We start from the raw sequence: 228197 nt of genomic DNA on the forward strand, positions 1-228197 counted from the left end.
TGGAGGCGGTTCAGCGGCTCGCTCGCGTCTTGCGGCTGCTGATCACCGACACACCAGAGCGTCCCCTCGGTCAACGATCGACCATCACGAGCTCTGCGCGAGCGATCGTCTCCCTCATCTGGGTCGCCTACGCGGTGCGGCGGGGGCCGCCGCAGCCCGTCATCACTGGCTAGTCGACCTCGCCGCACGGAACCCACAGCCCCTCTCGTCCCAACGAGACCGGCCTGGCGCGGACCGCGGGCGAACTGTTCGGCCAGCGACGACTGGTCTGCCCCAACGCTCCCCACCTCCGCTTGAGAGGCCCCCTCGATGAACGCCCGAGCACAACAATTGCCGCCTCGGCCGCCCGACCCCGCGGGCGTCGTCACGCTCCGGCCACGCCTGCACCCGGCTTCTCCTCAGCAGCGGCCTGACGAGACCCTCACGGCTCCGCTTCCCCGACAGCGGGGCCACGGCGGTCACGGCTTCCTCGACGCCGTCGCCAGCGTCGCCACCGCCCCCTTCCCCAGCGGTCACCTCTGCGGCCTCGCTGCGCCCGAGCCGCCTTCGGCGCCGGCTGATCCCGCTCCGGACCGCCGAGGATTCGCGTGGCTGCTGCTGATCGGCGGCGTCATCGGGCTTCTGGTCTCGGTGGTGCGCGCCGCCGAGAACGCGGTGGTGTTCGATCTCGTCCCGTCATGCGGAGAGGCGGCCGGTCCGGTCTGTGAACCGGCCACCACGAGTCCGTGGAGCCACTTCGTCGCCCTGATCGGGATCGCCGGCTTCGCCGCCGTCACGTCCATTGGCGCGATCGCCGCCGCCGGGGTGGCGCTCTCACGCCAGGTCGGGGTCGGGCTCCTCGTCGCGGTCTCCACCGGCGCGGTGCTCGCGCACTGGTCGCTCGTCCAGAGCCTGTTCCTCGACGACGCCCTCTGCGCCTATTGCGTGGCGGCCTGCCTCGTCGCGATCCCCTTGTTCTGGTCCACGGTCGTCACCGCCTCCACAGAGGGCTGGGTACCCCTGCCGGCCGCCGCGCGCGGCCTCGTCGAGCACCATCGCTGGGTCGTCGGCTGCTGGTCCCTCGCGGTCCTGACAACGGTCTTCCTGACCAGCGACTGGTACGAGAGCGACCCGGTGGAGGGCGGCCCGTTCGGCGCCGTCGCACTGATCTCGGCGGCCACCGTGCTCGGTGCGTGGCTCGCCAGTCGCTACTCCAGCCGCATGGGGCTGTGGCTCTCACTGGCTTCGGCGATGATGTTGGCCAGCGCGTTGACCGACATCGTCCCGGACGTCTGGCACGACTCCGAGGAGGCCGGCACGCCGCTGTGGATGCCGGCCCTCGCGCTGGTGATCGGCTTCGTCGTCGTCGCCTGGTTCACCCGTGGCGGCTGCGGCCACGGCCACGATGACGAGCCGTCGGACCACGAGCCGTCGGACCACGAGCCGTCGGACCACGAGCCGTCGGACCACGAGCCGTCCACCGGGCGTCACCGTCCCGTGGAGGCCGACAAGCCCGCTGCTCTCGGAGGCGTGGGAGCCGCGGCGGCGCTCACGGTCCATCGCGTCATCGAGGGGGCGACGCTCGCGCTGACCCCGTCGGTGCCGGTCATCGCGGCCCTGCTCGTGCACTCGGCCAGCGAGGGCCTCGCCCTCGCCGCGCTGTTCAAGCAGGCGCGGCAGAGCATGGTGCCGTGGCTCGTCATCGCCGTTCTCGGGCCCGTGGCCGGAGTGATCGTGGCGTCCGTGAGCCCGCTGCCGGAGACGATCGTGCCCATCCTGCTCGCGCTGGTGGCGGGGGTCCTGCTCCGCACCGCGATGGTCGGCCTCGGCATGGCGAGGGACAAGCGCCGGACCGGCGAGCTTCGGAACTGGCACATCGGCGCTGCCGTGGCCGCCGCCGCAGCGCTCGGAGCTCTCACGCTGGTCGGACACTGAGATGGCCGTCCAACTCAAAGACCCACGTAGACCCATGCGCATACGTGCATGTATCGTCCGGGTCATGGGGCACGGACATGGTCATGGGCACGGCCACGGGCACGGCGGCTCGGACGGCCGCAAGCTGACGATCGCGCTCGCGATCACCGCCACGGTGCTCGTCAGCGGGGCGATCGGCGCGGTCGTCACCGGATCACTCGCGCTGCTCGCCGACCTGGGGCACCAGGTGACCGACGTCGCCGCCCTGGTCGCGGCCGTGGTCGCCGCCCGGCTGGCGCAGCGCCCGCCGAGTGCGCGACGCACCTTCGGCCTCGGTCGCGCCGAGGTGCTCGGTGCGGCGCTCAACGCGCTCGCCCTCCTGGCGGTCACGGTGTGGGTGGCGATCGAGGCGTTCGAGCGCCTCGGCGACCCCACTCCCGTGCCGGGACTGGGCCTGCTGGTGTTCGGCGCGGTGGGCCTGGTCGGCAACTTGGTGTCGCTGGTGGTGCTCAGTCGCGGAGCCGCCGACAACATGAACGTTCGCGGCGCGGCGCTGCACGTCCTCGGGGACGCGCTCGGTTCGGTGGCGGTCCTGGTCGCCGCCGCGGTGACCCTGACGACGGGTTGGGTCTACGCCGACACGGTGGCCTCTCTGGTCATCGTCGCGATCCTCGTCCCGCGCACCGTCGCGCTGCTGCGTGAGGCCTCGCACCTGCTCCTCGAGGGCGCGCCGGCCGGGATCGACGTCGAGGAGGTCCGCTCGGCGCTCCTCGGCCTCCCGGACGTCGAGGATGTCCACGACCTGCACGTCTGGGCCATCAACGACCGCAACCCAGCCGTTTCGGCGCACCTGGTGATCGGCCAGGACGGCTGCGCCACCGCCGATTGCGGGGAGCACGGCGTGCTCGACGCGGCGACCGCGGTCCTGGAGGAGCGGTTCGCGCTGCGCCACAGCACGCTCCAGGTGGAGGCAGCCGAGCACGCGACCCACGAGTCCGCCTGCCCAGCTCCGGCCCCGGCGCAGTCGGCGACGGCCTGAGGTCGGCAGCGGCTGTTCGGCGCGGCGCTGCTCGTCGCTGAACGGGCGGCGTTGCGGAGTGGCACGCCTACCTCGTCAGAGTGTTGGAACTGTCATCATCGACTAGCCGGCCCCGACCGTCGTCCCTCCCCCGAGACGACGGTCGGGGTCGGTGTCCGACTGACCTACCTCGGGCGCACCCCGCGGCCGCAGCGGTCCTCGTCGCCTGGTCCCGGTGGGAGCTACAGGGTCAGGCGCCCGTCAGCGCGGAGCTGTCGTTACTCGCTCAAGGACGCACAGCCAGGCCGCTACCGGAGCCGTCTCCGGCGCTCTGCCCCCTCGAGGTCCTGCTCGGCCCGGCCGCGCTTGCCCTCAAGCCCCGCCGGCGAGCGCCGAGCCCTGCCGGTACTCCTCCCACGGGATTGTCCAGTCGGCGATGTCCCCGTCGCGGGTGGTCAGTGGGCGGCTGGAGCCGACGATCTCCACTGGGTCGCCCATCTGCACCCAGTTGAAGAAGAACTGGCCGTTGGTCGGGGACAGGTTCACGCAGCCGTGCGAGACGTTGCTGCGGCCCTGCTGGCGGACGGTGTCTGGATTGACGTGGACGAACTCGCCGTTGTTGGAGATGCGCACGGCGAGTGGCAGGTTCTGGTCGTAGAAGCCTGGTGTGCCTTCGGCGGGCCCGCCCCAGGTGTCGGAGCGCATCCGCTTGATCTCGTGCTTCTCGAACGCGACGTGCACGCCGTACTGCGTGGGGTAGACGTCGCGGCCGTACGAGGCCGGCATGCTGCGCAGCTCCTGGCCGTCCTGGTAGAGCACGAGCGTGTGGGCGTTGACGTCGCCGCGGGCGCGCTGGTCGCGGCCGACGGTGAACGAGAACGCGGTGTCCTCGGCGCCGTAGAGGCCCTCGCCGCTGTCGACCCCGAAGAGGCGCGCGTCGACCGTGACCTGCGTGCCGGGCTTCCAGTACTCCTTGGGCCGCCAGTTGAGCTGCTCGTCGGACATCCAGCGGAACGAGCCCTCGGTGGGCACCGAGGTGGTCACCGCGACCCGGCGCTCGACGGCGGCGCGGTCGGTGACCGGCGCGTCGAAGGTGATCGAGATCGGCATGGCCACGCCGACGGTCTGGCCGTCGGTGGGCCGGATGCTGGCGACCTCGAGGGTCTGCTCGGGGGCGACGGTGCTGAAGGTCTGGTCGAGCGGGGCGCCCGGGGTGCCGTGCTCGTCGACGCCGACGGCCTGCACGCGGTAGTCGGTGCCGTAGGCCAGGGCGGCGCTGGTCCAGCGGGTGCCCGACGGGTCGATCGTGCCGGCGAGGGCGGCTCCGCCGGCCGGGGTGACGGTGACCGAGGTCAGCCGCCCGCCGGCCGCGGACACCACGAGGGGCTCGGCCGGCGCGACGTCGACCGCCCCGGGGGCCACCGACGCGGCGAGCGCGACGGGGGGCACGGGCGGCGGACCGGCCGCCGCGGACCCGCCGGGACCGGTGCTGCAGCCGGCCACCAGCGCCAGCAGCGCCAGCACCACCACGACCGGGGCCCTCCACACCCGGTCGAGCCCGTGCTGCAGCCCCATCCGGCCGCGCTGCGTCCTCACCACACCGTCCCCCTCGTCCCACTCGGGAGTACCCGCCTCCGACATCCTCACCCGACCGAGACGCTGAACGCTTGTTCCGGTTGCGTGTTGTGAGGCCTCTATCCCATATCAATCCCACTGCCCGGTGCTGGCTCGCTCCTGCATGACCTCGGCGCCGTCGGCGACGACGCCCTAGCGCGAGCACCAGCGTGAGGCACGAGAGCCTCGGCGGCGGCGCTTGGGTCGTGCTGCGGCCCTTGGCCGGCCCCGTCGGCTGGACAGAGATCAGGCCGACCAGGCCGCGCCGGGACGGAAGACGTCGCCGTCGCGCTCGCACCCTGTGCGCGCGACGCCGACGTCGGTGATCCTGGGGCGTGGACATCGAGCTGCTCTACTTCGACGGCTGCCCCAACGCCGAGGAGTACGTTCCTCGCCTGCGGGCGCTGATCGCGACGACGAGCCACCATCTCGTCGAGCGCGAGATCCTCGACGAGGAGCAGGCCGTCGCAGAGTCCTTCTTGGGTTCTCCGACCGTTCGTGTCGATGGCCGGGACGTGGAGCCCGGCGCCGTCGAACGGACCGACTTCGGGATGTCGTGCCGGATCTATCGCACCGCTGACGGGTCGCGCGGGACTCCTCCCGACGAGTGGGTGTGGCGTGCTCTTGGTGAGGGTGAGCGCTGAGCCGGCCTCTGCGCTCAGTCGCCGCACCCGAGGCGGAGGACGTTGCCGCTCGGGTCGGTCAGCGTGAACTCGCGCATGCCCCACGGCTCGTCCCGCACGTCCGATACCGGCATTCCGGCTGAGGCGAGCGCCTCGTGCAACGCGTCGATGCCTGGCACGTGCAGGTAACAGCCCGCCATGTTGGCTGACGTCTCCATTCCCGGGCGGTGGTCCAGGTGGATGACTTCGGCGTCGAGATGGCGCACGAAGGCGTAGCCGCCGCCCTCGTACTGCTCGACCGTCAGGTGAGGAAGCCGCGACCAGAACTCCAACGCTTCGGGCATGTCCCGGACCGGAAGGATCGGGATGGCCACCAGGCGTTGGGTCATGGCGCTCAGTGTCCCTGGAGGCCTCGGTGGTCCTGGAGCGCGTAGTCGTTCACCGCCGAGGTGCTGAGCCGCACAGCTCGCCGCCGGACGTCCTCGACGCGTGTGGCCCCCACGTCGCCAGGCTAGATCCGTGGTCGCGGTCAGCCCACTGTCCGCAGGTCCTAGTACCCCCCAACACAAGGCACGGCTCGCCGGGGCGACGGACGCGCCTGCTGCTCGGGACGGAGCTGCGGCACCATGATCTGGTGACGTCCCCACGACCCATCCACGTGGGCTCGGCCCGCGTGCGTGGCCTCCTCGGCGGCGGAGCGCGATTCCTGGCGACGGGCCTCGTCGTGCTCCCGCTGAGCCTCGGCCTGCACCTCGTGGCCGTCCGGGCCGGCCTCGACGTCCACGCGTCCCGGGTCCTCAGCTACGTCGTGGGCACCGCCCTGGTCGCGGTGCTCCACCGGCGATGGACGTTCGCGGCGCCCGGCGTGCGGGGGGCGCCGCTGTGGGTCGCGGTGCTCTACGCCACGACCTTCGTCGTCGTCGTGGTCACCCACGGGCTCGCGATCTCCCTGCTCCCCGCCGTCGTCGCGGCGCCCTGGGTCGTGGGGACGGCCTGGCTGGTCTCTCAGGGCCTCGGAACGACGGTGAACTTCCTCGTGCTGCGCGGCCTCGTGTTCCGCTGAACTCAGCGCACCCAGCGCTGCACCACCAGGGAGGTCCAGGTGCCGCGCAGGAACCACTGCCCCTCGACCCGCATCCCGGCGCGCAGGAGCAGCTCGTCGCCATCGACCGGACCGGTCTCGCCGCGGATGATCCGCACCCGCACGTACCAGACGACGGGCGCGTCGGGGGCGGCGAACACGGGCGGCACCCGCAGGTCCGGGGCCATCGCCGGGTACCGCGTGCGCGTGTAGTGCTCGAGCCCGAGCGCCGACTGGCGATCACCCGCGACCAGCACGTCGCCCGGCCGGTGCGCGGCGGCGATGAGGGCCGCCACGTCGTCGGCCCGCTCGCGCGGCGTGACCCACAGCAGCGTCGTCGAGGCGGCCAGCGAGGCGGCGACGAGCAGCACCGACAGCAGCGTCACGCCCCGGCGGGACGCGACGACCCCGGTGGCCCCGCACGCCGTGAGGACCCCCAGCCCGAGGAGGGCGGCGAGCAGGTACCGGGGCTCGTAGACCGGGCGCAGCTCCTCCTCGGCCACCAGCAGCAGGCCCACCGGCACCGCCACCCAGCAGGCCGCCACCACCCGCAGCCGTCGCGGTCCCCGGAGCAGCCCGGCGATCCCGAGGACGCCGACGACCAGCGCCGTCCCGTAGTCGGTGCCCGACCACTGCCACGCTGCGAACAGGGCCATCAGCCCCTCGGTGTCGTAGAGCAGCGCGGCGTTGCGGTCGCCGACGGTCCGCAGGTTCAGCTCCACGAGGGCCGCGGTCGGCAGCGCCGCGAGCACCGCGACCGCGGCGAGCGCCGGCGCCCGGCGGGGGGCGAGCACGACGCCGGCGACGGCGAGGCCCGCGACGACGAGCAGGGCGTACCAGTGGGCGAGCCCCGTCGCCGCGCCGGCGAGCCCGAACAGCGTGAGCCCCCCGCGGGCCCGGTCGAGCCAGCGCGCGAGCCCCAGCACCGCGCCCGCCCCGGCCAGCACGGCCACGCCGTAGGGCCGCGCCTCGGTGACCCAGGCGAGGAACAGGGGGTTGGCCGCCACCGCCAGCCCCGCGACCAGGGCGGTCCGGCGGGAGCCGCCGAGCCGGGCCACCGCCCGGGTCAGCACGGCGACCCCGGCCGCCCCGGCGAGCAGGGAGAGCAGGCGCAGCGGCCAGTCCGCGTCGGGCCACCCGAGCGCCAGCCAGGCGTGGGCGAGCACGTACCACGGGAGGTTGTACGACGGCGGGACGTCGCGCAGGGACCAGGTGGTCCCGCGGCCCTCCCACGCCGCGCGGAGGATCTCGGCGAGCGGCCGGCGGGAGACCTCGACGGAGAAGAGCTCGTCGTACCAGAGGCCGTGCGCGCGCCCGAAGACGATCACCGCGCCCAGCAGCAGGGCGACGACGGCCGGGGCGAGCCACCACGCCGACGCTCGGCCGGGACGCAGCCACCACAGCGTCCGCAGGGACTGGCGCCACCGGGCGGCCGTGGTCCACGCCGACCGGCCCTCGGCGCGCGGCGCCCGGGCGACCGGGATGCTGCGTACCGCCAGGCGGGCGGCGCCGATGGCCGCGACGAGGCTCGGCGCGCGGGCGTCGAGCACCGCGTCGCGGCCGCGGGGGCCGAGCGCGAGGAAGGCCCCGGCGTCGGCGGGCAGGCCGGTGAGCAGGGCGACCGCCCGCCGGTGGGCCATGCCGGTGAGCCGGCGCAGCCGGCCCTCGTAGGCGCCGCGGCGCCCGGCGAAGACCGCGTCGGCGCCGCCCGCGCCGAGGTCGTCGAGCAGGGCGGGGAGGGCCTCGGGCGGGTCCTGCAGGTCGGCGTCGAGGCACACCCAGGACGCCGCGTCGGCCTCGTCGTCGAGGCCGTGCTCCAGGGCGCGGTGCTGGCCGACGTTGTGCTCGAGCACGGTGACGGCCACGCGCGGGTCGGCGGCGGCGAGGTCGCGGGCGACGTCCGCGCTCTCGTCGGGCGAGGCGTCGACGACGAGGCGCAGCCGCCAAGTGCGCCCGGCGAGGGCGGCGTCGAGCCGCGCGAGCAGGGCGGGCAGCGTCGCGGCGTTGCGGTACACCGGCACGATCACGGCGACGGTGCCCGTAGCGAGCGGCGCCACGGGAGGCGCCACGTCGGTCTCCGCGCTCACCGTGCCGCCCAGGTGCGACGGAGCCCCTCGGCGAGCCCCGTGCCCGCGGTCCAGCCGAGCAGGCGGTGCGCCAGCGCCGGGTCGCAGACCCAGTCCGCGGTGTCCCAGGACCGTCCCGGGTGGGCGCCAGACGCCCGCGCGATCGGGCGGCCGGTGACCTGCTCGGCGAGGTCGACCAGCTCCTCGTTGGCGGTCTGGACGCCGGTGCCGAGGTTGAGCACCTGGCCGGGCGGGAGCGCGTCGTCCGCCGCCGCGCGCACGCACGCGTCGACCACGTCGCCCACCCAGATCCAATCCCGTCGCCGTCCCGGCGCGGTGAGCGGGACCGTGGCGCCCTCGGCCGCGGCGGTGAGCACCGTGGGCACGAAGCGCGTCGGGTGGTCGCCGGGGCCGTACACCTGGAACGCGCGCAGGACCGTCGCGCGGACCCCGCGCTCGGCGGCGGCCGCGAGCAGGAGCAGCGAGCCGGCGGCCTTCGTCGCGCCGAAGAAGCCGCGGGGGGTGAGCGGGGCGTCCTCGGCGAGCGGCTGCGCCGAGGCGCCGTACTCCGTCGATGAGCCCAGGCGGACCACCGTGCGGCACCGCGGCGGCAGGGCGTCGATCAGCCAGGGCGTGGTGTTCACGGCGGTGCTCGCCGCCCGCTCGGCTGCGGTCGCCTTCGCCCGCCCCGCGGCGAGGCAGAACGCGACGTCGGGGTCGGCGGCGCGGACCGCGGCGCGCCCGGCCGCCGGGTCGGCCAGGTCCGCGTCCCCGCGGGTCGTGGCCACGACGTCCCAGCCCTCGGCCCGCAGCCGCGCGACGAGGTGGCGGCCGACGAAGCCGCCCGCCCCGGTGACCAGGGCCCGGGTCACGCCGGTTGCAGCGGGGCCGGCGCGCCGCCGACGGCGGCCAGCAGGGCGTCCCGGTCGGCGCGCACCTGCTCGGGGGTCCGGGCCCGCAGCGCCGTGGACGCGGCGTGCATCCGCGGGACCTCGACGGCGGGGTCGCGGCCGGCGAGGTCGGCGAGGAACGAGCGGCGCAGGAACGTGAAGGCGGCGCCGACCCGGACGAGCTCGGCGCCGATGAGCCGGGTGGGGATCGGTGCGCCGAGCCCGGGCAGTGTCAGGCCGGCCACCCCGAACGGGACGTCGACGGCGGCGCGCACGCGGTCGACCGTGCCGTCGACGAGCGGGGTGAACAGGTCGGTGGCGCCGCGGTCGATGCGCAGGTCGTTGAGGCCGAGGTAGACCCGGCTGAGCGGGCGGCGCGCGAGCTCGGCGGCGCGCTCCACGGCGTCCCGGGTCTCCACGAGGATGCCCAGCCCGCACCGCCCGTCGACGAGGTCGAGGGTCCGGTCGACCTCCTCGGGGCGCCGGACCATCGGGAGCAGGATCTCGTCGGCGCCGCGGGCGACGGCGGCCCGCACCTCGCCGGCGGTCCACGGTCCGTGGGCGTTGATGCGGCACAAGATGCGCCCGCCGGTGGCGGCGCGCACCCGCTCGAGGTCGCGGGGCGTGTGCCGGTTGATCTCCGTGCCCCAGCCCTGCTGGCGGCGTTCCTTGCCGTGGTTCTCCCAGTCGACCACGATCCCCGCCGCCCCGGCGGCGACGACGTCGCGCACGAGACCGGGCTCGACCGTGAAGACGTACAGCTGCACGGGCGGGAAAGGTAGGGAAGGCTGGCCTCACGTGTCCAGTTCCGGGGCGTTCGTCCGTCGATCTGCTGCTCCCGGCCGTGGATGTAGGTAATGCTAGGTTTACCCCGTTCGTGGCCAAGGGAGGCGTTCGTGCGGGTGAGCCGGGCTGTCGTCGGCGTCGTGGCGGGAGTCCTGCTCCTCGCGGGGTGTGGGTCGTCGGCACCCCCGGAGCCGGTCACGGTGACCCTCTACAACGCCCAGCACGAGGACCTGGCCCAGGAGTGGGTGCAGGACTTCACCGCGCGCACGGGCGTCCGCGTGGAGATGCGCAACGGTGATGACAGCGAGCTCGCCAACCAGATCGTGGCCGAGGGCGCGGCCTCGCCCGCGGACGTGTTCATCACCGAGAACTCGCCGGCGATGTCGCTGGTCTCGGACCGCGGGATGTTCGCCCCGCTCGAGCCCGCGACGCTGGGGCAGGTCCCCCCGGAGTTCCGGTCCGCGCAGGGCGACTGGGCCGGCATCGCCGCCCGCTCGACCGTGCTCGTCTACAACCGCACGCTGCTGCCCGCTGACCAACTGCCCCGCTCGATCATGGACCTGGCGGGGCCCGAGTGGCAGGGACGCGTCGGGTTTCCGCCCGGCGGGGCCGACTTCCAGGCCATCGTCAGCGCGGTGGCGGCCACCCGGGGCGAGGCCGCGACCCAGCAGTGGCTGCAGGGCCTCAAGAACAACGGGCGCCTCTACCAGAGCAACACCGCCACCATGCGCGCGGTGAACGCGGGGGAGATCCCCGCCGGGATCATCTACCACTACTACTGGTCCAAGGACCGCGCGGAGGCCGGCGCCAACAGCGCCAACGCCGAGCTGCACCACTTCGGCGGGCAGGACCCGGGGGCGTTCGTGTCGACATCCGGCGGCGGCGTCCTGCGCTCCAGCGACACCCCGGCGGAGGCGCAGATGCTGGTGCGCTACCTCAACGGACCGGACGGCCAGCGGGTCCTCGCGAACAGCACCGCGCTGGAGTACACGGTCAATCCTGCGGTGCCGTCGAACCCCCGCCTGCGCCCGATCGCCGAGCTGGGGGCGCCGCCGATCGACCCGAACTCCCTTGACGGCCCGCGGACCGTGCAGATGATGCAGCAGGCCGGCCTGCTGTGACCGGGCGCGCGTGCCGACCCTGACCGCTCCCCGCCGCACCCGGCCGCCGCTGGGGCTCGTCGCGGCGGTCGCGGTGGCGGTCCTGACGCTCGTGCCGCTGGGCTTCGTGGTCGTCGCCTCGGCACGCGCCGAGCCGGGGGCGGCGGTGGCCCTGCTCTTCCGGGCGCGCGTCGGGGAGCTGCTGCTCAACACGGTCGGCCTGGTGGTCGCCACGACGACCGCCTGCGCGGTGGTCGGGACGGCAGCGGCCTGGGTGGTCGTGCGCACGACCGTGCCGGGCCGGCCGGTGTGGGTCGGGCTCCTCGCCGCCCCGCTCGCGGTCCCGGCGTTCGTCAACAGCTACGCCTGGGTGTCGATGACCTCCGCGGTCGAGGGCTTCGCCGGCGCGGTGCTCGTCACCACGCTGTCGTACTTCCCGTTCGTCGCCCTCCCGGTGGCCGCCACCCTGCGCGGGCTCGACCCCGTGCACGAGGAGTCGGCGCGCGCCCTGGGCCTCGGCCCGGTCGAGGCGGTCCGCCGCGCCGTGCTGCCCGCGCTGCGCCCCGCCGTACTGGGCGGGTCGCTGCTGGTCGGGCTGCACCTGCTCGCCGAGTTCGGCGCCCTGCAGATGCTGCGCTTCCCGACGTTCACCACCGCCATCTACGACGCCTACGAGTCGTCCTTCGCCGGGCCCGCCGCGACCCTGCTCGCCGCCGTGCTGGTGCTGCTCTGCCTGGTGCTGCTGGCGGGGGAGCTGCGCCTGGCCGGGCGTACCCGCCTCGCTCGGGTCGGGTCCGGGACGGCACGGCCCCGACCGCCACGGCCGGCGGGCCGGGCGACCCCGCTCGCCCTCCTGGGCCTCGCGGCGCTGGTGGCGCTGGCGCTGGGCGTCCCGCTCGCCGCGCTCGGGCGGTGGCTGCTCGAGGGGACCTCGACGGCCTTCCCGGTCGCCGAGCTCGGGCTCGCCACCGTCACCACGCTGGGCATCGCGGTCGGGGGCGCCGCCGTGACCACGCTGCTCGCCCTCCCGATCGCCTGGGTCGCGGTGCGCCGGCCGGGTCGGTTCGGGCGCCTCGTCGAGCGCAGCAGCTGGGTGGGGAGCTCCCTGCCGGGCATCGTTGTCGCGCTCGCCCTGGTCACCGTGTCCGTCCGGGCCCTCCCGGCGATCTACCAGACCACCGCCCTGCTGCTGGTCGCCTACGCGATCCTGTTCCTGCCGCGGGCGATGGTGGCGATCCGGTCGGCGCTCGCCCAGGTGCCCCCCGAGCTCGACGACGTCGCCCGCTCCCTGGGCGTGCACCCCGCCGCGGTGATGGCGCGGGTGACGCTGCCGCTGGTCGCCCGCGGCCTCGGCGCCGGGTCCGCGCTGGTCTTCCTCGCCGTGGTCACCGAGCTGACCGCCACCCTGCTCCTGGCGCCGATCGGCACCGACACGCTGGCCACGCAGTTCTGGGGCCACGCCGACGCCGTGGCCTACGGGGCGGCGGCGCCCTACGCCGCGCTCATGGTGCTGATCTCGGCGCCGGCGGCCTGGCTGCTGACGCGCCGGGGAGTCCCGGGGGGCCTGTCGTGACCGGGGCCGCGCCGGCCGGGATCCAGGTGGGCGGGGTCTCGAAGTCCTTCGGCCCGGTCGGGGTGCTCCACGACGTCCACCTCGAGGTCGCCCCCGCCAGCCTGACCGCGGTGCTCGGTCGCTCCGGCTGCGGGAAGACCACGCTGCTGCGGATCATCGCCGGTTTCGTGGCCCCGGACGCCGGCACCGTCGCCCTCGACGGCCGCCCGGTCGTCGATCTCCCGCCCGAGCGGCGACGCGTGGGCTACGTCAGCCAGGAGGGCAGCCTCTTCCCGCATCTGGACGTCGCGGGCAACGTGGGCTTCGGGCTGCCGCGGCGGCTCCGGCGCGCCCGCCACCGCGTCGATGAGCTGCTCGAGCTGGTCGGCCTCGAGTCCGGCCTCGCCGACCGCTACCCCCACCAGCTCTCCGGCGGCCAGCAGCAGCGGGTCGCGCTGGCCCGGGCCCTGGCGCCGGGTCCGCGGGCGGTGTTGCTCGACGAGCCGTTCGCGGCTCTCGACGCCGAGCTGCGCGAGAGCACCCGCCGCGCGGTGGCCGCGGCCCTCGAGCACGCGGGGACCACCGCGGTGCTGGTCACCCACGACCAGGGTGAGGCGCTGTCGATGGCCGGCCACGTCGCGGTGCTGAGCGAGGGCCGGGTCGTGCAGGTCGCGCCGCCGGCTGAGCTCTACCGGCAGCCTGCCGACGCCGAGGTGGCCGCGTTCGTCGGTGACGCCGTCCTGCTGCCGGCCACGGTCCGCGACGGGCACGCCGACTCGGTGCTCGGCACCCACCCGGTCACCGGGCGACCGGAGCCCGGGCCCACCACGGTGCTCGTGCGCCCCGAGCAGATCGTTCTCGAGCCGATGGCGAACGGGGGAGCGCCGGGGGAGGTGGTCGCTCGCGTCGTCGACGCCACGTTCTACGGGCACGATGCGACGGTGCGCCTGCGCGTGCGCTCCGGGTCCGGGGAGCACCCGCTGCCCGACACCGTGCTGGCCCGCACCCCCGGGCACGCCGCGCCCGAGGTCGGCAGCGACGTCCGGCTCACCGTGCAGGGCAGCGTGACGCCCACCGGATCACGAGCTCACGAGCTCTGAGCGCCCCGCTTCCGGCGGCTGATCGGCTTCGTGCCAGCACCGTTCACCACATCCCAGCCGCTCGACCCGGCCTCGATCGCGCTGCCGCGTCTCCTTTCGCTGCGCCGGTCCCTGCGCGGTGGGTGAAGGAGCGGCCGTGCTCGGCCCGGCCAAACTCCGACTTCGGCGCGCCGAAACCGAGAATTGGTCGACCGTGAATGCCGTGAGTGTTGCCACGCATTGCCGAGAGGTCGTCGAGCGAGTGCTAAATTCTGCCTAGCGAAGGGGAGTAGCTCCCAACACCGTGGTCGACACACTGACGCTCGAGCGTCCGGCCGCGGAGGCCGCAGGTGACCGGCGGCGGGCGAGACCTTCGGTGCCGACCTGTTCAACAGAGTCGGGCCGAAGCCTGAGCTCTCGGTCCGACCGACCGAGAGAGCGACCCCGTGACCAGCTTCCTCGCCGCCACCGCCCTGAGCTTCGCCGTCATCTTCGTCGCGGAGCTGGGCGACAAGTCACAGTTGATGGCGCTGACTTTCGCCACCCGCTTCCGGGCGGTGCCCGTGCTGCTCGGCATCGCTGCCGCAACGGTCGTGACGCACGCGTTCTCCGTGGGCGTGGGCTACCTACTCGGGGCGGCCATTCCTACGTTCTGGATTTCGGTGGTCGCCGCCGTCGCTTTCGTGGGGTTCGGCTTCTGGACCTTGCGCGGCGACGCACTTTCCGAGGACGAGGAGAAGAAGGGCGACGCCACCGCGCGCTCCGCGTTCCTCGCGGTCGCGATCGCCTTCTTCCTCGCCGAGCTCGGCGACAAGACCATGCTCGCCACGATCACCCTCGCCACGCAGTACCCCGGCGGCGGCGGTGTCACCGGTGTCTGGCTCGGCTCGACGATCGGCATGGTCGCTGCGGACGCACTCGCGATCATCTTGGGGCGGGTGCTCGGGCGGAGGATGCCGGAGAAGGTGATCCGGATCGGCGCTGCTGTCCTCTTCTTCGCCTTCGGGGTCTGGCTCACTGCCGAGGCGTTCCTGGCGGCGTGACCGACTCTCCTGGAGCCCGCTTGCGCTGTACGGCCTGCGTCCGCGCCCACGCGGCGCTCGTGGCCCAGCGCCCGTCGCGGACCTCCTTTGCTCGCGCTGGTCGTCCATCCGTGTCCTACGAAGGATCGACATCCTGAGCGGTTCGTCGTAGCTTACCGTTCGTGTCAGCTTACCGAGATGCCGGGCTGGGGTTGCTGGGCGACCCGATGCGCCGTGCGATCTTCGAGACGCTGGCGCGCCGGCCCAGCTCGGTCGGCGAGCTGGCCGAGCAACTCCCGATCAGCCGCCCGGCCGTCTCCCAGCACCTCAAGGTGCTGAAGTACGGCGGTCTGGTCGTGAGCCACGCTGACGGCACGCGCCGCATCTACCGCCTCAATCCGCAGGGTGTGGCCGCATTGCGGTCGTGGCTCGACGGCGTCTGGGAGCACGCGCTGGCCGGCTTTCACAAGTTTGCCGAGCAGGCCGTCACCGACGACACCGCGGACCACCCCACCGAGGAGCAGCCATGACCACGCCGATCCCCGCGATCGAGGGCAAGACCACCGTCAACGTCAGCCGTGAGCGGGCGTTCGCCCTGTTCACGGGCTCCTTCGGGGCCTGGTGGCCGCGGCAGTACCACATCGGATCGTCCGAGGTCGCCGACGTGATCCTCGAGCCCCACGAGGGCGGGCGGTGGTTCGAGCGGGGGGTCGACGGCAGCGAGTGCGACTGGGGCCGGGTGCTGGCCTGGGAGCCCTCGGAGCGGGTGGTGTTCACCTGGCAGATCGGCGGCGACTGGCAGTTCGACCCCGACCCCTCGCACGCCAGCGAGATCGAGGTCCGGTTCCACGCCGACGGCCCCGAGCAGACAACCGTGGAGGTCGAGCACCGCCACTTCGAGCGCCTCGTCGGCGGCGATGGTGTCCACGGCGCCATTGAGCATGGCGGTGGTGGCTGGGTCGCACTGCTCGCCGCGTACTCCCAGATGGTCACCGACGAGACCGGAGCGAACCCCTCGTGACCGACCCGGACCCGATGCGCTTCGCCCAGGACGATCGTGCCGACCTGGCCGACTTCCTCGCCGGGCTCGCGTCCGAGCAATGGGACGCGCCCACGCTGTGCGACCAGTGGTCCGTGCGCGATGTCGTCGCCCACGTCATCAGCTACGACGACCTCGGACCGGTCGGCTTCGCGCGACGGTTCGTGGCCGGCCGGTTCAACCCCGACCGGGCCAACCAGGTCGGCGTCGACCAGTACCGGTCGCTCACTCCGGACGAGCTGCTCGCCGAGCTGAAGGGCCACCTGCGGCCCGCCGGCCTGACCGCGCGGTTCGGTGGCCGGATCGGGCTGGTCGACGGGCTGATCCATCACCAGGACATCCGCCGCGCGCTGGGAGCGCACCGGGAGGTCCCCCGGGAGCGGCTCACCGCCACCCTGCCCTTCGCCACGATCGCACCGCCGATCCGAGCGTTCTCCCGCATCCGCGGGCTACGCCTGGTCGCCACGGACGTCGACTGGTCCACGGGCAGAGGCCCCACCGTCGAGGGCCCGGCCGAACCGCTCCTGATGGCCATGGCCGGACGGACGGACGGGCTCGACGAGCTCACGGGAGCTGGGCTCCCCACCCTCGCGGGACGCATGCCCGCGTAGCTCGCTACGAGTGAAGCGTGACCCTCGCCGGCGCAGGTGCCGACCGGGCCGGGTCGACCACGACCTCCCCGCCGACGCGGACGCCACCGGATGCCACCCACGTCCGGGCACGGTCCTCGGAGATACCCGCGGCCACCAGCCGGTCGAGGACCGTCACGGGGGCGCGCACGCGGGACCGACCTGTGCCTGAGCAACGGCGTCCTCCACAGCGGCGCCCCCCACGATCGCGAGCGAACGGCGGGAACGCGCTGGTAGACCGGATGCGTGCCTGGCCGCTCTGCATCCGCCCCACCGCCGGGCGGCGGGCTTGAGCGCGTGGCACCGATGCTCGCCACGGCGGGACCTGTCCCGACCGGGCCGGAGTGGGCGTTGGAGCTCAAGTGGGACGGCATGCGCGCCCTGGCCTACGTCGAAGGCCCGGACCCCGACGACGTCGTCCTCGTCTCGCGGGCTGGTCGCCGAGTGTCACGCTCCTACCCCGACGTCGCGCGGGCGCTCGCGGCGGCGGCAGGGACGCGTCGGGTCGTGCTCGACGGAGAGATCGTGGTGCTCTCGGCGCCGTCGGCGGGTGCACCGGCGCGGCCGAGCTTCGACCGGCTGCAGTTGCGCATGGGTGTACAGAAGCCTTCTCCGCAGCTCGTCGACACGGCGCCAACGACGTTCGTGGCCTTCGACCTGCTGTGCTGCGACGACGAAGCGCTGCTCGACCTGCCCTACCTCGAGCGCCGGGCGCGGCTCGAACGGCTCGGCCTCGACGGACATCGGGGCCTGGTGGTGTCCCCGGCGCTGGAGGGACTCGACGCCCAGACCGCGCTCGAGGTAGCCGAGAGCCACGGCATGGAGGGCATCGTCGCCAAGCGCCGCGACGCGCCCTACCGGCCGGGCCGCTCGCACGCCTGGATCAAGACGCCGCTGTGGCGTGCGACCGAGGCCGTCATCGGCGGCTGGGCCGAGGGCCGCGGACGCCACGCTGGCGCCGTGGGCGCGGTCCTGCTCGGACTCCCCACGCCCTCGGGCCGGCTGCGCTACATCGGCCACGTCGGCACCGGCCTGCGCGACAGCGAGCGGGACCAGCTATCGGTCCAGCTCACCGAGGCCGAGATCGCCGACAATCCCTTCGACGGTCCCGTACCGGAGCAGAGGGCCGCTCGGTGGACGCAGCCGACGCTGGTGGCCGAGGCCCGCTTCCGGTCGTGGTCCGACGACGGGGTCCTGCGGCACTCCTCGTGGCGGGGTTGCGCCCCGACCGCCAGCCCGACGAGCTGGGAGCCGGTCCTCCTGCCGCTGATCGAGGAGACGCCGCTCCTCGAGGGCACCGCTGGCACAACAGCCGGGGCTAGGGCGGGTGGTCGGTGACGTCGCGGCGGCTCACGGGGCTCTCGTAGCTCGCGGGTAGAGGCCCGCGAAACGTGCGGCGCCGGATTACGGATCGGGTCGTGCACCAGGCGCTGCGCGGCGCGGGCCGCCTGCTCCCACACCCGCGGCGACCGCGGGCGCTCGCGCCAGTCTTCGGCGACGGCCTCGAGCAACGCGCCCACGGCGTCCGCGGACTGTCGATCGAGGCCGGCGAACCCGCCCGGCCCGCGCTCGCGCACCACCGCCGCGGCGTCGACCATCAGCTCGGCCTCGAGCCGTCGCTGCTCTCGGCGACGGAGCTCGGCTGGGTCCACCACATGCACCTCCTGGACAGGACGAAGAGAACGTCCGTCCGCAGGGGAAGCGCGGCGACGCCGTCAGCGTCGCACGAGATACCGACGCCGGTGCTCCACGGCCTCGGCCCTTGCTCTCGCAGCGCCGGTCAACCGACCCCGGCCGTGAGCGAGGCCGCAGCTACCGACCACAGCGGCTGATCGACGAGGGCTCCTCACCGGCCGGGCGGCCACGCTGGGACCTCGCATTCCGCGTGCCGGGACGAACAGGTCGGAGACGGTCGTTCCGCTGCCTCGAGCGAGGAGGAGGTTCTCGGGCCGGATGATCAAGTGTCTCAGGTATGGGTTCAGTCGTTGAGCGCGGCCGCGAGCTTGGTGACGGCGGCTGTCCAGCCGGCCTCGGCGCCGGCCCGGCCGGGGGTGGGGTAGGGGCCGTCGCTGAGTGTCATGCGGGTCTTGGTGCCGTGATCGTGGAACTCGACCTGCAGCACGCTGGGCTCCGGCATGCCCATGTGGGGCATGGGGTCCGAGCGCAGCACGAGCAGCTCAGGCTCGACCAGCTCGACGATCTCGTAGCCGACGGTGAACTCGCTGCCGTCGGGGGCGAGCATGGTGAGTTGGTAGCGGCCGCCGACCCGCAGGTCGATCTCGATGCGGTCGAGGGGCACCTCGATGTGTTCGGGGCCGTACCAGGCGGCCAGCGCCTCCGGGTCGGTCCAGGCCCGGAAGACGCGTTCGCGGGAGGCGTCGAACACGCGGGTGATCAGGACGTGCTGGTCAGTCTTGGTGGGGGTCTGCTCGGTCATCGCGGGCTCCTTGCTCGCCAGAGTCGTCGGGGTCGTCGGGGTGCACACGCAGGTGCGCCTCGAGCCGGTCCATGCGGGCCTGCCAGGTTCGGGTCCGGGCCTGCATCCAGTCCATCGCGTCGTCGAACGGCGCGGTGTGCAGGCGGTTGTGGCGCCACTGGGCTTCGCGGCTGCGGGTGATCAGTCCGGCGCCTTCGAGGACCTTGAGGTGCCGGGAGATCGCCGGCACGCTGATCGGGAACCGGGCGGCGACCTCGTTGACGGTGGCCTCGCCGTCGGCGAGCAGGGTCACGATCGCGCGCCGGGTCGGGTCGGCGAGCGCAGCGAAGGTCAGGCTGAGCTGATCGGCGGTCACGGCACTCCTGACCCTCGTACCGAACATGTCCGTTAATTGCACTATCGATTAAATACGTTGGTAGCGATGGCTGCAAGGGTCGAGTACCGGTTGGTCGGTCCTACCGACTGATCAGCGTTCGCGGTGGGCCCGACGAGCCCCCGGACTCGCCGACACAGATCGAGCCGCTTGCGGCGGCACTGTTCCTTTCTGCGCCCGGCAGCTTGATCGGCCCGCCCCTCACCGACAAGGGCCGCAGAACATCTTCGGGCCGCGCCGCACGGACGGCCCTACGCGGCTCGGCCTCGATGGGCACCGGGCCTCGTCAGGTGGTCCGGGCCGCCGATGTGGCGATGGACCCGACACCCGAACCCCGAGGACGAGGGGCGGTTCGTCGCGGGGGGCAGACGCTGACGAGGAGGGCCCCACCGATCTCGATGGGGAGGGCGTAGCGGGCCACGTCGTCCCAGCCGACGGTGGATGCCATCGCCAGGAGGTAGATCGTGAGCAGCCCGGCGGCAGCCTTGGCGACCCAGCGCCGCTGCCACCCCGACAGCAGTCCGACGGCCAGCACGACCTCGGTGACGGTGGCGACGACGGCCACCACCGCGGCCACCGGAAGCGGGACACCGTGCAGCAGCTGCTGGGTGTAGGCGACGAACACGTCCCACCGACCCCACGACACCCCGGCCGCGCCAGGAGGCCCGAACACGCCGAACCGATCGGCCACCGCCCCGCCGAAGGCCGCCGCGAGGAGCACCGCCGCCAACCATCCCGACGCCCAGAGCAGCCAGGGAACGCCGCGGACGTGGTCGACGACCACCACCACGGCGAGCCCGAGGACCACTGCCGCGAGCACCTGGGTGATCGGACCCGGCACCACGCCACCGATCTGGGCCCATCCCACGCCGAAGACCACGCCCACCGCCACCCACAGGAGCCCCCCGAGCCGTCGGGCCCGATCCATCCACGCCATGCCACTCACTCCCTCGCACTTGATAAGGTTCCTTACTGCTAGGGCGACAGTAGGGACGGGAGCGACTATTGGTCAAGCGCCTTACCAACCCGCTGCGAGGGCGCCCGACGCCGCTCGGGTCGCTGCTCAACGCCGCCGGGCAGCGTCTCTCCACGGAGCTCGACGCGGCCCTGCGACGGGCCGGGTTCACCGACCTCCGCGCGGCGCACGCCCCGGTGTTCATGGGTGTCGACCCCGACGGCACGCGCGTCAGCGACCTGGCGGAACGGGCTGCGATGACCAAGCAGGCGGTCGGCGAGCTCATCCGTCACCTCGCCGCGCACGGCTACCTGACCGTCGAGCCGGACCTGGACGACCGTCGTGCCAAGCGCGTCGCGCTCACCGAGCGCGGGTGGGACGCGCTCGAGCTCGGCGAGCGCGTGATCGCCGACTACGACACATGGCTCGAGACCATCGTCGGGGTCGACCGTGTCGCGGACCTCCGGGAGACCTTGGACCGCATCATCGCCAGCCCCGACCACGCCGCGCGGGATCGCGACCTTCGCCGTGGGGATGGGCAAGGCTGACCGCACGCGTCGGCACCGGCAGGAGGTCCTCGTGTCTGCGTCTCGGCACACGTATCGAGTTCTGCCCACCAGGCGGGCGCAGGGGACCGGCGTGCCCTGGCCGCACGACGTCCACATCGCGCTCCCCCCGTCGTACGACGAGGGTGACCGCAGCTATCCCGTCCTCTGGGTGACGGACGCGTCCCTGAGCTTCCTGCTCGCGGTCGGCCTCATGAACTGGCTCCACACGACGCAGGAGGTCCGCGAGCTCATCGTCGTCGGTGTCGGCGCCCCCGAGGAGAGCGACCACGCCGAGTTCTCCGCGCGGCGGACCCACGACTTCTACGCCACGTCGAGATGGGTCAACGCGGGCCCTGGTGGCACCTTCATGGAAGCAGCCCTGGCCGGCGATTCGCTCGGGGGCGGCGCCGACGCTCTGCTGTCGTTCCTCGTCGACGAGCTGCGCCCGCAGCTGGCGGCCGAGTTCCGGTTCGCCGACGACCACGGGCTCGTGGGCTTCTCCGGAGGCGGTCACTTCGTCGGCTTCGCCCTGTTCTCCCGGCCCGGGGCATACGACCGCTACCTGGCCGGCAGTCCGGCCCTGAGCGGATGCGAAGACCTGCTCTTCACCATGGAGGCCGCCCATGCCGCGACCCACGACGACCTGGCGGCGAGGGTCTTCCTCGGGTGCGGGTGAGGCGGAGCTCGCCGATCCCTTCGTGGCCGCTGTGGATGTCGTCGGGTCGATGACCCGCATGGCGCAGCTACTGCGACTCCGCGACTACCCGTCCCTGGAACTCACCTCGCGCCTGTTCCCGGGACAGACGCACGGGTCGGCGCTGTCGTACTCGTTGAGCGAGGGTCTGCGCACGCTCTACCCCCGCGGGTCGGTCATCGAGAAGGAGACGGGGCTTGCTGGCCGAGCTCGTCCCGGCAGCCTCGGACAAGGAGGTCGTGGGTGGAAGCTGACTGCTGCTAGCCGATGAGAGGTAGCCTTGCTACCTATGCGGGCCGAGGCACTGAAGGGGCACCTCGATGCGCTGCTGCTGTCCACGCTGGCCTCGGGGCCCCGCCACGGTTACGCGGTGATCGAGGCGCTGCGTGCTGGCAGTAGCGGCGTGTTCGACCTGCCGACCGGCACTGTCTATCCAGCTCTGCGTCGTTTGGAGCGAGCCGGGCTCGTGACCAGCGCTTGGTCGACCGTGGGCGGTCGGGCTCGGCGTACCTATGCCCTGACCGCCGCCGGACGCCGGTCGTTGCGGGAGGAGCGCACCCGCTGGCAGGAGTTCTCCACCGCGGTCGCAGCCCTGCTCGGCGGCTCCCCGGGGCGCAGCGATGGGGCCCACGGCCAAGCGTGGCCGGCGACGTCATGACCCCGGACGGGTCCGACACGTCCAGGGACGAGACAGTGCTGGCCGAGTGGCTCGGGCGGGCCGCGGGCGGCCTGGTCGGGCCGGCGCGGTGGCGTGCTGATGTCCTGGTCGAGCTGCGGGACGGCCTGCTCGAGGCCACCGAGCACCACCTCGCCGGCCTCGGGGACCAGGGCGGGGCGGACGCCGATCGACCACGGTGGGCGGCAGCCCGGGCCGCGGTCGCCGAGTTCGGGGATCCCGAGGTGGTAGCGGCCGGATTCGTCTCGGAGGAGGCGTCCGCGCGGGCCCAGTGGGTCGGCCGGGCGGTGCTGGCGTCGGGCCCCCTGGCGGCGGCCGGCTGGTGCATCACCTTCGTCGCGGGAGGGGCGCCGATGCTCCACGGTCGCTTGGCCGGGCCGTGGTGGGCGCTACCTCTGCTGGGCGTGGTGCTCGCGGCGGTGATCCCCGCGGCTGTTGCCGTGGGGTTCCCCTTCCGCTGGGCCCTTCGCGAGTTGCCCCCCGGCTCCGCCCTCGCTCACGCCGAGCTCGCTGCCTGGGGAACCGCAGCGGCCGATGCGGTGATGCTGGGACTACTCGTCCTCTGGGTCGCCGCCGGTCCGACGCTGAGCGTGGCGGACCTCGGGCCTGCCGTGCTGGCCGGCGTCGTGGTCAGCCTGATCCGCCTGCCGTCGTCGGGGATGGTCGCGTGGTCGGCGCACGCCCGGCGCGCTCGCCTCCGAGGAGTTTGTGGCGAGCGAGCGCCCACACGATGATCGGCGCGCCGATCGCGGTGGGCAGCACCCAGAACAGGAGCGGCGGGAGCAGGTCCCACACCGGCAGGCGCGGGCCGTTGTCGACGTAGAACGCGGTCAGCATGAGCACATACGAGCTGCCCATGCCCACGACGTGGCCGCGTCGCCAGCGGGGGCGACCGCGCAGCGCCGCTCGCCTGGCCCGCCACCCGTAGCCCGCCGTTCCGGCTGCGAGAGCACCGAGCACGAACAGGTGGAGGTTGTACGGCCAGCGCAGGACCACGAGTGCTGCGGCCGTGGTCGCGACGACCCCGAGCGCGATCAGGTAGGTCCGCCCGCCAACCGGGTGAACACCGCGACGCTTGCGGGTCAGCGCGGCAGCCGCGCCAGCGAGGACCGCCACGAGCCCGGCGGCGATGTGCACACCGACGATGGCAAGGAAGACCGGCCGACTGTCCGGAACCGGGACCCCGAACACCGTCCCGTCTTGCTCGTTGAGCACCGCAGCGATGAGCACGCCAACCGCCTTCTCCTCCGCCTACACGTGCTTACTATAGGTTGTGTTGCTACGTATGAGGAGCGCCCGTGAGGACCAACAAGAACCTGCTGCCTGTCGCCGCCGTCGTCGCCAACGCCCTGGCCACCGGGGCCACCGCCGACCAGGCGTTCAAGCAGCTTCCCGCCCGCCGGAAGATCGGCTCCGTCGCCTACGCCGAGTACGTACGCGCCGCCGACCTCCACAACGGCCTGCGCTGGTACCCCCCACTCGGGCTCGGGGCAGCCGCAACCACCCTCGTTGCAGCGATCAGCGGCCTGCGCCGCGAACAGACCCGAGCGACCAAGACAGCTCTCCTCGTCGCGGTCTTCGGCACACTCGGCCACCTCGCAGCCACAGGCCGAGCCGCCCCGACGCTGCTGTCGCTACGGCACGGCGACCTCGACCCCACGCACACCGGCGCCGTCCTCGACCGCTTCGCCTCCATCAACGCCGCACGCACCGTTGCGATGGCGGTGACCCTCGCGGCGAGTGCCACGGTGATCGGCTCAGGGTGAACACAGCCGGTGCCGCCGACGCGCCCGCTGCTGTGGAGGGACTCGGTGGTGGGCGCCGCTCGAGGTCGGCACCGTGGCGAGGATGCAGCACCCCCAGCCGTCACCATGTTTCCGTGGCCGACACGGGCGCCGCAACGGCCAGCAAGCGACGCGTACTCACCGGCGCCGTCCTGCTCGACCTCTCCAAACGGTGCTCGGCCTGCGGGGGAGCGCCCTCGCCTCCTCGGTGGTCGTCCTGTTCCTGTACGGGGAGATCGCACCGCGGCCCTCACGCAACGCCCCACGGTCAACATCCGTGCTCCGGGCCCCCGGATGACCAGCACTTCGAGCTCCACCGCCGTCAGCTCACCCTGGGTGAGCCGGCTGATCTCTCACCCGGAGGCGCTCGTCATTCGCGAGCTGACGCACTTGAACCGCCGCGAGGGGCCGCACGACTTCCTCGATAGCCGATGCCGGCGGCGAGTAGCAGAAGCGCGCCCCCGAGGTAGTACACGGCGCTGATACCCAGCGCGGCGGCGAGCACGCCGCCGACGAGAAGCGACACGAGGCGCCCGAGCTGCCAGAACAGGTCGAAGCTGGCGAAGATGCGTCCGCGGGCTTCCTCGGGCGTGTGGGCCTGCAACAGCGAGTTGAACGTCACGGTGCCGGTGGAGGTGCCGAGGCCGTAGATGGCCAGGGCGGCGAGCGCGACCGGAAGTGCTGTGAACGTCGCGAGCACGAGGTCCACCAGCCCACGCACCACGAAGGGGCCGAACACGAACGCCGGCCGGCGTGGGTCGGCCACCAGGCGTGTCAGCGCGATCGGTCCGAGGACAGCACCCACACCGATGGCGCCGAGCAAGAGTCCGTACCCGCTCGGCGCCAACTGCAGGTGGTCGCGGACGAGGACAACGAGCAAGGCGCTGGTAGCACCGGCTGACAGCGCGGCCAGGAGCTGTCCGGCACCGAGCGCGCGCAGCAACCGGTCGCCGACGAGTAGGCGAGCCCCTGCCAGGGCGTCCGCGAAGAACCCCTGCCGCCGCGTCGACACCACGGACGCGGGAAGCCCTAGACCGGCCAACAACGCAGCGCTGAGCACGAAGCTGGCGGCGTTGATTCCGAACGCCGGGCCAGCGCCGACTGCGGCATAGAGGGCACCGGCAACAGGGGCGAGCGCGATCTGGCTCAGCACAGCTGCGGTCCAGATGCCGCTGTTTGCGGCGACGAGTTCGTCCTCCCGCACCAGCGCGGGTATCGCGCTGCTGGCGGCAGGGTTGAACACCACCGCACCCCCCGACAGCCCGAACGCGATCACGTAGATCGCAGCCGGCTGGTCAGCGAGGAAGACCAGCGAGACGGCGAGGACGGCACGCCAGAGGTCCGCGACGATCATCACGGGCACCCGCGGCAACCGATCGACGACTGTGCCCGCGACCGGTGCGAGCAGCAGTACCGGCACGATCTCTGCGAACACCACCGCGCTGACGCCCAGCGGCGAGCCGGTCAGGTCGAAGACCAGCAGGGACAACGCCACCGTGGCGAACACGTCGCCCCCCTGCGACGCCGTCCTCGCCGACCACAGTCGCCGGTACCCGGGCTCAGCGAACACGTCGCGCATGCCGACCCGACGGGGAGCATCGGTCATGACGACCTCGATCGACAGGCTCGGGCCTCGTACTCCACTGCGCCTCTCCGAGTCAGCGGTCGACGATCTGAGCGGATCGGTCTCGACGCTGCAAGACGGTGCCGAACGCCAGGACCGCCGCCAGCGCAGCGACGGCCGCCAGAACACCGAACACGGGCGGATACCCACCGAGCAGGTCGGCGAGCGCGCTGAAGCACTCGGCGACCGGCCGGTGAGACCCGGTGTGCGTCGTCGCGACTTGGCTGGTGCGGGCGCTACTTAGCCGAGCATGGCCACCAGGGCGGGCAGGCACGCGACAACGGCACCGACCGCGATCAGACCGGCGATGCTGATGATTCCGGCGTGGGTCGGTAGTGGTTGGCGAGGTGCGGGGGTGGCAGCGGTCAGGGCAGCGATCCGGCGCTCGAGCACCGCAGCGGCGGCACCGAAGGTTGCTGCACCGGCCGGCGTCTCCGCGGGAGAGGAGTCGGCGAGGCGCAGCAGGGCCCCGGCGAGGGCGGGAGCGCTGGTGTGCTCGACCGCGGCGCGGTCGGCGGCCAGTTCCGCGCGCAGATGGCGTCGGTGCTGGCACCAGCGCAGCAGGGGAGCGAAGAAGGCTACGTCGGCGCACGCCCGCATCAGCAGGCCGCGCAGCGGGTCCCGTCGCCGTGCGTGGGCGTTCTCGTGGGCGAGCACCGCGACGAGCTCGTCGCCGGCGAGGGTAGCCACCAGTCCGAGCGAGACGTAGATCCGGGGACGATACAGGCCAGCACAGAACGCCACCCGCTCACGGCTGTTCAGACAGCTGATGCGTGTGGTCGTGCAGCGGCGGGCGGCTCGGGCCAGCGCCAGCGGTGTCGGCGCTAGAGCGAGAGCCCGGACCGCGCGGGCCGTGGCGAGGCCCAGCCAGCCTGCCCGCAGTCCGACCGCGACGACGAGCAGGGCACCCGCCGCGGCTGCGCTGCTCGTCGAACACGCCCACGGCGACAACGCAGAGCAAACGAACATCATCGACGTGGCCGGCATAGCCACCCCAGCACGGTCACGCTCGTCACAGTCGACGAAGCGAGCGCCGACGCCGCCGGGAGAGGCGCGAGTGCCTGGCGACCCGAGGAACAGTTCGCGGGTGGACCGAGCCACCTCGGCCGGGTCACGAGGAGCTCCGCAGCCGCGCAAGAGCCTCACGCTGCCGCGGGTTAAGCGCCTCGAGGCGCTGAGCGAACGCGGCCAGCGCCGCGTCACCGTAGCGCTCAAGGACCGCCGTGGCCTCTCGGTCGCTCTGGGCGGCCAGGAACGCCGCCGGGTCGCCGCGGGCGCGGTAGTGGTGCGAGCGTCGCCCGACCGCGGCGGCCGCGTCGAGCAGCCCCTTGTCGACCAGCCGGCGCATCGTGGTCAGCACCGTGGTGTATGCGAGCTCGGCCATCCCGTCATGCACGTCGTGCACGGTGAACGGTGGCGTCACCACGCCGGTCCACACCGCGCACATGATCCGAGCCTCCAGTGGCCCCAGGACGCCCAGAGCCCGCTCCAGCTCGACCCGCTCGCCCGGGTCGTCGGTGGCGCTGTCCTCGCTCTCGCGCATCGCGCTCCTCTCGCTGCAGCGCACAACGTACTAGGTACGTATGTACTATCGACGCCTAGTTGTTCGGCAGGTGTGGTCGTACGACAAGCACCGGCAGAAGGGTGACCGTGCTGATGGGCGGCATGATGATGGGCGGCATAGGGGCCTGCGGGGCCATGGGGATCGTGGGTGCGGTCGTCGGCGGCCTGCTGGGGCTGGCCCTGCTGGCCCTGCTCGTGCTCGGCATCGTGTGGCTGGCCCGCCAGTTGCGTGCCCCTCAAGCCGGCCAGTCTGCGGACGCTCTCGAGGTCGTGGGCCGCGAGTACGCCAGTGGCCGTCTGACCCGGGAGGAGTACTTGCAGCGCCGCGAGGACCTCACCGCCCGATCGTCGTGAGCACGCCACCACCACCCGTCTCTTCGCCGGTCGCTGCGTTCAGGAGCACTCGTCGATGGCCAAGGTGACCAGACACCCTCGGCGGGGAGCTGGACGCGAGCGCCAGGCCGAGCAGCGTCCGACCGAGCAGCGTCAGGCCCAACGGCGGCGGCTCCTCGTGCCTGGCGGGATCGCGCTCGGTGCCCTGCTGGTCGCGGCCGGTGTCCTGCTCCTTCTGGTCGCGTCCCCGGGTTCGACACCACCACCCAGAGCCCCGTCCGCGTCGGCACCGCTGGTGAACGGTTATGGCGCCATGACGCTCCCGCCCTGGCCGGCCCCCTCCGACCCGGCACCGGGGATGCGCGCGGCGGGCCTGCCGTTCAGCGACATGAACGCCATGGCCCGACACTTTCATGCCCACCTCGACGTCATCGTCGCCGGGCAACCGGTGCCGGTGCCCGCCGACCTCGGTGTGGACTCCTCGAGCGGAGGGATGTCAGCGCTGCACACCCACGACGACACCGGGCTGGTGCACGTTGAGTCCCCGGACCCGAACGGGCTGTACGTCCTCGGGCAGCTGTTCAACGAGTGGAACGTCGCCCTCGACGCGACCCGCCTCGGGGCTCTGACCGTGGGCCCGGGCACCAGCCTGCGTACCTTCGTCAACGGCGTGGAGTTCCCCGGCAACCCCGCCGCCCTCCCACTGGGTGAGCGCCAGCAGATCGCGCTGGTTTATGGCCCGATCAACACGCCCGTCACCCCGCCAGCCAGCTACGACTTCCGCAACGACTGACCTCCCTGCCTGCAGCCCGCTGCCCGTGCCCGTTGGTTTCCAGCGGGTGTTCGGTCGGGCCTGAGCCAACACTGGAGACATCGTGGACATGATGGTCATGGGTCAGAACCTCCCGTCGTGGGTGACGCCGTTGGCGTGGACTTTCCTGGTCCTCGCCGTGCTCTCGGCCGCGGCGATCCTCATCGACGTCTTCTTGCGGGGGCGCCGCCAGTCGTCGCGGGCGATGGAGATCGTCTGGCCGGTCACTGCGCTTTACCTCGGCCCGATCGCGCTTTGGGCTTACGTTCGGTGGGGACGTCCGGCCGCCGACGCCGGACGTAGAGCCGACACAAGCGCGAGCGCCCCCTCCCTGACCTACGGGCTGCCCGGCGGCGCCGCCTCCGCGATCGCCCATGTCATCGGGGTGCCCCTCGTCGCATTCACTGGTTGGACCATCGCGGGGCTCGACATGTGGGCGATGATCGCGGTCATCGCCGTCCTCGCCCTGATGTTGCTGTTCGGCTTCGAGTACCGCTCCCGCGCTGCGGCGACCGCTCAGCTTCCCACCCCGACCACCCCAGGCCGGGCCGCGGTCGTCGCCGCGATCACGATTCTCGCGTTCGACATCGGCATGGTCGGATGGATGGTCGTCCTGCACCTTGGTTCACTGATGCCCCCGATCACCGAGGCCAGCTTCGTGTTCCTTATGCAGATTGGCGTCGTGATCGGCCTCGCCACCGCCTACCCCGTCATCAGTGCACTCGCTCGCCGCTCCGCATCCCCCCTCGCCGTAGCCTGACGAGGTTCCCGAGAGCCCGGATGATCAGGTATCCGAGCAGCATGTGGAACAGCAGTTGCTGGTTGTCCCACCGGGTGCCGTGCGAGCGGCGCTTCAAGCCGGCAGGCGTGGCTTGCGCGTGCAGGTCGTGGAAAGCCGCCCGCGCGTTTGAGCTCCTGGTGAACCGCCTGCCGGTCCATCGGTGAAGTGTGCGCGGGGCTGGTCCAGGGGCGCGAGGCCCGGATGATGGCGGAGAAGACGCCGGCGGCGACCTCACGGGTGGCGGTGACGGCGACCGCGGTGAGCCCGGCTTCCTCCAGCTCGGCGCGGTAGGCGCTCTGGCGCAGAACGCCGGTGATCGCCCCGACCGATGTGGCCGCTTCAACGACGGTGGCCGCGTCGGCCCGGTCGTCGGCGACGAGGTCGGAGACCCCGAGCCGCCCGCCGGGTCGCAGGACGCGGGCGATCTCGGCGAACACGGCCGGCTTGTCCGCCGACAGGTTGATCACGCAGTTGGAGATGACGACGTCCACTGAGGCGTCGGATAACGGGATGGCTTCGATATGCCCGCGCAGGAACTCGACGTTGGTGGCCCCGGCCTCGGCGGCGTGCTGGCGGGCGAGGTCGAGCATCTCGTCGGTCATGTCCAGCCCGTAGGCGAACCCGTCGGGCCCGACCCGGCGGGCCGAGAGCAGCACGTCCAGCCCGGCGCCGGACCCGAGGTCGAGCACGGTCTCCCCGGCGACGAGCTCGGCGACCGCCAGCGGGTTCCCGCAGCCCAGACTGGCCGCGCCGGCGGCCCCGGCGTGGGCGAGCTGAGCGGGGTCGTAGGCGTCCCCGCACATGCCGGCAGGGTCGGCTTCGGAGCAGCTTGGGGTCTGGCCGGCGCGGACCTGGCCGGCCGCGGTGGCGTAGCAGGTGCGGACCCGCTCGCGCGCCACGGCCGACCCGTCCGCGTGATCGGTGGTCACGCGATGCACCCGCAGCCGGCAGAGGTCTTGGCCTCGGTGACGGTCACTCCGGGCTCCGTTGCAGCCTCGTCGTGCGAGCAGCACGCGGTGACCCCGCAGCACGTGGAGGCCTCGTTGGTTTCGACGCTCGCCGCGCTGGCGCCCTGGTCGGGCATGGTCGTGATGATCCCGTTGGTGCCGAAGTCGGGGGAGTCCTCCTTGACGGTGTAGACCTCCCACGGCTCGTGGCCCGGCCCCTGGACCCACACCTTGTCCTGGCGGGCGTAGCAACAGGTGGTGTCGTCCTCGACCTGCGTGAACAGGCCCAGGGTCGAGAGGCGCTCGGTGGCGTCGTTGACCTCGTCGGTGGACTCGACCTCGACCCCGAGGTGGTCCATCACCGTCGGCCGGTCCGCCTCGCCCTCCAACAGGACCAGCTTCAACGGCGGCTCAGCCACCGCGAAGTTGGCGTAGCCGGGGCGCCGCTTGGCCGGCTCCACCCCGAACAGAGAGCTGTAGAAGCGGATCGAGCCCTCCAGGTCGGAGACCCGCAGGGCGAGCTGCACACGGGACATGGATGTCCTCCTCGAACTCCTCCGACGCCTGCTTCGATGTCGGTCGAACCAGAGGTTGCACTCTGGTTCGACGCATGTCAAGGTAGATGCATGTCGAAGCAGGGTGACGAGGAGCGGGTGCTGGCCCAGCTCGCCGAGGTCGTGGGGTGCTGCGAGCCGCTGGTCCGTGAGCCCCTCACGGCGCAGCAGTCGATCGAGCTGTCGCGGGTGTTCAAGGCGATGGGCGACCCGGTGCGGCTGCGGCTGCTCTCGCTGATCGCCTCCCACGTCGGCGGCGAGGCGTGTGTCTGCGACCTGACTGACGTGTTCGACCTGTCCGGGCCGACGATCAGCCACCACCTCAAGGTGCTGCGCGAGGCCGGGCTCATCACCGGCGAGCGCCGCGGCACCTGGGTGTACTACCGGGTGCGCCCCGAGCTGCTAGCGACCGTCTCCGCCGTGCTCGTACCGGCGACCACCGAGGACTTGCCAGCCACGAAGCCCGCCGACCGCGAGGCCCTCCCGGTGGTCGACGCGTGAGCACCGAGAACCTGACCTCGAACGACCCCTCAGAGGCCGGCGTCGTCGCCAGGCTCTCCACCCTCGACCGGTTCCTGCCCGTCTGGATTCTCGCCGCGATGGTCGTCGGACTCCTCGCGGGCCGGCTCATCCCCGGGCTCGGCGAGGTCCTCGGGGCGGTCGCGATCGACGGGGTCTCGCTCCCGATCGCCCTCGGCCTGCTGATCATGATGTACCCGGTGCTGGCCAAGGTCCGCTACGACCGCCTCAACACCGTCACCGGCGACCGCCGGCTGCTGGTGTCGTCGCTGGTGCTGAACTGGGTCATCGGGCCGGCGCTGATGTTCGCCCTGGCATGGTTGCTGCTCCCGGACCTGCCCGAGTACCGCACCGGGCTGATCGTCGTCGGGCTCGCCCGCTGCATCGCCATGGTCATCATCTGGAACGACCTCGCCTGCGGCGACCGCGAAGCCGCCGCCGTCCTCGTCGCGCTCAACTCCGTGTTCCAGGTGGTCGCCTTCGGTGCCCTGGGCTGGTTCTACCTCGCCGTGCTGCCCGGCTGGCTCGGGCTCCCCATGGCCGGGCTCGACGTATCCGCCTGGGCCATCGTCCGCTCGGTGCTGATCTTCCTCGGCATCCCGCTGCTCGCCGGCTACCTCACCCGCCGGCTCGGCGAGCGCGCCCGCGGCCGCGACTGGTACGAGACCCGGTTCCTGCCGCGCATCGGGCCGTTCGCGCTCTACGGGCTGCTGTTCACCATCGTCATCCTCTTCGCCCTCCAGGGCGACGCCATCACCAGCCGCCCCCTCGACGTCGTCCGGATCGCACTGCCGCTCCTGATCTACTTCGCGCTGATGTGGGCCGGCTCCTACGCCCTGGGCCGCGCGGTGGGTCTCGGCTACGAGCGCACCACCACGCTCGCGTTCACCGCCGCCGGCAACAACTTCGAGCTCGCCATCGCGGTCGCCATCGCTACCTGGGGTGCAACCAGCGGCCAGGCCCTCGCCGGGGTCGTCGGCCCGCTGATCGAGGTGCCGGTCCTGGTCGCCCTGGTCTACGTGTCGCTGTGGCTGCGGCGCCGACTCTTCCCGCCCCGCACCGGGGTCGTGGAGCCCACCGGATCAGGAGCACGCGGATGAGCAATGACGCCGTCCACCCCGACCCCACCACCGGCCCAGCCAGCCCGGCGAGTCCCGTCGTGCCGCCACGGCGCGACCTCGAGGCGTTGAGCCTGCTCTCCACCGACCACCACCTCGCCCACACCGCCGAGGTGCTCGCCGAGCGCTTCGCCCGGGGTGTTCTCCCCCGAGACCGTCGCGGCCTGCCTCGTGGAATCCCACGAGCTGCTCTCCACTACCGCGAAGGGCACGACCCACCTGACCGTCCTGTCCGAGCGGTTCGCCCGCGAGCGGCTGACCGCCGCCGCCCAAGCCCAGGGAGCACTGGTGTCCGACGTCCCCGAGGTCCTGTTCGTCTGCGTGCACAACGCCGGCCGATCCCAGATGGCCGCCGCCCTCCTCGACCACCACGCCCAGGGCACGGTCCACGTCCGCTCCGCCGGCTCCACCCCGGCCAACGAGATCAACCCCGCCGTCCGCGAGGTCATGGGCGAACTCGGCCTCGACCTCTCCCGCGAGTTCCCCAAGCCGCTCACCACCGACGTCGTCGAAGCCGCCGACGTCGTCATCACCATGGGCTGCGGCGACGCCTGCCCGATCTTCCCCGGCAAGCGCTACCTCGACTGGGAACTCACCGACCCTGCGGGCAAGGGCGTCGACGACGTCCGCCCCATCCGCGACGACATCGACCAGCGCGTCCGCGAACTGCTGAGCGAGTTGGTACCCGCCGGCACCAGCTAGTCAGCGAAAGCCGTCGTTGACCGGATGGACCGCCGCCGGGCCTTCAGCCGTCGAGGAGGCCTCGTCGCAGGTGTGGGTTCTCGTAGCCCGCGGGTAGCGGGCCGCGAAATCTGGGGGCGGGGTCGTGGTCTGGCCCGAGCACCCGGGCCGCGACGCGCGCGCCGGCCTCCCAGACGCGGGGAGCGTGGGGCTTGTCGCGCCACGTCTCGGCGAGGACCTCGAGCAGCTCGGACAAGGCGGCGGCGGAGGCCTCATCGAGGCCGGCGTAGCCGCCGGGACCCCGGACGCGCACGCTCTCCGCTGCCGCGACCATCTGGGCTGCCTCGGCTTCGCGCTGGGCGCGGCGTTGCAGATCGCGGTGGGTCGCCATGGCAGGTGCTCCCTTCGAACGGACGTCAGCCGTCGGCCGCGGGGGAGCACGGCGCGACCACCATGGCACAGCCTGGGCCGTGGGTTCCACGAGCTGCCGCGACGGTTGACGGGGTGCGCATCGACCGTGTTCTACGCGCCGGGTCCGACATCCCTTGGCTGACTGGGGAGTCGCCTGTTGGTGGTCGCGTCGCGGGCCAGGGGAGCGCGCAAGGCGGCGCGCGGTGAGACTGCGGCGGTGGAGAAGGTCGCGGTGATGCTCTCGCGTTCGTGCGAGTGGCTGCCCATGGCCGGTCGCTGGGCTTATGAGCCCAAACTCGACGGGTTCCGCGCGCTGCTGGCGGTCTCGGAGTTCGGCGACGTGCGGCTCGACTCGCGCCGCCGGAAGCCTCTCGACCGCTACTTCCCCGAGGTCATCGCGGCAGGCCGGGCGTTGCCGAACGGTGTCGTACTCGACGGTGAGCTGGTCGGCCCTGTCGCCGGCGGGGTCGATTTCGCCGCGCTCCAGCACCGATTGCGCGCCGGCGCCGGCCGCGTCGCCCAGCTCGCCCGCCAGGCACCGGCTGTGATGATCGTGTTCGACGTCTTGAGCCAGGGCGGGCAGGACCTCCGGCCGCAGCCCTACGACGAACGCCGCCGATACCTCGAAGCGCTGCTCGACGAGCGGCGGCCAGGCTTGGGACTTATGCCCATGACTCACGACCGCGAGGCGGCAAGCGCGTGGCTCCGTGATCAGCCATCTGGTGTCGAGGGGGTCGTGGCGAAGAAGCGTGACCAGCGATACCGACCCGGCGTCCGCGGGTGGCAGAAGCTCAAGGCTCGGCGCACGGCCGACGCCGTCGTTGGCGGGGTCCTGGGCAGCCTGGAGCAACCCGGCGGCCTCGTCCTCGGGCGCTTCGAGCGGGGCCGGCTGCGCGTCGCCGGACGCACCGGACCTCTTGAGCCGGCGGCGTGGGCGCAGTTGGCGCCGCTGCTGCGTCGCGTGTCGAATGGCCACCCATGGCCGTCGCGGCTTCCGGCAAGCCGGTTCGGCCAGATTCCCGGCGAGGAGATCGACTACGTTCAGGTCGCGCCTGAACTCGTTGTCGAGATCGAAGCCGACACCGCCTTCGAACAGGGCCGATGGCGCCACGCCACGCGCTTCCTGCGCGTCCGCCACGATCTGGTACCGACCGACGTCACTGCGGAATCGGCGTAGCGCAACGTCCCTACGCCGCGCTGTAGCGGTAGATGCAGTCGACAGGTGCAGCTCATGCCCGCGCGGCCGGGACCTCGTGCAACCCACCTGCGGCGGCGACCTTCGAAGGCTCGGTAGATCACGTTCTCGCCGCGTCAACACCGCGCACAGTTGTGGCGGTCTCGAGCCGGCCGATGCACCTCAAGGCCGGGCGGCCGGGGGCCTTCGGCCCTGATGGACGCCGCTGCGCGGCGCGGTCTGGTGGGCCCCGGCGAGCTTGATCGGGCCGCTCTCCCGGTCAAGGGCGCTTCGCGTCGCTGCGCGACCGGACTGCGTCCGGCCCTTGACCGCGAGCCTCGGCGGCCCGGTCGGCGCCCTTCGGGCGGTGGAGGCAGCAAGCGCCTCCACCCATCGCCCCGGGGCCCACCAGCCCCGGCCCTTGGCCCGGGAGGCTCACGTGTCCGTCGACCACAGCTCGCACACCTCGGTCATCCGCTCGGTCACCACCCGCGTGGCCGGACAGCTCACCACCGAAGCATTCGCCCACCACTACGGCACGCCGTCCCAGCAGGTCGGCGTCCGCGCGGGCGACACCCTGACCTACGTCACGACCAGCGAGGCCGCAGCGGGGCTCGCCCGGTCGTTCACCGACGGGCTCGCGCTCGCCGAGCGCCAGCAGCTGACCTGGACCGCGTCGCTGACCTGGCTGGGTATCGAGCCCGGCACCTATCCGCCGACCCTGTTGCTGCGCTACGGCACCGCGCCCGCGTCCAGCGTCGGTTACCAGCCCCGCCGCGAGATCAGTGGCCAGATCGTGCCCGCGCACGTCTGGGTGCGCGTCGGCCCGGTCCTCTGGCAGATCTGCGACCGCGTCGCCGCCCGGCGCCTGGCCGAGGTCTGGACCCACTGCGCACGCCTCCTCACCGCCCCGACCGCGCCCCCGGTGCCGCTTCTCCGCCCCGACGACGTGGAGCCCGCACTGCAGGGAAGCGTTCCGACGCCGACCACGGACCCCACCTGGCGAGAAGCGACTGACGCTGACACGCCAGGTCGGCCGCTCGACCTGCCTGGCCCCGGAAGGACGGCGACGTCGACCCCGGGGTGCGTAGCCGCTTCCGTCGACGACGAACGAGAAGACCGCGAGCTGCTGACCGCCTACGCCGAGCACGGCGACCGAGCCGCCCTCGCGGTGCTGGCCACCCGACACCACGACGTCATGGTCGGCGCGGCCCGTCGCGTGCTGGGCGCGCGCGGGGACGTCGACGACGCGGTGCAGAACGCTTGGATCAAGGTGGCGACGAAGGCCGACACCTTCCGCGGGGACGCTGCCGTCGGCACCTGGCTCTACCGCATCGCGCACAACGCCGCCCTTGACGCGACCCGCCGGGCCCGGTCCCGCCCGACCGAGCTGTACGGCGACCCGACACAGGTCGCCACCGAGATGCGGCGCGCTCTTGACGGTCCTTCCGATGCCCCTGGAACGATCGAACAGATAGAGGCGACCGCGGTCCTCGACGACTTGCTGGCGGTGCTGACTCCCGAGCAGCGCGCTGCCGTCGAGCTCGTTGACATGCAGGGCCTCGACATCGGTGCGGCCGCCTCCCGCCTCGAGGTCGCCGAGGGCACCCTCAAGTCCCGCCGAGCCCGCGCCCGCGCCGCCATGGGCGCGGCCGCCGTAGCGCGAGGTCTGCGGTTCCCACTCTGACCCGTCGGGCGGCGCCCTCGGGACGAGGGCGCCGCTTCGGAGGTCCCTGTCCACAGGTCCGGGCGGTCCGGGAACCCGGAACCGGCCCCGACCTTCGAACCGGTATGCGCCACGACCACGAGCTCTCACCCGACCTCACACCGACGACCAGCACGCATCGCGACTCGACGGACGACACGGCGGCGCCGCCACGGGGCTACGTCGAGCGGCTGTTCGCCGCCGCCCTCGACGGCGACCCGGTCGCTGGCGAGGAGCTCGCCGATCTGGCGCCCTGGGACTCGACCGCCGCCGCCGCGTTCGAGGCGCTTGCCGTCGCCGAGTTCGTCCGTAGCCATGTCGGTGTCGGTGAGGGGCTCAAGGCCGCCTGGGCCGAGCAGCCCTCCGGGCCGGCGGCGGAGCCGCTGCGCGGCGCTGCCTCGTCCCTGTCGGGGCCCGGCGGAGCTTGATCGGGCCGCCCTCGCGGTCAAGGGCGCTGCGCGTCGCTGCGCGACCGGACTGCGTCCGGCCCCCTGGACCGCGAGCCTCCGCGGCCCGCAGCGCGCCCGCTGGGCGGTGGAGGCAAACAGCGCGCCTCCACCCACCACTCCGAGCCCCGACCTGCACCGCACCCGGATCGCGCATCGCTCGAGCGGGAACCCTCCCGACAAGTCCGAGGAGAACGTCATGACCGACACCGAGGCCCGCACCACAACGAGATCGACACCGCGCGTCCCCAGTCAATGCAGCAGCCCCGGCATCCCGACGTCCTCGCCCGAACACTGGCTCGCCGAGGTGCTCGCGGCGATGGGTTGTCGTCGTGCCGGCCGCAAGTGGCAGTGCCCTGCGCATGGACACACTGGACTGCACTCCGCTGCCCTGGCGATCGGCCGTCGCGACGACGATCGCGGTGCTTGGCTCCACTGCCACGCCGGCTGCTCGGTCACCGCCGTCCTGCGCGCCCTAGGGCTGCGGCCCAACCACCTGCAACGGCCTCCTCGCATCACCCCCAGCCGTTACGTCCACCTCCGCGGGCTGCGCCGGGAATGGCCGGAGCTCAAGGCCGGCGCCCACCTGGAGACGGCCGGCTACCGCCACGAGGCCTGGCACCTCTACGGCCCCGACCACGCGAAGCAGCGGCTTCGACGACCCGATGGCACCAAGACCATGCGGTGGGAGTCGCGGAACACGCGAGGGGAGTGGGTCCCCGGCCTGCTCGGCACACGCGAAGCTGACCTGCCCCTCTACCGCGAGGACGAGGTCCGCATGGCGGCGGCCGCCGGCGAAACGGTCGTGCTCTGCGAGAGCGAGTCCTCCTGCGACGCCCTCCACGGGGTCTACGCGACCACCTGGGCCGGCGGCGCCGGCAGCCCGCCCGTCGAAACCCTTGCCCGGCTTCTCGAGGGCGCCGACGTTGTCATCGTCCCCGATCACGACGAGGCTGGGCTTGCCTGCCTAGACCGTCTCGTCTCTGCCCTGCCCCACGCCCGGGTGCTCATCGGTGAGCCTGAAGAGGACGCCAAGGACATCTACGCCCGCGTCGGTCTCGACCACTTCCTCGGCATGCTGACGTCAGCACCGACCGCTGAAGCGCGCGGAGAACGAGAAGGCGTCGGTGGTCATGCGGGGTAGAGGACGACGCGACGAGGAGGCGCAGCAGGGAAGTCGACGTCCGTCACGGGCTCGCCATCGACGCGCGCTCCGCCCGAAGCAATCCATGCGCGAGCCCGTTCCTCCTCGATGCCGGCCCGAATGAGCCGCTCGAGCACCGTCAGCGGGCGGGTGTCCTCCTGCGGCGAGTCCTCGGGCACATCGGAACGGTAGGAAGCACCACCGACATCGACTGGGAGACGACACCGACAAGTCGCGCGAGCGGGTGAAGCAGCTCAGCCGCTGTGGCTGCGAGCCTCCCACCGAGCCCGCCATCGGGCGCAACGGTCGAGGTACGCCTGCATGTCGGCGCCCTCCAGCGAGCCGGTCGACCAGCTGTCGAGCAGCACCTCGTCCGGCCAGACGTAGGCGAGGCTCGATCGTCCCGCTCGCAGGCGCACGACCTCGACGGAGTAGGTCGGGTCCTCGAAGGCGTCGAGGACATTCCACTCGGCTTCGCTGAGGTCGATGTACACCCGACCCGTCGCCTCTGCTTCGGGATCGCGGACGAGACCCGGGTACGGCAGGTCCGGCAGCCGCGCTGCCCGCCACCCGGGAGCACTGGTCTGCTCGCTCGCCGGGACGCGGTCGATCAGGGTCCGCACCACGTCGTCGAGTGCGAGGGTGCCGTAGACGAACAGGTCAGGCGTTCCCGCCGATCCGCGGTCCGGCGGGCCAGAGCTGCTCGAGCTCGCGCGGGACAAGCGGTCGCTGGTAACCGGCATGCAGAACCTCCGTGAAGAGGCTACCGCCGTGATCGTGCAGGTTGAGGAACCAGTCAATACCGGCCGGGTACGCCCACAGGTACGAGCGCAGCTGAGGATCGAGCGACCGATCGCGTAGGGCGGACGCGACGTCGATCGCCTGCCAGAACGGCAGTCTCGACAGCGCGTGGTCACGGCACACCGACGCGCTGGCACCGGCGTTGACCATGAGGTGCAGCTCCGCGTTGACGAGCTGCACGTAGTGGTCGAGCCGGGTCCGTGCCCGTACGAGGGGATCATCAGGGCTCGCCACGAGAGGAAGGACCTGCGCCAGGCCCTCGAAGAGGGTCTGGTGCGGGCAGTGGATGGCCAGCTGCCGGGGCCAGGGCGTCTCAGCGCGGCAAGAGACGTCGGTGAGGTTGGCGTATTGCAGCGCGTGCCCCAGCACCTCGTGGAGCGCGAATCGGTAGGCGTCGACCTGGGTGAAGGACGCATTCCGTTGGTTGATCCGCAGGCGCGCGCTTCGGCCCTCGCCGTCGAGCCAGTAGGACCAGTACGCGTCGAGCTCCACCGTCTCCACGTCAAGGTCGAAGGTGGTCTCTGCTCCCGTCAGGCTCCTGACCTGCCCCTGATATTCGCGGGCGTAGTCGCGGATGACGTCCCCGGCGTCTCCCGCCGGTACGGTGGGGCTTAAGGCGTCGAAAGCAGTTCGTGTGTGCTCGTCCCACGCGACGTCGACGTCCGCGAGAGCGCGGCGTGCGAGGTCGCCGACCGCAATGACGTAGTCGGGCGTCCACCCTTCAGTGGGCGAACCCTGGGTGAGCTCGATGTATTCGGGCAGGTCCAGTCGTTCGCCGAGCAGCGCCCGAAGGCAGGAGAGGTGGGCGTCGAGGACGGTGCTGATGTCCGGGTCGTCGGTCGTGGACCGCAATGCCACGAGACGGTCGAGGACCTCGAACCTATCCTGAACGACATCCCCGACGACGTCGGGCGCGCAGTCGAAGTCGATGACCGCGATCGAGCCGGCCTTCTTCTCGAGGTCGTGCCACCCGCGAACGAGGCGTTCCAAGCGGTCACGATCCTCCACGCGCGACCTCCCAGCGAATCGTCACCGATTGCCCTGGCTGCAGGTAGTCGCGCGTCAGTGTGATGAGCGCACCGTTATCGTCCTCGACGCAAAAGAGGTCATCGATCGCCGAGACCTGCGAACCATCCGGCTGGTCTTCCACCGCCGTGCATCCCACCAACATCTCCACGCCGCGGTGACGAATCGTCAAGGTGAGGTGTCGAGTGTTTCGTGGTGTGGACTGCTGCCAATAGTGATCGTGCAGAAAGCGACCACCTCGCGAGGTGTACGACACCGTCCCTACTGCACCCGGCTCGATCGGCGGCGACAGTACACAGGCAAACTTCGTCATGTTGCCGATGTCGTGCAGTCGTTGAACCGTAACTCGGCGATCGCCATCGGAGTGGGGTTCGATGCGAACTCCCTCAGTGTTCTCGAACCACTGTTCTCGGAGCAGGCGCTTGATCGGTGCGTCGGTCAGGTTGAGGAGCTCGAAGCGGTAGGTGATCGCGGACCACCCGTCCGGCTCGATGTCGATCGTGCACTCCAGCTCGAGGTCGACGAGGTGTCCTGCGAGGAGCGCCAACTCCGCGACCTCCTCGTCGCCGATGCGCAGGCGCTTGCCGAGTAGTTGGAGCGACCTCGCCAGCGACTCGGCTTGGTCCTCAGCGGGGCCTCGAAGTGTGTTGGCCGGCAGAGACCCTGCTGGCCGCGCCTCGCGACGTACTGGCGTCGACCACGGTGACGGCACCGGGGCCACGCCGTCGAGGCCATCCCCGACGGCGGCCGCGAGATCGGCGGTGCTGGGTGGCGGACTGCGCTGCGCGGGGACGAACATCTCGGCCGCCTTGCGACCCGGGAACATGGCCTCGAGCACCTCGCAGTGCTGGGGATGCGGCAGGCCCTTCAGTTCACCGCACTGCCAACGGTGCAGCTGCGCACGACTCGGCGCCGTGCCCACCAATGAGCTGTCGATGCTCGCCGCGGCTTTGTCGTACTCGCGCTGGAACGTTTGGTACTTCTGCCAATGATTTTCGCGGAGAAGGTCGCGCAGAACAACGGGTTCGGCCATGTAGGCGCTCCATGTCGGCGAGCGAGGATCTTCATAGTACGACGAGACGAGACACGGACGCAACAGAGTTAGACAACGACGTTCGAGAAGCGACGCGCGAGGCGTCGCGATGCGACAGGTGTGCCAAGCACCGTTCATCACGTCAGGAGGTAGCGGCTCACCGAGCTGCAACACAAGGGACGTGAGGGCGGGAGCGATCGTGGAACGACGTGAAAGGTCACCCGGGGCTGTCGATGATGGTGACGGCGGATTGCTGATCACCGTGGAGGAAGTTGCACGACTGTGGTTCGGCGAGGTCGGGAAGAACGGATCGGCGAGCACCAACTGCCAACGAATTCGCCGGCTCATCCCACATGTCCTCCCTGCTCGCCGCATCGGCAACCGCTGGTACGTCAACCGGGCCATCGCTGCGGAATGGGCTGCAGGGTCCGATTCGGGCCTCGCGGCGCTGCCGACGCTCCGGGCTGCGGAGGTCGGGGGAGGTGTTGGGTGTGGCGACGGGTAACGACGTCGCGGCTCCGCGCTTCTACAGCGTGGCTCAGGCCGCCCGCATCCTCGGTGCCGCCCCCGTGACGCTCTACCGGGCCATCCGAGCGGGCCAGTTCCCGGCAGTCCGCATTCGTGGCCGGCTCATCGTCCCTGCCCAGGCGCTCGAGGCCATGACGGCGGCATCGATCTCCACGGGCTCGGTGGTTGACGCGGCCGACTGGACGACCGCGTCCCAGGGAGCTGGTCGGTGATGGGCAGCGTCGGGCTGTTGATCCTCGGCGCTGTCCTCGGTGCCTTCATCTGCGCCAAGACGAGGTCGGCCGCCGGCGCCGTGGTGTTCTCCCTGATCGCGCTGGTGCTGTTCATCGGCACGCCGGTGGGGCAGGGCCTGCCGGGCGCGATTTCCGCGTTCATGTCCGCGGTGGACCAGGCGACGACGCCTGCGTTGGCCGGTACGCAGAGCGCCGCCGTCGAAGGTGGCCCCCGGTGAGCGCGCCCGAGCTCGACCAGGGCGCGCTGCGGAACTGGCGGGCGAAGGCGGCGTGCCGCTCCGTGGACCCGGAGCTGTTCTTCCCGGAGCCCTCGAACGAGCCGGTGATCAAGGTCCAGATCGCGGCGGCGAAGGCGGTGTGTCGGCGGTGCCCGGTGCGCGAGCGGTGCCTTGCCGACGCGTTGGAGCGGTTGCCGCACGGGATCGCCGGCGGGCTCACCGAGCAGGAACGTCGTCGGCTGCGCACGGCGCGGGGGATGGGCACGGGTCGCAGACCGCGCTGGCTGGTGCTGCTCGAGAACGGGTGCTCGCACCTCGAGGTCGCTCGCGAGTGCGGCGTGAGCGTGCGCACCGTCGCCCGTTGGGTCTCACGCCGTCGTGGCGAGCTCGACGCGTCGGTCTCTGGTGATCGTCGGTGAGCGCCCTGGAGGCGAGCCGGCGGGAGCAGGCGGCGTCGAGGACCCGCGAGCTCGTCCGAGGGGTGGCGGTCACCGCGTTCGACGCGATCGAGCGCCGGGAGCCGATCGAGGGGTTCCACGAGCTGTTGCGTCCTGTGCTGGATGACCCGCTGGCCGGGGTGCGCGCGGGGCGCCTGGTGTTCGACGTCGCCGCGGGCCAGTTGCGGGAGTGGGCGCTGCGTGCCAGGGGTGCCGGGCGCAGCTGGGACGACGTCGGCAAGGCGTTGGAGCTGCCCGCGGCCTTCGAGGGCGCGACGCGAGCCGAGGCGGCGTGGGACTGGCTGGTCGAGCACCGCCCCCCAGCGCCGTCCCGCGAGCCCAGCGGTCCCGGGTCGGCGGTGTGGACGTGCACGACGTGCCGCGGGCGGGTGCGTGACACCGGCCCGTTCGCCTCGCACCCGGATGACCGCGAGACCGGCCACATCGCCGACTGCGCACGGCGGGCTTCCGCGCTGGAGGCGTGGAGCCGCGAGACGGAGGGAGGTCCCGATGTCCAGGAGTAGAGGTGGCAGGCCGTCGGTGCCCGCGATCGCGCTGGGGCAGACGGCACCGCTGCTGCTCGGCACGGAGCTGGTGCGCGCCGACGTCGCACTGTCGGTGCTGGGGTTGCGGCTGGGCGACGTGCCGGTCGGCGGCCCGGTGACGTGGGCGCTGTTCGTCGACGCCGTGCTGGTGGGCCGCACCGACGAGCCGATGACCGACGAGGCGGCCCAGGGATGGGCCCGCCGGATGCTCGGCGACGGCGTGAGCTTCCAGCTCGGTCGCCGCGGCGGGGGCTACTGGCTCACCGACGCAGCCGACACCGGCGATGCCGGCGCGAATGGGTGGTCACGGTGATCGCGACGTTCGTGATCCTGGTGCTGCTGGTGGCCGCGACCGCGATCTCCTTGGCCCGCCGGGCGATCCGGCCGGCGCTCGTCTGTGGGGCGCTCGCAGCGTTGCCAGCGGTGACGTTGCTGCAGGCGCTGTCGTGGCCGGTCCTGCTGGTCGGGATCGGCGTGCTGGCACTGATGGGGTGGCACCGCTGGTCGCGTAGCCGGGCGATCGTGTCCCGCTGGTCGGCGCGGTCGCGGCGTCGCGCCGGCGTCGCCTCCACGATCGACATCGCTCGTCATGCCGGGACGGTCGCGACCCGTCGCCGTGCCTCCACGGTCCGTCCTTCGCTTCCGTCGTTGGTGCGCCGGGAGGGGTGGGCGACGCCGACCTCGGCGGTGGGGGTGGAGCTGTGCCGGGTCGGGCTGCAGCGGGTGTGGTCCTCGATTGAGGACGTGACCCTGGTCTTCGGTGGGCCGCGCACCGGCAAGACCGGCTGGCTCGCCGGCCGCGTCCTCGACGCCCCCGGCGCGGCGGTGGTGACCTCCACGCGGACCGACCTGCTCGAGCTATGTGCTCCGATCCGGCAGAAGAACCGCGGGCCGGTGTTCGTGTTCAATCCGGTCGGGCTCGGCGGGCTGCACTCGACGATCAGCTTCGACCCGCTGACCGGCTGCAGCGACCCGGTGACCGCGATGGAGCGGGCCACCGACATGGTCTCCGCGACTTCCCGGGCGGCGTCGGGGGATGCGGAGCGGTGGGACGCGCAGGCCCGCCGGGTGCTGGCGGCGCTGCTTCACGCCGCCGCGCTCGGCGGCGGGTCGATGCGCGACGTGCTCGGGTGGGTGGCCGACAACGACCGCGCCGCCCGTGAGGTGCCGGCTCTGCTGCGCCGCAGTCAGGTGGAGACCTTCGACAAGGCCGCGGAGCAGTTCGTCACCACGAACGACCGCACCCGCACCAGCATCACCAACTCGATCATGCCGGCGCTGGGGTGGCTCAACCACCCGTCGGCGGCCGCGGCCGCGTCGGGACGCGGCTTCGATGTGGAGGAGCTGCTCGAGGCGAAGGCGACGGTGTTCCTGCTCGGCGCCGAGGAAGCCGACACCGGCCCCCTGGTCTGCGCGCTGACCGGCCACATCGCCCGTGAGGCCCGCCGGCTGGCGGTGCAGAAGCCGTCGGGGCGGCTGGACCCGCCGCTGCTGCTCGCCCTCGACGAGGCGGCGCTGATCTCGCCGGTGCCGTTGGAGAACTGGACCGCGGACATGGGCGGGCGCGGGGTCACGATCATCGCCCCGTTCCAGTCCCGCGCCCAGCTCCTGGCCCGCTATGGGGAGCACAAGACCGCCACGATCCTGAACAACACCGGGTCGGTCGTGTTGTTCGGCGGTACCCGCGATCAGGCCGACCTGCACTTCTGGTCGACCCTGGCCGGGGAACGCGACGAGCGGATCACGACCACTGACCTGCACGGTCGGGTCGCGAGCCGGACGGTGCGGAAGGTGCCGGTGCTGGCGCCGGCGCAGATCGCGAACCTCCCGGCCGGGAAGGTCGTGGTCTACCGGCGCGGGATCGCCCCGGTGATCGGGCGGGCGCGCATGGCCTGGACCCGCGCCGACGTCCGCGCACAGCGTGGGCAGGGTCAGCAGCCCGCGGTCGGCTGGCGCGGCCGCTGGCAGCGGACCCGCGCATGGGCCGATGTCGGCGTCGCGGCGCTGCGGCGACGCGTCGCCCGGCCCCGCCGCCCCACCCCGGCGGAACGTCGGCCGGGTTCGAGCGCCGGCGCGCCGCTGGTCATCGACGTCGATGCCGTCGTCGACCCGGTGATCGGCGCCGTCCACCAGTCCCAGGACCGCGGTGCCGCAAGCGATGAGGGGTGGCGGCGGTGAGCCGCGGCGCCGTCCAGCTCGAGCGCGCCGACCAGGGCGCCATCGCAGCCGGGCCCGCCTTCGACCACGACCGCTACCGCGCCGCCCTCACCGGTGTCGACGCGAGCGAAGCGTTCACGAGGAGCTTCCGATGACCGATCGAACCCACGACGAGAACGCCCCTGCCGTCGCGGCCCACGACAACGAGGTCGCGGCTGAGCTGGCGCGGCCGACCCGGGACCCGACCGTGCCGCCCGGCCAGCTCAGCGACCGGGAGTTGCTCGCGCGCGCCAAGTACTGCGACGAGATCGCTCGTACCGGCAGCCCCGCCGACCGCGTCGGCGCCCTGCGCGACCTCGACGCCACCCGGGACGAAGCCGAACGCCGCGCGGTGGGCCAGCCGGCGGACAGCCTCCCGGCGCAGGTCGCCGGCTACATCGGGCTGGTCCGCGAGGACGACGACCGCGCCCTCGCCGCCGAGGCCGCCACGTGGCGCCGGCAGCTCGACGCCGCTCTGCGGCCCGCGGTCTCCCCGCCCGCCGACCGTGTGGGCGACGAGGTGCCCCTGCAGCGGGCACCCGCCGTCCTCGGGCAGGGCAGCGACGAGCAGCAGCTCGACGAGCGGCAGCTCCAGGAGATGCTGATGAACGAGACGCCTCTTCGGCGTGCGTTCATCCGCGCGAGCTTCACCGACGACATCGCCCCGGTGCCTGCCCAGACCCGTGGGCGCGAGCGGGCTGATCTTGGCGAGACCGTGCTGACGGTGGAGCAGCGCGCGGACCGCGCGCAGAGCCTCGCCCAGGGCGCCGGGGTCGACGTCGCTGGCTACGACCCCGACACCGACGTCTACACCGACCCCGAGACCGGCGAGATCGTCCGGCTCGACGGCCGCCTCGCCGACGGGCCGCCCACGGGGTGGGCGGCGGACCGGCACGAGGCCTACCTCGACAGCCGTCCCGACGAGACCTCGGCGTCCAGCTGGGCCTACAACCCGGGCGCCGAGTACGGCGACCCCAACTGGCGCGAGCCCGCCTCCGACGACGAAGCCGCCGCCCGCACCGCCTGGCTCGAGCAGAACAACGCGCTGGCGCCGGGTTGGGTGCGGCGCCCCCGGACCGAGGTCGAGGACGCCCTCGACGACGCCGGCGAGCAGGCGGTGCTCTCCGACCGCGCCCACGACCACGACCCGGTCGCCTGGGCCGAGTACCAGCGCCTGCTCGCCCTCAGCGAGCTGGCCCCGCTGCCCGACCAGCCCGACGCCCTCGACCGCCGCCAAGCCGAGGAAGCCGAGGAAGCGGCTGTCGAGGAGGACGAGCGCTACGTGGACTACGAGGGTCGGAGCTGGCCGTCGGTCGACGCCTGGGTCACCGCCCGCGCCGACCCGGCCAAGGCCGCCGACACCTCCCACCCCGACGACCTCCCACGGCTGCGCCAACGCCTCGCCGACCTGCAGGCCCAGCAGGTCGCCCACATCGACGGCGAGCAGGAGGCCGAACAGCGTCGCGAGCAGCTCACCCGTTGGCACCAGGACGACCACGCCACTGCCGATACCGGCGCAACGGCCATTCACGCGGCCGAGTCGGACGAGACCGGCGCAGGCGGCGCGGGGGAGGGGCGGTGACCCGCCGGCCGCCCCAGCAGCCCGGCGACGACGAGGGGTTCGCGCGGGTCGAGGCTCTCGCCGGGCTCGCCCGGGAGGTCGACGGCATGCGCCGCCACCTCGAGGCCCTGGTCGCGGTGCCCGACCGGGTCGACGACCTCGCCCGCACCGTCGCCCAGCTCGCCGACGCCGTCTCCGCCATGCCCGCCCGCCCGGGCCCCACCGTCGCGCCGTCGTGGCTCACCGCACCGACCGAATCGGAGGCCACCCGGCAGCTGCTCACCGAACTCACCGACTGGCTGCACGCGGTGTTCCTGCGCTACCCCGACGGCGTCGCGGTGCTGCCCGAGTGCTGGCTGTGGCACCCCGACGCGGTCGAGGAACTCCTCTGGCTCATGCACGCCTGGCGCGCCGCCTACCAAGGCCGCGGCGCCTCGGTGCAGCTCGCCGGGGACTGGCACGACCGCCAACGCCCCGGCGTCATCCGCCGCCTGCGCACCGCAGTCGGGTCGTGCTCACGCGAACGCCACCAGACCCGCGCCGGCTGGAACACCACACCGCAAGGCGCCGTGCCCGTCCCCGGGGTCGACGCTGCCCACTTGATCGCGTGGTGGTGGGCCGGCGCTCGAGATGAGCCCGCACCCGAACCCGAGCAGGCCCCGCAGCCGGACCCGCAGCAGCCGGGCCCGCGCCTCCGGGACGCGCTCGACGGGCACAGCGACCCGAGCGACCGGACCCGCTGGTGACCGAGCACCCACACCCCGGACCTACCAGGACCCGACCGATGTCGGTGGGGCGGGCCGTGATCTGGCTGCCCGGGCTCGCCGTCGCCCTCGGCGCCGCCGTGGCCACCGCTCACGGGCTCTTTGAGGTCGCCGTCGCCGCCCGCGTCCCCGCCGGGATCGCGTGGCTCTACCCGCTGATCACCGACGGCCTCGCCCTCGTCGCCTATGCCGCCACCGCCCGCCTCACCGGGCCCGCGGCCCGCTACGCGTGGGCCGTCGTGGTCACCGCCGCCGGCCTCTCCGGGCTCGCCCAGGCCGCCTACCTCGCCGGCGGCCCCACCGTCGACGTCTCACCGGCGCTGCGGTTCGGGGTCGGTGCGTGGCCCGCCATCGCCGCCGCCGTCGTCGCGCACCTGCTCTACCTCCTGGCGGTCGCGGACCCCGCTCCCGACCCCGAGTTCGGTCCAGCGTCCGTTCAGCGCGGCCCCGTTCAGGGCGCGCTGTTCACTTCGTTCGACGTTCAGCCCGAGGCACTGCCCGGCGCTGTTCAGCCGCGCCCCGACACGGGCGGCGAGCCCGCTCGGCCGGACGGCTTCGACGCCGCCCCGGTCACCGGTCCGGTGCCGCGTGCGGCGCCGTCACCGGCCCGTGACCGGGCCGAGGCGGCCGCGTCGCGGCACGCGCAGCGCCACGGCGCCTGGCCCACCGTCACCGAGCTCGAGTCCGCCGCCGGCGTCTCGCGCGGCACCGCCGCCGCCGCGCTCAAGGCAGTGCGCGACCAACCACTGCCCCTGCACCTGATCAACAGCAGCGAGCAAGACGCCACAGAGACCACCGACGAGGCCCACCCATGACCACGAACCGAGCGATCACGACGACAACGAGCACCGACCAGGACCAAGAACCAGGACAAGAACAAGAGACAAGAGCACGACCACTTCCCGACACCGATCACTACGCCGAACAGACGACACGACACGAGCAACAGGACCCAGAGACGAAAAGATCAAGGGAAAGATCAAGAGCCGCACACCGAGGCATCACGATCCTCAGGTGCGGGCCGGCCTCCGGCCGACCCGGAAGACGCGGCAGTGCGCCACGTCAGACAGATGATCTTCCTCTCCGACCTCGAGTGATCATCGAGGGGTTGTCCGAGTGCTGAGCGTCGCCACGGGCTACGACCCGGACTACCTGTTGAAGGAAGTGGCGGCCGGGCGCGAGAACTACTACACCGGGGCGGTCGCCGAAGGAGAGCCGCCGGGACGGTGGTGGGGCGCCGGCGCGGAAAAGCTCGGCCTGCAGGGTGAGGTCGACGCCCAGGACATGCACGCGCTCTACTCACGCTTCCTCGATCCGCGGGCCGAGGGCTTCCGCGACCCGTCCCGATGGAACGAGCTCGCGGAGTCGGCGACTCTGGGCCACGCGGGCCGGGCGTACAAGTCCGAGCACGAGTTGTACGCCGAAGCCCTCGAAAGGGAGCCGCACGCCACGGCTGAACGCCGCGATGAACTGCGCGTCGAAGCGGGCAAGGCTGCCCGGCACAACGTGGCCTTCCTGGATGTCACGTTCAGCGTTCAGAAGAGCGTGACACTGCTCCACGCGGCGTTCGAGGCCGAGGAGGTCAAGGCCCGCGCGGCCGGTCTGGAGGAGGAGGCCGCCGAATGGACAAGCATGCGCGAGACGGTGGAGCAGTCGATCTGGCGCGGCAACGACGCCGCTCTGTCCCACCTGCAGGACAAGGCCGGCTACGGTCGGGCCGGGCACCACGGCGGCGCAGCCGGGCGGTGGGTCGACGCGCACGAGTGGACCGTCGCGTCGTTCTTCCAGCACGACTCCCGCGACCGCGACCCGCAGCTGCACATCCACAACGCCGTGATCAACCGCGCCGAGGGCGCCGACGGCGTGTGGCGCACACTCGATTCCCGCGCGATCCACCGCCTCAAGCCGGCGGCGGCCGCGGTCGGGGAGAGGACGGCCGACGAAGCGCTGGCCCGCGACCTCGGGGTCCGACTGACAATGCGTCCCGACGGACTGGCTCGCGAGGTCACCGTCGTCACCCCCGAGACCCGCGACCTGTTCTCCTCGCGCTCGCACAAGATCAGCGGCCGGGCGGCGGAGCTGATCGAGGAGTTCGAGCGCTCCCGTGGTCGCGAGGCCACCGGCGTAGAGCGGGACCGCATCAAGCGGCAGGCCACCTTGGCGACCCGCGCAGCCAAGTCCCACGAGGGCGAGACCCGGGCGGAGTTCCTCGACCGAGTCGACGCCGAGCTGCGTGCTGACGTCGCCGGCGGGCTGGCTGGCATCGCGCACACCGCCCGCGCCGAGGCTGCCGGTGAGCGCGCTGCGCCTGAGCAATGGTCAGCGAGCGAGGTGATCGACGACGCGCTGGAGGCAGTGCAAGCCAAGAGGGCGAGCTTCACCCACGCCGAGGTGATGCGGGAGATCAACGCCCGGCTGCCCGACCATCTAGGAGTCGCGGACGGGGCCGAGGTCGCCGAGCTGTTGCACCGGCTGGCCGACCAGGCCCTGGAGCTCGTCGAGCAGGTCGACCAGGACCTGCCCGGCGTCGGCCTCGAGCCCGACGCGATCCGCCGAGCAGACGGTGCGTCGACCTACGCGGCGCCGGCGGGCCCGGCGTATGTGACCCGTGGGCACCTGCGCAGTGAGAACCGGCTCCGTGCTGCCACCGTGCCTCGCAACGGGACCGCGCTCACCTCCGGCCAGGCCGCGGCGTTCCTCGCCCGGCTCCGCGAGGAGGGGATCGAGCTCGGCGTCGACCAGGCGGCCGCGGTCACTGGGGTCCTGACCTCCGGTGCCCGCCTGGAGACCGTGATCGGGCCCGCGGGCACCGGCAAGAGCTTCGTGGTCGGCGCCTCTGCGCGAGCGTGGTCCGACCCTGCTCATCGCGCGCAGAGTGGACCCGACCGTCGCGTGTTCGGGCTGGCGACCTCTCAGGTCGCCACCGACATCCTCTCCGCAGAGGGCCTCACCGCGGCGAACACCGCTCGGTGGCTGGCTGCGCAGCAGCGCCTCTGTACCACCGGGCGCGTCCCGCTCGACGGCGACGAGGGTTGGCAACTGCGTCGCGGTGATGTGGTCGTGGTCGACGAGTCCTCGATGGCCGACACCGCCGCGCTCGCCGAGGTGCACCGGTACGTGGACGCGGCCGGGGCCAAGATGCTGCTCGTCGGGGACCCGCGGCAGCTCGCCGCGGTCGGGGCCGCCGGCGGGATGGAGCTCGTGGCCGACGCCGGAGCCCGCTACGAACTCGCCGAGGCGCGGCGGTTCACCCAGGACTGGGAGCGGGACGCCTCGCTTCGGCTGCGCGCGGGCGACCCGGCGGTCGTTTCCGAGTACCACCGGCAGGGCCGGCTGCTCGACGCCGGCCACCTTGCCGACGCCGAGGCCTCGGCCGCCAGAGGATGGCTGGCCGACACACTCGCGGGGCGTCGATCGCTGTTGATCGTGGACACCAACGAGCAGGCAGAGCGAGTCTCGTCCTCCCTGCGCGACGAGCTCGTGCGCCTCGGACATGTGCGCGAGTGTGGAGTGGCGCTGCGCGACGGCACGACCGCCGGCATCGGTGATGTCGTCGAAGCCCGCCGCATCGCTTGGGACCTCGCGGGCTTCGAGGGCAACCGGCGCGGTCCGATCAACCGGGAGCGCTATCGCGTCACCGGGGTCCGCGACGACGGCAGTCTCGAAGTCGGCGTCATCTCGGCCGGGATGCCGCTGCTGGGCCGTGGCGACGACGCACCGGGTGCGGGCGAGCGGATGGTGCTGCCGGCGTCGTACGTCGCCGCGGACGTGACGCTGGGCTACGCCTCGACCGTGCACGCGGTGGAGGGCGCAACAGTCGACACCAGCCACGCCGTGCTCACCGATCGGACCAGTCTGAACTCCGCGTACACCGCCCTGTCCCGTGGCCGGGACGCCAACACCGCGCACGTCGCCACGGTCGCCAGACCTGACGATCCTGCGCAGGGCACACCCGCGGACGAGGTCCACCGTGACCCCCGGGCTGTTCTCGGCGGCATCTTGGACACGCGAGAGGCTCGCGACGCTGCCCACCGCTCCGCTCTTGCCGCGCAGGAGGAGTCCGCCCGCGAGTCACGCTCGGTGCAGGCGCTTGCGGAGCGGTTCGCCGACGCCGCCCACCTCGCTGCGCTGCTGCGGACGAACCACCTCCTGGACCGGCTCGTCGCCCTCGATGTCCTCGGGCCCGTCGACCGCACGCGCATCGCCGCCGAGGACGGCACGGCCGGACTGACCCGCGTCCTGCGGCAGGCTGAGCTCGCCGGGCAGGACCCCGCTCAGGTTCTCCACGACGCGATCGCGGACCGGCCGCTCGATGGCGCCCGCCGAGTCAGCGACGTCGTACGCGGACGCATCGAAGCCGAGAACACCTTCACGCCGACGAGCACGTCGTGGATCGACCGCATTCCTCGTGGTGTCGACGAGGTGTGGACGCCCTACCTCACCGCCCTTGCTCAGGCCGCGGACGACAGGACCGCGGAGCTCGGCGGCCGACTCGCTGCCGAGCCGTCCGCGTGGGCGCTCGAGACCCTCGGCCCGGTACCTGAGGATGAGCAGGCCCGCAGGGAGTGGACGGCGCGCGCCGGCCTCATCGCGGGGCACCGAGAGCTCCACGGGGTCGCCGACGACGAGCGTGACCAGTCCTCCCACTCACGGCACCAACGCCTCGACTCGGTTGCCATCCTCGGGGGTGCGCCACCTCAAGGGCACGTCGAGGCCCACGCCGCCTACCGCGCTGCCCATCGGGCCGCGGGACTGCCCGACTACGACCGTGACGTCCTCGAGCTCTCGCCCGCGGCCCACCGCAGCCGCGTGCGCGCATGGGAGCGGGAGCAGCTGTGGGGGCCGGCCTACGTCGACAACATGCTCGCCGGCACCCGCCAGGCCCAGGACCGAGCCCGGGAGACCGCCGAGCTCCGCCGAGCTGACCACGACGTCGCGAGCGAGCCGGAGCAGCGCGACCAGCTCTCCCGGGAGGTCAGCCATGCCGACACCCTCGCGGAGACGCTCGCAGGCCAGGTCGACAAGCTGGATGTGGCCGCTCAGGCCTACGGCCTCTGGCGGGCCGAGACCGCGGCCACGCGAGCGAACGCCGAAGCCTCACGTGCCTGGCTCGCCGACCACCACGCCTCTGACCAGCCGGAACCCGCCGTCACCGCCGACGAGTGGCTCGCCGCCGACCGTTCTGCTCGCCTCGAGGACGATCCCCACCGCACGATCACCGACCTCGAAGTCGAGGAGGGCCCCGTCGGCGGACGCGAGGACGCTAGCCAGGCCGACTCCGGTGCGACCGAGGAAGCCGAGCGTGCGGGGGAGGACGACGGCAGTGCGGACGCCGACCAGGTCGGGGAGACCGGGGTGCCCGACGTGCGGGAGTCCGCTGCCGAGTGGCCGACCGTCGACGAGGACACCGTGCGCACCCCGCCCAGCGACGAGACCGAGGGCGTCGGCACTCGGGCCATGGAGGCCCTTGCCGAGCTGCGCAATCGGCAGGCCATGGAGGAGCAGCACGAGCAAGACGAGCGCGCCGACGAACTCGCACGCTGGAGCGCGGACGACGAGGTGTCAGCCGAAGAGGTCGAGGACCTCGACGAGCCCGAGGTGGACGACGACGGTGCGCTGGAGCTGGACGAGCCGGCCGAGCTCTGACGGTCGGCGTGCCGCGTTGCCGCGGCCTAGGCAGGCCCGCCAGTAGCGTGCCGCGTCCAGAGCTCTCTGACGCGCTGGGCGCACAGCTCCCGCGTCTGCGCAGGGACGAGCGTGCCGTCGCCGAAATGCACCGGGGCCAGCCGCAGAGGCTCGATCTGGTCGTCACCCGCCGCCCAGAGTAGGGCGACGGACACACCGTGGGCGAAGTGCCGATTGGCCGGAACCGAACGGCGCGCTGCCCACCAGGCCGCGCTCAGCGGTGCCGGTAGGTCTGGCGCGACGTCTCTCCACCACGATGCGTCGGGGTAGGGAGCGCCGCTCGCAAGCTCGCTCGCGATCACCGCCTCGACGAGCGCTCGCTCCCCCGAGGGCCAGCCCTGCATGCCGGTCAGCGGAGCCCCGGAAGACTCGCCGTCCGGGGCGCCGAGCCACCGAAGCGCCAACCAGGAGCCTGCCAGCTCGGGGGACCGGGTCGCTCCGAGCCCGTCAGACACGAACTGCGTCATCGAGCTCACCAGAGCGGGTGCACGGGGGACGCCAGCGGGCGGCCACGTCTTGTCGCGTCCCCGTCCCTGCATGCGTGTCAGTGTGCGCGCTCAGCCCGACGACAACAGCAACGCGGGCAGCGCGCCGAGGGCACGCGCACAGCGCGCCTCTGCGCCGCCGCCCGCCTATAGAGCTGGACAAAACGATACGTCCCTACTGGATGATCACTGATTGACGGTCTCTAGCTACGCAGAAACCGCCTTTGACGACGAACGCCTCGACGTAGTGCCGACCGCGATAGAGAGTCGACTCTCTCTTCCTCTCGAGCCCCGCGTCTTGGATGATCTCCCCTCTCAAGGAAGACGCGTCCTGGGCCTCTTCGCCCCGGTTGACGACTTTCCAGTACAGGTCGTACGGCTTGGGGACGTCGCACTTCTCGACAAAGAAGTCGATGTCCATGTGTTTCAGTACCTTGTTGCCTTGCCTGCTCAGGATGTAGTTCCGGAAGCCGGTGCGCGGCACGACTCGTCCTCGAATTTTGAAGGCGAGGTTCCGGTCAATCCGTATCGGAAACCCGAAGTCGCGATCGATCTGCTGTTCGGTTCTCTCAGTAGCAGCGGTGAGCGCCGTCTTCTGTGACAGCTCCACGGTTACATCAACCTGTCGGAAATCCTCTCCAAAGATTTCAGTCCATTGGCTAAGGCTACGTACTGGATCTTCTTCGGCGTACGCCTTATCGATCTTCTCTGCGTAGAAGTGGAATCGATCTCGGAAGTTTGCATACTTTTCATGCGTGAGCCGGTGATCATACGACTCAGTCGGGCAACCTGGATCGGCTATGTGAGGCTTCTGAGCGTTCTGCTGAAGATAGTCATCTAGGGACAAGCAGAGTTTCCGCAGCGTTGACGGTACGTCGTCGTAGCAGCCAGGCTCAACCAATTGATCAACAGGACTTACCCTCTCTCCGACGAGAATCGTCAAGAGGACCGACTTGATATCGAACCTATTTTTGAAGTCGCGGAGGTACTTGAGGAGCCGTAGCGCTTTGACGAGATTCCCGTTCGCCTCCCGGTTCTTCTCATCCAGCCATTCATTGAACGCTTCTGGATCTGTAAGCTCGAAGCGATCCTCGTGCCGATGGGTGATATATGCGCCAGCCACTCGCCGAACAAATGGGACAGCATCGAGATGGAATTCATTCGCGTAGTCAACGAGCACACAGCGCGAACGTCGATGAACCTTATCCCTATACACTCCACTTCCTCGAAAGTCCTCGTACAGCTTCTGTACATAGTCGGCAGCAGACCAGTCGAGGTTCTCCTCAACTTCGACTAGGATGTCCGCGTCGAACTCGTCGTTGGCTGATACGGGATTGATGATGGTGCCATGGGCGTAAGAGCCTTGCGGTACGACCTGAACAAACCGAGAGCCGAACTCACCATTACCTCGACTGAAGAAGTTGGAGACTGCCTCTACATGGGCGTCCAGCCTATTAATACGGCTCTGGCTCAGGTTCACGCGCTGCGATAGAAACGCGTCGAACCGCTCCGTTTCGTGCAAGTTCTAAGTCTCCAGGCGGTGATAGGGAAGGAATCGGTCGGCTAGGTCCTTGAACATATAGTCAAGGGTGGGCGCGGCCTTGCGTGCCTCAGAGTATCCAAGTCCGCGCAGACCCTCGATTCCTCCAACGTTGTCGAGTCGGTATCTAGCGGGTGGCACGATCGGATTCACACGATGGACATTCTCGTGGCCAGCCAGCAGCTGTGCCGTCCCGATGGACGCTGACGATTGGCCAGCCATGAAGGTCGCTGTGAGATGGCGAATCCAATGTGTAGCGCCGGACCGACGGCGAACTCTTGGTTTGCCGTCGAAAGGCTCGCTAGTACATCCGATACTGAGAACTCGCAGCTGCCTTGGCGGCCACTCAAGGACTCCGAGCGCCTCCACTACGGCGGCTCCGGCTGGATTGTTCGCCCAGGTGCCACCATCGACGAGTGGGGCGCCCACGTCATCCTCATGAGCGGGGAAGTACGTTGGGGCCGCCGCGGTTGCGAGCGCGACGTCGACCACTCTCTTCTTGTAGTCCATCACGAGCCTGGGATGGTGCGACGTCTTGTAGACGTGCACTTCGCCCGTCTCCAGATTCAACGAGGGCACCACGACTCGTGTGCGGCACTCGCCGAGCTTTCTCTCGCCGAAGACGTCCACCAATGCAGACTTCAAAGGACCCGGGTCGTACAGAGGTCGGCGAAGCTGCCGTATTCGCGCAATCCGCTTGCGCGGAGGAAAGATCGCCGCACCATCGTCAATGTAGAAGTCAAGAAGCTCTCGAGCTGAGTAGTCCAGGCCGAGGCCAAGGCTCAGGATGCCGCCGGTCGATGTGCCGACGATGAGATCAAAGTACCGGCCAATGGGTGCTTCCAGATTCTCTTCGAGTGCGGCGAGGAAGGCCGCTGGAAAGACTCCTTTAATGCCCCCGCCATCGATGCATAAAATTTTGCGTACGTCGTTCGCGCCTTCTCTCGGCACTGACCCTCCTTCCCGTGTTCTCGACCTACCTAGCCACTGCCGTGCTGGTGCTCCGATTCAATGGTAAATACCAAGTCGCCATCTCCGATGGCAGATCGTGCGGGATCGGGGGCCGGTCGGGTGGGCGCGCCCAACGGCCGAACGCTTGTTCGAAGCGCGCTGGGGGTCAAGCGACAGCGAAGCCTCCTTGCTCGGTACGGTGAAGGGTGCGCGGAGGTCGATGAACGCATGCTCGGCGGTCCTAGACCGTATGGAGGCCCGGCGCCTCGCTCGTAAGTTGGCGCGGGTCGCCGTCGCACTCGGTGACGGTGCCGCAATTACGGGAGGCGCCGGGTGTTGGCAGAGCGTACGTGGGTGGGTCTGGACGTTCATGCTCGTTCGGTCGTGGGGTGCGCGATCGATGACGAGGCGTGCGAGATCCGCACCCAGCGGGTGGCGCCGCAGACCGCCGCGATCGTGGCCTGGGTTCTCGCGCTGCCGGGGCCGGTGGCGGTGACCTATGAGGCCGGGCCGACCGGTTTCGGACTCGCGCGGGCGTTGGCCGCGGCCGGGGTCCGCTGCGAGGTGGTCGCGCCCTCGAAGCTCGAGCGTCCGGCCGGGGACAAGGTCAAGACCGATCGTCGGGACGCCGAGCGCCTGGCGCGGCTGCTGCGCATCGGGGAACTGCCCGCGGTGCGGGTCCCCAGCGAGGCCGAGGAAGCCGCCCGGGATCTGGTGCGGGCCCGTGAAGACGCGCGGGGAGACCTGATGCGTGCCCGGCATCGGCTCTCCAAGCTGCTGCTGCGCCAGGGCATCGTGTGGGACCGCAGCGCGTGGACCGGCGAGCACACCGACTGGTTGCGCCGCCAGCGCTTCGACCGGCGCGGGGTGCAGCTGGCCTTCGACGAAGCCCTCGATGCGGTGTTCAGCGTGCACGCCCGCCGCGACCGGCTCGACACCGCGATCGAGGAGATGGCCCAGACGACGTCGCTGGCCGGGCCGGTGGGACGGCTGCGCTGCTTGCGCGGGGTCTCCACGCTGACCGCGGTCGGGCTCTGCGTCGAGGTCGCCGACTGGCACCGCTTCACCGGCTCGACCATCGGTTCCTACCTCGGGCTGGTGCCCTCGGAGTTCTCCTCGGGAGCTCGGCGGGTCCAGGGCGGGATCACCAAGACCGGCAACGCGCACGCCCGCCGGTTGCTGGTCGAAGCCGCCTGGCATCACCGTCGCCCGCTGCGCCCCAGCCGGGAACGGGCCCGGCGCGCCGACGGTCAGCCCGCCGCGGTGCGGGCGCGCGCCGAGGCCGGCAACCGCCGCCTACACCAACGCTGGTGCCGTCTCGAGCAGCGCCGCAAGCGCCCGACGGTGTCGGTGGTGGCCGTGGCCCGCGAGCTCGCCGGCTGGTGCTGGAGCCTCGCGGTGCTCGACGAGCACCAGCATCACGCGGCCGCCTGACACGCGGCCGCCCCCACAAGCCCCGGCGGGTGCCGGGTGCGGATGCAGGCAGCGCGAGGAGCGACCCGCGAGTTAGCTATGAGCAGCTCCGCCCGACCCTCATCGAGCAGGGCGACGCTCGCCCCTAGATCCGCGGAACGCTCCCGACGAACACCCGGTCATGCGGTAACCAACCCGCGCATATCAGCCTGACCGCGCGTCGAGCCGGGACGCCTCCACCCCACCCGGCCCCGCCGGACCCACAACGCCCTGACCAGCCACGATGCACCGCATCGAGGGCCCATCACCCCTGCCCACTTGACAGAAGTGCCCTCCATATCAGCTAGTGCTCCAGGCGGTAGCGGCGCCGAACTATCTTCCCCGCTTACTGCTGCGAGGCGTCTGGCTCTGCACCGACAACTACTGCTCGTCGGCCGCGTGTCACGCTGACAAGCCCTTCGGTCTTCAGCACGGCGAGAGCGCGGTGCGCAGTACCGACGGCGACCGTATTCGCAACGGCGACTTGTGCGACCGTCGGGAGCTCGTCTCCAACCTTGAGCACTCCGGTGCGCATCTGCTCGCGCAGCCCCTCTGCGATGTCCTCGTACGGGCTGCGTCGGACTATGGGCTGCGGAGCAGGACGGGGGAGGACGGTGGCCATCGTCGTAGCCGCTCGTCGATCGGCTTCGTCGACCCACGCAGCGTAGACCTTGAGCGTGGTGGCGCCCCCACTCCCATGCCCGAGGCGGCCGGCAACCGTGCGGATGTCGACGCCGGCGGCGACGAGCTCGGTGGCTGAGTAGTGCCGCAGTGAGTGCAGCCGAGTGCTGCGCAGCTTCAGGCGCAGGGCAAGGCGGCGGTAGCGCTGGGTGATCGCCCGCGGGAGGTAGGGCGTGCACCCGTCGGGCGCGGGGGAGAAGACGAATGCGTCGAGGCTCAGGGGAACGCCGAGCTGCGCACAGCGCTCGCGCCACCGCTCGCGGTGTGTCTGCAAGAGCTCGACGGTGTGCTCGTCGAGGGCGACCTTGCGGCGCTGGTTGGTCTTGGTGCTCTTCTCCTTGAGCCCGGCCTTCGTCTGCACGTTGGCCTGGTGCACCCACAACAGCCCGCGCTCGAAGTCGATGTGCCGCCAGCGCAGGGCCGAGACCTCGCCTCGGCGCGGACCGGTGAGCATGGTGAGCCACAGGAGTAGGCCCCACTCAGGGTCGCTCCAGGCCGCATTCAGAAGCCGTGCCGCCTCGTCCGCGCTGGGCGGGTCGGGCTCGGTACTGCGTGGAGCGGGTGCTTCGGCCATGGCCGCCTTATTCACGCCGAGGTGTCGCCACCGCACGGCCCGGTCGAGGGCGCCGCGGATGATGTAGTGCACCTTGCGCGTGGTGCTGGAGCTGAGTGGTCGGCACACGTGCCCGCCCCGCGGCTTGCCGTTGCAGGAGAGAAGGCGACAACGGTGCAGGCGCGCGTAGAAGCGCTCGAGGAGCTCGGCATCCACGCGGCCGGCGGGCATCGTGCCGAACGTCGGAAGCACGTACAGGCGGATGAGGTCGTCGTAGCGCTCGCGGGTGGTGTCCTCTAGGACGACGACCTCGAGCCACCGCTCGACGGCCTGCCCGACCGTGATGTCCGACTTCGGATGGGTGTCCTCGTCGACCTGACCCTGGAGCCGCGTCAGAGCCTTCGTGGCCTCGGCGTAGGTCGGGACTGTCTCGCACAGCTGGCGCGGACGGCCGGTCAGGGCGTCGGTGCCGGCGTAGACGCGGACGCGGTACGCGCCGCTTGGCAGCTGCCCGATGTGGCCCCGCTGCCTGCGCTTCCGAGGTGGCATGACACGGACGGTAGGAGCCGCTCATGTCACGACCCGTGTCACGCGGACTCGAACCGATAACGAGCTCGCGACGTTTGTGCTGGTCAGCGCGTGGTGCCCCCGGCAGGATTCGAACCTGCGCCACCGCCTCCGGAGGGCGGTGCTCTATCCCCTGAGCTACGGGGGCGGACCGGGATCGAGACTAGCGCACGGCGGCCCGGGCACCGACGCTCGGGCCATGGCTCACGCAGAGATCCACCACGACCGCAGTATCGACACGGCGGACCTCGCCGCCCTGTCCGGACGCACCGTCGCGGTGCTCGGCGCCGGCAACCAGGGGGCGGCGCAGGCCGCGAACCTCCGCGACTCGGGGTTCACCCCGCTGATCGGCAACCGCGACGACGAGTACGCCATCGTGGCCCGCGAGCAGGGGTTCGACGTCCGCCCGATCGCCGAGGCCGCGGCGACCGCCGACATCGCGTTGCTGCTCGTGCCCGACGAGGTGCAGCCGGACCTGGTGCGCGACGAGGTCGCCCCGGGCCTGCGCGCGGGGGACGCCCTCGTCGTGGCCAGCGGCTACAACTGGCACTTCGGCCTCCTCGAGGTGCCCGAGGGCGTCGACGTCGTCATGGTCGCGCCGCGCATGATCGGCGCGGCGGTGCGTGACCGCTACGTCGACCGGCACGGGTTCCCGTGCTTCGTGTCCGTCGAGCGCGACGCCACCGGCCACGCGTGGGACACGACGCTCGCGCTCGCCCGGGCCATCGGGGGCACCCTCGGGGGCGCGATCGTCTCCAGCGCCCGCGAGGAGGCGGCGCTCGACCTGTTCAGCGAGCAGGCCGTCTGGCCGGCGATCCTCGACATCCTGCGCACGGCGCACCGCGTCGCGGTCGGCGCGGGGTTCACCGAGGAGGCGGTGCTCAACGAGCTCTACCTCTCCGCCGAGCCGGCCGAGGTGCTGGCGCACATGGCGCGCGACGGGCTGTTCGGCCAGCTCGGCCTGCACTCGCGGACGTCGCAGTACGGCCAGCTGCGGGCGCTCGCGGCGCTCGACGAGGGCGGCGAGCTGGCGCAGCGGTTCGCCCGCGTGATGCACGAGGACATCCTGTCCGGGGCGTTCGCGCGGGAGTGGAGCCGCCCAGAGGCGGGCGAGCGGCTCGACGCGATGCGCCGCGAGGCCGACGCGACCCCGCTGGCGGTCGCCGAGGGCGAGGTGCGGGCGCGCCTGGGGGAGTAGTCAGTTCATCCCGTGCATGCCGGCGTGGGCGTCCGGGGCCGGCAGGGGAGCGGCGCCGCGCTCGGCGAGCATCTGGGTCATCGTCTGGGCCTCGGACGACTGCGAGGCGACCATGCTCGCCGCCAGCGCGCGCACCGCGGGCACCGACGCCTCGCCCTCCGCCGCCTGCATCATCGGCAGCCCGCCCTGGTGGTGGCGCAGCATGAGCTGCAGAAACACCACGTCGAGGTCCCGGCCGGTGGCCGCGCGCATCCCGGCGAGGTCCTCCGGGGTGGCCATGCCGGGCATGGTCGCGGTGGGCATGCCCATCCAGCCCATGAACTGCCCCGACGGCGGGGTCAGCGACTGGCCCCACAACGTCAGCCAGCCCTCCATCCGCCCCACCTGCGAGGTCTGGGTGGACTCGATGTCGAAGGCGATCTGCCGCACCTGCGGATCGGCGGTGTTCGTGCGCGCCCACACCGCCATCTCCACGGCCTGGCCGTGGTGGGTGACCATGTCCTGCAGGAACCCGACGTCGATCGAGTCCTCGGCGGGCCCGTACGTCTCGGCGGTCGAGCGCCCCAGCGCGATGCCGCCGATCACGCCGGCGAGCACGAGCACCAGCGCGAGCCCGCCCACGAGGAACGCCTTCGCCCATGCCGGGCTCGCCGACCACCACCCGCCGGAGCCGCCGCCGTCTCCACCGTCCTCGCCACCGCCGTCGTCGACGGGCGGGGGCGTGTCGGTCACGTCGCGCTCGGCGGCGGGGGTGTCGGCGGGCGCGCTCATCCGCCGTTGCCCGCGGCGGCGCCGCGGCCGTCCATCGTCACCGCGTCCGGCGGGGCGGGCGACGGGTCGAACGGCGGCGGGTTGTCGGGGTCGAAGTAGCCCGGGCCGAGGGCGTCACAGCTCGCCCCGACCTCGGGGTAGGTGTACTGGTTCTGGCGCAGCGAGGAGATGAACTGGTCGACGCGCGGGTCGGCCGGGTCGGCGAGCTTGAGCTCGTGGTTCCACGACTGCAGCGCGACCGGCTGGTCGAGCCCCGGGTACGGCGACATCATCGTGTAGTCCTGGCCCTGCACCTTCGCGGCGAGGCCCTGCAGCGCCGGGCCGCTGACGCGCGCGGGGTCGTAGGCGATCCACACCGCGCCGTGCTCGAGGGCGTGCACCATGTTCTCGCTGCGCACCGGGGTCGGGTAGACGACGCCGTTGCAGGCCGCCCAGTACGCGTCGTGCGGGCCGCCGAACGGCGGCGAGCGGTCGTAGGCCACGCGCTGCTCGGCGGTGACGTGCTGCTGCGCGGCGTACTGCCCGGTGACGATGTCGGGGATGGCGAGCGAGGGGTCGCGGTTGTCGTCGCTCGGGCGCCAGGCGCTGACCTCGCCCTCGCGCATCAGCGCGAAGCCGATGACCCCGATCGCGAGCAGCACCACCACGGTGACCGCACTGATGAGCATCCAGGGCACCTGGCGGCGGGTGCCGGCGGCGGGACGCTTGCCGCGCGTGACGGGGTTCGGGCCGCGCTTCCCGCCGGAGCGCTGGGTGGTGCGCTGGCCGCCGGTCGGGCGGGCGTTGCCGCGGCCCTCACCGCGGACGCCGCCCCGGTTGCCGCCTCGGCCGTCGCCGCGCTGCCCGCCGTCCCGTCCCGGACGCGAGGAGCCCGCGGAGGACCGGGACCCCGGACGCGACCCCGACGGACGGCCGGACCCACCACTAGCCATGCGCCCGAGTCTACGGAGCAGTCGGTGAGCCCTCGGTGACGGGTGTGCACCCCCGGTGACGAGCACCGAGCGTCAGGAGCCCGTGAGGCCGGTCCCTAGAATCGTGGGGTGACCCCCGCTGCCCTGGCCGACCTCCTGCACGCCGTCGCCGTCGACGTGCTCACCGAGCGTGGCCTCGACACGGCGGTGCTGCCGGAGACGGTCACGGTGGAGCGCCCGCGCAACCCCGAGCACGGCGACTACGCCACCAACCTGGCGCTGCGCTCGGCCAAGAAGGCGGGGGTCGCGCCGGCGGAGCTCGCCGGCTGGCTCGCCACCAAGCTCGAGGGCACCGACGCCATCGCCACCGCCGAGGTCGCGGGGCCCGGGTTCCTCAACCTGCGCCTCGCCGCCGACGCGCAGGCCGGGATCGTGTCCGACGTCCTCGCGCGCGGCGAGCACTACGGCCACACCGACGCGCTCACCGGCCAGGCGATCAACCTGGAGTTCGTCTCGGCCAACCCGACCGGCCCCATCCACCTGGGCGGGACGCGCTGGGCCGCGGTCGGCGACGCGCTGGGCCGGGTCCTCGCCGCGCAGGGCGCCTCGGTGACCCGCGAGTACTACGTCAACGACGCGGGCGCGCAGATCGACCGGTTCGCCGAGTCGCTCATCGCCGCCGCGCAGGGGCGCCCGGTGCCCGAGAACGGGTACGGCGGGGCGTACGTCGCCGAGATCGCGCAGAAGGTCGTCGAGGCCGACGAGGACGTGCTCGCCCAGCCCGAGGACGAGCAGCTGGCGGCGTTCAAGCGGCTCGGTGTCGAGGTGATGCTCGACGAGATGCGGGCGTCGCTCGAGTCGTTCGGCACGCACTTCGACGTCTGGTCCTCCGAGCAGGCCCTGCACAGCTCGGGGGCGGTCGAGGCGTCGGTGCAGAAGCTCAAGGACGACGACGCCCTCTACTTCGCCGACGGCGCCTGGTGGCTGCGCTCCACCGACCACGGCGACGACAAGGACCGCGTCGTCATCAAGTCCGACGGCCGCCCCGCCTACATCGCCGGCGACATCGCCTACTACCGCGAAAAGCGGGCCCGGGGCGCTGACCTGGCGATCTACATGCTGGGCGCCGACCACCACGGCTACATCCACCGCCTCAAGGCGGTCGCGGCCGCGTTCGGCGACTCCCCGGACACCGTCGAGGTGCTCATCGGCCAGCTGGTCAACCTCATCCGCGACGGCGAGCCGGTGAAGATGTCCAAGCGGGCGGGCACGATCATCACGCTCGAGGACCTCGTCGACGCGGTCGGCGTGGACGCGGCGCGCTACACGCTGGCGCGCTCGTCGGTCGACCAGGTGCTCGACATCGACCTCGACCTGATCTCGAGCCGCACCAACGAGAACCCCGTGTTCTACGTGCAGTACGCGCACGCCCGGCTCGCGTCGCTGGCCCGCAACGCCGCCGACCTCGGCGTCACGGCCGACGACCCGGACCTCGCGCTGCTGACCCACCCGCGCGAGGGCGACCTCATCCGCACGCTCGGGGAGTTCCCGCGCGTGCTGTCCTCGGCCGCGGCGCTGCGCGAGCCGCACCGCGTCGCGCGCTACCTCGAGGAGCTCGCGGGCACCTACCACCGCTTCTACGACACCTGCCGCGTGCTGCCCCAGGGCGACGAGGAGCCCGCGGGAATCCACACGGCCCGCCTCGCGCTGTGCTCCGCGGCCCGTCAGGTGCTCGCCAACGGCCTGGGCCTGCTCGGCGTGAGCGCGCCCGAGCGCATGTGACGACCTCGACGGAGCTGACCTGATGACCCGCGCCCACCCCGCCGGGCCCCGCCATGCCGACGTCATCCCGCAGCACGAGGACGGCGGGTCCCCGCCCGAGGGCAGCACCCTCGACGCGCTGCCGACGGCCGTGTGGCCGCGGCACGCCGCCCGCGGCGACGACGGCGTGGTGCGCCTCGCCGGCATCGACGTCGCCACGCTCGCCGAGCAGTACGGCACCGCGCTGTTCGTCGTCGACGAGGCGGACTTCCGCTCCCGGTGCGCCGAGCACGCCGCCGCCTACGGCGACCCGGCGCTCGTGCACTACGCGGCCAAGGCGTTCCTCACTGCCGAGACCGCCCGCTGGGTCGCCGAGGAGGGCCTCGGCCTCGACGTCTGCACCGAGGGCGAGCTGCTCACGGCCCTGCGCGGCGGCTTCCCGCCCGAGCGGATCGCCGTGCACGGCAACAACAAGAGTCGCCACGAGCTCGCGGCTGCGCTCGACGCCGGGGTCGGGGCGATCGTCGTCGACTCCTACGTCGAGATCGCGCGCCTCGACGAGATCGCCCGGGCGCGCGACGTCCGCGCCGACGTCATGGTCCGCGTGACGGTCGGCGTGGAGGCGCACACCCACGAGTTCATCGCCACGGCGCACGAGGACCAGAAGTTCGGCTTCTCGCTGGCCGCGGGCGACGCCGCGGAAGCCGTGCGGCGCGTGGTCAAGTCGTCGGGCCTGCACCTCGTGGGCCTGCACAGCCACATCGGCTCCCAGATCTTCGACGCCGACGGCTTCGAGCTGGCCGCGCGCCGCGTCATCGGGCTGCTCGCCGAGCTCCGCGACGAGCACGGCGACGCCGTCGACGACGCGCTGGGCACCGTCGACCTCGGCGGCGGCATGGGCATCGCCTACACCACCGCCGACCAGCCCCGCTCGCCCGCGTGGATGGCCGGGGAGCTGCGCGCGATCGTCGAGCGGGAGTCCGCCCGGGTGGGCCTGGCGCCGCCGCGGATCGCCGTCGAGCCCGGGCGGGCCATCGTCGGCCCGGGCACCGTGACGCTCTACGAGGTCGGCACGGTCAAGGACGTCGAGCTGGGCGGCGGTGCGCGCCGGCGCTACGTCAGCGTCGACGGCGGCATGAGCGACAACATCCGCACGGCGCTCTACGACGCGCACTACGACTGCCGGCTGGTCTCGCGGTCGGCGGGCTCCGCGCCGGCCGTGCGCTCGCGGGTGGTCGGCAAGCACTGCGAGTCCGGTGACGTGGTGGTCCGCGACTGCTGGCTGCCCGCCGACCTCGCGCCCGGCGACCTCGTGGCCGTCGCCGCGACCGGGGCCTACTGCTACGCCATGGCGAGCGCGTACAACAAGGTCCCGCGTCCGGCCGTCGTCGCCGTGGCCGACGGCACGTCGCGCCCGGTGCTGCGACGCGAGACCCTCGACGACCTGGCGCGGCTGGAGGTGGGGTGAGCATGACCGTTCACGACGCGCGGCGGATCCGCGTCGCGCTCCTGGGCTGCGGCGTCGTCGGCAGCCAGGTGGTGCGGCTGCTCACCGAGCAGGCCGACGAGCTCGCCGCGCGCATCGGCGCGCCGCTGGACCTGGTGGGGGTGGCCGTGCGCCGCCCGCAGCGCCACCCCGACGTGCCCACCGACCTGCTGACCACCGACGCCGCGGGCCTCGTGACCCGCGACGACGTCGACGTGGTGGTCGAGCTGGTCGGGGGCATCGAGCCGGTGCGCGGGCTGCTGCTCACCGCGCTGAAGAACGGCAAGTCGGTGGTGTCGGCGAACAAGGCGCTGCTGGCCGAGGACGGCGCGGCGCTCGCCGCGGCGGCCGACGAGTCGGGCGCCGACCTCTACTACGAGGCCTCGGTGGCCGGCGCGATCCCGATCCTGCGCCCGATCCAGCAGTCCCTCGCCGGCGACCGCATCCTGCGCGTGGCGGGCATCGTCAACGGCACCACCAACTTCATCCTCTCCGCGATGGCCTCCTCGGGCGCGAACTACGCCGAGGCCCTCGAGGAGGCCGGGCGCCTGGGCTACGCCGAGGCCGACCCCACCGCCGACGTCGACGGCTACGACGCCGCGTCCAAGGCGGCGATCCTCGCGAGCCTCGCCTTCCACACCCGCGTGACCGCCGACGACGTGCACCGCGAGGGCATCCGCGACGTCACGGCCGCCGACATCGCCGCCGCGAAGGCGCTGGGCTGCACGGTGAAGCTGCTGGCCATCTGCGAGCAGGTGGACGGCGCCGTCAGCGCCCGCGTGCACCCGGCGATGATCCCGCGCTCGCACCCGCTGGCCTCGGTCTCGGGCGCCTACAACGCGGTGTTCATCGAGGCCGCGGCCGCCGGACAGCTGATGTTCTACGGGCAGGGCGCCGGGGGACCGGAGACGGCGTCGGCCGTGCTGGGCGACCTCGTCGCCGCCGCGCGCAACCGCGTCATCGGCGGCCGGGGCCCGCGCGACTCGGCGCACGCCGACCTGCCGATCGTCGCGATGGGCGACACCCGCACCCGCTACCACGTGGCCCTCGACGTCGCGGACCGCGCGGGCGTGCTCGCCCAGGTCGCGGGCCTGTTCGCCGAGCACGGGGTGAGCATCGCGACCGTGCGCCAGGAGGGCCGCGCAGCGGAGCGGAGCCGGACCACGGAGGACAGCCGCGGCGGCCGGGGCGGCGAGGACGAGCGCGTGGGTGACGAGGGCGATGGCGCGCGGGGCTCCCGGGACGCCACACTGGTGATCGTGACCCACTCCGCCCCCGACGCCGCCCTCGCGGCCACGGTCGACGCGCTGACCGGCCTCGACGCGGTGCAGGGCGTCGCCGGCGTGCTGCGGGTCGAGGGCCTGGGCCGGCCGGTGACCGAACTGGGCGGTGTCTCGTGACGGGCGTCGTGCCGGCGCCGTCGCTCGGCGCGCGCGTCGAGTGGCCGGGCATCATCCCCGCGTACCGCGACCGCATGCCCCGCGTGCAGCCCGGCTGGGAGGTCGTCACGCTGCGCGAGGGCGGCACGCCGCTGCTGCCCGCGCCGCACCTCGCCGAGCTCACCGGGTGCGAGGTGCACCTCAAGATCGAGGGTGCCAACCCGACGGGCTCGTTCAAGGACCGCGGCATGACCGTGGCCATGACCGAGGCGCTCGCCGGCGGCGCGCAGGCCGTCATCTGCGCGTCGACGGGCAACACCTCGGCGTCGGCCGCGGCCTACGCCACCCGCGCGGGCATGACTTGCGCCGTCCTCGTGCCCCAGGGCAAGATCGCGCTGGGCAAGCTCGCCCAGGCCACCGTGCACGGCGCGCGCATCCTGCAGCTCGAGGGCAACTTCGACATGTGCCTCGAGCTGGCCCGCCGCGCCGCCGAGCAGTACCCGATCGCCCTGGTCAACTCGGTGAACCCGGCGCGTATCGAGGGCCAGAAGACCGCGGCGTTCGAGATCTGCGACCAGCTGGGACGCGCCCCCGACGTGCACGCCCTGCCCGTCGGCAACGCCGGCAACATCACCGCCTACTGGCGCGGCTACACCGAGTACGCCGGCGACGGCGTCGTGGCCGGCACCCCACGGATGCTGGGCGTGCAGGCCGCGGGCGCCGCTCCGCTGGTGCACGGTGCGCCCGTGGCCGACCCCGAGACGCTGGCCACCGCCATCCGCATCGGCTCGCCGGCCTCGTGGGACGGCGCGATCGCCGCGCGCGACGAGTCCGGCGGCGAGATCACCGCGGTCGACGACGACGCGATCCTCGAGGCCTACCGCCTGCTGGCCGCCCGCGAGGGCGTGTTCGTCGAGCCGGCCTCGGCGGCGTCGGTCGCCGGCCTGCTGGCCAAGGCACGCGCCGGGCGCCTCGACACCGGCCAGCTGATCGTCTGCACGGTGACCGGGCACGGGCTCAAGGACCCGGCCACCGCGCTCGCCGACGCCGCCGAGCCCGTCGTGCTCCCGCCGCGCGTGGACGCCGTGGCCGACGCCCTGGGCCTGCGCTGAGCGCCGGGCCGCAGGTCGCGCAGGGGCCGGCGGTGCCGGCGGGGGCGGCCGTGCGCGTGCGGGTGCCGGCGACGTCGGCCAACCTCGGGCCCGGGTTCGACACCCTCGGGCTCGCCCTGGGGCTCCACGACGACGTCGAGCTCGCCGTCGGCGACGGCCCGCCGTGCCGCGTGGACGTCCACGGTGAGGGTGCCGGGCGCGTGCCCCGCGACGAGCGCCACCTGGTGCTGCGGGCCGCGCACGCCACGTTCGACCGCGCGGGGGCGCCGCGGGTGTCCCTGCGCCTGCGCTGCCACAACGTCATCCCGCACAGCCGGGGCCTCGGTTCGTCGGCGGCCGCGGCCGTCGCGGGGATCGTCGCGGCGCAGGGCCTCCTCGCGGCCACGCACCCGCTCGACGACGACGCGCTGCTCGACCTGGCCGCGGGCTTCGACGGGCACGCCGACAACGTCGCGGCATGCCTGTTCGGCGGCCTCGTCGTGAGCTGGGGCCACGAGGGCGCGTGGCGCGCCGCGCACCTGACGCCGCACCCCGCGCTGCGGCCGGTGGCGCTGGTGTCCGAGCGCTCGAGCTCCACCGAGGCCACCCGTGGCCTGCTGCCCGACCGCGTCCCGCACGCCGACGCGGCCTTCACCGCCGCCCGGTCCGCGCTGATGGTGCACGCGCTGACCACGGCGCCCGAGCTGCTGCTCGAGGCGACCGAGGACCGCCTGCACCAGCCCTACCGGCGTCCGGCTTACCCGGAGACCGCGGCCGTCGTCGACCACCTGCGCGCGGCCGGCGTCGCCGCGGTGGTCTCCGGTGCCGGGCCCACCGTGCTGGCGCTGACGCTGGACGGGCGCCTCCCCGACGATCTCGACACCACCGGCTTCACCGTGCGGTCGCTGGCCGTGGACACCGAGGGTGCGCGCGTCGAGAACGCCTGACGCGCGGGGCAGGGGGTGGTTGTTGCTGCTCCCCACGGCGGGGTCTACATTGGCGGGCACAGCGACCACGCGTGTACGCGTCGGTGCCAGGTCCCGCCATCGTTCGGGGCCATTTCTCTCCCTCATCCGTCGGGTCGTCCCGGCGGGCGGACACGTCATGATCGCTGCACACCGCGGGCCGTGCCGCCCGGAGCCGACCGTCTTCGGCTCGTCCGGCCAGCACCGACCCGTGAGCAGTCCCGCCCCGTCTGGGGCGGACACGCCCGCTGGCCCGGGTGGTCCCCGGACCGGTCAGGAAGGACCTGCGTGACCGAAACCGACGTCATCTCCACCGACGCCACCACCGATTCGTCGGGGGCGTCCGCGCCCGAGCGGCGCCGGCGGGGAGGTGTTTCCGGCATGGTGCTCGCCGAGCTCCGCGATCTCGCGACCTCGCTCGGCGTCAGCGACACCACCGGGATGCGGCGCAACGACCTCATCTCGGAGATCAAGAAGCGGCAGTCCGGCTCCGGCGACCAGCTCCCGCTGGGCGACGACGGTGCCTCGGCCGCTGCCGACCCGACCCCGGAGCCCGTCGAGGCCCCGGCCGCGGGCTCCGACACCGCTGCCGCCGCCGCGCCCGCCGACGGGGCGCCCGCGCGCCGCCGCGGCGGCCGCCGCCGTGCCACCTCCGCGTCGGGCCCGCCGCCCGCGCCCACCGCCGAGGAGGCGCCCGCCGCCCCCGCCGGCCCCGCGCCCGCCGAGGTCACCGAGGTCACCGCGGCCACCGACGCCCTGCCGGGCGCCGAGTCCGCGGCGGCCGCCGCGATCGAGGCCCCCGAGGCCCCTGGAGCCACCGCGTCGACCGAGCCGTCCGCCGCCGCGGCGTCGACCGGCAGCGCCGACGGCGCCGGCTCGGACGACGCGCCCACCTCGACCCGTCGTGGTCGTCGGGGCGCTCGCCGCGACGCCGGCCCCGGCGCCGACGCCCCGCAGACCGGGAGCGAGCGGCCCGCGGCCGCCGCCGACGGCGAGGCCACCGACGCCACCAGCTCGACGTCGAGCGCGCCCACCACCGAGCGCACCGACACCACGCCGGACGCCGGTCCCGACGGGGGTCAGCAGGGCGGCGAGCAGGGCGGCGAGCAGGGCGGCGGGTCGTCCCGTCGCCAGCGCGAGCGCGACCGCCAGCAGAGCCGGCCCGACCAGAACGGCCAGGGCCAGCAGCAGGGCGGCCGCGACCAGGGCGGTCGTGACCAGCAGCGCGATGGTCAGCGCGATGGTCAGCGCGACGGCCAGCGTGATGGCCAGCGCGACCAGCAGCGCGGCGACCAGCAGCGCGGCGGCCAGCCCCAGGGCGGCGGCCAGCAGCAGGGTGGCCAGCAGCAGACCAACCAGCAGCGCGACGACGACGACGATGACGAGGACGGCGGTGGCCGCCGGCGCGGTCGGCGCTTCCGTGACCGCCGGCGCAACCGCAACGACCGGGGCGAGCGCACCGAGCGCGGACCCGGCAGCGGTCCCGAGCCCGAGGTCCGCGACGACGACGTGCTCATCCCGGTCGCCGGCATCCTCGACGTGCTCGACAACTACGCGTTCGTCCGCACCTCGGGCTACGCGTCCGGGCCGAACGACGTCTACGTGTCGATGTCGCTCGTGCGCAAGCACGGCCTGCGTCGCGGCGACGCCGTCACCGGTCAGGTGCGCCAGCAGCGCGAGGGCGAGCAGAACCGCCAGAAGTTCAACCCGCTGGTGCGCATCGACTCGATCAACGGGCTGGACCCCGAGCAGGCGCGCAAGCGCCCGGAGTTCACCAAGCTCACGCCGCTCTACCCCAACGAGCGGCTGCGCCTCGAGACCGAGTCGCACCTGCTCACCACGCGCGTCATCGACCTGGTCATGCCGGTCGGCAAGGGCCAGCGCGCGCTGATCGTCTCGCCGCCGAAGGCCGGCAAGACGATGGTGCTGCAGGCGATCGCCAACGCGATCACCACGAACAACCCCGAGGTCCACCTCATGGTCGTGCTCGTCGACGAGCGGCCGGAGGAGGTCACCGACATGCAGCGCTCGGTGAAGGGCGAGGTCATCGCCTCGACCTTCGACCGGCCGCCGTCGGACCACACCTCGCTCTCGGAGCTGGCCATCGAGCGGGCCAAGCGCCTGGTCGAGATGGGCCAGGACGTGGTGGTCCTGCTCGACTCGATCACCCGCCTGGGCCGCGCCTACAACCTCGCGGCCCCCGCGTCCGGGCGCATCCTGTCCGGTGGTGTCGACTCGACGGCGCTCTACCCGCCGAAGCGCTTCCTCGGCGCCGCCCGCAACATCGAGGACGGCGGCTCGCTCACCATCTTCGCGACGGCCCTGGTCGAGACCGGGTCGACGATGGACACGGTGATCTTCGAGGAGTTCAAGGGCACCGGCAACGCCGAGCTCAAGCTCGACCGCAAGCTCGCCGACAAGCGCATCTTCCCCGCGATCGACCCCGACCCGTCGGGGACGCGCAAGGAGGAGCTGCTGCTCTCGCCGGACGAGATGGCGGTGACCCACCGCCTGCGTCGCGTGCTGGCCGCGCTGGACTCGCAGCAGGCCATCGAGCTGGTCCTCGACCGCCTGCGCAAGTCGCGGACCAACATCGAGTTCCTCATGCAGGTGGCCAAGACGACGCCCGGCAAGGACGACGACTAGGCCGGACGCCTGCGGAGGCTGAGCCGTCTCCGCACACCCCGCGAGAACGAACGGCGCTCTCGCTGCTTCCGAAGCAGCGAGAGCGCCGTTCGTTCGTTCCGGGCGGCGAGGTTGAGTAGTTCCACGGCGGCCCGGGGGCGGGGGTCGCGGCGAGGCTGAGCCGCATGACAGCCCCCGAGCTCCCCGGTCCCTGGCTGGTGCTCCTCGACGAGGTGCGCCGGTACCCCTCGCCCCACAACTCCCAGCCGATCGCGGTCCGGGTGCTCGACGAGCGCCGCGCGCAGGTCTTCTACGACCTCGACCGCGGCCTGCCCGCCGAGAGCTTCGGCATCCCGTTCGCCCACGTGTGCGCCGGGGTGTTCCTCGAGTCCCTGGCGACGGTCGCCGCCGGCCACGGCTGGGCCGTCGCCGAGTCCCTGCGCCTCGTCGACATGGACTTCGCCTCGCCGCAGCGCCACCACCTGCTCGGCACCGTCGAGCTCGACGCCGTCCCGGTCACCGCTGCGGCGGTCGAGCAGCTCGAGGCCTTCCGCCGCCGCCGGACCTCGCGCCGCCCCTACGACCGCCGGCTCGTCGACCCCGCCGTCCTCACCGAGGTCGCCGCGATCGCGGCCGCCGCCGGCCAGGAGTTCGGGCGCACGGCGGAGCAGCCGCTGGTCGACGACCTGATCCGGGTCAACCAGGAGACGCTCTTCGACGACCTGCGCGACGACGCCGTCCACGCGGAGATCCTCACCTGGCTGCGCACGTCGCGGCGGCAGGCGGCCGCCACCGGCGACGGGCTCTCGGCCGAGACCATGCTGATCCCCGGCCCCCTGCTACGGATCGCGATGCGCCACCGCTGGCTGTGGGACCTGCCCGTGATCGGGCGGCTGTTCCGCCGGGTCTACCTCGACACGATGCGCGGGGTGCGCGAGCTGGGCTGGCTCACCGGCCCCTTCGACGGCCCCGCCGACCACGTCGCGGCCGGCCGCTGCTTCCTGCGGGTCTGGCTCGCCTTCACCCGCCACGGTGTGCACCTGCACCCGTTCGGCACCGTCATCACCAACCCCCGCTCCCACGCCGCGTTCGCCGCGCGCACCGGCGTCGACGAGTCCGGCGGCCGGATGGCCTGGATGCTCTTCCGCTACGGCACCAGCGACGTCCCGCCGCCGGCGCACCGCCGGGAGCTCGACGCGATGCTGCTGGGCGACGAGACCGCGGCGGTGGCGTCGTGAAGCTGCTCTGGTGGGTCCAGGAGCTGGTCGTCGACCTGCTCGGGCGCTTCCCGCGCACCCACGCCCTGCTGCTCGCCCCCGGCTTCGAACGCCTGCGCTGGTGGCTCGGCCGCCGCCGCGCCCAGCGCACCGCCCTGCGCACGGCCCGGCGCGTCCCCGCCTACGGGCAGTTCCTGGCCGAGCGGGGTGCCTCGGCGCCCGACTTCGCCGCGCTCCCCGAGACGGACAAGAGCAGCTACATCGCCCGCTGGTCGATCCCCGAGCGGTGCGTCGACGGGCGCCTGCCGCGGCGCGGGGTCGTCGTCGACGAGTCCTCGGGCTCCTCGGGCACCCCGACGAGCTGGGTCCGCGGGCCCGTCGAGCGCCGGGCCTCGCGCGAGCTGCTGCGCGTCGGCTTCCTGCGCCACGCCACCGGCGACCGCCCCGTGTTCGTCATCAACGCGTTCTCGCTCGGCGCCTGGGCCACCGGCATGAACGTCACCGCCGCCCTGACCCGCGTCTCGACGATCAAGTCGACCGGCCCCGACCGCGACAAGATCCTCGACACCCTGCGCGAGTTCGGCCCCGGCTACACCTACGTGATCACCAGCTACCCGCCCTTCCTCAAGGGGCTGCTGGACGACGACCGCCTCGACTGGTCGCGCTACGACGTCGTCTGCGCCTTCGGCGGCGAGGGGATCAGCGAGGGGATGCGGGACCACGTGCTGCGCCGGGCGCGGAAGGTCGTCGGCGCCTACGGGGCCAGCGACCTGGAGATCAGCATCGCGGTCGAGACCGAGTTCACGATCGCGCTGCGCCGCGCGATCGCCGCCGACCCGGCGCTCGCCACCGCCCTGACCAGGCAGGACGAGTACGGCGTGCTGCCCAACATCTTCCAGTACAACCCGTACGCCTACCTCGTCGAGGAGAACGACGCAGGCGAGCTGCTCGTCACCGTCACGCGCCCGCAGAACATCGACCCGCGCATCCGCTACAACATCCACGACCGCGGCCACGTGCTGCGGATGCGCGACGTGGTGCCGGTGCTGCGCCGCTTCGGCCTGCAGGAGGTGCTCGACGAGCGGGTGCTCGACCTGCCGCTGCTGCTGCAGTACGGGCGCAGCGACCAGTCGGTGGACCACAACGGCGCGGTCGTGCCGCCCGACGGCGTGCGCGACGCGGTCGCCGCCGACCCGGAGCTGCTCGGGGCCGTCGAGAGCCACCGTCTCGTGTCGTACGAGGACGCCGCCGGCGACCGCCAGCTGCACGTCGCCCTGCAGCTCGCGGCCGGGCGGGAGCTGCCCGACCCCGCCGCGGCCGCGCGCCGGCTGCTCGCCGCGCTGCGCCGTGCCAACCGGGACCTCGACCACGCGATCGCCACCGGCGCGCCCGGCACCGAGCCCACCGTGGGCGTCTACCCCTACCGCGCGGGGCTCTTCGCCGGGGACGGCGCGCGGCTGAAGAACGAGTACCGATGGCTGCTCGACGGGGCCGCGGCGGCGGCGCTCGACCTGCAGGTCACCGCCCGCGCCGACCGCCTGCGGGTGCCCGCCGCCGGGAACAACCTTGCCGGTGAGGTGGTTGAGCAGACCAGCGGGCGGTCCTGAGAGAATGGCCCGCACATCCGGTTCCGGTTCACCTCGAGACACCACACGGGGACCCGGCGACCACGACGAGAGGACCCACCGTGAAGAGCGGCATCCACCCCGATTACCACGAGACCCAGGTGCTCTGCGGCTGCGGCAACTCGTTCACCACCCGCAGCGCCAAGCCGGGCAGCGACAACATCACCGTCGAGATCTGCTCCGCGTGCCACCCGTTCTACACGGGCAAGCAGCGGATCATGGACTCCGGCGGTCGTGTGGCCCGGTTCGAGGCCCGCTACGGGAAGCGCACCCCGGCCAAGAAGTAGTCCCCGCGACGCCCGTCGCCCCCGCGCTGCACGCGCGCGGGGCGGCGGGCGTTCTGCGTGACGGGGTCCGGTGAGCAGGAGGGAGGTCGAGGATGGCCCAGCAGGCACCCGCCGGCGACGCGTCGATGACGACGTCGCCCGGCGTCACCGCGCTGCTCGAGGAGCACGCGGGGCTGGAGGCACGCCTGGCCGACCCCGACGTGCACGCCGACGCCGGGCTCGCACGCTCCCTGGGCCGGCGCTACGCCGCGCTCTCGCCGGTGGTCGCCACCGTCGGCGAGCTCCGCGCCGCCGAGGCCGACCTCGCCGACGCCCGCGAGATCGCGCGCGAGGACGCCAGCTTCGCCGCCGAGGCCGACGACCTGGCCGCCCGCGTCGAGGTCCTGCGCGCCCGGCTGTCCGAGCACCTCGTGCCGCGCGACCCCCAGGACGCCGACGACGTGGTGGTCGAGGTCAAGTCGGGGGAGGGCGGCGAGGAGTCCGCGCTGTTCGCCGGCGACCTGCTGCGCATGTACTCCCGCTACGCCGAGCGCCGCGGCTGGAAGGTCGACGTCCTCTCGGCCACCGAGTCCGACCTCGGCGGCTACAAGGACGTCACGGTCACCGTGACCGCGCCCGGCGACGCCGCCGAGGGCGTCTGGGCGTGGCTGAAGTACGAGGGCGGCGTGCACCGCGTGCAGCGCGTGCCGGTCACCGAGTCGCAGGGGCGCATCCACACCTCGGCCGCGGGGGTGCTCGTCTACCCCGAGGTCGGCGCCACCGCGGCCGTCGAGATCGACGAGAAGGACCTGCGCGTCGACGTCTTCCGGTCCTCGGGCAAGGGCGGCCAGGGCGTCAACACCACCGACTCGGCCGTCCGGATCACGCACCTGCCCACCGGCGTCGTGGTGTCGTGCCAGAACGAGCGCTCGCAGCTGCAGAACAAGGCGCGCGCCATGGAGGTGCTGCGCTCGCGGCTGCAGGCCATCGCCGACGAGGCCGAGCAGGCGCAGGCGTCGGCCGACCGGCGCAGCCAGGTCCGCACGGTCGACCGCTCGGAGCGCGTGCGCACCTACAACTATCCCGAGAACCGGATCTCCGACCACCGGATCGGCTACAAGTCCCACGACCTCGACCGGGTGCTCGACGGCGACCTCGACGGGGTGCTCGATGCCCTGCGCGCCGCCGACCGCTCCGAGCGGATGAGCCGGGCCGCCGAGGAGTCGTGACGGTGCGCGGGCTGGTCGCCGACGCCGCCGCCCGCCTGGCCGGGGCCGGCGTCGCCTCGCCCCGCGTCGACGCCGAGCTGCTCGTGGCCCACGTGCTCGGCGTGCCGCGCGGGCGCCTGCTGCTCGCCGACGCCCCCGACGCGGAGCAGGGTCGGACGGTCGACGCCCTGGTCACCCGCCGGGCGGCGCGCGAGCCCCTGCAGCACCTGCTCGGCACCGCGGTGCTCGGCCCGGTCGAGGTGGCCGTCGGCCCCGGGGTGTTCGTGCCGCGCCCCGAGACCGAGACGCTGCTGGTGCGCGCGCTCGAGCTCGTCCGGTCCACCCCCGCGCCCGTGGCCGTCGACCTCTGCACCGGCACCGGCGCCCTGGCCCTGGCGCTCGCCCACGAGCGGCCCGACGCGGTCGTGCACGCCGTCGAGGTCGACCCCGGCGCGCTGACCTGGACCCGCCGCAACCTCGCGGGCTCGCGCGTCGTGCTGCACGAGGCCGACGTGACCGTCCCCGGCGTGCTCGCGGACCTCACCGGCGCCGTGGACCTCGTGACCTGCAACCCGCCTTACGTGCCCGAGGACGCCCCGGTGCCGCCCGAGGTGCGGGCCGACCCCCACGGCGCGGTGTTCGCGGGCGCCGACGGCCTCGCGGTCGTGCGCCCGGTCGCGGCCCTGGCCCACCGCCTGCTGCGGCCCCGGGGAGCGGTGGCGATCGAGCACGACGACTCCCACCCGGACGCCGTGCGCGAGGTGCTCGCCGCCGCCGGGTTCGCCGACGTCGCCACGCACCCCGACCTCACCGGACGCCCGCGCGTCGCCACGGCCCGGCGGACCTAGGCTGGCGCGCCGTGAGCGCCGTGTACGACTGCGAGGACCCCGCGACCCGTCCCACCGGCCTGGCCGCCGCCGCGGCCGCGGTGCGCGCCGGGCGGCTGGTGGTCGTCCCCACCGACACGCTCTACGGCATCGGCGCCGACGCGTTCGACGGCCGGGCGGTGGCCGCGCTGCTGGCGGCCAAGCAGCGCGGGCCCGACATGCCCGTCCCCGTGCTCGTCGGGAGCTGGTCGACGATCGACGGCCTGGTCGGCACCGTCCCGCCCGTCGCGCGCGACCTCGTCGAGGCGTTCTGGCCCGGCGGGCTGTCGATCGTCCTGCCGCACGCCCCGAGCCTCGCCTGGGACCTGGGGCGCACCCGCGGCACCGTGATGCTGCGCATGCCCCTGCACCCGGTGGCCCTCGAGCTGCTGCGCGACGTCGGCCCCATGGCCGTGAGCAGCGCGAACGTCTCCGGGCAGGCCCCGGCGACCACCGTGGAGGAGGCCCGCGAGCAGCTGGGGGAGACGGTCGAGGTCTACCTCGACGGCGGGGTGTGCGCGACGGGCGTGGCCTCGACGATCGTCGACCTCACCGGGGAGGCCCCCCGCCTGCGCCGCGAGGGCGCCGTGAGCTCCGAGCGGGTCTCCGAGGTCGTGGGCGCGCCGGTCACCCTGTGAACCGGGGACTGTGACCCAGCTACCAGGGGCGCTCACACCTGCGTGAATGGCCGGTAACGTGAGGCGTCATGGCATCCGACGCGCAGCACTTCTGGGGCCCGGACTTCGACGCGCTGCAGGCGGTCGACCCCGAGATCGCCCAGGTCGTCGACGACGAGCTCGAGCGCCTGCGCGGCGGGCTGCAGCTCATCGCGAGCGAGAACCTCACCAGCCCGGCGGTGCTCGCCGCGCTCGGCTCGACGCTGTCGAACAAGTACGCCGAGGGCTACCCCGGCCGGCGTTACTACGGCGGCTGCGAGGTCGTCGACCGCGCCGAGGAGATCGGCATCGAGCGGGCCAAGGCCCTGTTCGGCGCCGAGCACGCCAACCTGCAGCCGCACTCGGGCGCCAACGCGAACCTCGCGGTGTACGCGGCGTTCTGCCGGCCCGGTGACAAGGTGCTGGCGATGTCGCTGCCGCACGGCGGGCACCTCACCCACGGCGCGAAGGTCAGCTTCTCGGGCAAGTGGTTCGAGCCGGTGCCCTACACGGTGCGCGAGGACGACGGGCTCATCGACTACGACCAGGTGCGCGACCTCGCGCTCGAGCACCGGCCGAAGATGATCGTCGCCGGCGCCACGGCCTACCCCCGCCTGATCGACTTCGAGAAGTTCCGCGCGATCGCCGACGAGGTGGGCGCGATCCTCTGGGTCGACGCCGCGCACTTCATCGGCCTCGTCGCCGGCCAGGCGATCCCCAGCCCGGTGCCCCACGCCGACGTCGTCACGTTCACCACGCACAAGGTCCTGCGCGGCCCGCGCGGCGGCATGCTCGTCTCGAAGGCCGAGCACGCGAAGGCGCTGGACAAGGCCGTCTTCCCGTTCCTGCAGGGCGGCCCGCTCATGCACGCGGTGGCCGGCAAGGCCGTCGCGCTCGCCGAGGCGGCCACCGAGGACTACCGGCGCTACGCGCGCCAGGTCATCGCCAACGCCCAGGCCCTGACCTCGGCGCTCGAGTCGCACGGCATGCGCGCGATCTCGGGCGGCACCGACACCCACCTGGCGCTGCTCGACCTGCAGCCGCTCGGCGTCACCGGCAAGGAGGCCGAGGCCCGCAGCGGCCTGGCCGGGATCACGCTGAACAAGAACGCGATCCCGTACGACCCGCAGCCGCCGATGACGGCCTCGGGCATCCGCGTCGGCTCGCCGTCGATCACCACGCAGGGCATGACCGAGTCCGAGATGGGCGAGGTCGCGCGGCTCATCGCCGGCGCGGTGACGGCCGACGAGGCCACCGAGGGCGGCAAGCAGACCCTCGCCGACGTGCGCGAGGACGTGGGCAAGCTCGTGTCGCGGTTCCCCGCGTACCCCCGCTAGACACCAGCGGGTCTACCCTCGCCCCTCGTGGGCCCGTCACCGGACTTCGCCCCGATGGGGCTCCCGATCCGGGAGTACCTGCTGGTCGGGCTGTCCGCGGCGGTCGTGACCTACCTGCTCACCGGCCTGATCCGCCGCCTGGCCCTGCGGATCGGCGCGATCGCCGTCCCGCGGGGCCGCGACGTGCACACCATCCCGATCCCGCGCCTCGGCGGCGTCGCGATCTACCTCGGCGTGCTCGGCGGGGTGTTCGTGGCCAGCCAGCTGCCCGTCCTGCGCCGCGCGTTCGACTACTCCACCGAGACGGTGGCGGTGCTCGTCGCGGGCGGGGTGATCGTGGTGGTGGGGGCGCTCGACGACCGCTTCGGCCTCGACGCGCTGACCAAGCTGGCCGGCCAGGCCACCGCGGCCGGGGTGCTCGTGCTCATGGGCGTGCAGTGGACGGCCGTGTACCTGCCCTGGGGCGGGTCAGCCGGCAGCACCGGCTCGCTGTTGCTGCTCGGCCAGGACCAGGGCGTGCTCATCACCGTGTTCCTGTGCGTCCTGCTGGTCAACGCGATGAACTTCGTCGACGGCCTCGACGGGCTCGCCGCCGGCATCGGCACGATCGCGGCCACCGCCACCTGCGCGTTCGCGCTCGGGCTGCTCGGCCAGCAGAACGGCGACGTCAACGCCTACCCGCCCGCGCTCATCGCCGCGGTGCTCGCCGGGGCGTGCGCCGGCTTCCTGCCCCACAACTTCCAGCCGGCGCGCCTGTTCATGGGCGACTCCGGCTCCATGTTCATCGGGCTGACCCTGGCCGCGGCCACCACCACCGCCTCGGGGCGCACCAACTACTCGACCACCGGGGCCACGGGCGCGCTGGCCCTGGTCACGCCGCTGATCGTGGTCGCCGCGGTGGTGTTCGTCCCGCTGCTCGACCTGCTGCTCGCGGTCGTCCGGCGGACCCGCGCGGGCACGAGCCCGTTCGCGCCCGACAAGATGCACCTGCACCACCGGCTGCTCGAGATCGGGCACTCCCAGCGCCGCGCCGTGCTGCTGATCTACCTGTGGGCCGGGGTGCTGTCCTTCGGGGCGGTGGCGCTGGCGCTGGTCGACAACGCGTTCCTGGTGGTCTGGATGGTCACCGTCGGCCTGCTCGTGGCCGTGCTCGCCTCGGCCGTGCCCCGCCTGCGCTCCCGGACCTGACCCGCCCCCCTCACCCCCTCACCCCGCACCGGAGTCCCGAACAGCGATGACCAGCCCCGACCCCGACCAGCCGGCCCCCACCGGCGGCCCGCTCTCGCCCCCGAACAGCCCGGCGACCACCGCCCAGATCCTCGACGCCAGCCGCGTCATGCTGCGTGGCGGGCTGTGGGCCGCGGTGGTGGTCGCGGTGCTCGCCGCCGTGGTGGCCGGGCTCCTCGCCGGCGTCACCGGGGTGGTCGCCGCGGTCGTCGGCGCGGTGGTGGTCGTCGCCGTCTGCTCGCTGGGCCCGCTCGTGATGCGCTGGACCGCGGCCGCGGACCCGATGGTCGTCATGGCCGCCGCCATGGTCAGCATGCTGGCCAAGCTGGGCGTGCTGCTGGTGATCTTCCTGGTGCTGGGCGGCCTCGGCCTCGTCGACACCCGCATCGCCGCGCTGGCCCTCGGCCCGACGGCGATCGCCTTCATCACCGGCGAGGTCATCGCGTTCGCGCGGATGCGCAGCCCGACGATCGCCGTCTGAGGCACCTGCCTCGCCCGTCGGGGCGAATGGCGGTACGGAATCGATCCAGGCTCCTCCGACGTCCCGTAGTGGACTACGACGAACGTGCTGATATGGTGCGCCGCGATGGCGCAGGACAGCCTCCGCGGTGACGCGGGACGCACTCCACCGACGGGGTCCGGACCCGGCTCGCCCGCGGAGGCGTGGACGATCCTCTCCCACCTGATCACCGGGTTCCTGGTGTTCGGCCTGGGGGGAGCGGGTCTGGACGCCCTGCTGGGTACACGGTGGTTTCTCCTGGTCGGGCTGTTGCTCGGCGGGGCCGCGTCCTTCGCCTTGATCTACATCCGATACCTTTACGTCCCCCCCGACCCACTCCCTCGCCCCGGTGGTCCCGCCGGCCCGGAGGACCGGAAGGAGCAGCACGGGTGATCTCGTCGTCGTGGACGCAGGTGCCGCCGCCCCCGGGTGCCCCGGTACCGCCCGAGATGCCGGCCGAGGGCTTCAAGGCCCCCGGTGTCGAGGACTTCAACATCCCGCCGATCTTCGAGGGCGTCCCCGTCCTCGAGTGGTTCGACAAGGTCGCGCTCCAGTTCATCTTCGCCGCGGTCGTCGTGTACGCGTTCTACGCGCTGGCCACGAAGAACCCGAAGATCGTTCCGGGACGGCTGCAGTTCGCCGCCGAGAAGTTCCAGGGACTCGTGCGCGACCAGATCGCGCGCGACAACATCGGGCCCGATTTCCGGCGGTACGTGCCGTACCTCGTGGCGCTGTTCGCCTTCATCCTGGTGAACAACGTCTTCGGCATCTTCCCCTTCATCCAGTTCCCGTCGTTCTCGCACCCGGGCATGGCGTACGCGCTGGCCATCGTCACCTGGCTGATCTACAACTACGTCGGCATCCGCAAGCAGGGGTTCGGCGGCTACATCAAGCTGCAGACCTGGCCGCCGGGGGTGCCGTGGGCGGTCCGGATCGTGCTGACCCCGATCGAGTTCATCTCGAACTTCATCCTGCGGCCGGTCACGCTCTCGCTCCGGTTGTTCGGCAACATGCTCGCCGGCCACCTGCTGCTGCTGGTGTTCATCTTCGGCGGCGAGTACATGCTCACGCTCGCCGACTCGCTGGTGCTCAACATCCTGTCGCCGTTCGCGTTCCTCTTCGCGATCGTCATGACGTTCTTCGAGGTCTTCATCCAGGTGGTGCAGGCCTACATCTTCACCATCCTCACCGCGTCGTACATCGGTGCGTCGCTGGCCGACGAGCACTAGTCGGCCCGACCGCTCCGCGTCCTTCCCGATCACCCCACGATCACCCCGCGATCCCGCAGGAAAGGAACCCCTCATGGTTCAGGGCAGCCTCAACATGGTCGGTTACGGCCTCTCGGCCGTCGGCCCCGGTATCGGTGTCGGCATTGTCTTCGCGGCGTTCATCAACGGTGTCGCCCGCCAGCCCGAGGCCCGTGGCCAGCTGCAGACGATCGCCTTCATCGGCTTCGCCCTCTCCGAGGCGCTCGCCATCATCGGTCTGGTCCTCGCGTTCGCCATCTGATTCCCCCTGACCGGTCGACACCGCAGGGACGGGAGGTGAACCGATGAGCGCGACCGAGCTGCTGGCCTCACAGCCGGCGGGGCACCCGTACGCGACGCTGCCGCACGTCGTGGAGATCATCGTCGGTCTGGTGGCCTTCGCGCTGCTCGTCTACGTCCTCTACAGGTACGCGTGGCCGAGCTTCGTCACGTCGCACGACGACACGAAGAAGCAGATCGAGTCGGGCATCGCGAAGGCCGAGGCCATGGAGGCCGACGCCAAGGCGGAGCTCGCCCGCAGCCGCCAGCGGCTGGCGGGCGTCGACGGCGAGACCGCGCGCATCCGGGATGACGCCCGCGCCGACGCCGAGCGCATCGGGCAGGACATGGACCGCCGTGCCCGCGAGGAGGCGGACCGCATCGTCGCCCAGGGGCGGCAGACGGTCGAGGCCTCGCGGTCGCGCACCGTGTCCGACCTGCGCGCCGAGACCGGCCGCCGGTCGGTGGAGCTGGCGCGCCGCATCGTGGAGTCGTCGCTGTCCGACGAGTCCAGCAAGGGCGCCTCCGTCGACCGCTTCCTCGACGAGCTCGAGGCCATGGGCGGTTCGTCGAGCGGCTCGTCGGGCGGATCCTCGAGTGGTTCCTCGAGCGGTTCGTCGAGTGCCTCGGGCGACTCCGGTGACGGGGCCGCCGACGCCGCCACGTCCGCGGCGTTCGGCACGGCCGGCCGTTCCGGGCCGTCCACCACGTCCACCCAGGGGAACGGAGCACCGTCGTGAGCGCCTCGACGGCGGGTCTCCTCGCCGACTTCCACGCGGCCAGCCGCGACGCGCTGGAGTCCGTCCGGCGCCGGCTCTCCGAGTCGACGCAGCAGGCGGACTCGGGTGACCTCACGACCACGGCCGACCAGCTCGACGCGGTCGCCGACCTCCTCGGCCGCGAGGCGGAGCTGCGGCGGACGCTGGCGGACTCGTCGCGGTCGAGCGAGGACCGCGGGGGCCTGGCCGACCGGCTGTTCGGCCAGCAGGTCACCTCCACCACGGCCGACATCGTCCGCACGGCGGCCTCGTCGTCGTGGTCGCGTCCCGACGATCTCGTCACCGGGCTGCGCACGGTCGCCCGCGAGGCGCTGCTCGTCGCCGCGGAGCGCGACGGCCGGCTCGACGCCGTCGAGGACGAGCTGTTCCGGCTCGGCCGCATCGTGGGTGGCGAGCCCGACCTCGAGCGGCTCCTGTCCGACCCCACGGCCGACGCCGACGGCAAGCAGCAGGTGCTCGACCGGCTGCTCGCCGACCGGGCCGAGTCCACCACCCGCAAGCTCGCCGCCCAGCTCGTGGCCCACCCCGTGGGTCGCAGCGTCGCCCAGGGCCTCGAGCGCCTGGCCGAGCTCGCCGCCGAGCGGCGCGAGCGGTCGGTGGCGACGGTGCGCTCCGCGACCGCCCTGAGCTCCGAGCAGCAGGACCGCCTGTCCGGGGCCCTGGCCCGCATCTACCGACGCGACATCACCCTGCACCTGGACGTCGACCCCACACTGGTCGGTGGTCTGGTGATCCAGGTCGGCGACGAGGTCATCGACGGCAGCGTGGCCGGGCGGCTGGACGAGCTCGGCCGCCGGCTGGGCTGAGCACACCCCCCACACGACACCCCTATCGTCTAGCGAGAGCGGAAGCCATGGCCGAGTTGACCATCTCCTCCGACGAGGTCCGCAGTGCCATCGAGGACTACGTGTCCTCGTACTCGGCGGACTCCACCCGTCAGGAGGTCGGCATCGTCACCTCGACGGGTGACGGGATCGCCTACGTCGAGGGCCTGCCCTCGACCATGACCAACGAGCTCCTCGAGTTCCCCGGGGGCGTGCTGGGCCTGGCCCAGAACCTCGACGAGCGCGAGATCGGCGTCGTCATCCTGGGTGACTACGAGACCATCGAGGAGGGGCAGCAGGTCACGCGCACCGGCCGCGTCCTCGGTGTCCCGGTCGGGGACGGGTTCCTCGGCCGCGTCGTCGACCCGCTGGGCAAGCCGATCGACGGCCTCGGCGAGATCGAGTCCGAGGAGGAGCGCGTCCTGGAGCTCCAGGCCGCCTCCGTCGTGCAGCGCCAGGCCGTCAAGCAGCCGCTGCAGACCGGGATCAAGGCGATCGACGCCAACACCCCGATCGGCCGCGGGCAGCGCCAGCTGATCATCGGTGACCGCAAGACCGGCAAGACCGCGGTCTGCACGGACACGATCATCAATCAGCGCGAGGCCTGGGAGACCGGCGACCCGGAGCAGCAGGTCCGCTGCGTCTACGTCGCGATCGGCCAGAAGGGCACCACGATCGCCGGTGTCCGCCAGTCGCTGGAGGAAGCCGGGGCGCTCGAGTACACGACGATCGTCGCGGCGCCCGCCTCCGACCCGGCCGGCTTCAAGTACATCGCCCCGTACGCCGGCTCGGCCATGGCCCAGCACTGGATGTACCAGGGCAAGCACTGCCTCATCGTCTTCGACGACCTGTCGAAGCACGCGGAGGCCTACCGCGCCATCTCGCTGCTCCTGCGGCGCCCGCCGGGCCGCGAGGCCTACCCGGGCGACGTCTTCTACCTGCACAGCCGCCTGCTCGAGCGTTGCGCCAAGCTCTCCGACGACCTGGGTGCCGGTTCGCTGACCGGTCTGCCCATCGTGGAGACCAAGGACAACGACATCGCGGCGTACATCCCGACGAACGTCATCTCGATCACCGACGGGCAGTGCTTCCTCGAGTCCGACCTGTTCAACCAGGGCCAGCGGCCCGCGCTGAACGTCGGCAACTCGGTGTCGCGGGTCGGTGGTGACGCCCAGGTCAAGGCGATGAAGTCGGTCGCCGGCCGCTTGCGCGTCGACCTCGCCCAGTACCGCGAGCTGGAGTCGTTCGCGGCCTTCGGCTCCGACCTCGACCCGACCTCGCAGGCGCAGCTCGACCGCGGTGCCCGCCTCATGGAGCTGCTCAAGCAGGGCCAGGGCGAGCCGTACCCGGTCGAGGAGGAGGTCGTCTCGATCTTCCTCGGCACCCGTGGTCACCTCGACTCGGTGCCGGTCGAGGACGTCAGCCGGTTCGAGACCGAGTTCCTCGAGCACGTCCGCCGCGACGGCGGCGCGCTCTCGGAGATCCGCGACTCGGGCCAGCTCTCCGACGAGACCGAGGAGCGGCTGAACAAGGCCGTCTCCGAGTTCAAGGGCCAGTTCTCCACCAACGACGGCTCCGGGGTCACCGACGACGGTGGCACCGGAGAGCTCGGCTCGTCGGAGGAGTCGGACGAGGAGTCCTCGGACGACGCGGAGAACGCGGACTCGCAGTCCTCCGACGACTCGTCGCAGAACTCGTCGAACGGCTCGAACGACGGCTCGGACAGCACCGAGAGTTCCGACAGCTCGGACGACTCCTCCTCCGAGGACTCGTCGCAGAGCTCGTCCTCGGGTTCGCAGAGCTAGGCGCGCCGGTGGCTGCATCCCTGCGCGTCCTCCGGCGGCGCATCAAGTCGACCAAGAACATCGCCCAGATCACCAAGGCGATGGAGATGGTCGCGGCCTCGCGCATCTCGAAGGCCCAGCGGCGTGTCGAGGCGGCGCGGCCCTACTCCGACGAGTTCACCCACGTGCTGACCACGGCCGCCAAGGCCGGGGCCAGCGACCACCCGCTGCTGGTGGCGCGCGAGGAGCCCGCACGCGTCGGCATCCTCGTCGTCACCAGCGACCGGGGCCTCGCCGGCGGCTACAACGCCGGCGTGATGCGCGAGGCCGAGCGCGTCATGCGCGAGGTCCGCGACGGCGGCAAGGAGCCGGTGCTGTTCGTCATCGGCGGCAAGGGCGAGACGTACTTCCGGTTCCGCGGTCAGGAGATCGCGGGGTCCTGGACCGGCTTCTCCGAGGTGCCGGACTACGCCAACGCCTGCCACGCCGCCGACACGATGACCGCGTGCTTCCTCGCCGGCGGCGAGGAGAACGTCCAGCGCCCGTCGGACGACGACTCGGGGGAGGAGTCCCAGGGCTCCTCCTCGGGCTCGAGCTTCGTCCCGCCGGAAGACGCCGAGGGCCTGTCCGGCGTCGACGAGCTGCACGTGGTGTTCACCGAGTTCACCTCGCTGGCCAGCCAGACGGTGAAGCCCGTCCAGATCGCGCCCCTGCAGCTCGACGACGAGTCCGAGGAGTCGTCGGACTCCGACGGCGAGTCGGGCGGGTCCGGGAGCGGCCAGGGCGAGGAGCGCCAGGCCGAGTACGCCTTCGAGCCCGAGCCCGAGGTCCTGTTCGACCGCCTCATGCCGAAGTACATCCGCGCCCGCGTCTTCGCGGCGCTGCTCGACGCCGCCGCGTCCGAGTCGGCCGCCCGGCAGCGGGCCATGAAGGCCGCGACCGACAACGCCAACGACCTGGTCGACAACCTGACCCGCCAATCCAACCAGGCACGTCAGGCCCAGATCACGCAGGAGATCAGCGAGATCGTCAGCGGCTCCGACGCGCTGGCCCAGTAGGGGAGTGACGATGACCCAGTCCACCGCCACGGCCGAGGGGACCGAGAACAACTCCTCGGGCTCCGTCGGCCGCATCACCCGCATCCTCGGGCCCGTCGTCGACGTGGAGTTCCCGCGCGGCGAGGTGCCCGACCTCTTCAACGCCCTGACGTTCGACCTCGAGCTCAACGGCAAGACCACGAAGCTGACCCTCGAGGTCGCCCAGCACCTCGGTGACAACCAGGTGCGCACCATCGCCATGCAGCCCACCGAGGGCGCCGTCCGCGGGACCGAGGTCCAGGACACCGGCGCGGCCATCTCGGTGCCGGTCGGCGACGCGGTCAAGGGGCACCTGTTCAACGCCCTCGGCGAGTGCATGGACGCCCCCGGCCAGGCCGACGACGCCGAGCACTGGGGCATCCACCGGGACCCGCCGCCGTTCGACCAGCTCGAGGGCAAGACCGAGGTCCTCTGGACCGGGCTCAAGGTCGTCGACCTGCTCACCCCCTACGTCCAGGGCGGCAAGATCGGCCTGTTCGGCGGCGCCGGCGTCGGCAAGACCGTGCTCATCCAGGAGATGATCACCCGCATCGCCCGCAACTTCGGTGGCACCTCGGTGTTCGCCGGCGTCGGGGAGCGCACCCGTGAGGGCAACGACCTCTGGGTGGAGCTCGCCGAGGCGGACGTCCTCAAGGACACCGCCCTGGTCTTCGGTCAGATGGACGAGCCGCCGGGCACCCGCATGCGCGTCGCCCTGTCGGCGTTGACCATGGCCGAGTACTTCCGCGACGTCGCCGAGGTCGACGTCCTCCTGTTCATCGACAACATCTTCCGGTTCACGCAGGCCGGCCAGGAGGTCTCGACGCTCCTGGGCCGCATGCCCTCGGCGGTGGGCTACCAGCCGACCCTGGCCGACGAGATGGGCGAGCTGCAGGAGCGGATCACCTCGACCCGAGGCCACTCGATCACCTCGATGCAGGCGATCTACGTGCCCGCGGACGACTACACCGACCCGGCGCCGGCCACGACGTTCGCCCACCTCGACGCCACCACCGAGCTCTCCCGGTCGGTGTTCGCCAAGGGCATCTTCCCGGCCGTGGACCCGCTGACCTCGACCTCGTCGGTCCTCGACGCGCAGTTCGTCGGCGAGGACCACTACCGGGTCGCCCGCGAGGTCATCCGGATCCTGCAGCGCTACAACGACCTGCAGGACATCATCGCGATCCTCGGCATCGACGAGCTCTCCGAGGAGGACCGCCTCACCGTCGCCCGCGCCCGGCGCATCGAGCGCTTCCTCGGCCAGAACATGTACGCCGCCGAGCAGTTCACCGGTGAAGAGGGCTCCTTCGTCGACGTCAAGGACACCGTCGAGGCCTTCGACAAGATCACCAAGGGCGAGTACGACAACGCCCCGGAGCAGGCCTTCGCGATGGTCGGCGACCTCGACGACGTCGAGGCGAACATCAAGAAGTACAGCTGATGGCGGAGATGGAGGTCGCCATCGTCGGCGTGGAGAAGCGCCTGTGGGCGGGTCAGGCGAACTTCGTCTCCGCCCGCACGGTGGAGGGCGACATCGGTCTGCTGCCCGGCCACGAGCCGGTCATCGCCGCCCTCGACGAGGCCGGCGTGGTCCGCATCGACCCGACCGACGGCGAGCCGTTCCACGCCGCGGTCTTCGGCGGGTTCCTCTCGGTCACCGCGGAGTCGGTGACCATCCTCGCCGAGGTGGCCGAGATGGCCTCCGAGATCGACGTGGCCGCCGCCCGCGACGCGCTCCAGCGCGCCGAGGGCGGGGGCGACGACGTGGACGACACCGCGGCCGCCGCCGCACGCGCACGGGCTCGCCTGCGGGCAGCCGGCGAATCACCGGACCGCTGAGGGACGGCGAGCAGCACCGGTGGGCACCACGATGATCGTCGAACTGACGGCCATCGTCGTGCTCGCGGTGCTGCTCGTCGTCGCCCTGCTGGTCCTGCGGCGCATCCGCGTCCTGCGCCGCGGCGGTGTCGACGTGGCGCTGCGCGAGGCGCGGCCCCAGGAGGACCTGCGCGGCTGGCACTCGGGCCTCGGGCGCTACCGCGGCGACGAGTTCCGCTGGTACCGCATCAGCGGGCTGAGCTCGGGCGCCAACGTCGCACTCGACCGCACCCGCCTCGAGATCATCGACCGTCGCAGCCCCGTGGCCGGCGAGATGCACCCCGCCGGGTCGACGGTCCTGACGTGCCGCGACCGCGGCCGCACCTGGGAGCTCGCGATCGGCGCCGACGCGCTGACCGGCTTCTCCTCCTGGCTGGAGTCCACCCCGCCCGGCCGGTCGACGGGCTACCGGCAGGCCAGCTGATGGGGCTGTTCTCCCGTCGCCCGGCCCCGGCGCTGCCCCCGCGCGACGATCTTCACCGCGCGCTCGAGGGGCTCGCGCCGAAGGACGCCGAGCGGTTCCGCGGGAAGGCCCGCCTCGTCGAGGCCTGCGCCGCCGAGCCCGCGGACAGCACGATCCTCGCCGTCCTCGATGCGGTGATCACCGAGCCCCACACCACCGACGGCGGCCTGCTCTGCGCCACCACCGAGGCCGTCACCTTCGGCGGCGGGCACTCCGGGCGCATGCACTTCCCGCTGGCCGCCGTGGTCCGCGTCGCGGAGATCGCGCGGGGCACCGTGCGCGTCGAGTTCGAACCCGCCGCGCCGGGCGTGCGGGTGCTGCCGGTGCGGGAGAACGTGGACGCGATGGACTTCTCGGTTCGCGCGGACCCCGCGTCGGTCCGGTTCTTCGTCGGTCAGGTCCGGGCCGGGGGCGCCGCGGCCACGGGGTGAGCTCAGGCGCCGCGGCGCGAGCGCTCGACGGCCGCGAACAGGGCCTCCCGGAAGCGCGCGGCGTCCGGCCCGCCGTCCATCGGCACCGTGCGCGATCCCCGGGTGTGGCCGCCGACCGGCGTGCTGGTCAGCGGCAGCACGTCGTCCGGGACCTGCACGCCCGCGCTGCGCGCCCGGTCCATGAGCTCGGAGGGCAGCATCGAGAACTCGAGCTGGTGGAGACGGTGGAAGCCGACCTGGGCCGCGGGGTCGACCTCGGCGTCGTCGCCGTCGCGGTAGGCCACGATCAGCAGCTCCGGCGTCAGCAGCATCTCGATCGTGCGCCGGGTCGTGCGCGCTCCGCCGAAGAGCCGCTTCTTCGTCGTGTCCTCGTCGCTGCGCAGGCCGTGCGTCACCTCGGGCAGCGGGTCGCGGAACAGGCCGACCACCGCGCCCTGCTCGCGGACGAGGGCCGCGGTGTGGGGCGGGAGCTGGTGGACCGTGACGGCCCGGGAGGTCACTGATCGTTCGGCCACGGGGCGGAGCGTAGGGGGCGCACTCCTCAGGCGGGTCGGGCGCGCTCGACGGCGTCCTTCAGCGCGGCCCGGAAGCGCGTGACCTCGGGGCCGATGCCCGCCGCGACGTGGCGCGTGGCGCGCCGGGCGCCGCCCAGGGGCGTGCTCGTCACCGACACGACGCTCTGCGGCGGCGTCGGCGCGGCCCCGGGCGCCCGCTTCGCCAGCCCGACGGTGGGCGTGGCGACCTCGACCTGGTCCAGCCGGTGGAACGTGACCCGGGCCTCGGGGCTGACGTGCTCCACGGCGTCGTCGACGCCCTGGCGGTAGGAGATGATCAGCAGCTCCGGCGTCAGCAGCATCTCGGTGGTGTGCCGCTCCGAGCGCGGGCCGACCGGCCGCCGGGCCATCGTCTCCTCGTCGACACGCAGGCCGTGCGTCACGTCGGCCAGCGGGTCGCGGTCCAGCCCGCGCGTCGTGCCCTGGTGCCGGATGAACCGGGCCATGGCGGGCGGGACGTCGTCGGCGGTCACCGCCCAGGACGTCAGGTTGCGGGCCACGGTCCCACCGTGGAGGACCGGGGCGGGGAGCGCAACGATCAGACCGGCCCCAGGACGTGGTCGAGGTGGGCGTTGGTGAAGAGGCCACTCGGGTCGACGTCGCGGCGCACGCGGCGGAACGCGTCGAAGCACGGGTAGCGCTCGCGCAGGGCCGCGGCGTCGAGGTGGTGCTCCTTGCCCCAGTGCGGGCGCCCGCCCGCGGCGGCGGCGATCGCGCCGACCGCCCCGAACCACTCCTGGCGGGGCGCGCCGACGTACTGGTGCACGGCGACGTAGGCGGTGTCGCGGCCGTGCGCGGTGGAGAGCCACACGTCGTCGGCGGCGGCGACCCGCACCTCGACCGGGAAGAGCACGGGGTGCTCCAGGCGCAGGACGGCGGCGCGCAGCTCGGCGAGCACCTCGCCCAGCCGCTCGCGGGGCAGGGCCCACTCCGACTCGACGAAGCGCACGCGCCGGCGGGTGGTGAACACGCGGTGCGAGCGGTCGCCGTACTCGCGCGGCGAGAGCACCGACGACGCCAGCCGCCCGAGGGCCGGCGCGACCGACGGCGCCGCGCGCCCGATGCGGCAGAGCGCCCCGAACGCGGCGTTCTCCACCAGGTCGTACTCGACGAAGCGCCGCAGCGGCGACAGCGGCGGGGGCGCGGCGTCCGGGGCCACGCGGTCGTTGCGCTTGACCAGCGCCCGCGCGCCGTAGGGGAACCAGTAGAACTCATAGTGGTCGGCCTCGTCGGCGGCCCGGTCGACGTCGGCGACGACGTCGTCGAGGGGCTCGGGCCGCTCGATCGCGCGCAGCACGAAGGCCGGCACGCACTGCAGGGTCACGTGGGTGACGACGCCCAGCGCGCCGAGGCCCACGCGCGCGGCGGCGAAGAGGTCGGGCTCCTCGGCGGCCGAGCAGTGCACGGGGGAGCCGTCGGCGAGCACCAGGTCCAGCGCGGTGACCTGGGTGGCGAGACCGCCCAGGCGCGCACCGGTGCCGTGGGTGCCGGTGGCGACGGCGCCCGAGATCGTCTGGGCGTCGATGTCGCCGAGGTTGGCCATGGCCAGCCCGTGGGCGTCGAGGGCCCGGTCGAGCGCGCGCAGCGTGGTACCGGCGCGCACCCGCACGCGCCGGGTCGTGGTGTCGACGGCCTCGAGCCCGGCGAACCCGCCCAGGTCGACCGCGTGCCCGTCGGTGGCGGCCAGCGGGGTGAAGGAGTGCCCGCTGCCGCGGGGGCGCAGCCGCGCGCCCTCGGCGGCGGCCTCCCGGACGGCCGCGACGACGTCGTCGACCGTGCGGGGGCGGTGCACGCGGGACGGGGCGGCGGTGACGGTGCCGGACCAGTTGCGCCAGGTGCCGCCGCGAGCCACCCCCGCACCGTAGCCCGGCGCGGTGCCAGGGTGGACCCGTGACGAGCCCCTGGGACCGGGCGACGGCGCACCTCGACCCGCCCTTCGGCGTGGTCGACCTCGACGCCTTCGACGCGAACCTCGACGACCTGCTCGCTCGCGCGGCCGGGCGCCCGGTGCGGCTGGCGACGAAGTCGGTGCGCTGCCGGGCGCTGATCTTCCGTGCGCTCGCGCGGGACGGGGTCGCGGGGCTCCTGTGCTACGCGCTGCCCGAGGCCCTGTGGCACGTCGAGCAGGGCACGAGCGACGACGTCCTCGTCGGCTACCCGAGCGTCGACCGGGCTGCCCTGCGGGCTCTGGCCGGCGACGAGCGCGCCCGCGCCGCGGTGACACTCATGATCGACTCGACGGAGCACCTGGACCTCCTCGAGGCCGTGCTCGGGCCCGGGCACCCCGAGCTGCGGGTGTGCCTGGAGCTGGACGCGGCGTGGCGCCCGCTCCCGGGGGTGCACGTCGGGGCGTGGCGCTCGCCGGTGCACACCGCGGGCGACGCGGGCCGGCTCGCCCGCGCCGTCGTCGCCCGTCCCGGGGTGCGGCTGGTGGGGCTGATGGCCTACGAGGGGCAGATCGCCGGGGTGCCGGACGCGACGGGCTCGCGGGTGCGCGACGCGGCGGTGCGCTGGGTGCAGCGGCGCTCCGCGGCCGAGCTCGCGGGCCGTCGCGCGGCGGCGGTGCGGGCCGTGCGGGCGGTCGCCGACCTGGAGCTCGTCAACGGCGGCGGCAGCGGCAGCGTCGAGACGACGCGCGCGGACACGTCGGTCACCGAGATCGCCGCCGGCTCGGCGCTGATCGGCTCGACGCTCTTCGACGGCTACACGCGGATGCACCCGCGGCCCGCCGTGCTGTACGCGCTGCCGGTGGTGCGCCGGCCCGACGCCCGGACGGTGACGCTGGCCGGCGGCGGCTGGGTGGCGTCCGGGCCCGCCGCGGCGTCACGCCTGCCCGCGCCCCACCACCCCGCCGGGCTGTCGCTGACGGGGATCGAGGGCGCGGGGGAGGTGCAGACACCGCTGCGGGGGCGGGAGCTGCCGGGGATCGGCGACCGGGTGTGGATGCGCCACGCGAAGGCCGGCGAGCTCGCCGAGCACCTCAGCGCGTACCACCTCGTCGCGGGCGACCGGGTCGTCGAGACCGTGCCCACCTACCGCGGGGAGGGCCGGGCGTTCGGCTGAGCGCCCGCTACGCGTCCCGCTGCTCCTCCGGGCCGCCGGGCACCCACAGCACGTCGCCGCCGGGGTTGGCGACACGGCCGAGGATGAACAGCAGGTCGGAGAGCCGGTTGAGGTAGTGCGCGGGCAGGCGGCTGGTGCGGTCCGGGTCGGCGGCGATGACGGCCCAGGTGCTGCGCTCCGCGCGGCGGGTGACGACGCGCGCGATGTTGAGGTAGGCGGCCGCGGGCGTGCCGCCGGGCAGGATGAACGAGTCGAGCTTCGGCAGGTCCTCGTTGAACGTGTCGCACCAGCCCTCGAGCCGCTCGATCTGGCGCTCGGTGACGCGCAGCGGCGGGTACTCCGGGTTCTCCACGATCGGCGTGGCGAGGTCGGCGCCGACGTCGAAGAGATCGTTTTGGATCTGGTTCAGCGGGGCGACGATCGCCTCCGGCGGCGCGCCGACCGACAGCACGACGCCGATGGCCGCGTTGGCCTCCTCGGAGTCGGCGTAGGCCCCGAGCCGCGGGTCGGTCTTGGGCACGCGCGAGAAGTCCGACAGGCCCGTGGTCCCGTCGTCGCCGGTGCGCGTGTAGATCCGGGTCAGGTGAACGGCCACGGCCCCCACTGTAGGCGGCCGGGGGTTCCGCCGACGGGGTGCTGCGCGTCGACGGGTAGCGTCACTGCGCGATGAACGAGCACTTCGTGGTGCGTGGCTCGGGCCCGCTGACCGGGGCCGTCGACGTGGTCGGCGCCAAGAACAGCGTGCTCAAGCTGATGGCGGCGGCGCTGCTCGCCGAGGGCCGGACCGTCATCACGAACTGTCCCGAGATCCTCGACGTGCCGCTGATGGCCGACGTCCTGCGCAGCCTCGGCTGCGAGGTGGCCGTCGCCGGCGACACGGTGACGATCGACGTGCCGGCCGAGCTGACCTCCGAGGCCGACTACCGCTCGGTGTCGCGGCTGCGGGCCTCGGTCTGCGTGCTGGGCCCGCTGGTCGCCCGTTGCCGGCACGCGGTGGTGCCCCTGCCCGGCGGCGACGCGATCGGCTCGCGCCCGCTCGACATGCACCAGGCGGGCCTGCGCCTGCTGGGGGCGACGAGCGAGATCTCCCACGGCTGCGTGGTCGCGGGCGCCGAGATGCTGCGCGGCGCCCAGATCTGGCTGGACTTCCCGAGCGTCGGCGCCACCGAGAACATCCTCATGGCCGCGGTGTTCGCCGAGGGCACCACGGTGATCGACAACGCCGCCCGCGAGCCCGAGATCGTCGACCTCGTGACGATGCTCCAGCAGATGGGCGCCAAGATCGAGGGCGGCGGCACCTCGACGCTGACCGTGCACGGCGGCGCCCCGCTCGCGCCCACCACGCACCGCGTGATCGGCGACCGCATCGTCGGCGCCACCTGGGGCTTCGCGGCCGCGATGGCCGGCGGCGACGTCACCGTGCGCGGCGTCGACCCGCACCACCTCGACCTCGTGCTCGACCGGCTGCGCCAGGCCGGTGCCGAGGTGGAGGCCCGCGACGACGGCTTCCGCGTGGTCATGGCCGGGCGCCCCCGCTCGGTGGACTGGGTGACGCTGCCCTACCCGGGCTTCGCCACCGACCTGCAACCCATGGCCATCGCGCTGTCGGCGGTCTCCGAGGGCACGTCGATGATCACCGAGAACGTGTTCGAGGGCCGCTTCCGCTTCGTCGAGGAGATGGTGCGCCTCGGCGCCGACGCCCGCACCGACGGCCACCACGCCGTCGTGCGCGGGGTGCGACGGCTGTCGTCGGCTCCGGTCTGGGCCTCGGACATCCGCGCGGGCGCGGGGCTGGTGCTGGCCGGGCTGTGCGCCGACGGCGACACCGAGGTGTGGGACGTCGCGCACATCGACCGCGGCTACCCGCTGTTCGTCGAGAACCTGGCCGCCCTCGGCGGCGACATCCGCCGGATCGTGGCGCCCCCGGTCCGCTGAGGCCTACCGGCTCGTCGTCCGGAACCGCACGGCGAACGGGCTGATCACGCCCGGCACGGCGTCGGGGTCGAGCGCCCGCGGGTGCTCCAGCGCGTAGTCGTGGTGCTCGAGCAGCGTGGCCAGGAAGGTGCTCGTGCTCAGCAGCACGAGGTTCTGCCCCGGGCACACGCCCGGCCCCTCGCTGAACGGCACGAGCGGCCAGGCGGTCCGCGCGTCACCGACGGGGCCCTCGCCGGTCCACAGGTCCGGGGTGAAGCGGTGGGCGACGTCGAGGTCGTCGGCGTCGCGGTGGAAGAACGGCGCGTAGACCAGGACGGCGGTGCCCGCGGGGAGCCGCGTCCCGGCGAGCTCGGTGTCGCGGGTGGTCTCGCGCAGGATCATCGGCGTCGTCGGCCACAGCCGCACCGACTCGAGCACCGCGGCGCGCAGTCGGCGCAGCTCCTGCGGGGTGTCGAGGTCGACGTCCCGGAGCTCGGCACGGGCCCGGTCCCCCTCCTCGCGGTCGACGGTGAGCAGGGCGAGGGCCCGGATCGCGGCCATGCCCGCGGGGTCGAAGGCGAAGAGCCACTGCGGGATCTGGTCGACGGGGTCCACGCCGCCGTCCTGCGCCGGCGCCGCCTCGGCGAGCAGGCCCGCCAGGCTGCCGGGCTCGGCGCGCTCGACGTAGGCCGCGAGGCGGCGGCGCAGGCGGTCGCGGCGGCTGCGGCTGTTGGGCAGGAAGTACGACCAGTTCGCGCGGTACCGCAGGGTGTCGAGGTCGTCCTGCAGGCCCTCGTCGTCGGCGGCGGCGTCGCCGAGGACGACCCGGCGGACCACCCGGCGCCAGCCCGCGGAAAAGCCGTCCCAGTCCAGCCGGCCCGTGGCGCCCGCGCGCTCGGCGACCGCCCGCGCCTCCTCCCGGACCGTCGTCACCAGGTCGCCCGCGAGGCGGTGCACCGGGTGCGGCGTGTCCAGGACGGTCTCGTTCAGCGCGCGGCGGGCCTCGCGCTCGCGCCCGTGGGAGACGAGCACGCCGTGCGGCTGGAACTGGTCCAGCGCGCCCTGCTTCTCGCGCGTGGCCAGGGCGAACGGCTCCGGCGAGCCCCCGAGCACCTGGTGCACGTCGTCCCCGCCCAGCACGAGCGCGAGCCGCCGCCCCGGGATCGCCAGCTGGACGGGGCCGTCCCCGTGGCGGCGGTGCAGGTCCTGGACGGTCCGCACCGCCTGCCCGTCGAGGTCGAACCGCTCGGCCAGCGCCATGGCCCGCGGGCGGCGGGCGATGGCGCCCTGGGCGACGGTGGGCGCGAGCACGCCGAGCGCGACGCGCAGCGTGTCGCCGACGCGCAGGCGCGGGGCGGTGCGGGACGGGACGGTGGACGAGGACACGGGTGTGCCTCCCGGGGGGTCGACGGGGTGGCCGGGGAACGGCCTACCCGGTGCCGGGAGTCCGGTACGCCCGCGAGGCTCAGCCGGGCCGGCGCGTCCAGCCCTGCGCCGGGGTGGCCCGCGTGGCGATCCAGCCGCGCGGCAGGCCCTCGAGCTCGGCGAGGCGCGGGTCGCGGCGGGCGAGGTCGCCGAGGCCCACGCCGGGACCGGCGTCGGTCGGGAGGGCCGCGCACAGCTCGGGATGGTCGGCGAGCAGGTGCCAGTCGCCGCGCGCGTCGTGGACGACGACGAGCACCGGCCAGCCGTGGACGACGACGCGGCCGTCGCGGGGTGGGGGCTCGGCGCCGCGTGCCCGCACTTCGAGACGTGGGGAACCCGGGCGGTGGTGCCGGGCAGGGGGACGGACAGACATGAGCGGGTCCTCCGCAGGGACCTCGGGCCGCGGGAACCGGACCCCGTCGGCCGAGAAGATCAGACCGGCGGCACCGGGTGTCGACCGCGCGGGGAGGAGTCTTCCGAGCACGCCGCGTCGGCGCCACCCGGAGGGGTGTGTCCCGGATCGCTCAGGTGCTGCCCATCACGAGCTGCGCAGCACCACACGCGCGTCGTCGGCGTCGGTGGGGAACGCCAGCAGCCGCCAGCCGGCCTCGCCCCGGCTGACCGTCACGCGCACCTTCTCCCGCGCGAGCTTGGCCACGAGCACGTCGGCGGCCTCGCGCGTCGGCACCACGGCCACGGTCTCGAGCAGGCCCAGGTCGCCGTGCTCGTCGGGCACCGCGCCCTGTGGGCCCCGGCCGAACGTGTAGCGGAGCAGCCCGACGATGAGCACCACGAAGGCGATCGCCATGAGGAGCTCGCCGATCGACCCGACCATGTCGGCCTCCTCGTCCCCGCGTCGCCCCCATCCTGACCGATCCTGTGGGCGACGGCATCCGACGTGCGTCACGCTGCGGTGCCCCGCGTCGTGACCCGCCGGTAGATTCCCCGGGTCAGCCACCCCCGGGTGACGACGACGCGGAGGTCTCACTCGTGCCCTACCCCAGCGACGACGCCCGGGATCGACCCTGGGTCATGCGGACGTACGCCGGCCACTCGTCGGCGCGCGCGTCGAACGAGCTGTACCGGCGGAACCTGGAGAAGGGCCAGACCGGCCTGTCGGTGGCCTTCGACCTGCCGACGCAGACCGGCTACGACCCCGACCACGAGCTCGCCAAGGGCGAGGTGGGCAAGGTCGGCGTCCCGGTGTCGCACATCGGGGACATGCGCGCCCTGTTCGACGGCATCCCCCTGAACGACGCCAACACGTCGATGACGATCAACGCGACGGCGATGTGGATGCTCGCGCTCTACGTCACCGTCGCCGACGAGCACGGGGCCGACCGCGCGAAGCTCGCGGGCACCACGCAGAACGACATCGTCAAGGAGTACCTGTCGCGGGGGACCTACGCGTTCCCGCCCGGACCGAGCGTCCGGCTGATCACCGACATGATCGCGTGGACGTACACCAACGTCCCCAAGTGGAACCCGATCAACATCTGCAGCTACCACCTGCAGGAGGCCGGGGCGACGCCGACGCAGGAGGTCGCCTACACGCTGTCGACGGCCATCGCCGTGCTCGACGCGGTGCGCGACTCGGGCCAGGTGCCCCCGGAGCGCTTCGCCGAGGTCGTCGGGCGCATCTCGTTCTTCGTCAACGCGGGCCTGCACTTCATCGAGGAGATCGCGAAGCTGCGGGCGTTCGCGCAGCTCTGGGACGAGCTCTGCCGCGAGCGCTACGGCGTCGAGGACGCGAAGCTGCGCCGGTTCCGCTACGGCGTGCAGGTCAACTCGCTGGGGCTCACCGAGGCCCAGCCGGAGAACAACGTCCAGCGCATCGTGCTGGAGATGCTCGCGGTGACGCTGTCCCGCGACGCCCGCGCCCGCGCGGTGCAGCTGCCGGCGTGGAACGAGGCGCTGGGCCTGCCGCGGCCGTGGGACCAGCAGTGGGCGCTGCGCATGCAGCAGGTGCTGGCCTACGAGACCGACCTGCTCGACCACGACGACGTCTTCGCCGGCTCGCACGTCATGGAGGCCAAGACGGCGTCGATCGTCGAGGGCGCCCGCGCCGAGATGGCCAAGGTCGCCGAGATGGGCGGCGCCGTGCCCGCCGTCGACTCCGGCTACATGAAGTCACAGCTGGTGTCGTCGCTGGCCCAGCGCCGGATGCGGCTCGAGTCGGGCGAGGACACGGTCGTCGGGGTCAACAAGTTCACCTCCACCGAGCCCAGCCCGCTGCAGGCCGAGGGCGCCGACGCCATCTTCACCGTCGAGAAGTCGGTGGAGGAGGAGGCCGCCCGCGCGGTGCAGGAGTGGCGGTCGTCGCGCGACCAGGAGGCCGCCGACGCCGCGCTGGCCCGGCTGCGCGAGGCGGCGACCACCGACGAGAACCTCATGGAGGCCACGCTCGCCTGCGCCCGCGCCGGCGTCACCACCGGCGAGTGGTCCGCGGCCCTGCGCGACGTGTTCGGCTCGTACCGGGCGCCCACCGGGGTGTCGGCCGCGACGTCGGGCTCGGGCGAGGCGCCCGAGGACCTCGCCGCCATCCGGGCCCGGGTCCGGGCCACCGCCGAGGAGATGGGCACGGCGTCGCTGCGCATGCTCGTCGGCAAGCCGGGCCTCGACGGGCACTCCAACGGCGCCGAGCAGATCGCCGTGCGCGCCCGCGACGCCGGCTTCGAGGTGATCTACCAGGGCATCCGCCTCACGCCGGCCGAGATCGTCGCGGCCGCCGTGCAGGAGGGCGTGCACGTGGTGGGCCTGTCGGTGCTCTCGGGCTCGCACCTCGAGGTCGTGCCCGCCGTGCTCGACGGGCTGGCCCGCGCCGGCGCCGAGGACATCCCGGTCGTCGTCGGCGGGATCATCCCGCCCGACGACGCCGAGCAGCTGCAGCGCCTCGGCGTGCACCGCGTCGTCACGCCGAAGACGTACTCGCTCACCGGGATCATGGGCGAGTTCGTCGACGTGATCCGCGAGGTGCACGGCCTCGACGCGGCGACGGGGTCGCCGACGCCGGTCGCGGGGAGCTGACCAGGCCGGCCCTCAGCCCGGCACCCGGTCCAGGAAGCCGTGGACGCGCCGCAGGCGGCCGTCCTCGGCGATCTCCGCGACGTCGAACCCGATCACCACGGGCTCCACGGCACCCTCCGGGGCGAGGTGCCAGGTGAACCGCAAGACGTCGTGGTGGGCGTCCTGCACCTCGCCGGGTGTGAAGACCAGGCCCGCGAACCGGGCCTGCGCGCCGGCGATCAGCGCGTCGACGCCGTCGTGGCCCGACACGTCGGCCATCGGGTCGACGTAGCGGGCGTCGGGGGCGAACACCGCGGCGATCGCCTCGCGGCGGGCGGCGGGGTCGGTGGCGTTCCAGGCAGCGAGGTAGCGGTCGACGAGAGTCGTGGTGGTGGTGCTCATGGGGTCCTCCTCGGGGTGGTCGTGCTGACGAGGAGAACGGTGACCTCAGCGCGGTAGCCGGGTCGATGACCTCGTGGGTCATGGACGATCAGCACGCGCCGCGGCGAGGCTGGCGCCGTGAACGAGGACCTGATCGCGTCCATGCCCTTCGCCGCCGGGCTCGGCATCCGCCTCGAGGCGGCCGGCGCCGACGAGACCGTCGCGGTGCTGCCGTGGTCCGACGCGCACACCACCGCGGGCGGGCTGCTGCACGGCGGCGCGCTGATGACGCTCGCCGACACCGCCGGCGCCGTCTGCGCGTACCTCGGGCTGCCGCCCGGGGCGCGCACGGCGACCACGCAGTCGGGCACCCACCTGCTGCGCGCGGTCGCCGGCGGCGAGGTCCGCGCCACCGCGCGCCCCGTGCACGCCGGGCGCACGCAGGTCGTCGTGCAGACCGACGTCACCGACGACCGGGGCCGCCTCGTCGCGCGGACGACGCAGACGCAGGCGGTGGTCGTGAGCTGACTTCCGCTCACCGGCAACGACGGCCCTACTTGGCGTGACGCCCGACACGATCACCGCGACACCCCCCGAGCCCGGAGGTCCCGCGATGACGCGCCCCACCCTGCTGCTGGTCCACGGCGCCTGGCACGGCTCGTGGTTCTGGGACCCGCTGCGCGCGGAGCTGGCGGAGTACGACGTCCGCACCGTCGACCTGCCCAGCTGCACCGGCGGCCCGGACGAGCTCGGCGGTCTGCAGGACGACGCCGACACGGTCCGCGAGGCGCTGGCGGGCATCGACGCCCCCGTCGTCGTGGTCGCGCACTCCTACGGCGGGCTGCCGGTCTCCGAGGCGGCCGGGCCACCGGTGACGCACCTCGTCTACCTGTGCGCCTTCATGCTCGACGCCGGCGAGTCGCTGCTGGCGGCCGCCGGGGGCACGCCGCCGCCGTGGTGGGAGGTGCACGAGCGGCACGTCGTCGCGCGCACGCCCGAGGAGGTGTTCTACAACGACCTGGACCCCGCGACCGCGGCGGCGGCGGCCGGGCGCCTGGGCCTGCTCAGCCGGGCCGCCACCGAGACGCCCCTGACCCGCGCCGCCTGGCACGACATCCCGAGCACCTACGTCGTCTGCGACCGGGACGCGGCCATCCCGTCGTTCGCCCAGGAGGGGATGGCGCAGCGCGCCGGGACGGTCGTGCACCTCGACGCCGGGCACTCCGCGGCGGTGTCGCGCCCGCGGGACGTGGCCGCGATCGTGCGCACGGCCGCGGGGTCCTGAGGCCTACTCCTCGTCGTCGTCCCGCGCGCCACGGCGCTTGAGGAAGCCGAAGCCGGGGATGCCGTCGATGGCCTGGCGCAGGTCCTTGGTGACGTCGAGCAGCTCGTGGAGGTCCGGTCCGACGCGGTCGAGGGTCGCGAGGATCGGCATGATGTCGGTGACCATGTGCTCGGTGAACTGCGGCATCTGGTCGACGAGCTTGATGGCCGCGTCGACCTCCTCGGGGCTGAGCTCGTCGATGAAGCGACCCGCCAGCGGCGCGCCGCGCTCGAGCATGGGCTTGTAGAGGTCGAGCAGCTCCTGCGCCGACCGGCTCGTCTCCCCGGCGCCGTCGACGATCCCGCGCGCACCCTCGGTGATCTGCCGGGCGTCGCCGACGACGCCCTCGGCGCCCGAGGTGATCGTGCGGGCGGACTCGACGACCTCGCTCGCGCCGCTGGTGATCGAGCGGGCGGAGGTGACGACCTCGTCGGCACCGCTGGTGATCGAGCGGGCCGAGGTGACCACCTCGTCCGCGCCGCTGGTGATGCGCCGCGCCGACTCGACCACCTCGGAGGCGCCGTCGGTGATGCCGCGCGCGGACGCGACGACCTCGTCGGCCCCGGTCGTGATCTTGCGGGCGTCGCCGACGACCTCCTCCGCGCCCGTGGTGATCGTGCGGGCGGAGCCGATGACGCCGTCGACGCGCTCCATCACGCCGTCCACGCGCTCGACGATCCCGTCGGCCCGCACGACCAGGCCGTCGACGCGGTCGGCGAGCGTGCCCAGCACGCCGACCAGCCGCGTCACCTCGTCGAGCAGGGCGTCGACCCGCCCGGGCAGCCGGACCCCGACGTCGACGACCTCGCCGACCCAGCCGGCCACCTCGCCGGGTGAGGGCACCGCCAGGGGACCGAACCGCACCAACGCCATGTCCCCACTGTGCCCGTGCTCACGGGTTCCACGCCCTCCCTACGACGAGTGCAGCAGGAAGAGCGTCCACGCAGCGAGGGACTGGGCGTCGGTGACCTCGCCGGCGCGGGCTCGGCGCTCGAACTCGGCCCGCGTGACCCACGCGAAGCGCATGTCGGCCTCGGTGTCCTCGCGGGCGGGCTCGCCGGCGGTAAGGTCGGTGGCGAGGAACGCGCGCCCGCGCTGGGAGGACAGGCCGGGCGCGACGTCGATCAGGCCGAGGTAGGTCAGGGTGCCGGCGCGCAGGCCCGTCTCCTCGCGCAGCTCGCGGGCGGCGAGCTCGTCCGGGGGCAGGGCGGCGCGGTCGGGCGCGGTGCCCTGCGGGAACTCCCAGCGGCGCAGGCCCAGGGGGTAGCGGTACTGCTCGACCAGGCCCAGGCGGTCCCCGTCGAGGGGCACGACCAGCGCGTAGTCCGGCTTGTCGACCACGCCGTAGACGCCCTCGCCGCCGTCCGGGCGCCGGAACGTGTCCTCGCGCAGCGTCATCCACGGGTTGGCGTAGATCTCGCGGCTGCTGGTCGTCACGGGCGGTTCCACACCCCGGGATGATCCACCGGAGCGGTCTCCTAGTGTTCGGCCCGTGCGTCTCGTCATCGCCCGGTGCACGGTCGACTACGACGGCCGCCTCACCGCCCACCTGCCCAGCGCGCTGCGCCTGCTGCTGGTGAAGGCGGACGGGTCGGTCAGCGTCCACGCCGACGACCGCGCCTACAAGCCGCTGAACTGGATGAGCCCGCCGTGCTGGCTCACCGAGACCCCCGGCGTGTGGACGGTGAAGAACAAGGCCGACGAGACGCTGACGATCACGCTCGAGGAGATCCAGCACGACTCGTCGCACGAGCTCGGCGTCGACCCGGGCCTGGTCAAGGACGGTGTCGAGGCGCACCTGCAGGAGCTGCTCGCCGCGCACGTCACCACGCTGGGGGCGGGGTGGTCGCTGGTGCGCCGCGAGTACCCGACGGCGATCGGGCCGGTCGACCTGCTGTGCCGCGACGACGCCGGGCGCTCGGTCGCGGTGGAGATCAAGCGACGCGGGGAGATCGACGGCGTCGAGCAGCTGACCCGCTACCTCGAGCTGCTCAACCGCGACCCGCTGCTCACGCCGGTGGCGGGGGTGTTCGCCGCGCAGCAGATCAAGCCGCAGGCCCGGGTGCTGGCCACCGACCGCGGCATCCGGTGCGTCACGCTCGACTACGACGCCCTGCGCGGCGCCGAGGTCGACGAGTTCCGGCTCTTCTGACGTCGTGGGCGGCCGTCTCTCGCGCGCGCTGGCGCGGCGTCTGGGCCGGGGACGGTTGCGCGAGCACCTGCCCGCCGAGGTCGACGGCGAGTGCGTGTTCTGCCGCATCGTCGCCGGCCGGGGAGACGCGAGCGTGGTGGCCGAGAGCGACCGGGCGGTGGCGTTCCTCGACCTCCAGCCCGTGACGCCCGGCCACGTGCTCGTCGTGCCGAAGGCGCACGCGGCGGGGCTGACCGACGTCGAGGACGTCGACGGGGCCGCGGTGTGGTCGCTCGCGCGGCGGGTGGGGGACGGCCTGCGGGCGGCGGGCCTCGCCGACGGGGTGAACCTGCTGCTCGCCGACGGGGCGGTGGCGTGGCAGACGGTGTGGCACGTGCACCTGCACGTCATCCCGCGCCGGCGCGGCGACGGCCTGCGCCTCCTGGCCGCCTGGACCCGCCCGGCGCGCCCGAGCCTGGACGCCACCGCCGAGTGCATCCGCGCCGCTCTCGGGTGATCGGAGTGGAGTTACGGACACTGAATGTCAGCGGAGCCACTCCGCTGACGTGGACGGACAGTCGCGCCTGACGGCTACCGACCCGTAGCCTCCGCGTATGACGAGCACCCGCGACGAGGTGTCGGTGCCCGCGGCATCGCAGCCAGGCCAGCAGGACACCTTCGACTCCCTCGACCCCCGCAGCGGACAGGCCATCGCCTCGTACCCGCGCCACAGCCCCGAGCAGGTCGAGGCCGTCGTGGAGCGGGCGCGCCGGGCGGCGCGCTGGTGGGTCGACCTCGGGTTCGACGGGCGCGCGAGCAAGCTCGGGGCGTGGCGACGCCTGCTCGACTCGCGCCGCGACGAGCTCGCCGCCGTGGTCAGCCGCGAGACCGGCAAGCCGATGGACGACGCACGCATCGAGGGCATCCTCGCCCTCGACCACCTGCACTGGGCCGCGAAGAACGCCAAGCGCGTCCTCGGGCCGCGCAACGCCGCGGCGGGCCTGCTGATGATCAACCACAAGGCGACGGTCGAGTACCCGCCGGTGGGCGTCGTCGGGGTGCTCGGGCCCTGGAACTACCCGGTGTTCACGCCGATGGGCTCGATCGCCTACGCGCTCGCCGCCGGCAACACCGTCGTCTTCAAGCCCAGCGAGCTCACGCCGGGCGTCGGGACCTGGCTGGCCGACACCTTCGCCGAGGCGGTCGGCGAGGACGCCGTGTTCCAGGTCGTCACCGGCGAGGGCGAGACCGGCGGCGCGCTGTGCCGCGCGGGCGTCGACAAGGTCGCGTTCACCGGCTCCACGGCGACGGCCAAGAAGGTCATGGCCACCTGCGCCGAGTCGCTCACCCCGGTGCTCGTCGAGTGCGGCGGCAAGGACGCGCTGCTCGTGGACGCCGACGCCGACCTCGACGACGCCGCGGCCGCCGTGGTCTGGGGCTCGATGTCCAACGCCGGCCAGACCTGCGTCGGCGTCGAGCGCGTCTACGTGGTCGACGCCGTGGCCGAGGAGCTGCTCGACAAGGTCGCCTCCCGCGCCGCCCAGGTGCGCCCCGGCGGCGAGCCCGACGCCCAGTACGGCCCGATCACCATGCCCTCACAGATCGACGTCATCTCGGGGCAGATCGACGACGCGCTCGACCGGGGTGGGCGCGCCGTCGTCGGCGGCCGCGGCTCGGTGCGCGCGCCCTACGTCGACCCGGTGGTGCTCGCCGACGTGCCCGAGGACAGCTCCGCGGTCACCGACGAGACCTTCGGCCCGACGGTCGTCGTCAACCGCGTCCGCGACCTCGACGAGGCCGTCGAGCGCGCCAACGCCTCGCGCTACGGGCTCGGCGCGGCGGTGTTCGCCAAGGCCCGCGGCCACGAGGTCGCACGCCGGCTGCGCTGCGGCATGGTGTCGGTCAACGGCGTCATCGCGTTCGCGGGCATCCCGTCGCTGCCCTTCGGCGGCGTCGGCGACTCCGGGTTCGGCCGCATCCACGGCGTCGACGGGCTGCGCGAGTTCACCCGCCCCCTGGCGATCTCCGAGCGCCGCTTCCGCAGCGTCAACGTCATGACGTTCGACCGCCCCGGCTGGGTGGTCAAGGTGCTCGGCAAGCTGGTCAGCGTCATCTACGGCCAGCGGTAGGGCTTTCGGGAACGGTCAAGTTACCGACCGGTACAACCCGGTCGGTCGGGCCCGGGTGAGACGTCGCCGCACGTGGCAGGATCGCGGCCCGGGACGGGCGGCACGCGCCGGCCGTCCCGGTCAACGGTCGTCGGCAGGAAGGTCTCGGACGTGGCTCGCGAATTCGCCCGGGTGGGAGTGGTCGGTCTCGGCACCATGGGGGCGGGCATCGTCGAGGTGTTCGCCCGCGCGGGCATCGAGGTGGTCGCCATCGAGGTGGACGACCCCGCGGTGACCCGGGGCCGCGAGACCATCGAGGCCTCGACCCAGCGGGCCGTCGACCGCTCCAAGCTGGCCGCCGACGACCGCGAGGCCCTGCTCTCGCGCGTGCGGGTGAGCACCCAGCTCGACGACCTCGCCGACGCCGACCTCGTGGTCGAGGCCGTGCCCGAGCGCCTGGACCTCAAAGCCGAGGTGTTCGCGGCCCTGGACAAGGTCTGCGGCCCGGAGACGATCTTCGCCTCGAACACCTCGTCGCTGTCGATCACCGAGCTGTCGGTGCGCACCGAGCGCCCGGCGCAGGTCGTCGGCATGCACTTCTTCAACCCGGCCCCGGTGCAGGCGCTGGTCGAGGTGGTGCGCACGGTGGTCACCGACCCCGAGGTGCTCTCCGAGGTGACCGAGCTGGCCGTCCGTCTGGGCAAGAGCCCGGTGGTGTGCGGCGACCGCGCCGGCTTCATCGCCAACAACCTGCTCTTCACCTACCTCAACCAGGCCGTGGGGATGTTCGAGTCCCACTACGCCGGGCGCGAGGACCTCGACGCCGCCATGCGCTTCGGCTGCGGCTACCCCATGGGCCCGCTGGCGCTCATGGACCTCATCGGCCTCGACACGGCCTACGAGATCCTCGACACGATGTACCGGCAGTCGCGCAACCAGCGCCACGCGCCGGCCCCGATCCTCAAGCAGATGATCACCGCGGGGCTGCTCGGCCGGAAGTCGGGGCGTGGCTTCTACACCTACGCCGCCCCGGGTTCGCCCGAGGTCGTGGCGGACGCGCTGACCCCGCCGCCGCCCGGCCAGGAGGCCGCCGGCCAGCGCCCGGTGCAGACCGTCGGCGTCGTCGGCACCGGCACGATGGCCACGGGCATCGCCGAGGTCTTCGCCAAGTCCGGCCACGACGTCGTCGTCCGCGCGCGCACCGAGGCCAAGGGCGAGGGCGTCGTCGCGGGCATCCGCAAGTCGCTCGAGAAGGCCGTGGTCAAGGGCAAGCTGACCGAGGAAGTCCGCGACGAGACACTCGCGCGCGTCCGCCCCACGACGTCGTTCGACGACCTGGCCGCCTGCGACCTCGTGGTCGAGGCCGTCGCCGAGGACCTCGAGGTCAAGCAGGCCGTGTTCGGCGCGCTGGACGACGTCTGCAAGCCGGGCGCGATCCTCGCCACCACCACGTCGTCCCTGCCGGTGGTCGAGTGCGCGGCGGCGACGCAGCGCCCCGACGACGTCATCGGCATGCACTTCTTCAACCCGGCGTCGGTGATGAAGCTCGTCGAGATCGTCAGCCCGATCACGACCTCGCCGGACGTCACCGCCACCGTCCGGGCCGTCACGGCCAGGATCGGCAAGCACCCGGTGCTCTGCGGCGACCGCGCGGGCTTCATCGTCAACGCGCTGCTGTTCCCGTACCTCAACGACGCGACGGCGATGCTCGAGGCGAACTACGCCAACGCCGACGACATCGACTCGGCCATGAAGAACGGCTGCGGGCTGCCCATGGGGCCGTTCGCGCTGCTCGACGTCGTCGGGCTCGACGTGTCGCTGGCCATCGAGCGCTCGCTCTACCAGGAGTTCCGCGTGCCCGGCTTCGCGCCGGCGCCGCTGCTGGAGCACCTGGTGACCGCCGGGCGCCTGGGCCGCAAGACGGGCCAGGGCTTCCGGGACTACCAGAAGAAGTAGGGAGTGCCCCGACGGCCGCCCCGCCGGCCCGCCCGTCCCGCCGCGGATCCTCCGCCGCTGCGGGGCGGGTGGGTGCGCGAGGAGGACGGCTGGGTCGTGCGCTCGATCAGCGGGACGGCGGCGACCAAGTCCTACCGGTGCCCTGGGTGTGACCAGGAGATCCCGCCGGCGACGCCGCACGTGGTGGCGTGGCCGGCGGACGAGCCGGAAGGGACCGTGGAGCGCCGGCACTGGCACACCCGGTGCTGGCAGCGCGCGAAGCGCTGAGGCCTTGCGGCCCTAGCGGGAGGCGGCGCTGCGCTGCTCCGGGGCCGAGGCCCCGCCGAGCTCGCTCGACTCGCCCTGGGCGCTCCCGTTCCCGTTGGTGGGATCGTTGACGGCCGTGGCGCCCGACGGCGGGGTGGGCAGGGTCGGCGCGGGGTGCGCGCCCGAGAGCGTCGGCCGGCCGTCGGTGGCGCCCGGCTCGTCGGGGAAGGCCTCGACGGTGGGCAGGCTGCCGAGTGCCGCGCGCAGGGTGGTCAGCTGCTGGCCCACCCGGTCGCGCAGGCGGCGCATCTCGGCGACCTCGGCGTCCGCCTCGCGCAGCCGTCGGCGGGCCTCCTCGGCCGCCTCGTGCACGTGCTTCTCGGCCCGCTCGCGCGAGGCCTGCTCGTCGGCCTCGAGCTGGCGCATCGCCTCGCGGCGGCGCGCCGACATGGCCACGGCGAAGTCCTTCTCGACCTGCTCGCGGCTCGCGCGGCCCTCGGCGTCGAGACGGTCGCGCTCCTGCTCGGCGTCCTGGCGCAGGCGCGTGGCCTCGGCGCGCGCCCCGTCCATGAGCGCGCGGTGCTCCTCCTCCATGGCGCGGCGCCGGCGCTCGTTGTCCGCCAGCCCCCCGTCGTAGCGGTGGCGGGCCTCCTGGGCCTCGGCCTCGGCGCGCTCGTGGATGTCGCGGGCCTGGCGCCGGGCCTCGTCGAGCGTGGCGCGCGCCTGGTCCTCGGCGTGCCCGACCGTGCGGCGGGCCCGCTCGTCGGCCTCGCCGAGCGTGCCGCGGGCCTGCTCGTCCGCGTCCGCCGTGGTGCGCCGGGCGTGCTCGTCGGCGGTGTCGCGCACGTGGCGCGCGTACGCGTCGGCGTCGTCCCGGACGCGCTGCGCGGCCCCGGCGGCCTCCTCGCGCATCGCCCGAGCCTCGTCCTGGGCCAGCCGCAGCATGCGCTGCAGCCGCTCGGAGAGGCCCTCCATGGTGTCCGGCGGCGCCGAGAGCCGGTCGACCTGCGCGCGCAGGTCCTCGACGTGCGCGCGGTGGTGGTCGAGGGCGCGCGCGAGCTCGGCGGCCTGGGCCACGGCGGCGTCACGATCGGCCGTGAGGATGCGCAGGTCGGCCTCGACGCGGTCGAGGTGCTCCTCGACCTGTCCGCGGTCGTAACCGCGCCGCACGACGTCGAAGCCGGTCCCCAGCGGCAACAGTTCGTGCTCGTCGGAGGGCATGCGCGTCACGGTACCGGCGCCGCCGGAGGCGCTCCACGGACGGGTGAGGCCGATCTGCTCACGCGTCCTCACACACCACGGAAGCGGTTGATGGCCTCGAGGTGCTGCTCGCGCTTCTCGGTGTCGGTGACGCCGAGGCCCTCCTCGGGGGACAGCGCGAGCACGCCGACCTTGCCCTGGTGGCTGTTGTGGTGCACGTCGTTGGCGGCCTCGCCGGTCTCGTGCAGCGGGTAGACGCGCGAGACGGTCGGGTGGATCGCGCCCTGGGCGACCAGCCGGTTGGCCAGGTACGCCTCCTTGTAGTTCGCGAAGTGCGACCCGATGATCCGCTTGAGGTTCATCCACAGGTAGCGGTTGTCGTACTGGTGCATGAAGCCCGAGGTCGAGGCGCAGGTCACGATCGTGCCGCCGCGCTTGGCGACGTAGACGCTGGCGCCGAAGGTCTCGCGGCCCGGGTGCTCGAAGACGATGTCGGGGTCGTCACCGCCAGTGAGCTCGCGGATCCGCTGGCCGAAGCGCTTCCACTCCCGCGGGTCCTGGGTCTCGGGGTCGGACCAGAACTTGTAGCCCTCGGCGGAGCGGTCGATGATCAGCTCGGCGCCCATCTTGCGGCAGATCTCCGCCTTCTCGGGGCTGGAGACCACGCACACCGGGGTGGCGCCGCCGTTGAGCGCGAACTGGGTGGCGTACGAGCCCAGGCCGCCCGAGGCGCCCCAGATCAGCACGACGTCGCCCTGGGTCATGTTGGCGCCGTTGCGGCTGACCAGCTGGCGGTAGGCCGTCGAGTTGACCAGGCCCGGGGAGGCGGCCTCCTCCCAGGTCAGGTGCGCCGGCTTGGGCATGAGCTGGTTGGTCTTGACGACGGCCAGCTCGGCGAGCCCGCCGAAGTTGGTCTCGAAGCCCCAGATGCGCTGCTCGGGATCCATCATCGTGTCGTCGTGACCGTCGGGGGCCTCGAGCTCCACCGACAGGCAGTGCGCGACCACCTTGTCGCCGGGCTTCCAGTTGTGCACGCCCTGGCCGGTGGAGAGCACGACGCCGGACAGGTCGGAGCCGACCACGTGGTAGGGCAGGTCGTGGCGCTTGGCCAGCGGCGAGGTCCGCCCGTAGCGCTTGAGGAAGCTGAACGTCGACACCGGTTCGAAGATCGAGGTCCAGACGGTGTTGTAGTTGATCGCGCTGGCCATCACCGCGACCAGGGCCTCACCGGGGGCGAGTTCCGGGGTGGGGACGTCGTCGAGGTGCAGCGACTTGCGGGGGTCCTTCTCCCGCGAGGCCATCCCCTCGAACATGTCGGCCTCGTCGGCGTGGACGGTGATGCCCTTGTACGACTCGGGGACCGAGAGACCGGCGAGGGCGGCGGGGTCGTCGGCGAGGATGGCGTCGCGGATGTCCTGCACGTTCTTGCCTCCGGGTGTGGTGCGGTGGCGCGAGGCTACCGACGGGTAATGGCCACGGGGACCGGGACGGGTGTGGGGGCCGTTACTCGTGGGCGGCGGCGGGCTCGACGAGCTCGACCAGCACGCCACCGGCGTCCTTGGGGTGCACGAAGTTGACCCGCGAGCCGGCGGTGCCGCGGCGCGGGGCGTCGTAGAGCATCCGCAGGCCCTTGCTGCGCAGCGCCTCGGCGCTCGCCTCGACATCGGTGACGCGGTAGGCCACCTGCTGCAGGCCGGGGCCGTTGCGGTCGATGAACTTGGCGATGGTCGAGGACTCGTTCAACGGCGCGAGCAGCTGGACCGCGGGGCCCGCATCGTCACCGGGGGCGTGCAGCATCGCCTCGCGCACGCCCTGCTCGTCGTTCGTCTCCTGGTGCGTGGCCACGAGCCCGAGGTTGTCCGCGTACCAGGTGATCGCGGCGTCGAGGTCGGGAACGGCGATCCCCACGTGGTCGATCGTGGTGATCCCGCTGGCGGCCAGGTCGTCGGATGCCATGGCGGGCACCTTAACCGTCTGAATCGCTCTGCCTGGTCAGTGACGGAGAGCACCATCGCCCGATGGGTAGCGTGACCGGCCGTGGACCTGGACCGGTTGGTCGCCGACGCGCGCGAGGGTGTGCCCCGGGCCGTGGGGCGGTTGATCTCGCTGGTGGAGGACGGCAGCCCCCGGCTCCGCGAGCTGGCCGCCGCGCTCGCCCCGCACACCGGCCGCGCCCGGGTGGTGGGCCTCACCGGCTCGCCGGGGGTCGGCAAGTCGACCACCACGTCCGCGCTGGTCACGGCCCTGCGCGCCGACGGGCGCCGCGTCGGCGTCCTCGCCGTCGACCCCAGCTCCCCGTTCTCCGGCGGCGCCCTGCTCGGCGACCGCGTGCGGATGGGCGAGCACGCCACCGACCCCGGCGTGTTCATCCGCTCCATGGCCACGCGCGGGCACCTCGGCGGGCTCGCCGCGGCGACGCCCCAAGCGCTGCGGGTGCTCGACGCCGCCGGGTGTGACGTCGTCCTCGTCGAGACGGTCGGGGTGGGCCAGTCGGAGGTCGAGGTCGTCGCCCTGGCCGACACGACGGTGGTGCTCCTGGCCCCGGGGATGGGCGACGGGGTGCAGGCGGCCAAGGCGGGGATCCTCGAGGTGGCCGACGTGTTCGCGGTGAACAAGGCCGACCGCGACGGCGCCGACGCCACCGTGCGCGAGCTGCAGCACATGATGTCGCTCAACCGGCGCGAGGTGGGCGGGCCGTCGTGGCGCCCGCCGGTGGTGCGCACGGTCGCGTCCGCGGGCACCGGGATCGAGGACCTCGTCGCCGCCCTCGACGACCACCGCGCCTGGATGGCCGACCACGACCGCCTCGGCGAGGGACCCCGGCGCCGGGCGCGCGCCGAGATCGAGGCCATCGCGCTGGCCGATCTGCGCGCCCGCATCCGCGAGCTCTCCGGCGGCGCGGCGCTGGGCGAGCTCGCCGGGCGGGTCGTCGCCGGCGAGCTGGACCCCTACGCGGCCGCGGACGAGGTCGTCGCGTCGGTGCGTGCCTGACCCCTACCGCAGCACGCCCGCGGCGGGCAGGGCCACCGCGAGCCAGGGGATGACGACGGCGACGGTCGGCACGACGACCACCGCCGCGGCGGCGAGGTAGGTCCCGGTCGCCAGCGCCCGGCCGCCGCACCGGCGGGCGCGCACGCGCTCGAGGCGGGCGAGGATCTCGGTGTCGCCGGCGGGCACGAACGCCTCCAGCGCGCCCGCCATGGCCTCGTCGGAGCAGCGGTGACGGGCGGCGTCGTCGGCCAGCATCTCCAGCAGCAGCCCGACGACGTCGCGGGCCTGGCGGCTGCGGACGAGCACGGGGAAGGCCTGGTGCAGGGCGACGAAGCCCTCGCGGACGAGGTCGTGACGGGCGTCGAGGTGGGCCTGCTCGTGGGCCAGGACGGCGCGCAGCTCGTCGTGGTCGAGCGTGTCGAGGGCGGCCTCGGTGATCACCACCCGCGGGGCGCGACCGGGCACGCAGTAGGCGAAGGGCACGGCCCCGTCGAGCACCCGCAGCACGGCCCGCGCGCCCGGGGGCCCGAGCCGGGCGCTGCTCTCCGCGCGGTCGAGAAGGTCGACCATGTCGCGGTGGCGCGCGCGACGCCGGCGGGTGCGCACGGCGAGCAGGCCGAGCACCCCGAACAGCCGTACCACGATCAGCCCGGCGAGGGTGGCGGCGACGACGACGGCGACCACCATCGGCAGGCCCTGGCGGTCCTCGGGGCCGAGCGCGCGCAGCAGCTCCTCGGGGGCGGCGAGCGCGCTGCCGACGGCCGCGAGCACGGCGGCGACGGCGATCGCCTGCCACAGGACGATCGCGGCGCGCGGCACGCGCTGGGGCCAGCGGGCGCGGGCGAGCCCCGAGGGGACGGGGCCGGCCAGCGCGAGGGCCAGCACGGCCAGCCACACCGAGGCCATGGTGGGTCAGTCTGGGCCCGGTGCGGCCGAGATCACGACTCGGGGGCCGTGGCGCCCCGGTCGTCACCGCCCGCGCGGGGCGCCGGGACCTCGCTGCGGCCCGTGCGCAGCGCCGCGCGCAGGGCGGCCGCCTCCTCGGGGCCGACGCGGTCGACGAACGCCACCAGCGCCGCCGTGCGGTCCTCGCCGACGTCGCCGAGCGCGTCGAGCATCAGCTCGGCGGCCATCTGCTCGCGCGTGGCGGCCGCCGCGTAGCGGTAGGCCTTGCCGTCGCGCTCCTGGCGGACCACGCCCTTCTTGGCCAGACGGCCCAGCACGGTCATCACCGTCGTGTACGCCAGCTCGCGCTCGAGCTGGTCGTGCACCTCCCGGACGGTCAACGGGCCGGGAGCGGCCCACAGACGCGCCATCACCGCGCGCTCCAGCTCACCCAAGGCCACGTCACACATCCTAGCCAAGGATCCCCTTGCCAACGCAAGCCGTCGTACTACGCTGAGTCGTAGATACGACGTCGTGTCGTAGGTAGGAGGTCGACGATGACCGCCCTGGAGCTGTCCCGACTGCAGTTCGCCGTCGTGACCGTGTACCACTACCTGTTCGTCCCGCTGTCGATCAGCCTGGCGACGCTGACGGCGGTGCTGCAGACACGACACCACCGCACCGGCGACGTCCGGTGGCAGCGGCTGACGCTCGTCGCGGGCAAGCTGCTGATGATCACCTTCGCGGTCGGGATCGTCACCGGGCTCGTCCAGGAGTTCCAGTTCGGGCTCTCGTGGTCGGCGTTCGCCCGCTTCTACGGCGACGTCTTCGGGCCCACCCTGGCCGTCGAGGGGATGCTCGCGTTCTTCCTCGAGGCCACGTTCCTGGGCCTGTGGTGGTTCGGGGCCGGGCGGCTGCGGTCCGCGCTGCACCTCGCGACGATCTGGGTCGTCGCCGTCGGCACGCTGATCTCCGCCTATGTCATCCTCGCCGCCAACGCGTTCATGCAGAACCCGGTGGCGTACACGCTCGACCCGGCCACCGGCCGGGCACGCCTCGGCGACTTCACCGACCTGCTGACCAACCCCGTCGTGCTCGCCGCCTTCCCGCACACCGTCGCCGGCGCGTTCGCCGGCGGCGGGGCGCTCCTGTTGGCGATCGGGGCCTTCCGGGCGTGGCGTGCTCCCGGCGGCGACGCGGACGGCCGCTGGCGCCTGCTCGCCCGCACGGGGGCGTGGACGACGCTCGTCGCCGGCACCGCGGTCGCGCTGACCGGCGACGCGCTGGGCAAGGTCATCACCTCGGTGCAGCCGATGAAGATGGCCGCCGCCGAGGCGCTGTACGCCACGCAGTCCGGGGCGCCGTTCTCGCTGTTCGCGGTGGGCGCGCCGGGGCAGAAGGAGCCGTTCTTCTCCCTCGACGTGCCGTGGCTGCTGTCGTTCCTCGTCAAGGGTGACCCGACGGCGACCGTGCAGGGCATCGACGACCTCCAGGCGCAGTACGTCGCGCAGTTCGGCCCGGGCGAGTACGTGCCCGTGGTGCCCGTCGCCTACTGGAGCTTCCGGCTCATGATCGGCTTCGGGGTGCTGGCGGCGGCCGTCGGTGCATGGGTGCTGTGGCGGACGCGGAAGGGGCGTGCCCTCGCCCCAGCGCACGTCGTCGACCGGTGGCTGCTGCGCGGACTCTGGACGGTCCCGGTGCTGCCCGCGATCGCCGCCACCGCGGGGTGGCTGTTCACCGAGAGCGCCCGCCAGCCCTGGCTCGTGTTCGGCCTGTTCCGCACCGCCGACGGCGTCTCGCCGGGCCTGACCGCCGGGGAGCTCACCGCCTCGTTGGCCGGGTTCGCGCTGGTCTACGGCGTGCTGGCCGTGGTCTGGGTGCGCCTGGTGCTGCGGGTGGCGCGCACGGCGGGCGACGACCCCGCACCGGCCGACGACGCGGACGAGGCCGAGCGCGTCCTCGTCCCGTCCTACTAGGGGAGCCCGTCATGGACCTGCCCACCCTCTGGTTCGCCCTGGCGGTCACCTGCTGGGTGCTGTTCTTCGTGCTCGAAGGATTCGACTTCGGCGTCGGCGTGCTCGCGGGCGTCCTGGGTCGCGACGACCACGAGCGCGGCGCCGGCGTCACGACCATCGGCCCCGTGTGGGACGGCAACGAGGTCTGGCTCGTGGCCGCCGTCGGCGTGACGTTCGCGGCGTTCCCCGACTGGTACGCCGCGCTGATGAGCGGGCTCTACCTGCCCTTCGTGCTGGTCCTGCTGGCGCTCGCCGCCCGCGGGGTGGCCCTGGAGTTCCGCGGCAAGGGCGGCACCGCCCGCTGGCGCGCGGGCTGCGACGCCGTGCTCGCCGCCTCGTCACTGGCGGTCGCCGCCCTGTGGGGCGCGGTGCTCGGCGTCCTCGCGACCGGGCTCGCGCTGGGCCCCGACGGCGAGGTCGTGGGCTCCGGGCTCGGGCGCTCGCTGGCCCCGCTCGTCGGCGGGCCTGCGCTGCTCGGGGCGGCCCTGGGCGTGGCGGTGGCCCTGGTGCAGGGGGCGGCGTTCCTGGGCCTGCGGACCACGGGTCCGCTGCGGGGCCGTGCGCGGCGGGCGGCGCTGGTCGCGCTCGTCCCGGTCGCGGTGCTCGTGGCGGTCGTGGCGCCGCTCGGGCTGGTCGCGGTGGCCGTCGTCGCGGTGCTCGTGGCCGCGCGCCGCGAGGTGCTGGCGTTCGCGGCGGCGTCGCTCGCCGTGGCCGGCGCCGTGGTGGCCGTGCTCGCCGCGCACCTGCCCGTGGTCCTGCCGAGCACGCTCGACCCCGCGGCGTCGCTGACGATCGCCGGGGCGGCCGCGTCCCCGGGCGCGCTGCGGCTGATCACCCTCGCCGCGGTGCTCGTGCTGCCCGGCGTGGTGGCCTACCAGGCCTTCTCGTACTGGGTGTTCCGGCGGCGGGTGGCGAGTGAGCGGGTGGCGACGTGAGGGGCCCGGTGGATCCCCGGCTCGTGAGCCTCGCTCGCGGCGCCTGGCCGGGCGTGACGGGGCTGGTGCTCGTCGGCGTCGCGCAGGCGGTGGGCACGGTGGCGGTCGCGCTGGCCGCCGCGACGGTGGTGACGGCGCTGGTGACGGGGCCCGGCGAGGTCCCGCGCGGGGCGATCGCGGTACTCGCGGCGGTCGTCGTCGGGCGGGCGCTGCTCGCGTGGGCGGAGCCGTGGCTGGCCGCGCGCACCGGCGAGCAGGTGGTCGAGCGTGAGCGGGAGCGCCTGCTCGACCGTCTTGCCCACGACGACGCCCCGGAGATCGTCGGGCTCGCCGGGCACGGGGTCGACGCGCTGCGCGGGTGGTTCACGGCGACGCTGCCCGCGCTCGTGCTGGCGGTGGTGCTGCCGCCGGCGGTGCTGGTGGTGCTCGCCGTGACGGATCCCGCGTCGGCGGCGGTCGTCGCGGTGACCCTGCCGCTGGTGCCCGTGTTCGCGGCGCTGCTCGGCTGGGCGGCGCAGGCCCGCGCGCGGCGCGAGTGGGCGGCGGGGGAGCGTCTGGCCGGCCACTTCCTCGACACCGTCACCGGGCTCGCCACCCTGCGGCTGTTCGGGCGCGGTGAGCGGGCGGTCGCGAGCGTGGGGGAGCTCGGCGAGCGGCACCGGCAGGCGTCGGCGCGCGTGCTGCGGGTGGCGTTCCTGTCCTCGACGGCGCTGGAGCTGCTCGGGACGCTCTCGGTCGGCCTCGTCGCGGTCAGCGCTGGGGTGCGGCTGGTCGAGGGTTCGATGACCCTCTTCCCGGCCCTCGTCGCGATCCTGCTCGCCGGCGAGGCGCACCGGCCGGTCCGCGAGGCGGGCGCGCGCTTCCACGACACCGCCCGCGCGACCGCCGTGCTCGACGAGCGGGACGCGCTGCTCGGTCGCGCCGTGGTCGGTCGCGTGGCGCGGACCGCGGCGCCGGGCCCGGCCCGCCTGCGCGTGCGGGACCTGACGGTGCGGCACCCCGGCCGGCGCGACGCCACCCCGTCGCTGGCGGCGCTCGACGCCGCGGGCGGCGAGCTGCTGGTCGTCGCCGGCCCGTCGGGCGCGGGCAAGACCACGCTGCTGCGGGTGCTGGCGGGCACGCTCGACGAGGCCGCCGACGCCCGGGGCACCGTCGAGGTGGCCGGGCGGGTCGTCGTGCTCGGCCAGGACCCGCAGCTCCCGCACGCCGCGACCGTGGGCGAGGCGCTCGGCGGCGCGTCACCGGCGGTGCTGCGGCGCCTGGGCCTCGACCTCGACCCCGACGCCCCGCTGGGCGAGGCCGGCTCGACCCTCTCGGCCGGCCAGCGGCGGCGCCTCGCCCTGGCCCGCGTGCTCGGCGACGCGCTCGCCGACCCCGCCGGCGCCGTCGTCCTGCTCGACGAGCCCACCTCGCACCTCGACGCCGACGCCGAGCGGGCCGTGGTGCGCGAGCTGCGTGACCTGGCCCGCGCGGGCGCGCTCGTCGTGGCCGTGGCGCACCGCGAGGCCCTGCGCGCCGGCGCCGACCGGGTGGTGGAGGTGGGCGGGGACGCAGCGAAGGTCACCTCGCCTGCGTCGGAGGCAGCGAAGGTGACCCTCGCTGCTCCCGCCGGCGGCACGCGCGCTGGTGCGAAGGTCACCTCGCCTGCGTCCCGCGCACGCGAGGTGACCTTCGCTGCGACACCACGAGCCTGGCGCGGCCTGCCCGCCGCGATGGTGCTCGGGGTCGGCGCGGCGCTGGCGGGTGTCGCGCTCACGGCGTCGGCGGCGTGGCTCATCGCGCGCGCCGCGGCGCAGCCGCCCGTGCTCACGCTGTCGATCGCGGTCGTCGCCGTGCGCGCGTTCGCCGTCGCGCGCCCTCTGCTGCGCTACCTCGAGCGGCTCGCGGCGCACGCCGACGGGCTGGCGCGGGTCGTGCGCTGGCGCCGGCGGGTCGTCGCCGACCTCGCACGGCGCGTGCCCGGCGCGGTCGCCGGGCGGCGGGGCCACCTGCTCGCGCGGGTGGTCGACGACGTCGACGTGCGCCTCGACGGCCTCGTGCGCGGGGTGCTGCCCCTGGTCGTCGCCGCACTCGCCCTCCCGCTGCTGCTCGCCGCCGCGGCGCTCGCGAGCCCGGCGGTGGCGAGCGCGGTCGCGCCCGGCCTGCTCGTCGCCGCCGTCGGTGCGCCCCTGGTCGCGGCCGTCGCCGCCCGACGGACCGCGCCGGCGCTCGAGCGGGGCACCGACGGGCTGCGCGCGGCCGTCGTCGAGACCCACGCCGCCCGCGACGAGCTCGCCGCCCGCGGCCCCGACGCCCTGCGCGCCGTGCCCCGGGCGCGCGCCGCCGACCTCGCCCGTGCCCGCCGCCGTGACGCCGCCGGCGGGGCGCTCGCCGCCGCACTGGCCCAGCTCGGCCTCGGCGCCGCCGTCGTGGCCGCCGCGCTCGCCGCGCCGGGCAGCGCGTCGCCCGAGCTCGCCGCCGTCGCCGTGCTCGCGCCCCTCGCGCTCGGCGAGACCGTGCTCGCCCTGCCCGCGGCCGCCGGCGCGTTCGTGCGCGGGCGCCGGGCGCGCGCCCGCCTCGCCGCCCTCGCGGCGCCCACCCCGCCCGTCGCGGAGCCCGCGCACCCGACCGACCGCCGGCCCGGCCCCCGCCCCGACCTGCGGCTGCACGGCGTCGTCGCGGGCTGGGCTGCCGATCCCGCCCTGCGCGGCCTCGACCTCGACCTGCCTGCCGGAGCCCGCCTCGGGATCACCGGCGCCTCGGGGTCGGGCAAGTCGACCCTCGCCGCCGTGCTGCTGCGCCTGCTCGACCCGCGCGCCGGGCGGGTGACCCTCGACGGCGTCGACGCCGCCGCGCTCCCGGGCGACGTGTGGCGGCGGTCGGTGGCGCTGGTCGGCGAGCACGACCACGTCTTCGCCACCACGCTGCGCGAGGACCTGCGGTTCGCGGCCCCGGACGCCACCGACGCCGAGCTGGTCGCGGTGCTGCGCCGGGTGCGCCTCGGCGCCTGGTTCGACGGACTGCCCGCGGGCCTCGACACCTGGCTCGACGCCGGCGCGGTCTCCGGGGGCGAGCGCCGCCGCCTCGCCGCGGCCCGGGCGCTGCTCGTCGACCCGGCGGTGCTGGTGCTCGACGAGCCCACCGAGGGCCTGGACCCGGCGACCGCGCGGGCGCTCGTCGCCGACCTCCTCGACGCGGCGACCGGACGGACCGTCGTCCTGCTGGCCCACCGGGGCGAGGGCCTCGACCACGTCGACGAGGTCCGCCACCTCGCCGGCGGCGCCCTGAGCAGGGTTCAGGCGAAGTCGCCCGCGGCGTGACGCACGCGGGCGAGCAGACCCGTCAGGGCCTCGACCTGCTCGTCGTCGAGCCCGACCAGCCCGAAGTCGACCGCCGTCACCGACGCGGTGGCCGCCGCGCACAGCTCCCGGCCGGCGTCGGTGATCTCCACGAGCGTCGTGCGCCCGTCGGTGGGGTGCGGGCGGCGGGCCACGAGCCCGGAGCCCTGCAGGCGGTCGACGATGTTGGTGATCGACGTGGGGTGCAGCTGCAGCCGCTCGCCCATGATCCGCATCGGCAGCGACCCGGCCCGCGAGAACCGCAGCAGCACCAGCGCCTCGTAGCGCGCGAACGTCAGCCCGTGCGGGCGCAGGGCGGCGTCCACCGCCTGCTGGAGGATCTGCTGGACGCGCATGACGCTCGTGACCGCGGCCATCGTGCGCGGCTCGCCGATGCGCTCGCCCCACAGCGACGCCGCGCGGGCGATCGGGTCGAAGGGCAGGGGGGCGGACGTGGTCATGACGTGGGCGAACCTAGCAGCGGCGACCCCGCGCGACCCGCGCGTGGCAGGCTGGTGGGTGTGATCGTCGCCTTCAGCGTGGCCCCGTCCGGCGTCGGCGTGGACGGGTCGGCGGGGGAGGACGGGTCGGTCTCCGAGGCCGTCGCCGCCGCCGTCCGCGTCGTGCGCGAGTCCGGCCTGCCGCACGAGACCTCGTCGATGTTCACCTCGGTCGAGGGCGAGTGGGACGAGGTCATGGACGTGGTGCGCCGCGCCACCGAGGCGGCCGGGCGCTACGGCTCACGCGTCTCGCTCGTGCTCAAGGCCGACATCCGCCCGGGCCACACCGGCCAGATCGAGGCCAAGGTCGCCCGCGTGGAGGAGCGCCTGCGGGGCTGAGAGCCCGCCCTCTCCGGAGGTGGCAGACTCGTCTCCGTGGCACGTCCCGATTCACGCCAGGCGGCCCAGGCCGCTGCCCTGTCCTCGGCGATGGCCGGGGCGGTGGACCTGTCCGGCCTCAAGGCGCGCGCCGAGGCCCGGCCCTCGTCGCCCGCCTCGTCCCCGTCCTCCCCGGCTCCTGCCGGTGGCCCGCCCGGCGACGGTGCCGGCGCCCCGGTCACCGTCCTCGACGTCACCGAGGCGTCGTTCCAGGCCGACGTCATCGACCGGTCGATGGACGTGCCGGTCGTCGTCGACCTGTGGGCCGAGTGGTGCGGGCCGTGCAAGCAGCTCTCGCCGGTGCTCGAGAAGCTCGCCGCCGAGGGTGGCGGGGCGTGGGTGCTCGCGAAGATCGACGTCGACGCCAACCCGCGCATCTCGCAGGCGTTCCAGGTGCAGTCGATCCCCATGGTGATCGTCGTCGCGGGTGGTCAGCCGGTGACCTCGTTCCAGGGTGCGCAGCCCGAGCCGCAGCTGCGGCAGTGGATCGCCCAGCTGCTCGACGCGCTGCGCGAGCAGATGCCGGGCATCGCCGCGGCCGAGGCGCGCGGGGGCGGCGAGGTCGAGGCGCCCGCAGAGGAGCCCGAGGACCCGCGGTTCATCGCGGCCGAGGACGCCCTCGAGCAGGGCGACTACGCCGGCGCCCAGGCGGCCTACGAGCAGATCCTGGCCGCGGAGCCGGCGAACGCCGAGGCGCAGGCCGCGCTGGCGCAGGTCAAGTTCCTCGCGCGCGCCGCGTCGGCCGACCCGTCGGCCATCGCCCGCGCGGACGCGGCGCCCGACGACGTCGACGCGCAGATCGCGGCCGCCGACGCCGAGGTGGCCACGCAGCAGATCGGCGAGGCCTTCGACCGCCTCGTGCGCACCGTCGCCCGCACCGCCGGCGACGACCGCGACCGCGCCCGCACCCACCTCGTCGGGCTCTTCGAGCTCTTCGGCACCGAGGACGAGCGCGTCACCACCGCCCGCCGGGCCCTCGCGCGCGCGCTCTACTAGCCGGTCACGCCGGCGACGGAGTGGAGATACGGACACTCAACGTCAGCGGAGCCGCTCCGCTGACACTCAGACACCGCGCAGGCAGGCGTCCGCGCCGCCGGTGATGCCGGCGCGGAAGACGCGGATGCGCTCGTAGCCCGTGCCCGCGGCGGCGACGCCGTCGGTGCCGCGCGAGGCCGTGTCCTCGTCGAGCAGCATCGTCACCGACTCGTCCAGGTCGCCCGGGGACAGGCCGAACGAGCTCTCGGCCGTGCCCACGGCCGCGCTGTAGGCGCCCGCGAGGCACAGCGCGGCGCGGCCGCCCTCGGCCCCGGTGGTCGGGCGCCCGAGGGCGGCGAGGGCCGCGGAGCCGTAGCGGGACGCCAGCAGGGTGCCCGTGGCGAAGTCGCCGATGCGGGCGTGGTCGGCCGCGAGGGGGCCGCCGGTCTCGATGCGCACCGCGGAGGGATCCGCGCACCACGCCACCGGACCCTGGATCGCCCCGCCCGTACCCGGGCACGTCGCCTGCCCGCGCTCGGTGGCCGGCGCCGCCCACGCCCCGCCGCGGCGGCGCACCTCGTCGCCGAACCAGCGGTCGAGGTCGGGCGACATCGCGGTGATCAGCTCGTCGAGGCCCAGGTTGCCCCCGGAGCTCTCGTCGGCCGCCGAGCGGAACGACTGCTGGGTGAACACCCGCTCGCGGCCCATCGACGCGCACGTGCGCGCCTCGCCGTCGAAGCCGTCCTGGAACGACGAGACGCGGTCGAACGCGTTGCCGTGGGCGTCGGCGTTGCGCGGCGAGGTGCCCACGGGGTCGCGGAAGGTGATGAGCGCGCCCATCGCGCCGTCGATGCCGTCGGCGCCGGTGCGCAGGTCGGGCAGGGCGCCGTCGCGCACTCGGCGCAGGAACACGCCCGCGTAGCAGTCGGCCTGGGCCTCGAGCAGGATCGTCGGCGCCGCGCCGAGCGCCCCGTCGCGGTCGAGGCGGCTCTGCACGCTGTGGCCGAACTCGTGCGACAGGACGACCACCACGGCCGCGTCGCCGAAGCCGCGGCGCAGCTGCGGCAGCAGCGACCCGCGGTCCCAGGCGATGATGTCGGCGCGCGGGCAGTAGAACGCCGTGCCGTCGATGTCCTGCGGGTCGGGCAGGCAGGGGACGGCGGCGGCCCCGCTCCGCTGCGACGGGTCGACCGAGAAGTAGCCCTTGAGTGGCGGGAACGCCTGCCCGCCGGCCAGCGGGGGGTACGCCTGGCCCCAGAAGCCCTCGAGGTCGCGCAGCACCGCGGCGGCGAGACGGTCCTCCTCGCCGCCGTCGGTGCCCTCGACGAACGACGGGTCGATGCCCGCGGTGACCTCCGGCCCGGCGACCGCGCGCCCGGAGACCGGGAACGCGCACGCCGACGTCAGCATCACCGCGAGCACGGCCAGCGTCACGACCAGTGCTCGCCCGAGCGATCCCCGCACGGGCGCCATCATGCCCGCGCGATCACCCTCGCGCGGTGCGTTCGACAGCATCCGGTCGAGCGTCCGCGTCGTCGAGACGCAGCCACAGCACCCCGGACGCCGGCAGGGTCACCTCGGCCGAGGCCGGACGGCCGTGCCAGGGGGTCGAGGTGGCGATGACGGCGCCGTAGTTGCCGACACCGCGCCCGCCGTAGACCTCCGCGTCGGTGTTGACGACCTCGCGCCACCGCCCGGTGACCGGCAGGCCGACGCGGTAATTCGGGTGCTCGACCCCGGCGAAGTTGACCAGGCACGCCACGGCGTTCCCGGCACGGTCGTGGCGCAGGAACGACAGGACGTTGCCGCCCGCATCGTTGGCGTCGATCCACGAGAAGCCGGCCGGGTCGAAGTCCAGCTGCCACATCGCGGGCAGCGACCGGTAGGCGGCGTTGAGGTCGCCGACCAGCCGGCGCAGACCGCCGTGGCGCGGGTCGTCGAGCAGCTCCCAGTCCAGCGAGCGCTCCTCGGACCACTCGCGGACCTGCCCGAACTCGCCGCCCATGAAGATCAGCTGCTTGCCCGGGTGCGCCCACATGTAGCCGAACAGGGCACGCACCCCGGCCGCGCGCCGGTCGTCGTCGCCGGGCTGGCGCGTCCACAGCGAGCCCTTGCCGTGGACGACCTCGTCGTGCGACAGCGGCAGGACGTAGTTCTCGCTGTACGCGTACGTCATCGAGAACGTCATCTGGTTGTGGTGGTAGCCGCGGTGCACGGGGTCGCGCCCGACGTAGTCGAGCGTGTCGTGCATCCAGCCCATGTTCCACTTGAACCCGAAGCCCAGGCCGCCGAGGTGCGTCGGACGCGTGACGCCGGGCCACGCCGTCGACTCCTCGGCGATGGTCACCGCGCTCGGGTGGTTCTTGTAGACGGTGGCGTTGACCTCCTGGAGGAACGACACCGCCTCGAGGTTCTCGCGGCCGCCGTAGCGGTTGGGCGTCCACTCGGTGCGCGAGTAGTCGAGGTAGAGCATCGACGCGACGGCGTCCACGCGCAGGCCGTCGACGTGGAACTCGTCGAGCCAGTACAGCGCGTTGGCGACGAGGAAGTTGCGGACCTGCGAGCGCCCGAAGTCGAACACGAGCGTGCCCCAGTCGAGCTGCTCGCCGCGGCGCGGGTCGCCGTGCTCGTAGCAGGGCGTGCCGTCGAACCGCGCCAGCGCCCACGAGTCCTTGGGGAAGTGCGCCGGCACCCAGTCGACGAGCACGCCGATGCCGGCCTGGTGCAGGCGGTCGACGAACCAGCGGAAGTCGTCGGGCGTGCCGAAGCGCGAGGACGGCGCGTAGTACGAGCTGACCTGGTAGCCCCACGAGCCGCCGAACGGGTGCTCGGCGACGGGCAGCAGCTCGACGTGGGTGAAGCCCGTCTCGGTGAGGTACTCGGCCAGCTCGTCGGCCAGCTCGCGGTAGTTGAGCCCCTGGCGCCACGAGCCGACGTGCAGCTCGTAGATGCTCATCGGCTCGGCGTGCAGGCCGCCGGACGCCGCCGAGGCGTCGCGGCGCGCCATCCACTCCTGGTCGGCCCACTCGTGGGTCGAGGTGGTGACGACCGACGCGGGCGCGGGCGGGAGGTCCGAGGCGTAGGCCATCGGGTCGGCCTTGTCGAGCCACTGGCCATCGGGGGTGAGGATGCGGAACCGGTAGCGCGTGCCGGGGGCGACGCCGGGCAGGAAGATCTCCCAGACGCCCGAGCCGAGCGAGCGCATCGGCGTCGCCGTGCCCTCCCAGCTGCCGTGCTCGGTGTCCCAGTCGCCGATCACCCGCACGCCGCGCGCGTGCGGCGCCCAGACGGCGAAGGACGTGCCCTCGACGGCGCCGGACGGGGTCGGCCAGCTGCGGTGGTGCGCGCCCAGGGCGTCCCAGAGCCGCTCGTGGCGGCCCTCGCCGATGAGGTGCAGGTCGACCGGCCCGAGGACCGGCGAGAAGCGGTACGGGTCGTCGGCCACGACCTCGACGGTCTCGCCCGTGGCGCCGTCGGTGTAGCGGGTGGCGAGCCGGTAGCGGGGCAGCGGGCCGGGCACGCCGGCGGCGAAGACGCCCGCCGCGTGCACCTCGGCCAGCGGGTAGCGCCCGGCCGTGGGGCCCTCGTCGACGACGACGTCCACGGCGTCGGCGCCCGGGCGCAGCGCGCGGACGACGACGGTGCCGGTGGAGTCGGGGTCGCGGTGCGGGCCGAGGACGCCGTGGGGGTCGCGGTGCGAGCCCTCCACGAGGAGGTGGACGTCGAGGTCCGAGGGCGCGGGGGAGTGGGTGCGCGCCCGGGTCACCGCTCGGCCCGCCCCACCGGGGTCAGCAGCCGGCGCATCGACCGCAGCGGGATCGCCACCCAGCCGGGTCGGTTGCGGGTCTCGTACAGCACCTCGTACACCGCCTTGTCCAGCTCGTACGCCCGCAGCAGCTCGGGGTTCTCCCGGGGATCGGTCCCGGTGACCTCGGCGTAGCCGTCGCAGAAGGCCGACCGGTTGCGGTCGGCCCACTCCTGCGCGCGGCGCTCGAGCTGCGGATCGGGCTCGTCGGCGGACTGTTCCCACTCCGCGAGCTGGTGGAACGCGGCGTAGTCGAACGAGCGCAGCATGGCCGCGACGTCGCGCATGGGGGAGTCGGGCCGCACGCGGTCGGCCAGCGACTTCGACGGCTCGCCCTCGAAGTCGATGACCAGCCAGCCCGTGGGCGTGCGCAGCTCCTGGCCCAGGTGCAGGTCGCCGTGGATGCGCTGCAGCGTCGACGGCCCGGCCGCCGTGAGCCCGCGCAGCACGCCGGCGATGGCCTCGCGCTGCTCGGCGACGCCGTCGACGGCCGCGGCGGCGCGGTCGAGGCGCTCGAGCATCCAGTCCTCGACGTCGCGGGCGGCGGCCTCGTCGAGCGGGCGGGTGCCCAGCGCGCGGGCCAGCTCGAGGTGCACCGCACCGACGGTCTTGCCGATGCGGTGGGCCTCGCCGGCGAAGTCGCCGCCGACCTCGTCGGCGCGCAGGTCGGCCTCGGCAAGCAGGTCGCGCACGCTCGTCAGGGCCATCGACCAGCCGTCGGCCGAGTTGGACGCGTAGCTCTGCAGCATGGCGACCGTCATCGGCTCGCCGTCCAGCTCGCCCTCGATCGCCCCGAGCAGGGGCGCGACCTCGCCGCTGCCCTCGCGACGCAGGGCGCGGTGCAGCTCGAGGTCGGGGTTGAGACCCGTGGTGGCGCGGCGGAAGAGCTTGAGGATCGCGCGCTCGCCGTAGATCACCGAGCTGTTGGACTGCTCGCCCAGCAGCGGGCGACCGGGACCCACGATCGGCGCCTCGGAGCCCGGCTCGGCGACGAAGCGCAGCGGGCCGCGCGTCGCGTCCTCGGTGATCAGCGCGAGGAACAGGCGGCTGATGCGCCCGTCGGCCAGGCCGTCGTAGACCACGTCGTCGCCGCGCCGGCCGATCACCGCGTGCTCGAGGTCGCCGGGCGGCTGGTGCTGCGCCCCGAGGACCAGCTGGTAGCGCTCCTCGGCGTCCGCGTCGGTGAACGCCACGGCGATCACCGCGTGCTCGACGGTGGGCGTCTCGTCCGGGCTGGAGATCACCGCGTGCGACACCGTGCGCAGGCCGGCGATCTCGCGACCCTTGGCGGGGAACCAGCGCTGGCCGGGCAGCCACGCGAGCAGGGCGTCGTGCAGGCCGCCGAGCGGATCGGGCGACCCGTCGGGCGGGCTCGTGGCGGGCATCAACGCTCCTCCGCCGGATGGATCGAGAACCAGTAGAAACCGTGACCGGGCAGGGTCAGCAGGTACGGCAGTTCCCCGATCGCCGGGAACGGCACACCCCCCGTGAGCTCCGTGGGCACGAAGTCCTTCCACGCGATGAGGTCGAGCTCCACCGGCTGGGGGAAGCGCGACATGTTGTTCACGCACAGCACGGTGTCCTGGTTGCCGTCGTCGTCGGTGTGCTCGCGGACGTAGGCCAGGACGCTCGGGTTCGAGCCGCCGAGCTCGTGGAACGAGCCGAGCGCGAACGCCGGGTGCTGCTTGCGGATGTCGATCATGCGCCGGTTCCAGTGCAGCAGGCTCGCCGTCGAGTTGGACTGCGCCTCGACGTTGACGGCCTGGTAGCCGTACACCGGGTCCATGATCACCGGCAGGTTGAGCCGGCCCGGGTCGCAGGTGGAGAAGCCGGCGTTGCGGTCGGGCGTCCACTGCATCGGGCTGCGGACACCGTCGCGGTCGCCCAGCCAGATGTTGTCGCCCATCCCGATCTCGTCCCCGTAGTAGAGGACGGGGCTGCCGGGCAGGCTCAGGAGCAGGGCGGTGAACAGCTCGAGCTGGTTGCGGTCGTTGTCGAGCAGCGGGGCCAGGCGCCGGCGGATGCCGATGTTGGCCTTCATCCGCGGGTCCTTGGCGTACTCCGAGTACATGTAGTCGCGCTCGTCGTCGGTGACCATCTCGAGCGTGAGCTCGTCGTGGTTGCGCAGGAAGATTCCCCACTGCGCGTTCACTGGGATCTCCGGCGTCTGCGCGAGGATCTCCGAGATCGGGAAGCGGGACTCCCGGCGGACCGCCATGAAGATGCGCGGCATCAGCGGGAAGTGGAACGCCATGTGGCACTCGTCGCCGCCGACCTCGGCGTCGCCGAAGTACTCGACGACGTCCGACGGCCACTGGTTCGCCTCGGCGAGCAGCACGCGCCCGGGGTACTCGTCGTCGACGACCTTGCGCACCCGCTTGAGGAACTGGTGGGTCTCGGGGAGGTTCTCGCCGTTGGTGCCGTCACGCTCGTAGAGGTACGGCACGGCATCCAGGCGGAAGCCGTCGATGCCCAGGTCCAGCCAGAAGCGCAGCGCGTCGATCATCGCCTCGCACACGGCCGGGTTGTCGAAGTTCAGGTCCGGCTGGTGGGAGAAGAAGCGGTGCCAGTAGAACTGGCCGCGCACCGAGTCGTAGGTCCAGTTCGACGACTCGGTGTCCACGAAGATGATGCGCGCCTCGGACCAGCGGGTGTCCTCGTCGGACCAGACGTAGAAGTCGCCGTACGGCCCGTCGGGGTCGCGGCGCGACTCCTGGAACCAGTAGTGCTGGTCCGACGTGTGGTTCATGACGAGGTCGGTGATCACGCGGATGCCGCGCGCGTGCGCCTGGTCGAGGAACTCGACGAAGTCGGCCACCGTGCCGAACTCGGTGAGCACCTTGCGGTAGTCGCGGATGTCGTAGCCGCCGTCGCGCAGGGGCGAGTCGTAGAACGGGGGCAGCCAGAGGCAGTCGACCCCGAGCCACGCCAGGTAGTCGAGCTTGTCGGTGAGCCCGCGCAGGTCGCCGAAGCCGTCACGGTTGGAGTCCGCGAAGGCCCGCACGAGCACCTCGTAGAAGACGGCGCGCTTGTACCAGCTGCCGTCGACCGGGAGCGTCCGTGCGTGCCGGAAGTCGGCGGCGCTGGGTTCCTCGACCGCCTGGCCGCCGTTGTCCTCGGTGCGGTCCCGGACGTGCTCGCGGGCGACGACGTTCTCCCCGGTGGCGGCGGTGCTGGTGGGTGCACCGTCGCTGACTCCCTCGTTCATCACCCGTCACGCTAGTGGTCGGGGCCCCGGCGCCGCCGCACGCCCCGGCGCCCTGCTCAGGTGGCGTCTCGGCTGTCGAGCACGTGCCCCTCGACGACGGTCCCGCGGAACTCCCGCGTGCCCCGGGCAGCCGGCCCGGCGCTGCCCGCACCCACCACCGTCACGGCCGGGCCGTGGCGGGCGCTGCCGGCGCGCACGGCCCGGTCGGCGGCGCGGCGGGCGAGCGCCCGGCGCACCGGCGGCACGAGCAGGACGAGCGCGGCGAGCGTCGACAGCAGGCCCGGCGTGACCAGCAGGACCCCGGCCAGCGCGACGTACATGCCGTCGGCGACCTCGGCCTCGGCCGGGCGGCCCCGCTGCGCGGCCTCGACCAGCGCGGTCATCGACCGGCGGCCCTGGCGCTTGATGGCCCAGGCGCCCACGACGGCGGACAGCGCCAGGATCCCGACCAGGCCCCAGAACCCGACGGCCTGGCCGACCAGGACCAGCACGGTGACCTCGACGGTCAGGTAGACCGCGAGGGCGACGAGGATGCGCACTTCTGACCTCCAGAGTGTTCACCCGTGCCAACGCCCGGGGCGCCCGGATCGTGCCCGGACGACCCTCCCGGCCCTACCTCCGCAGCACCGAGATGACGTGCGCGACGTCGCGCCACGGCTCGAGGCGCACGTAGTTGGTCTCGCCCCACTCGAAGGTCTGGCCGCTGACCTCGTCGAACGCCCCGAAGCGGTCGTGGCGCTCGAGGCCCAGCGCGGCCATGTCGAGGTGCAGCGTGCCCTCCTCGATGCCGAACGGGTTGAGCGTCACCACGCACAGCACCGTGTCGCCGGACAGCGGGTCGGTCTTCGAGTACGCCAGCAGCGCCTCGTTGTCGGTGTCGTGGAAGCGCAGGGTGCGCAGCTGGCGCAGGGCCGGGTGGTCCTTGCGCAGCTGGTTGAGGCGCGTGATCCACGGCTCGAGGCTGCGGCCCTCGGCGAGCGCGCCGGCGAAGTCCCGCGGCCGCAGCTGGTACTTCTCCGAGTCGAGGTACTCCTCGCTGCCCGGGCGCACGGCCTGGTGCTCGAAGAGCTCGAAGCCCGAGTACACGCCCCAGCTCGGCGCCAGCGTCGCGGCCAGCGAGGCCCGGATCGCGAACATGCCCGGACCGCCCTCCTGCAGCGACTCGTGGAGGATGTCCGGGGTGTTGACGAAGCAGTTCGGGCGGCACTCGTCGAGCCGGTCGCGGTGCATCTCGAAGAACTCGCGCAGCTCGTCGCGACCGGTCCGCCACGTGAAGTACGTGTAGGACTGGCTGAAGCCGGCCTTGGCCAGCCCGAACAGCCGCGCCGGGCGGGTGAACGCCTCGGCCAGGAACACGACGCCGGGGTCGCGGCGGTGGACCTCGGCGATCAGCCAGGCCCAGAAGTCCGGCGGCTTGGTGTGCGGGTTGTCCACCCGGAAGATCCGGACCCCGTGCTCCATCCAGTACAGGACGATGCGCAGGACCTCGGCGTAGATGCCGTCGGGGTCGGTGTCGAAGTTGACCGGGTAGATGTCCTGGTAGCGCTTCGGCGGGTTCTCGGCGTAGGCGATGGTCCCGTCGGGGCGGATCGTGAACCACTCCGGGTGCTCGGTGGCCCACGGGTGGTCGGGGGCGCACTGCAGCGCGAGGTCCAGGGCGACCTCGAGGCCCAGCTCCTGGGCGTGGGCGACGAAGGCGTCGAAGTCCTCGATCGTGCCGAGCTCCGGGTCGATCGCGTCGTGCCCGCCCGCGGCCGAGCCGATCGCCCACGGCGAGCCGACGTCGTCGGGACCCGGGGTGAGCGTGTTGTTCGGCCCCTTGCGGTTGACCGTGCCCACCGGGTGGATCGGCGGCAGGTAGGCGACGTCGAAGCCCATGGCCGCGGCGCGGTCCAGCTCGCGGGTCGCGGTGGCGAACGTCCCGTGCACCGGGCGGCCCTCGGCGTCCCAGCCGCCCGTCGAGCGGGGGAAGAACTCGTACCAGGCGCCGGCCAGCGCGAGCGGCCGCTCCACGAACACGTGGTGGGTCTCGCCCTCGGTGACCAGCTCGCGCACCGGGTGCTCGGTCATCGTCCGGTGCACCGGCTCCGAGAGCGCGCGGGCCAGGCGGTCGGGCAGGTCGCGCTCGCTCGCGCGGAGGTCCTCGGCGGCCCGGGTCAGCGTGCGGGCGAGCTCGAGCACCGGGGGCATGGCGATGCCGCCCGTGCGCCCCCACGCCGCCGTCGACGCCTGACGCGACGAAGGAGCGGCAGGGGTCGAATCGGCTTGGCGTGGATGGTCGACGGTGCCCGACTCGTCGCTGCCGGCCGGCGGGGTGTCGCGCAGGCGCTGCTCGATGCCGTCGGCGGCGCGCTCGAGCAGCCGCGCCCCGGTCTCGAGGTCGTTGGACAGCTCGGCGGCGCCCTGGCCCGCGCGGGTCTTGACCTCGACGGCGTGCCGCCAGGTCGCCCACGGGTCGCCCCAGGCGTCGACCCGGAAGCTCCACAGACCCTCGGCGTCGGGCACGACCTGGCCGGCGAAGCGGTCGGTCAGCGGGCCCGTCGGCACCATCCGCGTGCTGCGCGGCGCCTCGTCGCCGCAGGGGATCACGACGTCGGCGACGTGCGCGTGGCCCGCGGTCGAGCAGCGCTGCCAGACGAGCGTCGCCGCGACGGCGTCGTGGCCCTCACGCCAGACCGTCGCCTCGACCGGCACGACCTCGCCGACCACGGCCTTGGACGGGAACCGCCCGCCCGAGATCTCGGGCGTGACCTCGTCGATCCCGATGCGGCCCTGGGCGACGCGGTGGCGGTCGATCGAGGCCGTGTCGGTGGAGACCGTCGGCGTGGCGCGGGGGCGCTCGGCCGTCGTGGTGGGGGCGGTCGTGGTGGTCGCGGCGTCGATCGCGTCGGCGTCGGTGGCCGGCGCGCCGGCGGGCTCCTCGCCCGGGACGTCGGCGCCGTCGGGGTCGACGTCGGTGACGTCGCCGGGCGCCGCGCCGGCGGAGCGGATGGTCGCGGGGCCGGAGTCGACGGCGGGCACCTCGTCACGCGCAGTGTCCGGCGCGAGGCTGTGGACGTGGTCGTCGGGGTGCACGGTGATCGGTCCGACGCCGAGCGGGTCGTCGTCGGAGACGGTGCCGTAGCGCGGGGTCGCGGAGCCGTGTCCCGTGGACACGGTCGGCGACGGCTCGACCGGGCCGGGCACGGCGGCCGGCTCCGCGGCGGGGGCGTCCTCGTCGTCGGCACCGGCGACGTCGCCCGCGACGCCCAGCCCGGCGGCGCCGGCCGCGGCGGCGCGCCCGCCGGGAACCGACGGTGGGGCCGTCTCGGACGCCGAGCCGTGTCCCGAGGACACGGTCGGCGAGGGCTGGATCGACCCGGCGGCGCGGCTCGGGGCCGTCTCGCCGGGGGCGTCGTCGGCGTCCCCGAAGTCGGCGGCGGTGCCGGCGGCGACGCCCGCGGCGCCGAGCCCGGCCGCACCGGCCGCGGCGGCGCGCCAGCCCGGGCCGGACTGCGCGGCGGTCTCGGCCACGCTCTCGGAGGCGGACGTGTCCCCGGGCTCGGCCGGCGTCACGGGGGAGGAGACCGGGGCGTAGGGGGTGCGCGGCGCGAACCAGGAGGGGTCGCTGGCCGGGGGCGTCGGTCCCTGCGCGGTGTCCGGGCCGGGCGCCTGGTCAGGATCGCGGTCCGACGGCTCACTCATGTCGCGTCCCCTACCCGTGACCGGCGGGTTCGATGCGGAGGGTCGTCCGGGGGTCGACGAGGTGCGGCCGGTGGCGAGCCCCCACGGCGGGGTCGCGGGACGGCGCCAGGGCGGCAGGGACGGCGCCGGCGGGCGGGAGGCGTCGAGGCCGGGCATGTCCGCGCCGACGGCCCGGAAGCCGTGCGGGGGCGTCAGGTCGGCGTCCGACCCCGGCGTCGTGCCGGCGGCCGGCAGGGGGCCCGACGGCGGGTGGTCGGCGGGGTCGGGGGAGGCGAACGGCCCCGACGGCGCGACCGACGAGGGCATCGGGATGCCGCGGGCCGGGGTCCCGGTGCCGCGGCCGGGGACCGGGAACTCGCCGGTCGTGGGCCCGTGGGGACGCGCGTCGGGCGGCGGCGGGGGACCGACCTCGACCTCCTCGGCCGGGCCCCAGCCGCGCCGGCGGCGTCGCCAGGACCCCGAGGCCGGGCCAGTCACGGCCTCGGCGTGCTCCTCCTGCGCGGCGGGGGCGGGGGCGAAGGCGGGCGCGCTGGCGCCGTCGGAACCGACCGCGGGCTGCTCGCCGGTGCGGTCGCGGGGACCGTCCTCACCCGCTCGGCCGACCCCCTCCGCACCGCTCGACCGCCGTCCGGACCGCCACCATCTCCCCAGCGCGCTCACGCGACGCAGCGTAGTCGGGGGATCGATCCAGTCCAGGTGGGCCCGCACGGCGCGTCGGGGGTCGCGCCGTAGTCTCCCGGCGCGTGAAGGCTCTGCGTCGCTTCTCCGTCCGCGCCCAGCTCCCGGCCGCCCTCGCGCCGCTCCAGGAGCTCGCCACGAACCTGCGGTGGACGTGGCACGGCCCCACCCAGGACCTGTTCGCGACCGTCGACGAGGCCGTCTGGCGCTCGTGCGACGGGGACCCCGTGCGGCTGCTCGGCGAGGTCCGTCCGCAGCGCCTCGCCGAGCTCGCCGAGGACGAGGGCTTCGTCGGGCGCGTGCGCGAGCGCGCGGAGGAACTGCACACCTACCTGTCCGAGCCACGCTGGTACCAGGGGCTGCCCAGAAATCCCGAGGGGGCTGCCGAGGTGCCCGCGGCGATCGGCTACTTCTCGATGGAGTTCGGGGTCAGCGAGGTGCTGCCGAACTACTCGGGGGGCCTGGGCATCCTCGCCGGCGACCACCTCAAGGCCGCGAGCGACCTCGGCGTCCCGCTGATCGCGGTGGGGCTGCTCTACCGCTCCGGCTACTTCCGGCAGTCGCTCTCGCTCGACGGCTGGCAGCAGGAGCAGTACCCGGCGCTCGACCCCCAGGGCCTGCCGCTGCACCTGCTGTCGGACGCGTCGGGCGAGCCCCTGCTGGTCGGGGTCGCGATGCCCGAGGGCCGGACGCTGCGCGCCCGGGTGTGGCAGGCGTCGGTCGGGCGCGTGCCGCTGCTGATGCTGGACACGGACATCGAGGAGAACGACGCCGACCTGCGGCAGATCACCGACCGGCTCTACGGCGGCGACGCCGAGCACCGCATCCGCCAGGAGATCCTCGTCGGGATCGGCGGGGTGCGGGCCGTCCGCGCGTTCTGCCGGGCGACCGGCCACCCGGCGCCCGCGGTGTTCCACACCAACGAGGGCCACGCCGGCTTCCTGGGCCTCGAGCGCATCCGCGAGCTCGTCGACGACGCCGGCCTGGACTTCGACCAGGCGCTGACGACGGTCCGCGCCGGCACCGTCTTCACCACCCACACCCCGGTGCCCGCGGGCATCGACCGCTTCCCCGTCGGGCTCGTCGAGCACTACTTCACCGCCGACATGCTGCCGGGCATCGAGCCCTCGCGGGTCCTCGCGCTGGGCCGCGAGCCGGCGGGCGACATGTTCAACATGGCCCACATGGGCCTGCGCCTCGCCCAGCGCTCCAACGGCGTCTCGCAGCTGCACGGCGAGGTGTCGCGCGGGATGTTCCAGCAGCTCTGGGGCGGCTTCGACGCCCCCGAGGTGCCGATCGGCGCGGTGACCAACGGCGTCCACGGCCCCACCTGGACCGCCCGCGAGATGGCCGGGCTGACCGCCGGCGCGTCCGGCGGGGGCCCGGAGCTCTTCGGCGTCTCGGACGCGCTGCTCTGGGAGATGCGCGGGACGCTGCGGCGGCGCCTGGTCGAGGAGGTCCGCCGGCGGGTGCGCGCGTCGTGGCTGCAGCGCGGGGCGTCCGAGCCGGAGCTCGCGTGGACCGAGCGCGTCTTCGACCCCGACGTGCTCACCATCGGCTTCGCCCGCCGCGTCCCGACCTACAAGCGCCTCACGCTCATGCTGCGCGACCCCGAGCGGCTCAAGGCCATGCTGCTCGACCCCGAGCGCCCGCTGCAGCTGGTGATCGCGGGCAAGTCGCACCCCGCCGACGAGCAGGGCAAGCGCCTCATCCAGCAGATGGTCCGCTTCGCCGACGACCCCGCCGTGCGCCACCGCATCGTCTTCCTGCCCGACTACGACATGTCGATGGCCCGCTACCTCTACTGGGGCTGCGACGTCTGGCTGAACAACCCGTTGCGTCCGCTCGAGGCGTGCGGCACCTCGGGCATGAAGTCGGCGCTCAACGGCGGGCTGAACCTGTCGGTGCGCGACGGCTGGTGGGACGAGCTCTACGACGGCCGCAACGGCTGGGCGATCCCGACCGCCGACGGCGTCGACGACCCCGACCGCCGCGACGACATCGAGGCCAACGCGCTCTACGACCTGCTCGCGACGCAGGTCTCGCCGCTGTTCTACGACCGCGGCACCGACGGCGTCCCCGACCGCTGGACCGCCCTCGTGCGCCACACCCTCGCGACGCTCTCGCCCAAGGTGCAGGCGACGCGGATGGTCACCGACTACGTCGAGCAGTGGTACGCCCCGGCGGCCCGCTCGGCGACGCGCGTGGTGGCCGACGGCTTCGCGGGCGCCAAGGAGCTGGCCTCCTACCGCGCCCGCCTCGACGCGGCGTGGTCGTCGGTGACCGTCGCCGAGGTCGACGCCTCGGGCGGCGCGGACACCCCGGTGCTCGGCGCGCCGATGACCGTGCGCGCCGAGGTCGTGCTCGGGGGCCTCGACCCGGACGAGGTGCTGGTGCAGGCCGTCGTGGGCCGGGCGGACGACGCCGACGAGCTCACCGAGTCGACCGTGCAGCCGATGACCTCGATCGGCGCGGGGCACGAGGGCTCGCACCGCTTCGAGGCCGTCGTCGCCCTGCCCCACGCCGGGGTCCTGGGCTACACCGTGCGCGTCCTGCCGCGCCACGACCTCCTCGCCGCGCCGGCGGAACTGGGGCGCGTGGTGCTGCCGGCGTAGCCGACCTCGGTGGCGAGACCCGCGCTCAGCGCGGGGATCGCCACCGAGACGGAGCCGGGCACGGTGTCGCTGCGTCGAACCAGGCGTGAGCACTCCACAGCTGGCCCTCCTCCGTCGACGCATCCGCCACCAGCACGGCGTCATCTCGCTCGACCAGGCCCGTGCGGCGGGCCTGAGCGACGACGCGGTCCGGCGCCGGGTCGCGTCGCACGCGTGGTGGCCGGCGGGGCCGCGCGTCTTCCAGGTCGCCGAGCACGACGAGACCCCGGCCTCGCGCACCTGGGCGGCGATGCTGTCGCTCGGCGAGGACGCGGTCCTCGTAGGGCGCTCGGCCGCCTGGTGGTGGGGCTTCCTCGACACCGCCCCGGGCCTCGTCGAGGTGGCGGTCGACCGTCCGCACCAGCCCCGCCCGCGCGACGGCGTCCGCCTGACCCGCCGCACGGTCGACGCCGCCGACCGCACCCGGTTGCGGGGTCTCGCCGTCACCACCCGGGAGGTGAGCGTCCTCGACGGCGCGGTGTCCCTCGGTCTCGACGAGGGCGCGCGCCTCGTCGACCGCGCGCTCCTGCGGAAGCGGGTCGATCTGGCTGCCCTGCACCGCGCCCACGCACGGCGGCCGGGGCGCCACGGTGCCGCACTCGCGGCCCGCCTGCTGGCGCTCGCCGACGGCGCCGCCCGCTCGGAGGCGGAGCGGCGGGCCCACCGCCTGGTGCGTCGAGCCGGCCTCACCGGGTGGCGCGCCAACGCCGAGATCATCCTGCCGGGGTTCGGCCGCGTCCTGGGTGACCTGGTGTTCGAGGCCGAGCGCGTCGTCGTGGAGATCGACGGCTGGGCGTACCACCGCGACCTACGCGCGTTCCTCCGCGACGGTCCGCGTCAGTCGGCGCTGGCCGCCGCCGGCTGGGTCGTCCTGCGCACCCACTGGTACGAGCTGCACGAGGATCCCGACGGCTTCGTCCGGGCGCTCCGGCGCTGCCTCGCGGGCCGCGCCGGACTTCGGTGACGAATCCCGCGCTCAGCGCGGTTCCCGCCACCGAAGTCCCCTCAGACCCCCGGCACCGCCCGCAGCACCAGCGCCGTGTGGGCCGGGACGGTGAGCACCTCGCCCGCCGGGAGCTTGTCCGCGGGGTCGGGGGCCCCGGTCGGCGTACCGGCGTCGAGCACCGGGACCCAGGCGGCGTCGCCGTAGGCGTCGGGGAGCACCACGTCCACCGCCGAAGACCCCGCGTGCAGCACGAGCAGCAGGGACGGCGCGCCGTCGATCCGCACCACGAGCGTCCGGCGGTGGTGGTGGAAGTCGGGCTCGGTCAGCTCGCGCGCGTCGGGGTGCAGCCAGGCGATGTCCGGGGCGGCGCCGTCGGGGTCGGTGTCGGCGCGCCCGTAGAAGAAGTCGGTGCGCCGCAGGGCCGGCGTCGCGCGGCGCAGGGCGAGCGCGCGGGCGACGAAGTCGACGAGGTCCGGCTTCGACAGCGCCGTCCAGGACCGCCAGGAGGTCTCGTCGTCCAGCGAGTACACGTTGTTGTTGCCGTGCTGCGTGTGGCCCAGCTCGTCGCCGCCGAGCAGCATCGGGGTGCCCGCCGAGAGGAGCAGTGTCGCGAGCAGGTTGCGCGCCTGCCGGGCCCGCAGCGCCAGCACGTCGGCGTCGGACGTCGGCCCCTCGACGCCGTGGTTGGCGGAGCGGTTGTCGTCGGTGCCGTCGCGGCCCCGCTCGCCGTTGGCGTCGTTGTGCTTGCGCTCGTAGGACACGAGGTCGGCGAGGGTGAAGCCGTCGTGGGCGGTGACGAAGTTGACCGACGCCGCCGGGGTGCGCGCGGGCCAGTAGAGGTCCGACGACCCCGCCACCCGCGTCACGATCTCCGAGAGCGGCCCGTGGCCCCGCCAGAAGTCGCGCACGCCGTCGCGGAAGCGCCCGTTCCACTCCGCCCACGCCGGCCCGAACCCGCCGACGCGGTAGCCCTCGCCGGTGGCGTCCCACGGCTCGGCGATGAGCTTGACGGTCGAGAGTACGGGGTCTCCTGCGATGTCGGTGAGCAGCGGCGCGGCCGCGTCGAACGCCCCGCCGCGCGGGCGGCCGAGGGTCGAGGCGAGGTCGAAGCGGAAGCCGTCGACGCCCATCGTCGTCACCCAGTACCGCAGGGAGTCGACCACCAGGGCCCGGACCAGCGGCGACGCGGGGTCGAGCGTGTTCCCGCAGCCGGTGAGGTCGACGTCGCGGCCCCGGGAGTCGAGCGCGTACCAGCCGGCCGCGTCGAGCCCGCGCCACGACAGCGACGGGCCGTCGGCGCCGCCCTCGCAGGTGTGGTTGAACACGACGTCGAGCACGACCTCGAGCCCCGCCGCGTGCAGCGCCGCGACCGTGGCCCGCACCTCCTCGACCTCGCGGCCCGGCGTGGAGGCGTACCGCGGGTGCGGGGCGAGGTAGGCGAGCGTCGAGTAGCCCCAGTGGTTGCCGCGCCCGCGGGCGAGCAGCGAGGGCTCGGCCTGGTTGGCGAAGACCGGCAGCAGCTCGAGGGTCGTGACCCCGAGGCGCACGAGGTGGTCGACGACCGCGGGGTGGGCGAGGCCGGCGTAGGTGCCGCGCAGGTGCTCGGGGACGTCGGGGTGGCGCATCGTGAGGTCGCGGACGTGGGTCTCGTAGATCACCGTGTCCGCCCACGGCACCGCCGGGCGTGCCCCCGCCGCCGGCCCGAGCGGGGCCGTGACCAGGCCGTGGGGCACGACGCCCGCGGAGTCCCGGTCGCTGGGACGGGCCGAGAACGGGTCGTCGCCGGCGAACGGGCGGGCGTCGGCGAGCGAGGTCACGCTGCCCTCGACGCGCCGCGCCCAGGGATCGAGCAGCAGCTTCGCGGGGTTGGTGCGCACGCCGCGCCCCGGCGCCCAGGGCCCGTGGACCCGCAGGCCGTACGGGGTGCCGGGCGCGATCCCCGTCGTCTCGCCGTGCCACCACCCGTCGGCGCCGCGACGGAGCGCGACGCGGCGTTCGTCACCCGTGCCGAGCAGGCACAGGTCCACGGCCTCGGCGCTGGGCGCGGCCGGGACCGCGACGCGCAGGACGTCGCCGTCGAGGTGCGCGCCGCGTGCGTCGGGAGGGGCGGGTGGGGTCGGGGGCATCGGCGCGCATCGTGCCCGATCCGCGGCGGGCCGTCGCCCCGCGGTGAGCGGCGATCCGTCAGGATGGCGGCCGTGACCTCCCCGGCGACCGACCCGAGCGACGCCGACACCGTCATCCGCATGGCCGGCGTGGGCGTGCGCCGCGGCGGGTCCGACCTGCTCGCCGCCCTTGACTGGAACGTCGAGCTCGACGAGCGCTGGGTCGTGCTCGGGCCCAACGGAGCCGGCAAGACCACGCTGCTGCGCCTCGCGGCCGCCGAGATGCACCCGACCACCGGCACCGTCGACCTGCTCGGCGAGCGGCTCGGGCGCGTGGACGTGTTCGAGCTGCGGCCGCGGATCGGGCTGGCCAGCGCCAGCCTCGCCGGGCGCGTGCCGCCGGACGAGGCCGCGCACGACGTGGTGCGCAGCGCAGGCTACGGCGTCCTCGGCACCTGGCGGGAGCGCTACGAACCCGAGGACGACCACCGCGCCACGCTGCTCATGGACATGATGGGCGTCGCCGGGTTCGCGCGGCGGCCCTACGGCACGCTCTCGACCGGCGAGCGCCAGCGGGTGCTGCTCGCCCGCGCGCTGATGACCGATCCCGAGCTGCTGCTGCTCGACGAACCGGCCGCCGGGCTCGACCTCGGCGCCCGCGAGGACCTCGTCGAGCTGCTCTCCGAGCTGGCCGCCGACCCCGACGGCCCGGCGACGGTGATGGTGACCCACCACGTCGAGGAGATCCCGCCCAACTGCAGCCACGCGATGCTGATGCGCGAGGGCCGGGTGGTCGCGCAGGGCCTGCTCGACGACGTGATGACCTCGGAGAACCTGTCGGCGACGTTCGGGCAGCCGCTGGAGCTCACGAGCCGGCGGCGTCGCTTCACCGCGTTCCGGCGATAGGGTCGCGCCCGATCGATCCCCGAGAGATTCCAGGAGGACCGTCGGTGACGGAGTTCGTGCGGCTCGAGGTGGACGGCGGCGTGGGCACGATCCGCCTGGACCGGCCCCCGATGAATGCGGTGAACCGGCAGCTCAACCTGGAGCTGGCCGAGATCTCGGCCGAGGCCGCGGGACGCACCGACGTCCGGGCGGTCGTCGTCTACGGCGGCGAGAAGGTGCTGGCCGCCGGCGCAGACGTCAAGGAGATGGCCGACCTCACCTACTCCCAGATGGCCGAGCGCGCCCACGAGCTGTCGTTCGGCTTCGGCGCGGTCTCGACGATCCCCAAGCCGGTCGTCGCCGCGATCACCGGCTACGCCCTCGGCGGCGGCTTCGAGCTGGCCCTGTCCTGCGACCGCCGCATCGCCGGCGACAACGCCAAGGTCGGCCAGCCCGAGATCCTGCTCGGGATCATCCCCGGCGGCGGCGGCACGCAGCGGCTCGCGCGGCTGATCGGGCCGTCGAAGGCCAAGGACGTGATCTTCACCGGCCGGATGTACAAGGCCGAGGAGGCGCTGGCGCTCGGGATGGTCGACGAGGTCGTCGCCCCCGACGACGTCTACACCCGCGCGCACGCCTGGGCGTCGCAGTTCGTCAACGGCCCGACGCGCGCCATCGCCGCGGCCAAGGCCGCGATCGACCGCGGCCTCGACACCGACCTGCGCACCGGCCTGAACCTGGAGAGCGAGATGTTCGCCGCGCTGTTCGGCACCGAGGACCAGACGATCGGCATGCGCTCGTTCGCCGAGAACGGGCCCGGCAAGGCCCAGTTCCTGGGGCGCTGATGAGCCCGACACAGGCGGAAGTGGACGCCGCCCGCGACGACCCCAAGCTCGCCAACGTCCTGTACCACGACTGGGAGTCGGCGACCTACGACGAGAAGTGGTCGATCTCGTTCGACGAGCGCTGCACGACCTTCGCCGTCGACCGCTTCCGCGGGATCGTCCCGGGCTCCGAGACCTTCGACCACGCCCTCGAGCTGGGGTGCGGCACCGGGTTCTTCCTCCTCAACCTCATGCAGGGCGGCATCGCGCGGCGCGGCACGGTCACCGACCTCTCGCCGGGCATGGTCGAGGTGGCGACGCGCAACGCGTCGGCGCTCGGCCTGGACGTCGAGGGCCGCGTGGCCGACGCCGAGACGATCCCGGTGCCCGACGCGTCGGTCGACCTGGTCGTCGGGCACGCGGTGCTGCACCACATCCCGGACCTCGACGCGGCGTTCCGCGAGATCCTGCGGGTGCTCAAGCCCGGCGGGCGGTTCGTCTTCGCGGGCGAGCCGACGCGGCTCGGTGACCTCTACGCCCGCAAGCTCGGGCAGGCGACGTGGTGGGCGACGACGCGCTTCGCGCCCGCGGCGTGGCTGCGCCCGCAGGCCGAGCTCGACGAGTCGTCGCGCGCGGCGGCGCTGGAGTCGGTGGTCGACCAGCACGTGTTCGACCCCGACCGCCTGGAGCGCTACGCGCACGCCGCGGGCGCGGTCGACGTCCGGGTGGTCACCGAGGAGCTCTCGGCGGCGCTGTTCGGCTGGCCCGTGCGCACCTTCGAGGCCGCGGTGCCGCCCGAGAAGCTGGGGATGGGCTGGGCGATGTTCGCGTACCGCACCTGGCAGCGGCTGTCGTGGCTGGACGGGCGGGTGCTCTCCAGGGTCGTCCCGCGGTCGCTGTTCTACAACGCGCTGGTCACCGGGGTGCGGCCCGCGGAACCCCTGCGCGTGTAGTGCCCTACGCCTTCACCCTCGACGACGTCGCGTTCCTGGCCTCGCCGGCCGGGCGCGACGCCGTCGCGGGGGCGGCGGCGCTGGTGGGCGGGGACCGGCTGCGCGCGGTGTCGACGCTGCGGGCGCGGCTGGGCGACCGGGCCGCGCCGGTGCTCGAGACGGCGCTGTCGCAGGAGCGGGCGCGCGGGCGGGTCCCCGACGGGTGGCTGCTGACCGCCGAGGCGGCCGAGCAGGCCACGGCCGCGCCGGTCGCGGCGCACCGCGCGGCCCGGCTCGCGGGGCGCGACGTGCACGACGTGACGTGCTCGGTCGGGGCGGAGCTGCACGCGCTGCAGGGGGTGGCCCGCCGGGTCGTCGGCTCCGACCTCGACCCGGTGCGCCTGGCGATGGCGCGCGTGAACGTGCCGGGCGTGGCGCTGGTGCGCGCCGACGCCCTGGTGCCGGTCACCCGGGACACGGTGCTCGTGGCCGACCCGGCCCGGCGCACCGCTTCCGGGCGGCGCACCTGGCGCCCCGGCGACTTCGCCCCTCCACTCGACGCCCTGGCCGCCGCGGCGGGCGTGTCTCCTCCGGCTGGCACGTCTCAGCGTGGGGGCCACGCTGGCGTTCAACGCCAGGAAAGCCCCCACGATCTCGTCGTGTCGACGGCGCCGGGGCTCGACTGGTCGGTCGTGCCGTGGGCGTCCGAGGTCGAGCTCGTGAGCCTCGACGGGCGGGTGCGGGAGGCGGCGCTGTGGTCGGCGGGCCTCGCGACCACCCGGCGCCGGGCCACCGTGCTCTCCTCGCGCGCCGCCCCCTGGACCGTCACCGACGACGAGGACGAGCAGTGCCCCGTCGCCCCGGTGGGCGAGTGGATCGTCGACCCCGACGGCGCGGTGGTGCGCGCCGGGCTCGTGCGCCAGTACGGCGCGCGGCACGGGCTGTGGCGCCTCGACGAGCACCTCGCCTACCTCAGCGGCGACACGCGCCCGCCGGGCGTGCGGGCGTTCCGGGTGCTCGAGCACGGGCGCTACGGCGAGAAGACGTTGCGCCGAACCCTCGCCGCGCGGGGCGTCGGGCGCCTCGAGATCCTCGTGCGCGGGCTCGACGTGGACCCCGCCGTGCTGCGGCCCCGGCTGCGCCTGCGCGGGGACGCCGAGGCCACCGTCGTGCTCGCGCGGCTCGCGACGGGGCCGGAGGCGTTCGTGTGCGAGGCGGTCGGTGACGGGGTACCCGCCGACCTCTGACCCCCTGAGGAGGAAACGACCGCATGGATGCCGACAAGGCCCGCCGCGTGCTCACCGAGGAGCGTGACCGCCTGACGGAGCTGGCCTCGTGGAACCGGGAGCACATGCCCGAGACCTCGGTCCAGCAGGAGGGCGCGATGGGGCAGCACCCCGGCGACTACGGCTCCGAGGTCGAGGAGACGATGGAGCGCCAGGGCCTCGCCGACGAGAGCGAGCGCCAACGCGCGGAGATCGACCAGGCCCTCGCCCGTCTCGACGACGGCTCGTGGGGCCGGTGCGCCGTGTGCGGCAAGGACATCGACGACGAGCGCCTGGAGGCGCGCCCGCAGGTCAACACCTGTCGGGAGCACGCCGACGCCGCGTGACGATCTGACGGCGAGACGCCGCGGGCCCGGCCGATCGGCCGGGCCCGCGGTGCGTCCGGGGTCGTTCAGGTCGCGGTGGTCCCGCTCGCCGGGTCGACGTCCTCGTCGCGCAGCCGCACCTCGGGGCCCTCGAGCCGCTCGCCGGGGTCGATGCCGACCGCGTGCTCGGGGTCGTCGATGTCGAGGATCTCGTCTTCGGGGATGTCGTGCATCGCCGCCTCCTCGGCGGAGGCGACCCCACCCGAGATGCCGACGTCCTGGGCGGCGAGGGAGCGGCCCGCGAACTGGTCGGGGTCGGGCTCGGCGGCGGTCAGGCGTCCGGAGCGGCCCTGCCCGGCCTCGGAGCCGATCTCGCCCTCCGAGAGCTCGGGACCGGGCGCCGCCGCGGCGCTCTCGGTGTCGTCGGGGATCTCGCGGGCCAGCCGGTCGTCGAGGGTGTCGCCCTCGCGCTGCCCCGCCACGGTGGTGTCGGGGTCGTCGAGGCCGAACGGCCGGTTCGGGGCGACGTAGAGGGCGTCGAGGCCGTCGGTGCCGGGATTCCCGTCGAGGGTCTCGCCGGACTCCAGCTGGATGCTCGCACCCAGGTCGGGCGACTCGGGGACCTCGTCACTGTGCTCGGGCTCGGTCATGCGCGTGGCTACCCTGCCCGCGGGCGGGACATGTCCGCGCCGATCGTAGGGTCTCCCACCGTGAGGTCGGACCCGCGCCAGCCGCGACTGGTCACGTGGGCGTCGCTGCGCTGGATCGTGCGTCACCGGGCGTGGACGCCGTTCTACCTGGTGCGCTACTGGCGGATGCTCAAGGTCCGGGTCCGCCAGCCGCACATCGTGCTGCGCGGTCTCGTCTTCCTGGGCAAGGGCGTGTCGCTCGAGGCGCGCGAGGGGTTCGGGCGCCTGGAGATCGGGCGGTTCGTGCACATCGGCGACAACACCCGCGTGCGCTGCCACGAGGGCTCGCTGCGCATCGGGGACAAGTCGGTGTTCGGCAACGAGAACACGATCAACTGCTACCTCGACATCGAGTTCGGCGAGGCGACGCTGCTCTCGGACTGGATCTACGTCTGCGACTTCGACCACCGCTACGCGGACGTGACGGTGCCGATCAAGGACCAGGGGATCGTCAAGTCGCCGGTGCGCATCGGGCCGGAGACGTGGATCGGGACCAAGGTGACGGTGCTGCGCGGCGCCCGCGTGGGCCGGGGCTGCGTGCTGGGGGCGCACGCGGTGGTGCGCGGCGACGTCCCCGACCACGCGGTGGCCGTCGGCGCGCCGGCGCGCGTGGTGCGCGACCGCATGGCCGACTGGGAGGCCGCGGCGGCGCAGCGCGAGGCGCTCGCCGACATCGCGCGGAAGACGGCGCTGGCGGCGAACCAGGCCGTGGGACCGGGAGGCGCGCCGGGGACGTCGGCGGGGGAGCCGGCGGGCCGCCCCACGTGAGCGATCCTTGGGCCTATGGGCCCAGAGATCGCTCACGTGCCGAAGATGTTGCCCGTCGGGATCTTGGGGCGGCCGAGGGGCAGCGGGGGGCCGGGGCGCACGGCGCCGTAGAGCGCGGCGGTCTCGGCGGCGATGGCGGGCCAGGCGAAGTCGGTGTCCAGCCGGGCCCGGGCGGCGTCGGCGCGGGTGCGCGCGGCCTCCGGGTCGTCGAGGCAGCGCACGACGGCGGCGGCGAGGCCCGGCACGTCGCCGGGCGCGAAGGACAGGCCCGTCACGCCGTCGACCACGACCTCCCCGAGGCCCCCGGCGCGTGACGCGACCAGCGGCGCACCGGCGGCCGCCGCCTCGAGCGCGGTGATCCCGAACGGCTCGTAGCGGCTGGGCAGCACCGCGGCGTCGGCGGAGGCGAGCAGGTCGCGCAGGGTGTCGTCGTCGACGTGCCCGAGCAGCCGCACCGAGCGCCGCACCCGCGCCGCGCGGGCCCGCTCGGCGAGCCAGTCGCTGCACGACCCGGTGCCGGCGACGAGCAGCCGCGTCCCGGGGTGCGCGCGGCGGATCGCCGGGAGTGCGGCGACGAGGTCGTGCACGCCCTTCTCCCACTCGAGGCGGCCGAGGTAGAGCAGGGTCGGGGGGCCGCCCGGCTCGGCCCGGGGGCTGTGTCCGGCCTTCGTCGCAGCAGCTCCGCTGCGCTTCGTGCCGCCTGCCCAGCCGGTCGGGTCGATGCCGTTGTGGACGACGGTGACGGCGTCGGGTTCGAGGTCGAAGAGCCCGGACACCTCGGCGCGCATCGCCTGCGAGCACGTGACGACGGCGTCCGCGCGGCGTGCGAGCCACCACTCCACGGAGTGCACCTGCTGGTTGAGCGGCTGGGAGAGCCAGCCGCCGTGCCGCCCGGCCTCGGTGGCGTGGATCGTCGCGACGAGCGGGGCGCCGGTCAGGTCGGCGAGCCCGATCGCGCCGTGGGCGACGAGCCAGTCGTGGGCGTGGACGACGTCGGGTGTCCAGTCGCGCAGCAGCGCCGCGGCCGCGCGGAGCATCGCGTGCCCGAGCCCGAGGGTCCACGCGACGAGATCGCGGACGAACTCCAGGTGCGGGGGGTCCTCGGCGACGCGCAGGACGCGGACGCCCTCGACGTGCTCGAGCGTCGTCGGGTGCGTCTCGGCGTCGGTGCCGGCGGGGTGGCGGGCGACGACGACGACGTCGTGCCCGGCGTCGGCGAGCGCGACCGAGAGCGCGTGGACGTGGCGTCCCAGGCCGCCGACGACCACGGGCGGGTACTCCCACGACAGCATCAGCACCCGCACGCGCGGTCCCTCCCCGCCTTGATCGAGGTGGCTTTCCTGGCCCTATCGGCGTGCTGTGTTGGATTTCGCCAAGCGTGGCCGCCACGCTGGCACATTCAGGCGAGCGACCCTACTCCGGAGTAGCTCGGGGCGGTGTGACGCCGGTCGCCGGGGGCGCGGGCCCGGAGCGCGCGGGCGTCGAGGAGCCCGAACACGTCGTCCTGGGCGGCGAACGCGCGCGCCCGGGACGCCGCGAGGTCGTGCCGGCCGGCGGGCAGGAGGTCGGTCAGCTCGCGGACCCGGTCGCGGTGCTCGGCGGCGCGGCGCCGGGCGTAGTGCGCGGCGGAGTCCTTGGTGACCATGAACGCCCAGTCGCTGGACAGGGCCAGGGCGGCCTGGGTGGCCAGGACGTCGAGGGTGCCGTCGCGCCCCGCCGAGCGCCCGGCCCCGTCGACGGCGGCGAGCAGGCGGCGGGCCACGTCGGCGTTGTCGGCCACCAGGTCGCGCACCGCGAGCCCGTCCCACACCCGCCAGTCCTTGCCCGACCCCCACGACGACGCCGGCAGCACCACGGGCTCCTCGACGTGCCCGGCCTCGACCGCGCCGCGCAGGGTCGTCACCCGCACCCCGGCGTCGGGCAGCGCGCCGAGCACCGCCTCGAGCCACGCCGGCCCCTCGTGCCACCAGTGCCCGAACAGCTCGGTGTCGAACGCCGACACGACCAGCCCGGGACGTCCGCGGCGCGCGCGCAGCTCCTCCAGCCGGGCCCGCACCACCCCGACGAAGTCCGCCGCGTCCCGGGCGACGGCCGCCGCCGCGCGCCCGGGCTCCCAGGGCTTCTTGTCGCCCGGGGCCACGCGCCGCCCCGTGACGCGCGCGGGTTTGAGTCCGGTGGCGTGGTCGAAGGTGTGGAAGTCGCGGTAGTCCGGACCGCCGGGGTAGCCCGCGCGCGGCGACCAGACCCGGTAGGTGACGTCGAGGTCGCGGGCGAAGGCGACGACGTCGGTGCCGTCGACCGGGTGCGCCGCCGCCGTGTCGCCGCGCAGCGCCGGGCCGTCGACGAGGAAGCGCTCGACCCCCGCCGCCGCGTAGTCCTGCTCGAGCCCGGGCGCGTAGCCGCACTCCGGGGCCCAGATGCCGCCGGGCCGCGCCCCGAGCCGGCGGGCGGTGTCGCGCAGCCCCGCGTCGAGCAGGAAGCGGCGCACGCGCCCCGGCAGCAGCGGCGCGAACGGGTGGGTCGCGGGGCCGCCGAGCAGCTCGATCACGTCGCCGTCGACCAGCCGCCGCAGCACCGGCGACGCCCCGTGGCGCCAGTCGCGCTCGAAGACCTCGAGGGCGTGCCCCGCCGCGCGGTGCTCGCGGGTCGCGAGCGCCGGGTCGTGACGGTGCGCCTCGTGCGCGCGCAGCTGCCAGTCCGCCAGCCAGGTGTGGAACGCGCGCAGCGCCGTGGGGTGGTCGAGCTGCGCGGCGAGCACCGGCGTCACGCCGAGGGTGAGGACGTCGCGCTGCCCCCGCGCGGCCAGGCGCTCGAGGACCTCGACGAGTGGCAGGTACGAGTGCGCCCACGCCTGGTACAGCCAGTCCTCGCCCACCGGCCAGGTGCCGTGACGCAGCAACCAGGGCAGGTGCGAGTGCAGTACCAGGCAGAACGTGCCCACCGGTTCCCTCGACAAGCAGGCCCCTCTCGTCGGCCCCCACGAACGGCCGAGTGTCCCACGCCCTCTGTTCCACCGCGGTACCGTGGACTTTCCACCCTGGAGGCCCGATGAGCCTGAACATCAAGAACGAGCAGACCCACGACCTCGCCCGCGAGCTCGCGTCCCTCACCGGCGAGAGCCTCACCGAGGCCGTCACGGTCGCCGTGCGCGAGCGGCTGGAGCGCCTGCGGCTGCGCGAGGGCGTCGATGCGGCACGGCTCGCTGCCGGGCGTGCGATCGCGCAGGACATGGCCCGCCGCCTCGGGCCGTACGACCCCGACGTCGACCCCACCGCGTTCCTCTACGACGACGAGACGGGGCTGCCGCGGTGATCGTCGACTCCTCGGCGCTGGTGGCGATCATCCGCCAGGAGACCGACGCGCACCGGTACGACGAGGCGATCATCGCTGCGACCAGCGCGCGCCTGTCGGCGGCGACCTATCTCGAGGCGAGCATCGTCGTCGACGGAGCCCGCGACCCGGTCCTGAGCCGCCAGCTGGACCGCTACCTGGAGATCATGCGCATCGCCGTCGAGCCCCTCACTGAGCGCCAGGCACGGATCGCCCGCCAGGCCTACCGCGACTTCGGTCGCGGCAGCGGTCACCAGGCGAAGCTGAACTACGGCGACTGCTTCGCCTACGCCCTGGCGACGGACACCGGCGAGCCGTTGCTCTTCAAGGGCGACGACTTCGTCCACACCGACGTCACGCCGGCGGCACCGCGGTGACCAGCAGGTCCAGCGAGGCGTCGAGGTCGTCGTCGCGCAGCACGAAGTCGCCGGCCGTCACGCCGGCGACGTCCGCCGCGAGCTGATCGGGCCACGCCTGCCCGGACAGGGCCAGCGCGATCTGCGCCTCGATCACCGAGCCGCCGTGGCGCGCGTCGAGCTCGCGCAGCCCCGGACCGTGGTGCAGCCCCGCGAGCGACTCCACCGCCAGCCCGGCGTCGGCGACGAGGGCCGCGAGCTCGGCGCCCGTCAGCTCGCGGGTGTGGAACGGGTTGAGCGGGCGGTCGTCCGGCCCGGCGCCGGGGGAGAAGGTGAGCCGGTTGGGCGTGGCGCAGTGCAGGCGCCCGCCGGGGCGCAGCACGCGCGCGCACTCGGCGAGGAAGCCGGGCTGGTCCCACAGGTGCTCGATGACCTGCAGGTTCACCACCGCGTCGACGCTGCCGTCGGCGACCGGGAAGGCCTGCAGGTCCGCGCGCACCGTCGACACCGACGGGTAGCGGGCGCCGACGTGCGCGGCCACCGCCGGGTCCAGCTCGAGGCCGACGACCCGGCGGGCGGACCGGGCGAGCAGCGCCGCGCCGTAGCCCTCGCCGACCCCGGCGTCGAGCACCACCGCGTCCGCGCACCCCGGCGCCAGGGCCAGGTAGACCGCCTCGTGGCGCCGGAACCAGTAGTTCTCCACGTCCAGCCCGGGCACCGTGCGCTCGCCGGTGAGCGGCAGACGGGCGCGGTGGTCATCGTCGCCGTGGGTCACGGGTCGATCATCGCGGAGGAGGGGTGCGCCGCGCCGACCCGGCGAGGACGGCGAGGGTCTCCAGCGTCAGCTGGACCACCTCCTCGTCGCGCAGGGTCCGTCCCCGCGCCACCGCCCGATCGAACTCCGCGGTCCCGCACCGGTTGCGCAGGGTGTCGACGGTGGCGACGACGCGCTCGGCCTCGGCGGGCGCGAACGGGAGCGCGGTGGTCGCGCCGGCGGCGTCGATCGCCCCGTGCAGGACCGCGGCGGCCTCGTCGCGGCCGAGGTGGGTGAAGATCGTGAAGAGGTGGCGGAGCGACAGCCACTGGTTGGCCCAGTCCCCGCCCCGGAACCAGGTCTCGACGACGTCGGGGTACCCGGCGACGGCGGCGGCGAGGTCGCCTCGCGCCGCGCGGAGCGAGAGCTCCTCGGTCCGGACGAAGGCCCGTAGCCAGCGGTTGCCGGCGCTCTCGGCCAGGCGCGTGCTCTCCTGCAGGAGACGGAGCGCCCGGTCCGGGTCCTCGCGCTCCCAGGCGAGACCGGTGGCGTACGCGGCCTGCGCGCGGGCGGTCGGCGCGCCACTGCGTTCCGCCGCGGCGCACGAGAGGTCGGCGAGGCGCCGGGCCTCGGTGACGTCCCCGAGGCTGGTCGCCGCCACCGAGCGCATGTAGAAGCCGTGCGCGGTGAGGCCGGCGTCCCGGGAGAGCTCCGCGACGTCGACCATGCGGTCCATCGCCGCGAGCGCGGCCTCGGTCTCGCCGCGGTAGAACAGGGCGTTCCCCAACGCCCGCTCGGCGAGCCCGGTGGTCGGGACGCCCAGACGCGCCGCGCTCTCCACGGCCTGGCGGCCGGCGACGACGGCCCCGGTCAGCTCACCGCGCACGAAGCGGCCGTAGGCGACCATCCCCAGCACGATCGGGAACAGCGGCCGACCGTCCGCCTCCGGCACGCTCGCGACCGCCTCGGCCCAGCGGCAGACCTCGTAGCGGATGGTGCGGAAGGCGAACTCCCGCACCGAGGTCACGAGCTCGAGCGCGACGTCCAGCTCGCCGAGCGCGAGGCTCGTGGCGAACGCCTCGCGGAGGTCGTCCATCTCGCGGTCGATCGCCTGGATCCAGCGTCGCTCCCGGGGCCCGCCGAGCTCGCCGTGAGCGGCGCGCGCCGCGTCGAGGGAGGCGCGGGCGTGGGCCAGCCGGATCGCCTCGGCCTCGGGGCGGGCGTCCAGCTGTGTCCGGGCGAACGCCCGCAGGGTCTGCAGGAGACGGAAGCGTGTCTCGTCCTCGACCTCGCGTGCGACCACCATCGACTTGTCGACCAGCGCGGAGAGCAGGGCCGCGACGTCCGCGCGGTGGAGACCGCGCTCACTGCACACGTCCTCGGCCCGGCGCAGGGTGAAGCCGCCGGCGAACACGGACAGGCGCGCGAACAGGGCCTGCTCCGCGGGATCGAGCAGGCCGTGGGACCAGTCGACGACGTCGAGCAGGTCGCGACGACGGGTGTGCGGGGTGTGGCGGCCCGCGAGCAGCCGGAACCGTTCGTCGAGACGTTCGACGATCTCGGCGACGGTCATCGAGCGGACGCGGGCGGCGGCCAGCTCGAGCGCGAGGGGCAGCCCGTCGAGCCGGATGCAGATCTCCGCCGTCGCGGCCGACGACCTCGCGTCGAGCGCGAAGTCGTGGCGCGCGGCGGTCGCCCGGGCGGCGAAGAGCGCCACCGCCGGGGACGACCGCACTTCGCCGATGGGTGCGGCGGCGGACGCCGGCACCGCGAGCGGGGCCAGGGCGTAGGTCGCCTCCCCGGGGAGCCCGAGCGGTTCGCGGCTGGTGGCGAGGATCCGGACGTCCGGGCACCACCGCAGGATGCGGGAGACGAGCGGGGCCACGGCCTCGAGCACGTGCTCGCAGTTGTCGAGCAGGAGGACGAGCCCCCGGTGCCGCAGGGCCTCGACGATCGAGTCCTCGAGGGACCGCTCGGGACGTCGTTGGAGGTCGAGCTCGTTCGCGAGCGCCGCGATCGCGGCCTCGGGCCAGCGCACGGCGGCGAGCTCGATCCACCGGACCCCGTCCGGAGCCTGCGGCGCGAGCTCGGGGACGAGCTCGTGCGCGAGTCGCGTCTTGCCGACCCCGCCGGGCCCGGTGAGCGTCACGAGCCGGCTCCGGGCGAGCTGGGCGCGGACGACGTCGATGTCCTCCGTCCGACCCACCAGCGCGTCGAGGTCGACCCGCGCCCCCGCGCTCGCGCGGACCGGCGGGGGCGGCCGGTCGAGCCCCGGGTCCTCCGTCAGGATGTCGTTCTCCAGGGCGCGGACCTCGGCCGTCGGGCCCAGCCCGAGCTCCTCCCGCAACAGGCGCCGCAACTGCTGCGCCCGCCGCAGTGCCTCGGCCGGGCGACCGGACCGGTAGAGGGCCAGCATCAGCTGCGACCAGAGGCGTTCGCGGAGCGGGTGCTCGTCCACGAGCCCCTCCAGCTCGCCGACGACCTCGCGGTGGCCGCCGCAGGCGAGCCGGGCGTCGACCGCCAGCTCGTGGGCGACGAGGCGCAGCTCCTCGAGGCGTCCGGCTTCGGCGCGGACCACGTCGAGGTCGGCGAACTCGGCGAAGGCGGACCCGGACCACTCGGCCAGCGCGGCGTCCACCGCGCGTCGGGCTGCCGGGGGATCCCGGGAGAGGAGCCCGCGGGCGTCGTCGACCCCGGCCTCGAACCGGTCGGCGTCGACGGCGGAGGCGGGGACCGCGAGCCGGTAGCCGGGCGGGCGGTTCTCCAGGCCGGGCCCGTCCGGGCCCGTCTCCAGGAGCCGGCGCAGGCGCGAGAGGTGTGTCTGGAGCGTCGGCACCGCCGTCGCCGGGGCGTCGTCGGCCCACAGCACGTCGACGAGGCGGTCGGTGGAGACCACCTGACCCCGCCGGGCCAGCAGGACCGCGAGCAGGAGACGCGGTTTCGGGCCGCCCAGGGGCAGGACGTGGCCCTCGGTGACGATCTCGAGGGCTCCGAGGACCCGGAACTCCATCGAACGAGTGTGCCGCATCCGGACCGGATGACCGAAGAGTCACCGATGAGCTGTCCGCGCCTTGCAAGGGCGGTCGCGCAGCCTCGGTCCGGTCGAGACCGGGTCGGCCGGTCTCGCGACACGGAGGGGCACAGCATGAAGATCAGGAAAGAGGACATGGCGGCGTCCATCGACGTGCCGGGGGCCGTGGCACGGCAGCGCCAGGACTTCGGCGAGGCCTCCGGCTACGGCACCATCGCCGGCGAGTACTTCTCGCTGGGGGCGGGCACCGACATCGCCCCCCTGCTCGCCGGCCTGCCCGGCGACAGCTGCCACGCCCCGCACTGGGGCTACATGCTGGAGGGGCAGGTCACGGTGACCTACGTGGACGGCACCGAGGAGTCCCCCGAGGAGGGCGAGCTCTTCTACTGGCCCCCCGGCCACTCCGTGCGGGTCGGCCGGGACGCCGAGGTGATCCTCTTCAGCCCCGCGAAGGAGCACAACGACGTCATCGACCACATGAAGACCCAGATGGGCGGCTGAGGTCCCTGGTCGGGCCGCTGGTGCTCACCGGTTCGATCCCGTGCGGATCAGGGTCGCGCCCAGGACGACCCAGGTGACGCCCCAGACGGCGATGGCGCCGAAGTGCGGGAGGTCGCCGAGGGCCGCGCCGGCGGGGATGGTCGCGAGGGGCCAGGCCCCGGCGGCGAGGGTGGCCCACCGCGGCAGGGCGGCGGGGCCGCGGACCATGCCGACCGCGGCGACGATCAGGCCCACGGCGGCGAGCACCATGAAGACGCTGAACAGCAGGATCGCGGTGTCCTCGTCGACCAGGGCGTAGGCGTGGGCCAGCCCGAAGAGCGTCATCGCGGCGGCGGCGACCGCCAGCGCGACGGTGACGAGCCCCGAGGCGCCCACGGCGACGGCGAGGCGGCGCAGCCCCACGAGACCTGCGGCGAAGAGCAGCGCGGCGGGCACGACGGTGGCGAACCAGGCGGCGCCGACGGCGTCGGGCGCGACCGCCCCGACGGTCCCGAGGACGACGACGACGGCGCCGGCCAGGGCGGTCGCGATGCCGGCGGGCCGGACGGTGGCGCCGGTGCGGGGGAGGGTGTCGGTCACGGTGGACCCCTTCGGTGTCGGTGGACGGATCGACGCCGAGCGTGGGTGCCGTGACGTCCCGGCCGGCAGGGACGGACGCCCCCCGGTCCGCCCGGGGCGTCCGGGAGGAAACACCCGCCGCGACCGGGCGTTTCGTCCGCAGACACGGACCGGGGTGGGGTCCCAGGATGGGCGCATGTCCCACGAGGGGGGTGCGCGGACGGTCCGCCCGTGGCTCGCGGCCGCGCTCGCCGCCCTGGGGGTCGCCGAGGCGCTGATCACCGTGGTGGGCGTGCTCGTCACGGGCCTGTCGTTCGCCGCGGCGCGCGACAGCTTCCTGATCAGCAACGCCACGATCGGCACGGTCTGCGCCCTGTGCGGCGGGCTGATCGCCGCCTACCGCCCCCGCAACGCGCTCGGCTGGCTACTGCTCGGGGTGGCCGTCGCGCAGACCGCGACCGCCGCCGTCACGCCCTGGCTGGCCCGCGCGATCGTCGCCGGGGACCCGCGGGCGGTGACGTGGACGGCGACCGTCTACTCGGCGGCGTGGCCGTGGGCGGTCGGGCTGTTCCTGCCGCTGGCGCTGCTGGTCTTCCCGGACGGGCGGCTCCCGGGCCGGGCGCGGTGGCTGCTCGTGCCCGTGGTCGCCAACGGCGTGGCCCAGGTGCTCGCGTTCAGCGCCGACCCCTACCCGCTGGCGCCCGTCGCGGGGTTCGCGCCGGGCCAGGTGGCGCCGGCGTGGTCGGTGCTGGCGATCCGGGGCGTCGACGTCGGCGTGCCGGCCGCGATCACGAACGCCGTGCTCGCGGCGACCTACCTCGCGGGCGTCGTCACGCTCGTCGTGCGCTACCGGCGCGGCGACGAGCGCACCCGTCAGCAGGTGCTCTGGCCCCTGCTCGCCGCGGTGGTCGTGGTGGTCGTCATCGCCGGGACGCGGGCGGTCTGGTCCGTCGCCGCCCCCGGCACCGGCTTCCCGGTGATCTCCACGCTCGCCGTCGCGCTCGTCCCGGTCGCCATCACGATCGCGGTCCTGCGCTACCGCCTGCTCGACATCCGCCTGCTCTGGTCGCGCGCGGTCACCTACCTCGTCCTCACCGCCGCCCTGGTCGCGACGTACGTCGCGGTCGTGGAGGTCGTCACCCGGCTGCTCGGGCCGGCCGACGGCCTGGCCTCGTCCGTCGCCGCCACCGTCGTCGTCGCCGCGGCGTTCAACCCATTCCGTGTGCGTCTCCAGCGCCGCGTCGACACCCTGTTCTACGGCGACCGCAGCGACCCGGTGCGCGCCGTGGCGTCCGTGACCGAGCACCTGGCGACCGGCGCGGACCGTCCCCGCGACGTGCTCCCGGCCGTCTGCCAGGCGCTGCGGCTCCCGTGGGCCGCGCTCGCGGTCGACGGCGAGCCCGCCGGGGAGGCGGGCGCGCGGCCCGCGCTCGTCGAGGTCTTCCCCCTGCGCCACGCCGGGCGCACCGTGGGGGAGCTGCGGGTCGGTGTCCGCTCCGGGCAGGCGCGCCTCGACCCGTCCGACCGGGCGGTGCTCGAGCTCATGGCGCTGCCGATCGGCGTGGCCCTGCACGCCGACACCTTGTCGGCGGCGGTGCAGCGCTCGCGCCAGGAGATCGTGGCCGCCCGCGAGGAGGAACGGCGCCGCCTGCGCCGGGACCTGCACGACGGGCTCGCCTCGGTGCTCACGGGCGTCGCGTTCCAGGCCGACACCGTGGTCACGCTCGCGGACGCCGACGACCGCACCCGCATCGCGGAGCTCGGCGAGGACATCCGCAGCGGTGTGACCGGGGCGCTCGCCGACGTCCGGCGCCTGATCAACGAGCTGCACCCGTCGGCGCTGCACGAGCTCGGGCTGGTCGAGGCCGTCCGGCGGCACGCGCAGCGCCTGACGCGCGGCGACCCGGCCCCGCTGGCGTTCGCGCTGGTGCAGGACGCGGACGGCGAGGTCGGCGAGCTGCCCGCCGCCGTGGAGGTGGCCGCCTACCGCATCCTCGTCGAGGCGCTGACGAACGTCGCCCGGCACGCACGGGCCACCCGCGCCGAGGTCGACATCCGGTGCACGGACGGCGAGCTCGTCGTCGGCGTGCGCGACGACGGACCGGGCGACGGTGCCGGCTGGACCGCCGGCGTGGGGCTCGCGTCGATGCGCGAGCGCGCCGAGGAGCTCGGCGGCCTCCTGTGCGCGGCGCCGACACCGACCGGCGGGCGGGTCGAGGCCCGGCTGCCGCTGGCGCGGGTGGCGGCGTGACGGCGGCGGTGCGGGTCGTCCTCGCCGACGACCACCCCGTGATCCGCGACGGGCTGGCCGCGCTGCTCGGGGCGGTCGAGGGCATCGAGGTGGTCGCCACCGCCGCGAGCGGCGACCAGGCGGTCCGCGCCGTCGTGGGCGGTCGCCCCGACGTCCTCGTCGTCGACCTGCACATGCCCGGCGGCATCGACGGCGTGGAGGCGACCCGCCGGGTGCGCGCCGAGGCGCCCGGGGTCGGCGTCCTGGTGCTGACGATGCTCGACGACGACGCGTCCGTGCGCGCGGCGCTCGACGCCGGGGCGTCCGGCTACGTGCTCAAGGGCGACTCGCGCCAGCAGATCGTCCGGGCCATCCACGCCGTCGCCGCGGGCGCGACCTTCCTCGGGTCGGGCGTGGCGCACCGGGCGCTCGCCGCCCCGGACCCGACCGCGCCGTTCGCTGCGCTCACGGCCCGCGAGCGCCAGATCCTCGACATGCTCGCCACCGGGGTGGCGACGGCGACGATCGCGGCGCGGCTCGGCCTCGCCGCGAAGACCGTCACCAACAACCTCTCGACGATCTTCACCAAGCTCGGCGTCGCCAGCCGGACCGAGGCGGCGCTGCTCGCCCGCGACCACGGACTCGGGGAGCGGCGGTGACGCCTTCCCTCACGGGCTCCGCGGCGGGACGTTGTGGTTGATCCGGAACACGTTGTCCGGGTCCCACGCGGTCTTGATCTCGACGAGCCGCTCCCAACGGTCGTCCTCGTAGCCCGCGCGCACGTCGGCGGGGCGCACGCGCGGCCCGGCGAGGAAGTTCACCAGCGCGCCGCCGTCGCTCCACGGCGCCAGCTCGTCGAGCAGCGCCTGCTCCGCGGCCGCGTCGGCCTCCGTCGGCCCGGTGGGGTGGGGGTAGGCGGCGGTGTAGACGGTGGCGGCGCCCCCGCGGTGCCCGACCGCGTTGGGCACCGCCGGCTCGCGGGCGAGCGCGCCCCCGAGGAACCGCAGCTCCACGACGAAGGCGTTGCGGGGTCCGGCGTGGCGCACCAGCGCCTCGACCGTGCCCGCGTCGAGGCGGTGGAGCACGAGCGAGCGGCTGTTGGTGGCCCGCGGCGTCGCGGGGTCGTTGTGGATCGTGCCGACGGCGGTGACGGGCATGGTCCGCACGGTGTCGAGCCGCGGGGTCGCGGCCCGGCGCACCGGCGCGATGACGTCCTCGCACGTCGCAGGCTCTCCGCACGAGGTGACGCGCACGTGCGCGCAGAACCGGCCGCGCAGCGCCGGCGGGACGACCGGGAGGTCGGGGAACGTCATCAGCGCCACCGAGAGGCTGACCTCGTCCGGGGCCTGCGGCGCGACCGCGAGCAGGGCGGTGAGGACGTCGCCGGCCGCCTCGCCCGGGAAGAACAGCCCGCCGCCGTACAGCTCGGCGAGCTCGACCAGCCCGACCTGCATCGCGGTGACCACCCCGACGTTGCCCCCGCCGCCGCGCAGCGCCCAGAACAGGTCGGGGTGGCTCTCGGCGGTGACCACGCGCAGCTCGCCGTCGGCGGTGACGACGTCGAGGCGCCGGACGTGGTCGGCGGACCAGCCGTAGCGCCGCCCGAGCACCCCGAGCCCGCCGCCGAGCGTGTACGACACGGCCCCGACCGCCGGCGCGGACCCCGCCAGCGGGGCCAGCCCGTACGGCGCGGCCTCGTGCAGCACCGAGGTCCACACCGCACCGGCCGCGATCCACGCGGTGCGGCCGACGGGGTCGACGCGCACCCCGGCGGCCCGTCGGGTGGTCAGCAGCAGGGCGTCGTCGGCGGGGACCGTGATGCCGTGGCCCGTGGCCTGCACCCCGACCGCGAGGCCCGCGGCGCGCGCCGCGCGGACGCCCGCGACGACGTCGGCGGCGCCCGTCGCGCCCACCACGACGGCCGGGTGCTGGGGGACCGCGAGGTCGAAGCCCGCGAGCTCGGCGGCGTAGCCGTCGTCGCCGGGGTGCAGGACGGGGCCGGCGACCCCGGCGAGGGCGTCGGCGAGGATCAGGGCACTCACTCCCGGCGAGGTCGGGGCACCCCGGGGCTCAGGCGGGCTGCGCGGAGGCGCGAGCGTACTCACGCATGGTCGCGATGACCTCGTCCTGCTCGGGGGTGGTGGGGCGCGGCGCGGCGGGGGAGATGCCGCCCTTGTCGCGGTTCATGAGCAGGGGGATGTCGGGCTGGTCCTCGTCGTCGGACACCCGCGCCATCGACCACCGGCCGAACACGCGCTCGGGCACCGTCGTGGCCTCGAGGATCCTGACCCGCTCGTGGCGCACGTCCTCGTAGATCGTCGCGTAGAGGTCGCGGACCACGGTCTCGTCGCCCTCCAGCGCCTGGACGACGTGGTCGTGCCACACCAGTAGGGCCCCGGTGACGCCCGCCTTCGTGTTCTTGGAGCGCGCCGTGCTGAAGATCGCGCCCAGCTCCGCCTTGCGCTCGTGCGCGGGGATGCGCAGGTGGCTGCTGTAGATGAGCCGGAAGACCGGGCCGGGCGCGTCGGTCGCGGGGTCCGTCATGTCGTCGCTCCTTCGTCGTCACCGACGAGTGGTCGGCGCGGCCCGGTGGTCGGGACCCCCGCACGCTAGCCGACGGGTGATCGCGATCACAGCTCTCCAGAGGTCGGGTCGACGACGCCTCGTGGCCGGGCGATGACGGTCCGATGTGGGCGGGCCGACATCGTCCTCGCCGCGGCCCTCGGCTTAGGTTAGGGTGCCCTAACGGTCAGGAACGATCACGCCGACGTCCGAGGAGAACGATGACTCGCGAGCCGGGGCACTCCGGTCCCGACAGCACGAGCCCGACGAGCTCCGAGCCCGTGGACGTCGTCGACGTCCTCGGCGTCGGGTTCGGCCCGTCGAACCTCGCCCTGGCGCTGGCCGTGCAGGAGCACAACGAGCGGTCGCCCGACACCGAGCGCCTGCGCGCGGCGTTCGTCGAGCAGCAGGCCGCGTTCGGGTGGCACCGCGGCATGCTGCTCGAGGGCGCGACCATGCAGGTGTCGTTCCTCAAGGACCTGGTGACGATGCGGGACCCCACGAGCCCGCGCTCGTTCCTCGGCTACCTGCAGGGCCAGGGGCGGCTCGCCGACTTCATCAACACGAAGACGATGTTCCCGTCGCGGATCGAGTTCCACGACTACCTCGAGTGGTGCGCGGCCGACGTCCGCCACCTCGTGTCCTACGGGACGCGGGCGGTCGCGGTGCACCCCGTCACCGGTCCCGACGGCGAGGTCGACCAGCTCGACGTCGTCCTGCGCGACGCGCGCGGCGACGAGGCCGCCACGCGGGTCGTGCGCACCCGCGACCTGGTGCTCGCCACCGGCCTCGTGCCGTGGTTGCCGCCGGGCGTGCAGCGCGGGCACCGCGTCTGGCACAACAGCGAGCTGCTGCCGCGGCTGGCCGACCTCGTGCCCGCCGCGGAGCGCAGCCGGCGCTTCGTCGTCGTCGGCGCGGGGCAGAGCGCGGCGGAGGCGACCGCCTACCTGCACGACCGCGAGGACGCCGCGGAGGTGCACTCCGTGTTCTCGCGCTACGGCTACAGCCCGGCCGACGACACGTCGTTCGCCAACAGGATCTTCGACCCTGAGGCCGTGGACCACTTCTTCGCCGCGCCCGGCGAGGTCAAGCAGATGCTCATGGACTACCACGCCAACACGAACTACTCGGTGGTCGACCCGGAGCTGATCGGGGACCTCTACCAGCGCGAGTACCAGGAGAAGGTCCAGGGCCGGCAGCGGCTGCACGTCCACGGGGCCTGCCGCGTGTCGGCGGTGCGCGCCCCCGAGCCCGACACCGACGGCGACGGTCCGGGCCCGGGCGCCGACGGCCCCGACGTCGAGGTCGACATCCAGTTCCTGCCCACCGGGCAGACGCGGACGATCAGCTCCGACATCGTCGTCTACGCCACCGGCTACCGGCCGATCGACCCGAGCGGGCTGCTCGGCGACGTCGGCGCGTGGTGCCGGCGGGCGCAGGACGGCGAGCTGCTGGTCGAGCGCGACTACCGCCTGCACACCGTGGAGCCGCTCCGCGCGGGCGTCTACCTGCAGGGGCCCACCGAGCACACCCACGGCATCAGCTCGACGCTGCTGTCGACCACCGCGGTGCGCGCCGGGGAGATCCTCGACTCGGTGCTGGGGCACCGCCGGCCCGCCCCGGAGCTGGCCGTCGACCACGACGGACCGGGCGAGCCGGCGACGCTGGGCCCAGGGTGGGGGGACCCGGGGGTGGTGACGCCGTGACGGGACCTGCGCTGGTCACCGGGGCCGCCGGGGGCATCGGGGCGGCGGTGTGCCGCCGGCTCGTGGACGCGGGCGCGCCGGTGGCGCTGCTCGACCGCGACGCCGACGCCGTCGAGTCGCTGGCCGCGGACCTGCGCGCCCGCGGCGGGGACGCGGTGGCGGTGCCCGCCGACGTCACCGACGCCGGCGCGGTGGAGAAGGCCGTCGCGGCGGCCGAGGACGCGCTCGGGCCGCTGACGACGCTGGCCAACGTGGCCGGGGTGCTGCACGTCGGGCGCGTCACCGAGGTCGACGACGCCGACTGGCGCCGGTGCTTCGACGTCAACACCACCGGCGTCATGCACGCCTGCCGCGCGGTCGGCGCGCGCCTGGCCGAACGCGGCGGGGGGTCGGTGGTCACGGTCGCCTCCAACGCCGCCGGCGTGCCCCGCGTCGGCATGGCCGCCTACGCCGCGTCGAAGGCCGCCGCCGTCGCGCTGACCCGCTGTCTGGGCCTCGAGCTGGCCGGGCAGGGGGTGCGCGCCAACGTCGTGTGCCCGGGCTCGACCGACACCGCGATGCTCGACGCCATGGGCGACCTGCCCGCCGACCACGCCGCCCTGGTGCGCGGGTCGTCGGAGACGTTCAAGACGGGCATCCCGCTGGGCCGGGTCGCCGCGCCCGAGGACGTGGCCGAGGTGGTCGCTTTCCTCGCCTCCGACGCCGCCCGGCACGTGACGCTGCAGACCGTCTACGTCGACGGGGGCGCCTCGCTCGGGCCCTGACCGCCGTCCTCCCACCAGAACCGGCACCACATCCCGTCCACGCACGTCCCGACCACACCGATCGGCACGCACCGTGAGAGGACCCCGATGACCCGCACCCCGACCAGCGCCGGCCCGGAGCTCGAGCCCCCGCGGGAGGAGTCGTCCCCCGACGTCTCGGTCGACGTCCCGCCCGGCCCGGGTTCCGGCCCGGGCGCGTTCCTCTTCTCGACGCGCGAGGTGACGCTGCGGACCGCCGGCGTGCGCACCCGCGTCCCGGACGCCGCACCGGGCGCGGTCGGGGCCACGGCCGCCGCGACGCTCGCCGCCGAGCGGGCCGCCGGGCACCCGGACCCGCTGGTGGTGGGCGCGGTCGGGTTCGCGCCGGGGGAGGCGCGCCTCGTGGTGCCCGCGCACGTGCACCGCACCCCGACGATCGCCCGGGACGCCTCCGACGCGCCGCCCGCCCCGCCGCTGACCGCGCCGCCCTCGGCGCCCGCGGCGGTCGGCACCCGCTGGGACTTCCGCGCCGAGCCGCCGCCCCCGCAGTACGCGGCGGCGGTGCAGCGCGCGCTGGACATGATCGCGCAGGGGCGTCTGCAGAAGGTGGTGCTGGCCCGCGCGGCGACGATGACCGCGCCCGAGCCGCTCGACGTCGCCGCCGTGCTCGAGCGGCTCGCCGCCCGCAACCCCTCGGGCTACGCCTTCGCCGCCGACGTCGCCGACCCCGCCGAGGCGGCCGAGCGCGGCGGGTACGTGGCGCGCACCCTGCTGGGCGCGAGTCCCGAGCTGCTGCTCGCCCGCCGCGGCGACGCCGTCGTGTCCCAGCCGCTGGCGGGCACGGCCCCGCGCAGCCCCGACCCCGACGAGGACGCCCGCCGCGGCGAGGCCCTCGCGGACTCGGCCAAGGACCTGCGCGAGCACGCCCTGGTCGTCGAGCGGGTGGCCGAGCGCCTGGCGCCGTACTGCACGTCGCTCGAGGTGCCGGCGGCGCCGTCGCTGACGCGCACGGCGGCGCTCTGGCACCTCGCCACCCGCATCGAGGGCCGGCTGCTCGAGGACGCGCCGAGCTCGCTGGAGCTCGCCGAGGCCCTGCACCCCACGCCCGCGGTGTGCGGCGAGCCGACCGAGGCCGCGCGCGAGGCGATCGGCGAGCTCGAGGAGTTCCCGCGCGGCTTCTACGCCGGGCTCGTCGGCTGGTGCGATGCCGACGGTGACGGCGAGTGGGCCATCGCGATCCGCTGCGCCGAGGTGTCCGGGCGCGCGGCGCGCGTCTACGCCGGGGCGGGGATCGTCGAGGGGTCCCGGCCGGAGGCGGAGCTGGCCGAGACCAGCGCGAAGTTCCGCACACTGCTCGCGGCGCTGGGGCTGGAGGCCACGCCGTGACGAGTGCCGTGACGAGCGCCGTGACCCGGGACCCGCGCCCGGTGGCCGAGGGCGTCGTGCCCTACCCGCCCGAGGTCGCGGAGCGCTACCGCGCCGCCGGCTACTGGACGGGGCAGACTCACCCCGACCTGCTCGACAGGGCCGTCGCCCTGTACGGCGGACGCACGGCCGTCGTCGGCACCGGCCCGTCGGGCGACCAGCGCTGGACCTACGCCGAGCTCGACGCCCGCGCCCGCGGGCTGGCCGCCGGGCTCGCCGAGCAGGGCGTGGCGCCCAACGACCGCGTCGTCGTGTGGCTGCCGAACGTCCCCGAGTACCTCGAGGTCGTCTTCGCGCTGTTCCGGCTCGGGGCGCTGCCGGTGTTCGCGCTGCCCGCGCACCGCGCCAGCGAGATCCGCTACTTCGCCGAGCACGCCGAGGCGCGCGCGATCGTCACCGTCGGGCGCCACGACCGCTTCGACCACGCCGCCGCGGCCGCGCAGATCGCGGCCGAGGTGCCCACCGTGCGCCGCGTCGTGGTCGCCGCGTCCGCCGACACCGAGCTCCCCGCCGGCGCCGTGACGCTCTCGGCGCTGCGCCGCACCCCGCCCGACACCCTGCCCGGCGACGACGCCGACCCCGCGTCGGTGGCGTTCCTGCAGCTCTCGGGCGGGACGACGGGCCTGCCCAAGCTGATCCCGCGGACCCACGACGACTACCTCTACAGCGTCCGGGCCAGCGCGGAGATCTGCGGGCTGTCGCCGGCGACGGTGTACCTCGCGACCCTGCCCGCGGCGCACAACTTCACGATGAGCTCGCCCGGGCTGCTCGGGGTGGTGCACGCCGGCGGCACCGCGGTGCTCGCCCCGTCGCCCGACCCCGACACGTGCTTCCGGCTGATCGAGGCCGAGCGCGTGACCCTGGCCGCGGTGGTGCCGCCGCTCGCCGCGATGTGGGTCCAGGCCGCCGCCCGCACCGAGCGGGACCTCTCCAGCCTCGAGGTGCTGCAGGTCGGCGGGGCCAAGTGCGCCCCGGAGCTGGCACGGAAGATCCAGCCCGCGCTCGGGGCGCGCCTGCAGCAGGTGTTCGGCATGGCCGAGGGGCTGGTCAACTACACCCGCCTCGACGACCCCGAGGACGTGGTGCGCGAGACCCAGGGCCGCCCGATCTCCCCGGACGACGAGATCCGCGTGGTCGACCCCGACGACGCGCAAGAGCGCGAGGTCGCGCCCGGCGAGGTCGGCGCGCTGCTCACCCGCGGGCCGTACACGATCCGCGGCTACTACCGCGCCGAGGACCACAACGCGTCCGCGTTCACCGCCGACGGCTTCTACCGCACCGGCGACCTCGTGCGGATCACCTCCCGCGGCGACGTCGTCGTCTCCGGGCGGCTCAAGGAGCAGATCAACCGCGGCGGCGAGAAGATCGCCGCCGAGGAGGTGGAGAACCACCTGCTCGCGCACCCCGACGTCGTCGACGCCGCGATCGTCGGCGTCCCGGACGAGTTCCTCGGCGAGCGCACGCACGCCTTCGTGGTCCCGGTGGCCGAGCGCGAGGCGCCCACGGGCACCGCGCTGCGCCGGTTCGTCCGCGACCGCGGCGTCGCCGCCTACAAGATCCCCGACACCGTCGAGGTCGTCGCGGCGTTCCCGGTGACCGGCGTGGGCAAGACCAGCCGGCGCGCGCTGCGCACGGCGCTGGCCCAGCACCTGACCGCAGAGGGGACCCCGTGAGCCTGCCGTCGATCGCGCCCTACCCGATGCCGCGGGCGCACGAGCTGCCCGCGAGCCGGCCCGACTGGTCGCCCGACCCGCGCCGGGCGGTGCTGCTCGTGCACGACATGCAGCGCTACTTCCTCGCGCCGTTCTCGCGCACCGACGAGCCGGTCAGCGTGCTCACCGCGCACATCGCCACCCTGGCGGCGCGAGCGCGGGCGCTCGGCGTGCCCGTCGTCTACACCGCCCAGCCCGGCGAGCAGCCGCCCGCGGAGCGCGGCCTGCTCGACGACTTCTGGGGCCGGGGACCCGCGGCGGCCTACGCCGAGGACCCGGGCGTGGTGGCGATCGTCGACGAGCTCACCCCCGAGCCCGGCGACGAGGTGCTGACCAAGTGGCGCTACAGCGCGTTCCAGCGCAGCCCGCTCGCCGGGCTCCTCGACGGGTGGGGCCGCGACCAGCTGCTGATCACCGGCATCTACGCCCACATCGGCTGCATGGTGACCGCGGTGGAGGCCTTCATGCGCGACGTGCAGCCGTTCCTGGTCGCCGACGCCGTCGCCGACTTCTCCCGAAACCACCACGAGCAGGCCATGACGTGGACCGCGCAGCGCTGCGGCGTCGTGACGTCCACCGCGCAGGCGCTCGAGGCGATGGAGGCGAGCACCGTGGAGGCGCCGGCGTGACGGCCACCGCCACCCGCCCCGAGGAGCGCGCGCCCCGGACCCGGCCCACCGGCATCCGTGCCGGCGGCCTCGTCGTCGCGCTGGTGCTGCTGGCGCTCGCCGTGGTCGCGAGCCTCATGGTGGGCAGCCGCGGGATCGCGCCCGGCGTCGTGCTCGACGCGCTGCGCTACGGGCCCGCGTCGCCCACCGACACCGACGCGGTGATCGTGCTCGAGCAGCGCCTGCCCCGGACCCTGCTGGGTCTCGCGGTGGGCGTCGCGCTCGGCGCGGCCGGGGCGCTGATGCAGGCGCTGACCCGCAACCCGCTCGCCGACCCCGGCGTCCTGGGCATCAACTGGGGCGCGTCGGCGGCGATCGTCGGCGGGATCATGCTGTTCGGGATCACCACGCTCAACGGCTACGTGTGGTTCTCGCTGGTCGGCGCGGCCGTGGTCGCCGTGCTCGTCTACCTGCTCGGGGCCACCGGGCGCAGCGGCGCCACGCCCGCCCGCCTCGCGCTGGCCGGCACCGCGGTCGGCGCCTCGCTGCAGGGCGTCATCTACGCCGTCGTGCTCGTGGACGCCACGACCTTCGACCAGTACCGGGTGTGGCGGGTCGGCTCGCTGACCGGCCGCGACCCGCAGGCGCTGGTGCAGGTGCTGCCGTTCCTGGTCGTCGGGATCCTGCTCGCCCTCGGCCTCGCGCGGGCGCTCAACGCGCTGGCGCTGGGGGAGGAGACCGCCCGGGCGCTCGGCGTCCGCGTCGGGCGCATCCGCGCGCTGACCGGCCTCGGGATCGTGCTGCTCTGCGGCGGCGCCACCGCGGCGTGCGGGCCGGTCGCGTTCGTCGGACTCGCCGTGCCGCACCTCGCGCGCGTCGTCACCGGTCCCGACCAGCGGTGGGTGATGCCCTGGTCGATGGCGCTCGGCGGGCTGCTCGTGGTGTGCGCGGACATCCTCGGGCGCGTGGTCGCGATCCCCGCCGAGCTCGAGGTCGGGGTGGTGACGGCGTTCGTCGGCGCGCCCGTCTTCCTCGCCATCGCCCGCCGGCGCCGGGTGGTGGCGCTGTGAGCGCACCCCCAGAGGACCGGACCCTGCCCACCGGGCCCGTGGTGCGCACCGAGCGCGTGTCGGTGCGCGTGCGCACCCGGGCCGTGACGGCCACCGTCGCCCTGCTCGTCGCCGCCGTCGTGCTCGGCGCGCTGGCCATGACCCTCGGCGACTACCAGCTCTCGGTCGGTCAGGTGATCGGCGCGCTGACCGGGAGCGGCTCGCGCGCCCAGGAGTACGTGGTGCTGGGCCTGCGCGCGCCGCGCGTGGTGCTCGCCCTCGTGCTCGGGGCGGCGCTCGGGGTGGGCGGCGCGGTGTTCCAGTCGCTGGCCCGCAACAACCTCGCGAGCCCCGACCTGCTCGGCTTCACCACCGGCGCGGCGTCCGGGGCGCTCATCGCGATCGTGCTGCTCGGCGGCGGGGCCGCGGGCACCACGATCGGCGCGATCGCCGGCACGCTCGTCACCGCGGTGGTGGTGCAGGCGCTGCTCGGCGGCGCGGTCGGCGGCTACCGCCTCGTGCTGGTCGGCATCGGCGTCAACGCCGTGCTCGCCGCTTTCAACAACTTCCTCATCCTGCGCACCGACCTGTCCACCGCGGTCGCCGCGCAGAGCTGGCTCGTCGGCACGCTCAACGGACGCGGCTGGACGCAGGTGGTCGCCGTGGCGATCGCGCTGGCGGTGCTCGTGCCGATCGCGGCGGCGGGCAGCCGGCGCCTCGACCTGCTCGGGATGGGTGACGACGTCGCGCGCGGCCTGGGCGTGGCGGTCGAGCGAACGCGCATCACGACGCTGCTCGTCGGCGTCGCGCTGGTCGGCGTGGCCACCGCGGCCGTCGGGCCCGTCGCGTTCGTCGCGCTGGCGGCGCCGCAGCTCGCGCGCCGGATCACGGGCACCACCGGGCCCGGCGTGCTGGCCGCCGGGCTACTCGGCGCGGTGCTGCTGCTGGCCGGCGACGTGCTCGGCCAGCGCCTGGCCGCGCCGACCCAGTTCCCCGCGGGCACCATGACCGCGGCCGTCGGCGGGCTCTACCTCGTGTGGCTACTCGCCAGGGAATGGAGGGCAGGGAGGTGACCCATCGTCTGCGCGCGGAGGGGCTGACGCTCGCCTACGAGCAGCGGACGGTCATCCGCGAGCTCGACGTCGCGATCCCGGACGGCTCGTTCACCGTGATCGTCGGACCCAACGCCTGCGGCAAGTCGACGCTGCTGCGCGGGCTCGCCCGCATGATCAGGCCGGCGGCGGGGACCGTGACCCTCGACGAGCGCCCCATCACCGCCTACGGGCCCAAGGAGGTCGCGCGGCGCGTCGCGCTGCTGCCCCAGAGCCCCACGGCGCCCGACGGCATCACGGTGCTCGACCTCGTCGCCCGCGGCCGCTACCCGCACCAGTCGCTGCTGCGGCAGTGGTCGGTGGCCGACGAGGAGGCCGTGCGCGAGGCGATGGCCGCCACCGGGGTCGCCGACCTGGCCGAGCGCGACGTCGCCCAGCTCTCGGGCGGCCAGCGCCAGCGCGTGTGGATCGCGATGGTGCTCGCGCAGCAGACCCCGCTGCTGCTGCTCGACGAGCCGACGACGTTCCTCGACATCGCCTTCCAGCTCGACGTGCTCGACCTGTGCGCCGACCTGCACGCCGGCGGGGAGCGCACGCTGGTCGCGGTGCTGCACGACCTCAACCAGGCCTGCCGCTACGCCACGCACCTGATCGCCATGCGCGAGGGCACGATCCTCGCGCAGGGCCCGCCCGGGGAGATCGTCGACGCCGCGCTGGTGCGGGACGTCTTCGGCATCACCTGCGAGGTCGTGCCCGACCCCCAGACCGGCACCCCGATGATCGTCCCCGCGGGGCGGGAGACGCGCCGGCGGCGGCGCGAGGCCGCGAGGGCGGAGGACCCGGTGGCGGCCAGCCGCCCGTGACCCGATCGTGGCCCGTGCCACTGCTCCGTCCGGAATCTTAGGATAGCCTCAGCTACCGTGCTGCCGTCGACGAAGGGACGTCCCGTGTCCAGCCCGGACGCAGACCCGGCCGCCGCCGTCGACCTCGAGCGCATGCGCGCCGACGTCGCGCAGGCCCTCGAGGAGTCGCCGGAGGCCATCGGCGACCACGACGACCTGCTCGACCGCGGCCTCGACTCGATCCGGCTGATGAGCCTGGTCGAGTCCTGGCGGGCCGGCGGCACCGAGCTGAGCTTCATCGACCTGGCCGAGACGCCCACGCTCGATGCCTGGGCCCGCCTGCTGCACGACGAGGAGCGGGGAGCGACGACGTGACCAACCCCTTCGACGACGAGGACGGCCGTTTCCTCGTGCTCGTCAACGACGAGGGCCAGCACAGCCTGTGGCCCGTGTTCGCCGACGTCCCGGACGGCTGGCGCGCCGTCCTCGGGGAGGCCCCCGAGGGCGAGAGCCGCCAGGCCTGCGTCGAGTACGTCGAGACGCACTGGACCGACCTGCGGCCGCGCAGCCTCGTCGAGGCGCAGGAGGGGTCGCGGTGACCGCCCCCGCCCCGGTGCAGCGGTGGATCGACGGGGCACCCGCGCCCGTCTCCCGCATGCTCCACGGGCTGCGACCCCGCCTGGCCGAGGTCGTGCGTGTCCAGCGCCTGACCCCGCGCATGGCCCGGGTGACGCTGTCGGGCGACTTCGCCGAGCTGCCGGGCGCGGCGGCCACCGACCACGTCAAGGTCTTCTTCCCCACCGGCGGCGACGAGCTGCCCGTGATGCCGACGGTCGGCGAGCACGGGCTCGTGCCGCCCCCGCCCGGGACGCCGCGCACCTACCGCGACTACACCGTGCGCCGCCTCGACCGCGCGGCCGGCGAGCTCGACCTCGACATGGTCGTGCACGCCGGCGGTCTCGCGGGCGCCTGGGCCGCGGCCGCGCGGCCCGGGCTCAAGGTCGGCGTGCTGGGCCCGCGCGGCTCCGAGGTCGTCGACGACACCCTCGACTGGTACGTGCTGGCCGGCGACGAGACCGCGCTGCCGGCCATCGGCCGCTGGCTCGCCGAGCTGCCCGCCGGCGCGCGCGCCGAGGTGTTCTGCGAGATCGCGGACGCCGCGGAGGAGCAGGAGCTCGCGTCGGCCGCCGACGTCACCGTGCACTGGCTGCACCGCGACGGGGCCCCGGCCGGCGAGGCCGCGCTGCTGCACGACGCGCTCGCGGCGATGACGCTGCCCCCGGGACGCGGGTTCGTGTGGGTCGCGGGGGAGGCCGGCGCCCTGCGCCCGGTGCGCCGCATGCTGCGGGCGCGCCCGGACGTCTGCTCACGGCACCTCGACGTCGACGGGTACTGGCGCCGTGGCGTCGTCAACCACGACCACCACGCGCCGGGCGAGGACTGAGGCGCGGCTGGTCCCGGTCAGCCGCTCCCGATGAGGACGCCGGCGACGACGGCGAGGGCGAGCCCGAGCGTGCGCAGCGCCGGGAGGGGCTCGGCGAGGAGCACACGGGCCAGCACCGCGGTGACGACGGGCGAGAGCTCGGTGGTCACCGCGGCGACCCCGACGCTGCCGGCACCGGCGGCGAGCAGGTAGGCCACGGTGCCCGCCGCGGAGAGCGCGCCGACGGTGAGGACGGCGGGCACCTGCCGGGGGGACAGCCGGAGCCGGGCGCCGCGCAACCATGCGGCGGCGAGGGCGACGCCCACGATGACGACGAACAGCGCGACCGCCGGCCAGAGCCCGCTCCCGGTCGGCGCCTCGCCCAGCAGGACGTACATGACCGCGTGGGCGGCGCCGGCGCCGAGGCCCCAGCCCACGCCGCGGCGGCTCGGACCCGGGGGAAGGTGGTCTCCAGTCCGACGTGGTTCGGGGAGGCCGACGAGCACGACGGCGACGAGGGCCAGCACGATCCCGATCGCGGCGGGCCGGGAGACCGCCACGCCGCGCAGGAGGTCGACGAGCACGGGGAGCCCGGCGGCGGTGACCGAGGCGGTCGGGGTGACGACCCCGAGCCGCCCGGTGGCGAAGCCGCGCAGGAAGCAGTAGCTCCCCGCGGCGCCGGCCACCCCGGCGCCCGCGCCCCACGCCAGCGCGGCCGCACCAGGCGTGCCGGCGACGAGGGTGCTCGCCGGGAGGAGGACGAGCAGGGCCGCGCCCTGGCCGAGGACGAGGAGGGTCAGCGCGGGCAGACGCCGCGAGAGCGCCCCGCCGACGAAGTCCCCGACGCCGTAGGACAGGGCGGCGACGAGCCCCAGGAGTCCCGCCGGGCTACCCATCGACCGCGTCGGGCTCGAGGTGGGTCCAGGGTGGACAGGGCTCGCACGCCGCCCGGTCGCAGAGCCGGCAGAGGCGGCGCAGCTCGCCCGCGTCCGCCGCCTGGTCGAGCAGCAGGGGCTCGATCGCCGCGGCGAGCCGTTCCCGATCGGGGCCCAGCCGCTCGAGCTGCGCCGCGAGCGCCTCGTGCCGGGCCGCGAGGAGCGCGTCCCGCGCCGTGACACCGGCGGCGGTGGGTCGCAGGGCCACGGTCCGTCCACCACCGGGGCCCCGTTCGACCCACCCGCGCTCCTCGAGGCGGTCGACCAGCCGCACCGCGCCGGGGTGGGTCAGCCCGAGGGCCCGGCGCAGGGTCTCGACGCTCATGCCCGGCTCGGCGGCGACGGCGACCAGCGCCGCCGGGCCGGCGCCGCCCATGCCGGTCGATCGCTCCGCCGCCTCGCGCACCGCGTCGGCGACGCTCAGCGCCCAGGCGCCGACGACGTTCAGGGCCCTTCCGCCCTCGATGTGCATGAGTCATATTGAAGCCGATGCGTCGGGCGCGGTCGAGTCCCTTCGACGTGGACCGGTGCCCCGGACTGCCGCAGCCGGGAGCGAAGGTCACCTCGACGGCGCTGGACGCAGCGAGGGTCACCTTCGCGGCGTCGCGCCGGGGCACGGCTCGGCGGTTGCTCGCGCAGCGAAGGACGCTTCGGGTGCGCGTGACGCAGTCGGGGTGACCTTCGCTGCCCCGCGCGCGGGCGCGCTCAGCGACGCCCGGGGTCGTCGCCCTCGGCGCGCTCGGTGTCCGCGCCCGCCAGGGCGCCCTCGACCGCGTCGTCGACCGCACCCTCGATCTCCGCCTCGGGCTCCAGTGGTGAGCGCTCGGGGACGCCGGTCGGCGGCGCGGCCCACTCGTCGGCGCGCAGGCTGACGCGGCGCAGCGGGGGGAGCGCGGCGGCGAGGGCGGCCGTCGCGACCACGCAGATCGCGCCGCCCGCGGTGATCGCGGGGCCGGGACCCAGCAGTCGCGAGGCGACGCCGGCCTCGACGCCGCCCGCCGAGGGTCCGACGGTCGCCTGCGCGAGCCACACGCTCGACACGCGTCCCTGCAGGTGGTCGGGGGTGCAGTGCGCGAGCAGGGCGCGTCGCAGCACCTCCGAGACCATGTCGCACGCCCCGGCGACGGCGAGGAACGCCAGCGCCAGGGGCAGCGACCCGGCGAGCCCGACGGCGGCGATGGCCGCGCCGTAGAGCAGCACCGCGACCACGAGCACGCGCCCGGAGTGGTGCACCTGCGAGGTCCAGCCGCTGGTCAGGGCGGCGATCATCGCCCCGACGGCGGGCGCGGTGTAGAGCAGGCCGGCGGCCTGGGGCCCGGCCTCGAACACCTCGATGGCCAGCTGCGGGAACAGCACGTAGGGCAGCGCGAACACCATGGCGGCGACGTCGATGAGCAGCACCCCGCGCACCACCGGGTGCTTGGCGACGAACGTCGCGCCCTCGGCGATCGACTGCAGCGGGCGGGCGGTCGGCGCGCCCTGCGGCGGCAGCGGGGGCAGGAAGAACAGCAGGGTGGTGGTGACCAGCGAGCCGAGCGCGCAGAGTCCGAAGTTGACCGCGAGGCCCGGTCCGGCGATGAGCAGGCCGGCGACCGAGGGCCCCACGACCGCGCCGATCTGGGTGGACAGGGCGACCAGCGCGCCCGCCGCGGCGAGCTGCTCGCGGGGCACGATCGCGGGCGTCACGGCCATCAGCGCGCTCTGGCTCACCGCGGTCGCGCCGTTGATCCCGACCAGGAGGTAGATCAGCCACAGCTGGGGCGTCGGCAGCGCCGCGTTCACCGCGAGCGCGGCGAACACCAGCGTCGCGCCGCCGCGCGAGACGAGGATGACCGTGCGCCGGTCGAAGCGGTCGGCGATGACGCCACCCGCGAGCGTGCCCGCGAACGTCGTCGTGCCGACCACCGCGGCGGCCACGCTGACCTGCAGCGACGACCGCGTCATGTCGAAGACCTGCCACGGCACGCCCACCGTCGTCAGCGAGATGCCGAAGAGGGAGACGACGCGCGCCGCGAACACCAGCCGGAAGGCCCGGCTGGAGCGCAGGGGCGACAGATCGATCACGAGCCGGGACGCCAGCAACCCCTGCTCCCCTCGGTCCGTAGGTGAGGCTATCCATACCATCCGGAGCGGCACGGACGACAGCGGGGAGTACCGCCCCGGACACGACACGTGGTCTTCGTCGCGCCCGGATCGGCTTGCTTTGCGCAGGTTAGGCTTGCCAAACTCGCGGCGGCCCGGGTGATCCACGACGGCGAGGAGGTGGGCGTGGCCGCTGCGCGCGATCTGCCCCTGACCGGAGCGCAGGAAGGTATCTGGTTCGCCCAGCACCTCGACCCGGCCAACCCGATCTACAACACCGGTGAGCGCCTCGACCTCGTCGGGCCGCTGGCCGCCGACGTGCTCGTCGCGGCGATCCGGGACGCGGTCGAGGAGACCGAGGCGCTGCACGTGCGCTTCACCAGCGTCGACGGCGAGCCGCGCCAGACCGTCGTGCCGCCGGGGGAGCGCGCCGCGTGGAGCGTGCAGCGCGTGGACCTCCGCGGTGAGGCGGACCCCGAGGCCGCGGCCCGGGCGTGGATGGACCGGGCGCTGGCCGAGCCGGTGGACCTCGACCGCGGGCCGCTGTTCGCCCAGGCCGTGCTGCGCCTGGGCGAGGACCACCACGTGTGGTTCCACAGCTATCACCACGTCGTCATGGACGCGTACGGCTTCTCGCTCGTCGCGCGCCGGGTGGCCGCGCTCTACGCCGCGCGCCTGGCCGTCGACGCGGCGCCGGCGTCGCGGGCGGGCACGCTCGAGGAGCTCGTCGCGGCGGACGCGCAGGCCCGGGACGCGACGCGCGAGGACGACCGCGCGTTCTGGGCGCAGCGGTTCCCCGGCCCGCCCGAGCCCGCGACGCTGGGACGCGGGTCGACGCGCTCGTCGTCGACGTTCCTGCGCCGCGGCGCCACGCTGCCCGCCGCCGCGGTCGAGGAGATGGAGACCGCGGCGACGGCCGGCGGCGGGCGCTGGCCCGAGCTCGTGCTGGCCGCGGTCGCGCTGTACCTGCACCGGCTGTCCGGCGCGCCCGACGTCGTGCTCGGCGTGCCGATGATGGGCCGCCTCGGGCGCGGGATGCGGACCGCCGCCCGCACGCCCGGGATGCTGGTCAACATCGTGCCGCTGCGCCTCGGGCCGACGCCGGCCACGACGGTGGGCGAGCTGGTCGCCGAGGTGGCCGCGGAGCTCGCCGCCGTGCGCGACCACCAGCACCGCCGCTTCGAGGACCTGCGCCGCGACCTGCGCCTCGACGCCGCCGGCGGCACCCGGGGCGAGGCGGCCCTCGTGGGCCCGTGGGTGAACGTCAAGCCGTTCGCCGACAAGCTGCGCTTCGGCGCCGAGACCGTCGGCACCGCGCGGCCGGTCGCCGGCGGTCCCGTGCACGACCTCGCGGTGAACGTGCAGCGCCAGCCCGACGGCAGCCTGGTGCTCGACGTCGACGCCAACCCCGCGACGTACGACGCCGACGAGGTCGAGGGCCACCGCCGCCGCCTCGCCGCGCTGCTGGGCACGCTCGCGCACACGCCGCCCGACCGGCCGCTGGGCGCGGTGGCGCTGCTCGACGAGGACGAGCGCGCGGCGGCGCGGGCGGCGGGCACGGGCGCGCCGGTCTCCGCGCTGCCCGCAGGCGACCTGAGCACGCTGCTCGGCCGGGCCGCGCGCGAGCACCCCGACCGCCTCGCGGTCACCGCGCCCGACGGCACCGGCCTGACACACGGCGAGCTCGACCGCCGCGCGCGGGGCCTCGCCGCCCGGCTGCGCGCCGAGGGCGCGGGACCCGGGTCGCTCGTGGCGATCGCGCTGCCCCGCACGCCCGACCTCGTCGTCGCGATCCTCGCCGCGGTGCACGCAGGCGCGGGCTGGCTGCCGCTGGACACCGACGCCCCGGCGGCGCGCCTGGCGCTCGTCGTCGAGGACGCGGTGCCGGCGCTCGCGCTGGTGAGCGCCGAGACCCGCGACGCGCTGCCCGGGGTCGTGACCCTGGATCTCGCCGCGGCGCTGGCGGACCTGCCGGCCGAGGCCCCGGTGCTGCCTCCGGTCGACGACGCCCACGCGGCGCACGTGATCCACACCTCCGGGTCGACCGGGCGCCCCAAGGGCGTGGTCGTGCCCCGCGCGGCGCTGCGCACGTTCCTGCTCGACATGCACGCGCGCACCGGGCTGGCGCCGGGGCGCACGCTCGTCGCCGTCACCACCGTGGGCTTCGACATCGCGGCGCTCGAGCTGCTGGTGCCGGTGCTCGCCGGCGCCACGGTGGTGGTCGCGCCACGGCGCACCGTGCAGGACCCCGCCGCGCTCGCCGACGTGCTGCGCTCGCAGGCCGGGCTCACGGTGCAGGCGACGCCGACGCTCTGGCGCGCGCTCGCCGACGTCGCGCCGGACGCGCTGGCCGGCGTTACCGCGCTCGTCGGCGGCGAGGCCCTGCCCGCGTCGCTGGCCGCGAACCTCGTCGCCGCCGGCGCCGACGTCACCAACCTCTACGGCCCGACCGAGACGACGGTGTGGTCGACGGCCTCCCACGTGAGTGATCTTTGGGCCTACAGCCCCAAAGATCGCTCACATGGGGCGCCGCCGATCGGGACGGCGATCACCGGGACGCGGACGCGGGTGCTCGACCGGGCCCTGCAGGACGTCCCCGACGGCGTGGTCGGCGAGCTCTACATCGCCGGCGCCGGGCTCGCGCGCGGCTACCTCGGCCGCCCGTCGCTCACCGCCGCGCGCTTCGTCGCCGACCCCGCGGGCGCGCCGGGCGAGCGCATGTACCGCACGGGCGACCTCGTACGCCGCGACCGCGACGGCGTCCTGCACTACGTCGGACGCGCCGACGACCAGGTCAAGGTCCGGGGCCACCGCGTCGAGCCCGGCGAGGTCGAGGCCGCGCTCGACGCCCTCGACGGCATCGCGCGCTCCGTGGTGTCTCTGTCCACCGACCGCCTGGTCGCGCACGTCGTGCCCGCGGACGGTGCCCAGCCCACCACCGCCGACGTCCGCGCGCGCCTCGCCGACACGCTGCCCGAGCACCTGCTGCCCTCGGCCGTCGTCGTGGTCGACGCGTTCCCGCTGACCGCCAACGGCAAGGTCGACAAGGCCCGCCTGCCCGCGCCCGACCCCGCCGCCGCGACGGCCCGGCGCGCCCCCGCCGGGCCGGTGGAGGAAGCGCTCTGCGCCATCACCGCCGAGGTCCTGGGCCTCGATACCGTCGACCCCGACGACGACTTCTTCGCCCTCGGCGGGCACTCGCTGCTCGCGACCCGGCTCGTCGCCCGCGCCGCCGACCGGGTCGGCGGCACCCTGACCGTCCGCGACGTCTTCGACGCCCCGACGCCTGCGGCCCTCGCCGCGCGCCTCGACGCGTCCGGGGCCGCCACCCCCGACGACCCGCCGCTCGCGCCGCGTGCCGACCGCGCGACCGAGCCCCCGCTCTCGCCCGCCCAGCAGCGGCTGTGGTTCCTGCACCGCCTGCACGGGCCGTCGGCGACCTACAACATCCCCGCCGTGCTGCGCCTGCGCGGCGAGCTCGACGCCGGCGCGCTGCGCGCCGCGGTCGGCGACCTCGTCGCCCGGCACGAGGCGCTGCGCACCGTGCCCGTCGAGGACGACGACGGCGTCGCGCGCCAGCACGTGGTGCCCGACCCGGAGGTCCCCTGGACGCAGGCGGGGCACCCCGACGACCTCGAGGCCGCGATCGACGACGCTGCCCGCACCGTGGTCGACGTCGCCACGACGATCCCGGTCGCCGCGACGCTGATCGAGGCCGGCGCCGAATACGTCCTCGTACTCGTCGTGCACCACCTCGCCGCCGACGAGTGGTCGCTGACCACACTCGCCGACGACCTCGCCACCGCCTACGCCGCCCGCCGCGAGGGCCGCGCGCCGGAGCGCCCGGAGCTGGCGATCCAGTACGCCGACCACACCGTGTGGGACGCCGAGCGCCTCGGCGCGCCCGACGACGCCGCCTCGCGGGCCGGCGCACAGCTGGCGTGGTGGCGCGAGCAGCTCGCCGGGCTGCCCGAGGAGATCGCGCTGCCGGCCGACCGACCGCGGCCCGCCGAGCCGTCGGGCGCCGGCGGGGTCCTGCGGTTCACCGTGGACGCGACCCTGCACCGCGGCGTGCGCACGGTGGCCCGCGCGACCGGGACCAGCACGTTCATGGTGCTGCACGCCGCCTTCGCCGCCCTGCTGACCGGGCTCGGGGCGGGCACCGACGTCGCCGTCGGCAGTCCCGTCACCGGCCGCACCGACCCGGCCCTGGACCCCCTGGTCGGACTCTTCGTCAACAACGTCGTCCTGCGCGTCGACACCGGCGGGCACCCCACCGGCCGCGAGCTGCTCGCCCGGGTCCGCGAGGTCGACCTCGACGCCGTCGCGCACGCCGACGTGCCCTTCGATCGCGTCGTGCAGGCGCTCGACCCGGGCCGCGCGCTGGCCCGCCATCCGCTGTTCCAGGTCATGCTGTCCTACCGCGAGGTGCGCGCCGGCGGCCCGGAGATGCCCGGCCTCGACGCGACGCTGGAGCTGCGCGAGACCGGGACGGCCAAGTTCGACCTGACCGTCGACCTCACCGAGACCCGCGGCGCCGACGGACTGGACGGGTTCGTCGAGCACGCCCTCGACCTCTACGACGCCGCCACCGCGCAGGCGCTCGTCGACCGCTGGCTGCGGCTGCTCGGCGCGCTCGCGGCCGAGCCCGACCGGGTCGTCGACACCCTGCCGGTGACCGACGCCGCCGAGCGCGACCGCCTCGTCGCGGCGGGCGTCGGGCCGCGCGTCACCCCCGACGGGCGCCCGCTGCCCGCGCGCGTCGCGGCGGTCGCCGCCGAGCGGCCGGACGCGGTGGCCGTGCGCTGCGGCGACTCCGTGACCACCTACGCCGAGCTCGTGGAGCGCGCCGGCGCCCTCGCTGTCGCGCTGGAGAAGGCCGGCGCGGGCCCGGGAGCGCTGGTCGGCGTGGCCCTGCCGCGCGGCCCGGAGCTGGTCACGGCGCTGCTCGCGGTGCTGGCGACCGGCGCGGCGTACCTCCCGCTGGACCCCGACCACCCCGCAGCGCGCACGCACCAGGTGCTCACCGACGCGACGCCGGTCGCGGTCGTCGCGGAGGCGGGGTTCGACGCGGGCGACGTGGCGGTGGTGGCGCCCGACGCGGGTCACGGTTCCGGGGCGCTGGAGGGCGGCCCGGTCGGCGACGAGGCCGTCTACACGATCTACACGTCGGGCTCGACGGGCCGCCCGAAGGGTGTCGTGGTGCCCGCAGCCGCGCTGGACGCGTTCCTCGCCGGCATGGCCGACCGGCTCGCGCTGGGCCCGGGGGACCGGTGGGTGGCGGTGACGACGGTGTCGTTCGACATCGCCGCGCTGGAGCTGTGGCTGCCGCTGGTCTCCGGCGCCGAGGTCGTGCTCGCCCGCCGCGAGGAGGTGCTCGACCCGCCGCGGCTCGCGGCCCTGGCGGCGGGCGCGTCGGTGGTGCAGGCGACGCCGACGCTGTGGCAGGCGCTGGCGTCCGACGAGGGCGTCGACCTCGCCGCGACCCTCGCCGGGGTGCGCGTGCTCGTGGGCGGCGAGGCGCTCCCGGCCGCCCTGGGGCAGCGCCTGGCGGCCGTGGCCGCCGAGGTCACCAACGTCTACGGCCCCACCGAGACGACGATCTGGTCGACGGCCGCCCACGTGAGCGATCTTGGGGCCTATAGCCCCGAAGTTCGCTCACATGGGATCGGGACCCCGCTCCCCGGCGAGCGCGCGTACGTGCTCGACGCCGGGCTGCGGCCGGTGCCCGACGGCGTGGTCGGCGAGCTCCACCTCGCCGGCGCGGGGGTGACGCGCGGCTACCACGCCCGCGGCGACCTCACCGCCGAGCGCTTCGTCGCCGACCCCTTCGGCCCGCCCGGCACGCGGATGTACCGCACCGGCGACCTCGCCCGCCGCGACCGCGACGGCACCCTGCACTACCTCGGCCGGGTCGACCAGCAGGTCAAGGTGCGCGGCTTCCGCATCGAGCTGGGCGACGTCACCGCCGCGCTCGAGGCCGCCGACGGTGTCGCCGCGGCCACCGCGGTGGTGCGCCCCGGCGCGGGGGACGCCCCGGCGCGCCTGCTCGGCTACGTGGTGGCGAGCGACGGCTCCGACACCGACCTGGACCCCGCGGCCGTGCGCGCCGCGGTCGCCGAACGGCTGCCCGAGCACATGGTGCCCGTGGCGGTCACCGTCCTCGACGCCTTCCCGACCACGCCCAACGGCAAGATCGACGCCAAGGCGCTGCCGGAGCCCGAGGTCGCCGGCGCCCCGGCCGGTGCCGGCCGCGCGCCCGAGACCGAAGCCGAGCGCGCGCTCGCCGCGGTGTTCGGCGAGGTGCTCGACGTCCCCGCCATCGGTGCCGACGCCGACTTCTTCGCCCTCGGCGGCGACAGCATCGCCTCCATCCGCGTCGTCGGCCGCGCCCGCGCCGTTGGCTGGGCCATCGCCGCCCGCGACGTGTTCACCCGCCGCACGCCGGCCGCGCTGGCCGAGGTCGCGGAGAAGACGCAGGAGGCGGCCCCCGCGGCATCGAACGGCGCGGGCTCGTCCGCCCCGCTCGTCGCCCTCGACGACGACGAGCTCGAGGATCTGGACGCCGAGTGGAGCGCCCCGTGACCTCCACCCGCGACGATCGCTCGGCGGTCGCCGACGTCCTGCCGCTCTCGCCGCTGCAGGAGGGCCTGCTCTTCCTCGCGCGCTGGGCCGCGGGCGACGAGGGGTCGGCCGGCGTCGACCCCTACACGATCCAGCTGCAGCTCGACGGCCACGGCCCGCGCCCCGAGCGCCTGCGCGACGCCCTCGACGCCGTGCTCGCGCGTCACGACGTGCTGCGCTCGGCGATCCGCGACCGCAAGCGCGGCAGCCCCGTGGCCGTCGTCCCCGAGGCCGCGAGCACGCCGTGGACCGAGACCGACGCCGCCGACGACGCGGAGGTCGAGCGGGCGTGCGAGGCCGAGCGCGTCCGCCCGTTCGCCCTCGGGCGGCCGCCGCTGGTGCGCGCGGTGCTGGTCCGGCGCCCGGACGGCCGGTGGCGCCTGGCGATCACGCTGCACCACCTCGTGGTCGACGGGTGGTCGCTCGGCCCGCTGGTCACCGAGCTGCTCGACCACGCCGAGGGCCGGGAGCCCGCGGGCGACGCGGTGCCGTATCGCGGCTACCTCGAGTGGCTCGGCGCGCAGGACACCGCGGCGATGGCCCAGCGCTTCGCCGACGACCTCGCCGGCCTCGACGAACCCACCCGCCTGGCACCTGCCCCGAGCGCCGAGGAGGGCGTACCCACCGACCTGCCCGCCACGGTCGAGACCGCCCTCGACGACCAGCTCGGCGACGGGCTCGCCGCACTCGCCCGCGACCGCGGCGTCACCACCGCCACCGTGCTGTCGGTGGTGTGGGGCGTCGTGCTCGCGCGCCTGACGGGCCGCGACGACGTCGTCTTCGGCACCACCGTGTCCGGGCGCCCGCCCGAGGTCGCGGGGGTCGAGGCGATCCTCGGGCTGTTCGTCAACACGGTCCCGGTACGGGTGCGTCTCCGTCGGCAGGAGACCGTCGGCGAGCTCCTCGACCGCGTCCAGGACGAGCAGGCCGCGCGCTGGCCCGACCACCAGGCCGGGCTCGCGGAGATCCAGCGCCGGGCGGGGATCGGCGAGCTGTTCGACACGCTGCTCGTCGTCGAGAACGTCGGCCTCGACCCGTCCGCGCTGGCCCGCCTCGCGCCCGACCTCGGCGTCGACCACGTCGGCATCCGCGACGCCACCCACTACCCGGTCAGCATCGTCGCGCTGCCCGCCCACGGCGACGAGCCGGCGCGGCTGCGCCTCGTCCACCGTCCCGAGCAGATCGGCGACGCCGACGCCCGCACCCTGCTCGCGCGCGTCGAGCGCGTGCTGCGCGCCGTGGTCGCCGACCCGGACCGCACCGTGGACGACCTCGACGTCCTCGACGACGCCGAGCGCCACCACCTCGTCGTCGAGCTCAACGACACGCGCCTCGAGGTCGCGCCGCGCACCTGGCTGGCGATGTTCGACGTCGCGCTCGACGCCGCCGGGCCCGACGCTGCCGCGCTCGTGCACGGCGACGAGCGGCTGACGTGGGGTGAGCTGGACCAGCGGTCCGGGCGGCTGGCCCGCGCCCTGGTCGAGGCCGGCGCCGGGCCGGACCGCGTGGTCGCGGTGTCGCTGCCGCGGTCGGCGGAGCTGTTCGTCGCGCTCGTGGCCGTGCTGCGCGCGGGCGCGGCGTTCCTGGCGCTCGACCCCGACTACCCGCCCGACCGGCTCGCCTTCATGATCGACGACGCCGACCCGGTGGCCCTGGTCGGCGGGGACGAGCTGACCGTGGACGTCCCGCGCCTGTCGCCGGACGTCGTGCCCGGGGACGAGACCCGCGCCCTCCCCGCACCCCACCCCCTCGACGCCGCGTACCTCGTCTACACGTCGGGGTCGACGGGCCGGCCCAAGGGCGTGGTCGTGCCCCACACCGGGGTCGCCGACCTCGTCGCCACCGCCCGGCACACGCTCGGCGTCGCGCCGACGTCGCGGGTCTCGCACTTCGCATCGGTGAGCTTCGACCTCGCGGTGTTCGAGATGTCGATGGCGCTGTGCGTCGGCGGCATGCTCGTCGTGGTGCCCACGGAGCTCCGCGCGCCCGACGCCGAGCTCGTCGCGTACCTCGTGCGCCACGGCGTCACCCACGCCGCGCTGCCGCCGTCGGTGTCGGGGGCGCTGCCGCCCGAGGTCGCGCTGCCCGAGGACATGACCCTGCTCGTGGGCACCGAGGCGGTGCCGCCCGAGCTGGTCGCGCGGTGGGCGCCGGGGCGGACGCTGGTCAACGCGTACGGGCCCACCGAGGTCACCGTCAACGCGACGTTCGGCGACCTGTCGGGGCGCGCCGGCGCCGAGGCCGTCGCCACGCACCACGCCGCGCCGATCGGCGTGCCCGACGTCAACGGGCGCGCCTACGTGCTCGACCGCCGGCTGCGCCCGGTCGCGCCCGGCGTCGTCGGCGAGCTCTACCTCGCCGGTGCCGGGCTGGCGCGCGGCTACCGCGGGCGCCCCGACCTCACCGCCGAGCGCTTCGTCGCCGACCCCTTCGGACCCCTGTTCGGCGAGCCCGGCGCGCGCATGTACCGCACCGGCGACCTCGTGCGCCGCCGCCGCGCGACCACCCGCGACGGCGCCCCGGACCCGTGGCCCGAGCAGCTCGAGTACCTCGGGCGCGCGGACGACCAGGTGTCGCTGCGCGGGTTCCGGGTGGAGCTCGGCGAGGTGTCGAGCGTGCTCGCCGCCGACCCGTCCGTCGGCCAGGCCGTCGCCGTGGTGCGGCGCGACGGGCCGTCGGCGCGGCTGGTGGCGTACGTGACGCCGGGCGCCGGCACCCCTGACCCGGCGGACCTGCGGGCCCGGGCGGCCGCGGCGCTGCCCGAGCACATGGTCCCGGGCGACGTCGTCGTGCTCGACGCGTTCCCGCTCACGGTCAACAACAAGATCGACCGCGACCGGCTGCCGGCCCCCGAGCGCTCCGCGGGCGCGGGCGGGCGTGGTCCGGAGAGCGAGGCCGAGCAGGCCCTGACGGCCGTCGTGGCCGAGGTGCTGGGGCTCCAGGAGGTCGGGGTCGAGGACGACTTCTTCGCCCTCGGCGGCGACAGCATCGTCTCGATCCAGCTCGTGTCGCGGGCGCGGCGCGCGGGCTGGACGATCACGCCGCGGCAGATCTTCGAGGCGCGCACGGCGGCGGGGCTGGCGGCGGTCGCGGTGCCGGCCGGCGGGCGCCCGGCGATCGCGCCCGTCGACGGCACCGGGCGCGTGGCGCTGACCCCGATCCAGCGCTGGCTGCTCGCCCGCCCGGGGCCGATCCGCACCTACCACCAGCGGGTGGTGCTGGCCGTGCCGTCCGGGACCGACCCGCGACCCGCGCTGCAGGCGGTGCTCGACACCCACGACCTGCTGCGCGCACGGGTCGCCGACGGGGCGCTGGAGGTGCCGGCGGCGGGGTCGGTGCGCGCCGAGGACGTCGTGGTGACCGGCGATGGGGACGGCGCGGCCACGGCCGAGCGCCTCGACCCGCACGCCGGCCGGATGGTCGCCGCGTCGTGGTCCGGCGACCGCCTCGTGCTCGCCGTGCACCACCTCGTCGTCGACGGGGTGTCGTGGCCGATCCTCGCCGGCGACCTCGCCGCCGCCGCGGAGGGCCGCGCGCTCGAGCCCGGGACCTCCTTCCGGGCGTGGGCGGAGGCGCTGGTCGCGACGGCCGACGCCCGCCGGGACGAGGTCGACGCGTGGCGCGCGGTGCTGGCCGGCGACCGGGCGCCGATCGGGCGCCGGGCCCTCGACCCCGCGCGCGACACCGTCGCCACCACGCGGCACCACCACGTCGAGGTGGGGCCCGAGGTCACCGAGGTGCTGCTGGGCGCGCTGCCCGCCGCGGTGCACGGCGGGGTGGACGACGTCGTCGTGGCGGCGCTGTCGCTGGCGGTGGCGCGGTGGTCGGGGGCTCGCTCTGGACCTGGGGCGGACCTGGTGCTCGACCGCGAGCGCCACGGTCGCGAGCCCGGCGCCGTGCCCGGCGAGCCCGACCTCACGCGCACCGTCGGCTGGTTCACCGCGACCCACCCGGTGCGCGTGCCCCTGCCCGCGCCCGACGCCGCCCCGGATCGCGTGCTCAAGGCGGCCAAGGAGGCCCTGCGCGCGACGCCCGGCGACGGGCTGGGGTTCGGGCTGTTGCGCGACGTGCTCGACGTCGACCTCGGGACCGGCCCGGAGCTTCTGGTCAACTACCTCGGCCGCACCGCCGCAGGCACCGGCGGCGACTGGGCGCCCGCCCCCGAGGCCCCGGCGATGAGCGGCGGGGGCGACGCCTCGATGCCCGCCGCGCACGCGCTGGAGATCAACGCGCGTACCGAGGACCGCGCCGACGGGCCGCACCTGGTGGCGCGGTGGTCGTGGCCCGACGGGGTGCTGACCGACGAGGACGTCACTGCGCTCGCCGACGCCTTCGCCGACGCCTGCCGCGAGCTCGCGGCGGCCCGGGACGCGGTCGGCGGGCACACGCCGTCGGACTTCCCGACCGTCGCGCTGACCCAGGACGACGTCGACGCGCTCGCCGCGCGGGCGCCCGGCGGGATCGACGACGTCGTGGCCCCGGCGCCGCTGGCCGAGGGGATCCTGTTCACCTCGCGGTTCGAGGGGGCGGGGGAGCCGACGCTCGAGCGCGACGTCTACGCCGTGCGGCTGGAGGTCGACCTCGCCGGCTCGGTCGACGCGGCGGCCGAGGCCGCCCTGCACCGCGCTTTCGCCGCCCTCACGGCGCGCCACGACGCCCTGCGCGAGACCTTCCCGACCGTCTCCTCCGGCCGCCCGGTGACCCTGGTGCCGTCCTACGTGCGTGATCTTCTGAGCTATAGCTCAGAAGATCACGCACGTGGGTTGGTGCGGCTCGACGTCCACCGAGGCGACGACGGCGCGGTCACCCTGCACCTGGTCAGCCACCACGCCGTCCTCGACGGCTGGTCGCTCCCGATCGTGGTGCGCGAGCTCTTCACCCTCTGGTCCGTCGCCCGGCGCACCGGCGTCGACGACCCCGCGACCCTGCTCGAGCGCGCCGGCCTCCCGCCCGCGCTCGCGCACCGCGCCCACCTGCACCGCCTCGCCGCCCGCGACCACGACGCCGACGTCGCCGCCTGGCGCGACGCCCTCGCCGACCTCGACGCCCCCACCCGCCTCGCCCCCGCGACCGCCGACCCCGGCCCGACGGCCGCCCGCACCCGCGTCCTCGACCGCGAGCGGTCCGACGCCCTCGCGGCCCTCGCCCGCACCCGCGGGGTCACGCTCTCGTCGGTGCTGCAGGTCGCCTGGGCGCTCGTGCTCGGCCACGCCACCGGCCGCGACGACATCGTCCTCGGCCAGACCGTGTCCGGGCGTTCCGCGGACGTCGACGGCATCGAGACCGCCGTCGGCCTCTACATCGCCACCGTCCCGGTGCGCGTGCGCGCCCACCCCGCCGACACCCTCGCCGGCCTGGTCACGCGCACCCAGGACGAGCAGGCCGCGCTGCTCGAGCACCAGGACGCCGGGCTGCCCGCGATCCAGCGCGCGGTCGGGCTGGGCGAGCTGTTCGACACCCTGCTCGTGGTCGAGAACTACCCGCTCGACCCCTGCGCGGTCGACGCCGCGCTGCCCGACGGCCTGCACGTCACCGGCGTGCGCAGCATCGACGCCCCGCACTACCCGGCGAGCCTCGTCGCCACCCCGGGCCCCGATGGTCTGACGCTGCAGCTCAACCACCGCGTCGGCGTCGTGCCCGCCGACGACGCCGACGCCTTGCTCGCGCGCCTCGTGGGCGTGCTCGACGTCCTCGTCGACGACCCCGACCGCCCGCTCGCCCGCCTCGACCTGCTCGACGACGACCGGCGCGCCGCCCTGCTCGCCGCGGCCCAGGGACCGCCGGCGATCCGCGACGGGCGCCCGCTCCCGGTGCGCCTCGCGGCCGTCGCCGCCGAGGCCCCCGACGCCGTCGCCGTCCGATGCGGCGAGGAGACGCTGACCCGCCGCGAGCTCCAGGACCGGTCGGCCGCGCTGGCCGGCTCGTTGCGCGTCGCGGGCGCGGCGCCCGGCGCGCTGGTGGGCGTGGCGGTCGAGCGCTCGCCCGACCTCGTCGTCGCGCTGCTCGCGGTGCTGCGCACCGGGGCGGCGTACGTCCCGCTCGACCCCGCCTACCCGGCCTCGCGCATCGCCCAGGTCCTCGACGACGCCGCCCCGGTGGCCGTGGTCGGCGCGCCCGGGTCGCTGCCCGGCGACGTCACCGTGGTCGATCCGCAGGCCGACGGCCCCGCCGACGCCGAGCCCGACGGCCCGACCGGCGACGAGACCACCTACGTCATCCACACCTCCGGCTCCACCGGGCGACCGAAGGGCGTCGTGGTCCCCGCCGGCGCCCTCGACGCGTTCCTCGGCGCCATGGACGCCCGGCTCGGGCTCACCGCCGACGACCGGTGGGTGGCCGTGACGACGGTGTCGTTCGACATCGCCGCGCTCGAGCTCTGGCTGCCCCTGCTCGCCGGCGCCGAGGTGGTGCTGGCGCGCCGCGACGAGGTGCTCGACCCGGTCGGGCTCGCCGCGCTCATCTCGGCGGCGCCGGGGCGGACCGTGGTGCAGTCGACCCCGACGCTGTGGCAGGCGCTGCTCGCCGACGAGCGGGTCGACCCCGCCGCCACGCTCGCCGGCGTCCGCGTCCTCGTGGGCGGCGAGGCCCTGCCCCCGGCGCTGGGCGAACTGCTCGCCGCCTCCGCCGCCGAGGTGCACAACGTCTACGGCCCCACCGAGACGACGATCTGGTCCACCGCCTCCTACGTGCGTGATCTTCTGAGCTATAGCTCAGAAGATCACGCACGTGGGGTCGGGACGCCCCTCGGGGGGGAGCGCGCGTACGTGCTCGACGGAGCCCTGCGCCTCGTGCCCGACGGTGTGGTCGGCGAGCTCTGGATCGCCGGCGCCGGCCTCGCCCGCGGCTACCACGCCCGCCCGGACCTGACCGCCGAGCGCTTCGTCGCCGACCCCTTCGGGTCCCTGTTCGACGAGCCCGGCGCCCGCATGTACCGCACCGGCGATCTCGCCCGCCGCGACGAGCACGGCGACCTGCACCCCCTCGGGCGCGCCGACGACCAGGTCAAGGTCCGCGGCTTCCGCATCGAGCTCGGCGAGGTCACCGCCGCGCTGCAGGCCGCCGACGGCGTCGCCCGAGCCGCCGCCGCCGTCCGCCCCGGCGCCGACGGTGCCCCCGCGCGCCTGCTCGCCTGGGTCGTGCCCGCGACCGGCGCGGCCCCGGAGCCCACCGCCGTCCGCGACGCCGTGGCCGCGCGGCTGCCCGAGTACATGGTGCCGTCGGTCGTCACGGTGATCGACGCCCTGCCGACCACCCCCAACGGCAAGGTCGACACCCGCGCGCTCCCCGAGCCCGAGGTCGCGGCCACCGCGGGCCGCGCCCCGTCGGGTCCGGTCGAGGAGGCCCTCGCCGGCGCCCTCGCTGCGGTGCTCGAGCAGGAGGTCGGCGCCGACGACGACTTCTTCGCCCTCGGCGGCGACAGCATCCTCGCCATCGCCCTGGTCGGGCGGGCCCGCGCGGCCGGCCTCGTCATCACGCCCCGCCAGGTCTTCGAGCGACGGACGATCGCGGCGCTCGCCGAGGTCGCGGACACGGACCCGGACACCGGCCCGGCCGCACCGACGAGCCCCGCGGTCCCCGACGACGTGCGCCGTGCCGTCGCCGCCGGACGGGACGGCGTCGTCGACGTCGTGCCCCCGAGCCCGCTGGCCGAGGGCCTGCTGTTCCTCGCCCGCCTCGGCGCCGAGGCCGGCGGCGACGTCTACAGCATCCAGCTGCTCGTCGACCTCGCCGGACCCGTCGACGCCGACGCCCTCCACGCGGCCCTCCAGACCGTCGCCGACCGGCACGACGCGCTGCGCACCGTCTACCCCGACGGCCCCGACGGCCGCCCCGTCGGCGTGGTGCTGGGCCACCTCGCCGTGCCGTTCACGACCAGCGACGGCGACCCGGACACGGTCGCCGACGCCGAGCGCACGCGCGTCTTCGACGTCGCGACCGGCCCGCTGCTGCGCGCCGTGCTCGTGCGCCGCACCGACGACCGCCACCGCCTCGTGCTGACCTTCCACCACGTCGCCATCGACGGCTGGTCGATGCCGATCGTGCTGCGCGAGCTGCTCGCGACCTGGGAGGGACGCGAGCTCCCCGACCCGCCGCCCTACCGCGACCACCTCGCCATGCTCGCCGCCCGCGACCCCGACGCCGACCTCGCGGCCTGGCGCGAAGCCCTCGCCGGGGTCACCGCACCGACGCGGGCCGTCGAGACCCCCGACGCGGGCGAGACCGTCATCCCGCACCGCACCCCGGTCCCGCTGGACGACGACGTCGCCGCCCGGATCGCCGCCACCGCGCGCCGCCTCGGCGTCACCGTCGCCACCGTGCTCCAGGCCGCCTGGGGCGTCCTCGTCGGGCGCGCCGCCGGCAGCCCCGACGCCGTGTTCGGCCAGACGGTGTCCGGCCGCGGGTCGGGCGAGGCGCAGGACGCCGTCGGGCTCTTCATCAACACCGTGCCGGTGCGGATCACTGAGCGCCCCGCCGAGACCCTCGCCGACCTGCTCACCCGCGTCGGCGCCGAACAGGCCGCGCTGCTCGACGTCACCCACGTCGGGCTCGCCGCGATCCAGCGCGCGATCGGCGTGGACGACCTCGTCGACACCCTGCTCGTGGTCGAGAACTACCCCGTGGACCGCGACGCCGTCCACGAGGCCGGGCCCCCCGGCATCACCGTCGAGCACGTCGCGGGGCGGGACGCGACGCACTACCCGCTGGTGCTCGTCGCCGCCCTCGGTGCCGGCAACGTGCCGGCCCTGCACCTCGCCCACCGCCCCGACGCCCTCGACGACGACGCCGCCGCGGCGTGGGCCGGGCGGCTGGCCCGCCTGCTCACCGCGATCGCCGACGCCCCGGACACCCCGCTCGCGCGCCTCGACCTGCTCGCCGACGCCGAGCGCCGCCTCGTCCTCGAGCGGTGGAACGACACCGCCGTCGACGTCCCCGACCACTCCTGGCCCGCCGCGTTCGCCGAGGCCGTCGCCGCCCACCCGGACGCGCCCGCCGTGGTGGCCGAGGACCCGGCGACGGGAGAGACGCAGACCCGCACGTACGCCGAGCTCGCGGCCGACGCCGGGCGGGTCGCCGCCGCCCTGCACGCCCGCGGGATCGGGCGCGGCGACGTCGTCGGGGTCGCGCTGCCCCGGACGTCGACGCTGGTCGCCGGCCTGGTCGCCGTGCTCACCGCCGGCGCCGCCTACCTGCCCCTGGACCCCGACTACCCGGCGGGCCGCCTCGAGTTCATGCTCGCGGACTCCGGAGCCCGCGTCGTGCTGACCACCGCGGACACCGACGTCCCCGACGTCGCGGGCGTCGAGCGCCTCGACGTCGCCACCCTGCCCGACGCCCCGGCCCCGCCGACCCCTCCGCTCACCCCCGACGACGCCGCCTACGTCATCTACACGTCCGGCTCCACCGGGCGCCCCAAGGGCGTCGTGCTGCCCCACCGCGTGGCGCCCTCGCTGGTGGCCACGGCGGTCGACCGGCTCGGCGTCACCGCCGACGCGAAGGTGCTGCAGTTCGCCTCGGTCAGCTTCGACGTCGCGTTCTGGGAGCTGACGATGTCGTTGCTCACCGGCGCGACGCTCGTGGTGGCCCCGCCGCGGGTGCGCGTGGCCGACCCGGTGCTGACGACGTTCCTCGCCGAGCGCGGGTTCGGCCGCGGCGACGTGATGATCCTGCCGCCGTCGCTGGTCGCGGCCCTGCCGCCGGACGCCGAGCTGCCCGACGGCGCGGTGATGCTGGTGGGCACCGAGGCCGTCCCGCCGGCGATCGTCGAGCGCTGGGCGGCCCGGCTGCGGGTCTTCAACGCCTACGGCCCCACCGAGGTGGCCGTGAACTCCACGCTCGGCGAGACCGATCCGCAGAGCGGCGCCACCGGCCGCGTCCCGATCGGCGTGCCCGACCCGAACACCCGCGCCCACGTCCTCGACGCCGCGCTGCGCCCGGTGCCGCCGGGCGCGGTCGGCGAGCTCTACCTCGCGGGCGAGGGCCTGGCGCGCGGCTACCACGCCCGGCCCGCGCTCACCGCCGAGCGCTTCGTCGCCGACCCCTCCGGCCGGCCCGGCACGCGCATGTACCGCACCGGCGACGTCGTCCGCCGCCTGCCCGACGGCCGCCTCGACTACCTCGGGCGCGCCGACGACCAGGTCAAGGTCCGCGGCTTCCGCATCGAGCTCGGCGAGGTCGCCGCCGCGGTCTCGGCCGCGCCCGGCGTGGACCGCGCCGTCGTCGACACCCGGCCCGGCCCGGGCGGTACGCGGCTCGTCGCGTGGGTCGTCCCCGAAGCCGACGGGGACCTCGACGCCGTCCGCCGGCACCTCGACGACACGCTGCCCGCCCACCTCGTCCCGTCGGAGCTCGTGGCCCTCGACGCCGTCCCCGTGCTGCCCACCGGCAAGGTCGACCGGGCCGCCCTGCCCGCGCCCGCGGGCGACACCGGGGGCGGGACCGCGCCGCGCACCGACGCCGAGCGCGCGGTGGCGGCCGTGTTCGCCGAGGTCCTCGACGTCGAGGCCGACCGGGTGGGCGTCGACACCGCCTTCGCCGACCTCGGCGGGCACTCGCTGCTGCTCGCGGTGCTGCGCACCCGGCTGGCCGAGCGCCTCGACCTGACGGTGCCGGTCGCCGACCTCATGCGGCACCCGACCGTCGCTGACGTCGCCGCCCTGGACGACGGCGCCGCGAGCGGCGGCGACCCCGCCGCGCCCGTGCCCCTGCGCCGCGCCGAGGGCCGCCCGCTGGTGCTGTTCCCCGGCGCCGGCGGCGTCGTCCACCCGTACACGGCGCTGACCGGCGCGGTCCCCGGCCGGGCGGTGTGGGCGCTGCCCGGGCGCGAGCTCGCCGACCCCGGGTTCGCGCCCGACACGCTCGACGACGTCGCCGCCGACCAGCTCGCCCGCCTGCGCGAGGTCGTCCCGCACGGCCCCTACGACCTCGCCGGCTGGTCGTTCGGCGGGGTCGTGGCGCACGCCGTGGCGCGCCGACTGATCCACGCGGGGGAGACGGTCGCCTCGCTGACCCTGCTCGACGCCTGGCCCGGCGAGGGCGCGGGCACGGGCGGCGCGATCGACCCCGTCGCGTTCCTCGCCGAGGCCCTCGGGCTGCCCGCACCCGGGTCGGAGGCGGAGCTCACGGCCCTGGTCGAGCAGGACCCCGGCCTCGCCGGGCTCTTCCCGCCGCCGGTGCTGGCGGGCGCGCTGCGCCACGTGCGCCACGCCGCCGCCACCCTCGCCGCCCACGAGCCCGCGCCGCTGGACGATCCGGACGTATCGGTCACCATGGTCGTCGCCGTCCCGGACGGCGTGCGAGAGCCTCACCGCCTCGCCGACGCGCGCCGGCGCTGGACGCCGGTGCTCCCCGCCTCCGCGCGCTTCGTCACGGTCGCCGCCACCCACCACGGGCTGCTGCGACCGGGCGCCGTCGAGCGGGTCGGCGACCTGCTCACCGAGACCACGCCCCCCACCCCGGAGGAGACCCCCTGATGGCACCGCACGTCCCACCCGGCCTGTCCCGCCGCGGCTTCCTCGCCGGCGCCGGGGGCGTGGCCGCCACGCTCGCGCTCGCCGCCTGCGGGGGCGGCGGGGAGTCGGGCGGCGGTGGGGGCGGCGCCACGCGCACCGTCCAGGGCGCGGGCGGCCCCGTCCAGATCCCCGCGAACCCGCAGCGGATCGTCTGCACGGACTTCTACACGACCTACGCCCTGCTCGACGTCGGCGTGACCCCGTCGGGCACCGCCGAGGCGACCCTCGGCGGCGTGCTCCCGGAGTACCAGCAGGTCTACGACGGCATCCCCAAGGTCGGCAGCCCCACCGCGCTGAACTTCGAGGCGATCGCCGCGCAGACCCCCGACCTCATCCTCGGCACCCTCGTGCCGTCGCTGCCCGCCGACCTCGGCGCGCAGCTCTCGGGCATCGCGCCGACCCTGCTGCTGCCCGCCGCGGCGAACCCCGGCAGCTGGGGCGAGCGCGCGCTGCGCACCGCCGACGCGGTCAACCGGCTGCCGCAGGGCGAGCAGCTCAAGACCTCGTACGACCAGCACGCCGCCCGCATCCGCCAGCAGTACGCCGCCACGCTCGCGCGCACGAAGTGGGCGCTGGTGCGCGGCAGCTCGGGCGGGGTGTTCTTCTCCGACTACCCGACGTCCTGGAGCGGCGTGGTGCTGGCTGACTCGGGGTTCCCGTTCGGTCAGTTCGCGGCGGGGAAGACCGGCGCGGGCGGCCGGTTGTCCTACGAGCAGGCCACCCAGCTCGACGACTGCGACGTCGTCCTGCACCTCGCCGACACCCGCGGCGGCGTCGACGCCAACACCCAGACCCTGCTCGCCCAGCCCGCGTTCCAGCAGGTCCGGGCCGTGCGCGAGGGCCGGCTGTTCCCGCTGCCGAACTACTACTGCAGCCACTACAAGCAGGGCGAGGCCGTGCAGAGCTACCTCGAGACCGTCCTGCCCCGCGTCTAGGAGGAACGATGCGCGTCGTCCTGTTCGGCTACCAGAAGTGGGGCGCGCGGCTGCTGGCCGCGCTGCTCGAGTCCCGCCACGAGGTGGTGCTGACCGTCAGCCACCCCGAGGAGGGGGAGTGGGCACCGGCGATCTTCGAGGAGTCGATGGGCGACCTCGCCCGCGAGCACGGCATCCCCGTCCTCTACCGCGAGAAGGCCGTCGACGACGAGCTGGTGCGCGCGATCAAGGAGGCGGACGCGGAGATCGGGCTCGCCTGCAACTGGCGCACCTGGATCAGCCCCGAGGTGTTCGGCGCGCCCACCCGCGGCACCGTCAACACCCACGACTCGCTGTTGCCGAAGTACGCGGGCTTCTCCCCGCTCAACTGGGCGCTGATCAACGGCGAGAGCCAGGTCGGGATCACCGCGCACTGGATGGACGCCGACCTCGACCGCGGCGACATCATCACCCAGCGGACCGTGCCGGTGACGCCCACCGACACCACCGAGGACCTGTTCCACCGCACGGTCGGGCTGTTCGGGGAGCTGTCGCTCGACGCCTTCGACCGCATCGAGCACGGCCCGCACGACTGGCTGCGCCAGGACCCGGAGCACGCGTCGTTCTTCCACAAGCGCGCGGACCCGGACAACCGGATCCACTGGGACAGGTCCGCGCGGGACCTCGTCAACCTCGTGCGCGCCCAGACCGGGCCCTACCCCAACGCCTGGTGCCTGCACGAGGGCGAGCGCCTGCGCGTGCTCGAGGCGTCGGTGTCGCGGGAGCGCTGCGGCGGGACGGTCGGGCGGGTGTTCGCCCGCGAGGGCCGCGGCGTCATCGTCGTCGCGGGGCCGGAGGCCTGGCGGGGCGGGCAGCACGGGCTCGTGCTGCAGCGCGTGCTGGACGCGGACGGCGCCGAGCACGTGGCCGGCGACTACTTCCGGCGGATGGGCGACTACCTCACGTGAGGCCGGCCCGGCCCGGTCCCCCCGTACCGGGCCGGAGCGCGACTAGCGGTGGCCGCCGCCGGCGCCGCCGCCCTTGCCGCGGAACTTGTTGAGCATGCCCTGCGCCTTCTCGCGGTTCTTGGGGTCCGAGGCGTAGCGCTTCGCCTGGTCGGTGTACTTGCGTCCCTGCGGGCTGCGCAGGAACTGCTGGACCTTCGAGAACAAGCCGGGCACGACGTCTCCTGGGGTGCTCGGGGCGGGCGTATCCGCCCCGTGTCGCCCCACGGTATCGCCCCTTTCGGACACCCTGTTGTTACCCGCGAGTAGGGCGCTACACCCTACTCCTCGGTAACATGCGAGGGATACGCCACCGTGCTCTCGGGCGCGGAGCGTGGGAGAGTCGGGACAGAAGGCAGGTTACCGACGAGTAAGCTACTGATCGGTAATCGCGGTCCGCGAAGCGAGCACAGGAGGTCGCAGCAGGCCCATGAACATCGTCGTGCTGATCAAGCAGGTGCCTGACACCTGGTCGGAGCGCACGCTCTCCGACGCGGACAAGACCCTCGACCGCGCGTCGTCCGACGCCGTCCTGGACGAGATCAACGAGCGCGCCGTCGAGGAGGCGCTCAAGATCAAGGAGGCCGGCGACGCGACCATCACGGTCCTCACCGTCGGCCCGGACCGCGCCACCGACGCGATCCGCAAGGCGCTCTCCATGGGCGCCGACAACGCGGTGCACGTCAACGACGAGGCCATCCACGGCTCGGACGCGGTGACCACCGCCAAGATCCTGGCCAAGGCGATCGGCACCGTCGACGACGTCCAGCTCGTGCTGGCCGGCAACGAGGCCACCGACGGCCGCAGCGGCGCCATGGCCGGCATGCTCGGCGAGGTGCTCGGCTGGCCGTCGCTCACGCACGCCAACGAGATGGCCGTCGACGGCGGCACCGTCACCGTGAAGCGCGAGACCGACGAGGGCACGTCCGACCTCGCCGCGTCGCTGCCGGCGGTCGTCAGCGTCGCCGAGAAGATCAACGAGCCGCGCTACCCCTCGTTCAAGGGGATCATGGCCGCGAAGAAGAAGCCGGTGAACAAGATCGGCATCTCCGACCTCGGCCTGGAGGCGAACGAGGTCGGCCTCGCCGGCTCGCTCGTGCAGGTCGACTCCTTCGCCCCGCGCCCGCCGAAGTCCGGTGGCCAGAAGGTCGAGGACGAGGGCGACGGCGGCGCGAAGATCGCCGAGTTCCTCGTCGGCCAGAAGCTCATCTGATCAAGCCGTCTACGCGACCCGACGTCGGACGGCACACGCGGCGCGCCAGCGCCGCGGAGGCCGCTCCGACTTGGAGGGAGAGGAATGCCTGAGGTCCTGGTCCTCGTCGACCACGTCGACGGGGAGATCAAGAAGAACACCTACGAGATGCTCACGGCGGCCCGCCGCCTGGGCGAGCCGTCGGCCGTCGTCGTCGGCACGCCGGGCACGGCGACGAAGGTCGCCGAGGGCCTGGGTGCGCACGGCGCCGAGAAGATCTACGTCGCCGAGTCCGACGACGCGGTGAACTACCTGTCGACCCCGCAGGTCGACGCCCTCGCGGTGCTGGTCGAGCGCGTCTCGCCCACCGCGGTGCTCATCCCGGCGGGCGCCGACGGCCGCGAGGTCGCCGGCCGCCTGGCGGTGCGCACCAACTCCGGCTGGCTCAACGACGTCGTCGACATCGACGGCCAGCGCGAGGGCACCCACTCGATCTTCGGGGGCGCGTTCACCGTGCAGGCCCGCGCCACCACGGACACCGCGGTGATCTCGTGGCGCTCCGGCTCCATCGAGATCGAGGAGCACGCGGGCGCGGGCACGCAGGAGACGGTCGACCTCCCGGCGATCGACGAGGCGAAGTCGGCGAAGGTGTCCAACCGGGCGCCGATCGTCGGCGGCGACCGCCCGGAGCTCACCGAGGCCAACGTCGTCGTGGCCGGTGGCCGCGGCGTGGGCTCGGCGGAGAACTTCAACGTCGTCGAGACCCTCGCGGACTCGCTGCACGCCGCGGTCGGTGCCTCGCGCGCCGCGGTCGACTCCGGCTACTACCCGAACCAGTTCCAGGTCGGGCAGACCGGCAAGACCGTCTCGCCGCAGCTGTACATCGCGCTCGGCATCTCCGGCGCGATCCAGCACCGTGCCGGCATGCAGACCTCGAAGACGATCGTCGCGGTCAACAAGGACCCCGAGGCCCCGATCTTCGAGATCGCCGACTTCGGCGTCGTGGGCGACCTGTTCTCGATCAGCCCGCAGCTGACCGAGGAGGTCGGCAAGCGCAGCTCGTAGGCGCGCCGCCGTCCTGACCGAAGGGCCCCTCCGCTCGGGTGATCCGAGCGGAGGGGCCCTTCGCTCGTTCACGGTCCGTGCCCGGCACCCCTCGGGGGCAGCCGATCGTGCACGAGGGGATTACGCTCGACGGTCGATGACCTACCTCGACCACGCGGCGACCACGCCGATGCTGCCGGAGGCGGCGGCCACCCTCACCGACGCGCTCGGGCGCGTCGGCAACGCGTCGTCGCTGCACTCGGCCGGGCGCCGGGCGCGCCGGGCCATCGAGGAGTCCCGCGAGACCATCGCCGCGGCCGTCGGGGCCCTGCCGTCCGAGGTCGTGCTGGCCACGGGCGGCACCGAGGCCGACAACCTCGCGGTCAAGGGCCTCTACTGGGCCCGCCGGGCCGCGGACCCCCGCCGCACCCGCGTCGTCGTGTCCGCCGCCGAGCACCACGCCGTGCTCGACGCCGGGGAGTGGCTCGCCGAGCACGAGGGCGCGCAGCTCGACGTCCTGCCCGTCGACCCCTGTGGCCGCGTCGACCCCGAGGTCCTGCGCGCGGCGCTCGCCGCCCACGTCGACGAGGTCGCCGTCGTCAGCGTGATGTGGGCCAACAACGAGGTGGGCACGGTGAACGACGTGCGCGCGCTCGCCGAGGTCGCCCACGCGTTCGGCGTCCCGTTCCACACCGACGCGGTCCAGGCCGTCGGCGCCGTGCCCGTCGACTTCGCCGCGAGCGGGGTCGACGCCCTCTCGCTCACCGGGCACAAGCTCGGCGGCCCCGTCGGTGCGGGCGCGCTGCTGCTGCGCCGCGACGCCACGTGCACCCCGCTGCTGCACGGCGGCGGCCAGGAGCGCGACGTGCGCTCGGGGACCCTCGACGTCCCCGGCACCATGAGCCTCGCGACGGCCGTGCGCGCCGCCGTCACCGACGTCGACCGGCGCACCGCCACCCTGAGCGCCCTGCGCGACGACCTCGTGGCCCGCGTCGTCGCCGAGGTGCCCGACGCGCGCCTCAACGGCGTCCCGCTCGACGCGCCCGGCGAGCGCCTGCCCGGCAACGCTCACCTGTCCTTCCCCGGCTGCGAGGGCGACAGCCTGCTGATGCTGCTCGACGCCCGGGGGATCGAGTGCTCCACGGGCTCGGCGTGCACCGCCGGCGTCGCCCGCCCCAGCCACGTCCTGCTGGCCATGGGCCTCGACGAGGACCTCGCCCGCGGCTCCCTGCGCTTCTCGCTGGGCCACAACTCCACGCCGGCCGACGTCGACGCCGTCGTCGAGGCGATCGGCCCCGTCGTCGAGCGCGCCCGCCGCGCCGGGGATGCGCTGGCGCGGTCGTGAGGTGCCTTCGGCATGTGAGCACCTCTTGGTGCTCCAGCACCGAGAAGTGCTCACGTGCGCGGAGCGCACCGTGAGGGTCCTGGCCGCGATGAGCGGCGGGGTCGACTCGGCGGTGGCGGCGGCGCGGCTGCGCGACGCCGGGCACGAGGTCACCGGCGTGCACCTTGCGCTGGCGGCCAAGCCCGCGACGATGCGCGAGGGTGCGCGCGGCTGTTGCTCGGTCGAGGACTCCCGCGACGCCCGGCGCTGCGCCGACGTCCTCGACATCCCGTTCTACGTCTGGGACCTCGCCGCCCGGTTCCGCGACGACGTCGTCGAGCCCTTCGTCGCCGAGTACGCGGCCGGGCGCACGCCCAACCCGTGTCTGCGGTGCAACGAGAAGATCAAGTTCTCGGCGGTGCTCGAGCGCGCCCGGGCCCTGGGCTTCGACGCCGTGGGGACGGGGCACTACGCGCGCCTCGCGGACGGCGTCCTGCGGCGCGCGGTGGACCCCGACAAGGACCAGTCCTACGTCCTCGGCGTGCTGCGCCCCGACCAGCTCGCGGGCGCGGTGTTCCCGCTCGGCGACAGCCCCAAGGGCGAGGTGCGCGCCGAGGCCGCCGCCCGCGGGCTCGTCGTCGCCGACAAGCCCGACAGCCACGACATCTGCTTCATCCCCTCCGGCGACACCCGCGGCTTCCTCGCCGACCGGATCGACGAGGCCCCGGGCGTGATGGTCGACCCGTCCGGCGCGGTCGTCGGCGCCCACCGCGGCGTCCAGGAGTTCACCGTCGGCCAGCGCCACGGCCTCGGGCTGCGCCGGCCCGCCCCCGACGGGCGGCCGCGCTACGTGCTCGGGCTCGAGCCGGTCAGCCGCACCGTGCGGGTCGGCCCGGTCGAGGAGCTCGACGTCACCGGCCTCACGGGCACCTCTCCCGTCTGGCTCGTCGACCCCCCGCGCGAGGCCCTGGACTGCGTCGTCCAGGTGCGCGCCCACGGCGGCCTCGCGCCGGCGACGGTCCGGGTGGTGGGTGACGGGGTCGAGGTCGCGCTCGGGGAGCCCCTGCGCGGCGTCGCCCCCGGTCAGGCCGCGGTCTTCTACCGCCCGGACGTCGACGGCGACGTCGTCCTGGGCAGCGCGACGATCGCCGCCACCTCGCGCTGACCTGGGTGATCAGGAGTACCTGGTCCACCCGCGCGGGCCCGACGAGGTGCACGAGGTGCTCTTGATCTCGATGGAGCGCCCGCCCCGGTGATCAGCAGGCCGAAAGGCACCTCGGGTCGCCCGCTCCGCGTGCCTATCGACCTGGTGATCTCTGCGCCCGCCAGCGCGTCTAGCGTCAGGAGTAGAATCGGCGTCAGCATGAGCACCACCTGCATCGGGTGCGGAAGCGAGATCGCGGCGGAGCGCGCCGACCTGGGATACACCTACTGCACCGCCCCGGCCTGCCAGGCCGCGTACCGCCGGGGCCCGACCGTCACCGCGGTGGCCGTCAACAAGAGCGGCGACGCCTTCCGCGTCGCCGAGCCCGACGAGATCGCGGCGCGCGCCGCCGCGGGCGAGTTCGCCACCAAGAACACCGGCCTCGGGACCGTGCCCGAGACCGTCCCGCACGTCCCCGCCCCGCGCCGACCCCGCGCGACACGTCCGACACGCCAGGCCCGCCCTTCGTGGACCCCCGCGCAGGAGAAGATCGTCCGGCTGTACGCCGAGATGGGCCTCTCGCCGCGGCAGATCGTCGAACGGGCCCGGCAGAACACGCCCCGACTCGCCGTCACCGAGGCGCTCGCCGTGCGCATCCTCTCCTCGCCGCGCCGCTAGGGTCCGGCCCCATGGGCTTCGAGGCCGAGAACATCCGCGACTGGCAGGGCAAGGCCGTCGTCGACCCCGCCGGCGGCAAGATCGGCGACATGGAGGCGGTCTACGTCGACACCCAGTCCGACCAGCCGGCGTTCGCCACCGTCGTCGTCGGCATGATCGGGCGCCGGCGCCTGGCGTTCGTGCCGCTGGCCGGCGCCACCGTGTCGCCCGACCACGTGCGGGTCACCGTGGGCAAGGACCTGGCCAAGCACGCCCCGTCGATCGACACCGACGGGGAGCTCGCCGCCGAGGACGAGCCCGCGGTGTTCGAGCACTACGGGCTCGCCGCCGCCACCACCGGCGGCGCGCGCCGGCTCGCCCGCCGCTGAACGACGACGATCAGACGATCGCCACCGGGTCCAGCATCGAGCCGGTCGCACCCTGGATCTTGAGCGGGAGCGCCACGAAGAGGAACTCGTGGACCCCGTCGCGGGCGAGCTCCTCGAGGTAGATCGACTCGAAGAGGTAGATCGCGTTCTCGATCAGCAGGAGCGTGTGGACGGGCTGCGGGTTGGCCGGGTCCCCGAGGTCGGGGGCGGGCTGGACCTCGAAGGTCTCGGTGTCGCTGCCCGCGGCGACGACGCCGCGGTCGAGCATCCAGCGGGCCGACGAGATGTCGGGCCCAGCGGTGGCGTGGCGCGCCATCGCCTCGGTGTCGGGCCAGGACCCGAGGTAGCCGGTGCGGACGAGCACGACGTCGCCCGCGCGGACCTCCACCCCCTGGTGCTCGGCGACCGCCGCCAGCTCTATGGCGTCGACGGGCGAGGAGCGGGGCAGCGCGTCCACCCCGCGGTACGCCGGGACGTCGAGCAGGACGCCGCGGGTGATGAACGGCGGCAGCTTCGCGGCGTCGCCGTGGCGCGGGCCGCGGTCGCCGAGGTGCTCGCGGGCGGTGGCGCCGCCGTACCAGTGGTCGTCCTCGCCGATCGTCATGTGGGCGAGGGCGTCGACGTGGGCGCCGCTGTGCGAGGTGGCGCTGACGAGCTCGGCCATGTAGCCGAGCCCCACGTCGTTGCACGGCCCCCACGGCTGCGCCCCGTCGGCGCGCAGCCCGTCCGGGGTGCGGGCCATGTTCACCTGGAACGGCGGGTGGGACCCGAACAGCGGCATGCCCGGGAAGCGCGGGACCGAGAGCGAGTACACCTGGCCGCGCGAGGGCAGGGCCAGCGCGGCGAGGACGTCCTCGGGGCTGCGGAACGCGGCCGGCCCGCGTTCCGGGTCGGCCACGCTCACCGCCGGTGTTCCCGGGCGTCGGCGATCATGTTCACCACGCGCTCGGGCGTCATGGGCAGCTCGTCCACCCACACCCCGAGGGGGCGCAGCGCGTCGTCGACGGCGCTGGCGATCGCCGTCGGGGCCACCAGCCGGCCGCCCTCGCCGGCGCCCTTCACGCCGTAGGTGGTGAACGGCGAGGGCGTCTCCAGGTGCTCGAGCACGATCTCGGGGACCTCGTGCATGCTCGGCAGCAGGTACTCCCGCAGCGTCGGGGTCTGCAGGGTCCCGTCCTCGGCGCCGTAGCTGTACTCCTCCATCAGCGCCGCGCCGATGCCCTGCACGATGCCGCCGACGACCTGCCCCTCGACCAGGGCCGGGTTCATGACGGTGCCGCAGTCGTTGACGACGTAGTAGGCGCGCAGCTTCACCTCGCCGGTCTCCGGGTCGACCTCGACGATCGGGATGTGGCAGGCGTGGGAGACCATCGGGTAGAAGGCGCCCAGGTCGCTGCGGTCGGCCGTCGGGGGCGTGAAGTACGGGTGGTCGTAGGTGTGCACCGCGACGAGCCCGCTGCTCTCGGCCTCGCTCGTGCCGTCGTTGAACAGGTGGGCCCGCATCCCGACCTCGGCCATGGTCATCGACGTGCCCGGCACGCCCTTCGCGCGGAAGACGCCGTCGACGCACTCGACGTCCTCGGGGTCCATCTCCATGGCGCTCGCCGCGACCCGGATCATCTTGTCCTTGACGGTCCGCGCGGCCCCGCGGGTCGCGCCCGAGAGCATGATCGTGACGCGGCTGCCGCCCGGTCCGGCCGAGATCGCGCCGCTCGTGGAGTCGGCGTAGGTGACCATGACCTCGGACGGGTCGATGCCGAACTCCTCGGCGACGACCTGGCCCACGACGGTCTCGGGGCTGTTGCCCCACAGCGGGCAGCCGATGGTGGCGCGGACGCCGCCCATCGCGTCGACGTCGATCTTGCAGCTCTCCGGGGTGCTGGTCGCCGGCAGCGGCGCCTCGTCGCCGTAGAGGAACCACCACTCCGAGGCGTTGTAGCCCGAGCGCTCCTGGCAGGTCGCGAGGCCGATGCCCAGGTAGCGGCCCTCGGCGCGCAGCCGCTCCTGCTCGGCGCGCCAGTCGTCGAGCCCGGCGATCGCCAGCGCCCGGTCGAGGACGGCCTCGTAGTCGCCGCTGTCGTAGACGTTGCCCGTCGGGATCTTGTACGGGAACTGGTCGGGCTGGATGAAGTTGCGCCGGCGGAGCTCGACGCGGTCGATGCCCATCTCCAGGGCGGCCTTGTCGACCAGGCGCTCCAGGATGAAGTTGCCCGGGTCGGCGCCCGCGCCGCGGAAGAAGCCCTGCTGGACCTTGTTGGTCAGCACGCACGAGACGTCGTAGCGCACGCTGCCGATCCGGTACGGGCCGACGGGCTGGGCCACCGCGTTGCCGTGCTGGCCGTGGGCGAACTGGAAGTAGGCGCCGTAGTCGTCGATGATCCGCAGCACCAGGCCGAGCATCTCGCCGTCCTCGGCCAGCGCCAGCTCGGCGTCGTAGATCCGGTCGCAACCGACGTTGTCGTTCGCGGCGACGTTGTCGGCGCGGTCCTCGAGGTACTGCACGGGCCGCCCGCAGGCCTTGCTGAGCGCCCCGGTGATCGAGATGACCTTGGTGATGAGGTGCTTGCTGCCGAAGCTGCCGCCCACCGCGCACGGGATCATCCGCAGCCGGTTCGTCGACACCCGCAGGATCCCGGCGAACGCCCAGGGCAGGAAGTTGATGAAGTTGCTGTTGGAGTACACCGTCATCGACTGGCCGAACGGGTCCCAGGACGCCACCGCCCCGGCCGTCTCGATGGGGTGCGCGCCCATCCGGTGCCAGCGCGCGCTCGACCGGACGATCGTGTGCGCGCGGGCCAGGTCGGCGTCCACCTCGCCCCAGTCCAGGCTGCGGTGGAAGACGACGTTCGAGTCCAGCGTCTCGTGCACCCGCGTTGCCGACGGGTCCATCGCCGCGACCGGGTCGACCAGCGCGGGGAGCAGCTCGTACTCCACGCGGATGCGGGCGCAGGCGTCCTCGGCGGTGTAGCGGTCGGTGGCCGCGACGGCGGCGACGGCCTCGCCCGGGTACCGCACGCGCTCGACGGCGATCGCGCGCTGCTCCACCGGCTCGGCACAGAACGCCGGCATCGGGTCGACGTGCTCGGCGGCCGTCGCGCCCGTCAGCACCACGACCACGCCGGGCAGCGCCTCGGCCTCGGAGGTGTCGATCGAGACGATGCGGGCGTGGGCGTGCGGGCTGCGCAGGACCGCGCCGTGCAGCATCCCGGGCAGGACGACGTCACCGACGAAGCCGGCGCGCCCGGTGAGCAGCTTCGGGTCCTCCTTGCGGGGCACGCTCTGCCCGACCCAGCGGCGGGTCTCGGTGACAGGCCGTTCGACGGTGCTCATGCGCGGACCCCGCTCTGCTCGCTGCTGGTCTGCTCGGCCATCAGCCGTCCGGCGGCGCTCACCGACCGCACGATGTTCTGGTAGCCGGTGCAGCGGCACAGGTTGCCGCCCATCGACTCCTCGACGTCCTCGCGCCCGGGATGGGGGACGCGTTCGAGCAGCTCACAGGCGGCCATGAGCATCCCGGGGGTGCAGAAGCCGCACTGCAGGCCGTGCTCCTGGGTGAACGCCCGCTGGATCGGGTGCAGGGTGCCGTCGGCCCCGGCCAGCGACTCCACGGTGCGCACGGACGAGCCGTCGAGCTGCGCCGCGAACACCAGGCAGGACCGGGTGGCGACGTCGTCGACGATCACGGTGCACGCGCCGCAGACGCCCTGCTCGCACCCGAGGTGCGTGCCCGCGAGGGCCAGCTCGTTGCGCAGCAGGTCGGCCAGCAGGGTGCGGGGCTCCACGAGGAGGTCGTGGCGGGCGCCGTTCACGGTGATCCGGACGCGGACCTTGTCAGGCATCGGTCGTCTCCTTCGGCGAGGTCGCACGGGCGAACGCGGTGCGCAGGGCGCGGGCGGTCAGCACGCGCGCGAGGTGTCGGCGGAAGTCGGCCGACCCGTGGCAGCTGGGGATCGGGTCGAGGCCGTCGGCGGCGCCCGCCGCGGCCTCGCTGAACGCGGCGGGGTCGTCGGCCCCGAGGACCGCGGTCTCGACGGCGGGCACGCGCACGGGGCGGTCGTCGGCGCCGCAGAGCGCGACCCGCACGTGCGCGATCCGCCCGTCGTCACCGAGGCCGACGACGGCGGCTGCGCCGCAGACCGGCAGGTCACCGGTGCGGCGGGTGAGCTCGACGAAGGCGCTCGCGGTCCGGCCGGCCGCGGCGGGCACGTCGATCGCCACCACCATCTCGTCGGGGGCGAGCGACGTGCGGAACGGTCCGGTGAAGAAGTCGGCCGCGGCGACGGTGCGCTCGGCGGCGCGGCTGCGGACCTTGACGAGGCCGTCGAGCGCGAGCAGGGCAGTCGGCAGCTCGGCGGACGGGTCGGCGAAGGCGACGCTGCCCACGACCGTGCCGCGGGCGCGCACCGGGGCGTGGGCGACCTGCGCGCCGGCCTCGGCCAGCAGCGGGGCGTGCGCGGCGACCTCGCGGGAGAGCTCGCTGGTGCGCTGGCGGACCGTGGCGCCCAGTCGCAGCGTGGACGAACCGTTCTCGCCGTAGAGGCCGAGCGTGTCGAGCCCCGGCACCCGGTTGATGTCGACCAGCACGGCCGGGCTGACCTGCCGGGCGTTCATCATCCGCACGAGGCTCTGCCCGCCCGCCAGCACCCGCGCGTCGTCGCCGTGCTCGCCGAGGAGGTCGAGTGCCTCGTCGAGATCCCGCGGTGCCGTGTACTCGAACGGCGCAGGCTTCATGGGCACCTCCGGGTGCTGGCGTGCTCGACCGACGCCCGGCGGGCGGGTCGCGAGGAGGAGGCCGGCGGGTGGTGGTGCGGTGCCGGCCGAGCGGCTGCGAGGTGTTACTCAGGTCACAACGAGGCCGACTCTCGCTGGTCGGACCGGACTTAAGCAACGTTAAGTCGGGCAATCCGACCCATGGCGTCCGGATGGCCCTCCCCGCTGCGACGTGCCGGCTTAACGTTGCTTAACGGTCGAGGAGGGGCCGACGCTGAGGCGGCCCCAGCGCCTCGAGGTCGAAGGCGGTCGCCGTGCCCGCACCGCGGAAAGTGATCATCACCTGTGCCGTGACCGGCGCGATCCACACGCCGTCGATGTCGAAGTACCTGCCGGTCACGCCCGCGGAGATCGCGGAGGCCGCTCTCGGTGCCGCGGAGGCGGGGGCGGCGGTCGTCCACCTGCACGCCCGCGACCCGCGCGACGGCCGCCCGTCCCAGGACCCGGCCCACTTCGTGCCGATCCTCGACGAGCTCAAGCGCCACACCGACGCCGTGGTCAACCTGACCACCGGCGGCTCCCCGCACATGACGGTGGAGGAGCGGATGCGGCCGGCGCGGGAGTTCGCGCCCGAGCTCGCCTCGCTGAACATGGGGTCGATGAACCTCGGCCTCTACCCGATGCTGGGCCGGTTCACCGAGTTCGAGCACGCGTGGGAGCGCGAGCACCTGGAGAAGAGCCGGGACCTCGTCTTCAAGAACACCTTCGCCGACATCGAGACCGTGCTCGAGATCGGGCGGGCGGGCGGCACCCGTTTCGAGTTCGAGTGCTACGACACCTCGCACCTCTACAACCTCGCGCACTTCCGGGACCGGGGGCTGACGGAGGGCCCGCTGTTCGTCCAGACCGTGATGGGGCTGCTCGGCGGGATCGGGCCGCACCCCGAGGACCTCATGCACCTGCGCCGGACCGCGAACCGCCTGTTCGGCGAGAGCCACGAATGGTCGGTCCTGGGCGCCGGCCGCCACCAGATGCCGCTGGCCTCGATCGGCGCCGCGGCGGGCTCGCACGTCCGCGTCGGCCTCGAGGACTCGCTGTGGATCGGGCCGGGCCGGCTCGCCGAGAGCAACGCCCAGCAGGTGACGCGCGTGTGCGACATCCTCGACGCCCTCGGCCTCGAGATCGCCACCCCCGACGAGGCGCGGGCCGTCCTCGGGCTCAAGGGTCGTGACGCGGTCGGCTTCTGACGGCAGGCTGCACGGGGTGACCGGTGACGCGCGGCCCCGCCAGGGCATCCGCGCGCTGCGCGTGTCCGCCGCCGACGTCGCCCGCCGCGCGGGGGTGTCGGCGGCGACCGTCTCCTACGCGCTCAACGGGAAGCCCGGCGTCTCGGCGGAGATGCGGGCCCGCGTGCTCGCGACGGCCGCGGAGCTCGGGCACCCCCTCGACCGCTACGAGCGGTCGGCCGAGCCGGAGCCCTCCCGGGTGCTCGGGCTGGTGCTGACCGACATCAGCAACCCGTTCTACTCGGAGTTCTCGGCCGGGACGATCGACATCGCCCGCGCCCAGGGCTACGAGGTCTTCGTCGCCCACTCCCAGGAGAGCTCGCCGACGCTGGACACCGTGGTCCGGACGATGATCGCCCGCCGGGTGGACGGGATGGTCCTGACCTCGCTGCACACCGACGACGGCGACGCCATCCGCGTGCTGCGGCGCGCCGAGATGCCGTTCGTGCAGGTCAGCCGCCGCATCCCGGGGCTGCGGGCCGACTTCATCGGCGTGGACGAGACGGCGCTGTCCTCCGACATCCTGCGCCACCTGCTCGGCCACGGGTACACCGATCTCGCCATCGTCACCGGGTCGCAGAGCTCGTCATCGTCGGCCGAACGGGCCCGCACGTTCGTCGCCACCGCCGCCGAGCTCGGGGTCCCGCTGCCCGCCCACCGGCGGTTCACCGCGTTCCTCAACGCCGAGGGCGGACGGCGGGTCGCGCAGCACCTCGTCGACGCGGGTGATGTCCCGCGCGCGATCGCCTGCGGGTCCGACGCCATCGCCTCCGGGGTCATCGGGACACTGCGCGAGCACGACCTGCGGGTGCCCGAGGACGTCGCCGTCACCGGCATCGACGGCGTCTTCCCCGGCGCCTCGATGCTGGCCGAGCTGACGACCGTCACGCTGGGCCGGCGCGTCATGGCCCAGACCGCGGTGGAGCAGCTCATCCGCCGCGTCGACGGGCGCGGCGGCCCGGTCATGGACGAGACCGTGCCCCACACGCTGCGCATCGGGACGAGCTGCGGCTGCCCGCGCTCGGTCATGGCCGGGCCGCGCAGACCTGGACCGCGCGCACCATGAGCGCCACCTGGAGCTCGAACAGGCCCTCCTGACGGCGGGGGTCGGTGCCGGCGAGCTCGGCGACGCGGCGCAGGCGGTAGCTGATCGTGTGCGGGTGCACGTGCAGCGTGCGGGCGGTGTCGGCGGTGGAGCACCCGCTGCGCACCCAGACCCGCAGGGTCGCGACGAGGTCGGTGCCCCGGGCGCGGTCGTGCTCCTCGAGGGCGCCCAGCCGGTGGGCGGCCAGTCGGCGCAGCCCGTCGGGGGTGCCGGTCTCGAGCAGGAGCGCGGCGACGCCGAGGTCGTCGAGGTCGAGCACGCCGGTCGTCCCGGCCTCGGCGGCCAGCGCGTGGGCCGTGCGGACCACCCGCCAGGCCGGCGGATAGCCGTCGGTGGCGGTCACCGTCGGACCGATCACCACCGGACCGTGGACCCCGGCGAACGCCGCCGCGAGCCGCGCCCGATCGGCCTCCGGGACCAGGACGATCAGGGCGCCCTCGTGCTCGCCGACCAGGGGTGACCCGCCGAGCACGGGGGCGGTGCCGGTGGGGGCCAGCACGACGGTGTGCGGGCGGCGCAGGTCGTGGTGCAGGGCGTCGGAGCGGTCGAGCAGGCTGCGCTCGTCGCCGGTGCCGCTGACCAGCTCCACCGCCAGGTCGCGCGTGAGCCGCAGCTCGGTCTCGACGGCCTGACGGCGCCGGAGCATCTCCAGCGCGACGAGCAGCGAGAAGCGCTCGATCACCGGTCGCTCGGCCCAGCCGTCGGCCCGAGCCACCCAGAGACGCGCGGCGAGCACGCCGGCGACGGCGATCGGGGCCACCCAGGCCCACGCCGACCCGCCGAGCGGCGCCTGCACCATCGTCCGGTGACCGTCCGCGGCGGCCAGCGTCCGGCGCAGCGCCCGGGACCGCGCCACCGGGGGCACCCCGGCCATCTCCGGGCCCGCCCGGCCGAGGAGGGAGCCCTCGGGGGTCTCCAGGGTCACCGACGCGTCGAGCGCGGCGGCGAGGGCGTCGAGGACGCCGTCGAGCCCGGCGTCGTCGAGCAGCAGCCGCATCAGCTCGCGGTCCTGCTGCTCGGCCCGCTCCAGGCGCGCGATGGTGGCCTGCTCCGCGGCGCGCAGCTCCGCGGTGCGCAGGACCGTTCCCGCGTACTGGGCCATCAGCTCGGCGGCGGCGAGCTCGTCCGGCGCGAGGTCGCGCACGTGCCCGGTGTAGCCGACGAGCACGCCGGCCAGCTCCCGGCCGTCGAGTCCGCCCAGCGGCACGGCGAGCAGGGAGCGGATGCCCTCGGTCAGGGCGAGCTCGCGCCACGGCCAGGTGGCGTCGGTGGCGCCCACGTCGCGGAGCACGACGGTGCGTCGCTCGCGGACGGCCCGGGCCGCGGGCAGGTCGGACTCGCGCCCGCTGGGGTGCACCAGCAGCGGGGCCTGCTGCTCGAGGTCCCGGCGGTAGCGCTCGGTGAGGGCGTGACCGGCCGTCAGCACGAGACGCTCGCCGGTGTCGTCGAGCAGCATCACCGAGCACGAGTCGGTGCGCACGAGCGCGCAGGTGTGCCGGGCGATCCGGCTCAGCAGGGCCTCGCGGGGTTCGTCGGCGTTGAGCGCGCGCAGGATGTCCGCGGCCGCCGTCATCCACTCCGCGTGCGTCGCCGGCACCACCGACCCCCGTCCCCGTTGGTCAGGGAGCCATAGCGTAGCCGCGCCGTCCGGACGACTCTGTGTGCCAGGTCACTCGTCGACGGAGGGGGCGCCCTGGTGTACCGGGTCGGGATCGATGTCGGGGGGACCTTCACCGACTGCGTGGCGGTGGACGAGGTCACCGGCGCGGTGACGACGTGCAAGGTGCCGACCACCCCCCACGACCAGTCCGAGGGGTTCCTCGCCGGCATCGAGGTGCTCGGGATCCCGATGGCGGAGATCTCGCTGGTCCTGCACGGCTGCACGGTCGGGCTCAACGCCGTGCTCACGCGCACCGGCGCGACGATCGGGGTGATCACGACCGAGGGGTTCCGCGACGTCCTGGCGATGGGCCGGGGACAGCGCCCCAGCGGCGACCAGTTCAACCCGCGCTGGCAGCGGGCGTTCGGCGACGCCCGCGAGCCGTTCTGTCCGCGCTGGCTGCGCCGCACGGTGCCCGGGCGGATCGACCGCACCGGGCGCGAGGTCGTCCCGCTGGACGAGGAGGCGCTGGCCGACGAGGTCCGGTTCCTCGTCGGGCGCGGGGTCGAGGCGATCCTGGTCTGCTTCCTCAACGCCTACGCCGACGACAAGCACGAACGGCGCGCGGCGTCGATCGCCGCCGAGCTGGCCGAGGTGCCGGTCTGGACGTCGACCGGCGTCCACCCGTGCTTCAAGGAGTACCCGCGCTTCTCGACGGCCGTGGTCAACACCTACGTCGGGCCGCCGGTGCAGCGCTACCTCGACCGCGCCGAGCGCCGCCTCGCCGAGGCCGGCTACACCGGACCGCTCATGGTGATGCAGTCCAACGGCGGCGTGCTCCCGGTGGGCACCGCCCGCGAGCGTCCGGCGTACACGCTGCAGTCCGGGCCGACCGGGGGCGTCACGGGCGCCCAACGGGGCGGGCAGCACCTCGGGGCGCCGGACCTCATCACGCTCGACATCGGCGGGACGAGCGCGGACTGCGCGGTCGTGGTCGGCGGGGAACCCGTCGTGACCACCGAGCTCGAGATCGAGCACGACGTGATCATCGCGCTGCCGGCGATGGCCGTGCACTCGATCGGCGCGGGCGGCGGCTCGCTGGCCTGGGTCGACCGGCGCGGGGCGCTGCGGGTCGGCCCGCGCAGCGCGGGCGCGGTCCCCGGCCCGGCCTGCTACGGGCGCGGCGGCACCGAGCCCACGGTGACCGACGCGCTGGCCGTCCTGGGCATCCTCGACCCGGCGCGGTTCATGGGCGGGGCGTCGACCTTCGACACCGACGCGGCGCGCGTGGCGTTCGGGCCGATCGCGCAGGCCACGGACCTGAGCACCGAGTCCGCCGCCCGGGCCGTCCTGGACATCGCGACCGCCGCGATGGTCGAGGCGGCCCGCGAGGTGTCGGTCTACAACGGCATCGACCCGCGCCGGTTCGGGCTCTACGTCTACGGCTCGGCGGGCCCGGTCTTCGGCGCGCGGATCGGGCGGGCGCTGGGCAGCGAGTCGGTCGTCGTCCCCCCGCAGCCCGGGGAGCTCAGCGCCTACGGGCTCGCTCTCGCCGACCTGCGCATGGACGTCGGCGAGCCGGTCGTCCGGGCCCTGGGCGCGCTCGCGCCGGACGAGCTGGAGGCGGCCTACACGCGCCTGCGCGACGACGCGGCGCGGACGCTGGGCCGCACGCAGCGCAGCGGAGCTGCGGCGCCGGAGGCCGGATACAGCGAGCGGGACATCCGATACACCCGCTGGCTCGACGGCCGCTACCAGGGCCAGACCTGGGAGACCAACGGCGTCCCGGTGCCCGAGCGCCCCCTCGACGACGCCGCCATCGACGAGCTGCGCACCAACTTCGACGCCACCCACCGCCGCACCTGGGGCTACGCCGTCCCGCGCGCGGACGTGAAGGCGACGATGGCCCGGGTCACCGCGACCGTCGAGCTCGGGACGCCCGATCCGCCGTCGCCGGCGGTGGTCGACGGTGTCGCCGCGCCCCGGAGCGCGCGCGTGCACCTCGACGGTCGGTGGCAGGAGGTCCCGGTGCTGGCGCGCGACGGGCTCGCGGCGGGGGCGAGGGTGGAGGGCCCGGCGCTGGTCGTCCAGCCGACGGCGACGACGGTGCTCGAGGCGGGCGACGTGCTGACCGTCGACGGGACCGGTCACATGATCATCACCTGGGGGCGGGCATGAGCGACCAGGTCGCGCTCGAGATCATCCGCAGCGCCTTCTTCGCCACCGTGCGCCAGGCCGGCCGGATCATCCTGCGGTCGAGCTTCTCGCCGATCATCCGCGACGCGTTCGACTTCTGCGTGACGCTGATCGGCCCCGAGGACCTCGAGCGCGGTCTCGCGCACGACGTCGTCGCGATGAACGAGAGCCTCGCGCACTTCTCCGGCGTCATGCCGTTCATGGTGCGCAACCTGCTCTGGGAGTACGGCGTCGAGAACCTGCGCCCCGGCGACATGATCGCGATCAACAACCCGTTCAAGGGCGGCAACCACGTCTACGACAACGGGTTCTACAAGCCCGTCTTCGTCGGCGACCGGCTCATCGGCGGGGTGGCGGTCAAGGCGCACCTGATGGACATGGGCGGGGTCACCGCGGGCGGCTACTCGACGCGCAAGCGGTCGCTGTTCGAGGAGGGCGTCGTCATCGCGGGCGTGCCCGTCTACAAGGACGACCGTCCGTGGACGCCGGGCTTCAACCTGTACTTCGACAACTCCCGGCTGCCCGACAACATGATCGCCGACCTGCAGGCCATGCACAGTGCCTGCGCGTTCGCCGAGGAGCGCCTGCACGCCCTGGCGGAGACCCACGGCGTCGACACCGTGCACGACGCGATGGCCTACACGCTCGACTACGCCGACCGCTCGATGCGCGAGGGCCTGCGCGCGCTGCCCGACGGCGATTTCGTCGGCGAGGACGGCATCGACGCCGACGCGTTCCACGACACGCCCTACGTCGTGCGCACGACCGTCCGCAAGCGCGGCGACGAGGTCGAGGTCGACTTCTCGGGCTCGACGCGGGAGGCGGCGTCGTCGGTGAACTGCTCGGTGTTCGACGCCGCGAACGGCGTCTACACCGCCCTGAAGTTCCTCTGCGACCCGCACAACCCGAACAACGCCGGGGCGTTCCGGTGCATCACCGTGGTCGCGCCCGAGGGCACGTTCATCACCGCGCGGCCGCCGGCGGCGACGACGATGTACTTCGACGCGGCCGAGGCGGTGTTCAACGCCGTCACCAAGGCGATCATCTCCGGTGCTCCGCCGGGGTCCGGCTTCGGCGGGCACTACGGGTCGAACATGGGCCTGTTGATGACCGGCAGCACCGCGGCCCCGCCGTCCGGGCCCCGGCGCAACGCGGGCGACGGCGTCGCGGAACGCCTCGCCGCGGCGACCCAGTCGATCCCGGTCGTGCTGGAGGACCCCACCGGGTCGGGGCGCAAGCTGTTCGTCGCGCCGATGCTGGCGCTCGGGGGCTTCGGGGCGTCCGCGGAGGGCGACGGCGAGAACTTCGTGTCGATGAGCCAGCAGAACCTCATGGACATGTCGATCGAGTCGATCGAGGAGGACCACCCCATCGTCGTCCTGCGCAAGGAGTTCGTCGCCGACACCGCCGGGCCCGGCGCGCACCGCGGCGGTGTGGGCGTCGTGTACGACCGGATGCTCGTCGGTGAGGCCGACGTCTACCCGATGCTCCTGCACCTGCGGATCCTTCCCTGGGGTGCCGACGGCGGGGGTGCCGGGCGCCCCGGCGGGGCCTGGATCGGGGAGCCGGACGGGGGCTCCGACGCCGCACGCTGGCTGCGCTCGTCCGACGAGGACGTCCGCCCGCTGGGCGGGTACTTCGCCGACTCGGGGGCGGCCGCGGCGCCGTACGAGGGACGGTGGCACTCCGGGAACGCCGACATCGCCGCCACCCCGGGGACGCTCCTGCGCGTGCGCACGCCGGGGGCCGGGGGCTGGGGAGCGGCGTTCGCCCGGGACCCGGAGGCGGTCCTGCGCGATGTGCGCGACGGCTTCGTGACGCTCGAGGGTGCCCGCGTCGACTACGGCGTGGTGATCCTGGGCGACGTCGACGAGGGGCCCGACGAGCTGACCGTGGACCGCGAGGCGACGGAGGTGCTGCGGAGCGACGCCGCGCGACGCAGCTCGACGACGGAGGACGGCTCGTGACGATGCTGTTCGGCCGGCCCGAGGAGCCGGAGCTCGCCGTCACCCGGACCGACCTCGACGAGACGTGCCCGTCGTGCGGGAGCACGGCGGTGCAGGGCTACCCGCTGCTCGAGGTGACCGGCTGGTGCCTCGTCGCGCGCTGCGCCGACTGCCTGCACGTGCTGCGCCGCGAGCCCAGCCCGACCCCGTTCGGCTTCAGCTACGTGCCCTACAGCGTCCACCTCCGCTGACGAGATCGGCTAGCCCATCCCGGACGCGGCGAGCGGGTCGTAGCCCGGCGTGCGCAGGAGGTCCTGGAGCTGACGACGGCGCACGCCGATGTTGCTGCCCTCGATCACCGGGTAGGCGAGCGCCTCGTGGAGGTACTCGACGATCGGGAACGCCTCGTCGTACGCGGTCACCCCGACCAGCTTGACCAGGTCGTTGAGCACCTCCACGCCCGTCTCGGAGCCGAAGACCTTCGCGTGCAGCGCCAGCTCGGGCGCCGCGGGGTGCTGGGACATGACGGCGTCGAGCGCGCGCCAGGTCAGGAGGCGGACGGCCTCGATCTTCCCCTTGGCGTCGGCGAGGACGTCGGACACCGCCTGGTGGTCGATGATCGGGACGGCGCCGCCGCGGGTCTCGGTGGTCGCGAAGCGCAGGGCGATGTCGAAGGCCCCGCGCATCGCGGCGACGGCGAAGATGCCGATGGACGCGCCGCTGGGCAGGAAGGCGTTGCGGGTCAGGGCGACGCCCTGTCCTTCGCTGCCGAGGAGGTTCGCGCGCGGTACGCGCACGTCGTGCAGGCGGACCCGGGACGTCAGGCATCCGCGCAGGCCCGGCAGGTCGTAGTGCTCCTCGACCTCGACGTGCCCGGCCAGGTGCTCGCGCTCGGCCACGATCAGCGAGACGCCGCCCGGGGCCCGGCAGACGATGGTCATGAGGTCGGGGCCGTCGCCGTCCCAGCCCGAGAGGTGGGACGCCCAGGCCTTGCGGCCGTTGATGACGTAGTCGTCGCCGTCGGGCGTCGCGGTCGTGCGCGTTCCGGTGGGTGCGTCGAAGTTGGCGCTGCCCTCGGGCTCGCTGAAGGCCATCGCCGCCAGCGGCGCGCCGGAGTCGGCGAGGAACGGCGCGACGAAGCGCTGGACCTGCTCCGGCGTCCCGGCCTCGTAGACGGGCGCGAGCGCGATGAGCGGGCCGGCCAGGGAGATCGTGAGGTCGGGGCTGTGCACCGCCCACTCCTCGATGAAGATCGCCGCGTCGACGCCGCTGGACGCCGAGCCGCCGAACGGTGCCGGGACGAGGCCCTTGAGGAAGCCCAACCCGACCGCCTTCTCGATCACCGGGCGGGCCAGCATCGCCCGGGTCAGCGGGTCCGGCTCGGCGCGCACGGCGGCGGCGAGGCCGCGCAGGTGCTCCGCGGCGAAGCCGCGCGCCGCGGCCTTGAGCTGCTCTTGCTCGGGGCTCAGCAGGAACGACACGGCCATGGGGGACTCCTCGGGTGCGGGGTCTCCAGCCTGGGCCCGCGGGAGGTCGCCGTCTCGGCCGTGCGTGCAGCGGTGCCGTGCCGTTCGTGCACGGACCCTCAGGGGCGTGTCTCCCGCGGTGAGACGCCGAAGCGGCGGCGGAACGCGCGGCTGAAGGCCGTGGGGTCGTCGAAGCCGTGCGCGGCGGCGATCTCGAGCACGGTCGCCGCGGTGCCCGGATCCGCCAGCGCCGCCGCGGCCCGCTCGAGACGGAGGTTCCGCACCGTCGCGGCGAACGACGTGTCCGCGTCGGCGAACAGGTTGTGCAGCGTCCGCGGGGAGATCGCGAAGCGCCGGCAGACGCCCGCGACGGTGAGGTCGCGGTCGCCGAGGTGGCGCTCGACGTGGGCGAGGACGGCGGCGCGGGTGACGCCGGGGTGCGCGGTGTCGGTGCTCCTCCTCGTGGTGGTCGCGGCGACGGCGGTGGCGAAGGAGTCGACGAGCTCGGCGGCACCGGGGGTGGCGTCGTCGAGCGACCAGAGGGCGGGCATCAGGGCGCGCACCGCCGCGCCGGCCCCGATCGCGGGCACGGGCCGGCCGAGGTCCGGCCGCCGTCCGCGCAGGACGGCGTCGAGGGCGGCGTGCGGCACCCGGAAGGAGAGCATCTGCCAGGGCCGGTCGAGGTGGAAGAAGTAGGGCTCGGCCGTGTCGACGACGACGATCTCGCCGCGCCGGACGACGGTGGTGCGGTCCTCGACGGTGGTGATGCAGCGGCCCGCGAGCTGGAGGTTGACGAAGTAGTACGCACCGTCGGTCCGCGCCACCTCGCGCGGGCCGTGGTCGGTGCGCTGCGGGCGGGACCGCAGGCGGGCCCGGTTCATCCCCGCGAGGCGACGGGTCTCGACCTTCGCGGCGAAGCCCTCCTCGTCCAGCGTGCGGTGGGGCGTGAGCGGCACGAAGGCCTGGCAGATGACCTCGCGCCAGTAGCCGAACTGCTCCCGCTCGGGCAGCGCCGCGATGTCCCAGACGCCCACGACCCACCGTCCCTCGTGGCGACCCGCGCGGCGGCTCGATCCGGCGCCGCGGGCTCTCGGAGGACGGTACCCAGCGCCCGAGCCGTGGCGGAACCGTCAGGGGTCGGTTCTAGGATCGAACACATGAGCGAACTGGTGGCCGGCGAGCCGCGTTCCGTGCTGCGCGAGGCGCTCGGACACCTCAGTACCCAGCGGCACGACGACGGGTCGCTCGAGCTCGTCGGTGAGGTGCCGCCCGAGCTCTCCGACCCGCTCGTCCGCGCGCTCGAGCGCGTCGCCGACGAGCTGCGCGCGGACGACGAGGGCCGGGGGGTGCGGCCCCGCAGCGGCGGGCACCTGCACGCGGACGCGCTGATCGCCCTGCTGCTGCGGGTCACCGACCCCGATCAGCCCTGACGGGCCTTCCATCCGGGGTTCTTCTTGTTGATCACCAGCACCTGACCGTGCCGGCGGACGACGCTCGATCCCGGCTTCTGCTTGAGCGCCCTGAGCGATGTGCGGATCTTCATCCCGGCTCCTCCTCGTTGCTCGGTGTCACCCCGTGACGACGACTACCGCTCCTCGCGGAAGTCGACGTGGCGGCGCACCCGGGGGTCGTACTTGCTCAGCACGAGCCGGTCGGGGTCGTTGCGCCGGTTCTTGCGGGTCACGTAGGTCGTGCCGGTCCCGGCGGTCGAGCGCAGCTTCACGACCGGGCGGACGTCGATGCGGGCCACGGGTTCCTCTCGTCGACGCTCTTGGATGTCATTGTCGACAACGTCGGCGCCCGAGCGTCTATGCCGCGGCGCTCAGGGCCCCGTCGCCACCGGGGCCGGCACGCCGTCGAGCACCGCGAGCAGGCGCTCGCGCAGCCCCGCGCCCCGGGTGGCGAAGGCGCGCTGGGCCTCGACGTAGGCGGCCTTGCCCTCGGGCGTCTCGATCGCGACGGGGGCGTAGCCGAGATCGGCCAGGTCGTAGGGCGACGCGCGCATGTCGAGCTCGCGGATGTCGCGGGCGAGGACGAAGGCGTCGAGCAGCAGGGCGCCCGGCACGAGCGGGCCGAGCTTGTCCGCCCACTTGTAGAGGTCCATCCCGGCGTGCAGGCACCCGGGCTGCTCGAGCTCGACCTGCCGCTCGCGGGTGGGCCGCAGCGTGTTGCGCGGCGCCGCGGACGGGGTGAAGAAGCGGTACGCGTCGTAGTGCGAGCAGCGGATGCGGTGCGACTCGACCACCGCGTCGGTGCCCGCCGGGCCGAGGCGCAGCGGCACCGCGTGCCGGGTGTGGTCGTCGCGGTGGACCATCGCCCACTCGTGCAGGCCGAAGCAGCCGAGGTGCGGCGCGCGGGCGGCGGTGGCCCGCAGCAGGCCCGCGACGAAGTCGACGCTGCCCGCCCGCTCGCACAGCAACGCCTCGTGGTCGACGCGCACGCCCGCCCCGTCGGCGGTGTAGTGCCGCCACCCGGCGCGCTCGCCGGCGTCGGCGAGCACCACGCCCGCGCCCGGGTGCCAGCGGCGCAGCCGGGTGGGCCGGGTCGGGTAGTAGGTGTAGAGGAAGTCCTCGACGGGGTGGGCCTCGCCGCGCGCCCGGCGTGCCCGGTGCCCGGCGGTGAGCGCGTCGGCCCGCGCAGCGTGGGCGTCGGCCCGCGCCCGCCACTCCTGCTCCGCCAGCACCTCCATCGCCGACCCATGCTGCCACCGCGGCGGGCCGCATCGATCCAGTCGGGGTCCGGTGGGCTGTGACGCGGGTAACCCCCTGGGTCACCGTCCCAGGGAGGCCACCACGATGTCCGAGCAGCGCGACACCGACCCCGCGACCGTCGTCCCCGACGCCGCTCCGTTGCGCGGCGAGCCCGCGGAGCCGAACCAGCCGAACCCGGAGGACGTCCTGCCCATCGGCGGGGCGAGCGAGACCGAGCACCTCGTGCAGGACGACGAGGGCTGACCACCGGGGCTGACCACCGGGGCTGACCACCGAGGCTGACCACCGGGGCCGCGCGGCGCGCCGACGCGTCGCGGGTGGATCCTGACGACGTGAGCGAGACGACCGCCCCAACCGACACGACGTCCGCCGCCGACCGCGAGCGCCCGGCGCAGCCCGGCGATCGCGCGACCGGTCTGGGCTCGTGGCCCGGCACCGACCGCCAGGAGGCGGCGCGGACGGTCGTCGGCGAGCTCCCCGGCATGCCCTACGTGCCCGAGCTGCCCGCCCGCGGTCTCGGCGCGGACATCCTCGGGCGGGGGGCGGCGCTGCTCGTCGACATCGCGGTCGAGGAGTGGCCCTCGGGCTACCGCGTCGCCCGCCGCCCGGGCGGCGACCACCGGCGCGCGCAGGAGCTGCTGGCCCGCGACCTCGACGCCCTCGACGAGGCGCTGGGGGAGTCCGGCGCGACCCCGCCCGCCGTGAAGTGCCAGGTCGTGGGCCCGTGGACACTCACCGCGGGCGTCGAGCTGCGCTCGGGGCACCGGGTGCTCACCGACCGCGGCGCGGTGGCCGAGTTCGCCGAGAGCCTCGCCGAGGGCCTGCGCACCCACGTCGCCGAGCTCGCCCGGCGCACCGGGGCGCCGGTGGTCGTGCAGATCGACGAGCCCTCCCTGCCGGCCGTGCTCGCCGGCTCGCTGCGGACGCCGTCGGGCTACGGCACGGTCCGCACCGTCCCCGCGTCCGAGGCCCGCGCCCTGCTCGCCGACCTCGTCAGCGCCGCCCGGGGCGCCGGGGCCGTCGCGGTCGCGATCCACTGCTGCCACCCGACCCCGCCCCTGGCCCTGTTCGGCGCGGCCGGGGCGGACGCGGTCGCGGTGGACCTGGGCGCGCTGGGGGGCGCGGACGCCCCGGCCGATGTGCTCGACGCCCTCGGCGAGCTGTGGGAGTCCGGGGTCGAGCTGTGGCTGGGGATCGTTCCGTCGACCGAGCCGGCCACCCGCCCGGAGCTCCACGACCTCGCCCGTCCCGCGCTCGACCTCGCCGACCGCCTCGGCTTCGACCGCGCCCGCCTCGCCGACCGCGCCGTCGTCACCCCGGCCTGCGGGCTCGCGGGCGCCGGCCCGGCCTGGGCGCGCCGGGCGACGAGCACCACCGTCGAGCTCGCGCGCGCCTTCGCCGACCCACCCGCGAGCTGGGGACGCGGCGCGTCCTGATCCACTATTCAGGTGCGGATCGGACTGGTGGGCGGCGGGTTCGCCGCCCTGCGCGGAGCCCTGGCCACGGCGTTCGACGAGGCCGGGTGGTCCGGGGTGGAGATCGTCGACGTCCCGGTCGAGGTGCCCGCCGGGGGTCTCGACGGCGTCGACGTCCTGTGCCCGATGGGCAGCGCGATCTCCGGGGCGCTCATGGACGCCACGTCGCCGCGGATGATCCAGCAGTTCGGGGTCGGGCTGTCCGGGGTGGACGTCGCGGCGGCGGCCGAGCGCGGCATCCCGGTCGACAACGTCTCCGGCGCGGAGTCCGGCAACGCCGTCGCGGTGGCCGAGATCGCGCTGCTGCACCTGCTGGCGCTCCTGCGCCGGTTCGAGGCGGCCCGGGCGAACGTCGCGCGGCGCCTGGTCGGCGAGCCGATGGGCACGACGCTCGCGGGGCGCACGGTGGGCGTGCTGGGCGTGGGCGACATCGGCGCCGAGGTGATCGGGCGCCTGCGCGCGTTCGGCGCCGTCCCGGTCGGCATCGGCCGCCGGCCCCGCGCGGAGACGCCGCGGGCCGCCGCACTGCTCGACGACGCCCACTTCCACCACGCCGACGACCTGCCCGGCGCGCTCGCCCGCTGCGACGACCTCGTCGTGTGCTGCCCGCTGACCGAGCGGACGCGCGGGCTGGTCGGCGCCGCCGCGCTCGCTGCCCTCGGGCCCGCGGGGTACGTCGTCAACGTCGCCCGCGGCCCCGTCGTCGACCGCGACGCGCTGCTCGACGCGCTGCGCGCCGGGCGCGTGGCCGGAGCGGGCCTGGACGTCACGTGGGTCGAGCCGATCGACCCCGACGACGAGCTGCTGGCGCAGCACGTGGTGGTCACCCCGCACGTCGGCGGCATCACCGACAGCTCCTACGCGGGCATCGCGGCGGGGTTCGTGGCGTCGGTCGGGAGGCACCTGGGCCGGGTGAGTTGAGGGTTCGCTGTCGGGGGGCCGGGCTAATCTCGGCGCCGTGACCAGCGAGACCGCACCGATCGCGACGGGTGATGTGCCCGCGGAGGCCGCGCAGCGGCACCGCGAGCTGTCCGAGGTCGTGGCGGACCACCAGTTCCGCTACTACGTGCTCGACGCCCCGATCGTCACCGACGGCGAGTTCGACGAGCTGTTCGGCGAGCTGCAGGGCCTCGAGGAGCGCCACCCGTCGCTCGTCACGCCCGCGTCGCCCACGCAGCGGGTCGGGGGCGGGTTCTCCACCGACTTCGTCGCGGTCGACCACCTCGAGCGCATGCTCTCGCTCGACAACGCCTTCGAGCCCGAGGAGCTGCGCGAGTGGGTGCTGCGCGTGCAGCGCGAGCTCGACTATCCCTCCGAGGAGCTGCGCTACCTCTGCGAGCTCAAGATCGACGGGCTGGCGGTGAACCTGCTCTACGAGAACGGCCACCTCACGCGCGCGCTGACCCGCGGCGACGGCCGCACCGGTGAGGACGTCACGCTCAACATGCGCACGCTCGAGGGCGTGCCCACCGAGCTGACGGGCACCGAGGAGTTCCCGGTGCCCGAGCTGATGGAGGTCCGCGGCGAGGTCTTCTTCCGCCTCGCCGACTTCGACGAGCTCAACGCCGGGCTCGTGGCCGCCGGCAAGCAGCCCTTCGCCAACCCGCGCAACTCCGCGGCCGGTTCGCTGCGGCAGAAGGACCCGCGCGTCACCGCCTCGCGCAAGCTCCGGCTGATCTGCCACGGTCTCGGCAAGCGACGGGGCTTCACCCCGGCCCGGCAGTCCGAGGCGTACGCCGCGCTGCAGGCGTGGGGTCTGCCGGTCTCCACGCACACGGTGGTGCGCCACGGCGTCGACGAGGTCATCGCGCACACGCAGTACTGGGGCGAGCACCGGCACGACGTCGAGCACGACATCGACGGCGTGGTGGTCAAGGTCGACGACGTCGCGCTCCAGCGCCGGCTCGGCTCCACCTCGCGCGCCCCGCGGTGGGCGATCGCCTACAAGTACCCGCCCGAGGAGGCCACCACGACGCTGCGCAACATCAGCGTCAACGTCGGCCGCACGGGCCGGGTCACCCCGTTCGCGGAGATGGACCCGGTGCTGGTCGCGGGCTCCACGGTGTCGCTCGCGACGCTGCACAACGCGGGCGAGGTCGAGCGCAAGGGCGTGCTCATCGGCGACCGGGTGATCATCCGCAAGGCGGGCGACGTCATCCCCGAGGTGCTCGGGCCCGTCGTCGAGGCGCGCACGGGCGACGAGCGCGCGTTCGTCATGCCCACCCACTGTCCCGAGTGCGGCACCGAGCTGCGCCAGATGCGCGAGGGCGACAAGGATCTGCGCTGCCCCAACGCCCGCTCCTGCCCCGCGCAGCTGCGCGAGCGCCTGTTCCACGTCGCCGGCCGCGGCGCCTTCGACATCGAGGTCCTGGGCTACGAGGCGGCCACCGCGCTGCTCGACGCCGGCGTGGTGCACGACGAGGGCGACGTCTTCGCGCTCACCGAGGACGACCTGATCCGGGTCGACCTCTTCCGCACCAAGGCGGGCAACGTCTCGGCCAACGGCCAGAAGCTGCTGGGCAACCTCGACACCGCGAAGCAGCGCCCGCTGTGGAAGGTGCTGGTCGGCCTGTCGATCCGCCACGTCGGGCCCACGGCGGCCCAGGCCCTGGCGCGCCACTTCCGGTCGATCGACGCCATCGACGCCGCGAGCGAGGAGGAGCTGGCCGCCGTCGACGGGGTCGGGCCCACCATCGCGCACGCGGTGCGCGAGTGGTTCTCCGTCGACTGGCACCGCGAGGTGGTGGAGAAGTGGCGCGCCGCGGGCGTGCAGCTGGTCGAGGAGGTCGACGAGTCGGTGCCCCGCACGCTCGAGGGGCTCTCGGTGGTGGTCACGGGGTCGCTGCCCACCCTGTCGCGCGACGAGGCCAAGGAGGCGATCCTCGCGCGCGGCGGGCGCGCGGCCGGGTCGGTGTCGAAGAAGACGGCGTTCCTCGTGGTCGGCGACGAGCCGGGCTCCAAGTACGACAAGGCCGTGGCGGCGGGCGTGCCCGTGCTCGACGAGGACGGTTTCCGGGTGCTCCTCGAGCAGGGTCCCGAGGCCGCCGCGGGCTCCGCGCTCGCCCCGCCCGAGCCGCCCGCTGCGGAGGACGCCTGAGAGCCCCGCCGACGCCGCGGCCCGAGGTCGGGCACACTCACACCGTCGGGTGACGCGCGTGCGACCGTCCGGGTGGCGTCGCGGCGAGGACCCGGACGCCGCTCGGTAGACGTTGCCCTCGTCGCCCGGTTGGTTGAAGCTGGACACACCCGGTGGATGTCCGGAGGCGGAGGGAGGGTCGCGGCGGTGCTGCAGTGTTGCCCCAACGGCGCCCGGCCCGCCGACGTGTACCCCGCCGTCCCCATGAGCCCGCGCCACCTGGCGCGTGACGCGCGCGCGGTCGCCGCGCTCGGTGTCCAGAGCCTCCACGTGCACCCGCGCGACCGCGACGGGCAGGAGAGCCTCGCCCCCGGCGTGATCGGCACGGTCGTCGGCACGATCCGCCGCGAGGCCCCCGAGCTCGAGATCGGTGTCACCACCGCGCGCTGGGTCGAGCCCGACCCCTTCAAGCGCACCGAGCTCATCGCGCAGTGGGGCAAGCTGCCCAAGCACGCACGCCCGGACGTCGCGGCGGTCAACGTCCACGAGCGCGGGTGGCAGGGCGTCTGCGCGGCCCTCGACGCGGTCGGCATCGGTGTCGAGCTCGGCGTCTGGACCACCGGCGACGCCGTGCAGCTCAAGCAGGCCGGCCTGCCGCGCGGCACGGTCCGGGTGCTGGCCGAGGTCACGGTCACCGATCCGGACACGGCGGTGGCCGAGGCCGTGCGGATCCTCAAGGCCCTCGGGCCGGTGCCCGCGCCGATCCTCCTGCACGGCGAGGAGGGCGGCACCTGGCCGGTGCTCGAGTACGCCAAGCGCAACAACCTCGACACCCGCATCGGCTTCGAGGACACCCTCAAGGGCCCGGACGGCACGTGGCTGGCCACGGGCAACGAGGAGCTCGTGCGCTACGCGCAGGGCAAGGACGTCGCGGGCCGCTACGAGCGCCGCCGCTCGGGGTCGCGCACCGGCGGGCTGTTCACCTCGGGCCGCTGGCCCGGGTCCCGCGCCGAGCACCGGCGGTAGCTACCCGACGATCGTGGCCACGATCCCGGCGAGGTGCGACAGGCGGGCGAGCTCGGAGGGCCGGAAGGCGGGTCCGCCCGGGCGGCCGACCACCAGCGCCCGCTCCGGGCGCCCCAGCGGGGCGGCGGCGAGCTCGGTGTCCAGGTCGGTCCACGCCTCGGGCACGCCGTGACCGCCGGTCGGGTCGAGCACGGTGGCCTTGGACAGCGGCAGCCAGCGCAGCTCGGCGGCCTCGGTCTCGGGGGCGGCCGCGCTGGAGGCGACGCGGCGCACCCGGGGGCCCTGTCCGGTCGCCTCGGTGACCAGCGCCCAGGCCGACCGGAAGAGCCCCGGCACGCCCTCGGTGAGCAGCGCGACCCCCCGCTCGGGGTGCGCGGCGACCGCCTCGACCAGCTCGAGCTCGCGGGTGGTGTCCAGCGCGCCGGCGAACGGGCGCACCGACTCGACGACCACGCCGGTGACCGACTCGGCGGCGGTGATGAGCACGTCCGGCGGCCGCGAGCTGGGCATGTCGACGACGAGGTCGTCGACCGCGGACCCGCCGCCGCGCTCGACGACGTCCACCGAGAGGATGTCCGCGCCCTCGGCGCCGAGGGCGGAGGCGAGCGCTCCGAGGGTGCCGGGCCGATCGGGCAGCACCACGCGCAGCAGGTAGGTCACGACCCTCCTCGACGTCCCGGACACCCGATACCCCGCCCGCGGCGCCACGGCGGCCGCACCGAGGTACCCCGCCGTCGGGTCCGCGCATCCTCCCAGGCCGACCCCGACGGGGCGAGCGTCGATCACGCCCGCAAACCTCGTCGAGGCCCGTCTCGCCGCGGTCCTAGACTGGACGTGCGCGGCCCACGCCGACCCCGGAGGGACATGTCCGACATCACGCGCGACGACGTCGCCCACCTCGCCCGACTGGCCCGACTCGCGGTCACCGACGACGAGCTGGACACGTTCTCGCGACAGATCGATGCCATCGTCGACACGGTCTCGGCGGTGGGGGACATCCCGGACGACGTCCCGCCGACCGCCCAGGTGGTGCCGCAGACCAACGTCCTGCGCCCCGACGCGGTCGAGCCCTCGCTGCCACGGGAGGCCGCCCTCGCCGGCGCCCCGTCCGCCGAGGAGGGGCGCTTCCGCGTGCCGCGGATCCTGGGGGAGGAGCTGTGAACGAGCTGCTCTCCCTCGACGCCGCCGAGCTGGCGCGTCGCCTGCACGCCCGTGAGGTGTCCTCGGTGGAGGTCACCCGGGCCCACCTCGAGCGCATCGAGGCCGTCGACGGGGACGGCGGCCCCGACGGGGTCCACGCGTTCCTGCACGTCGACGCCGACGGCGCGCTGGCCGCGGCCGAGGCGGCCGACCGGGCGATCGCCGACGGCGGGCCCGTGTCACCGCTGGCCGGGGTGCCGATCGCGGTCAAGGACAACATGACCACGACGGACATGCCGACCACCTGCGGGTCCCGCATCCTCGAGGGCTGGCGCCCGCCGTACGACGCGACGGTCGTGGCCCGGCTGCGGGCCGCGGGCCTGGTGCCGCTGGGCAAGACCAACCTCGACGAGTTCGCCATGGGCAGCTCGACCGAGAACTCCGCGTTCGGGCCCAGCCGCAACCCCTGGGACCTCACGCGCATCCCCGGCGGTTCCGGCGGCGGCTCGTCCGCCGCCGTCGCCGCCGGCGAGGCGCCCCTGGCGCTCGGCTCGGACACCGGCGGCTCGATCCGCCAGCCCGGCGCGGTCACCGGCACGGTCGGGGTCAAGCCGACCTACGGCACGGTCTCCCGCTACGGCCTCGTGGCGTTCTCGTCGTCGCTGGACCAGATCGGGCCGTGCGCGCGGTCGGTGCTCGACGCCGCCCTGCTGCACGAGGTGATCGGCGGGCACGACCGCAACGACCAGACCTCGGTGGACGCTCCGCTGCCGCCGGTGGTCGAGGCCGCGCTGGCCGGCGCCCGCGGCGACCTGGCGGGCGTGCGCGTGGGCGTCGTGAGCCAGTTCGCCGGCGAGGGCTACCAGCCCGGCGTGTCGGCCGCGTTCACCGACGCCGTGCGGGTGCTGGGCGAGCTGGGCGCGGACGTCGTCGAGGTGTCCTGCCCCTCGTTCTCCTACGCCCTGCCGGCGTACTACCTCATCGCGCCCAGCGAGGCGTCGAGCAACCTCGCCCGCTTCGACGCCATGCGCTACGGGCTGCGCGTCGGCGACGACGGGACCCGGTCGACCGACGACGTCATGTCGCTGACCCGCGAGGTCGGGTTCGGGGCCGAGGTGAAGCGCCGCATCATGATCGGCACGCACGCCCTGTCCGCCGGCTCGTACGACGCCCTCTACGGCAAGGCGCAGCGCGCGCGCACGCTGATCGTCCGCGACTTCACCGCCGCGTTCGAGACCTGCGACGTGCTCGTGTCGCCGACCACGCCCACCACGGCGTTCCCGATCGGCGAGCGCGCCGACGACCCGCTGGCGATGTACCTCGCCGACCTCTGCACGATCCCGACCAACCTCGCGGGCAACGCGGCGCTCTCGGTGCCGTGCGGGACCTCCGCCGACGACGGCCTGCCCGTCGGCCTGCAGGTGATGGCGCCCGCGCTCGCCGACGACCGCGCCTACCGCGTGGCCGCCGCCTACGAGACCGCGCGCGGGGAGCCCACCGGCCCGCGCATCCCGGAACTGCGTGCCCTGGAGGCGACGCGATGACCGCCACCGTCGAAGCGGCGCCCTACACCGTCGAGGAGGTCTGCGAGCAGTTCGACCCGGTGATGGGTCTCGAGGTGCACGTGGAGCTCAACACCGCGACCAAGATGTTCTGCGGCTGCGCCAACGCGTTCGGCGCCGAGCCCAACACGAACGTCTGCCCGGTCTGCCTGGGCCTGCCCGGCGCGCTGCCGCGGGTCAACGGGGCGGCGGTCGCGTCGGCGATCACCATCGGCCTGGCGCTGAACTGCCGGGTGCGCGAGCGGTCCGGGTTCGCCCGGAAGAACTACTTCTACCCGGACATGCCGAAGAACTTCCAGATCTCCCAGTACGAGGACCCGATCGTCTTCGACGGGTACCTCGACGTGCCGCTCGACGACGGCACCACGTGGCGCGTGGAGATCGAGCGCGCGCACATGGAGGAGGACACCGGCAAGTCGCTGCACGTCGGTGGGGCCACCGGACGCATCCACGGCGCGGACTACTCGCTGCTGGACTACAACCGCTCCGGCGTGCCGCTCATCGAGATCGTGACGCGCCCGATCCTGGGTGCCGGGGTGCGCGCCCCCGAGGTGGCGCGCGCCTACGTCACGGCGCTGCGCGACGTGCTGCGCGGCCTCGGCGTCTCCGACGTCCGCATGGACCAGGGCTCGATGCGCTGCGACGCCAACGTGTCGCTGATGCCGAAGGGCACCACGACGTTCGGCACGCGCACCGAGACCAAGAACGTCAACTCGCTGCGCTCGGTGGAGCGCGCGGTGCGCTACGAGATGGGCCGCCATGCCGGCGTGCTGCTCTCCGGCGGCACGATCCGCCAGGAGACCCGGCACTTCGACGAGCAGTCGGGCACGACCTCGCCGGGCCGGCCGAAGGAGACCTTCGCCGACTACCGCTTCTTCCCCGAGCCCGACCTGCCGCCGCTGGAGCCCTCGCGCGACTGGGTCGAGACCCTGCGCGCGGGCCTGCCCGAGCGGCCCTGGGAGCGCCGGGCGCGCATCCAGACCGAGTGGGGGCTGTCCGACGAGGAGCTGCGCGACCTCGTCAACGCCGAGGCCCTCGACCTCGTGGCCGACACCGCTGACGCCGGCGCGCCGCCCGAGGCCGCGCGCTCGTGGTGGGTGTCCTACCTGTCCCAGCAGGCCAACACCGCCGGCGTCGCCCTCTCCGAGCTCGCGATCACCCCGGCGCAGGTCGCCCGGGTCATCGCGCTCGTGGCCGACGGCACGCTGACCAACAAGCTCGCCCGCCAGGTGGTCGACGGCGTCCTCGCGGGCGAGGGCGAGCCCGACGAGGTCGTGGCCGGCCGGGGTCTCGCCGTGGTGAGCGACGAGAGCGCGCTCACCGCCGCGGTGGACGAGGCGCTGGCCGCGCAGCCCGCCGTCGCCGAGAAGATCAAGGCGGGCAAGACCAAGGCGGCGGGCGCGATCGTGGGCGCGGTGATGAAGGCGACCCGGGGGCAGGCGGACGCCGCACGCGTCCAGGAGCTGGTGCTGGAGCGGTGTCGCTGACCGGTTGCCCGCGACCAACATCTTTTTTCGAGACCTCCCCGTAACCCATCCGGGTTCCTCCCGTTGGGGGATTCAGGGAGCGGCGAGTAGCCGTTCCTGAGCGGGGCGTCACCGAGCGCACGATCCGGTGCCGCCGTCCGCGCATCCCCCCGACGCACACGAAGTACAGGAGGAACCCGCATGGGTGCACACCGTGCCCGTCAGGTCAGCACGGTCGGCAGGATCGCCGGCCGCGGTGCGCTGACCGCTGCGGCGGCGCTCGCCCTCACCGGCGGGACCGCGTCGTTCGCGTTCGCCGACGAGGCGCCGAGCTTCGACAACACCGCGAACACGCTCGAGGACGTCGCGTCCGGCACCGTCGAGAGCGCCCAGGAGCTCCCCGAGACCGAGGCGCCCACCACGGTCAAGGGTGGCGAGGAGTTCGTCGGAGGCCACGCCTCCGCGGTCCAGCACGACGTCAACCGCATCACCTCGGCGCTGACCTCGGACCTGCAGACGCACGCGAACGCCGCGGGCGTGCCGGTCGGGAGCCAGGCCACCGACACCGAGCAGGAGATCTCCGGCGCGGTGAACGAGGTCTCGGGCCAGGTCCACGACGAGACCGGCGCCGGCGCCCAGTCGATCGACGACGCGGTCGAGGGCGGTTCCAGCATGCTCTCCTTCTCCTGATCCGCTCCCCAGATCAGGACAGGCCCGCGGCCCCGTTTCCTCCCCACCCCCGAGGCGGAGGGACGGGGCCGCGGTGTGTCCCGGGAGTGTCAGCGAAGTGGCTTCGCTGACGTTGAGTGGTCCGTATCGGTACTTCGATCACTCGCGGGAGAGCGCGCCTAATCCGCCCCGCTCGCGCCGCCCGAGGGCGGGCGGATGCGCACGACGCGGTCGTCGGTGGGCGTCACCGTCCCCCCGCCGTCCTTGTTGGCGGTGGTGAACCAGATGAGCCCGTCGGAGGCGACGTCCGCGGCGGTGATCCGCCCGTAGGTGCCCGCCAGCACCGCCTGGGGCGTGCCGACGAACGAGCCCTGCGGCGTGGGGCGCAGCACGAACATGGCCGCCGAGCCCTCGAGCCCGACGACGAGCGTGCCCGGCAACGCCGCGCACCCGGCGACCCCGGGGCGCTCGGGCCACGTCCAGGCCGGGGCCGACGTCGCCTCCGGACCCGGCGCGACCCCGGGCCGCACGGCCAGCAGGACGTCGCGGGCCCCGGCGCGGTCGGTGACCCAGCTGACGCCCGACGCCGGGTCGGCGCAGACGTCCCCGGGCGCGTGCAGGCCGCTGCCGACCACCGGCGACGCCGGGTCCGGCGTGCCCGGCGCGGGCCGCCCGAAGGGGTCGATGCGCAGCAGCTTGCCCGCCAGCGAGGTGGGGGAGGCCGCCGCCGTGGCGTTGCCGCCGTCGCCCGTGGCCACCAGCAGCGTGCCGTCGGGCTCCACGCCCACGGCGCCGCGGTTGCCCGACCCGCCGCGTGGGATGCCGCCGAGCACCGTCTTGGGCACGTCGCCCGGCGCGATGCGCATGACCGCGTTGCCGCCGGCGGTGGTGGCGTAGACGTAGAGGAGCTGGTCCTCCGCGTAGGACGGGGAGAGCACGAGCCCGGTCAACCCGCCGTCGCCCGCGGCGTCGACCGGCACGGTGGCCACGGTCTCCGGCGGCTCCTCGGGCGTGATCCGCAGGATGCGCCCCGTGGTGCGCTCGGCCACCAGCGCCGCCTGCCCGCCGGGCAGGGTGACGACGGCCGACAGCGGGGCGAGGCACGTCGCCACGACCTGCGGATCCGGGTCGACGCACGGCGGGGGCACCGAGGGCCCGCCGGAGTTCGGGGCGGGCGTCGGCTCGCCGGTCTCGGGCAGCCGGGGCTGCGGGGCACGCTCGGCGCCGAGGTCGGGGCGCTCGCGCCACGGCTGCTGCCCGGCGTCGGGGAACTGCGCGCACCCGGCGAGCAGCGCCGCGAGCGTGAGCAGCGCCGCGAGGATCGCCCTCGTCCGCCACGGTCCCGCCACGGCTCGACACAGTAGGCGCCCGCGGCTGTGCCGGCCGTGAGACGGGTGGACTAGCGTCCGCGGACCGTGAGCAGCGAACCGGTGACCGTCCTGGTGCCGCACGACGAGGGCGAGCAGGCGCTCGCCGGGATCGAGGGCCTCGAGCTCGTCCGCTACGACGAGCAGGCCGACGCCCTGCCCGACGCCGCCGACCGGGCCGAGGTCCTGATCCCCGGCTTCCTGACGACGACCGACGCGCTGGAGCTGGTCGAGCGCTGCCCGCGGCTGCGCCTCGTGCAGCTGCTGTCGGCGGGCGCGGAGATGTGGGTCGGCCGGCTCCCCGAGGGCGTGGGGCTCTCGGACTGCCAGGGCGCGCACGGCGGCGTCACCGCCGAGTGGGTGCTGGCCGCGACGCTGGCCGTGCTGCGCGAGATCCCGCCGTTCGTCCGCGCGCAGGACGAGGGCCGCTGGGACCAGCACATCACCGACACGCTCACCGGCAAGCGCGTCCTGCTCGTCGGCGCGGGCGACCTCGCCGAGCAGACAGCGCGCCGCCTCGAGACCTTCGACGTCGCGACCATCACGCGCGTCGGGCGCCGGGCCCGCGAGGGGGTGCACGCGACCTCGGAGCTGCCCGACCTGCTCGGGGAGCACGACGTCGTCGTCCTTCTCATCCCGCTCACCGACGAGACGCGCGGGATGGTGGACGCCGACTTCCTCGCCGCGATGCCCGACGGCGCCCTGCTGGTCAACGCCGCGCGGGGGCCCGTGGTCGACACCGACGCCCTGATCGCCGAGCTGCGCGCCGAGCGCCTGCGCGCGGTCGTCGACGTCGTCGACCCCGAGCCCCTGCCCGCCGACCACCCGCTGTGGAGCGCGCCGAACCTGCTGATCACCCCGCACGTCGGCGGCAGCGTCCCCGGGCACCTCGAGCGCGCCTACCGCGTCGTGCGCACCCAGCTCGAGGCCGTCGCCCGCGGCGAGGACCCGCCGAACCTCGTGACCGAGGGCTACTAGACGGTCTCCAGCGCCCGCCGCCAGGTGTCCGCGACCAGGGCGCCCAGGAGCTCCGTGTCCACGGACTCCGGCGCGAGCTGGTGCTGCATGCTGATCCCGCGGAGCTGCCCGAGCACCGCGACGGCGACGGCGTGCGGGTCGACGTCCGCGCGCACCGCGCCGTCGGCCACGCCCTGCGCGACGTCGGCGTGCAGGTCGGCGCGGAAGCGCTCGTCCCGCTCGGCGAAGATCGGCGCGAGCTCGGGCGAGGTGGGCGCCGTGGCCCAGAGCAGCAGGAACGCGCGGCTGGCCACGCCGGCGCCCGCGAGCGCCCGGACGTAGCCGGCGACCAGTCGCAGCAGGTGCTCGAGCCCCGCCGGCACGTCCTCGAGGCCCGCGACGAAGCCGGCCTGGGCGCTGCGCGCGAGCGCCTCGAGCAGGGCCTGCTTGGAGCCGAAGTGGTGGGTGACGATCCCGCGGCTGTAGCCCGCGCGCTCGCCGACCCGGGCGAGGGTCAGCGCGGACACCCCGGCCTCGACGACGAGGTCGGCGGCGGCCGCGAGCAGCGCCGCCTCGGTGTGGGCGCGGCGCTCCTCCTGGGTGCGGCGGGGACGGGACGCCGTGCGCTCGCTCGTCGTCCCCGTGTCCACGGCACCACGGTATCGCGACACTTACTTGCGGGACAACACGCAAGTATGTAGAACCGAGAGCGGCGGACGACGACGGAGGAGCAGGCGATGAGGGCGTGGACGAACGTGACCACCGGGGCGGGCGAGGAGATCGTGTGCGTGCAGGTCGAGGACGGCGACCCGTTCGCGGTGCTGGCGCTGGGGCGGCACACCGTGGCGCTCACGCGCGACGAGTGCCGCCGGATCGCCGACGCCCTGCGGGCGGCGTCGCACCGGCGTCCACCCTGGGTGTGAGTGGGTGTCCGTGCTCCAGCACGGACACCCACGCACGAGACCGGAGGTCAAACGCTCCGCACGGCCCCCGTCGCGCCGGAGGTCACGAGCTTCGCGTAGGCGCGCAGGGCGCTCGTGAGGTGCCGGTGGCGCTCGACGGCCGGCTGCCACGGGCGCTCCGAGGCCTCCATCTTGGCGCGGCGCTCGGCGAGCACGTCGTCGTCGACGAGCACCTCGATGCGCCGAGCGTCGACGTCGAGGAGGATCTCGTCGCCGTCCTGCACCAGGGCGATCACCCCGCCGGCGGCGGCCTCGGGGGAGATGTGGCCGACCGAGATCCCGCTCGAGCCGCCCGAGAAGCGCCCGTCGGTGACCAGCGCGCACACCGCGCCGAGGCCCGCACCCTTGAGGAACGCGGTGGGGTGCAGCATCTCCTGCATGCCGGGCCCGCCGGCGGGGCCCTCGTAGCGCACGACCAGCACGTCGCCGGGCTGTACCTGCTTGCCGAGGATCACCGAGACGGCCTCCTCCTGGCTCTCGACGACGCGCGCCGGACCCCGGAAGTGCCGCCCGTCCTCGGGCAGCCCGGCGCTCTTGATCACCGCGCCGTCGGGGGAGAGGTTGCCGCGCAGCACGGCGAGCCCGCCGTCGGCGGAGAACGCGTGCGCGACGTCGTGGATGACGCCGTCCGCGCCGTTGGTGTCCAGCGAGGACCAGCGGTTGGTCGTCGAGAACGGCTCGACGGTGCGGACACCGCCCGGCGCGGCGTGGAAGAGCTCGACGGCCTCGTCCGACGGCGCGGTGCCGCGGATGTCCCAGGTGCCCAGCCACGCCTGGAGCGACGGGGCGTGGACGGCGTGCACGTCACGGTGCAGCAGCCCGCCACGGTCGAGCTCGCCGAGGATCGCGGGGATGCCGCCGGCGCGGTGCACGTCCTCCATGTGGTGGCTGGAGTTGGGCGCGACCTTCGACAGGCACGGCACCCGGCGGCTGACCGCGTCGATGTCGGCGAGCGTGAACCCCAGGTCGGCCTCGTGGGCGGCGGCGAGGATGTGCAGCACCGTGTTCGTCGAGCCGCCCATGGCGACGTCGAGCGCCATCGCGTTCTCGAAGGCGTGCCGCGACGCGACGTTCCGCGGCAGCACCGACTCGTCGTCGTCGGCGTACCACCGCCGGGCCAGGTCGACGACGGTGCGCCCGGCGTCGAGGAACAGCTCGCGGCGGGCGGCGTGCGTGGCCAGCGTCGACCCGTTGCCGGGCAGCGAGAGGCCCAGCGCCTCGGTGAGGCAGTTCATCGAGTTCGCCGTGAACATCCCCGAGCACGACCCGCACGTCGGGCACGCCGAGCGCTCGACCTCGGTCAGGCCCTCGTCGCTGACCTGCGACGACGCCGACGCGGAGATCGCGGTGATGAGGTCGGTCGGCGCCTGCGCGACGCCGTCGACGACCACGGCCTTGCCGGCCTCCATGGGCCCGCCGGACACGAAGACCGTCGGGATGTTCAGCCGCAGCGCGGCGTTGAGCATGCCCGGCGTGATCTTGTCGCAGTTCGAGATGCACACCAGCGCGTCCACCGCGTGGCCCTGCACCATGTGCTCGACCGCGTCGGCGATCACCTCGCGCGACGGCAGCGAGTGCAGCATCCCGCCGTGGCCCATCGCGATGCCGTCGTCGACGGCGATGGTGTGGAACTCACGCGCGATGCCGCCGGCCTCGCGCACCGCGCCCGCGACGAGCTCGCCCATCTCCTTGAGGTGCACGTGCCCCGGCACGAACTGGGTGTAGGAGTTGGCGATCGCGACCAGCGGCTTGCCGAAGTCGGAGTCGGTCAGGCCGGTGGCGCGCCAGAGGGCTCGCGCCCCGGCGGCGTTGCGACCCTGGGTGGTGACGCGCGAGCGCAACGGCGGCACGGGTGACCTCGCAGGAGACGATCAGTGGTGGGTGACCGCGAGGCTACGCGCGCGCCTCGCCGTCGCCGTCCTGAGTGT

The 228197-nt window shown here is 74.3% G+C and carries 209 protein-coding genes and 1 tRNA gene (2 of these 210 only partly in view); 136 read left to right on the forward strand and 74 right to left on the reverse strand.

Going from position 1 to position 228197, the window contains the following annotated elements; all coding sequences use genetic code 11:
• From ACQPX6_RS08690 to ACQPX6_RS08700, 3 genes are all read left to right on the forward strand, one after another.
• Positions 1 to 173 carry the 3' end of a hypothetical protein gene (locus ACQPX6_RS08690; RefSeq protein WP_433786909.1) on the forward strand. 271 nt of this gene lie to the left of the window's left edge, so only the last 173 of its 444 coding nucleotides appear in the window; its start codon lies beyond the left edge, outside the window; its stop codon occupies positions 171 to 173.
• 136 nt (positions 174 to 309) lie between these two features.
• Entirely contained in the window at positions 310 to 1914 is a 1605-nt protein-coding gene (locus ACQPX6_RS08695; protein WP_433786910.1) for a vitamin K epoxide reductase family protein, read from the forward strand.
• A gap of 64 nt (positions 1915 to 1978) precedes the next feature.
• Positions 1979 to 2932 (forward strand): cation diffusion facilitator family transporter, encoded by a 954-nt coding sequence (locus ACQPX6_RS08700; protein WP_433786911.1) that lies wholly within the window; start codon positions 1979 to 1981, stop codon positions 2930 to 2932.
• A 351-nt stretch (positions 2933 to 3283) separates the two neighbouring features.
• Here ACQPX6_RS08700 and ACQPX6_RS08705 read toward each other — a convergent pair whose 3' ends face one another.
• Complete coding sequence (locus tag ACQPX6_RS08705; protein ID WP_433786912.1) at positions 3284 to 4507, reverse strand: L,D-transpeptidase; 1224 nt, start codon at positions 4505 to 4507, stop codon at positions 3284 to 3286.
• Positions 4508 to 4860: 353 nt separating this feature from the next.
• On the opposite strand from ACQPX6_RS08705, the gene ACQPX6_RS08710 reads away from it, so the two are divergent.
• Positions 4861 to 5169 carry a DF family (seleno)protein gene (locus tag ACQPX6_RS08710; RefSeq protein ID WP_433786913.1) on the forward strand — a complete coding sequence of 103 codons (309 nt, stop codon included), beginning with the start codon at positions 4861 to 4863 and terminating at the stop codon, positions 5167 to 5169.
• 14 nt (positions 5170 to 5183) lie between these two features.
• Here ACQPX6_RS08710 and ACQPX6_RS08715 read toward each other — a convergent pair whose 3' ends face one another.
• Positions 5184 to 5537: a bleomycin resistance protein gene (locus ACQPX6_RS08715; protein WP_433786914.1), complete on the reverse strand. Its 354-nt coding sequence runs from the start codon at positions 5535 to 5537 to the stop codon at positions 5184 to 5186.
• Positions 5538 to 5782: 245 nt separating this feature from the next.
• Between ACQPX6_RS08715 and ACQPX6_RS08720 the strand changes: the two genes are divergently transcribed.
• Positions 5783 to 6211, forward strand: a complete 429-nt coding sequence (locus tag ACQPX6_RS08720) for a GtrA family protein (protein WP_433786915.1) — start codon at positions 5783 to 5785, stop codon at positions 6209 to 6211.
• 2 nt (positions 6212 to 6213) lie between these two features.
• Here ACQPX6_RS08720 and ACQPX6_RS08725 read toward each other — a convergent pair whose 3' ends face one another.
• From ACQPX6_RS08725 to ACQPX6_RS08735, 3 genes are read right to left on the reverse strand one after another with little or no spacing between them, the layout of a single operon-like run.
• Complete coding sequence (locus ACQPX6_RS08725) at positions 6214 to 8298, reverse strand: glycosyltransferase (protein ID WP_433786916.1); 2085 nt, start codon at positions 8296 to 8298, stop codon at positions 6214 to 6216.
• Between the two features lie 14 nt (positions 8299 to 8312).
• A complete protein-coding gene (locus ACQPX6_RS08730) occupies positions 8313 to 9167 on the reverse strand; it encodes an NAD-dependent epimerase/dehydratase family protein (RefSeq protein WP_433786917.1) in 855 nt (284 codons plus the stop codon).
• Positions 9164 to 9952, reverse strand: a complete 789-nt coding sequence (locus ACQPX6_RS08735) for a hypothetical protein (protein WP_433786918.1) — start codon at positions 9950 to 9952, stop codon at positions 9164 to 9166. The genes ACQPX6_RS08730 and ACQPX6_RS08735 overlap by 4 nt, the downstream gene beginning before the upstream one ends.
• A 135-nt stretch (positions 9953 to 10087) precedes the next feature.
• Here ACQPX6_RS08735 and ACQPX6_RS08740 point away from each other — a divergent pair, with 135 nt between their 5' ends.
• The 9 genes from ACQPX6_RS08740 (at position 10088) to ACQPX6_RS08780 (ending at position 18224) form a co-directional block, all read left to right on the forward strand.
• Positions 10088 to 11092, forward strand: a complete 1005-nt coding sequence (locus tag ACQPX6_RS08740; protein WP_433786919.1) for an iron ABC transporter substrate-binding protein — start codon at positions 10088 to 10090, stop codon at positions 11090 to 11092.
• Positions 11093 to 11102: 10 nt separating this feature from the next.
• Entirely contained in the window at positions 11103 to 12644 is a 1542-nt protein-coding gene (locus ACQPX6_RS08745) for an ABC transporter permease (protein WP_433786920.1), read from the forward strand.
• The gene (locus ACQPX6_RS08750; RefSeq protein WP_433786921.1) at positions 12641 to 13723 is read left to right on the forward strand and encodes an ABC transporter ATP-binding protein; all 1083 of its coding nucleotides are present in this window, start codon (positions 12641 to 12643) and stop codon (positions 13721 to 13723) included. The genes ACQPX6_RS08745 and ACQPX6_RS08750 overlap by 4 nt, the downstream gene beginning before the upstream one ends.
• Before the next feature lie 425 nt (positions 13724 to 14148).
• Entirely contained in the window at positions 14149 to 14745 is a 597-nt protein-coding gene (locus tag ACQPX6_RS08755) for a TMEM165/GDT1 family protein (protein ID WP_433786922.1), read from the forward strand.
• A 161-nt stretch (positions 14746 to 14906) separates the two neighbouring features.
• A complete protein-coding gene (locus ACQPX6_RS08760; RefSeq protein WP_433786923.1) occupies positions 14907 to 15254 on the forward strand; it encodes an ArsR/SmtB family transcription factor in 348 nt (115 codons plus the stop codon).
• On the forward strand, positions 15251 to 15745 hold the full coding sequence (locus tag ACQPX6_RS08765; protein WP_433786924.1) for an SRPBCC family protein: 495 nt from the start codon (positions 15251 to 15253) through the stop codon (positions 15743 to 15745). The genes ACQPX6_RS08760 and ACQPX6_RS08765 overlap by 4 nt, the downstream gene beginning before the upstream one ends.
• Positions 15742 to 16374, forward strand: coding sequence for a maleylpyruvate isomerase family mycothiol-dependent enzyme (locus ACQPX6_RS08770; RefSeq protein WP_433786925.1), 633 nt, complete (start codon positions 15742 to 15744; stop codon positions 16372 to 16374). Before ACQPX6_RS08765 ends, ACQPX6_RS08770 begins: the two co-directional genes overlap by 4 nt.
• 324 nt (positions 16375 to 16698) lie before the next feature.
• Entirely contained in the window at positions 16699 to 17730 is a 1032-nt protein-coding gene (gene ligD / locus ACQPX6_RS08775) for a non-homologous end-joining DNA ligase (RefSeq protein ID WP_433788226.1), read from the forward strand.
• A gap of 80 nt (positions 17731 to 17810) precedes the next feature.
• Complete coding sequence (locus ACQPX6_RS08780) at positions 17811 to 18224, forward strand: hypothetical protein (protein WP_433786926.1); 414 nt, start codon at positions 17811 to 17813, stop codon at positions 18222 to 18224.
• A 146-nt stretch (positions 18225 to 18370) separates the two neighbouring features.
• Here the strand turns inward: ACQPX6_RS08780 and ACQPX6_RS08785 are convergent, their stop codons facing one another.
• The 3 genes from ACQPX6_RS08785 to ACQPX6_RS08795 form a co-directional block, all read right to left on the reverse strand.
• Positions 18371 to 18829, reverse strand: a complete 459-nt coding sequence (locus tag ACQPX6_RS08785; RefSeq protein WP_433786927.1) for an SRPBCC family protein — start codon at positions 18827 to 18829, stop codon at positions 18371 to 18373.
• Positions 18801 to 19184: an ArsR/SmtB family transcription factor gene (locus tag ACQPX6_RS08790; protein ID WP_433786928.1), complete on the reverse strand. Its 384-nt coding sequence runs from the start codon at positions 19182 to 19184 to the stop codon at positions 18801 to 18803. The genes ACQPX6_RS08785 and ACQPX6_RS08790 overlap by 29 nt, the downstream gene beginning before the upstream one ends.
• A 304-nt stretch (positions 19185 to 19488) precedes the next feature.
• Complete coding sequence (locus tag ACQPX6_RS08795; RefSeq protein ID WP_433786929.1) at positions 19489 to 20139, reverse strand: DoxX family membrane protein; 651 nt, start codon at positions 20137 to 20139, stop codon at positions 19489 to 19491.
• A gap of 221 nt (positions 20140 to 20360) precedes the next feature.
• On the opposite strand from ACQPX6_RS08795, the gene ACQPX6_RS08800 reads away from it, so the two are divergent.
• The 4 genes from ACQPX6_RS08800 (at position 20361) to ACQPX6_RS08815 (ending at position 22809) form a co-directional block, all read left to right on the forward strand.
• Complete coding sequence (locus ACQPX6_RS08800) at positions 20361 to 20705, forward strand: MarR family winged helix-turn-helix transcriptional regulator (protein WP_433786930.1); 345 nt, start codon at positions 20361 to 20363, stop codon at positions 20703 to 20705.
• Positions 20706 to 20796: 91 nt separating this feature from the next.
• Positions 20797 to 21381, forward strand: a complete 585-nt coding sequence (locus ACQPX6_RS08805) for an alpha/beta hydrolase (protein ID WP_433786931.1) — start codon at positions 20797 to 20799, stop codon at positions 21379 to 21381.
• A gap of 307 nt (positions 21382 to 21688) precedes the next feature.
• Positions 21689 to 22057, forward strand: a complete 369-nt coding sequence (locus ACQPX6_RS08810; protein WP_433786932.1) for a PadR family transcriptional regulator — start codon at positions 21689 to 21691, stop codon at positions 22055 to 22057.
• A gap of 35 nt (positions 22058 to 22092) precedes the next feature.
• The gene (locus tag ACQPX6_RS08815; RefSeq protein WP_433786933.1) at positions 22093 to 22809 is read left to right on the forward strand and encodes a hypothetical protein; all 717 of its coding nucleotides are present in this window, start codon (positions 22093 to 22095) and stop codon (positions 22807 to 22809) included.
• On the opposite strand, the gene ACQPX6_RS08820 is transcribed toward ACQPX6_RS08815, so the two are convergent.
• Positions 22706 to 23305 (reverse strand): hypothetical protein, encoded by a 600-nt coding sequence (locus tag ACQPX6_RS08820; protein ID WP_433786934.1) that lies wholly within the window; start codon positions 23303 to 23305, stop codon positions 22706 to 22708. The genes ACQPX6_RS08815 and ACQPX6_RS08820 overlap by 104 nt on opposite strands.
• Positions 23306 to 23373: 68 nt before the next feature.
• On the opposite strand from ACQPX6_RS08820, the gene ACQPX6_RS08825 reads away from it, so the two are divergent.
• Positions 23374 to 23841, forward strand: a complete 468-nt coding sequence (locus tag ACQPX6_RS08825; protein WP_433786935.1) for a hypothetical protein — start codon at positions 23374 to 23376, stop codon at positions 23839 to 23841.
• A gap of 388 nt (positions 23842 to 24229) precedes the next feature.
• Here ACQPX6_RS08825 and ACQPX6_RS08830 read toward each other — a convergent pair whose 3' ends face one another.
• Positions 24230 to 25465 (reverse strand): MFS transporter, encoded by a 1236-nt coding sequence (locus tag ACQPX6_RS08830; RefSeq protein WP_433786936.1) that lies wholly within the window; start codon positions 25463 to 25465, stop codon positions 24230 to 24232.
• On the opposite strand from ACQPX6_RS08830, the gene ACQPX6_RS08835 reads away from it, so the two are divergent.
• Complete coding sequence (locus ACQPX6_RS08835; protein WP_433786937.1) at positions 25464 to 25727, forward strand: hypothetical protein; 264 nt, start codon at positions 25464 to 25466, stop codon at positions 25725 to 25727. The genes ACQPX6_RS08830 and ACQPX6_RS08835 overlap by 2 nt on opposite strands.
• On the opposite strand, the gene ACQPX6_RS08840 is transcribed toward ACQPX6_RS08835, so the two are convergent.
• Positions 25724 to 26470: a M56 family metallopeptidase gene (locus tag ACQPX6_RS08840; RefSeq protein ID WP_433786938.1), complete on the reverse strand. Its 747-nt coding sequence runs from the start codon at positions 26468 to 26470 to the stop codon at positions 25724 to 25726. The two genes, ACQPX6_RS08835 and ACQPX6_RS08840, sit on opposite strands and share 4 nt — an antisense overlap.
• A 124-nt stretch (positions 26471 to 26594) precedes the next feature.
• Complete coding sequence (locus ACQPX6_RS08845; RefSeq protein WP_433786939.1) at positions 26595 to 27026, reverse strand: BlaI/MecI/CopY family transcriptional regulator; 432 nt, start codon at positions 27024 to 27026, stop codon at positions 26595 to 26597.
• Positions 27027 to 27127: 101 nt separating this feature from the next.
• Here ACQPX6_RS08845 and ACQPX6_RS08850 point away from each other — a divergent pair, with 101 nt between their 5' ends.
• The 3 genes from ACQPX6_RS08850 (at position 27128) to ACQPX6_RS08860 (ending at position 28950) form a co-directional block, all read left to right on the forward strand.
• Positions 27128 to 27400, forward strand: a complete 273-nt coding sequence (locus ACQPX6_RS08850) for a hypothetical protein (RefSeq protein WP_433786940.1) — start codon at positions 27128 to 27130, stop codon at positions 27398 to 27400.
• Positions 27401 to 27692: 292 nt separating this feature from the next.
• Positions 27693 to 28172 (forward strand): hypothetical protein, encoded by a 480-nt coding sequence (locus tag ACQPX6_RS08855; RefSeq protein ID WP_433786941.1) that lies wholly within the window; start codon positions 27693 to 27695, stop codon positions 28170 to 28172.
• Positions 28173 to 28260: 88 nt separating this feature from the next.
• Positions 28261 to 28950, forward strand: a complete 690-nt coding sequence (locus ACQPX6_RS08860; protein WP_433788227.1) for a DUF4396 domain-containing protein — start codon at positions 28261 to 28263, stop codon at positions 28948 to 28950.
• Here ACQPX6_RS08860 and ACQPX6_RS08865 read toward each other — a convergent pair.
• Both ACQPX6_RS08865 and ACQPX6_RS08870 read right to left on the reverse strand, forming a co-directional pair.
• Positions 28893 to 29900, reverse strand: coding sequence for a methyltransferase domain-containing protein (locus ACQPX6_RS08865; protein WP_433786942.1), 1008 nt, complete (start codon positions 29898 to 29900; stop codon positions 28893 to 28895). The two genes, ACQPX6_RS08860 and ACQPX6_RS08865, sit on opposite strands and share 58 nt — an antisense overlap.
• Positions 29897 to 30454, reverse strand: a complete 558-nt coding sequence (locus ACQPX6_RS08870; protein WP_433786943.1) for an ArsI/CadI family heavy metal resistance metalloenzyme — start codon at positions 30452 to 30454, stop codon at positions 29897 to 29899. The genes ACQPX6_RS08865 and ACQPX6_RS08870 overlap by 4 nt, the downstream gene beginning before the upstream one ends.
• 90 nt (positions 30455 to 30544) lie before the next feature.
• Here ACQPX6_RS08870 and ACQPX6_RS08875 point away from each other — a divergent pair, with 90 nt between their 5' ends.
• The 3 genes from ACQPX6_RS08875 (at position 30545) to ACQPX6_RS08885 (ending at position 32811) form a co-directional block, all read left to right on the forward strand.
• The gene (locus ACQPX6_RS08875) at positions 30545 to 30973 is read left to right on the forward strand and encodes an ArsR/SmtB family transcription factor (protein WP_433786944.1); all 429 of its coding nucleotides are present in this window, start codon (positions 30545 to 30547) and stop codon (positions 30971 to 30973) included.
• The gene (gene arsB, locus ACQPX6_RS08880; protein WP_433786945.1) at positions 30970 to 32091 is read left to right on the forward strand and encodes an ACR3 family arsenite efflux transporter; all 1122 of its coding nucleotides are present in this window, start codon (positions 30970 to 30972) and stop codon (positions 32089 to 32091) included. Before ACQPX6_RS08875 ends, arsB begins: the two co-directional genes overlap by 4 nt.
• A 204-nt stretch (positions 32092 to 32295) precedes the next feature.
• Positions 32296 to 32811 carry an arsenate reductase ArsC gene (locus ACQPX6_RS08885; protein ID WP_433788228.1) on the forward strand — a complete coding sequence of 172 codons (516 nt, stop codon included), beginning with the start codon at positions 32296 to 32298 and terminating at the stop codon, positions 32809 to 32811.
• Between the two features lie 43 nt (positions 32812 to 32854).
• On the opposite strand, the gene ACQPX6_RS08890 is transcribed toward ACQPX6_RS08885, so the two are convergent.
• On the reverse strand, positions 32855 to 33181 hold the full coding sequence (locus tag ACQPX6_RS08890) for a hypothetical protein (protein ID WP_433786946.1): 327 nt from the start codon (positions 33179 to 33181) through the stop codon (positions 32855 to 32857).
• Between the two features lie 237 nt (positions 33182 to 33418).
• Between ACQPX6_RS08890 and ACQPX6_RS08895 the strand changes: the two genes are divergently transcribed.
• The 4 genes from ACQPX6_RS08895 (at position 33419) to ACQPX6_RS08910 (ending at position 37670) form a co-directional block, all read left to right on the forward strand.
• Positions 33419 to 34378: a hypothetical protein gene (locus ACQPX6_RS08895; protein WP_433786947.1), complete on the forward strand. Its 960-nt coding sequence runs from the start codon at positions 33419 to 33421 to the stop codon at positions 34376 to 34378.
• Positions 34379 to 34814: 436 nt separating this feature from the next.
• Positions 34815 to 36062: a sigma-70 family RNA polymerase sigma factor gene (locus ACQPX6_RS08900; RefSeq protein WP_433786948.1), complete on the forward strand. Its 1248-nt coding sequence runs from the start codon at positions 34815 to 34817 to the stop codon at positions 36060 to 36062.
• A 104-nt stretch (positions 36063 to 36166) separates the two neighbouring features.
• The gene (locus ACQPX6_RS08905; protein WP_433786949.1) at positions 36167 to 36508 is read left to right on the forward strand and encodes a hypothetical protein; all 342 of its coding nucleotides are present in this window, start codon (positions 36167 to 36169) and stop codon (positions 36506 to 36508) included.
• Positions 36509 to 36725: 217 nt separating this feature from the next.
• Positions 36726 to 37670: a hypothetical protein gene (locus ACQPX6_RS08910; RefSeq protein ID WP_433786950.1), complete on the forward strand. Its 945-nt coding sequence runs from the start codon at positions 36726 to 36728 to the stop codon at positions 37668 to 37670.
• Positions 37671 to 37924: 254 nt separating this feature from the next.
• On the opposite strand, the gene ACQPX6_RS08915 is transcribed toward ACQPX6_RS08910, so the two are convergent.
• The 3 genes from ACQPX6_RS08915 to ACQPX6_RS08925 are packed head-to-tail and all read right to left on the reverse strand — an operon-like array spanning position 37925 to position 40530.
• The gene (locus tag ACQPX6_RS08915) at positions 37925 to 38413 is read right to left on the reverse strand and encodes a gamma-glutamylcyclotransferase family protein (protein ID WP_433786951.1); all 489 of its coding nucleotides are present in this window, start codon (positions 38411 to 38413) and stop codon (positions 37925 to 37927) included.
• Positions 38331 to 39479 carry a hypothetical protein gene (locus tag ACQPX6_RS08920; RefSeq protein WP_433786952.1) on the reverse strand — a complete coding sequence of 383 codons (1149 nt, stop codon included), beginning with the start codon at positions 39477 to 39479 and terminating at the stop codon, positions 38331 to 38333. The genes ACQPX6_RS08915 and ACQPX6_RS08920 overlap by 83 nt, the downstream gene beginning before the upstream one ends.
• Positions 39466 to 40530: a hypothetical protein gene (locus tag ACQPX6_RS08925; protein ID WP_433786953.1), complete on the reverse strand. Its 1065-nt coding sequence runs from the start codon at positions 40528 to 40530 to the stop codon at positions 39466 to 39468. Before ACQPX6_RS08925 ends, ACQPX6_RS08920 begins: the two co-directional genes overlap by 14 nt.
• Positions 40531 to 41021: 491 nt before the next feature.
• Here ACQPX6_RS08925 and ACQPX6_RS08930 point away from each other — a divergent pair, with 491 nt between their 5' ends.
• The 11 genes from ACQPX6_RS08930 to mobF all read left to right on the forward strand — a co-directional run bounded on the left by ACQPX6_RS08930 (position 41022) and on the right by mobF (position 52658).
• Positions 41022 to 41270: a helix-turn-helix domain-containing protein gene (locus ACQPX6_RS08930; RefSeq protein WP_433786954.1), complete on the forward strand. Its 249-nt coding sequence runs from the start codon at positions 41022 to 41024 to the stop codon at positions 41268 to 41270.
• On the forward strand, positions 41270 to 41509 hold the full coding sequence (locus ACQPX6_RS08935; protein WP_433788229.1) for a hypothetical protein: 240 nt from the start codon (positions 41270 to 41272) through the stop codon (positions 41507 to 41509). The genes ACQPX6_RS08930 and ACQPX6_RS08935 overlap by 1 nt, the downstream gene beginning before the upstream one ends.
• Entirely contained in the window at positions 41506 to 41928 is a 423-nt protein-coding gene (locus ACQPX6_RS08940) for a WhiB family transcriptional regulator (protein WP_433786955.1), read from the forward strand. The genes ACQPX6_RS08935 and ACQPX6_RS08940 overlap by 4 nt, the downstream gene beginning before the upstream one ends.
• Positions 41925 to 42470, forward strand: coding sequence for a hypothetical protein (locus ACQPX6_RS08945; RefSeq protein WP_433786956.1), 546 nt, complete (start codon positions 41925 to 41927; stop codon positions 42468 to 42470). The genes ACQPX6_RS08940 and ACQPX6_RS08945 overlap by 4 nt, the downstream gene beginning before the upstream one ends.
• A 16-nt stretch (positions 42471 to 42486) precedes the next feature.
• Complete coding sequence (locus ACQPX6_RS08950) at positions 42487 to 42804, forward strand: hypothetical protein (RefSeq protein WP_433786957.1); 318 nt, start codon at positions 42487 to 42489, stop codon at positions 42802 to 42804.
• A complete protein-coding gene (locus ACQPX6_RS08955; RefSeq protein WP_433786958.1) occupies positions 42801 to 44669 on the forward strand; it encodes a type IV secretory system conjugative DNA transfer family protein in 1869 nt (622 codons plus the stop codon). The genes ACQPX6_RS08950 and ACQPX6_RS08955 overlap by 4 nt, the downstream gene beginning before the upstream one ends.
• On the forward strand, positions 44666 to 44803 hold the full coding sequence (locus tag ACQPX6_RS08960; protein ID WP_433786959.1) for a hypothetical protein: 138 nt from the start codon (positions 44666 to 44668) through the stop codon (positions 44801 to 44803). Before ACQPX6_RS08955 ends, ACQPX6_RS08960 begins: the two co-directional genes overlap by 4 nt.
• Complete coding sequence (locus ACQPX6_RS08965) at positions 44800 to 46269, forward strand: hypothetical protein (RefSeq protein WP_433786960.1); 1470 nt, start codon at positions 44800 to 44802, stop codon at positions 46267 to 46269. The genes ACQPX6_RS08960 and ACQPX6_RS08965 overlap by 4 nt, the downstream gene beginning before the upstream one ends.
• Positions 46266 to 46994: a hypothetical protein gene (locus ACQPX6_RS08970; RefSeq protein ID WP_433786961.1), complete on the forward strand. Its 729-nt coding sequence runs from the start codon at positions 46266 to 46268 to the stop codon at positions 46992 to 46994. The genes ACQPX6_RS08965 and ACQPX6_RS08970 overlap by 4 nt, the downstream gene beginning before the upstream one ends.
• A 38-nt stretch (positions 46995 to 47032) precedes the next feature.
• Complete coding sequence (locus ACQPX6_RS08975) at positions 47033 to 47827, forward strand: hypothetical protein (protein WP_433786962.1); 795 nt, start codon at positions 47033 to 47035, stop codon at positions 47825 to 47827.
• Positions 47828 to 48128: 301 nt separating this feature from the next.
• Positions 48129 to 52658, forward strand: coding sequence for a MobF family relaxase (gene mobF, locus ACQPX6_RS08980; protein WP_433786963.1), 4530 nt, complete (start codon positions 48129 to 48131; stop codon positions 52656 to 52658).
• Between the two features lie 699 nt (positions 52659 to 53357).
• On the opposite strand, the gene ACQPX6_RS08985 is transcribed toward mobF, so the two are convergent.
• Positions 53358 to 54704, reverse strand: a complete 1347-nt coding sequence (locus tag ACQPX6_RS08985; RefSeq protein ID WP_433786964.1) for an SMODS domain-containing nucleotidyltransferase — start codon at positions 54702 to 54704, stop codon at positions 53358 to 53360.
• Between the two features lie 3 nt (positions 54705 to 54707).
• On the reverse strand, positions 54708 to 55673 hold the full coding sequence (locus tag ACQPX6_RS08990; RefSeq protein WP_433786965.1) for a CBASS cGAMP-activated phospholipase: 966 nt from the start codon (positions 55671 to 55673) through the stop codon (positions 54708 to 54710).
• 354 nt (positions 55674 to 56027) lie between these two features.
• Here ACQPX6_RS08990 and ACQPX6_RS08995 point away from each other — a divergent pair, with 354 nt between their 5' ends.
• A complete protein-coding gene (locus tag ACQPX6_RS08995) occupies positions 56028 to 57107 on the forward strand; it encodes an IS110 family transposase (protein WP_433781620.1) in 1080 nt (359 codons plus the stop codon).
• Positions 57108 to 57471: 364 nt separating this feature from the next.
• On the opposite strand, the gene ACQPX6_RS09000 is transcribed toward ACQPX6_RS08995, so the two are convergent.
• Together ACQPX6_RS09000 and ACQPX6_RS09005 are read right to left on the reverse strand one after the other, a co-directional pair.
• Complete coding sequence (locus ACQPX6_RS09000; RefSeq protein WP_433786966.1) at positions 57472 to 58908, reverse strand: tyrosine-type recombinase/integrase; 1437 nt, start codon at positions 58906 to 58908, stop codon at positions 57472 to 57474.
• Between the two features lie 91 nt (positions 58909 to 58999).
• Positions 59000 to 59074, reverse strand: a tRNA-Arg gene (locus ACQPX6_RS09005).
• Between the two features lie 51 nt (positions 59075 to 59125).
• Here ACQPX6_RS09005 and ACQPX6_RS09010 point away from each other — a divergent pair.
• Positions 59126 to 60124, forward strand: coding sequence for an NAD(P)-binding domain-containing protein (locus ACQPX6_RS09010; RefSeq protein WP_433786967.1), 999 nt, complete (start codon positions 59126 to 59128; stop codon positions 60122 to 60124).
• Here ACQPX6_RS09010 and ACQPX6_RS09015 read toward each other — a convergent pair whose 3' ends face one another.
• Both ACQPX6_RS09015 and ACQPX6_RS09020 read right to left on the reverse strand, forming a co-directional pair.
• Positions 60125 to 60895 (reverse strand): DUF305 domain-containing protein, encoded by a 771-nt coding sequence (locus ACQPX6_RS09015; RefSeq protein ID WP_433786968.1) that lies wholly within the window; start codon positions 60893 to 60895, stop codon positions 60125 to 60127.
• Positions 60892 to 61827 (reverse strand): DUF3105 domain-containing protein, encoded by a 936-nt coding sequence (locus ACQPX6_RS09020; RefSeq protein ID WP_433786969.1) that lies wholly within the window; start codon positions 61825 to 61827, stop codon positions 60892 to 60894. Before ACQPX6_RS09020 ends, ACQPX6_RS09015 begins: the two co-directional genes overlap by 4 nt.
• A gap of 108 nt (positions 61828 to 61935) precedes the next feature.
• On the opposite strand from ACQPX6_RS09020, the gene argS reads away from it, so the two are divergent.
• From argS to ACQPX6_RS09150, 26 genes are all read left to right on the forward strand, one after another.
• Positions 61936 to 63588, forward strand: coding sequence for an arginine--tRNA ligase (gene argS / locus ACQPX6_RS09025; protein WP_433786970.1), 1653 nt, complete (start codon positions 61936 to 61938; stop codon positions 63586 to 63588).
• Positions 63589 to 63610: 22 nt separating this feature from the next.
• The gene (gene lysA, locus ACQPX6_RS09030) at positions 63611 to 65035 is read left to right on the forward strand and encodes a diaminopimelate decarboxylase (protein WP_433786971.1); all 1425 of its coding nucleotides are present in this window, start codon (positions 63611 to 63613) and stop codon (positions 65033 to 65035) included.
• Between the two features lie 2 nt (positions 65036 to 65037).
• Entirely contained in the window at positions 65038 to 66453 is a 1416-nt protein-coding gene (locus tag ACQPX6_RS09035; protein ID WP_433786972.1) for a homoserine dehydrogenase, read from the forward strand.
• Between the two features lie 74 nt (positions 66454 to 66527).
• The gene (gene thrC / locus ACQPX6_RS09040) at positions 66528 to 67544 is read left to right on the forward strand and encodes a threonine synthase (RefSeq protein ID WP_433788230.1); all 1017 of its coding nucleotides are present in this window, start codon (positions 66528 to 66530) and stop codon (positions 67542 to 67544) included.
• Positions 67545 to 67576: 32 nt separating this feature from the next.
• Positions 67577 to 68470: a homoserine kinase gene (thrB, locus tag ACQPX6_RS09045; RefSeq protein ID WP_433786973.1), complete on the forward strand. Its 894-nt coding sequence runs from the start codon at positions 67577 to 67579 to the stop codon at positions 68468 to 68470.
• Between the two features lie 399 nt (positions 68471 to 68869).
• The gene (gene rho, locus ACQPX6_RS09050) at positions 68870 to 71134 is read left to right on the forward strand and encodes a transcription termination factor Rho (protein ID WP_433788231.1); all 2265 of its coding nucleotides are present in this window, start codon (positions 68870 to 68872) and stop codon (positions 71132 to 71134) included.
• A gap of 164 nt (positions 71135 to 71298) precedes the next feature.
• A complete protein-coding gene (locus ACQPX6_RS09055) occupies positions 71299 to 72351 on the forward strand; it encodes a hypothetical protein (protein ID WP_433786974.1) in 1053 nt (350 codons plus the stop codon).
• The gene (locus ACQPX6_RS09060) at positions 72348 to 73937 is read left to right on the forward strand and encodes a hypothetical protein (RefSeq protein WP_433786975.1); all 1590 of its coding nucleotides are present in this window, start codon (positions 72348 to 72350) and stop codon (positions 73935 to 73937) included. The genes ACQPX6_RS09055 and ACQPX6_RS09060 overlap by 4 nt, the downstream gene beginning before the upstream one ends.
• 80 nt (positions 73938 to 74017) lie before the next feature.
• Positions 74018 to 74242, forward strand: coding sequence for a 50S ribosomal protein L31 (gene rpmE, locus ACQPX6_RS09065; protein ID WP_433786976.1), 225 nt, complete (start codon positions 74018 to 74020; stop codon positions 74240 to 74242).
• Between the two features lie 92 nt (positions 74243 to 74334).
• Positions 74335 to 75450 carry a peptide chain release factor 1 gene (gene prfA / locus ACQPX6_RS09070; RefSeq protein WP_433786977.1) on the forward strand — a complete coding sequence of 372 codons (1116 nt, stop codon included), beginning with the start codon at positions 74335 to 74337 and terminating at the stop codon, positions 75448 to 75450.
• Complete coding sequence (gene prmC / locus ACQPX6_RS09075) at positions 75447 to 76277, forward strand: peptide chain release factor N(5)-glutamine methyltransferase (protein WP_433786978.1); 831 nt, start codon at positions 75447 to 75449, stop codon at positions 76275 to 76277. The genes prfA and prmC overlap by 4 nt, the downstream gene beginning before the upstream one ends.
• A gap of 11 nt (positions 76278 to 76288) precedes the next feature.
• A complete protein-coding gene (locus ACQPX6_RS09080) occupies positions 76289 to 76933 on the forward strand; it encodes an L-threonylcarbamoyladenylate synthase (protein WP_433786979.1) in 645 nt (214 codons plus the stop codon).
• A 68-nt stretch (positions 76934 to 77001) separates the two neighbouring features.
• Positions 77002 to 78288: a serine hydroxymethyltransferase gene (gene glyA, locus ACQPX6_RS09085; protein ID WP_433786980.1), complete on the forward strand. Its 1287-nt coding sequence runs from the start codon at positions 77002 to 77004 to the stop codon at positions 78286 to 78288.
• Between the two features lie 54 nt (positions 78289 to 78342).
• Entirely contained in the window at positions 78343 to 79476 is a 1134-nt protein-coding gene (locus ACQPX6_RS09090; RefSeq protein ID WP_433788232.1) for a glycosyltransferase family 4 protein, read from the forward strand.
• A 46-nt stretch (positions 79477 to 79522) separates the two neighbouring features.
• Positions 79523 to 79996 carry a hypothetical protein gene (locus ACQPX6_RS09095; RefSeq protein WP_433786981.1) on the forward strand — a complete coding sequence of 158 codons (474 nt, stop codon included), beginning with the start codon at positions 79523 to 79525 and terminating at the stop codon, positions 79994 to 79996.
• Between the two features lie 105 nt (positions 79997 to 80101).
• Positions 80102 to 80407: an AtpZ/AtpI family protein gene (locus ACQPX6_RS09100; protein WP_433786982.1), complete on the forward strand. Its 306-nt coding sequence runs from the start codon at positions 80102 to 80104 to the stop codon at positions 80405 to 80407.
• Positions 80404 to 81243: a F0F1 ATP synthase subunit A gene (gene atpB / locus ACQPX6_RS09105; RefSeq protein ID WP_433786983.1), complete on the forward strand. Its 840-nt coding sequence runs from the start codon at positions 80404 to 80406 to the stop codon at positions 81241 to 81243. The genes ACQPX6_RS09100 and atpB overlap by 4 nt, the downstream gene beginning before the upstream one ends.
• A 73-nt stretch (positions 81244 to 81316) precedes the next feature.
• Positions 81317 to 81523, forward strand: a complete 207-nt coding sequence (atpE, locus tag ACQPX6_RS09110; protein WP_116706531.1) for an ATP synthase F0 subunit C — start codon at positions 81317 to 81319, stop codon at positions 81521 to 81523.
• A 43-nt stretch (positions 81524 to 81566) separates the two neighbouring features.
• Positions 81567 to 82280: a F0F1 ATP synthase subunit B gene (gene atpF / locus ACQPX6_RS09115; RefSeq protein ID WP_433786984.1), complete on the forward strand. Its 714-nt coding sequence runs from the start codon at positions 81567 to 81569 to the stop codon at positions 82278 to 82280.
• Entirely contained in the window at positions 82277 to 83125 is an 849-nt protein-coding gene (locus tag ACQPX6_RS09120) for a F0F1 ATP synthase subunit delta (RefSeq protein WP_433786985.1), read from the forward strand. The genes atpF and ACQPX6_RS09120 overlap by 4 nt, the downstream gene beginning before the upstream one ends.
• Before the next feature lie 47 nt (positions 83126 to 83172).
• The gene (atpA, locus tag ACQPX6_RS09125; RefSeq protein ID WP_433786986.1) at positions 83173 to 84948 is read left to right on the forward strand and encodes a F0F1 ATP synthase subunit alpha; all 1776 of its coding nucleotides are present in this window, start codon (positions 83173 to 83175) and stop codon (positions 84946 to 84948) included.
• 8 nt (positions 84949 to 84956) lie between these two features.
• Positions 84957 to 85985 carry a F0F1 ATP synthase subunit gamma gene (locus ACQPX6_RS09130; protein WP_433786987.1) on the forward strand — a complete coding sequence of 343 codons (1029 nt, stop codon included), beginning with the start codon at positions 84957 to 84959 and terminating at the stop codon, positions 85983 to 85985.
• 10 nt (positions 85986 to 85995) lie between these two features.
• Positions 85996 to 87444, forward strand: a complete 1449-nt coding sequence (atpD, locus tag ACQPX6_RS09135; protein WP_433786988.1) for a F0F1 ATP synthase subunit beta — start codon at positions 85996 to 85998, stop codon at positions 87442 to 87444.
• A complete protein-coding gene (locus tag ACQPX6_RS09140) occupies positions 87444 to 87842 on the forward strand; it encodes a F0F1 ATP synthase subunit epsilon (protein WP_433786989.1) in 399 nt (132 codons plus the stop codon). Before atpD ends, ACQPX6_RS09140 begins: the two co-directional genes overlap by 1 nt.
• A 19-nt stretch (positions 87843 to 87861) precedes the next feature.
• A complete protein-coding gene (locus ACQPX6_RS09145) occupies positions 87862 to 88305 on the forward strand; it encodes a DUF2550 domain-containing protein (protein ID WP_433786990.1) in 444 nt (147 codons plus the stop codon).
• Complete coding sequence (locus ACQPX6_RS09150) at positions 88305 to 88775, forward strand: hypothetical protein (RefSeq protein WP_433786991.1); 471 nt, start codon at positions 88305 to 88307, stop codon at positions 88773 to 88775. Before ACQPX6_RS09145 ends, ACQPX6_RS09150 begins: the two co-directional genes overlap by 1 nt.
• A gap of 2 nt (positions 88776 to 88777) precedes the next feature.
• Here the strand turns inward: ACQPX6_RS09150 and ACQPX6_RS09155 are convergent, their stop codons facing one another.
• From ACQPX6_RS09155 to ACQPX6_RS09165, 3 genes are read right to left on the reverse strand one after another with little or no spacing between them, the layout of a single operon-like run.
• A complete protein-coding gene (locus ACQPX6_RS09155) occupies positions 88778 to 89290 on the reverse strand; it encodes a hypothetical protein (RefSeq protein WP_433786992.1) in 513 nt (170 codons plus the stop codon).
• A gap of 26 nt (positions 89291 to 89316) precedes the next feature.
• Positions 89317 to 89829 (reverse strand): hypothetical protein, encoded by a 513-nt coding sequence (locus ACQPX6_RS09160; protein WP_433786993.1) that lies wholly within the window; start codon positions 89827 to 89829, stop codon positions 89317 to 89319.
• Positions 89830 to 89867: 38 nt separating this feature from the next.
• Positions 89868 to 91181 (reverse strand): D-arabinono-1,4-lactone oxidase, encoded by a 1314-nt coding sequence (locus ACQPX6_RS09165; protein WP_433786994.1) that lies wholly within the window; start codon positions 91179 to 91181, stop codon positions 89868 to 89870.
• Between the two features lie 38 nt (positions 91182 to 91219).
• On the opposite strand from ACQPX6_RS09165, the gene ACQPX6_RS09170 reads away from it, so the two are divergent.
• Positions 91220 to 92392 (forward strand): alanine racemase, encoded by a 1173-nt coding sequence (locus ACQPX6_RS09170; RefSeq protein WP_433786995.1) that lies wholly within the window; start codon positions 91220 to 91222, stop codon positions 92390 to 92392.
• A 7-nt stretch (positions 92393 to 92399) separates the two neighbouring features.
• Here the strand turns inward: ACQPX6_RS09170 and ACQPX6_RS09175 are convergent, their stop codons facing one another.
• Entirely contained in the window at positions 92400 to 92987 is a 588-nt protein-coding gene (locus ACQPX6_RS09175; RefSeq protein ID WP_433786996.1) for a cob(I)yrinic acid a,c-diamide adenosyltransferase, read from the reverse strand.
• Positions 92988 to 93058: 71 nt separating this feature from the next.
• Here ACQPX6_RS09175 and murA point away from each other — a divergent pair, with 71 nt between their 5' ends.
• Positions 93059 to 94327: a UDP-N-acetylglucosamine 1-carboxyvinyltransferase gene (murA, locus tag ACQPX6_RS09180; RefSeq protein ID WP_433786997.1), complete on the forward strand. Its 1269-nt coding sequence runs from the start codon at positions 93059 to 93061 to the stop codon at positions 94325 to 94327.
• Positions 94328 to 94330: 3 nt separating this feature from the next.
• Here the strand turns inward: murA and ACQPX6_RS09185 are convergent, their stop codons facing one another.
• The 3 genes from ACQPX6_RS09185 to ACQPX6_RS09195 form a co-directional block, all read right to left on the reverse strand.
• A complete protein-coding gene (locus tag ACQPX6_RS09185) occupies positions 94331 to 95692 on the reverse strand; it encodes a cytochrome P450 (protein WP_433786998.1) in 1362 nt (453 codons plus the stop codon).
• A 79-nt stretch (positions 95693 to 95771) separates the two neighbouring features.
• Entirely contained in the window at positions 95772 to 96050 is a 279-nt protein-coding gene (locus tag ACQPX6_RS09190; protein ID WP_433786999.1) for a hypothetical protein, read from the reverse strand.
• A gap of 219 nt (positions 96051 to 96269) precedes the next feature.
• Positions 96270 to 96566 carry a hypothetical protein gene (locus tag ACQPX6_RS09195; protein ID WP_433787000.1) on the reverse strand — a complete coding sequence of 99 codons (297 nt, stop codon included), beginning with the start codon at positions 96564 to 96566 and terminating at the stop codon, positions 96270 to 96272.
• Between the two features lie 155 nt (positions 96567 to 96721).
• Here ACQPX6_RS09195 and ACQPX6_RS09200 point away from each other — a divergent pair, with 155 nt between their 5' ends.
• The gene (locus tag ACQPX6_RS09200; RefSeq protein ID WP_433787001.1) at positions 96722 to 98758 is read left to right on the forward strand and encodes a protein meaA; all 2037 of its coding nucleotides are present in this window, start codon (positions 96722 to 96724) and stop codon (positions 98756 to 98758) included.
• Between the two features lie 12 nt (positions 98759 to 98770).
• Here ACQPX6_RS09200 and ACQPX6_RS09205 read toward each other — a convergent pair whose 3' ends face one another.
• Positions 98771 to 99139, reverse strand: a complete 369-nt coding sequence (locus tag ACQPX6_RS09205) for a nuclear transport factor 2 family protein (RefSeq protein WP_433787002.1) — start codon at positions 99137 to 99139, stop codon at positions 98771 to 98773.
• A 117-nt stretch (positions 99140 to 99256) separates the two neighbouring features.
• Here ACQPX6_RS09205 and ACQPX6_RS09210 point away from each other — a divergent pair, with 117 nt between their 5' ends.
• Both ACQPX6_RS09210 and ACQPX6_RS09215 read left to right on the forward strand, forming a co-directional pair.
• Positions 99257 to 99646: a PaaI family thioesterase gene (locus ACQPX6_RS09210; protein ID WP_433787003.1), complete on the forward strand. Its 390-nt coding sequence runs from the start codon at positions 99257 to 99259 to the stop codon at positions 99644 to 99646.
• Between the two features lie 85 nt (positions 99647 to 99731).
• Entirely contained in the window at positions 99732 to 100403 is a 672-nt protein-coding gene (locus ACQPX6_RS09215) for an alpha/beta hydrolase (protein WP_433787004.1), read from the forward strand.
• A gap of 3 nt (positions 100404 to 100406) precedes the next feature.
• Here the strand turns inward: ACQPX6_RS09215 and ACQPX6_RS09220 are convergent, their stop codons facing one another.
• On the reverse strand, positions 100407 to 101315 hold the full coding sequence (locus tag ACQPX6_RS09220; protein WP_433787005.1) for a hypothetical protein: 909 nt from the start codon (positions 101313 to 101315) through the stop codon (positions 100407 to 100409).
• Between the two features lie 39 nt (positions 101316 to 101354).
• Positions 101355 to 101840 carry an NUDIX domain-containing protein gene (locus ACQPX6_RS09225; protein ID WP_433788233.1) on the reverse strand — a complete coding sequence of 162 codons (486 nt, stop codon included), beginning with the start codon at positions 101838 to 101840 and terminating at the stop codon, positions 101355 to 101357.
• 94 nt (positions 101841 to 101934) lie between these two features.
• On the opposite strand from ACQPX6_RS09225, the gene nucS reads away from it, so the two are divergent.
• From nucS to ACQPX6_RS09250, 5 genes are all read left to right on the forward strand, one after another.
• Positions 101935 to 102594, forward strand: coding sequence for an endonuclease NucS (nucS, locus tag ACQPX6_RS09230; RefSeq protein WP_433787006.1), 660 nt, complete (start codon positions 101935 to 101937; stop codon positions 102592 to 102594).
• Between the two features lie 4 nt (positions 102595 to 102598).
• Entirely contained in the window at positions 102599 to 103090 is a 492-nt protein-coding gene (locus ACQPX6_RS09235) for an HIT family protein (RefSeq protein WP_433787007.1), read from the forward strand.
• Positions 103091 to 103187: 97 nt separating this feature from the next.
• Positions 103188 to 104702: an aldehyde dehydrogenase family protein gene (locus ACQPX6_RS09240; RefSeq protein WP_433787008.1), complete on the forward strand. Its 1515-nt coding sequence runs from the start codon at positions 103188 to 103190 to the stop codon at positions 104700 to 104702.
• A gap of 150 nt (positions 104703 to 104852) precedes the next feature.
• The gene (locus ACQPX6_RS09245) at positions 104853 to 106637 is read left to right on the forward strand and encodes a 3-hydroxyacyl-CoA dehydrogenase family protein (RefSeq protein ID WP_433787009.1); all 1785 of its coding nucleotides are present in this window, start codon (positions 104853 to 104855) and stop codon (positions 106635 to 106637) included.
• A 3-nt stretch (positions 106638 to 106640) separates the two neighbouring features.
• Positions 106641 to 106904, forward strand: a complete 264-nt coding sequence (locus ACQPX6_RS09250) for a hypothetical protein (protein ID WP_433787010.1) — start codon at positions 106641 to 106643, stop codon at positions 106902 to 106904.
• Positions 106905 to 106916: 12 nt separating this feature from the next.
• On the opposite strand, the gene ACQPX6_RS09255 is transcribed toward ACQPX6_RS09250, so the two are convergent.
• The 3 genes from ACQPX6_RS09255 to mce form a co-directional block, all read right to left on the reverse strand.
• The gene (locus tag ACQPX6_RS09255) at positions 106917 to 108104 is read right to left on the reverse strand and encodes a DivIVA domain-containing protein (protein ID WP_433787011.1); all 1188 of its coding nucleotides are present in this window, start codon (positions 108102 to 108104) and stop codon (positions 106917 to 106919) included.
• A 68-nt stretch (positions 108105 to 108172) separates the two neighbouring features.
• Positions 108173 to 109504, reverse strand: a complete 1332-nt coding sequence (gene ccrA, locus ACQPX6_RS09260; RefSeq protein ID WP_433787012.1) for a crotonyl-CoA carboxylase/reductase — start codon at positions 109502 to 109504, stop codon at positions 108173 to 108175.
• Between the two features lie 82 nt (positions 109505 to 109586).
• Positions 109587 to 110039, reverse strand: coding sequence for a methylmalonyl-CoA epimerase (gene mce, locus ACQPX6_RS09265; protein ID WP_433787013.1), 453 nt, complete (start codon positions 110037 to 110039; stop codon positions 109587 to 109589).
• Positions 110040 to 110120: 81 nt separating this feature from the next.
• Between mce and meaB the strand changes: the two genes are divergently transcribed.
• Positions 110121 to 111074, forward strand: coding sequence for a methylmalonyl Co-A mutase-associated GTPase MeaB (gene meaB, locus ACQPX6_RS09270; RefSeq protein WP_433787014.1), 954 nt, complete (start codon positions 110121 to 110123; stop codon positions 111072 to 111074).
• Positions 111075 to 111077: 3 nt separating this feature from the next.
• Here meaB and ACQPX6_RS09275 read toward each other — a convergent pair whose 3' ends face one another.
• Both ACQPX6_RS09275 and ACQPX6_RS09280 read right to left on the reverse strand, forming a co-directional pair.
• Complete coding sequence (locus tag ACQPX6_RS09275) at positions 111078 to 111980, reverse strand: M56 family metallopeptidase (protein WP_433787015.1); 903 nt, start codon at positions 111978 to 111980, stop codon at positions 111078 to 111080.
• 32 nt (positions 111981 to 112012) lie between these two features.
• Positions 112013 to 112429, reverse strand: coding sequence for a BlaI/MecI/CopY family transcriptional regulator (locus tag ACQPX6_RS09280; RefSeq protein WP_433787016.1), 417 nt, complete (start codon positions 112427 to 112429; stop codon positions 112013 to 112015).
• Between the two features lie 87 nt (positions 112430 to 112516).
• Between ACQPX6_RS09280 and ACQPX6_RS09285 the strand changes: the two genes are divergently transcribed.
• From ACQPX6_RS09285 to cydC, 3 genes are read left to right on the forward strand one after another with little or no spacing between them, the layout of a single operon-like run.
• A complete protein-coding gene (locus tag ACQPX6_RS09285) occupies positions 112517 to 113935 on the forward strand; it encodes a cytochrome ubiquinol oxidase subunit I (RefSeq protein WP_433787017.1) in 1419 nt (472 codons plus the stop codon).
• Between the two features lie 11 nt (positions 113936 to 113946).
• The gene (gene cydB, locus ACQPX6_RS09290) at positions 113947 to 114909 is read left to right on the forward strand and encodes a cytochrome d ubiquinol oxidase subunit II (RefSeq protein ID WP_433787018.1); all 963 of its coding nucleotides are present in this window, start codon (positions 113947 to 113949) and stop codon (positions 114907 to 114909) included.
• A 23-nt stretch (positions 114910 to 114932) separates the two neighbouring features.
• Entirely contained in the window at positions 114933 to 118208 is a 3276-nt protein-coding gene (gene cydC / locus ACQPX6_RS09295) for a thiol reductant ABC exporter subunit CydC (protein WP_433787019.1), read from the forward strand.
• Here cydC and ACQPX6_RS09300 read toward each other — a convergent pair.
• Positions 118184 to 118687 (reverse strand): MarR family winged helix-turn-helix transcriptional regulator, encoded by a 504-nt coding sequence (locus tag ACQPX6_RS09300; protein WP_433787020.1) that lies wholly within the window; start codon positions 118685 to 118687, stop codon positions 118184 to 118186. The two genes, cydC and ACQPX6_RS09300, sit on opposite strands and share 25 nt — an antisense overlap.
• 60 nt (positions 118688 to 118747) lie before the next feature.
• Between ACQPX6_RS09300 and ACQPX6_RS09305 the strand changes: the two genes are divergently transcribed.
• Both ACQPX6_RS09305 and ACQPX6_RS09310 read left to right on the forward strand, forming a co-directional pair.
• Positions 118748 to 119065 (forward strand): thiamine-binding protein, encoded by a 318-nt coding sequence (locus ACQPX6_RS09305; protein WP_433787021.1) that lies wholly within the window; start codon positions 118748 to 118750, stop codon positions 119063 to 119065.
• A 36-nt stretch (positions 119066 to 119101) separates the two neighbouring features.
• On the forward strand, positions 119102 to 120100 hold the full coding sequence (locus ACQPX6_RS09310; RefSeq protein ID WP_433787022.1) for a tetratricopeptide repeat protein: 999 nt from the start codon (positions 119102 to 119104) through the stop codon (positions 120098 to 120100).
• A gap of 66 nt (positions 120101 to 120166) precedes the next feature.
• On the opposite strand, the gene ACQPX6_RS09315 is transcribed toward ACQPX6_RS09310, so the two are convergent.
• The 6 genes from ACQPX6_RS09315 to ACQPX6_RS09340 form a co-directional block, all read right to left on the reverse strand.
• Entirely contained in the window at positions 120167 to 121543 is a 1377-nt protein-coding gene (locus ACQPX6_RS09315; RefSeq protein ID WP_433787023.1) for a neutral zinc metallopeptidase, read from the reverse strand.
• 22 nt (positions 121544 to 121565) lie between these two features.
• Positions 121566 to 123845 carry a 1,4-alpha-glucan branching protein GlgB gene (glgB, locus tag ACQPX6_RS09320; protein ID WP_433787024.1) on the reverse strand — a complete coding sequence of 760 codons (2280 nt, stop codon included), beginning with the start codon at positions 123843 to 123845 and terminating at the stop codon, positions 121566 to 121568.
• Positions 123842 to 125269 (reverse strand): maltokinase N-terminal cap-like domain-containing protein, encoded by a 1428-nt coding sequence (locus tag ACQPX6_RS09325; protein ID WP_433787025.1) that lies wholly within the window; start codon positions 125267 to 125269, stop codon positions 123842 to 123844. The genes glgB and ACQPX6_RS09325 overlap by 4 nt, the downstream gene beginning before the upstream one ends.
• Positions 125269 to 127092 carry a maltose alpha-D-glucosyltransferase gene (gene treS / locus ACQPX6_RS09330; protein WP_433787026.1) on the reverse strand — a complete coding sequence of 608 codons (1824 nt, stop codon included), beginning with the start codon at positions 127090 to 127092 and terminating at the stop codon, positions 125269 to 125271. Before treS ends, ACQPX6_RS09325 begins: the two co-directional genes overlap by 1 nt.
• A gap of 56 nt (positions 127093 to 127148) precedes the next feature.
• Complete coding sequence (locus tag ACQPX6_RS09335) at positions 127149 to 127631, reverse strand: FxsA family protein (protein ID WP_433787027.1); 483 nt, start codon at positions 127629 to 127631, stop codon at positions 127149 to 127151.
• Positions 127632 to 127704: 73 nt separating this feature from the next.
• Positions 127705 to 129888: an alpha-1,4-glucan--maltose-1-phosphate maltosyltransferase gene (locus ACQPX6_RS09340; protein WP_433788234.1), complete on the reverse strand. Its 2184-nt coding sequence runs from the start codon at positions 129886 to 129888 to the stop codon at positions 127705 to 127707.
• A 1631-nt stretch (positions 129889 to 131519) separates the two neighbouring features.
• On the opposite strand from ACQPX6_RS09340, the gene glgP reads away from it, so the two are divergent.
• A complete protein-coding gene (gene glgP / locus ACQPX6_RS09345) occupies positions 131520 to 134069 on the forward strand; it encodes an alpha-glucan family phosphorylase (RefSeq protein WP_433787028.1) in 2550 nt (849 codons plus the stop codon).
• A gap of 85 nt (positions 134070 to 134154) precedes the next feature.
• Positions 134155 to 135072 carry a DUF559 domain-containing protein gene (locus ACQPX6_RS09350; protein WP_433787029.1) on the forward strand — a complete coding sequence of 306 codons (918 nt, stop codon included), beginning with the start codon at positions 134155 to 134157 and terminating at the stop codon, positions 135070 to 135072.
• Positions 135073 to 135113: 41 nt separating this feature from the next.
• Here ACQPX6_RS09350 and glgX read toward each other — a convergent pair whose 3' ends face one another.
• Positions 135114 to 137180, reverse strand: coding sequence for a glycogen debranching protein GlgX (gene glgX / locus ACQPX6_RS09355; protein WP_433787030.1), 2067 nt, complete (start codon positions 137178 to 137180; stop codon positions 135114 to 135116).
• Between the two features lie 63 nt (positions 137181 to 137243).
• Here glgX and ACQPX6_RS09360 point away from each other — a divergent pair, with 63 nt between their 5' ends.
• Genes ACQPX6_RS09360 through ACQPX6_RS09380 form a run of 5 tightly spaced genes read left to right on the forward strand, consistent with a single transcriptional unit; the run spans position 137244 to position 141412 of the window.
• Complete coding sequence (locus ACQPX6_RS09360; RefSeq protein WP_433787031.1) at positions 137244 to 138065, forward strand: ABC transporter ATP-binding protein; 822 nt, start codon at positions 137244 to 137246, stop codon at positions 138063 to 138065.
• Positions 138066 to 138109: 44 nt separating this feature from the next.
• Entirely contained in the window at positions 138110 to 138889 is a 780-nt protein-coding gene (locus tag ACQPX6_RS09365; RefSeq protein ID WP_433787032.1) for an enoyl-CoA hydratase/isomerase family protein, read from the forward strand.
• Positions 138889 to 139821 carry a class I SAM-dependent methyltransferase gene (locus ACQPX6_RS09370; RefSeq protein ID WP_433787033.1) on the forward strand — a complete coding sequence of 311 codons (933 nt, stop codon included), beginning with the start codon at positions 138889 to 138891 and terminating at the stop codon, positions 139819 to 139821. Before ACQPX6_RS09365 ends, ACQPX6_RS09370 begins: the two co-directional genes overlap by 1 nt.
• A complete protein-coding gene (locus tag ACQPX6_RS09375) occupies positions 139821 to 141047 on the forward strand; it encodes a THUMP-like domain-containing protein (protein WP_433787034.1) in 1227 nt (408 codons plus the stop codon). The genes ACQPX6_RS09370 and ACQPX6_RS09375 overlap by 1 nt, the downstream gene beginning before the upstream one ends.
• Before the next feature lie 23 nt (positions 141048 to 141070).
• Entirely contained in the window at positions 141071 to 141412 is a 342-nt protein-coding gene (locus ACQPX6_RS09380) for a TraR/DksA family transcriptional regulator (RefSeq protein ID WP_433787035.1), read from the forward strand.
• A 65-nt stretch (positions 141413 to 141477) separates the two neighbouring features.
• Here the strand turns inward: ACQPX6_RS09380 and ACQPX6_RS09385 are convergent, their stop codons facing one another.
• Positions 141478 to 142041: a DUF5709 domain-containing protein gene (locus ACQPX6_RS09385; protein ID WP_433787036.1), complete on the reverse strand. Its 564-nt coding sequence runs from the start codon at positions 142039 to 142041 to the stop codon at positions 141478 to 141480.
• 30 nt (positions 142042 to 142071) lie between these two features.
• Here ACQPX6_RS09385 and ACQPX6_RS09390 point away from each other — a divergent pair, with 30 nt between their 5' ends.
• Positions 142072 to 142848: an acyltransferase gene (locus ACQPX6_RS09390; RefSeq protein ID WP_433787037.1), complete on the forward strand. Its 777-nt coding sequence runs from the start codon at positions 142072 to 142074 to the stop codon at positions 142846 to 142848.
• 32 nt (positions 142849 to 142880) lie between these two features.
• Here ACQPX6_RS09390 and ACQPX6_RS09395 read toward each other — a convergent pair whose 3' ends face one another.
• Both ACQPX6_RS09395 and ACQPX6_RS09400 read right to left on the reverse strand, forming a co-directional pair.
• A complete protein-coding gene (locus ACQPX6_RS09395) occupies positions 142881 to 144152 on the reverse strand; it encodes a glycosyltransferase family 4 protein (RefSeq protein WP_433787038.1) in 1272 nt (423 codons plus the stop codon).
• Between the two features lie 95 nt (positions 144153 to 144247).
• Complete coding sequence (locus ACQPX6_RS09400; RefSeq protein ID WP_433787039.1) at positions 144248 to 145789, reverse strand: 1,4-alpha-glucan branching protein domain-containing protein; 1542 nt, start codon at positions 145787 to 145789, stop codon at positions 144248 to 144250.
• A gap of 107 nt (positions 145790 to 145896) precedes the next feature.
• Here ACQPX6_RS09400 and ACQPX6_RS09405 point away from each other — a divergent pair, with 107 nt between their 5' ends.
• Both ACQPX6_RS09405 and ACQPX6_RS09410 read left to right on the forward strand, forming a co-directional pair.
• Positions 145897 to 146160 carry a type II toxin-antitoxin system VapB family antitoxin gene (locus ACQPX6_RS09405; RefSeq protein ID WP_433787040.1) on the forward strand — a complete coding sequence of 88 codons (264 nt, stop codon included), beginning with the start codon at positions 145897 to 145899 and terminating at the stop codon, positions 146158 to 146160.
• On the forward strand, positions 146157 to 146555 hold the full coding sequence (locus ACQPX6_RS09410; protein ID WP_433787041.1) for a type II toxin-antitoxin system VapC family toxin: 399 nt from the start codon (positions 146157 to 146159) through the stop codon (positions 146553 to 146555). The genes ACQPX6_RS09405 and ACQPX6_RS09410 overlap by 4 nt, the downstream gene beginning before the upstream one ends.
• On the opposite strand, the gene ACQPX6_RS09415 is transcribed toward ACQPX6_RS09410, so the two are convergent.
• Positions 146533 to 147309 carry a class I SAM-dependent methyltransferase gene (locus ACQPX6_RS09415; RefSeq protein ID WP_433787042.1) on the reverse strand — a complete coding sequence of 259 codons (777 nt, stop codon included), beginning with the start codon at positions 147307 to 147309 and terminating at the stop codon, positions 146533 to 146535. The genes ACQPX6_RS09410 and ACQPX6_RS09415 overlap by 23 nt on opposite strands.
• A gap of 7 nt (positions 147310 to 147316) precedes the next feature.
• Complete coding sequence (locus ACQPX6_RS09420) at positions 147317 to 150298, reverse strand: BTAD domain-containing putative transcriptional regulator (protein WP_433787043.1); 2982 nt, start codon at positions 150296 to 150298, stop codon at positions 147317 to 147319.
• Positions 150299 to 150433: 135 nt separating this feature from the next.
• On the opposite strand from ACQPX6_RS09420, the gene ACQPX6_RS09425 reads away from it, so the two are divergent.
• Positions 150434 to 150820, forward strand: a complete 387-nt coding sequence (locus ACQPX6_RS09425; RefSeq protein ID WP_433787044.1) for a hypothetical protein — start codon at positions 150434 to 150436, stop codon at positions 150818 to 150820.
• Positions 150821 to 150844: 24 nt separating this feature from the next.
• On the opposite strand, the gene ACQPX6_RS09430 is transcribed toward ACQPX6_RS09425, so the two are convergent.
• Complete coding sequence (locus ACQPX6_RS09430) at positions 150845 to 151399, reverse strand: hypothetical protein (protein WP_433787045.1); 555 nt, start codon at positions 151397 to 151399, stop codon at positions 150845 to 150847.
• Between the two features lie 175 nt (positions 151400 to 151574).
• Here ACQPX6_RS09430 and ACQPX6_RS09435 point away from each other — a divergent pair, with 175 nt between their 5' ends.
• Together ACQPX6_RS09435 and ACQPX6_RS09440 are read left to right on the forward strand one after the other, a co-directional pair.
• On the forward strand, positions 151575 to 153629 hold the full coding sequence (locus ACQPX6_RS09435; RefSeq protein WP_433787046.1) for a sensor histidine kinase: 2055 nt from the start codon (positions 151575 to 151577) through the stop codon (positions 153627 to 153629).
• Positions 153626 to 154267, forward strand: coding sequence for a response regulator (locus tag ACQPX6_RS09440; protein ID WP_433787047.1), 642 nt, complete (start codon positions 153626 to 153628; stop codon positions 154265 to 154267). The genes ACQPX6_RS09435 and ACQPX6_RS09440 overlap by 4 nt, the downstream gene beginning before the upstream one ends.
• A 9-nt stretch (positions 154268 to 154276) precedes the next feature.
• Here ACQPX6_RS09440 and ACQPX6_RS09445 read toward each other — a convergent pair whose 3' ends face one another.
• Both ACQPX6_RS09445 and ACQPX6_RS09450 read right to left on the reverse strand, forming a co-directional pair.
• Positions 154277 to 155650 carry an FAD-binding oxidoreductase gene (locus ACQPX6_RS09445; RefSeq protein ID WP_433787048.1) on the reverse strand — a complete coding sequence of 458 codons (1374 nt, stop codon included), beginning with the start codon at positions 155648 to 155650 and terminating at the stop codon, positions 154277 to 154279.
• A 28-nt stretch (positions 155651 to 155678) separates the two neighbouring features.
• Positions 155679 to 156152 carry a BLUF domain-containing protein gene (locus tag ACQPX6_RS09450; RefSeq protein WP_433787049.1) on the reverse strand — a complete coding sequence of 158 codons (474 nt, stop codon included), beginning with the start codon at positions 156150 to 156152 and terminating at the stop codon, positions 155679 to 155681.
• Between the two features lie 239 nt (positions 156153 to 156391).
• Here ACQPX6_RS09450 and ACQPX6_RS09455 point away from each other — a divergent pair, with 239 nt between their 5' ends.
• From ACQPX6_RS09455 to ACQPX6_RS09505, 11 genes are all read left to right on the forward strand, one after another.
• Positions 156392 to 157876 carry a lysine N(6)-hydroxylase/L-ornithine N(5)-oxygenase family protein gene (locus ACQPX6_RS09455; RefSeq protein ID WP_433787050.1) on the forward strand — a complete coding sequence of 495 codons (1485 nt, stop codon included), beginning with the start codon at positions 156392 to 156394 and terminating at the stop codon, positions 157874 to 157876.
• Entirely contained in the window at positions 157873 to 158640 is a 768-nt protein-coding gene (locus tag ACQPX6_RS09460; protein ID WP_433787051.1) for an SDR family NAD(P)-dependent oxidoreductase, read from the forward strand. Before ACQPX6_RS09455 ends, ACQPX6_RS09460 begins: the two co-directional genes overlap by 4 nt.
• Before the next feature lie 87 nt (positions 158641 to 158727).
• Positions 158728 to 160005, forward strand: coding sequence for an isochorismate synthase (locus ACQPX6_RS09465; protein ID WP_433787052.1), 1278 nt, complete (start codon positions 158728 to 158730; stop codon positions 160003 to 160005).
• Between the two features lie 8 nt (positions 160006 to 160013).
• Positions 160014 to 161717 carry a (2,3-dihydroxybenzoyl)adenylate synthase gene (locus tag ACQPX6_RS09470; protein WP_433787053.1) on the forward strand — a complete coding sequence of 568 codons (1704 nt, stop codon included), beginning with the start codon at positions 160014 to 160016 and terminating at the stop codon, positions 161715 to 161717.
• Complete coding sequence (locus tag ACQPX6_RS09475) at positions 161714 to 162385, forward strand: isochorismatase family protein (protein ID WP_433787054.1); 672 nt, start codon at positions 161714 to 161716, stop codon at positions 162383 to 162385. The genes ACQPX6_RS09470 and ACQPX6_RS09475 overlap by 4 nt, the downstream gene beginning before the upstream one ends.
• Entirely contained in the window at positions 162382 to 163434 is a 1053-nt protein-coding gene (locus ACQPX6_RS09480) for a FecCD family ABC transporter permease (RefSeq protein WP_433787055.1), read from the forward strand. The genes ACQPX6_RS09475 and ACQPX6_RS09480 overlap by 4 nt, the downstream gene beginning before the upstream one ends.
• Positions 163431 to 164486 (forward strand): FecCD family ABC transporter permease, encoded by a 1056-nt coding sequence (locus ACQPX6_RS09485; RefSeq protein WP_433787056.1) that lies wholly within the window; start codon positions 163431 to 163433, stop codon positions 164484 to 164486. Before ACQPX6_RS09480 ends, ACQPX6_RS09485 begins: the two co-directional genes overlap by 4 nt.
• Entirely contained in the window at positions 164468 to 165328 is an 861-nt protein-coding gene (locus ACQPX6_RS09490; protein WP_433787057.1) for an ABC transporter ATP-binding protein, read from the forward strand. Before ACQPX6_RS09485 ends, ACQPX6_RS09490 begins: the two co-directional genes overlap by 19 nt.
• A gap of 84 nt (positions 165329 to 165412) precedes the next feature.
• Positions 165413 to 165682, forward strand: coding sequence for a phosphopantetheine-binding protein (locus tag ACQPX6_RS09495; protein ID WP_433787058.1), 270 nt, complete (start codon positions 165413 to 165415; stop codon positions 165680 to 165682).
• On the forward strand, positions 165679 to 165906 hold the full coding sequence (locus tag ACQPX6_RS09500) for an MbtH family protein (RefSeq protein ID WP_433787059.1): 228 nt from the start codon (positions 165679 to 165681) through the stop codon (positions 165904 to 165906). Before ACQPX6_RS09495 ends, ACQPX6_RS09500 begins: the two co-directional genes overlap by 4 nt.
• Positions 165903 to 166751, forward strand: coding sequence for a siderophore-interacting protein (locus ACQPX6_RS09505; protein ID WP_433787060.1), 849 nt, complete (start codon positions 165903 to 165905; stop codon positions 166749 to 166751). The genes ACQPX6_RS09500 and ACQPX6_RS09505 overlap by 4 nt, the downstream gene beginning before the upstream one ends.
• Before the next feature lie 17 nt (positions 166752 to 166768).
• Here the strand turns inward: ACQPX6_RS09505 and ACQPX6_RS09510 are convergent, their stop codons facing one another.
• From ACQPX6_RS09510 to entS, 3 genes are all read right to left on the reverse strand, one after another.
• The gene (locus ACQPX6_RS09510) at positions 166769 to 167626 is read right to left on the reverse strand and encodes an EamA family transporter (protein ID WP_433787061.1); all 858 of its coding nucleotides are present in this window, start codon (positions 167624 to 167626) and stop codon (positions 166769 to 166771) included.
• Positions 167619 to 168137, reverse strand: coding sequence for a MarR family winged helix-turn-helix transcriptional regulator (locus ACQPX6_RS09515; RefSeq protein ID WP_433787062.1), 519 nt, complete (start codon positions 168135 to 168137; stop codon positions 167619 to 167621). Before ACQPX6_RS09515 ends, ACQPX6_RS09510 begins: the two co-directional genes overlap by 8 nt.
• A gap of 233 nt (positions 168138 to 168370) precedes the next feature.
• Positions 168371 to 169729 (reverse strand): enterobactin transporter EntS, encoded by a 1359-nt coding sequence (gene entS, locus ACQPX6_RS09520; protein ID WP_433787063.1) that lies wholly within the window; start codon positions 169727 to 169729, stop codon positions 168371 to 168373.
• A 204-nt stretch (positions 169730 to 169933) separates the two neighbouring features.
• Here entS and ACQPX6_RS09525 point away from each other — a divergent pair, with 204 nt between their 5' ends.
• From ACQPX6_RS09525 to ACQPX6_RS09540, 4 genes are read left to right on the forward strand one after another with little or no spacing between them, the layout of a single operon-like run.
• Positions 169934 to 176332 carry an amino acid adenylation domain-containing protein gene (locus ACQPX6_RS09525; RefSeq protein WP_433787064.1) on the forward strand — a complete coding sequence of 2133 codons (6399 nt, stop codon included), beginning with the start codon at positions 169934 to 169936 and terminating at the stop codon, positions 176330 to 176332.
• Positions 176329 to 187842 (forward strand): amino acid adenylation domain-containing protein, encoded by an 11514-nt coding sequence (locus ACQPX6_RS09530; RefSeq protein ID WP_433787065.1) that lies wholly within the window; start codon positions 176329 to 176331, stop codon positions 187840 to 187842. The genes ACQPX6_RS09525 and ACQPX6_RS09530 overlap by 4 nt, the downstream gene beginning before the upstream one ends.
• A complete protein-coding gene (locus tag ACQPX6_RS09535; RefSeq protein WP_433787066.1) occupies positions 187842 to 188816 on the forward strand; it encodes an ABC transporter substrate-binding protein in 975 nt (324 codons plus the stop codon). The genes ACQPX6_RS09530 and ACQPX6_RS09535 overlap by 1 nt, the downstream gene beginning before the upstream one ends.
• Before the next feature lie 8 nt (positions 188817 to 188824).
• Positions 188825 to 189763, forward strand: a complete 939-nt coding sequence (locus ACQPX6_RS09540; protein ID WP_433787067.1) for a methionyl-tRNA formyltransferase — start codon at positions 188825 to 188827, stop codon at positions 189761 to 189763.
• A 42-nt stretch (positions 189764 to 189805) separates the two neighbouring features.
• On the opposite strand, the gene ACQPX6_RS09545 is transcribed toward ACQPX6_RS09540, so the two are convergent.
• Positions 189806 to 189976 (reverse strand): hypothetical protein, encoded by a 171-nt coding sequence (locus ACQPX6_RS09545; RefSeq protein WP_433787068.1) that lies wholly within the window; start codon positions 189974 to 189976, stop codon positions 189806 to 189808.
• 253 nt (positions 189977 to 190229) lie between these two features.
• Between ACQPX6_RS09545 and ACQPX6_RS09550 the strand changes: the two genes are divergently transcribed.
• The 6 genes from ACQPX6_RS09550 (at position 190230) to ACQPX6_RS09575 (ending at position 195549) form a co-directional block, all read left to right on the forward strand.
• Positions 190230 to 191012: an electron transfer flavoprotein subunit beta/FixA family protein gene (locus ACQPX6_RS09550; RefSeq protein WP_433787069.1), complete on the forward strand. Its 783-nt coding sequence runs from the start codon at positions 190230 to 190232 to the stop codon at positions 191010 to 191012.
• 84 nt (positions 191013 to 191096) lie between these two features.
• A complete protein-coding gene (locus ACQPX6_RS09555) occupies positions 191097 to 192056 on the forward strand; it encodes an electron transfer flavoprotein subunit alpha/FixB family protein (RefSeq protein WP_433787070.1) in 960 nt (319 codons plus the stop codon).
• Between the two features lie 136 nt (positions 192057 to 192192).
• Positions 192193 to 193380: a cysteine desulfurase family protein gene (locus ACQPX6_RS09560; protein WP_433787071.1), complete on the forward strand. Its 1188-nt coding sequence runs from the start codon at positions 192193 to 192195 to the stop codon at positions 193378 to 193380.
• A gap of 70 nt (positions 193381 to 193450) precedes the next feature.
• Complete coding sequence (gene mnmA, locus ACQPX6_RS09565) at positions 193451 to 194524, forward strand: tRNA 2-thiouridine(34) synthase MnmA (RefSeq protein WP_433787072.1); 1074 nt, start codon at positions 193451 to 193453, stop codon at positions 194522 to 194524.
• A 198-nt stretch (positions 194525 to 194722) separates the two neighbouring features.
• Positions 194723 to 195181 carry a hypothetical protein gene (locus tag ACQPX6_RS09570; RefSeq protein WP_433787073.1) on the forward strand — a complete coding sequence of 153 codons (459 nt, stop codon included), beginning with the start codon at positions 194723 to 194725 and terminating at the stop codon, positions 195179 to 195181.
• A gap of 11 nt (positions 195182 to 195192) precedes the next feature.
• Positions 195193 to 195549, forward strand: coding sequence for a PRC-barrel domain-containing protein (locus ACQPX6_RS09575; RefSeq protein WP_433787074.1), 357 nt, complete (start codon positions 195193 to 195195; stop codon positions 195547 to 195549).
• A 10-nt stretch (positions 195550 to 195559) separates the two neighbouring features.
• On the opposite strand, the gene ACQPX6_RS09580 is transcribed toward ACQPX6_RS09575, so the two are convergent.
• From ACQPX6_RS09580 to ACQPX6_RS09595, 4 genes are read right to left on the reverse strand one after another with little or no spacing between them, the layout of a single operon-like run.
• On the reverse strand, positions 195560 to 196447 hold the full coding sequence (locus tag ACQPX6_RS09580) for a cyclase family protein (protein ID WP_433787075.1): 888 nt from the start codon (positions 196445 to 196447) through the stop codon (positions 195560 to 195562).
• A gap of 2 nt (positions 196448 to 196449) precedes the next feature.
• Positions 196450 to 198879: a xanthine dehydrogenase family protein molybdopterin-binding subunit gene (locus ACQPX6_RS09585; protein ID WP_433787076.1), complete on the reverse strand. Its 2430-nt coding sequence runs from the start codon at positions 198877 to 198879 to the stop codon at positions 196450 to 196452.
• Complete coding sequence (locus tag ACQPX6_RS09590) at positions 198876 to 199388, reverse strand: (2Fe-2S)-binding protein (protein WP_433787077.1); 513 nt, start codon at positions 199386 to 199388, stop codon at positions 198876 to 198878. The genes ACQPX6_RS09585 and ACQPX6_RS09590 overlap by 4 nt, the downstream gene beginning before the upstream one ends.
• Entirely contained in the window at positions 199381 to 200280 is a 900-nt protein-coding gene (locus tag ACQPX6_RS09595; protein ID WP_433787078.1) for an FAD binding domain-containing protein, read from the reverse strand. Before ACQPX6_RS09595 ends, ACQPX6_RS09590 begins: the two co-directional genes overlap by 8 nt.
• A gap of 311 nt (positions 200281 to 200591) precedes the next feature.
• Here ACQPX6_RS09595 and ACQPX6_RS09600 point away from each other — a divergent pair, with 311 nt between their 5' ends.
• Together ACQPX6_RS09600 and ACQPX6_RS09605 are read left to right on the forward strand one after the other, a co-directional pair.
• The gene (locus ACQPX6_RS09600) at positions 200592 to 201506 is read left to right on the forward strand and encodes a 3-keto-5-aminohexanoate cleavage protein (RefSeq protein WP_433787079.1); all 915 of its coding nucleotides are present in this window, start codon (positions 200592 to 200594) and stop codon (positions 201504 to 201506) included.
• A gap of 16 nt (positions 201507 to 201522) precedes the next feature.
• A complete protein-coding gene (locus ACQPX6_RS09605; protein ID WP_433787080.1) occupies positions 201523 to 202611 on the forward strand; it encodes a LacI family DNA-binding transcriptional regulator in 1089 nt (362 codons plus the stop codon).
• On the opposite strand, the gene ACQPX6_RS09610 is transcribed toward ACQPX6_RS09605, so the two are convergent.
• Positions 202571 to 204223, reverse strand: coding sequence for a helix-turn-helix domain-containing protein (locus ACQPX6_RS09610; RefSeq protein ID WP_433787081.1), 1653 nt, complete (start codon positions 204221 to 204223; stop codon positions 202571 to 202573). The two genes, ACQPX6_RS09605 and ACQPX6_RS09610, sit on opposite strands and share 41 nt — an antisense overlap.
• A 123-nt stretch (positions 204224 to 204346) precedes the next feature.
• Here ACQPX6_RS09610 and ACQPX6_RS09615 point away from each other — a divergent pair, with 123 nt between their 5' ends.
• Genes ACQPX6_RS09615 through ACQPX6_RS09625 form a run of 3 tightly spaced genes read left to right on the forward strand, consistent with a single transcriptional unit; the run spans position 204347 to position 208643 of the window.
• Complete coding sequence (locus ACQPX6_RS09615) at positions 204347 to 206428, forward strand: hydantoinase/oxoprolinase family protein (protein ID WP_433787082.1); 2082 nt, start codon at positions 204347 to 204349, stop codon at positions 206426 to 206428.
• Positions 206425 to 208413, forward strand: a complete 1989-nt coding sequence (locus tag ACQPX6_RS09620; protein WP_433787083.1) for a hydantoinase B/oxoprolinase family protein — start codon at positions 206425 to 206427, stop codon at positions 208411 to 208413. Before ACQPX6_RS09615 ends, ACQPX6_RS09620 begins: the two co-directional genes overlap by 4 nt.
• Positions 208410 to 208643: a hypothetical protein gene (locus ACQPX6_RS09625; RefSeq protein WP_433787084.1), complete on the forward strand. Its 234-nt coding sequence runs from the start codon at positions 208410 to 208412 to the stop codon at positions 208641 to 208643. The genes ACQPX6_RS09620 and ACQPX6_RS09625 overlap by 4 nt, the downstream gene beginning before the upstream one ends.
• A 9-nt stretch (positions 208644 to 208652) precedes the next feature.
• Here ACQPX6_RS09625 and ACQPX6_RS09630 read toward each other — a convergent pair whose 3' ends face one another.
• Positions 208653 to 209879, reverse strand: a complete 1227-nt coding sequence (locus ACQPX6_RS09630; RefSeq protein WP_433787085.1) for an acyl-CoA dehydrogenase family protein — start codon at positions 209877 to 209879, stop codon at positions 208653 to 208655.
• 98 nt (positions 209880 to 209977) lie between these two features.
• Positions 209978 to 210892: a helix-turn-helix domain-containing protein gene (locus ACQPX6_RS09635; protein ID WP_433787086.1), complete on the reverse strand. Its 915-nt coding sequence runs from the start codon at positions 210890 to 210892 to the stop codon at positions 209978 to 209980.
• 123 nt (positions 210893 to 211015) lie between these two features.
• On the opposite strand from ACQPX6_RS09635, the gene ACQPX6_RS09640 reads away from it, so the two are divergent.
• Entirely contained in the window at positions 211016 to 211288 is a 273-nt protein-coding gene (locus tag ACQPX6_RS09640) for a hypothetical protein (RefSeq protein WP_433787087.1), read from the forward strand.
• On the opposite strand, the gene ACQPX6_RS09645 is transcribed toward ACQPX6_RS09640, so the two are convergent.
• From ACQPX6_RS09645 to ACQPX6_RS09655, 3 genes are all read right to left on the reverse strand, one after another.
• Complete coding sequence (locus ACQPX6_RS09645; RefSeq protein WP_433787088.1) at positions 211279 to 211401, reverse strand: ribosomal protein bL36; 123 nt, start codon at positions 211399 to 211401, stop codon at positions 211279 to 211281. The two genes, ACQPX6_RS09640 and ACQPX6_RS09645, sit on opposite strands and share 10 nt — an antisense overlap.
• A 42-nt stretch (positions 211402 to 211443) precedes the next feature.
• On the reverse strand, positions 211444 to 211608 hold the full coding sequence (rpmG, locus tag ACQPX6_RS09650; RefSeq protein ID WP_433787089.1) for a 50S ribosomal protein L33: 165 nt from the start codon (positions 211606 to 211608) through the stop codon (positions 211444 to 211446).
• 72 nt (positions 211609 to 211680) lie between these two features.
• Positions 211681 to 212547 (reverse strand): 3-methyladenine DNA glycosylase, encoded by an 867-nt coding sequence (locus ACQPX6_RS09655; RefSeq protein ID WP_433787090.1) that lies wholly within the window; start codon positions 212545 to 212547, stop codon positions 211681 to 211683.
• A 106-nt stretch (positions 212548 to 212653) separates the two neighbouring features.
• Here ACQPX6_RS09655 and ACQPX6_RS09660 point away from each other — a divergent pair, with 106 nt between their 5' ends.
• The 5 genes from ACQPX6_RS09660 to ACQPX6_RS09680 all read left to right on the forward strand — a co-directional run bounded on the left by ACQPX6_RS09660 (position 212654) and on the right by ACQPX6_RS09680 (position 218146).
• Entirely contained in the window at positions 212654 to 212812 is a 159-nt protein-coding gene (locus ACQPX6_RS09660) for a hypothetical protein (protein ID WP_433787091.1), read from the forward strand.
• An 89-nt stretch (positions 212813 to 212901) separates the two neighbouring features.
• Complete coding sequence (locus ACQPX6_RS09665) at positions 212902 to 214005, forward strand: methionine synthase (RefSeq protein ID WP_433787092.1); 1104 nt, start codon at positions 212902 to 212904, stop codon at positions 214003 to 214005.
• 12 nt (positions 214006 to 214017) lie between these two features.
• On the forward strand, positions 214018 to 214965 hold the full coding sequence (locus ACQPX6_RS09670; RefSeq protein ID WP_433787093.1) for an NAD(P)-dependent oxidoreductase: 948 nt from the start codon (positions 214018 to 214020) through the stop codon (positions 214963 to 214965).
• 37 nt (positions 214966 to 215002) lie between these two features.
• Positions 215003 to 217141, forward strand: a complete 2139-nt coding sequence (ligA, locus tag ACQPX6_RS09675; protein ID WP_433787094.1) for an NAD-dependent DNA ligase LigA — start codon at positions 215003 to 215005, stop codon at positions 217139 to 217141.
• 156 nt (positions 217142 to 217297) lie between these two features.
• Positions 217298 to 218146: a 3-keto-5-aminohexanoate cleavage protein gene (locus ACQPX6_RS09680; protein ID WP_433787095.1), complete on the forward strand. Its 849-nt coding sequence runs from the start codon at positions 217298 to 217300 to the stop codon at positions 218144 to 218146.
• Here ACQPX6_RS09680 and ACQPX6_RS09685 read toward each other — a convergent pair whose 3' ends face one another.
• On the reverse strand, positions 218147 to 218806 hold the full coding sequence (locus tag ACQPX6_RS09685) for an ACT domain-containing protein (RefSeq protein ID WP_433787096.1): 660 nt from the start codon (positions 218804 to 218806) through the stop codon (positions 218147 to 218149).
• Between the two features lie 204 nt (positions 218807 to 219010).
• Between ACQPX6_RS09685 and gatC the strand changes: the two genes are divergently transcribed.
• From gatC to ACQPX6_RS09705, 4 genes are all read left to right on the forward strand, one after another.
• Positions 219011 to 219307 carry an Asp-tRNA(Asn)/Glu-tRNA(Gln) amidotransferase subunit GatC gene (gatC, locus tag ACQPX6_RS09690; RefSeq protein ID WP_433787097.1) on the forward strand — a complete coding sequence of 99 codons (297 nt, stop codon included), beginning with the start codon at positions 219011 to 219013 and terminating at the stop codon, positions 219305 to 219307.
• Positions 219304 to 220830 carry an Asp-tRNA(Asn)/Glu-tRNA(Gln) amidotransferase subunit GatA gene (gene gatA / locus ACQPX6_RS09695; protein ID WP_433787098.1) on the forward strand — a complete coding sequence of 509 codons (1527 nt, stop codon included), beginning with the start codon at positions 219304 to 219306 and terminating at the stop codon, positions 220828 to 220830. Before gatC ends, gatA begins: the two co-directional genes overlap by 4 nt.
• Positions 220827 to 222335 (forward strand): Asp-tRNA(Asn)/Glu-tRNA(Gln) amidotransferase subunit GatB, encoded by a 1509-nt coding sequence (gene gatB / locus ACQPX6_RS09700; protein WP_433787099.1) that lies wholly within the window; start codon positions 220827 to 220829, stop codon positions 222333 to 222335. The genes gatA and gatB overlap by 4 nt, the downstream gene beginning before the upstream one ends.
• 180 nt (positions 222336 to 222515) lie before the next feature.
• Positions 222516 to 223004, forward strand: coding sequence for a hypothetical protein (locus tag ACQPX6_RS09705; RefSeq protein ID WP_433787100.1), 489 nt, complete (start codon positions 222516 to 222518; stop codon positions 223002 to 223004).
• 158 nt (positions 223005 to 223162) lie between these two features.
• Here the strand turns inward: ACQPX6_RS09705 and ACQPX6_RS09710 are convergent, their stop codons facing one another.
• Positions 223163 to 224332: a PQQ-dependent sugar dehydrogenase gene (locus ACQPX6_RS09710; protein WP_433787101.1), complete on the reverse strand. Its 1170-nt coding sequence runs from the start codon at positions 224330 to 224332 to the stop codon at positions 223163 to 223165.
• 66 nt (positions 224333 to 224398) lie between these two features.
• Here ACQPX6_RS09710 and ACQPX6_RS09715 point away from each other — a divergent pair, with 66 nt between their 5' ends.
• Positions 224399 to 225328 carry a 2-hydroxyacid dehydrogenase gene (locus ACQPX6_RS09715; protein WP_433787102.1) on the forward strand — a complete coding sequence of 310 codons (930 nt, stop codon included), beginning with the start codon at positions 224399 to 224401 and terminating at the stop codon, positions 225326 to 225328.
• On the opposite strand, the gene ACQPX6_RS09720 is transcribed toward ACQPX6_RS09715, so the two are convergent.
• Entirely contained in the window at positions 225325 to 225957 is a 633-nt protein-coding gene (locus ACQPX6_RS09720) for a TetR/AcrR family transcriptional regulator (RefSeq protein ID WP_433787103.1), read from the reverse strand. The genes ACQPX6_RS09715 and ACQPX6_RS09720 overlap by 4 nt on opposite strands.
• Positions 225958 to 226044: 87 nt before the next feature.
• Between ACQPX6_RS09720 and ACQPX6_RS09725 the strand changes: the two genes are divergently transcribed.
• A complete protein-coding gene (locus ACQPX6_RS09725) occupies positions 226045 to 226230 on the forward strand; it encodes a hypothetical protein (RefSeq protein WP_433787104.1) in 186 nt (61 codons plus the stop codon).
• A gap of 47 nt (positions 226231 to 226277) precedes the next feature.
• On the opposite strand, the gene ilvD is transcribed toward ACQPX6_RS09725, so the two are convergent.
• Together ilvD and ACQPX6_RS09735 are read right to left on the reverse strand one after the other, a co-directional pair.
• The gene (gene ilvD / locus ACQPX6_RS09730; protein ID WP_433787105.1) at positions 226278 to 228119 is read right to left on the reverse strand and encodes a dihydroxy-acid dehydratase; all 1842 of its coding nucleotides are present in this window, start codon (positions 228117 to 228119) and stop codon (positions 226278 to 226280) included.
• A gap of 43 nt (positions 228120 to 228162) precedes the next feature.
• Positions 228163 to 228197 carry the 3' end of a PH domain-containing protein gene (locus ACQPX6_RS09735; protein WP_433787106.1) on the reverse strand. 667 nt of this gene lie beyond the right edge of the window, so 35 of the gene's 702 nt are visible here — the last part of the coding sequence; its start codon lies off the right edge, out of view — the gene reads right to left on this strand; the stop codon is at positions 228163 to 228165.

Source organism: Actinomycetospora sp. CA-101289 (assembly GCF_050955895.1).
In the GTDB taxonomy this organism is placed as follows: Bacteria; Actinomycetota; Actinomycetes; order Mycobacteriales; family Pseudonocardiaceae; genus Actinomycetospora.

What these genes read in the sequence shown, in the direction of transcription:
- ACQPX6_RS09380 (WP_433787035.1), top strand. Translation starts at nt 141,071, where the DNA reads ATGGATGCCGACAAGGCCCGCCGCGTGCTCACCGAGGAGCGTGACCGC.
- thrC (WP_433788230.1), top strand. Translation starts at nt 66,528, where the DNA reads ATGCCCCGCGTGCAGCCCGGCTGGGAGGTCGTCACGCTGCGCGAGGGC.
- ACQPX6_RS09015 (WP_433786968.1), bottom strand. Translation starts at nt 60,895, where the DNA reads ATGAGCGCGCCCGCCGACACCCCCGCCGCCGAGCGCGACGTGACCGAC.
- cydB (WP_433787018.1), top strand. Translation starts at nt 113,947, where the DNA reads ATGGACCTGCCCACCCTCTGGTTCGCCCTGGCGGTCACCTGCTGGGTG.
- ACQPX6_RS08925 (WP_433786953.1), bottom strand. Translation starts at nt 40,530, where the DNA reads ATGGCCGAACCCGTTGTTCTGCGCGACCTTCTCCGCGAAAATCATTGG.
- ACQPX6_RS09450 (WP_433787049.1), bottom strand. Translation starts at nt 156,152, where the DNA reads ATGACGGACCCCGCGACCGACGCGCCCGGCCCGGTCTTCCGGCTCATC.
- ACQPX6_RS09205 (WP_433787002.1), bottom strand. Translation starts at nt 99,139, where the DNA reads ATGAGCACCACCACCACGACTCTCGTCGACCGCTACCTCGCTGCCTGG.
- ACQPX6_RS09645 (WP_433787088.1), bottom strand. Translation starts at nt 211,401, where the DNA reads ATGAAGATCCGCACATCGCTCAGGGCGCTCAAGCAGAAGCCGGGATCG.
- ACQPX6_RS08785 (WP_433786927.1), bottom strand. Translation starts at nt 18,829, where the DNA reads ATGACCGAGCAGACCCCCACCAAGACTGACCAGCACGTCCTGATCACC.
- ACQPX6_RS09630 (WP_433787085.1), bottom strand. Translation starts at nt 209,879, where the DNA reads ATGGCCGTGTCGTTCCTGCTGAGCCCCGAGCAAGAGCAGCTCAAGGCC.
- lysA (WP_433786971.1), top strand. Translation starts at nt 63,611, where the DNA reads ATGACCCGCGCCCACCCCGCCGGGCCCCGCCATGCCGACGTCATCCCG.
- ACQPX6_RS09610 (WP_433787081.1), bottom strand. Translation starts at nt 204,223, where the DNA reads ATGACGGCGGCCGCGGACATCCTGCGCGCGCTCAACGCCGACGAACCC.
- ACQPX6_RS08890 (WP_433786946.1), bottom strand. Translation starts at nt 33,181, where the DNA reads ATGGCGACCCACCGCGATCTGCAACGCCGCGCCCAGCGCGAAGCCGAG.
- prfA (WP_433786977.1), top strand. Translation starts at nt 74,335, where the DNA reads ATGGCCCAGCAGGCACCCGCCGGCGACGCGTCGATGACGACGTCGCCC.
- ACQPX6_RS09255 (WP_433787011.1), bottom strand. Translation starts at nt 108,104, where the DNA reads ATGCCCTCCGACGAGCACGAACTGTTGCCGCTGGGGACCGGCTTCGAC.
- ACQPX6_RS09570 (WP_433787073.1), top strand. Translation starts at nt 194,723, where the DNA reads ATGAGCACCACCTGCATCGGGTGCGGAAGCGAGATCGCGGCGGAGCGC.
- ACQPX6_RS09150 (WP_433786991.1), top strand. Translation starts at nt 88,305, where the DNA reads ATGGGGCTGTTCTCCCGTCGCCCGGCCCCGGCGCTGCCCCCGCGCGAC.
- ACQPX6_RS09020 (WP_433786969.1), bottom strand. Translation starts at nt 61,827, where the DNA reads ATGGCTAGTGGTGGGTCCGGCCGTCCGTCGGGGTCGCGTCCGGGGTCC.
- ACQPX6_RS09385 (WP_433787036.1), bottom strand. Translation starts at nt 142,041, where the DNA reads ATGACCGAGCCCGAGCACAGTGACGAGGTCCCCGAGTCGCCCGACCTG.
- ACQPX6_RS08935 (WP_433788229.1), top strand. Translation starts at nt 41,270, where the DNA reads ATGGGCAGCGTCGGGCTGTTGATCCTCGGCGCTGTCCTCGGTGCCTTC.
- ACQPX6_RS09010 (WP_433786967.1), top strand. Translation starts at nt 59,126, where the DNA reads ATGGCTCACGCAGAGATCCACCACGACCGCAGTATCGACACGGCGGAC.
- ACQPX6_RS09705 (WP_433787100.1), top strand. Translation starts at nt 222,516, where the DNA reads ATGGGTGCACACCGTGCCCGTCAGGTCAGCACGGTCGGCAGGATCGCC.
- ACQPX6_RS09515 (WP_433787062.1), bottom strand. Translation starts at nt 168,137, where the DNA reads ATGCACATCGAGGGCGGAAGGGCCCTGAACGTCGTCGGCGCCTGGGCG.
- ACQPX6_RS09225 (WP_433788233.1), bottom strand. Translation starts at nt 101,840, where the DNA reads ATGACGCTGCGCGAGGACACGTTCCGGCGCCCGGACGGCGGCGAGGGC.
- ACQPX6_RS09140 (WP_433786989.1), top strand. Translation starts at nt 87,444, where the DNA reads ATGGCGGAGATGGAGGTCGCCATCGTCGGCGTGGAGAAGCGCCTGTGG.
- ACQPX6_RS08915 (WP_433786951.1), bottom strand. Translation starts at nt 38,413, where the DNA reads ATGCCGGTTACCAGCGACCGCTTGTCCCGCGCGAGCTCGAGCAGCTCT.
- ACQPX6_RS08905 (WP_433786949.1), top strand. Translation starts at nt 36,167, where the DNA reads ATGCGCCACGACCACGAGCTCTCACCCGACCTCACACCGACGACCAGC.
- atpA (WP_433786986.1), top strand. Translation starts at nt 83,173, where the DNA reads ATGGCCGAGTTGACCATCTCCTCCGACGAGGTCCGCAGTGCCATCGAG.
- ACQPX6_RS08810 (WP_433786932.1), top strand. Translation starts at nt 21,689, where the DNA reads ATGCGGGCCGAGGCACTGAAGGGGCACCTCGATGCGCTGCTGCTGTCC.
- ACQPX6_RS08830 (WP_433786936.1), bottom strand. Translation starts at nt 25,465, where the DNA reads ATGACCGATGCTCCCCGTCGGGTCGGCATGCGCGACGTGTTCGCTGAG.
- ACQPX6_RS09370 (WP_433787033.1), top strand. Translation starts at nt 138,889, where the DNA reads ATGAGCCCGACACAGGCGGAAGTGGACGCCGCCCGCGACGACCCCAAG.
- ACQPX6_RS09590 (WP_433787077.1), bottom strand. Translation starts at nt 199,388, where the DNA reads ATGCCTGACAAGGTCCGCGTCCGGATCACCGTGAACGGCGCCCGCCAC.
- ACQPX6_RS09000 (WP_433786966.1), bottom strand. Translation starts at nt 58,908, where the DNA reads ATGCCACCTCGGAAGCGCAGGCAGCGGGGCCACATCGGGCAGCTGCCA.
- ACQPX6_RS08875 (WP_433786944.1), top strand. Translation starts at nt 30,545, where the DNA reads ATGTCGAAGCAGGGTGACGAGGAGCGGGTGCTGGCCCAGCTCGCCGAG.
- ACQPX6_RS09455 (WP_433787050.1), top strand. Translation starts at nt 156,392, where the DNA reads ATGACTCGCGAGCCGGGGCACTCCGGTCCCGACAGCACGAGCCCGACG.
- ACQPX6_RS08910 (WP_433786950.1), top strand. Translation starts at nt 36,726, where the DNA reads ATGACCGACACCGAGGCCCGCACCACAACGAGATCGACACCGCGCGTC.
- ACQPX6_RS08700 (WP_433786911.1), top strand. Translation starts at nt 1,979, where the DNA reads ATGGGGCACGGACATGGTCATGGGCACGGCCACGGGCACGGCGGCTCG.
- ACQPX6_RS09090 (WP_433788232.1), top strand. Translation starts at nt 78,343, where the DNA reads ATGGGGCTCCCGATCCGGGAGTACCTGCTGGTCGGGCTGTCCGCGGCG.
- ACQPX6_RS09195 (WP_433787000.1), bottom strand. Translation starts at nt 96,566, where the DNA reads ATGGTCGGGTCGATCGGCGAGCTCCTCATGGCGATCGCCTTCGTGGTG.
- ACQPX6_RS08695 (WP_433786910.1), top strand. Translation starts at nt 310, where the DNA reads ATGAACGCCCGAGCACAACAATTGCCGCCTCGGCCGCCCGACCCCGCG.
- ACQPX6_RS09465 (WP_433787052.1), top strand. Translation starts at nt 158,728, where the DNA reads ATGACCCGCACCCCGACCAGCGCCGGCCCGGAGCTCGAGCCCCCGCGG.
- ACQPX6_RS09725 (WP_433787104.1), top strand. Translation starts at nt 226,045, where the DNA reads ATGAGGGCGTGGACGAACGTGACCACCGGGGCGGGCGAGGAGATCGTG.
- ACQPX6_RS09640 (WP_433787087.1), top strand. Translation starts at nt 211,016, where the DNA reads ATGAGCGAACTGGTGGCCGGCGAGCCGCGTTCCGTGCTGCGCGAGGCG.
- atpE (WP_116706531.1), top strand. Translation starts at nt 81,317, where the DNA reads ATGGTTCAGGGCAGCCTCAACATGGTCGGTTACGGCCTCTCGGCCGTC.
- ACQPX6_RS08860 (WP_433788227.1), top strand. Translation starts at nt 28,261, where the DNA reads ATGATGGTCATGGGTCAGAACCTCCCGTCGTGGGTGACGCCGTTGGCG.
- ACQPX6_RS09575 (WP_433787074.1), top strand. Translation starts at nt 195,193, where the DNA reads ATGGGCTTCGAGGCCGAGAACATCCGCGACTGGCAGGGCAAGGCCGTC.
- ACQPX6_RS09655 (WP_433787090.1), bottom strand. Translation starts at nt 212,547, where the DNA reads ATGGAGGTGCTGGCGGAGCAGGAGTGGCGGGCGCGGGCCGACGCCCAC.
- ligD (WP_433788226.1), top strand. Translation starts at nt 16,699, where the DNA reads ATGCTCGCCACGGCGGGACCTGTCCCGACCGGGCCGGAGTGGGCGTTG.
- ACQPX6_RS09325 (WP_433787025.1), bottom strand. Translation starts at nt 125,269, where the DNA reads ATGCCCGCCACGAGCCCGCCCGACGGGTCGCCCGATCCGCTCGGCGGC.
- ACQPX6_RS09360 (WP_433787031.1), top strand. Translation starts at nt 137,244, where the DNA reads ATGGCGGCCGTGACCTCCCCGGCGACCGACCCGAGCGACGCCGACACC.
- ACQPX6_RS08870 (WP_433786943.1), bottom strand. Translation starts at nt 30,454, where the DNA reads ATGTCCCGTGTGCAGCTCGCCCTGCGGGTCTCCGACCTGGAGGGCTCG.
- ACQPX6_RS09035 (WP_433786972.1), top strand. Translation starts at nt 65,038, where the DNA reads ATGACCGTTCACGACGCGCGGCGGATCCGCGTCGCGCTCCTGGGCTGC.
- glyA (WP_433786980.1), top strand. Translation starts at nt 77,002, where the DNA reads ATGGCATCCGACGCGCAGCACTTCTGGGGCCCGGACTTCGACGCGCTG.
- ACQPX6_RS09220 (WP_433787005.1), bottom strand. Translation starts at nt 101,315, where the DNA reads ATGGCGTTGGTGCGGTTCGGTCCCCTGGCGGTGCCCTCACCCGGCGAG.
- ACQPX6_RS09550 (WP_433787069.1), top strand. Translation starts at nt 190,230, where the DNA reads ATGAACATCGTCGTGCTGATCAAGCAGGTGCCTGACACCTGGTCGGAG.
- ACQPX6_RS09100 (WP_433786982.1), top strand. Translation starts at nt 80,102, where the DNA reads ATGGCGCAGGACAGCCTCCGCGGTGACGCGGGACGCACTCCACCGACG.
- ACQPX6_RS09285 (WP_433787017.1), top strand. Translation starts at nt 112,517, where the DNA reads ATGACCGCCCTGGAGCTGTCCCGACTGCAGTTCGCCGTCGTGACCGTG.
- ACQPX6_RS09535 (WP_433787066.1), top strand. Translation starts at nt 187,842, where the DNA reads ATGGCACCGCACGTCCCACCCGGCCTGTCCCGCCGCGGCTTCCTCGCC.
- ACQPX6_RS08965 (WP_433786960.1), top strand. Translation starts at nt 44,800, where the DNA reads ATGACCGATCGAACCCACGACGAGAACGCCCCTGCCGTCGCGGCCCAC.
- ACQPX6_RS08840 (WP_433786938.1), bottom strand. Translation starts at nt 26,470, where the DNA reads ATGCCGGCCACGTCGATGATGTTCGTTTGCTCTGCGTTGTCGCCGTGG.
- ACQPX6_RS08715 (WP_433786914.1), bottom strand. Translation starts at nt 5,537, where the DNA reads ATGACCCAACGCCTGGTGGCCATCCCGATCCTTCCGGTCCGGGACATG.
- ACQPX6_RS09435 (WP_433787046.1), top strand. Translation starts at nt 151,575, where the DNA reads ATGTCCCACGAGGGGGGTGCGCGGACGGTCCGCCCGTGGCTCGCGGCC.
- rho (WP_433788231.1), top strand. Translation starts at nt 68,870, where the DNA reads ATGGTGCTCGCCGAGCTCCGCGATCTCGCGACCTCGCTCGGCGTCAGC.
- ACQPX6_RS09300 (WP_433787020.1), bottom strand. Translation starts at nt 118,687, where the DNA reads ATGACCACGTCCGCCCCCCTGCCCTTCGACCCGATCGCCCGCGCGGCG.
- ACQPX6_RS09680 (WP_433787095.1), top strand. Translation starts at nt 217,298, where the DNA reads ATGTCCGGAGGCGGAGGGAGGGTCGCGGCGGTGCTGCAGTGTTGCCCC.
- ACQPX6_RS08795 (WP_433786929.1), bottom strand. Translation starts at nt 20,139, where the DNA reads ATGGCGTGGATGGATCGGGCCCGACGGCTCGGGGGGCTCCTGTGGGTG.
- ACQPX6_RS09055 (WP_433786974.1), top strand. Translation starts at nt 71,299, where the DNA reads ATGACAGCCCCCGAGCTCCCCGGTCCCTGGCTGGTGCTCCTCGACGAG.
- ACQPX6_RS09595 (WP_433787078.1), bottom strand. Translation starts at nt 200,280, where the DNA reads ATGAAGCCTGCGCCGTTCGAGTACACGGCACCGCGGGATCTCGACGAG.
- ACQPX6_RS09215 (WP_433787004.1), top strand. Translation starts at nt 99,732, where the DNA reads ATGACGCGCCCCACCCTGCTGCTGGTCCACGGCGCCTGGCACGGCTCG.
- ACQPX6_RS09585 (WP_433787076.1), bottom strand. Translation starts at nt 198,879, where the DNA reads ATGAGCACCGTCGAACGGCCTGTCACCGAGACCCGCCGCTGGGTCGGG.
- ACQPX6_RS09540 (WP_433787067.1), top strand. Translation starts at nt 188,825, where the DNA reads ATGCGCGTCGTCCTGTTCGGCTACCAGAAGTGGGGCGCGCGGCTGCTG.
- ACQPX6_RS09240 (WP_433787008.1), top strand. Translation starts at nt 103,188, where the DNA reads ATGACGAGCACCCGCGACGAGGTGTCGGTGCCCGCGGCATCGCAGCCA.
- atpD (WP_433786988.1), top strand. Translation starts at nt 85,996, where the DNA reads ATGACCCAGTCCACCGCCACGGCCGAGGGGACCGAGAACAACTCCTCG.
- ACQPX6_RS09560 (WP_433787071.1), top strand. Translation starts at nt 192,193, where the DNA reads ATGACCTACCTCGACCACGCGGCGACCACGCCGATGCTGCCGGAGGCG.
- ACQPX6_RS08975 (WP_433786962.1), top strand. Translation starts at nt 47,033, where the DNA reads ATGTCGGTGGGGCGGGCCGTGATCTGGCTGCCCGGGCTCGCCGTCGCC.
- gatC (WP_433787097.1), top strand. Translation starts at nt 219,011, where the DNA reads ATGTCCGACATCACGCGCGACGACGTCGCCCACCTCGCCCGACTGGCC.
- ACQPX6_RS08800 (WP_433786930.1), top strand. Translation starts at nt 20,361, where the DNA reads ATGGGTGTCGACCCCGACGGCACGCGCGTCAGCGACCTGGCGGAACGG.
- ACQPX6_RS09555 (WP_433787070.1), top strand. Translation starts at nt 191,097, where the DNA reads ATGCCTGAGGTCCTGGTCCTCGTCGACCACGTCGACGGGGAGATCAAG.
- ACQPX6_RS09420 (WP_433787043.1), bottom strand. Translation starts at nt 150,298, where the DNA reads ATGGAGTTCCGGGTCCTCGGAGCCCTCGAGATCGTCACCGAGGGCCAC.
- ACQPX6_RS09425 (WP_433787044.1), top strand. Translation starts at nt 150,434, where the DNA reads ATGAAGATCAGGAAAGAGGACATGGCGGCGTCCATCGACGTGCCGGGG.
- ACQPX6_RS09660 (WP_433787091.1), top strand. Translation starts at nt 212,654, where the DNA reads ATGTCCGAGCAGCGCGACACCGACCCCGCGACCGTCGTCCCCGACGCC.
- ACQPX6_RS09275 (WP_433787015.1), bottom strand. Translation starts at nt 111,980, where the DNA reads ATGGCCTCGGTGTGGCTGGCCGTGCTGGCCCTCGCGCTGGCCGGCCCC.
- ACQPX6_RS08765 (WP_433786924.1), top strand. Translation starts at nt 15,251, where the DNA reads ATGACCACGCCGATCCCCGCGATCGAGGGCAAGACCACCGTCAACGTC.
- murA (WP_433786997.1), top strand. Translation starts at nt 93,059, where the DNA reads ATGAACGAGCACTTCGTGGTGCGTGGCTCGGGCCCGCTGACCGGGGCC.
- ACQPX6_RS08855 (WP_433786941.1), top strand. Translation starts at nt 27,693, where the DNA reads ATGACGCTCCCGCCCTGGCCGGCCCCCTCCGACCCGGCACCGGGGATG.
- ACQPX6_RS09490 (WP_433787057.1), top strand. Translation starts at nt 164,468, where the DNA reads ATGGAGGGCAGGGAGGTGACCCATCGTCTGCGCGCGGAGGGGCTGACG.
- ACQPX6_RS09510 (WP_433787061.1), bottom strand. Translation starts at nt 167,626, where the DNA reads ATGGGTAGCCCGGCGGGACTCCTGGGGCTCGTCGCCGCCCTGTCCTAC.
- ACQPX6_RS09280 (WP_433787016.1), bottom strand. Translation starts at nt 112,429, where the DNA reads ATGTGTGACGTGGCCTTGGGTGAGCTGGAGCGCGCGGTGATGGCGCGT.
- ACQPX6_RS09390 (WP_433787037.1), top strand. Translation starts at nt 142,072, where the DNA reads ATGTCCGCGCCGATCGTAGGGTCTCCCACCGTGAGGTCGGACCCGCGC.
- ACQPX6_RS09095 (WP_433786981.1), top strand. Translation starts at nt 79,523, where the DNA reads ATGACCAGCCCCGACCCCGACCAGCCGGCCCCCACCGGCGGCCCGCTC.
- mce (WP_433787013.1), bottom strand. Translation starts at nt 110,039, where the DNA reads ATGGCATCCGACGACCTGGCCGCCAGCGGGATCACCACGATCGACCAC.
- ACQPX6_RS09405 (WP_433787040.1), top strand. Translation starts at nt 145,897, where the DNA reads ATGAGCCTGAACATCAAGAACGAGCAGACCCACGACCTCGCCCGCGAG.
- glgX (WP_433787030.1), bottom strand. Translation starts at nt 137,180, where the DNA reads ATGCCCCCGACCCCACCCGCCCCTCCCGACGCACGCGGCGCGCACCTC.
- ACQPX6_RS08835 (WP_433786937.1), top strand. Translation starts at nt 25,464, where the DNA reads ATGACGACCTCGATCGACAGGCTCGGGCCTCGTACTCCACTGCGCCTC.
- ACQPX6_RS08845 (WP_433786939.1), bottom strand. Translation starts at nt 27,026, where the DNA reads ATGCGCGAGAGCGAGGACAGCGCCACCGACGACCCGGGCGAGCGGGTC.
- ACQPX6_RS09620 (WP_433787083.1), top strand. Translation starts at nt 206,425, where the DNA reads ATGAGCGACCAGGTCGCGCTCGAGATCATCCGCAGCGCCTTCTTCGCC.
- gatB (WP_433787099.1), top strand. Translation starts at nt 220,827, where the DNA reads ATGACCGCCACCGTCGAAGCGGCGCCCTACACCGTCGAGGAGGTCTGC.
- treS (WP_433787026.1), bottom strand. Translation starts at nt 127,092, where the DNA reads ATGAACGAGGGAGTCAGCGACGGTGCACCCACCAGCACCGCCGCCACC.
- atpF (WP_433786984.1), top strand. Translation starts at nt 81,567, where the DNA reads ATGAGCGCGACCGAGCTGCTGGCCTCACAGCCGGCGGGGCACCCGTAC.